Raw genomic sequence first — 223,801 nt, 5'->3', positions numbered from 1 at the left:
CATCATCGCGTAGAAGGCGTTGGCGCCTTCGGTGCCGGGGGCGCACTTGTGCTGTACGTAGTCGGTGGTCGAGAGGTACATCAGGTCGGGCCGCCGCGTTTCCATGAGCCGCACGCCGGCGGCGAACACGAACTCGCTCAGCTCGGCGCTGTAGACCGAGGGCACGGGCCGGCCCACCAGTTCCAGCACATCGTCGATGCCGCCGTTGGCGAGCGTGGCCTGGTCGGCCTTCTCGGCCGAGAAGCAGATGCCGTGCATGCCGTGGCCCAGCAAGGTGCGCAGCTTGTCCTTGGCGGTGACGACGGCCACGCTGGCGCCGGCATCGGAAAAGGCCGCCAGGATGGTGCCGGCCCGCAGGTAGGCCGGGTCGTTCATCATCACTTCCTTGCCGAGCGCGGTGTCGAGGAAGAAGTTGCCGCAGATGCCGTGCACCGAGGGCGGCGCGCCGGTGACGATCGACAGGTTGTTCGGGTTGGTGAAGCTGGGCACCACGCAGTCGCCGAGCAGCGATGCCCCCTTGTCCAGCAGCCGGGCCATGAAGGGCGCGACACCGGCCTGGATCGCCTGGGTGATGTAGTCGGGCTCGCAGCCGTCGACGCAGACCACCACCACCGGCTGGGCCGGCTTGCCGTAGTCGCGGCCGTTGACCGAGAGCGTGAAGTTATCCGATTTCATTAACGTGCCCCTTGTTGAATCCATGCGCGCAACTTGCTGGAGATGTAGTCGGCGGCCATGACCATGGCCACGATCACCAGGATGCAGGTCGCGGTGTCGCGGTACTGGAACAGTTTCATGCTGCCCACCAATTCGAAGCCGATGCCGCCCGCGCCCACCATGCCGAGCACGGTGGCCTGGCGCAGGTTGGTCTCGAAGCGGTAGAGCACCACGGCGATCCAGGCGGTCACGACCTGCGGCAGCACGCCGAAGATGATGATCTGGATCGGCCCGGCACCGGTCGAACGCAGGGCCTCGATCGGACCCTGGTCGATGTCCTCGATCGACTCGGCGAAGAACTTGCCCAGCATGCCGGCGCCATGCAGCGCCAGGGCCAGCACGCCGGGGAACGGGCCCAGGCCCACTGCCGCCACGAAGATCAGCGCCAGGATGATCTCGTTGATGCCGCGGGCGATGTTGAGCACCTGCCGCATCAGGTGGAACACCGCGAGGTTGGGCGAGATGTTGCGCGCCGCCAGGAAGCACACCGGCACCGCGAGCACGATGGCCAGCAGCGTGCCCCAGATGGCGATCTGCACCGTCTCGATCGCAGGCTTGACCAGGCTCTGCATGAACTCCCAGTTGGGCGGTACCATGCGCCCGAGGAAGTCGGCGATCCACGGCATGCCCTTGACCAGTTCGCCGAAGCTCACCTGGCTGCCGAGCGCGGCCCACCAGAGCACGGCGAAGCCGGTCACCACGGCACCCGCGTATTTCCACCAGCCCTCGTTGCCGCTGCTGCGGGCCACGAGCAGGTTGTAGCGTCCGATGCTGATCATGATTGCTCCAGGGCGAGGTGATGGGCGACGGGGGCCGACGATGCGGCCGATGCCAGGGCCGCGGTGGCGGCGGTTTCACCCGCCTTCTCGGGCCCGGCCTCTTCCATGCCGCCCGGATAGATGCGCTGCAGCACCTCTTCGGTGAGTTCGTCGGGCCGGCCCTCGAACACGATGCGGCCGGCCGCCACGCCGATCACGCGCTGGCCGAATTCGCGCGCGTAGTCGACCTGGTGCAGGTTGCAGATCACGGTGATGCCCGACTCCACGCTGGCCTGCTGCAGGTAGCGCAGCACCTTGCGCGAGGTCTTGGGGTCGAGGCTGGCCACCGGCTCGTCGGCCAGGATCACCTTGGGGCGCTGGGCCAGCGCGCGCGCGATGCCCACGCGCTGCTTCTGGCCGCCCGACAGCGTGTCGGTGCGCTCGTCGGCCTTGTGGGCCATCTCGACGCGGCGCAGGCATTCGCGCGCCACGTCGATGTCCGCCTTCGGGAACCACTGGAACCACGACAGCACCGCCGGCATCGAGCCGAGCCGGCCGGTCAGCACGTTCTTGAGCACCGACAGCCGCGGCACCACGTTGTAGTGCTGGAAGATCATCGCCACGTCGCGCCGGACCTTGCGCAGCCCGGCACGGTCGCCGCGCGACAGCTCGCCGTCGACGCGGATCTCGCCCGCGCTCGGGTCGGCCAGGTGGTTGATGCAGCGCAGCAGCGTCGACTTGCCGGCACCGGAGGCGCCGAGGATCACCACGAACTCGCCCTTCTTGGCGGTCATGCTGACGTCGTGGAGTGCCACGAAGTCGCCGTAGCGCTTGCTGAGGTTGCGGATCTCGATCATTTCATCTCCTTGAGATCGAGATTCAGGATCTTGGCCGTCTCGCGGATGATGTTGTAGGCCGCATCGTTGGTCGGGTGGAAGCCGTTGAGCAGGCCCTGGTCCGACCACGGGATGTCCTTGACCTCGAGAAACGCGGCCTGCACCCGCTTCTTGAGATCGGGCGAGAGGTCACGCCGCCACACGGTGGGCGATTCCGGGATCGGGTCGGAGCGCCAGACCTCGACCAGGTCCTCGCGCTTGGCCAGCCCCTTGGCGATGGCGGCGTCGAGGATCCGGTCGGCGATGGCGGCGGCCTCGATCTTCTTGTTCTGCACGGCGATGGCGCTGGAATCGTGCGAGCCCGAGAAGATCACGCGGCCGAAATCCTTGTCGGGATTGAAGCCGGCCTTGATCAGCCCGGCCTTCGGGAACAGGTGGCCCGAAGTGGAGGTGGGATCGACGAAGGCGAAGGTCTTGCCCTTGAGGTCGGCGACCTTCCGGATGCCACTGTCCTTGTGGGCCACGATCTGGCTGTAGTAGGAGGTGCGCCCGGCCTTCTTGGTCTCGGCCACCGCGAAGGCCTCGATGCTCGCGATGCTGGCCCCCAGCACGTAGGAGAACGGGCCCAGGTAGGCGACGTCGAGCCGCTTGGAACGCAGCGCCTCGATCACGCCGTTGTAGTCGGCCGCCACGAAGGGCTTGACCGGCATGCCCAGCGCGTTGGACAGCATGTCCATCATCTTCTGGCTGTTGGCAATCATGGCGCGCGAGTCTTCCGAGGGGATCAGCCCGACGGTCAGCACCTGCTGCTGCGCGCGGGCCGGCAGAACGATGCCGCCGGCCACCGCGGCGGCCGCGCCGAACACCAGATTTCTTCGATTCATCATGGTCTTGTCTCCTGTCAGTTATGGATGCATGAGCGTCCTTCCGCTGTTGGCGAAAGTGCCCGCCCCGTCGCCATCGGGCCGCCGGAACGCCGATGGCCTGAAGCACAGATGCCGCTCGCCGTTCTGGTGACGGTCGTCGCGCTCTGGGGGCAGTAAATCATCACCCAAGCCTCTCGACAAATTCAAAGATTTCTCGTCTTCTATAGAATTTCTGAATACATCCGGAGGGCCTCCCCCATGCGTCTGACACAGCTGCGTTCGTTCCATGCGGTGGCCAAGACCGGCAGCTTCACCAAGGCGGCCGCGCACCTGCACGTGAGCCAGCCGACCATCACCACGCAGGTGCGCTTCCTGGAGGAGAGCTACAGCGTCGAGCTGTTCCACCGCAGCGGCAAGCGCGTAAAGCTCACGCAGTTCGGCGAGCAGCTGCTGCAGCTCGCGCAGCAGATCTTCACGCTGGAAGCCGACGCGGTGAGCCTGCTCAAGGACTCGGGTGAACTGCGCTCGGGCGAGTTGCGGGTGGCGGCCGTGGGCCCGTACCACGTGACCAAGATGCTGGCCGACTTCAACCTGCACTACCCCGACATCAAGGTCAGCGTGAGCACCGGCAACTCACGCGACGTGCTCGACCGCCTGCTCGACTACCGGGCCGACGTCGGCGTGCTGGCCCAGCTGGTGCAGGACGACCGCTTCCTGTCGGTGCCTTTCAGCAAGCAGCCCGTGGCCATCTTCGCGTCCAGCGCACACCCGTTCGCCAAACGGCGCAGCATCAAGCTGCGCGAGCTGCAGGACGAGCGCATGGTGGTGCGCGAGCAGGGCTCGACCACGCGCAAGGCGCTCGAGCTGGCCTTGCAGTCGGCGGGCGTGAAGCCCAAGGTCGTGATGGAGATCGGCAGCCGCGAGGTGATCCGCGAAGCGGTGCTCGAGGGCGTGGGCATCGCGGCGGTGTCGACGGTCGAGTTCGTGCCCGGGCCGGGCCTGCACCTGATCGCGATCAGCGATGCGAAGATCTTCACCTATGCGCACCTGCTGTGCCTGCGGGAGCGGCGCGGGGCGCGCATGGTGAGCGCCTTCTTCGATGCGATCCAGTCGACGAAGAAGCCCGCGAGAGCCCCGGCCGCCTGAACGCTCGCCGAACGGCTGGAACTCAGGCGACCGCGGACGCCTGCGGCTGCGTCAGCAGGGCCAGCCGCAGGCGCAGGCGCCGGATCGCCACCTCGTGCCGCAACGTCTGCGCGCCGCGTCCGTAGACCGCCGCCTTGCGAATCAGCCGCAGCTGCTCGCGCTGCAGGCGGGCCCGCGTGAGCCGGGCGCGCAGCCCGAAGTCGCGGCCCGTCTCGCGGCGGATCCGGTAGCGCTGCAGCGGCGCGCCCAGGCGCACCCACTCGTCGTCGCGGATCAGCTCGCGCTCGGGCACGAACCAGCTGGCGAGCGAATGCAGGTAGGCCCCGTTCTCCTGCGCCGCCACGCGCCAGAACAGGGCTGCCGCCAGCATCGCCGGGATGCCCTTGATCGCCAGCAGGATCGCCATCTCGCCGTAGCCGTCGTTGAGCACGTTCTCCAGCAGCGGCGAGTTCCATGCGAAGTGCATGCCCCAGGCCAGCGCGAAGCACAACAGCGCGACGCCCAGCCTGGCAACCATCGGCCGCTCGGGATGCAATAGGAACCAGGCGATGCCGAAGGATGCGATGGTGGTGTAGGCCGCGTGGCTCCACAGCCCGCTCAGCAGCCCGCGCGTGAGCAGGTTGACCAGCACCGGCGAGACCTGGTTCTCGAGCGGAAAGGAGATCGAGGCGTTGATCGTGTAGCTCAGGTTCTCCACCACCTGAAACCCCAGCCCCGCCATCGCGCCGACGATCAGCACCGACAGGTAGGTCTGGAACTGGTTGCGCGCCACCAGCACGAGCAGGATCACGCCCGCGAGCTTGAGGAACTCCTCGGTAATCGGCCCCGCGACCGCGGCGCCCCATACCGCCGCGAACTCCGGCGAGACCAGCTTCGCGCACAGGCTCTGGATCGCGATGTTGGCCGGCGCTGCGAAGTAGACCGCGCCCAGGCCGCCCCAGGCGAAGGCCAGCAGGTAGGCCTCGGGCGGATGCTGCTCGAGCAGGTCCAGCGTGCGGAACACGAGGAAGAATGCGAGGGTGTAGAGCCCCCACACCAGCGAGCCCAGCAAGGCCGTGACCGGCACCACGCGAAAGCCCATCGCGAACGTCTGGACCGTGTAGAACAGCCCGTTGACGATCAGCACGGCCAGCACCCAGAAGGCGGCGCGGCGCGGCTGGAAGAAGGAGTCGGTGCCCACGGGCCAGGGATTGGCGTCCGGGTCGAACAGCGGCGCACTCAAATCGAGGCCTCCAGGTCCATCGAGTCCAGCATGCGGCGCGCCTCGGCCAAGGCTTCGTTGAGGCCGTCGTTGCTGCCGTAGAAATTGACCTGCACCAGCGAGCGCCGCTGCAGGTCGACCATCTGCCAGAAGCGGCCCGACAGGTTGGGCCCGTCATAGGCGAAGGTCACGCCCTGCAGGCCCCAGGAGGTGACGAAGTCGGCCACGTCGCCTTCCAGGCGCAGGCCCTGTCCCAGTTCCATGAGCCGCTGCTGCCGCGCCATCGGCCCCTCGGGCCCGCCGGCCCAGGGCAGCGTCGTCACCAGGAAGCGGTGGCCGCCCTTGAACAGCATCAGCGAACGGCCGGCCCGCGAGCGGGCGATGTCCATCTCCCATCCTTCGACCGGCACGAAGCGGGCCTGGCCGACCTCGACGGTCTCGCCGCTGGGCAGGGGCTGGGCACCGGGCGTGTGGCGGTCCCAGTAGCCCAGGCCGCCGACGTAGAGACCGATGGCAAGCACGACGAGGAGCGCGCCCGGCCAGCTGCGGTAGGGGACGCGTCGAGAAGGTTCTGGCATCGGGCGATCGTGCCATAGCGCGAGCCGATGCACGGCGGCCCCGGCGGGCCGCGGCCTCAGGGCTTCAACGCACGTCCACCGGCGCGTCGCGCCCCCGCGCCGCGGGGTCCGAGCCGCCCTTGTTCTTCCGGTCGGTCGCGACCGGCTCCGCGTCGGACGGCCCCTTCTCGCAGGCCTCGCCTTCGTTCAGGGACGCATCCTGTGCATCGGCGGGCTGGCGACGCCCGCGCCTGGGCAGGCGCCGGCCCTCCTCTTCCGCCTTGCGCATCTGCTCCCGGCACGAGTCATCAGTGGTGGGATCGTCTTTCATCGCAGTGCTCCTTCTTCTTCAGGGTGGATCGATGGCTCGGCGCGTCAGCGCCGGGGCAAGGCCCAGGCGATGACGCTGTCGCCCAGGCGGGTCTCCATCCGCTCGTGGCCTCCGACGGCGGCCACGACATACTGGCGACCGTCGATCTCGTAGCTCATGGGGTTGGCCTGCGCACCGGCCGGCAGGCGCACGTCCCACAGCAGTTCGCCGGTCTCGGTGTCGAAGGCCCGCAGGAAGCGATCGAGCGATGCGCCGATGAAGGTCAGGCCGCCGGCCGTCGTGACCGAGCCGCTGTTGTTGGGCGTGCCCATCTCCAGCTTGAGCCGCGACGGCACGCCCAGCGGACCCGAGTCGTAGCCTGTGCCGAGCGGACGACGCCAGATGATCTCCTGCGTGCGCAGATCCGTGCCGGAGATGTAGCCCCAGGGCGGCGCGATGCAGGGCGTGTTCAGCACCGACATCCACGGCTTCTTGAGGGCGCCGTACTTGGACCCGACCTGCGGCATGTAGGCCGGACGTTCGCTCACGCCGCGGAAGACCGAGCGCACGCCCATCTCGTCGATCTCTTCGCGCGTGAAGAGCTGCTCGGTGTACGGCAGCCGGTTGCTGTTCATGATCATGATGCCGCGCTGCACATCGATCGAGATGCCGCCCCAGTTGATGCCGCCGTGGTTGCCGGCAAAGGCCAGCGAGCCCTGCAGGGTGGGTGGCGTGTAGGCGCCTTCGTAGCGCAGCTGGCGGAACTCCGTACGGCACAGCAGCTGGTCCAGCGGCGTGATGCCCCAGGCATGGCTTTCGCGCAGCACCTCCATCTTCTTGTCGGGCCGCCCCACGGTGTTCGGCATGCCGGGCGACAGCGGCTGGGTAGGCGCGATGCGCTCTTCGGTGTCGACATGCTGGGGCACCGGCACCTCCACGACGGGCCGGATCGGCTCGCCCGTCGCGCGGTCCAGCACGTAGACCTGGCCGTTCTTGGTGGCCTGCACCACCGCAGGACGCGTTCCCTGCGCGCTCGGGAAGTCCACCAGGTTGGGCTGCGGGCTCAGGTCGAAGTCCCACAGGTCGTGGTTCACCGTGCGGAAGTGCCAGCGCTTGCGTCCGGTCGCGGCGTCCAGCGCCACCAGCGATGCGGTGTACTCGTCTTCCAGTTCCGAGCGGTCGGCGCCGTAGAAATCGCTGGCCGGATTGCCCGTGGGCAGATAGACCAGGCCCAGCTCGTCGTCGCCGGCCAGCAGCGACCACACGTTCGGCGTGCCGCGCGTATAGACCTCACCGGGCGCGAGCGCCGCGTTCGCATCGTGGCGCCCCAGGTCCCAGGCCCAGCGCTGCGCACCGGTGACGGCGTCGTAGCCGCGCACCACGCCCGAGGGGGCGGCGCGCTCCTCGCCGTCGGCGATCTGGCCGGTGCCGATGATCACCACGCCACGCATCACCAGCGGCGGCGATGTGGGCGCAACGAAGCCGGGCAGCGTGTTGCCCGTGCCTTCGTTCAGGTCGACGAAGCCGCCCTGGCCGAACTGGATGCAGAGCGCGCCCGTCTTCGCATCGATGGCCCCCAGGCGTCCGTCGACCACCGGCACCAGGATGCGGGCGCGGCACGCTTCGGTGCCGGCGGCCGGCGCCTCGTGGTAGGCGACGCCGCGACAGGTGCTCGCCGCGATGTTCGCCATGGCCTTGCGATCGGCCTGGGGATCGAAGCGCCACTTCTCGGTGCCGGTGGCCGCGTCGAGCGCGATCACGATCTGGCTCGGCGTGCACACGTACAGCGTGCGATCGATCATGAGCGGCGTGCTCTGGAAGGCGTAGGCGTAGTCGGCATCGTCCGGCTTGAGGTCGCCGGTGCGGAAGTGCCAGGCCTCTTCGAGCGTCTTCACGTTCTGCGGCGTGATCTGGGACGACGGACTGAACTTGTTGGACAGGTTCGAGCCGCCATAGGAAGTCCAGCTCGACGCGTCATGGCTGGCCGCGACATTGCCATCCGGCGACGCGACCGTGCCCTTGCTGAAAGCCTCCGGGGCGCGTGCCGCAGCGAGTTGGGGCGACGCGAGCTCGACGGCGCGTGGAAAGAAGATCGGCATCGCGATCAGCAGTGCCGCGACCAGGGGCAGCACCCCCGCCGCCGCCCCGTAGAGGCGCCGGTCCAAGCCCGGGAGCTGCCGCAAGGTCACGGGCCAGAACGCCAACAGCACGAAGCCCAGGACCGCCAGCCAGGCGAGACGCGGGATGAGGGCCCAGCCATCCAGTCCGACCTCCCACAGGGACCACGCGATCGTGGCCAGGGTGGCAAGGCCGAAGACGGCGATGCCGGCGCGATGGCCGCGCCAGATCAGGCCCCCGCTGGCGATCGTCGCCAGCCCCATCGCCGCGTAGTACCAGGAGCCCCCGACCAGCGCCAGGCGGATGCCGAGCACCAGCAGCGCAAGGCCGAAGACGGCGATGAGAAGGGCGTAGAGGCGCAAGGCCCGGGTGCTCGCGCGATGGCGGCGGGAATCGTTCAACGTCAATGACACCGGCTGTCCTCTGCAAGCGCAGGGAGTCCGCGCGTGCGGAGCCCCTCATTGGAGAAAGACCCAGGTTCTGTTCGTTGTTCTGGTCAGGCCACGATCATCGGCGTGGCTGTGATTTCGTGAAGAAATGCTGCGCCGACGTGAATACCTTGCCATAGCCAGGCACACCGCACGCGTCCTGGGGCGATGAATGCGGACTTGTCCTGCATGGCGCCGAGGTGCTATCCGTCAGCCCCCTTGCGGCCGCATGCAGCGCCTGCGCCAGGCGATGCATTCCTACACACGCATGCCGCGTCTTCATTCAGACTTTGCACGCGCTTCAACAACACACGGTGCACGTCGGCCACGCACTTGGCCTTCGATGCTTCCGGCATACATCGCGTGATCCACGGCCGTGGCCTTTGCCCGTTGCCGTGTTCTCCTGAAGACCGACGCGCGCGCCGAGGCGCTCCACATCACGCTTGCCGCCCATGCCAATGACTGCACGATCTCCCGCATCGCGTCTCCAACCCCATCCCTGTGGACACGGCGCGCGCTGAGCATGCCGTGGCTCAAGCTGCTCCATGTCTGCGCGGTGATCGCCTGGATCGGCGCCCTGCTCTACCTGCCCGCGGTGATCGTCGCGGCCTCGCGGCGCGGCGAATCGGATAAAGAGGCCCTGCCCCGGCACCTGCTGCGCGGCGTGTTCGTGAACCTGGCCACACCGGCGGCACTGGTGGCGATCGCGTCGGGCACCGCCATCTTCCTGTGGAGCGGTCTGCTTGCACACTGGCTCATGGTCAAGCTCGCGCTGGTGAGCCTGCTGGTCCTGGGGCATGCCTCGTGCGCCGTGCTGCTGCTGCAGGCCGAGCGCGGCCAGCCTGTCGCGCGCGGCTTCGCACCGCTTCTCACGCTGAGCTCGCTGCTGTGGCTCGCGGCCATCGCGTGGCTGGTGCTGCGCAAACCCTTCTGAACACTCACCCGATGGCCCCGTCTTCTCCCTCAGTCCGTGGTGTCGACCGCGACCGCCTTCTCGTAGACCAGCCGACCGCCCAGGTACGCCGCGACGGCGATGAAGGCGGCGGTGAGCAAGGTCATCGCCGCGCCCCAGGGCGCGACGGCTGCGCCGGGATCGTCGCCCCAGCGCAGCGACCAGTTCAGCGAAGCGATCGACAGCATCATCACGGCGATCAGCGCATGCGCCCAGGCCGTGACGAGGCGCCGGATCCGTCGCACGGTGAGCAGGTCGATCAGGCCGGCCATGCTCGCCACCCAGCCGCCCGCGGCACCGACACCGGACAACCACAATCCCGCGCGCGACCAGAAGGGATCGTCGGTGTGAAGGAAGGCCGCATCCGCGCCGACCAGCCCCACCAGGGCCGCCACCGGAAAGTGGATCAGCATCGGATGCAGGGGATGGCCCGCGATGGCGGCACGGCTGAGGATCGGATCGGAAGCGGCGTCGGTCATGCATTCATTCTGCCGTGCGTGGGCGCTGTGCTGCTCGCCGGCTGCAAGGGCCCGCAATCGATGCTCGATCCGGCGGGGCCTTCGGCCGGCGCCATCGCCGCCGTGTGGTGGTGGATGTTCGCGGTCGCGCTCCTGGTGCTCGCCGGCGTCGTGGTCGCGTGGTTTTTGGCCATGCGCCCGCGCGCGGCCCTTGACGCCACGCGCGCACGGCGCGTGGAGCGCCGCTGGCTGGTCGGGGGTGGCCTGGTGCTGCCGACCGTCAGCGTGACGGCGCTATTGATCTTCGGTTCGCCCGCCGGCTTCCACCAGCTGCCCCTGCCCGGCGGCGCCGCAGCGCCCCTGCGCATCGAAGCCATCGGCCACCAGTGGTGGTGGGAGATCCGCTACCCCGACGGCGTCGTGCTGCGCGACGAATTGCGCCTACCCGCCGGTCGCCCGGTGGACATCCTGACGAAGAGCAGCGACGTCATCCACTCCTTCTGGGTTCCCGCGCTGGGCGGCAAGCTGGACGCGGTGCCGGGCCGCACCCTGACCGTGCGGCTCCAGGGCGACCGCGTCGGCAGCTACCGCGGCCAGTGCGCGGAGTTCTGCGGCACCGGCCATGCCCACATGACGATGATGGCGCACGTCGTACCTGCCGAAGCCTTCGACGCCTGGCTGCGCGCGCAATCCGGCACCGCCGCTGAAGAAGGAAAGGTGCCATGAGCACGTCGAGCGAGAACGCTGCGGGAACCTTGCCGCAGGCGCACGAGGCCCAGGCCCTGCACGAACGACTCGAGCGCATCTGGCGCAACCCGCGCGGATGGGGCGCGCTGGCGGCGGTCAACCACAGCACGATCGCGCTGCGCTTCCTGGTGACGGGCGGCGTCTTCTTCCTCATCGCCGGGGTGCTCGCCATGCTGTTGCGCGCACAGCTGGCCTTGCCCAACCACGCGTTCATGGGCGCGGAGGCCTACAACCAGGCCTTCACGATGCACGGGACGATGATGATGTTCCTGTTCGCCGTGCCGATCCTGCAGGGGCTGGCCGCGTACCTGCTGCCCAAGATGCTCGGCGCGCGCGACCTGGTGTTCCCCCGGCTCTCGGCCTTCGGCTACTGGTGCTACCTGTTCGGCGGCCTCATCTTCACCAGCAGCCTGCTGTTCGGCCTGGCGCCGAATGCCGGCTGGTTCATGTACACGCCGCTGTCGAGCAACGTCTACTCGCCCGGCATCCATGCCGACTTCTGGCTGCTCGGCATCACCTTCGTGGAGATCTCGACGATGGCCGCCGCCATCGAGATCGCGGTGTCGATCCTGCGCACGCGCGCGCCGGGCATGGCGCTGCACCAGATGCCGGTGTTCGCCTGGGCCATGCTCGTGACCTCGATGATGATCGTGCTGGGCTTTCCGCCTCTGATCCTCGGCTCGATGCTGCTCGAGCTCGAACGCGCCGCCGGCTGGGTCTTCTTCGATCCGACGCGCGGTGGTGACCCGCTGCTCTGGGCCCACCTCTTCTGGCTGTTCGGCCACCCCGAGGTCTACATCGTCTTCCTGCCCGCGGCCGGTGTCGTGTCGACCATCGTTCCGGTGTTCGCGCGCCGCTCGCTGGTGGGCTACCGCTGGGTGGTGGTGTCGCTCATCAGCATCGGCTTCATCAGCTTCGGCCTCTGGGTGCACCACATGTTCACGCTCGGCATCCCGGCCCTGGCGCAGGCCTTCTTCTCGGCCGCGAGCATGCTGGTGGGCATCCCCACGGGGGTGCAGCTGTTCGCCTGGATCGCCACCCTCTGGACCGGCCGCCCCGTGTGGCGCGCGCCCATGCTGTGGATCGGCGCCTTCCTCACGGTCTTCGTCGCCGGCGGGCTGACCGGCGTGATGCTCGCGCTGGTGCCCTTCAACTGGCAGGTGCACGACACCCATTTCGTGGTCGCGCATTTCCACTATGTGCTGGTCGGCGGGATGCTGTTCCCGCTGCTCGCGGGCATCTACTACTGGCTGCCGCATTTCAGCGGCCGCATGCCCTCGGAGCGGCTGTCGAAGATCGGCTTCTGGCTCACCTTCGTCGGCTTCAACGGCACCTTCCTCGTCATGCACTGGACCGGGCTGCTGGGCATGCCGAGGCGTGTCTACACCTACGACACCGGGCTGGGCTGGGACCTGCCCAACCTGGTCTCGTCGGTCTTCAGTTTCCTGATGGCGTTCGGCATCGCCACGGTGCTGCTCGACATCGCGCTGCACTTCCGCTTCGGGCGCAAGGCGCCGGCCAACCCCTGGGAGGCGGACACGCTGGAATGGGCGACCCGCCTGCCACCGGCGTCCTACAACTTCGCCAGCCAGCCGGCCATCGCCACGCGGCATCCGCTGTGGGACGACGCGTCCCTGCCGCACAGCATTGCGCAAGGCAGTCATGCCCTGGCCGAGCCCGGGCATGCGCGGCGCGAGACGCTGGGCACCGACCCGGTCAGCGGTCAGGCGCGCGAGGTGATCCTGCTGCCCACCAACTCCTGGCTGCCGCTCGCCGCCGGCCTGCTGCTGTCGGTGCTGTGCGTGCTGCTGCTGACCAAGATGTACCTCCCGGCGCTGGCGGTGAGCGGCATCGCTGCCATCGTCCTGCTGCGCTGGTCGTGGGTCAACGGCGCGCATCCGAGTGTGGTGGGCAGCGGAGACGATGCGCGGCATGCACGGCCCGCCGGCCTGAAGCTCCATCCCTTCACTTTCGACGGCCCCGGGCTGTGGGGCATGGGGCTCACGATGATGGCCGACGGCGCGCTCTACGGCTCGCTGGTCTTCGGCTGGTTCTTCCTGTGGACGGTGGCGCCGCAATGGCAGCCGCCCGCCGTGTCGCCCCTGGGGGTCTGGGTGCTGCCCACCACGGTGCTGATGCTCGGGCTGGGCCGATGGCTGTTCCGGCGTGTGCAGCTTCGGCTGCGTGCCGGCCTGGATCGCCAGCTCGCCCCGCTGCTCTGGAGCGCCGCGCTCTGCGGCCTGCTCGCGAGTGCACTGCTCGCGGGGCTGCTCGCCACGGCGCCGCTGGCCCCAACGCGCAGCGCACACGACGCCATGATCGCGTTCGCCTTGTGCTTCCTGCTTTTCCATGCCGGCCTGGCGACGGTGCTCGCCGCGCTGCAGGCAACGCGTGTGCAGCGCGGCCATGTCGGCGCACACGCGCCCTACGAGCCGGGCGTGGTCGCCGTCTTCTGGTCCTTCACCCTCGGTGCCGCCGGCGTGGGGTGGGTGGCCTTCGCCTTCGTCCCGCTGGCCTTTGCACGCTGAGCTCGCCTCGACGATGCGCATGCTTTCCGCGACCCACCCCTTGCAACTGCTGGCAGGCCTGAGCGTCTGGGCGCTGTGGTTCGTGGCGGTGTACGGCGGCCTGTCGGTGGCGTGCAGCACTGCGCCCGCGGACGCGACGGCGCAGCGCGGGGTGTTCAGCGGCATCAACCTCCTGCTGGCCGGGGTGACGCTGGCGACCGCGGGTGGCCTGGCCTGGGCCGCGTTCGCCTGCGCACGCACGGCCTCGCGCATCGACAGCGCGGCCGAAGGCGGCCTCGCGCCTTTCATCGCCCGCTGCGCTTCGGCCCTGTATGGCGTCGCCGCCGTCTCGACGCTGTTCGTGGGCTTCCCGCTGCTGCTGCTCTGGCCATGCATCTGAGCCGGCTCGTCGCCATCGCGCTGGCGGTGCTGTTGGGCGCGCCGACCGCGCATGCCCACGGTTCCGTCTTCTCCGGCGACACCGCGCACGCCCCCATCTGGCTGTCGCAGGCCGTCTTCGTCGTGGCCTGGTTCGCCTATCCCTTCGGAGCGGCCCGGAAACGCCCCAGCTTCGGCCGACGGCTGGCCTTCCACGGTGCCATGCTGGTGGCCGGGCTGGCGCTGTTCGGGCCCTTCGACGACTGGGCCGAATCCAGCAGCGCGCTCCACATGGTGCAGCACATGCTGCTGATGGTGGTCGTGGCACCGCTGCTGGTGGTGGCGCGCCCGCTGCCCCAGTGGCGGGCCCTGCTCGGCCCTCCGTCGGATGTCGTCTGGCGCCCTCTTCTTCGGCTGGGCCGTCATCCGGGCACCTGCGCCCTGCTGCACGCCGCGGCCATCTGGATCTGGCACGCCCCCGGGCCCTACATGGCCGCGGTGATCCACACGGGCCTGCATGTGCTCGAGCACCTGTCCTTCCTGCTCACCGGCTGGCTCTTCTGGTGGTCGGTGTTGCAGGCCGGCCGCAGCGGCGCACCGGCCGCCGCGATGGCGCTGCTCTTCACCGCCACCCACACCGGCATGCTGGGCGCCCTGCTCACCTTCGCGAGCACGCCTTTGTACTGGCGCGAATCGCGCGAGCTGTGGGATCAGCAGATGGCCGGCCTGGTGATGTGGGTGCCGGGTGGCTTCGTCTACCTCGGCGTGGCGGCCTGGGCCGGGTTGCGGTGGCTGGAGCGCGGCTCGGCCGAGCAAGCCGGGTGCGCGCGACCCACCGGGCGGCCGCGCCCACCCCACGCCTAGCGCCGGCCGTTGCCGCAGAGCCCGGCAACAAGCACCCGTGCACCCACGCGCAAGACACCCTGAAGCGGCGTCCCTAGGATCACCTCACCGTGATCCCAGTGACCTTCCAGACCCTTCAACGCATGACTTCCGCGCCCCTCGCACCGTGCTCGACGGCCCTTGCGTTCCCCGTCGATCCGAGCGCCTGGTTCGCGTTGCAGGTCGTGGCCAGGCGCCACGAAACGCGTGACATCGTCGTGTTCGACCTGGCGCGCGCCGACGGCGCCATGCTGCCGCCCTTCACCGCCGGCGCGCACCTCGAAGTGAAGATCGCCGGGCTGATCCGGCACTACTCGCTGTGCGGCGCGCCGGCCGATGGTGCGCACTACCGGATCGCGGTGCAGCGGGAAGTCGGCGGCCGCGGCGGCTCGGTGCAGCTGTGCGATACCGCCGGCACCGGCAACACGCTGCAGGTGCGCGGCCCCTTCAATCATTTCGCCCTGCACGCGCCCATCGAACAGCCGCCGCTGCTGCTGGCCGGCGGCATCGGCGTGACGCCGGTGCTGAGCATGGCGCTGGCACTGACGGCGGCTGGCACCGATTTCGAGCTGCATTTCAGTGGGCGTTCGCTCGAACACATGGCCTTCCTGCCGCTGCTGCGCTCGGGCCTGTTCGGCCACCGCGTGCACCTCTATGCCGACGACGGCAAGGGCGTGGCGCCACTGGACCTGCCGACCCTGCTGGGCCGCGGGCGGCCCGGGCGCCATCTCTACGTCTGCGGGCCCGGCGGGATGATCGATGCGGCCGAGCGCATCGCGCGCGAACTGGGCTGGGCCGGCGACCACATCCACTTCGAGCGCTTCGGCGCGCCCGCGCAGGCACCGGTCGAGGGCGGCTGCGAAGCCTTCGAGGTCGAGATCGCGTCGACCGGCCGCCGCATCCCCGTCGCGGCCGACCAGAGCGTGGCGCAGGCCCTGGCCGCGGCCGGCGTGCCGATCCCGATGTCCTGCGAGGTCGGCGTGTGCGGCAGTTGCCGAACGCGTGTGCTGGCGGGCGTCCCCGAGCACCGCGACCTGCTGCTGAGCGCCGAGGAACAGGCGGCCAACACCGAGTTCACGCCTTGCTGCTCGCGCTCGAAGACACCCCTGCTCGTGCTCGACCTCTGAGCGCGATCGCCCTCCCCCTTTTTCCTCCACCACCGCCAAGAGCACCCCGATGGCCCTGATCTGCGAACACAACCAACGCCGCACCTCCGTCGAACCCGGCGCGCTGCACATCCTGCGTGCCACGCCCCAGAACGTGCACTGGGGCTATTTCGATCCGGCAAAGGCGCCCTCGCTGAAGGTCCGGAGCGGCGATCTGGTGCATGCCGAGGCCATCACGCACCATGCCGGCGATGCGCCGGAGTTGATGATGGACGACGCGGTCTGGAAGATCTTCAAGGAGATCCCCGAGGAGGACCGCAACCCCGGCGTGCACATCATGACCGGCCCGATCCATGTCGAAGGCGCCAAACCGGGCGACATGCTGGAGGTGCGCTACCACCGCATGACGCCGCGCAACAACTACGGCTCCAACCTGGCGGCCAATTGGGGCTATCTCTACAAGGAGTTCGAGGAGAAGGAGCGCGTGACGATCTACGAGCTGGACCCGAACTCGAACAACGCCCGCGCGATGTACGCCTACGACTTTCCCGGCAAGTACCTGGTGCCCGGCACGGTCACCGAATGCCCAGTGTGCGACCGGCAGGAAGCGCTCAAGGGCGTGCGGGTGCCGGTGCGCCCCCACCTGGGCACGGCCGGCGTGGCGCCCAACGTGCATGGCCGGCTGAGCACCATCCCGCCCGGCCTGCACGGCGGCAACATCGACAACTGGCGCATCGGCGCGGGCGCGACCATGTACTACCCGGTGCAGGTCGACGGCGCGCTGTTCTCCATCGGCGACCCCCACGTGTCGCAGGGCGACGGCGAGATCAGCGGCACCGCCATCGAGAGCTCGCTCAACGTGACGATGCAGATCATCCTGCGCAAGGACTTCTTCTTCCCCTCGCCGCTGCTCGAGACCGAGGACTGCTTCATCGTCCATGGCTTCGACCCGGACCTCAACGTGGCGACGCGCAACGCCGCGCTCGACATGCTCAGGCTGCTCAACGAGCACCACGGCCTGTCGCGCAACGACAGCTATTCGCTGATGAGCGTGGCAGCCGACTTCGGCGTGACCCAGGTGGTCGACGCGACCCAGGGCGCGCACGTGCGCATCCCGCGCAACATCTTCCCGCCCAAGGGCTTCTGAGCCCGCCGCGCTGCGCTCGCCCACCGCCCACCCGCCGGAAAACGCACGGCGACTTGACGATCAGCGCCGCGCCACCCCGGCTGGCCGGAAACTTGCTCAGGACCTTGACGCAAGTCGAAGAACGGCGGCATCCGCACCGTTCAGAACCAGCCACCGGAGGTCCACCGTGAATGCATGGAATGTTTCCACCCATACCTACACGCAGGGCGAACGCTCGCGCATCTGGCAGCAGGCGCTGACCCGCCTGCACCTGCCCGCCGTCGACCAGCTCGGCACCCATTCGGCCTTCCATGGCGACGTGGCCAGCCTGGTGTCGCCGCAGGGCATCGAGTTCGCGCGCATGAGCGCCTCGCCCCAGACCATCTCGGGCCGCTCGGCCGACCAGCCCTTCTCGGTCTGGCTGTCGATCCTGATGGAAGGCCGCTTCGCCTTCGGCGGCAGCCAGGGCGAGCCGGTCATCGACCTGATGCCCGGCGACATCATCTACGGCCCCACCGGGGTCGATTCCACGCTCACGCTCAAGAGCGACTTCCGCATGCTCTACGTGAAGATCCCGCAGTTGATGCTGCACCCGCGGCTGGTCAACCTGGGCTCGCTGCGCACCGGCACCTTGTCGGGGCACAAGGCCATCAACCGCATCTTCGCGGGCATGCTGACCTCGGTGGCCGACAACATGGAGGCGCTCGACGCCGCCGAGCTGCGCCCGATCGAGCTGGCGCTGACCGAATTCGTGGTGGTGAGCCTGGCCGGCAGCACCGCGCTGCAGACCTTCGGCAGCGCGGCGCGGCTGGTGCACTACCAGCGCATCTGCCAGTCGATCGAGAACCAGCTGGGCGACCCCGAGCTCACGGTCGGCAAGATCGCCGCCGAGCAGCATGCCTCGCTGCGCTATGTGCAGAAGCTGTTCGAAGCCGCGGGCCACAGCTTCGGCCACTACCTGCGCCAGCGCCGGCTCGAGCGCTGCCGCTCCGACCTGCAGAGCACGCTGCACCGCCACCTGTCGATCTCCGACATCTGCTTCCGCTGGGGCTTCAGCGACCCGGCCCACTTCAGCCGCAGCTTCCGCGCCGAATTCGGCACCACGCCGCGGGCCTACCGTCAGGCGCAGCTGGGCCTCACCGACAGCGAGAGCGCGGAGGCGCAAGGCGACTGACGCGGCGGCCCGACGACAAAAACCCGGCGGCTGCCGGGTCGATTCGCAGGGCTTCACGCCCGTTCTCGCCTGTGCTCAGCGCTTGAGCCAGGCCGGCGCGATCTGCGTGCCCAGACCGGCGCCGTAGCCGAAGTAGATGTTCAGGCCCGCCACCGGCTCGAGGTAGCGCGCATTCTTCAGGCCGCCGGCATCGACCGCGTCGAAGCCGATGCTCTCGATCAGCGCCTGGACCGTGTCCTTGGCCTTCGCCTCGTCGCCGGCGAAGAACACGCTGCCCTTGGCATCGCCGAAGCCCGCGCCCTGGTGCATGACCTGCGCGAACAGGGTGTTGAAGGCCTTCACCACATGCGCGGTCGGCACGAGCTTGGCGATCTCCTCGGCGGCTGAGCTGCTGAAGCCCACGGTCAGGCCCATGTAGTCGGCCGTCAGCGGGTTCGAGACGTCGACGATGACCTTGCCCTTGAGGTCGCCCAGCGCCGCGAGCGCGGCCGGCGCCTGGTCGTAGGGCACGGCCAGCACCAGGACCTCGACGTTCTTCGCGGCCTGGTCGAGCGGCAGCGCCTGGGCGCCCAGCGATTCGGCCACGGCCTGGGCCTTGTCGAGCGAGCGGCCGGTCAGCGTCACCTGGTGGCCGGCCTTGACGAATTGCTTGGCGAGGCCGGAGCCGACGTTGCCGTAACCGACGATGGTGAGTGTCATGGTGTTGTCCTTGGAAAAAGAGGATGCGCGTGGAAAGTGCCGCGCGGATGCGGCGAGGAAAAAAGACGGCTCAAACCCAGCTGTAGGGAATCAGGATGCCGCTGCGGTAGGGCTTGAAGCCCAGCGACTTCTTCGCGACGATGGTGCTCAGGCCCAGGAACAGCGGGATCGAGTAGCCCTGCGCCACCTGCCACATGTCGAAGGCCTTGAAGCCCTCGATGCGCTTGGCGTAGTCGGGCTCGCCCATCAGCGGATAGAGCCTGGGCGGGATGTCCTCGCCCTTCCAGATCGAGAAGCTCATCTTCGGGTCGAGCATGTAGCCCGAATAGGTGCCCGGGTCGCCCGCGGCCGGGTTGAAGGGCTTGAGCACCGGGCCGTCGAACTTGCCGGTGCGCTGGTATTCGTAGAGCGCCGGGCTGTCGAGCACCTGCAGGTTGACCTCGATGCCCACCTTCTGCCACATCTGGGCGATCACGCGCGCGGTGTCGAAGTCGCTCGCGAACACGCCCTTGCTGGTGTAGAAGTTCAGCTTGGCCGGATTTGCCGCGCTGTAGCCCGAAGCGGCGAGCAGCGCCTTGGCCTTCTCGGGATCGAAAGCGATCCTGAAGTCCGGCACATAGGCCGGGAAACCCGGGCCGGCCGGCATCGAGACCGCGGTCGCATGGCCGCCGAACAGGGCCTTCGAGATCGCCGCCTTGTCGATCGCATGGTGACAGGCCAGGCGCACGTTCCTGTCGGTGAGGATGCCCTTGTTGGCCATCTGCAGGAAGACCACGCCGGTGGTCGAGTCCAGGTGCGGCGACAGGCCCGGCAGCGCGCCCAGGCGCTCGGCCTCGCGCACCGGGATGTTCAGCGTCAGGTCGGCCTGGCCGGCCTGCATCGCGGCGGCGCGCGCGGTCGGGTCCTTGGTCACCTGGAACACCAGCCGCTTCACCTTGGCCGGCCCACGCCAGTAGCCCTCGTAGGCCTCGAGCACGATGCGCTGGTCGCGCTGGTACTCGACCAGCCGGTACGGGCCCGAACCGACGGGCTTGGCCTCGAAGCCGTCCTTGCCGACCTTCTCGTAGTAGGCCTTGGGCAGGATGTAGGCCGGGATGTCGGCGAACATCACCGGCGCGATCGCCATCGGCGTGCTGAACTTCACCACCGCCTTCAGCGGGGTCGGCGTGTCGATCGCCTCGATGGCCGACCACACGCCCGCCAGCAGCGAGGCCTTCTGCGCGCGCGGCCGGTCGAGGAAGGAGAACTTGAAATCGGCCGAGCTGAGCCGGTCGCCGTTGTGGAAAGTCACGCCGTCGCGGAAGTTCAGCTCCAGCAGCGTGCAGTCCTTGTTGAGCCACTTGAAGTCCGACACCACGCTGGGCGCGAACTGGAGGTCGGGCGCGAGCTCGAGCGGCTGGTCGTAGACGCACTTGATGACGGCCGACTGCGTGGGGTTGAGCGACACCGGGTCCCAGCTCAGGATGTCCATCGGGAACGCGACGGTCACGGTGCGCGCGTCCTGCGCGAAGGCACCGGTGCCGAAGGGGGTGGCCATCGTCGCGCCGAACAGCGCGAGCGGCAGCTTGGTGACGAAATCTCTGCGGTGGGTCATGGGAAGAAGCGCTCCGGGGAAGGGAAAGTCGGTTCAGAAGGGCTTGTCGCCCTGGATGGTCACCCGGTGGCCCGAGCGGGTCTGGGGGTAGTAGTCCCACACCGCGTGGTGCTCGACGCATCGGTTGTCCCAGAACGCGACCGAATGCGGCTGCCAGCGGAAGCGCACCTGGAAGTTCGGGTTCTGGCAGTGCGCGAAAAGAAAACGCAGGATCGCGTCGCTCTCGGGCTTGTCGACGCCCACGATGTGGGTCGTGTACTGCGCGTCGGCGAACAGGCATTTGCGCTTCGTGACCGGGTGCGTGCGCACGATGGGCTGGGCGGTGGCCGGGAAGCGCTTGCTCGGGTCGCTGGTGTACTTGCGGTAGATGTGCTCGGCGTCGTGCACGGCCGTCAGGCCTTCGAGGTAGGCCTTCATGCGATCGGACAGCGCCTCGTAGGCCGCGTACTGGCTCGAGAACAGCGTGTCGCCGCCGACGGGCGGCACGATGTGCAGGTGCAGGATGCTGCCCATCGGCGGCGCCTCGTTGCAGCTCAGGTCGGAGTGCCAGCTCTCGCCGGCCACCGACTTGGAGTTCGCGTCGCCATGGATCGGCACCACGTAGGGATAGCCTTCCACGCCGAAGCCACCGGTGTGCAGCACCAGGTCGCCGTAGTGGCGCGCGAAGCGCTGGTGCGATTCGAAGTCCAGCTGCTGGTCGCGGAAGAACACCACCTGGTGCGCCATCAGCGCTTCGTGGATCTCGTGCACCTGCTGCGGATGCAGCGGTTGCGTGAGGTCGACGCCGCCGATCTCGGCGCCGATGGTGAGCGTCATGGGCGCCACCTGGATCGTCTCGTATTGCATGAACAAATCACTCCTGAAGGACTTCATTCTTGGGCGGCAGCACCCGATTCCTCTTGCATCGCCGCGCATGGCGACTTGAGGGAAAGCAGCGCCGGCCCGGGCCTCACACCGGCCAGCGCTGGCCGAGGTCGCGCGGCGGCACGGCCGCCAGCAGGCTGCGGGTGTAGTCGTGCTGCGGGTCGGCCAGCACGCGCTCGGTTTCCCCGCTCTCGACCACCACGCCCTGGTGCATCACCAGCACGCGGCTGCAGAGGTAGCGCACCACCGCCAGGTCGTGCGAGATCAGGAGCAGCGAGATCTTGTGTTCGCGCCGGATGCGCAGCAGCAGGTTGAGGATCTGCGCCTGCACCGACACGTCGAGCCCCGAGACGATCTCGTCGGCCACCAGCAGCTGCGGCAGGTCGCACAGCGCGCGGCCGATGTTCACGCGCTGCCGCTGGCCGCCCGACATCTGCGAAGGAAAGCGCGTCAGCATGTCGGGCGCGAGGCCGACGTCGCCCACCAGTTCGCGCGCGCGCGCCTCGCGGTCGCTGTGCAGGTTGGGCCGGCTCTCCATCGACTGCGTGACCAGGCTCTGCACCCGGCGCCGCGGGTTGAGGGCCGAACGCGCGTCCTGGAAGATCATCTGGATCGAGGCGATGCGGCGTTCCCAATCTTCCGCCTTGGCGACCAGCGCGCGGCCGTTGAGCAGGATGGTGCCTTCGCTCGCGCTCTCCAGCCCCATCACGAGGCGGGCCAGGCTGGACTTTCCGCTCCCGCTCTCGCCCACGATGCCGACGAACTCGCCGGGGGCGATGCTCAGGTGCACGTCCTTCACCGCGTGCACCGCCGTGTCGCGCCGCAGCCAGCCGCCGCTCGGCCGGTAGGTCTTCGACAGGCCCTGCACCTGCAGGAAGGGCGAATCGCTCATGCGCGGCGCCTGGAAGATGGTTGCGTCGCTGGCGTCCGCGGCCAGCAGCGGCTCGGGCGCGGCCGCGCCGTGCACGCAGCGCACATGGTGGCCGGGCAGCACCTCGCGCATCGGCGGCACGCCGGTGGCGCAGGCCTCGGTCGCGACCGCGCAGCGCGGCTGGAAGCGGCAGCCTCTCAACGACGGGAAGTCGCTGATGCCCGGCATCTGGCCCGGCAGCGAGAACAGCAGCCGGCGCGGGCCGGTGAGGTGCGGGTTGGCGCGCTGCAGCGCCTGCGTGTAGGGGTGCAGCGAGCGCGTGAAGATCCGCTTGGCCGGGCCGCGCTCGGCCATCTCGCCCGCGTAGAGCACCACCAGTTCGTCGCACACGTGCGCGGCCAGGCCCAGGTCGTGCGTCACGAAGACCACGCCGGTGCCGCGCCGCGCCTGCAGCCCGCGGATCAGCGTGACGATGTGCGCCTGCGTGCTCGCGTCGAGCGCGGTGGTGGCCTCATCGGACACCACCAGCTGCGGGTCGCCGGCGAAGGCCATCGCGATCATCACGCGCTGGCACATGCCGCCCGAGAGCTGGAAGGCGTACTTGTCGAGCACCTGCGCGGGCTGGTGGATGCGCACCTCGGCCAGCATCGCGGTCGCGCGCTCGCGCCACTCGTCCTTGGCGACGCCCAGGCGCAGCAGGTGTTCCTGCAACTGCTGGCCGATGGTGAGCACCGGGTTCAACGCGGTCATCGGCTCCTGCGGGATGAAAGCGATGCGCGATCCGAGCAGGCGGCGATGGTCCTCGGCCGGCATGCCGAGCAGGTCGTTTTCGCCGAATCGCAGCGTGCCCGCGTCGACCGAGAAACCGTCGGGCAGGTGGCGCGCGAGCACGCGGCCGATCATGCTCTTGCCGGCGCCCGACTCGCCCACCAGCCCCAGCGTGGCGCCGGCGCGCAGGGCAAAGCTCAGGTCGCGCAGCACCTGCAGGCGCTCGGGCCGGCCCGGCGCGGACACGGTCAGGCCACGGGCCTCGAGCAGTACGTCGCCGGCAGGTCGGGGCAAAGGGGGCGGCACCGCGGTCTCGAGGGGCATGGCATGGGCAGGAAGGCTCATCGCTCAGCTCCCCGAACGGTTGAACAGGCGCGGATCGGTGGTGCGGCGCAGGCCGTCGCCGAGGCAGGTGGTGGCGAGCACGGTCAGCACCGTGCACAGCACCGGCGCGATCAGGCCCCAGGGCGAACTGAACACGCTCTTGAGGCCGTCGGCGATCATCACGCCCCAGGTCGGCACGTTGGGTTCGACCGACATGCCGACGAAGGACAGGATGCTCTCGGCCACCACCGAGATGCCCATCTCCAGGCTGATCAGCGAGATCAGCGTGGGCAGGATGCCGGGCACGATGTCCTTCATCACCACCTGCCAGTGCGAGGCGCCGGTGATGCGCGCGGCCGCCACATAGTCCTTGCGGCGCAGCACCACCACGTCGGCGCGGATCACGCGGCAGAAGCGTGTCCAGTCGACCAGGATGATCGCGACGATCACGTTGAGGAGCCCCGGCGAGAGCGCCACCATCAGCACCAGCGCCAGCACGATCGCGGGGAAGGACATCCACAGGTCGACCATGCGCAGGATTGCCCACTCGATGCGTCCGCCGCGGTAACCCGCGACCAGCGCCAGCGTGCAGCCCAGCAGCGCGGCGCCCAAGGGTGCGGTGAGCGCGATGATCACCGTGACGCGGGTGCTGTAGATCAGCCGCGACAGCACGCACTGGCCCAGCGCGTCGGTGCCCAGCGGAAAGGCCCGGTCGCCACCCGGTGCCCAGGCCGGCGGCAGCAAGGTGCTGAGCAGGTCCTGCTCGTTGGGGCCGTGCGGCGCGAGCCAGGGCGCGAAGACCGCCAGCGCGACCAGCAGCAGCAACAGGCCAGCGCCGATCACGACGCGGGGTTCGCCGAGGACGCGCCGCAGCGGCGCCGGCGCGGAGAGGGACAAGGTGCTCATGGCGTGCGCAGTCGGGGGTTGAGCAGCAGCAGGACCGCGTCGGTGACCATGTTCACCGCCTGCACGGCGACGGCATAGGTCAGCGCCAGGCCCTGGATCATCGGCAGGTCGTGGCCGCCGATGGCGTTGACCATCAGGCTGCCGATGCCGGGAAAGCCGAAGATGGTCTCGATCAGCAGCGTGCCGCCGATCACCGTGCTGGCCTGGATGCCCAGCATGCTGACCGTCGGCAGCGCCGCGTTCTTCAGCGCGTGCCGCACCAGGATGCGGTTCTCGCTCAGGCCGCGCAGGCGGGCCGCGGCCACGTAGTCCTCGGTGTAGGCCTCGAGCAGGCTCGAGTGCAGGATGCGCATCAGCGGCGGCGCGATGCCCAGCGACAGCGCGATCGAGGGCAAGGCCAGGTGCTTCATCGCGCTCCACAGCGCCGCGAAGTCGCCCGCCACCAGCGCGTCGACCAGCAGGAAGCCGGTCACCGGCTGCACTCTGAGGCCGGCATCGAGCTGGCCGAGGAAAGGCAGCCACTGCAGGCCGATGCCCACGCCCAGGATCAGCAGGATGGCCCAGAGGAATTCCGGCACCGAGATCGAGATGCTGTTGACCACCTCCACCGCGCGCTCGATGCGCGTGCCGCGGTAGCGAAAGGCCAGCAGCCCGCCGCCGATGCCGAAGACCATGCCCAGCAGCAGGCCGCAGGCGATGAGCTGCAGCGTGGTGGGCAGCGCCTTGAGGATCAGCGGCGTGACCGCCAGCCCCGACTGCATGGTGCGGCCCAGGTCGCCGTGCAGCGCGTGGCCCAGCCAGATGCCGAACTGCACCGGGATCGGCTTGTCCAGGCCGAGTGCCGCGGTCAGCGCCTGCACGTCGGCGGGCGTCGCGCTGGGTGGCAGCAGCATGCCCATCGGGTCGGCCGGCAGCACGCGCAGCACGAAGAACACCAGCGCCGCGAGGAACAGCAGCATCGGGATGCGCCAGAGGATGCGCCACAGGGTCGGCAAGGCGCCGACGGTGCGACCGGCAATGGCCCCCAGACGGCCGGCCGTCGCCGGGCGGGAAAGCGCGGAGGAAGTGGACATGGCGGCGCGTTCCGTGGTGGCGCTCAGCAGCCGTGCGCCGACGCCGTTTCGGCAGCGGGCTGGATGGGAATGTGCACGCCCTTCTTCCCGTTGGCCTTCCAGGCCGACTGGTAGCGCGGCACCAGCCAGTTGTTGAACTCGCGTTGCGCCTGCTCCTGCCACGAATAGCGGCCGCGGGTCGCGAAGCGCGAGCGCAGTCCGACCTGCACCAGTTCGTCGACGTGCAGGTCCTGCGCGATGATCTCGTTGGCCGCGTGCATGTTCATCGCCATGCGCTGCTGGAACAGCGGGTCCTGCATGGCGCCGGGCGCGAACAGCAGGCCGGTGTCCATCTCGTGCGTCTCGGGGCCGTCGGCGCGCAGGATCATGTAGATCACCATGTCGCTCATCATCACCAGCGACAGCGTGGGCGGGATGTTGGCGAACATCATGCGGTTGCGCTCCTCGAGCGTGAGCTTCGGGAACACCGGCAGGATGGCTTTCTGCGTGGCGTTAAAGCTCGCGTCCTGGTGCAGCGTGCCGTTGAAGCGGTAGTAGCCGGCGGTGGTCTCGGGCAGGTCCGGGAAGCTCGCCATCGCGCTGGGCACGAAGTCGTGCAGCGGGCCGTGGTGCAGCCGGTTGGCGTGGTAACCGTCGTTGTTGTTCTCGAACATGACCTTCCAGTTCCAGGCGAAGTGCGCCGGTTTGTCGGGCCGCGGGCCGTCGAGGCTGGCCAGGTCGAAGTTCGCCAGCGCCTCGGTCACTTCCGCGAGGCGCGGCGCCAGTGCTTCGGCCGCCGGGTCGAAATTCACGAACACGAAGCCCTGCCAGACCTCGACCTGGAGCGTCGGCAGGCAGAAGGCCTTCTTGTCGAAGCCCGCGGTCTGCTCCATGGCGGGCGCGCCGATCAGTTCGCCGTCGAGCGAGTAGGCCCAGTGGTGGTACGGGCACAGGAAGGCCTTGGCGTTGCCATGGCCCTCGGCCACCAGCATCGCGCGGTGCTGGCAGACCGAGGACATGGCCTTGATCTCGCCCAGCCGGTTGCGCGCGATCACCAGCGGCTCGCCGATGATCTTCGTCGTGAAATAGTCGCCGGCCTTCGCCACCCACGATTCGCGGCCCACGCACAGCCATTCGTGATTGAAGACCGCTTCCTTTTCGAATTCGTAGAAATTCCGGTCGGTATAGCAAACCGGCGGCAATGCCTGCGCTTTTTGAACGGACAGGACCGAGCTGTCGAGTGCCTCGAAGAATTGGTCCGTGGGGTGAAAAGTCATTGCTGCGCTTTCAGGATGAATTCTTTTGGCGGAAATCCAATTTCCGAAAAGAATGGCTTTTGGATGCAATGATCTTAGGAGCCGCCCTCCGCCGGGTCTTGGCGTCAGGCGCACGGGCAATGGCCTGGGTGCGCACCATCTTGGGCCGTGGACGATCGAAGGCAGCAGGCGGCGGAACATGACATCCGGGCCTTAGCGAGAACCGCGCCATCGCTCGCAGGCGGACATGAAAAAGCCGCGGACCGCCAATTCGGCGCCGCGGCTTTTGAGGGAATCTCGCCCGGTCTTCAGGCCTGCCAGTAATACGGCAGGATCCAGCCGTTCTTGAAGGGCTTGTAGGCCGCCTCGGCCTTGGCATAGGCGACCGTCGACACGCCCTGCACCAGCGGCAGCGAATAGCCCTGATCCACCGCCCAGATGTGGAATTTCCGGTAGCCCTCGATGCGCTTGGCGTCGTCGAGCTCGACCAGCAACGGATCGAGCTGGGCCGAGACATCGGCGCTGCGCCAGACCGAGAAGCTCTTCTTCGGATCGAGGTAGTAGCCGGCGGAGAGTTCCGGGTCGCCGGTGGCGTTGGTCCAGAACCAGAGCGTCGGGCCCTCGAGCTTGCCGGCCTGCACCTTGGGGTAGTACTGCGCCGTCTCGATCACCTCCAGCGCCGCCTCGATGCCAACCTTCTTCCACATCTGCACGATGGCCCGCGCGATCTCGAAGTCGTTCGGGTAGATGCCGTTGGTGGCGAAGAAGCGGAACTGCACCGGCTTCTGCGGCCCGTAGCCCGCCGCCTGGAGCAGCGCCTGCGCCCGCGCCGGATCGAAGGCGAAGCGGTGGTCGGGCGCATAGGCCGGCGTGCCCGGCGCGGCCGCGGTCGACAGCGGCGCGGCGATGCCGTTGAAGAAGGCCTTGGAGATCGCCTGCTTGTCGATCGCGTGGTGCATCGCGAGCCGCACGTTGCGGTCGACCAGCGGGCCGCTGTTGACCATCTGGACCAGGTAGGTGTCGACGGTCGGCGTGAGGCTGTTGGCCAGGCCCTTGCTCTGGCCCAGGCGAAGCGCCTCGCGCATCGGCAGCGCCACCGCCACCTGCACCTGGCCCGACTGCACGGCCGAGACGCGCGTGGTCGGGTCCTTCACGACCTGGAACACCAGTCGCTTGATCTTCGCCGGCCCGCGCCAGTACTTGTCGAAGGCCTCGAGCGTGATGCTCGCGTCGCGCTGGTGGTCGACCAGCCGGTACGGGCCCGAGCCGACGGGCTTGGCGAGAAAGCCGTCGAGCCCGACCTTTTCGAAATAGGCCTTGGGCAGGATGAAGGCCGCGCTGTAGCCAAGGAACTGCGGCGCCGTGACCATCGGCCTGGCGAAGCGCACCACCGCCCGCGTGGGTGTCGGCGTGTCGATGGCGGCGATGCCGCTCCAGATGAAGCTCAGCTGCAGCCCCTTCTCGGCGCGCAGCCGATCGAAGAAGGTGAACTTGAAATCCGCCGACGTCAGCTTGTCGCCGTTGTGGAAGTACACGTCGTCGCGCAGGTCCAGCTGCAGCACCAGGCCGTCCTTGTCGAGCCATTCCCAGGCCGTGACCACACCGGGCTGCAGCTTCGAATCGGCCGTGTACTCCAGCGGCTGGTCGAACACGCACTTGAACAGCGCGGTGGGGTTGGGCGCGGCGCTGCGGCTCGGGTCCCAGCTCGGCACGTCGATCGGATAGGCGATGCGCACCTGCTCGGCCGCGGCGCTGGCGTCGAGACCCCACTGCGCGAGCAGCAGGCCGGCGAGGCCGGTGGAAACGGACTGCGTGAATTGGCGGCGATGGATCATGGCGGTTCCTCGGCGGAAAAAGAAAAACCTCCGGCGCAGCAGGCGCAACAGCGCGGCGGAGGTGGCATGCAGCGGATCAATAGGGCTTGTCGCCCTTGACCCAGAGCCGGTGGGCCTCGCGGATGTACTTCTTGTCGTCGAACAGCGAGCCGGTGTGCAGCGAGCAGCGGTTGTCCCAGACCAGCAGGTCGCCCACCTGCCACCGGTGGCGGTAGACGAACTCGGGCTGCGTCGCGTATTCGACCAGCGACTCGACCAGGTCCACTCCCTCGGGGTTGTCCATGCCCACCACGCCCTTCACCGTGCCGCTGCTGGGCCACAGCGCCTTGCGGCCGTTGGCCGGATGGGTGCGGATCAGCGGATGGATCACGTCGGGGTTCTCGGCCTTGAGCTGGGCCGAGAGCTCGCGCTTGGCGTACAGCCGCGTGGTCATCAGGTGCTCGTAGCTGTGGTGCACCTGCAGGCCGTCGAGCCCGGCCCGCTTTTCTTCGGGCAGCGCGTCGTAGGCGGCACACATGTCGGCCAGCAGCGTGTCGCCGCCCTCGGCCGGCACCTCGACCGCGTAGAGCATGGTGCACATAACCGGCTGTTCCTTGTAGGAATAGTCGGTGTGCCAGCCCACGCCGTCGCGGTGGCTGCCGATCGGCTTGCCGCCGACCTCGCGGTTGGAGAGCATGTAGATCTCGGGGAAGCCCGGCATCGTGTGCTCCTGGATGGTGTGGCCTTCGGGTTCGCCGAAGGCGCGCGCGAAGTTCACCAGCTGCGCGGGCGTGAGCGACTGGCCGCGCAGCAGCACCGCGCCGTGCAGGTTGAAGGTGTTCACCACCTCCTGCAGGGTGTCGGCGTCGCCGGCGGACACGTCGATGCCGAGCACCTCGGCGCCGTAGTTGTCCTTGAGTTTGCGGATGGAAAGGGTGTCGACGGTGGTCATGGGGTTCTTTCGGACGGAGCGGTCAAAGGGGATGCCATCGACATGGATTGCGCAGGGCCTGCTGCAAGTCACATGCCGACCGTGGTGGGGAAGCAGGCGGCGTTCGAAAGATGCACAGCCACCAGTAGCGCAGCGGCATGGACGGATTCATGGCCCCCGGCCCTCCTTCAGAACGAATGCACCAGCGCGACGCGGTAGGTCGTCTGCGTGTTGTCGCTCGAGGGCTGCATGTAGAAGGCGGCGCCCTGCGAGGCATTGACCGTCGGCGAACTGCGCAGGTACGACACCGAGGCGTAGAAGGTGGTGCGCTTGGAGAAGCTGTAGCGCACCGCCCCGGTGTACTGGTTCCACTTGTCGTCTTCCATGGTCACGTGCTGGTAGCCGCCGACCAGGGCCCACGGCCCGTCGAGGAAATACATGCCACCGATCTCGTAGACGTTCTGCGTGGTGCTGCTGGCGCCCTTGGTGAACCTGGTGGCCGTGGTGTTGGCCGCCAGCAGGAACTTCTCGAACCTGTAGCTCGCGCCGATGCCCGCCACCTCCTGCTTGTCGACGGTGAAGCCGGCGCCGGTGACCGGGTAGAGGTCGACCACGGCGTTGGGCCCCGGTCCCCGCGCCGCCGACGGCAGGCCCATGAAGGAATACACGCCGGTCTGGGCGAAGGGGAAGACCGTGGTGTCGTTGATGCGCACGTAGGCCGCGCCGATGGTCAGGGCGCCGTTCCTGTAGCCGCTGCCCAGGCTAAACTGGCTCTTCTTCTTGACGGCGTCGAGCTGCTCGCCGAAGGCGTACATGGCGCCGAAGGTGAAGCCGCCGAAGCTCGGGCTCAGGTACTTCACCGAGTTGTCCATCTGCTTGCCGGAGATGCGGTCGTAGTCGCCCTGGTGGCCCGCGTAGACGCTGGCGAAGCCGCCGTAGTTGAACTGGGTCAGGTACTCGCGCACGAAGTCGTACTGGCGGCCCGCGGTCACGGTGCCCAGCGCGGCGCTCTCGAGGCCAACCCAGGCCTGCCGGCCGAAGCCACGGCCGCCCTGAGCCAGCGTGCCGTTCTTGAGGTTGAAGCCCATTTCCAGGTTGAACAGCGCACGCAGGCCGCCACCCAGGTCCTCCGCGCCGCGAAATCCGAGCCGATTGCCGTAATTGGCACCGTCGGCGAACCGGTATTCGCTGAAGCCGCGTTCATTGTCGATGTAGGTCAGGCCGGCATCGATGATCCCGTAGATGGTGACCGAACTCTGGGCCTGCGCGGAAAAGGAGATGGCAGCGACAGCACCCAAAAGACAACGCTTGATCATTTCAATACCTTCAGTGTTCCGAGATGAAAGAACCATGCGTTTTCAACGTGGGAAAAACGCAGCCCCGGCAGGCTTTCGGAATTTGTTCCGTTCATTCGCCTTGCCGGTGCTTTCAGGTTATTTCAGGGCACCGCGCTCCTTCTTGTTCCAATACGTTCAAGAACTTGCAAATCGCCGCATCGGCTTCTTTTGGCCTTTTTCCGTTCATTTGCAATCAAGTCCGGGTGTCGCTCAGATCCGCTGATCGGTCGACGGCTTTTCCCAGAGGTTCACACCGCCGTCGATCAGGTGGCGGTCGATCTCGGCCAATTCCGCCTGCGTGAAGTCCAGGCGCTCGAGCGCCTTCACGTTCTCGCGGATCTGGCGGGCGCTGCTCGCGCCGATGAGCACCGAGGTCATGCGCGGGTCCCGCAGGATCCAGGCCACCGCCATCTGCGCCAGCGTCTGGCCACGGCCCCGGGCCAGTTCGTCCAGCATGCGAACGGCCGCGAGGTTGCGTTCGCTCAGGTGCGAGGCCGGCAGCGAATCGCCGCCCGGCTGGTTGATGCGCGCATCGACCGGGATGCCGTTCAGGTACTTGTCCGTGAGCAGGCCCTGTGCCAGCGGCGTGAAGGCGATGCAGCCCGCACCCAGGGTTTCGAGGGTGCCGGTGAGCTCCGGCTCGATCCAGCGGTTGAGCATGTTGTAGGCCGGCTGGTGGATCAGCAGCGGCACCTGGTGCGCGGCCAGCAGCGCCGCGAACTCGCGCGTCTTGCCGGCCGAGTACGAGGAGATGCCCACGTACAGTGCCTTGCCCTGCCGCACCGCGCTCGCATAGGCGGCGGCCGTCTCCTCGAGCGGCGTGTCGGCATCGAAACGGTGCGAATAGAAGATGTCGACGCAGTCCAGGCCCATCCGGCCGAGCGACTGATCCAGGCTCGCGAGGATGTGCTTGCGCGAGCCGCCGCCGCGCCCATAGGGACCGGGCCACATGCTCCAGCCGGCCTTGGTGGAGATCACCAGCTCGTCGCGGTGCGTCTTGAAATCCTCCTTCAGGTGGCGACCGAAGTTGCTTTCCGCGCTGCCGAAGGGCGGCCCGTAGTTGTTGGCCAGGTCGAAGTGCGTGATGCCGAGGTCGAAGGCGGTGCGCAGCATGTCGCGCTGACGCTCGAAGGGCGTGCTGTCGCCGAAGTTGTGCCACAGGCCCAGCGACAGCACGGGCAGTTTGAGCCCGCTGCGGCCGGTGTGGCGGTAGTGCATCTGTTGGTAGCGCTCGGCGGCGGCGATGTAGGTCATGGCGTGGCTTTTCTCCGGGGACAGGGATGGGGGCCGTGGGTGTGGCCTGCGGAGAAAGGCTAAGCGGATCGACCCGGCGCTTCTTGTCCCAGCGCGCCCGGACTCTGGCCCGCGCGGCAGACGCCGGGCCTCAGGCATGCACGCCAGCCGCCTTCGCCACAGACTGCGCGCGAAAGCGCCAGAATGCGGAAGGCATCTGCCTGCCTCGGGCGACGAACATGATCGAACTTCTCAGGGCTGCGACCGTCTGGCCCGCGCTGGCGGGCGTGGCCGTCGGCTTCCTCGCCTTCCGCAAGAGCGAGCGCACGGTCCAGGTCGCCGCAGTGAGCGCCGAACGCACGAGCTGGCGCCACGAACTGCGCGCACTCGCCGCGGAGATCGCCGGGTTCCAGCTGTTTCCGGCCCAGGCCTCGATGCCCGGACGGATCTGGCAGCTGCGCGCCCGGCTGGCGACCCTGCTCAACCCCAAGGACCCGCTCGACGTCGAGATCCTCGAGCACTTCGATCGCCTGTTCTTCGACGGCGCGCAGGACATGGACCTGTTCACCGAGCGCATCGCGCTGCTGCTCAAGCACGACTGGGAACGCGTGAAGGCCGACAGCCTGCCGCTGCACCTCGCCCTCTGGCGCGCCGTCTGGCGCACGCCGCCCGCATGGAAGAACGAGGACTACCGGCAGCCCGGCGACGCGCTGCTGCGTCCCGAAGGGCCCCAGGACCGCTGGCCGAATCCGCACGGAAACCCGAAGCGGCACTGACGCGCTTCGGGCCGCCGCCCTGCCTTCAGGGCGCGGCCACCACCTCGGCGGCTTCCCCCTCCACCTGCGCATCGGCCGTCAACGCCTGCAGCAGGCGCGTGAGCTTCTGCACCTCGCCCTGGGGGTCCATCCACCAATCGGTCGACCAGATGCGATGGATGTGCCAGCCCAGGCCTTCGAGCACATGCTGGCGCAGCCGGTCGCGGTCGCGGGCGGTGGCGCCGGAGTGGTAGGCGCGGCCGTCGCATTCGATGCCGACCAGGTAGCGGCCGGGCGCGCGCGGGTCGACCACCGCCAGGTCGATCCGGTAGCCCGAGCAGCCGACCTGCGGATGCACCGTCCAGCCGGCTTCGCGCAGCACCTGGATCACGGCCACCTCGAAGGGGCTGTCCGGTTCGCGGCCGGTGGGCGCGCTCTGCTCCGACAGCGCGCGGGCGCCGCGGATCGCGAATTCCAGGTAGTGCTTGAGGTCGCGCACGCCCGCGGCGCGCACCCGTGCCAGGTCGATCTGCTCGGGCATCAAGCTGCTGTAGATCACCACGCCTTCGCGCGCGCGCGAGATCGCCACGTTGAGCCGGCGATGGCCGCCCTCCCCGTTGAGCGGCCCGAAGTTCATGGTCGTCTTGCCGGCGGCATCGGGCCCGTAGGTGATCGAGAAGAAGATGATGTCGCGCTCGTCGCCCTGGACGTTCTCCAGGTTCTTGACGAAGAGTTTTTCCCGCGTCTGTGCCGCGATGGCGCGGTCGAGCTCGGGGTTGGCGCGCCGGCGCGCGTCCAGCAGGGTGTCGATCAGGGCCTGCTGCGTCTGGTTGAAGGTCACGACGCCGAGGGTCAGCTCGCGCTGCCGCGGATCGAGGTAGTGCGCCTCGATGCCCTCGACGATCGCATCGGCCTCGGCCCGGTTGGTGCGGCTGCCGCCCCGGTCGTAGACGCCCGCCACGCGCTGGAACCTGACCGCCAGGTCGTCCGTGACCGGCGACGGAAAAGTGACCAGCGAATCGCCGTAGTAGCGGTGGTTGCTGAAGGTGATCAGGCTCTCGTGCCGGCTGCGGTAGTGCCACTTCAGGCTCAGCTTGTTCATGCCCGCGCCCAGGCACTCGTCGAGGATGCTCTCCAGGTCTTCCACGCGCTCGTCGTCGGCCGCGCCGGACTCCTCGCTGTCGGAAGACTTGTTGAAGAAGCTGGTCGGCGGCAGCTGCTTGGGGTCGCCCACCACCACCACCTGCTTGCCGCGCGCGATCACGCCCACGGCGTCCCAGACCGGGATCTGCGAGGCCTCGTCGAAGATCACCAGGTCGAACTGCGAGAAGCCCGCATCGAGGTACTGCGACACCGACAGCGGCGACATCAGCAGGCAGGGCTTGAGCTGCGGCAGCAGGGTCGGCATGGCCTGCACCAGCTGGCGCACCGGGATGTGGGCGCGCTGCTTCTGCCGCTCGCGCAGCAGCCGGCCCATCTCGCTGGTGGGCTTGGCCGCGACGCCCGCGGACGAGGGCACCTTGGCCGCGAGCGTGGCCGCCAGGTACTGCTCGGTGAGCTTCTGGAAGTTGGCGTCGGCGGCGCGAAAGTCGCGAATTTTGCGTTCGTGCTCCGCGCTCGCGAAGTTGCGCAGGGTCGGGTCGACGTCGATGGCCTTCTTGGCCCACCAGTTCCGGTAGCTGAACTCGAAATGCGCTTCGATGTCCTGCAAGGCGACCGCACCGGCCTCGAGGTCCGCGACCAGCCCTTGCAGGCCCCCGGCGATGGCCCGGTCGCGCGCATTGCGCCACAGGCACCAGGCCTGCAGGCGCGGCCTGGCCGACTGCCATCCGGCCAGCACGCCCAGCATCCGTGCCAGCGCGCCATCGGCATGGGCCTCGCCGGCGAGCGGTGCGACCGGCCTGGCCAGGGCCTCGACCTGGGCCAGCCCTTCGCGCAGCTCGCGCCAGGCCGCGCGGAAGGCCAGCAGGTCCTGGCCGACGCGGCCACCGGGGGCGAGCAAGGCACGATTCTCCGACACCAGCGGCTGCAGCGCCGACCGCAGCGCGGCGCTGCGCTGTTCGTCGCCGGCCGCCAGGCGCACGACCGCATCGGCGAAGCGCTGGGCCCAGGTCTCGTGCGAGGCCAGCGCGGTCCAGTCGGTGCCGAGGCCCTGGTAGGTTTCTTCCAGCAGGCCCTGGGCCTCGGCCTGCATCGCGCGCAGCACCTGGTCCTCTTCGTTGAGCGCGACCAGGGGCTGCAGCATGGCCTCGACCTGCACGGCCGTGGGTCGCTGGCCATCGGCGCGGAAGGCCGCGAGTTTGCCGGTCACGGCGCGCTTCTTGAACAGCGCACCGAGCCACCAGGCCGCGCGAGCCGCCGACCATTCGGCCAGCAGCTCGGTGCCGTTCAGCTTGGCGAGGGTCGGCGCCCAGCCCGCGCCGATGCGTTCCCAATGGCCGGCGCGTGCCGTGCCGTGCCGCACGAGGGCGCCGACCCGCGCACGCGCGCCGCTGTCGTGCGCCTGGCGCGCCAGGCCGAGCGGCACCTTGGGCGCGGCCAGCAACTCGTCGGACAGCGCGTCGAGCTGCGCCAGGCCCTCCATGCCCAGGCCGGCCGGGTCGAAGCCCAGCACGGGCGCCAGTGCGCCGGCCCGGGCCTGCAGCGTCTCGGCCTGCTTGGCCAGCTGGCGGCTCGCCGCCAACAGCGTGTCGCTCCAGGTCGGGCTCCATTCGGTCATGCCGACCAGGCGCAGCGGATGCGTGTCCAGGTCGCCGATCGCGCCGGCCAGCGTCGCCATGCTGCGCGCGACTTCACGCAGCGCGTCCAGCTCTTCGCGCCGGTGCGCCGTGGCGTCCGGCCAGGGCATCGCCGAAGGCTCCTTCACCGACGCGCCGATGCAGGTGCCGATCGCGTCGAAGACCGTCAGGCCGTTGGGATAGGCCCGGTGCAGCGCATCGACCAGGCCGTTGAGTTCCTGCCGCAGCTGCGCCAGCCGCTCGGCCTCGCGCGACCAGTCCTCGGTCGTGCGCTGGCCCGCCACATCGAGCGCGATGCCCAGTTGCTGCAGCACCTCCGACTTCTTCGACTTCGACGAGTGCAGCTCGAGGCAGAAAGGCCCGAGGCCGATGGCCTCCAGCCGCCGGTGCACCACCGACAGCGCCGCCATCTTCTCGGACACGAACAGCACGGTCTTTCCCTTGCCGAGGCTGTGCGCGATGATGTTGGTGATGGTCTGGCTCTTGCCCGTGCCGGGCGGGCCTTCGAGCACCAGGTCGCGGCCGGTGTCGACTGCGCACAAGGCCTTGAGCTGCGACGAGTCCGACAGCAGCGGCGCCAGGATGTCCTGCGGCTGGAAGCGCTGGTCGAGCCGGTCGAACTCACCGGCCTCGCCCTCGCGCTCGAAGGGCTGGCCCGGGTTCTCGATCAGGTGCCGGACCACACGGTTGGCCTTGAGCTGCGCGGTGCGGTCCTGCAGGTCCTTCCACATCAGGTACTTGGTGAAGGAGAACAGGCCCAGCCAGGCCTCCTCGCGCACCTCCCAATGCTTGATCTCGGCCACGGCCAGGCGGAAGGCCTGCAGCACGCGCTCGACGTCCACGCCCTTCTCGTCGCTGGGCAGCGCATCGAGCCCGGGAATGCGCAGCTCGAAGCTGCTCTTGAGGAACTGCAGCAGGGTCGGGTTGACAATGGTCTCGTCGTCGTGCCGCGTGAGGCGGAAGCCCGAGCGCACCGACTGGCGCTGCAGCGTGACCGGCACCAGCAGGATGGGCGCCATGTTCCGGCGCTCGGACTTTTCGTCCTCGGTCCAGCGCAGCAGGCCGATCGCCAGGTAGAGCGTGTTGGCGCCGCCCTCCTCGAGGCCGGTGCGCGCGGCGGTGTGGATGGCCAGCAGCCGCGCGTCGAGCTCCTCGGCCTTGACCTCCGCCAGCAGCTCGCGGTCGTCCAGCGCCTGGAGCGCCATGTCGTCCAGCGGCGAACGGCCGCCGCGGTTGGCATGGACCTGCGCCATGCGCGGGTCGGCGCCCTCCATGAGCGCGGGCACGGCGCGCAGCTTGAAGTCCTTGCCCTCGGCCAGCACGTCTTCCAGCCGGGCCAGCTCGGGCGCGACGAACTTGAGCGTGGTCTTCGTGGGTTTGAAGTTCAGCAGCTTGTTGCGCAGCGTCAGGTCGAGCAGGCGCGACTTCCATTGCGCCAGCCGCCCTTCGGGCGTGTCGTCGGACGGCAGGTCGATGACGGTGCTGGCGGCATCGAGCGCCGGCAGCGGTGGCATGGGCTCGATCGTCGCCGTCGGCTGCGCGTCGGTGTCGATCTCGCCAGGCTGGATCGGCGCCGCGCGCGACGGCAGCGGCTTGATCTGCACTTCACGCGCGCGGTGGATGTCGATGGCGTAGCGGAAGGCCTGCTCGTCGCGCAGGTGCTCGGCGCCGGACTCCATCGCGATCCGCAGGCTGGCCCGCTGGCTGTGGTGGCGCGCGATGCCCGTGGTCTCGAAGACCAGCAGTTCGCCGCTGTCGACCCGCTTGCGCACGGCCTGCACGTCGTCGGTCAGCGGGTCGGGGAAGCGGGTCGGGTGCAGCCAGACGCCGACCCAGGCATGGCCCTCGCTGATCAGCACCACCGGCCGCAGCCCGGCCTGCTCGAAGCAGGAGGCGAAGAGCATGGCCAGGTCGAGGCAGGTCGCCACGCCGGCGTCCCGGATGCGATCGGGCGTGCGGATCTTCTGGCCGTCGCTGCCGAAGGAGGCCGGCGGCTCGGCATAGTGGAAGCCGGCCGCGGCCAGCGTGCTGTAGAGGGCGGAGACCTGCTTCCAGACGATGTCGCGGCTCTTCGACTGGTAGCCGTTCATCGACAGCGCGTGCTCGGCCTCGCGCAGCAGCGCCGAGGCCTGGCCGACCCACACGTCGACGGCCGGGTTGTTGGGCATGCAGAAGGCCGCCAGCAGTTCGGGCAAGGCCCGGGTGCCGGCCCACTGATCGTAGGCCAGCACCTGGACGGCCTGGCTGGCCCGGCCCCGTTCCACCGTGCCGGAACGCACGGTGACGCCGATGGTGGCCGTCACGGCCTCCTGCAATTGCGCCAGGTAGCCATGGTCCGGCTGCAGGTCGAGCGGCGAGATGCGGCGCGATTCGCCGGGCGCCAGGCGCTCGAAGCGCAGCGTGACGCCAGCGGCGAAGCCCGGGTTGCAGGCCACGGCGACCTCGAGCTGCTCGAGCGCCTCGGCACCGCCGTTGGTGATCCGCAAGGCCCGAACCACGGGCACGGCGTTCTGGATCGAGGCGTAGCCGAGCGTGGGGTCGGCCTCGATCTCGATGGCCACCGGCCCGGTCGAGGACATCGGCTGGCCCGTTTCAGATGCGGCGTGGGGGTCTGCTTCTTCTTCTCGCGCTTCGTTGTCGGGGCCGTTCATTCGCTCGTTCCATGCATTGATGCGGGTCATTTTGCATGGACAAAGGTTTCCCGTGCCTGGCGATGCGGTGTCTCAGCGCAAGTCGTCGTCACGGTGCAGATCCAGGCCCCTGCCCGGCGTGCCAGGCGAGGCATGCCGCAAGATACCGCCCGCCTCAGAACGTCTGCCCCTCGATCACCCGCCGGACCGTCCGCAGCACCGCCCCCAGGCCTTCCAGCGGGACCGACCCCAGCGCCAGGCGCAAGGCATGCGGCACGTGCGCGGTGGTCGCGAAGGGTTCGGCCGTCGAGACCGCGATGCGCTCGGCCAGCAGCGCCTTGGCCACACGGTCGGCCCGCACCTCCTCGGCCAGCGTGAGCCACAGGAAGTACGACGCGGGATGGCGCACGCAGCGCAGCCCGGCCAGGGCGTCGGTGGCGATCGCCTGCCGGCGCATCGCGTCCTCGCGCTTCTCGGCTTCGAGCCGCGCCACCGTGCCGTCCTCCAGCCAGCCGCAGGCGATGGCCGTCATCACGGCGGGCGTGTTCCAGGTCGTGGTGCGGATGGCGCGCTCGATCTTCGGCATCCATGGCGCGGGCGCGGCGACAAAGCCCACGCGCAGCCCGGTGGCCACGTTCTTCGACAGGCCCGAGACGTAGACGGTGGTCTCCGGCGCCAGCGCGGCCAGCGGCGGCGGCGGATCGGCGGCGAGGAAGGCGTAGGCCGCGTCCTCGATGAGCAGCAGGCCATGGCGGCGCGCCAGCGCCACCAGCTGCCGGCGGCGGCTGGCGCTCATCACCCAGCCCAGCGGGTTGTGCAGCGTGGGCATGACGTAGACGGCGCGCACGCGTCGGCGCCGGCACAGCGCCTCCAGCGCATCGAGGTCCGGTCCCGCGCCGGCCGCGGGCAGCGGCGCCAGCTCGAGGTGCTGCGCCTGCGCCAGCAGCTTGAAGCCCGGGTAGGTCAAGGCATCGACCGCCACCACGTCGCCGGGCTGGAGCAGCGCCATGGCCGTGGTCGCCAGGCCGTGCTGCGCGCCGCCCACGATCGCGACCTGGGCCGCATCCACCGCCAGGCCTCGGTCCGCGAGGTGATGAGCGACGGCGGACCGCTCGGACATGCGACCGCCGTGCGGCTGGTAGCGCAACAAGGATTCCAGGTCGCCCGTGGCCGCCAGTTGGCGCAGCGCGGCCCGCAGCATGCCGGCCTGGGCGGGCAGCGCGGGATAGTTGAAGTTCAGGTCCGTGGTGTCGGCCGCCACGGCGTACGGGTCGATCTCCAGGTGGCGCGGCAGCAGGGCTTCGCGCACGAAGGTGCCGCGGCCGGTCTCGCCGCTGACCAGGCCCATGGCCTCGAGTTCGGCGTACACGCGGGTGGCGGTGACCAGCGCCACGCCTTCGCGCGCCGCCAGCTTGCGGTGCGTGGGCAGCCGGGTGCCGGGCGCGAGGCGGCCCTCACGGATCTCGGCGGCGAAGGTGTCGACCAGCGACTTGTAGCGGGCGTGGGGCATGGACCAATGTATTCATGACAATTATTTGATTGTATTGAACGGGCTTCCTACGATGCCGGAACCCTCCACCCACGACCGCTCGCCGGAACACCCCCATGCACATCGCCATCCTCACCTTCGAAGGCTTCAACGAACTCGACTCCTTCATCGCGCTGAACATCCTGCGCCGCGTCCAGAAGCCCGGCTGGCGCGTCCGCTCGCCAGCCCCGCCAGCCACGTCCGCTCGATGAACGGCGTCGTGGTCGAGGCCCAGGCCACGCTGCGTGAGGCCTGCGCGGCCGATGCGGTGATCGTCGGCAGCGGCCGGCTCACGCGCGACGTGGTGGCCGACCCGACCCTCATGGCGCAGCTGCAGCTCGACCCGGCCCGGCAGCTGCTGGGCGCGCAGTGCTCGGGCACGCTGGTGCTGGCCAGGCTGGGCCTGCTCGACGGCCTGCCGGCCTGCACCGACCTGACGACCAAGCCCTGGGTCCAGGACGCGGGCATCGAGGTGCTGGACCGGCCCTTCGTGGCCAAGGGCAACGTGGCGACCGCGGGCGGCTGCCTGGCGGCGCATTACCTGGCCGCCTGGCTGATCGCGCGGCTCGAAGACGAGGACGCGGCCCGCAACGCCCTGCACTACGTGGCGCCGGTGGGCGAGAAGGAAGCCTATGTCGAGCGCGCGATGCGCAACATCGCGCCCTTCCTCGCGCGCCAGCCCGCGACGGCCTGAATGCGGCTTCAGCCCCGCACGCGGATCAGGCCTTCCTGTGCCACCGAAGCCACCAGCCGCCCGTCGCGGCTGAACAGGCTGCCGCGGCAGAAGCCGCGCGCATGCGCGGCCGAGGGCGACTCGGTGTCGTAGAGCAGCCAGTCGTCACAGCGGAAATCGCGGTGGAACCACATCGCGTGGTCCAGGCTCACGCCCTGCACGCCGGGCTGCTTGAAGTGCAGGCCGTGCGGCTGCATCGCCACCCCCAGCAGGCTGTAATCGGACACATAGGCCAGCAAGGCCTGGTGCAGCACCGGGTCGTCGGGCAAGGCTTCGGCGGTGCGCAGCCAGGCGCGGTTGAGGGCCGGGCGCGGGCCCGCGGTGGCCGGGTCGCGTGGGTCGACGAAGCGCAGGTCGAAGACCTCGTCGACCGCGCGCAGCGAGGCCTCGCGCGGGCGGGTCTGCTCGGGGGCCGGCACCTCGGGCATCGCGGGGGCGTGCGACACGCCCTCCTCGCGCCGATGGAAGGAGGCCGACATGTGGAAGATCGGCTCGCCATGCTGGATCGCGACCACGCGCCGGGTGGTGAAGCTCGCGCCGTCGCGGATGCGGTCGACGTCGTAGACGATGGGCGCGGCCTTGTCGCCCGGCCGCAGGAAGTAGCCGTGCAGCGAGTGCGCCGCATGCTGCGGCACGGTGCGGGCCGCGGCCATCAGCGCCTGGCCCAGCACCTGGCCGCCGAACACGGCCGGCGCGCCGATGTCGCTGCTGCTGCCGCGAAAGAGGTTGTGCTCCAGCTGCTCCAGCCGCAGCTGCGCGACCAGCGCCTGCAGCGCCGCGCCGCGCTCGCCTTCGCTCCAGGGGTTCACGAGAAGAAACGCCCGGCCAGGTCGAGTCTCTCGCGGCAGTCGGCCACCATGCGCGCGATCAGCTCGGCGCAAGTGGGCACGTCGTCGATCAGGCCGATGCACTGGCCGGCCGAGATCACGCCGTCGTCGACGGCGCCCGAGGCCAAGGCGGCACGGCCGCGCGCGCCGGCCACCAGCGGGCGGATGTCCTCGAATTCGCAGCCGCCCGGGCGCTGCTCGATGGCGCGCACCTCGTCGGCGATGGCGTTGCGGAACACGCGTGCCGTGTTCCTGAGCGTGCGGAACAGCAGCGCGGTGTCGCGCTCCGAGCCGCGCACCAGCGCCTGCTTGATGTTGTCATGAATCGGCGCCTCCTGCGTCACGCAGAAGCGCGTGCCCATGTTCACGCCCTCGGCGCCGAGCACCAGCGCGGCGGCCAGGCCGCGGCCGTCGGCGATGCCGCCCGAGGCGATGATCGGGATCTTCAGCGCGCGCGCCGCGGCCGGGATCAGCACCAGGCCGCCGACGTCGTCCTCGCCCGGATGGCCCGCGCATTCGAGGCCGTCGATGGACACCATGTCGACCCCATTGCGTTCGGCCGACAGCGCGTGGCGCACCGTGGTGCACTTGTGGACGATGGTGATGCCGCGTTCCTTGAAGCGCGCGATGAATTCCTTGGGGCTGTTGCCCGCGGTCTCGACGATGCGCACGCCACCCTCGATGATCGCCTCGACGTAGTCGGCGTAGGGCGGCGGCTGGATCGAGGGCAGGATCGTGAGGTTCACGCCGAAGGGCTTGTCGGTCATCCGGCGGGTGCGCGCGATCTCGCGGCCCAGGTCCTCGGGCGTGGGCTGGGTGAGCGCGGTCAGGATGCCCAGGCCGCCGGCGTTCGACACGGCCGCGGCGAGCTCGGCCACGCCCACCCACTGCATGCCGCCCTGGATGATCGGGTAGGCGATGCCGAGTTGCTCGGTGACACGGGTGCGGATGCTGCTCACGATGCGTTCTCCAGGGGACGAGGGTCGGCGGCATCGGCTGCCGGGGGATGGAACAAGCGGCCTGTGTCGGCGCGGGCGCGCAGCCAGGCCGAGGGGCGGAAGCGTTCGCCGTGGCGTTCGGCCAGTGCGTCGCACTGCGCCACGAATTCGCGCAGGCCGACGGTCTCGATATACGACAGCGTGCCGCCGGTCCACGAGGGGTAGCCCAGCCCGAGGATCGACCCCAGGTCGGCGTCGGCCGCCTCGTTGACCACGCCCTCCTCCACGCACTGCGCCGAGGCCAGCGCCTGGATGCCCAGCAGGCGCTGCTTGAGTGCCTCGACCGCGGGCTGATCGGCGGCCAACGGGAATTCATCCGCCAATCCCGGCCAGAGCTGCTTGCCGCCCTCGGCCAGAAAGTCATGGAAGCCGCCACCGCTCTTGCGCCCCAGCCGGCCCAGCGCGTTCATGCGCGCGACCACGGCCTGCGCATGGCCGCGCAGGAAGCGCGCATCGAGGCCGTCGGCGCTCGCCTGGTCGATCACCTGCTGTTGCAGGTCGAGCGAGACCTCGTCGGTCACGGCCAGCGGGCCGGTCGCGAAGCCGGCCTGGCGCGCGGCGTTCTCGATCAGCGCGGGCGCCACGCCCTCGGCCAGCATCGCCATGCCTTCGTCGATGTAGGCGCAGAAGATGCGGCTGGTGAAGAAGCCCGGGCTGTCGTGCACCACGATCGGCGTCTTGCGCAGCTGCTGCACGAAGTCGAGCGCGCGGGCGAGCGCGGCCGGTGCGGTTTGCGGGCCCAGGATGACCTCGACCAGCGGCATGCGCGCCACCGGCGAGAAGAAGTGCACGCCGATCAGCTGCGCGGGCTTCTGCCAGTGCGCGGCCAGGCTGTCGATGGGCAGGGTCGAGGTGTTGCTGGCCCAGACGAAATGCGCGGGCACGTCGCCCAGCGCCAGGGCCGCGCGGGCCATGACATCGGCCTTGACCCGGCGGTCCTCGAACACCGCCTCGACCACGAAGTCGCTGCCGCGCAGCAGGCCGAGGTCGGCCGTGGCGGTGATGCGCGCCAGCCGTTGTTCGGCGTCGGCGCCCTTCTCCTTGGCATACGCGGTCGCGATGCGCGCCTTGGCGGCCTCAGCCGCGGCCTGTGTCGCATCGACCAGCACCACCTCGATGCCGGCCGCCGCCGCGACCTGCGCGATGCCCGCGCCCATCATGCCGGCCCCCAGCACGCCGAGGCGCTGCACCGGCTGGCGCGGCACCCCGGCCGGCCGGCGCGCGAGCTTCTGCGCGGCGCCGCGGTTCACGAACAGCGTGCGCATCAGGTTGCGCGCCACCGGGCCGGCGAGCAGCGGGCCGAAGTACTGGGCCTCGATGCGCAGGCCCAGTTCGATCGGCAGCTGCGTGCCCTCGTAGACCGCCGACAGGATGGCCAGGGGCGCGGGGTAGTTGTCCTGCGTCTCGCGCCGGATGCGCGCCACCGTGGCACCGAAGCTGCCGTTGGCATGCGGCGCCAGCGCGCCGGTGCCGCCGGGTACGCGGAAGCCTTTCACGTCCCAGGGCTGCTGCGCATCGGGATGCGCGAGCACCCAGCGGCGCGCGGTGGCGAGCAGTTCGTCGGCCGGCACCACGGCATCGACCAGGCCCAGCGCCAGCGCCTCGGCCGGTGCCACATGGCGCCCGGTCAAGAGCAGCGGCAAGGCGCGCTCGATGCCGATCAGCCGCGGCAGCCGCTGCGTGCCGCCGCCACCGGGCAGCAGGCCCACCGTGACCTCGGGCAGGCCGACCACGGCGCGCGGGTCGTCGGCCAGCACCCGGTGGTGGCAGGCCAGGCACAGCTCGAAACCGCCGCCCAGCGCCAGGCCGTTGATGGCCACGGCCACGGGCTTGCCGCAGCGCTCGAGCGCGCGCAGCGGCTGGGCGCTCTCCGCGATCAGCTCGGCGGCTTCGATGGCGGTGGTGCCGCGCGCATGGAAGCCGACGAAATCCTTGAGGTCGGCGCCGGCCAGGAAGCCGTTGCGCTTGCCCGAGGTGATGACGGCGCCGCGCACGTCCTCGCGCCGCGTGAGCTCGGCCACCGCCGCGCGCAGGTCGGCCGAGAAGCCGGGCGTGAAGACGTTCATCGGCCGGTCGGCCACGTCGAGCGTGATGAGGGCGATGCCGTCGGCGTCGACCTCGAAGCGGAGGTTGGGAGTCTGGGTCATGGGGAGGAAGGCTTCAGGAGAGGGTCAGACCCGTTCGATCACCAGCGCGGTCGACTGGCCCGCGGCGGCGCACAGCGTGACCAGGCCGGTCGCCTGGCCGCTGCGTTCGAGCTCGTCGAGCAGCGTGCCGACCAGGATGGCGCCGGTCGCGCCCAGCGGATGGCCCAGCGCGATCGCGCCGCCGTTGGGATTGATGCGCGCCGGGTCGATGCCGAAGTGGCGCGCGTAGCGCATCGGCACCACCGAGAAGGCCTCGTTGACCTCGAACAGGTCGATGTCGCCGATGGCCATGCCGCAGCGCGCGAGCACGCGCTCGGTCACGGGCAGCGGACCGCCCAGGCTCAGCAGCGGTTCGTCGGCGCAGGAGGCCGCGGCCACCAGCCGGGCGCGCGGCTTGAGGCCGTTGCGCTCGCCGTAGGCGCGGTTGCCCAGCAGCACCGCGCAGGCGCCGTCGACGATGCCGCTGGAATTGCCGCCGGTGTGGATGTGGGGCACGCGCTCGAGATGCGGGTAGCGCTGCAGCACGATCGCGTCGAAGCCCTGCTCGCCCGCGGCGGTGAAGGCCGGCTTGAGCTTGGCGAGGTCGGCCATCGTGGTGCCGGGCCGGTTGGCCTCGTCGCGCGCCAGCACGGTGCGCCCGAGCCCGTCGCGCACCGGGACCAGCGAACGGTCGAAGCGGCCTTCGGCCTGGGCCTGGGCCGCGCGGCGCTGGCTCTCGACCGCGTAGGCGTCGACGTCTTCGCGGCCCACGCCGTCGAGCGCGGCCATCAGGTCGGCCGCGACGCCGTTGGGGATGTAGGGGAAGCGCCGGCCGATGGCCGGGTCGGTGTAGACCGCGCCGCCGTCGCTGCCGATGGGCACGCGCGACATCGACTCCACGCCGCCGCCGATCACCGCATCGGCCTGGCCCGAGGCCACGAGGCCGAAGCCCATCTTGAGCGTGTCCAGCGCCGAGGTGCAGAAGCGGTTGAGCTGGTAGCCGCCCACGCTGTCGCCGTAGCCCGCGGCCAGCAGCGCGAAGCGCGCGATGTCGGCGCCCTGCTCGCCCACCGGCATCACGACGCCCAGGCCCACGTCCTCGATCTGCGTCGGGTCCAGCCCGTTGCGTTCGCGCAGGGCCTGCAGCACCTGGGCGGCCAGTTGGACGGGCGTGATGGGATGCAGGGCGCCGTCGGGGCGGCCCTTGCCGCGCGGCGTGCGCACGTGGTCATACAGGAATACGTCGGTCATGTCGGTGCGCTGCAGCCCGGATCGCCTCGGTCTGCAAGGGTTTTTCAGTGGGTCGGCGGCCAGTCTAGAAAGCAGAATCGAAGCGCGAAATCGTCGGAAGCGACGGAAATTCCCCGCCGGGGCGACCCCCACAATGGGTCCCTCGCGGTGCCTGGCCCGAAGCGCTGCGCCCAAGGAGACAAGACCCGAGGCGATAGCCCGCTACAAACACCGCTGCCCTGCCCGCTGCGCCTTGACGCGCGCGGCCCCGATCCGCCTTTTTCCTTCTTCTTGCAACCACCCGCAATGCCCCCCACCTCGCCCCGCATCCTGGAAACCAAGCTCAACCCGCCGGCCGTGGTCGTCACGCAGGTGCTGCGCACCGCGATCAGCGAACAGATCGCGGCGGCGGCGGTGAAGCTGGTCCTGGTGCGCGCGCCCGCGGGCTTCGGCAAGACCACGGCCATGGCGCAGAGCCGCCAGCGCATGGAGGCCGACGGCGTGGCCACCGCCTGGCTCACGCTCGACCGGGCCGACAACGACGTCTCGCGCTTCCTGATCTGCCTGGGCGAAGCGGTGCAGCGCCTGGGCGTGGACGAGCCGCCGGCCAATGCGCCCTTCGACGCGGTGGCCGCGCTGGCCGCGCACGACTCGCCCTTCACGCTGTTCCTCGACGACTTCGAGGTGGTGCAGGAGCCCGCGGTGCTGGGCCTGGTGCGCGAGGTCATCGACCACCTGCCGCGCCGCGGCCGCATCGTGATCGGCTCGCGCAGCCTGCCCGACCTGGGCGTGGGCCGGCTGCGCGCGCGCGGCCAGCTGATGGAGATCGACACCGACCGCCTGCGCTTCAACATCGACGAGACCAGCGCCTTCTTCGGCCAGCGCGCGGGCCAGGCGCTGCCGGCCGACATGCTGTCGCAGCTGCACCGCAAGACCGAGGGCTGGGTGGCGGCGATCTGGCTGGCCTCGATGGCGCTGGAGCGGCACGGCCTCGAGACCGGCTTCGTCGAGCGCTTCTCCGGCTCGGACCGCGCGGTGGCCGACTACCTGGCCGAGGACGTGCTCGCGCACCAGCCGCGCGAGATCCGCGATTTCCTGCTGCGCACCAGCATCCTGCGCCAGCTCGACGCCTCGGTCTGCCAGACCTTGAACCCGCGCGTCGACTGCGCCGCCATCCTCGACCAGCTGGCCGCCTCCAACCTGTTCCTCACGCCCGTGGCCAGCGACACGCCGGCCTGGCGCTACCACAGCCTGTTCGCCGATTTCCTGCGCGCGCAGCTGGCACGCGAGCGGCCCGACGAACTCGCGCGGCTGCACCTCGCGGCCTCGGGCTGGTACGAATCGCAGGGCCGGCCGGTGCCCGCGATCGACCACGCGATCGAGGGCGGCGACCATCCGCACGCGCTCACGCTGCTCGACAGCTACGCCGAGGAATTCCTCGAGCAGGGCCGCATGCGCATGCTCTCGCGCTGGTTCTCGGCCATCCCCGAGCACCAGCTGCGCGCCCACCCCTTCCTGCAGCTGATCGCGCTCTGGGCCGCCTGCTTCACCTACGGCCCCTGGGACGCGATGAAGAAGCTCGAGCAGTCGGGCTGCGCCGAGAGCGGCATCCCCGAGGTGCGCGCCAGCGCCCACACGCTGACCCCGCTGCTGCTGGCCATGCAGGACCGCTACGACGAGGCCTACGAGGCCGGCCGCGAGAGCCTGGCCCGGCTGCCCACCGGCCTGCCCTTCGCCGACAGCGCGCTTCTCAACGCGATGGCCAACATCATCTCGGTGGTGGGCGACCAGCATGAATCGCAGCGCCTGCTCGACGCGGCGCGCAGCCGCCAGGGCAACAGCGCCTTCAACCGCATGTACACCGAGTCGCTCGAGGGCATGCTCGACCTGCACGGCGGCCGGCTGCGCCAGGCCACGGCGCGCTTCCGGATGGCGGTCGACTCCACCCATGCGGTCTCGTACAACCACAGCCATGGCAACGCCTGGGCCGGCGTGCTGTACGCGGGCGTGGTCTACGAGGCCAACCAGCTGCCGCAGGCCGACCACCTGCTCAACGTCTACCTGCCGCTGGCGCGCGACGTGGGCCTGCCCGACCACATGATCCTGAGCCACGTGATGCGCTCGCGCATCGCCTTCTACACCGGCGACATCGACGCCGCCTTCCAGGCGCTGACCGAGCTCGAGTACCTGGGCCACCACCGCCAGCTGCCGCGCGTGGTGGCGGGCGCCAAGCTCGAACGCTCGCGCATGCTGCTGCTGCAGGGCAACGGCCCGGCCTCGCGCGACGAGCTCGCGCGCGCCGACGACCCGGCCCTGTGGGACCGCGAGCGCCGCCAGCGCCTGCCCGCGCACGACCTCGACTACCTCGCGCTGGCGCGGGCGCGCTGGGAGATCAGCTTCGGCGACCCGCGCGTCGCGCTCACTGCGCTCGACGCCGAGCTGCACGCCGCCATCGCCGCCGCGCGCAGCCGCCGCGCGCTCAAGCTGCGCGTGCTGCGCGCGCTGGCCCTGCAGCGCGCGGGCGACGTGGCCGCGGCCCTGGAGGAGATCGGCGCTGTGCTGCAGACCGCGAGCCAGGAAGGCTTCATGCGCCTGATCCTCGACGAGGGTCCGGCCGTGGGCCTGCTGGTGCAGCGCTACGCCACCGCGGCGCAGGAACGCAGCGCGGCCGACGGGCGCAGCGACCCGATCCTGGCCGAGTACCTGCAGCGCCTGCTGCAGGTGCTGGGCCCGATGGTCGCGCCGAATGTCGAGGCGCCCAGCGCCGACGGCAACAAGGAGCCGCTCACGCGCAAGGAGATCCGGGTGCTGCAGTTGCTGGCCGAGGGCTATTCGAACAACGCGATGGCCGAGAAGCTCTTCGTGTCCGACAGCACGGTGCGCACCCACCTGCGCAACATCAACATGAAGCTCGACGCCAAGAGCCGCACGCAGGCGGTCGCCATCGCGCGCAAGCTGGGCGTGATCCGCTGAAGTCTCTTCAGCGCAGCACCATCGCCAGCAGCACGGCCGTGAGCAGGCCCAGGTAGACCCGGGCATGCACCGCGTCGGGAATGCGCCCGATCAGCGGCGCGGCCAGCCGGATGCCCCCCCACGAGCCCGCGACCAGCACGGCCAGCGCGCGCAGGTCCACCAGGCCGATGTAGCCCGCGCCCAGCGAGGCGCTCGCATGCCAGCCCAGCGCGACGTAGGTCGCGGCGCCCGCCAGCGCGACCGGCAGCGACAGCGGGTTGGCCATCGCCGTGGCCTGGGTCATGGCCACGCCGCGCCGGCGCATCAGCGGCACGGTCATCACGCTGCCGCCCACGCCCAGCAAGGCGGCCACGGTGCCGATGCCCAGGCCCGATGCGGCGGTCGCCAGCCCCGAGGGCGCGGGCGCCAGCGCGGGCCGGCGCGAGAGGAAGCCCGGGCGGAACACGCTGTCGAGGATGGTCAGCACCAGGTAGCCCACGAAGGCCCAGCGCAGCCACTCGCCCTGCGCGGCGCTCGCGGCCAGCGCACCGAGCGCCGCACCCACGGCGATGGGCGCGAGCAGCGGCCGCACCTGGGCCCAATCGAGCGTGCCCGCGCGCTGGTGGCGGCGCGTGGCCAGCGCGGCGCCGAAGACCATCACGCAGGTCGAGGTCGCGACCGCGATCTGCATGGCCGAGCGGCCGACCGCGCTCTGCTCGCCGTTGGCCATCAGCAGCATCCGGTAGAGCAAGGGCACGACGACGAAACCGCCGCCGAAGCCGAACAACACGGTGGTGACGCCGGCCAGAAGACCGAACGCGCCGAGCAGGACATAGAAGGACACGGGCAACCTCTTCGCTAAAGAGACCGAGTGTCCGGAACCGCCGCCCGGCCCGCCTGCGCCGATTCGCCAATAATGTTCGCCGTTCAGCCAAACTCGTCCACCCTTGCGCAACGTGCCCCTCGCCGATGTCGACGCCCTGCCCCAAGCCGTGCTGGCCATCGGCACCGACTATGCGAAAGGCGTGCTGCTCGAGACCCACAGCCACCGCCGCGCGCAGTTCCTCTACGGCGCGACCGGCCTGATGGAGGTGGGCACCGACGACGGCGCCTGGGTCGTGCCACCCTACAGCGGTGTCTGGATTCCGGCCGGCCAGCCGCACCGGGTGCGCATGGTGGGCGTGAGCACGCGCAGCCTCTACATCGAGCCGGCCGCGGTGCCGCGCGCCGGCACGCAGTGCGCGGTGCTCAAGGTCTCGGCGCTGCTGCACCAGCTGCTGCTGGAAGCCACCGACACGCGGGCCGACTACCAGGAACACACGCGCGACGGCGTGCTGATGCAGCTGCTGCTGCACGAGCTGGCGCGCGCCGAGACGCTGCCCTTCTTCGCGCCGCTGCCACGCGACCCGGGCCTGGCCGCACTGTGCATCGCCTTCCTGCACCGGCCGCTGATCCACGCCGCGCCCGGCGACTGGGCGCGCCAGCTGCACAAGAGCGAGCGCAGCTTCAGCCGCCTGTTCCGGCAGCAGACCGGCATGGCCTTCGGCGAATGGCGCCAGCAGGCCTGCCTGCTGGCCGCGCTGTCGCGGCTGGCCTCGGGCACGCCCGTGACCACGGTGGCGCTGGAGCTGGGCTACGACAGCCCGGGGGCCTTCTCGACCATGTTCCGCAAGCGGCTGGGGCGCGCGCCGTCGTCGTTCCTGGAACGTGCCTAGTCCTGGAAGCGCGGCGCCCGCTTCTCCATCGCCGCCTTGACCGCCTCGCGCTGGTTCGCGCTGCCGATGAGCTTGGCCTGCTCCACCGACTCGGCCATCAGCAGCGAAGCCGCATCGCCATCGGCCGACTGGTTGAGCAAGCGCTTGGCCCCGCGCACCGCATCGGGGTTGCGGCCCGCGATGCCGCGCGCGAAGGCCAGCGCCTCGGCCAGCGGGTCGGCGCAGACGCGCGTGCCCAGGCCGATGCGGCAGGCTTCCTCGGCCTCGACGATGCGCGCGCTGAACACCAGTTCGCGTGCCACGTCGGCGCGCAGCAATTCGCGCATCAGCGGGATGCCGGCCATGTCGGGCACCAGGCCCCACTGCATCTCCATCACCGACATCCGCGTGTCGGCCGCGAGATAACGCACATCGGCGCCCAGCGCGATCTGCAGGCCGCCGCCGAAGGCCACGCCATGCACCGCGGCGATCACCGGCACCGCCAGCTCGCGCCAGGCCCAGGCCACCTGCTGCGGCGCGTTGGCCAGGCCGTGGGTGCGCGCCAGCAGGTCGGTCAGGCCCTCGGCCACCACGCCGCCTTCGCTCATGCGGCCGAAGCTCGCCATGTCGAGGCCGGCGCAGAAGGCCCGGCCCTCGCCGTGCAGCACCACGGCGCGCAGGCCGCGGACGCCAGCCAGGTGCTCGGCGGCCGCCACCAGGCCGGCGAACATGCCGGCGTCGATGGCGTTCATCTTGTCGGGGCGCGACAGCCGCAGCTGGGCGACGCCGTCGCCGTCCAGCTGCAGTTGCACGCGGTCGTGGAATCTCTGGGTCTCAGTCGTTGGCATGGCGTTGTCTCCGGTCCTTGGCGTCACGTTCGGCGATATTCTCGCGCGCACGCTGCCAATCGCCGTCGGTCCATTCGGCCATGCGCGAGAAATTGCCGCCCGTGGCCTGGTACTGGCCGCCGTCGATGGCGATGGTCTGGCCGTTGACGTATTCGGAGCCCGGGCCCATGAGGAAGGCCGCGAGGTTGGCCAGTTCGGGCATGCGGCCGTTGCGGTCCATGGGGTTGCGGTCGGCCTTGTGCTCGCCGCCGCCGGGATTCAGGCGCGCACTCATGCCCTCGGTCGGGAACAGGCCCGGCGCGATCGCGTTGAAGCGGATGCCGCGGCCGGCCCATTCGACCGCCAGCGATTGCGTCATCGCATGCAGGCCGGCCTTCGACATCGCCGAGGGCACGGTGAAGGGCGAGCCGTTCCAGACCCAGGTCGTGAGGATCGACAGCACCGAGGCCGACTTGCCCTCGGCCAGCCAGCGCTTGCCGCAGTCCAGCGTCATGCAGAAGCTGCCGCGGAACACGATGCTCGAGATGGCGTCGAAGGCGCGTGGCGACAGGTCCTCGGTGCGGCTCACGAAGTTGCCGGCCGCGTTGTTGATCAGGCCGTCGAGCGCGCCGCCGTCGGCCCAGATCTCGTCGAGCATCGTGCCGATCTGCGCCTCGTGGCGGATGTCGCAGGCCTTGGGGATCACGCGACCGCCGTGCGCGGCCATGAGTTCGGCCGCGGTCTGTTCGAGCAGGGGCTCGCGCCGGCCGCAGATGTAGACCTCGGCGCCCAGCAGCAGCAGCGCCTCGCTCATCACGCGGCCCAGGCCGCTGCCGCCACCGGTCACGAGGTAGCGCTTGCCGGCCAGCAGGCCGGGCTTGTACATCAGGTCGTCGAGGGTCATGTCATTCCATCCTTGGGCCGTTCAACGACCGGCGTAGTTCGGTGCGCGTTTCTCGAGAAAGGCCTGCATGCCTTCGCGGAAATCGGCGGTCTGGGTGCACAGCACCTGGTTGCGGTCTTCCATCGCGATCACCGCCTCCATGCTGGGCGCATCGATCGCGAAGTTGAGCGCGTCCTTGGTCAGGCGCAGCGCCAGCGGCGTGGCATGCAGCATGTCCTCGGCCAGCGCCTGCGCCTCGGCCTGCAGTTCGGCCAGCGGCGCGACACGGCTCACCAGGCCCAGCGCATAGGCGCGCTGCGCGTCCATGATGCGGCCGGTGAGCAGGTACTCGGCCGCGACCGAGCTGCCCACCATGCGCGGCAGGAAATAGCTCACGCCCACGTCGCAGGCCGACAGGCCGATGCGGATGAAGGCCGCGTTCATGCGCGCCTCGGGCGTGGCCAGCCGCACGTCGGAGGCCAGGGCCAGCGCGAAGCCGCCGCCGCTGGCCGAGCCCTGCACCACGCTCACGATGGGCTGCGGGCAGCGGCGCATCGCCAGCATGATGTCGCGGATGCTCTTCTGCTGGTCGAGCACCTCCGGCACCGAGGGCTTCTCGGGACCGCCCACCTGCTCCTTGAGGTCGAGCCCGGCGCAGAAGGCACGGCCCGCGCCCTGCAGCACGACCACGCGCGCGCTGCTGCGGGCGTTCAGGCCCTCGAAGTAGTCGCGCAGCGCCTGGACCAGTTCCGGGTTCATCGCGTTGAGCCGCTCGGGCCGGTTCATCGTGAGCCAGGCGATGCCGCCCTCCTCGCGCAGTTCGAGCACGCTCATCGCAGCAGCTCCCGCATCACGGTGTCACAGCGCACGGGAGATCACCTCTTTCATGATCTCGTTGGTGCCGCCGTAGATGCGCTGGATGCGCCCGTCGGCGTACATGCGCGCGACCATGTACTCGTTCATGAAGCCGTAGCCACCGAACAGCTGCAGGCATTCGTCGACCACCCGGCCCTGGGTCTCGGAACCCCAGAGCTTGGCCATCGAGGCGGTGGCGGTGTCGAGTTTGCCGGCCACCAGGTCTTCCACGCAGCGGTCGATGAAGGCCCGGCCGACCTTGATCTGGGTCGCGATCTCGGCCAGCTTGAACTTGGTGTTCTGGAACTCGGCGATCGGCTTGCCGAAGGCCTTGCGCTCGCGCACGTAGTCGAGCGTGGCCTGGAAGGCGCCTTCCATCGTCGCCAGCGCGGTCACGCCGATGATGGTGCGCTCGTAGGGCAGGTCGCCCATGAGCTGGAAGAAGCCCTGCCCTTCGGTGCCGCCCAGCAGCGCCTCGGCCGGCACGCGCACGTCGTCGAAGAAGAGCTCGGAGGTGTCCTGCGCCTTCATGCCGATCTTGTCGAGCACGCGGCCCACGCGGTAGCCCTTGCAGCCCTCGGTCTCGACGATCAGGATCGAGGTGCCCTTGGCGCCCTGGCTCGGGTCGGTCTTGACCACCACCAGCACCACACCGGCCAGGAAGCCGTTGGTGATGAAGGTCTTCGAGCCGTTGATGAGGTAGCCCTCGCCGTCCTTCTGCGCGCGCGTGCGGATGCCCTGCAGGTCGGAACCCGCACCGGGCTCGGTCATGGCGATGGCGCCGACCAACTCGCCGCGCGCCATGCGCGGCAGGTACTTCTGCTTCTGCGCCTCGGTGCCGTGGTTGAGGAAGTAGTGCGCGACGATGGCGTGCACCGAGGTGCTCATGCCGGTCAGGCCGCGGCGCGACATCTCCTCGTAGAACACCGCCTCGTGGCGGAAGTCGCCGCCGCCGCCGCCGTACTGCTCGGGGATGTCCGCGCACAGCAGGCCCAGCGCGCCGGCCTTGCGCCAGATCTCGTGGCCGACGTGGCCGCGCTTGCGCGCGGCTTCGTCGTGCGGGAGCATCTCGGTGTCGATGAAGCGCACCACGTTGTCGCGGTAGAGCTCCAGGTCCTCGTCGCTCCAGGAGCGGCGGAAGTCGATGGGCATGTCTTTTCCTTGTTTTCTGAGTGGTTCAGTTCACGCGACGCGGCGCTCGCGGCCGGCCCAGAAGGGCTCGCGCAACTGGAATTTCTGTAGCTTTCCGGCGGCCGACAGCGGCAGCGCATCGCGGAACTCCACGCTGCGCGGCGACTTGTAGCCCGCGATCTGGCTGCGGCAATGGGCGATCAGCGCATCCGCCTCGAGCGTCGCGCCCGGGCGCAGCACCACCACCGCGTGCACCCGCTCGCCCCACTTGTCGTCGGGCACGCCGATCACGGCCGACATCAGCACCTGGGGCAATTGCGCGATGGCGTTCTCGACCTCGGCCGAGTAGACGTTCTCGCCGCCGCTCACGATCATGTCCTTGATGCGATCGACCACGAACAGGAAGCCGTGCGCATCCACATAGCCGCCGTCGCCGGTGTGCATCCAGCCGCCGCGCAGCGCCTCCTCGGTTTCCTTCGGCTTGTTCCAGTAGCCGCGCATGACCATCGGCCCGCGCGCCACGATCTCGCCGACCTGGCCGGTGGGCACCTCGTCGTCCTCGCCGTCGACGATGCGGATCTCGGCCATGGGCAGCGGCGTGCCGGTCGAGCGCAACAAGCGTTCGCGGTCGGGGCCCGGCAGGTGGCAGTGCGGCTGCAGCACCGCCACCGTGGGCGAGAGCTCCGTCATGCCGTAGGCCTGCGAGAAGCCCGCGCGCGGCAATGCGAGCATGGCCTTCTCGAGCAGCGGCACGTCGATGGGCGCGGCGCCGTAGAGCATCAGGTCCAGGCTCGACAGGTCGAACTCGGCAAAACGCGGATGCTCGATCAGCCGCTTGATCATGGTCGGCACCAGGAAGGTCTCGGTCGCGCGGGCCGACTCGATGGCCTGCAGGATGCCCACCTCGTCGAACATCGGCAGCACGTGCTGGGGCGCGAGCCGCAGCATCGCCTGGATCGACAGGCCGCAGCCGGCCACGTGGAACATGGGCGTGGTGATCACGATCGCGGGCTTCTGCGCCGTGCGCGGCAGCGCCGCGATCGAGCCCAGCGCGTCGATGTAGAGGTTGCCGTGCGTGAGCATCACGCCCTTGGGCCGGCCGGTGGTGCCGCCGGTGTACATGATGGCGGCCAGCTCGTCGGCGCTGTGCGGCGCGTCCTCGCAGGGCGCGCTCTTCTCGAGCAGCGCCTCGTAGCCCAGCATGCCCGCGGGCACAGGGCCGTCGCCGCAATAGACCACGGTGCGCAGCGAGCTCGACAGCGCGCGCAGCTCGGCCGCCAGCGGCGCGAAGGCGTCGTCGACCAGCAGGATGCGGGTGTCGCAGTCGTCGAGCGAGTACGCGACTTCCTTGGGATTCCAGCGGATGTTGACCGGGTTGATCACGCCGCCGCCCCACCAGGTGCCGAAGAAGAACTCGACGAAGCGGTGCGAGTTGAAGCTCATCATGCCGACGCGCTCGCCCGGCCCCATGCCGAGCGCGCGCAACGCGGCGCCCAGGCGGGCCACGCGGTCGGTGAAACGGCCGAAGCTCAACCGGTGCTCGCCGAAGACCACGGCCATGGCTTCGGGCTTCTCGCGCCGGCCCTTGTGCAGGGGTTGGGTCAGGATCATGTCGCTTGTCTCCTCTTTTGTTGTGTTTCTATGGGTGCGTCAGCCGACTCGCCGGTCGTGCCCGGCCCAATGTGGCTCGCGCAGCTTGTACTTCATGACCTTGCCCGCGCCCGAGATCGGCAGCGCATCGACGAACTCGATGCTGCGCGGGCATTTGTAGCCCGCGATCAGCGTGCGGCAGTGGGCGATCAGCGCCTCGGCATCGGCGCTGGCGCCCGGCTTGCGCACCACCACCGCGTGCACGCCCTCGCCCCAGGTCGCGCTGGGCACGCCGATCACCGCCACCGCGGCCACGCCGGGGTGGCCCGCGAGCGCGCCCTCGACCTCGGCGCAGTAGACGTTCTCGCCGCCGCTCACGATCATGTCCTTGAAGCGGTCGACGATGAAGACGAAACCCTGCGCATCCATGCGGCCGGCGTCGCCGGTGTGCATCCAGCCCTCACGCAGCGCGGCGGCGGTCTGCGCGGGCAGGTTCCAGTAGCCCTGCATCACGCAGGGGCTGCGCACCATCAATTCGCCAACCTCGCCGCGCGGCAGCTCGCGGCCGTCGGCGTCGCCGATGCGCAGGTCGACGCCCGCGAGCGCCTGGCCCGCCGACGACAGCTTGCCCAGCTTGCGGCCCTCGGGCGTGTGGTAGCGGCTCGTGAGGTAGCTCACGCCGGCCGAGAGTTCGGTCATGCCGTAGCCCTGCGCGAACTCGGCCTGCGGGAACATCGCGAAGGCGCGTTCGAGCAGCGCCTCGGTGATCGGCGAGGCGCCGTAGCCCACGAACTGCACGCTCGACAGGTCGGCCTGGGCGGTGCGCGGGTCGTCCACCAGCACCTGCAGCATCGCGGGCACGGCCATCAGGTGCGAGCTGCGGTCGCGCGCGATGGCGGCCAGCATGGCATCGACCGAGAAGCCCGGCACGATGACCTGGGTGCAGCCCGCGACCACGCCGCGCAGCAGGAAGGACAGCCCGGCCAGGTGGAACAGCGGCGCCACCTGCAGCAGGCGCGCGCGCTCGTCGAAGTAGGCGCCCAGCAGCGAGATCTGCGAGTTCAGCGCCAGCGCCGAATGGCTCAGCATCACGCCCTTGGGCCGGCCGGTGGTGCCGCCGGTGTAGAACACGCCCGCCAGGTCCTCGCCGTTGCGCAGCGCGTCGGGCACGGGCTCGCTCTCGCGCAGCAGGGTTTCCCAGTCGTGCAGGCCTTCGGGCGCGGTGCCCTCGCCCATGTAGATGCAGGTCGTCAGCGCCTTCGACTGCGCGCGCAAGCTGCCGAGCACCGGCACGAAGGCGTCGTCGACGCACAGGATCGCGGTGCCGCAGTCGTCGAGCGAATGCACCATCTCGGCCGCGCTCCAGCGCGTGTTGACCGGGTTGACCACGCCGCCGGCCCACCACACGGCCAGGTAGTACTCGAGCGTGCGGTCCGAGTTGAGCGCGAGCATGCCCACGCGGTCGCCGGGCTGCAGGCCCAGGCGCTGCAGCGCGCCGGCCAGGCGGGCCACGCGGTGGCCCAGTTCGCCGTACGTGCGGCTGCGGCCCTGGAACAGCGTGGCCGTGGCCTCGGGACGGAGTTGCACCGCGCGGTGCAGGGCCTGCGTCAGGTAGAGCTTCATGTCTCGCCGCCCTCAGCCGGCCGACGCGCGGCGGTCTTCGGCCCAGCGGCGCAGCAGCGCGGCACCGTCCTCGAGGCCGGCGTCGCCCGCGGCGCAGGGCGTGGCCGGCGGCGTGCGGCTGAAGCGCGGCGCGGGGGCCGGGTGCGCCACGCCGCCCACGTCGACGAAGGTGCCGCGCGCCACGTTGTGCGCATGCGCGGGCGCCTCGTCCCAGTCGAGCACCGGCGCGAAGCAGGCGTCGCTGCCCTCGAGCAGCACGCACCATTGGTCGCGCGTGCGGGTGCGGAACACGTCGGCCATGCGCAGCTTGAGCAGCGGCCAGCGGGCGGCGTCCATCTGGGCGTCGAAGGCCGGGTCGTCGGCGATGCCGCAGCGCTCGCGCAGCAAGGCGTAGAACTGCGGCTCGATGGCGCCGACCGCCACGTACTTGCCGTCGGCGCAGGCATAGGTGTCGTAGAAGTGCGCGCCGCCGTCGAGCAGGTTCTCGCCGCGCTGGTTGCTCCACTGCCCGGCCGCCTTGAAGCCGTAGAACATGGCCGAGAGCAGCGCCGCGCCGTCGGTCATGGCGGCATCGATCACCTGGCCGCGGCCCGAGCGCTGCGATTCGTACAACGCGCTCAGCACGCCCACGGCCAGCAGCATTGCGCCGCCGCCGAAGTCGCCCACGTAGTTGAGCGGCGCCACCGGCGCCTCGCCCGAGCGGCCGATGGCGTGCAGCGCGCCGCTGATCGCGATGTAGTTGATGTCGTGCCCCGCGGCCTGAGCCAGCGGGCCGTGCTGGCCCCAGCCCGTCATGCGGCCGTAGACCAGCCGCGGGTTGCGCGCATGGCAGGCCTCGGGGCCGAGGCCCAGGCGCTCCATCACGCCGGGGCGGAAGCCCTCGATCAGCACGTCGGCGCCGGCCACGATGTCCAGCACCTGCTGCGCCGCGCCCTCGGCGCGCAGGTCGATGGCCACCGTGCCGCGGCTGCGCGTGAGGATGTCGTTCGGGTCGGCGGCCGTGCCGGGCCGTGTGATGCGGATCACCTCGGCGCCCATGTCGGCGAACAGCATCGCGCAGAACGGACCCGGGCCGATGCCGGCCATCTCGATCACCCGAAGCCCCTGGAGCGGACCTGCCATGTTTGATGTCTCCTGTGGCCCCCGCGGGCGGCCTGTTGGTATGGAAGGCATCTTGGCGCCACGGCGGCGCGGCTCGCATCGTCGAAAGCGACGAAGTTGGGGGGCCCAGGGCCCGGGCGCGCCCTCCCCTAAGATGGCCCCGCGATCACGCTTTCCATCGGCCCACCGGAGACATCCCCCCATGGCATTCGTCTATGCGTCCTTCAATGACCACCTGGCCACCCTGCCGGACCCGCATGCGCGCCACGGCGCCGCCCTGCGGGCCGCTGTCGAACAGGCGGTGCGCAGGCCCTCCAATGCCGATCTGTCGGCCTTCCTGTTCCTGCCCGACCAGGCCGATCACCCGGACCATGAGGATGCGGCGCAGGTCTTCGCCCAGGCGGTCGAGCAGATGTATGGCCCCAAGCCCTGGATCGGCGACGAGATCCCGCTGCTCTTCGTCGGCTACCACGCGATGAACCGGCTGAGCGGCCGCCGCACCGCGCAGGGCCTGCTGCTGAGCGACCAGGCGATCTATGTGCAGGACGATTTCACGGTGCTCTCGTCGGCGCCGCCGCCGGCCGAGGGCCACGCCCTGCCCGCGCGCGCCGACGACGCCGGCGCCTTCGTCGCGGTGCTGCTCGCGCGCTACAAGGCCTGGAAGGACTGGAGCGCGCTCGCCGAGCGCCCGGAGGCCGCCCTGACCAGCCGGCTCGACGTGCTGCTGACCTCGGTGCTCCGGACGGTGCTGGACCACCACGCGCAGCACCAGAGCCAGCGCCAGGCGCCGGAGCGCCACTGGACCCTGGGCGGCCTGATCGCCGACCACGGCGCGGCCGACACGCTGCTGGATCCCGCCAACCCCAAGCTGGCCAAGAAGCTGGGCAAGGTCGTCGACAAGTTCCAGATCCCGAATGCGGAAGCGCTGCAGTTCGCGCTGGTGGATTTCCCCCTCTTTGGCGGCCCCTACGGCCTCGCGCTGACGGCGCAGGCGCTGCACAGCAAGGACCTGATGGAGGCGCCGGTCCACATCGAGCTGGCGCGGCTCGACGCGCGTTCGCTGCGCCTGTCGGAGAAGGGCGACCAGCTGCTGAATAACGTGGAGGCGACCCTGACGCTGCCCGCGCACGCCGACACCGCGCTCAAGGGCCCGTTCATCGCACTGCTGCAGCAGGAGATCCTCCGGCTGCAGGCCATGCGCTGAGCCTCAGATCGGCGGGTAGGCGCCGGTGCCGCCTGGCCAGGCCGTGAGCACCTCGTAGCCTTCGGGCGTGACGGCCACCATGTGCTCCCACTGGGCGGACAGCGACCGGTCCTTCGTCACCACGGTCCACCCGTCGGCAAGCTGACGGGTGCCGGCCTGGCCGGCGTTGAGCATCGGCTCGATGGTGAAGACCATCCCCGCTTCGAGCTTCAGGCCCTCGCCGCGCCGGCCGTAGTGCAGCACGTTGGGCTCGTCGTGGTAGATCTGGCCGATGCCGTGCCCGCAGTATTCGCGCACCACGCTGAAATGTTCGCGCAGCGCGACCGACTGGATCGCATGGCCGATGTCGCCCAGCGTCGCGCCGGGCCGGACCTGCCGGATGCCGGCGCACAGGGCTTCGTAGGTGGTCTCCACCAGGCGCCGCGCCAGCACGCCGGGTTCGCCGACGAAGAACATGCGGCTGGTGTCGCCGAACCAGCCGTCCTTGATCACGGCGACGTCGATGTTGACGATGTCGCCCTTCTTCAGGATCTTGTCGGCCGAGGGAATGCCGTGGCACACCACCTGGTTGACCGAAGTGAGGATGGTCTTGGGATAGCCCTGGTAGCCCACGTTGGCCGGGATCGCGCCCTGGACCTTGACGATGTGCTCGTGGCAGATCCGGTCGAGCGCCTCGGTGCTCACGCCCGGCACCACATGGGGCTCGATCATGGCCAGCACCTCGGCGGCCAGGCCGGCGGCCCGGCGCGACATCGCGAGGCCTTCGGCGCCGTGGATGGGAACGGTGCGCGCCATCAATGCTTGCCGGCGCGCACCGCGACCGGTTTGGCGGCCGAGGGCGTCGCCGCCATCGTGATGTCCAGCCCGCCCGCGAGCTCGGCCCGGATCAACAGCTGGCAGATCTCCCGGTGGTCCAGCTCCGGATGCATCTCGGTCAGCATGCCCACGCGCATCCAGTGCTCCGCCTGTGCGTTGATGGACCTGCTGAGTGCATTGCCCGCGACCCGCAGGTTCTCGTGCATCAGGTCTGAAATCTTGACGATACCCATAGCCCACCTCTATATGAAACGTATGCGAATTATATACGCTTCATATGGTCGATGCCTTCACCCCACATAGGAGAAGACGGCGAAGCCGATGCCGTCGAGTTCGAAGCCGGCCACCTCCCGCATGCCCATGCGCCGATGGGCGCGCAGCGAGGCCTCGTTGTCGCGGCGGATGAAGAGCACGCCTTCGCCGCCGGGCTGCAGCGCGCGCAGCTTCGAGAACATCGCCGCGGCCAGGCCCTGGCCCCGCTCGGCGGCATCGACGCAGATGGGCCCGTAGACATAGGCGTCGGGCGCGCCCGCATAGGCGGCGAACATCGCACGCAGCACCGGCGGCGCCGCTACCATGTCGCGCTCGGCGGCCATGAGGAAGCCGACCACGCGGCCCTCGCGCCGGGCCACCACCAGCGGCAGGGTGCGCATCATCTGCTCGATTTTGAGGCGCGGGAATTCCGCCGACAGCATCCCGCCGCGGGCGATCTGGTGGGCCGCCTGCAATTCGAGGATGCCGGGCAGGTCCGCGTCGGTCGCGGTGTCGATGTCTGCGGGGGTGGGGGTCATGGCCAGGTTTTCACGGATGCGGGGGACGGAATACTAGGGCCTGTGCGCGCGGCGCGCAGGGCGCACGGTTGTTGCCGCGGCCGCCGGCGTGTACCCTGCCACCTGCGCGGCGCATCGCCGCGCCGCGCCGCAGGAGGTCCACAGCATGATCACGCTCTACGGATTCGGCCGCATCTTTCCCGAGGGCCATGGCGAGACCAAGGACCTCTGGGCGCAGTGGGCGCTCGAGGAAACCGGCCTGCCCTACCGCGTCCATGCGCTCGACCACACCGGCGGCGAACTCGACGGCGAGGCCTACCGCCGGATCAGCCCCTTCCGCCAGGCGCCGGTGATCGACGACGACGGCTTCGTGGTGGCCGAATCGGCGGCCATCGCGCTCTACCTGGCCGAGAAGTCCGGCCGGCTGATCCCCGGCGACCTCCAGGGGCGCACCCGCGTCGTCCAGTGGTGCTTCGCCGCCGTCGCCACCGTGGGCACCACCCTGGTCTGCATGGACCTGATCGGCATGTTCGACAGCGGCAAGGCCGCTTCCCGGCTGCACGCCGAACTGCCGCAGCTCGCCGGCCGCTGGCTGGGCGAGCTCGATCGGCACCTCGAAGGTCGCGAATGGCTCGCCGGCACCGGGTTCACGGTGGCCGACCTGATGATGGCCAGCGTGCTGCGCGGCATCCGCCATTCCGATCTGCTGGCGCCGCACCCGCGGGTCCAGGCCTTCTACGATCGCTGCCGCGCGCGCCCGGCCTTCGAGCGCGCGCTCGCGCTCTACGCGGAACGTCTCGGCGTGCGCGTGGACGACATCCGCTGACCGCTTCGCTAGGCCCGGAACCAGATCCTGAGCGTGACATACACCGCATAGCCCAGCGCGAGCACGCACCACAGCAGGAACAGCACGTTGGCCCAGTAGTCGCCGGGCGACGCCGCCAGGGTGTAGAGCTGTCCGGCGCAGCCCTTTCCGACGCACGGGACCTCGCCCCGGACCAGGGCGCGCAGCATGAAAAAGAAGAGAAAACAGGCGACGGCGGCCGCCATCAGCAGCCCCGCGGGCCCCGCCAGTCCCGGGGTCAGTTCGCCCTTCTCGTCACGGTAGCCCTTGCGCAGCAGCCGCTGGCCGACGTGGTACCAGGCGAATCCGAGCAGCAGCAACGCGGTGTAGTAGAGGAAGGGGCGCATGTCCTGTCGCGGTGAAGAGCAAAACCGGTTGGCAGCGATCGTAGCCTTCTCGCCGGATGTGCTTGCCTGAACCCGCCCGCGGGTGGAGCATGCAGTCGCGTGCTCTTTTTCATCGACCCCCACCAGGAGACATCCCATGTCCAGCCATGTCTACAAGACGCTCGAACTCACCGGCTCCTCGCCCGCGGGCATCGAGGATGCGGTGCAGACCGCCATCGCGAAGGCCCACGAGACCGTGCGCAACATCCAGTGGTTCACGGTCACCGAGACCCGCGGCCATGTGGTCGAGGGCAAGGTGGCGCACTGGCAGGTCACGCTGAAGATCGGCTTCACGCTGGAGTGAAGCCGGTCCTCTAGGCGCGGCGCGCCCGATGGTCCGGCACCGCGGCCATCAGCTCGCGGGTGTAGGCATGGGCCGGCGCGTCCAGCACCGCCTCGGCCTCGCCCTGCTCCACCAGCCGGCCGCGCTGCATCACGCCGATGCGGTCGCACATGTGGCGGATCACCGCCAGGTTGTGGCTGATCAACAGGTAGGTCAGGCCGAATTCCTCCTGCAGGTCGCGCATCAGGTTGAGCACCTGCGCCTGCACCGACACATCGAGCGACGAGGTAGGCTCGTCGCAGACGATGAACTCGGGCTGGCTTGCCAGCGCTCGCGCGATGGCGATGCGCTGGCGCTGCCCGCCCGAGAACTGGTGCGGGTACTTGCGGCCGTCGTCGGGCGACATGCGCACCCGGCGCAGCGCATCGGCCACGCGCGCCTCGGTCTCGTCCGCGCTGCCCGCCAGGCCCAGCACCTCGACCGGTTCGGCGATCAGCCGGTCCACCCGCCAGCGCGGGTTCAGGCTCGCGTAGGGGTCCTGGAAGATCATCTGGAAGCGGCGGCGCAGGGCGGCCGTTTCGTGGTGGCCGCCCCAGCGGTCGATGCCGTCGAAGAGCACGCGCCCGGCCGTCGGCTTCGTGAGGCCGGCAATCATCCGGGCCACGGTCGACTTGCCCGAGCCCGACTCGCCGACCAGGCCGAAGGTGCTGCCGCGCGCGATGTCGAACTGCACGTCCTCGGCCGCGCGCAGCAGCTTGCGCGGCTGGCGCGCCAGCGTGCGCACCAGCCAGCCGGCCGAGAGGTCGAACTCGCGCGTCAGGCCCTGCACCTGGATCAGCGGCGCGGCCGATGCGTCGGCGGCCCTGGCCGTGCGAGCGAGCGCGGGGACCGGCAGCGCGCTGTCAGCCCCGATCTCCGGCACCGGCAGCCGTTCGATGCGCTCGTGCACCGAGGGGATCGCGGCCATCAGCGCGCGCGTGTAGGGCTCGCGCGGCGCGTCCAGCACCGCGCGCACCGGGCCGGTCTCGAGCACGCGGCCGCGGTACATCACCATCACGCGGTCGGCCGCTTCGGCGATCACGCCCATGTCGTGCGTGATCAGCATGGCGGCCGTGCCGCGCTCGCGGCAGACCCGGCGGAACACGCGGATCACCTGCGCCTGCACCGACACGTCGAGCGCGGTCGTGGGCTCGTCGGCGATCAGCAGCTGGGGCTCGGCGCACAGGGCCAGCGCGATCGCCACGCGCTGGCGCATGCCGCCGGAGAACTGGTGCGGGTACTGGCGGATGCGCAGTTCCGGGTCGGGGATCTCGACATCGGCCAGCAGTGCCAGCGCGCGGCGGAAGGCCTCCTTCTCGCTCACCGGCAGGTGGGTGCGGATGGTCTCCACCAGGTGCCGGCCGATCGGGTACACCGGGTTCAGGCTGGTCAGCGGGTCCTGGAACACGCTGCCGATGCGGCGCCCGCGCAGCCGCCGCAGGTCTTCGCCGCGCAGCGTGTCGATGCGCTCGCCGTGGAGCTCCACCGTGCCGCCCGCGATGCGCCCCGGCGGCTCGATCAGGCCGATGACGGCCGCGCCGGTCATGGACTTGCCCGCGCCCGACTCGCCCACCACGCCCAGGATCTCGCCCGGCGCGATGTCGAAGGAGACGCCGTCGAGCACCCGCAGCACGCCGCGGTGGGTGTCGAATTCGACGCTCAGGTCGCGCACGCGCAGCACCGCGCCCTGCTCTCTTAGCACGGTCATTGGAGTTTGGGGTTGAGCGCGTCGCGCAGCCAGTCGGCGACCAGGTTGACGGACAGCGCCAGGGCCAGCAGCACCAGGCCGGGGAACAGCAGGATCCACCACTCGCCGGAGAACAGGAAGCCCTGGCCGATGCGGATCAGCGTGCCCAGCGAGGGCTGGGTCGGCGGCAGCCCGACGCCCAGGTAGGAGAGCGTGGACTCGGCCACGATGGCCAGCGCGAAGCTGATGGCCGCGATGACCAGCACCGGCGCCAGCAGGTTCGGCAGGATGTGGTGCAGCAGGATCCCGCCGGGCGAGCGGCCGATGATGCGCGCGGCCGCCACATAGTCCTTGTGCTTCTCGACCAGCACCGCGCCGCGCACCGTGCGCGCGTACTGCACCCAGTCCGAGAGCCCGATCGCCGCGACGATCACGTACACCGCCATGTCGTCGCGGTAGCCCTCGGGCAGCAGGCCGCGCGCGATGCCGAAGATCAGAAGCGCCACCAGCAGCACCGGGAAGGTCAGCTGCACGTCGGCCACCCGCATCACCAGCGTGTCGAACCAGCCGCCCGCATAGCCCGCGGCCAGGCCCAGCGGCACGCCGATGGCCAGCGACAGCGCCACCGCGGACACGCCCACCAGCAGCGACATGCGCAGGCCGTAGAGGATGGCCGAGAACACGTCGCGGCCCTGGTCGTCGGCGCCCAGCGGATAGAACACGCCCGTGATGCCCTGCTGCCACGGCGGCGTGAAGGCATCGATCAGGTCGAGGTGGGCCGGGTCGAAAGGATCCTGCCGCGCAATGAGCGGCGCGAACAGCGAGGCGATGGCGATCAGCAGCAGCAGCACGGCCGCCACCTGCACGCTGCGCGAGCGCGCGAAGGCGCGCAGCACCGGCGAATCGGATTGGCGCCAGCGCCGGCGCTGGGCCGTGGCGGCCGTGGGAGTTCGGGAAGAGGACATGGCGAACGGAAGAGATCAGGCGACGCGCAGGCGCGGGTCCACCGCGACATACAACAGGTCCACCACCAGGTTGATCAGCACATAGAGCAGCGCGATCAGCAGCAGGTAGGCCGCGACCACCGGCACGTCCACGCCCTGGATCGAGGAGATGAACAGCAAGCCCACGCCCGGCCACTGGAACACCGTCTCGGTGACGATGGCGAAGGCGATGAGCGAGCCGATCTGCAGCCCGGTGATGGTGATGACGGGGATCAGCGTGTTGCGCAGCGCATGGCCGTAGTGCAGGTCGCGCGTGCGCAGGCCGCGCGCCCGGCCGAAGCGGATGTAGTCCGAGCGCAGCACCTCCAGCATCTCCGCGCGCACCAGCCGCATGATCAGCGTGAGCTTGTAGAAGCCGAGCGTGAAGGCCGGCAGCAGCAGCGCGCTCCAGCCCGAGGCGGTGAGCAGCCCGGTGCTCCAGGCGCCCAGCTTCACGGTCTCGCCGCGGCCGAAGGACGGCAGCCAGCGCAGCTCGACCGCGAACAGGTAGATCAGGCCGATGCCGATCAGGAAGGTGGGCAGCGAAACGCCGACCAGCGACACCGTCATGATCGCGCGGCTCAGCGCGCCGTCGCGGTGGATCGCGGTGTACACGCCCAGGGCGATGCCGCCCGCGATCGCGAAGACCGCGGCCACCAGCGCCAGTTCCAGCGTGGCCGGCAGGCGCTCCGCGATCAGTTCGGCCACCGGGCGCTTGAAGCGGTACGAGACGCCCAGGTCGCCCTGCAGCACCTCGCCGAGGTAGCGCAGGTACTGCACCGGCACCGGCCGGTCGAAGCCCAGCCGGGCCGTGAGCTCGGCGCGCTCCTCGAGCGTCGCGTCCTCGCCCAGCAGGCTGATCGTCGGATCGCCGATGTGCCGGAAGACAAGAAAGGAGATCAGCGAGACGGCCAGCAGCACCAGCACGGACTGGCCGAGCCGGCGCAGCAGATGGACCAGCATGCGACGCCTACTTCTTCGCCACCTTCACGAACTTGAAGAAGGGTGTGTTCTCCGGGCTCACCGGGATGTCGAGCCTGGGGTTCGACGCGTAGTTCAGCACCTGGTCGTGCAGCGCGATGTAGAAGCGCTCGACCTGCACCGTCTGCCAGATGCTCTTGATCGTGGCGTCGCGCTTGGCCTTGTCGCTCTCGGAGGCGAGCGAGACGATCTTCGCGTCGATGTCGGCATTGCTGTAGCCGGTGGCGTTCGTCGGGCCGCGGCCGTCCTTGCCGCGGGTGTGGACCAGGTAGTCGAAGATGTAGGCCGAGTCGTAGGTGGGCACGCCCCAGCCGAACAGGTAGAAGTCGGTGTCGGCCTGGTTGATGGCCGTGCTGTGCAGCGCGATGGGGCGCGCCGCCACCGTGGTCTTGATGCCGATGCGGCCCAGGAAGCCCGAGACCGCGGTGCTGATCGCCTCGTCGTTGACATAGCGGTCGTTCGGCGTGTGCAGGGTGATGCCGAAGCCGTTGGGGTAGCCCGCCTCCGCCAGCAGCTTCTTGGCCTGCGCCACGTTGGCCTTCGGATAGGCCGCGAAGGCCTTCTCGTAGCCGTTGACGAAGCGTGGCGCGATGATGCCCGAGGGAATCGACAGGCCGCGCATCACGGCGGTCTTGATCGCATCGCGGTCGATGGCCAGGCCGATGGCCTCGCGCACCCTTGGATCGGCCAGCGGGTTCCTGCCCTTCACGTCCGCGTACTTGAGCTCCTTGGCGCCCACGTTGAGGCCCAGGAAGATCGAACGGTTCTCCGGCCCTTCGGTCACGCGCAGGCTCTTGTCGGCCTTGAGCCGTGCCACGTCCTGCGCCGGCAGGTCCTGCAGGAAGTCGACCTCGCCCGAGAGCAATGCCGCGACACGCGTGGCCGGCGACTTGATCGGCAGGTAGACCAGCTCGGTCACCTCGAGCGGGAACTGGCCCCGGCCCCAGTACTGCGGGAACTGCTTGAGCACGGTGCGGCTGTCGACCTCGCGCGAGACCAGCGTGTAGGGCCCGGTGCCGTTCTCGTTGCGTATGGCGAAGTTCTCGGTCTTGCTGGCCACGTCCTGCGCGGTCTCCGACTTGTTGGCCTTGGCCCAGGCCTCGCTGAGGATGAAGATGTTGCTCAGGTTGTTGGGGAAGATCAGGTTCGGGCCCTTGGTCTTGACCCGCACCGTGAGCGCATCGACCTTGGTGATGGTGTCGACCGAGGACAGCAGCGACTTCAGCTGCGAGGTCGGCGCCTGGGCCCGCTTGAGCGAGAACACCACGTCGTCGGCCGTGAGCAGCGAGCCGTCGTGGAACTTGACGCCGGGGCGCAGCTTGAATTCCCAGACGCTGGGGTCGGTGGTGAGCGTCCACGCGGTGGCGATGGCGCCCTGCAGCTTGCCGTCGGGCAGCCGGATGATCAGCGGTTCGTAGACCTGGTGCAGCAGGTTGAAGTTGGTGCCGGTGTTCACCGCATGGGGATCGAGCGTGGCCGGGTCGGCGCTGCGCGCCCATCGCACGGTCTCGGCCTGGGCCACGACGGCCGGCATCAGGCCGGCAGCCAACATCATTGCGAGCAGGGTGTGACGAATCAAGTGAAGCCTCGGTGAACAGGAGAAGTGGAAAGGGAGCCGCTCCCCCGCTCCATGGCTGGAACGTGAAGGCATGCCGGGCCGCAGTATTGAAGCGGGCCTGTCGCGCGTGAAAGAAGCTTTGCGCGCCTGCTCATGCGAAATTCGAGCAAGCCGATCGCGTGGGGCCATGCTTGCGTTGGAACTTCGTACAGTCCGGACTGGCCGGCGCCGAGCGTGCACGCCGTGCGGCGGCGCGAATCCGCCGGTATCGAAAGGACGCCCGATGGAACTCGAACGCTTCGACGAAGGACTGCAGCACCGCCACATCGTGGCCTACGACCCCATCTATTCCGAGGTCTTTGGCCGGGTGCGCGACGAGGTGCACGCGGCCCTCGCGGGCGTGGAACTGGTGCACATCGGCAGCACGGCCATCGTCGGCCTGCGCGGCAAACCCATGGTCGATGCGGTGGCGATCACCACACGGCCGGACCTGCGCGCCGAGCAGCAGGCCTTCGAGCGCCTGGGCTTCCACCGCCGGCCGGTCTGGGTCGACACCGACGAGAAGCCCTATGTCTGCGCCTCGGTGGTGCTCGCCGGCCGGCGCTTCAATGTCAACGTGCACATCTGCCACCGCGGCGATCCGGTGCACGCGGATTCGCTGGCCTTCATGGCCATCCTGGACCGCCGGCCCGACCTGCGGCGGAAGTACGAAGCGGCCAAGGAACGGGCGCACGCCATCGATCCTGCCGACCCGCAGGTCTACAACCGGGAGAAGGAGGCGGTGATCCGGGAGATCGAGGCGCTGATCGGGCGCCGTTGAGGGTTTGTCGCGGCTCGCCGCCTACGCCGCCCTGATGCGATCCAGCCCGCTGCAGTTGCCGACCTCGTCCCAGCCCGAGCGCGGCGCTTCCGCCATGGGCACCAGGGCCGCCTTCGGCTGCGCCCTGGGCCGCAGCAGTTCGCCGCTGGCCAGGAGTTGCAGGGTGCGGACGGCGAGCACCGCGATCAGGCCGCTCAGGAAGGCCAGCAGCGCAAAGGCCAGCGCCGTCATCGCCGCCAGATCGACCTGGACCGCATAGCGCAGCGCCGCATTGCTGAGCGCCGCGATCGGAAAGCTCAGGGCCCACCAGCCGGCCCCGAAGGGCACGCCGCGCCGAAACACCTTCACCACCAGCACGAGAAAGACGAACAGGCCGAAGTAGAACAGCGTGGCGGCGAAGGCATCGACGCGCTGGAAGAAGCTGGTGTAGGCCAGGAAGCCGACCGCGAAGGGCGCGATCAGGATCATCAGCGACGGCACCATCTCGTTGGCGAGCTTCTCGTGATGATGGATCAAGCGCGAAACGATCATCGTGAAGAAGACCAGCGCGACCATGGCGCCGACCGCCATCGAGAACAGGTTGAGCTCCCGGGCCCAGGCCATGGGCAGCGTGCCGCCCGCGACCGTGATGTCGAGCGTGGCCACGCCCGGGATCAGCCAGGCCGGCACGGCATGGCCGGCATCGACCTGGCCCCGCAGCATGCGGCTGACGATCGCGAAGCACAGCGCGATCGTCATCGCCGCGCCAAGGCCCCAGAGGAGCTGCGAGGCCAGCGCGCTGACGGGCGCGATCAGCGACGAGATCAGCAATGTCGCGATGGCGATGGTGCCGAAGAAGTTGCCCGCGATGGGGTGCCTGAACTCGTCGCGCACCGCCTGCGGAAAGCGCAGGGCCTTGGCGGCATAGGCGAGGCACAGCACGGCGAAGAGCGCGACCGCGATGCCGCCGATGGTCTGGTGGACCTGCGGGCCGGCGCCGAAGCGGTGGCTGACCTGGCCCCAGGCCGCGGCCAGGCCCGCGATGCCCATGACGGAGGCGAAGAGATTGACCGGAAGGTGCCGGAGGGAGGCCTGCCGCGGGTCTTGCGCGGGGCTCGGCATGTGCGTGGTTTGAATGATTTCTCCTGAAGGACTGCGGTCGGTCCGCAGGAGAAAAAGTCTATGGCCGGCCCCCTGCGCCGAGCCTGCGGAAGCGGTCGGCTTCAGGCCAATGAAGGCTGGTTTCCGGCCACCGCCGGCGCCGCGTCACGGAAGCGCTGGCGATAGTCCCGCGGCGTAGTGTCGAGCCGCTTCGCGAACACGGTGCGCATCTGGTTCGCGTTGTGGAAGCCGCAGCGGAAGGCCACGGTCTTGAGCGGCAGGTCGGTCTCCTCCAGCAGCTTGCGGCAGGAGTCGAGACGCACCTGTTCCACGAAGGCCGAGGGCGTCATGCCGGCGTCCTTGGCGAAGACGCGCGAGAAGGTGCGCCGGCTGACGGCCACCGCGTCGGCCAGTTGCTCGATCGACAGCGGCTCGCTCAGGTGCTCCGTCACATGGCGCAGCACCTTCGCCACCACGGTTTCCTCCTTGGGACCGACCGCCAGATAGGGGCTGTACTGCGACTGGCCGCCATCGCGGCGGATGTAGACGATCAGCCGCTTGGCGATGCGCAAGGCCAGTTCATGGCCCCAGTCCTCGGCGACCAGGGCCAGGCACAGGTCGACACCGGCCGTCACGCCAGCCGAGGTGAACAGCCGGCCGTCGCGCAGGAAGATCTTGTCGGGCCGGACGCGCGCCCTGGGAAAGCGCGCGATCAGCCGGTCCACGTCGTGCCAGTGCGCCGTGACCTGCTTGCCGTTGAGCAGGCCGGCATGGCCCAGCGGAAAGGCGCCGTTGCACACCGAGCCGTAGCGCAGCGCCCCCTCGGCCTTCGCGCTCAGCCACTCGAGAAAGCTCGCGGGGAAGACATCCCGGTCCGGCAGCTTCGGCCCGCCGGCCACCAGCAGCAGGTCGGGCTGCGCGGTGTAGTGGAGGTAGTCGGTGGCGACATGCAGTTCCATGCCGTTCGCGCAGCGCACGGTGCCGGCCTGCAGGCCCACCAGCGTGATCTCGTACTGCCGGTCGGCCGCCAGGTACTGGTTGGCTTCGGTGAACACATCCATCGGCGCCGCGACGTCGAGCGACTGCACCCCTTCGAGGACGACGATGACCAGCTTCATGATTCGGGCGTTGCGGCTGAGGGCGGCGATTGTCGCAGCCCGCCGCCGCCCTCGCCTTCAACGCCCGCTGAACACCGGCGCCCGCTTCTGCACGAAGGCCGCCGAGGCCTCCTTGAAATCCTCGGTCATGAGCGCCAGCACCTGGGCACGGTTCTCGAGTTCGATCGCGGCGTCGAGCCCGCCCGCGTCGAGGTTGGCCCACATGATCTGCTTGGTGTGGCGCGTGGCGTAGGGGCTGTTGCGCAGCACCTGTTCGGCCAGCGCCAACGCCTGCGGCAGCAGATCGGTGGCATCGTCCACCAGCTGCGAGACCAGCCCGATGCGCTCGGCCTCCTCGGCCGGGATCGGCCGGCCGGTCAACATGACCTCGAAGGCGCGCGAGGCGCCGATCAGCCGCGGCAGGTGGTAGCTGATGCCGCACTCGCCGGCCGTGAGGCCGATGCGCACCGCGCCCACATGAAAGGACGCGGCGCGGCTCGCGATGCGGAGGTCCGCGCCCAGCGTGAGCGCGAAGCCCGCGCCCACGGCCACGCCGTTGACCGCCGCGATCACCACCTTGCCCAGCGACCGCAGCCGACGCACCATGCCGGCGAACAGTTCCTGCCCGGTGCAGTAGTCGGCCACCGTGGGCGGCCCGGGCAGTTCGGTGCCGCTGGCATCGGTCAGCGGGCTGGACAGGTCCCAGCCGGCGCAGAAGCCGCGGCCCGCGCCGGTGAGCACGAGCACGCGCACGGCGTCGTCCGCGGCCAATCCGTCGAGCAAGGCGCAGAGGCGGCGCACCGTCATCTGGCTCAGCGCGTTGAGGCGCTCGGGGCGGTTCAGCGTGACGACCGCGATGCCTTCGTGGCTGCGGTCGAGCTGGATGTCGTCGGTGGCGTTCATCGCAGGTCCGGGCTCAGCGGCCGGTCCATTGCGGCGCACGCTTCTCGATGAAGGCGCGCGGGCCTTCGCGGAAATCCTCGCTGGCCGCCACGCACTGGAAGGCCGCGCGGGTCAGCGTGCGCAGCGCGGCCTCGTCGAGCTCGTGGGCCATGCGCGCCACGCGCAGGCTCTCACGCACGGCGGTGGGCGCGTTGCGCGTGATCTGGGCCGCCAGCGCCAGCGCCGCGTCGCGCAGCGCCGCGGCCGGCACCACCCGGTTGACCCAGCCCAGCTGCTGCGCACGCTGCGCGTCGAGCTGGCCCGCGGTCAGGATCAGTTCCAGCGCGATGTTGGGCGGGATCGCGCGCGGCAGCCGGTACAGCCCGCCCGCCGCGGCGATCAGGCCGCGCAGCACTTCGGGCAGGCCGAAGGCCGCATGCTCGGCCGCCACCACCAGGTCGCAGGCCAGCGTGAGTTCGGTGCCGCCGGCCAGCGCCTTGCCGTTGACGGCCGCGATCCAGGGCTTGCTGCGCTCGCGGTAGACGAAGCCCGCGAAGCCGCCACGCTCGGTGCTCAGCGCGCTGCCGCGGCCGGCCGAGACCTCCTTGAGGTCGGCGCCGGCGCAGAAGGCGTCCGGGCCCGCGCCGGTCAGCACCACGACCCAGGTGTCGTCGTCGGCCTCGGTCGCGTCGACCGCGGCCTCGAGGCCGGCCGCGACCGCGCCGTTGACGGCGTTGCGCGCCTCGGGCCGGTCGATGGTGACGACCGCGATGTGGCCGGGGAGTTTTTCGACGCGCACCGCGTCGCTCTTCTGTTCTGCGTTCATGCGAGGCTCCAGCACAGGCTGTCGGTGCCTGCCGTGACGTGGCCGGTGCTGCCCACCGGGGATCGGTCCAGGTCGGTGAGCACCGCCAGCGCCGCTTCGTCGTCGGGCTCGACGCGCGCCATCAGCCGTTCGCCCGCCGGCGTGCGCGCGATCACGATGCCGTGCGTGGGCAGGCCGTCGCGGCCGTAGAGGATGGTGAAGGTCTCGAGCGTGGCGCTGCCGCTGTAGCTTTCGACGAAGGCCGGCACCGGGCCGCGCCGCGCATCGGCCGCGGCCTGCACGCTGTAGTCGGCCGGGGGCAGGCCGTTCGGCGGCGGGCTCGAGCCCAGCACCAGCGCATGGTGCTTGGTCACGTACTCGCCCTGGCCGTAGAGCAGCGCGGTCTTGCCCGGCGCGCTGCGCAGCGCGCGCACCAGGCCCGCGGCCGCGTGCGTCATGTAGTCGTTGAGCGGCGCGCCGAAGAAGCTCAGGCCGCCGGTCGAGGTCATCTGCGCCTCGGGCGCCAGGCCCAGCGTGCGGCGCGCCATCTTGGGCACGATGGGGAAGCAGCTGTAGAGCTCGAGCATCTCGAAGGCGGCCGCATCGCCGCCCACCTGCGCGAGCACGGTCTCCATCACCAGGTCCTGCGCATGCGAGCGGTGGAACTGGTCGCGCTGCAGGTAGTCGCGCGGCTCCCGCGCCGCGGCGCCGTCCCACACGTAGACCCATTTCTCGGGCGCGATGCCCAGCGCGCGCGCATGGCCCACGCTGGTCAGCAGCACGCCCGCGCCCATGTTGACCACCGGGTTGGCCACCATGTGCTTGGTGTAGGGCCAGGCGATCAGCCGGTTGGCGGCGCTCGGCTCGGCCACCGCCTCGGCGCTGAAGCCCTGGCGCAGCCAGGCATGCGGATTCGCCGCGGCCACTTGCGAATAGCGCGACCACAACGCGGCCGATTCCTGCTGCGCCTCGCGCGGGGTCTGGCCCCAGTGCGCGAGCGCGGCGTTCTCGTAGAGCGGGTAGATCGTGATCGGCATCGCGGCGCCGTGCTTCACCGCCACCGGGTGGCACAGGTCGGTGCCGCGCACCAGCTTCACCGTGTCGTCCCTGGGCGTCCAGCCCAGGTCGATGCCGCGCTTGGCCGCGGCGTCGACGGTGTAGCGCGATTCGGCGCCGGTGATGGCCGCGACCCGGCTCTCGCCGCGCGCGATGCGCAGCGCGGCCTCGTGGATGAAGCGCACCGGCGACTCGCCGCCGGCCTCGCCGTACACGCGGCGCGCCGGCAGGTGGCCCAGCCGCTCGCCCAGCAGCGCGGTCGCGTCGGTGTAGGGCCAGGAGTATTCGCAGACGATGTCGAGCGAATCGATGTCCGCCAGCAGCGCGGCGCCGGCGTCCTCTTCGGCCGCGCGCAGCGCGCGGAGCATGAGCTCGATCGGCTCGAGGCCGCCCTCGGGCTCCTTGTTGCGGTGGGTGATCTCACCCACACCCACGATGATCGGGGTGCGGTCGTCGATGGCGGTCATGCGTCGTGTCTCCTGCGCGACCGGGCCCAATGCCGGTCTCTGCGGTCGATCATAGGAAGGGCCCGTGCGCCGGGGCATCGTCGAAAGGGACGATTGCCGCGGCGCCCTGCCCTTCCTAAGGTGCCTGTTCCACCGAGACCCCAGAGGAGACACGCCCGTGATCCAGCGCCCCTTTTTCCGCATGCCCGGCATCGACGTTCCGCTGTTCGCCTTCACGCATCGCCGTGACGTGCCGGGCGCGGTGCGCAGGCAGGGGCGGACCGCATGAAGGCCTTGCAGACGGACCGGCTGGGGCCGCTCGAAGGCCTCGCGCTGCGCGAGCTGCCGCGGCCCGAGCCCGCCCCCGGCGAACTGCGCATCCGTGTCGAGGCCAGCGCGATCTCGCACGCCGACCTGCTGCTGGCCCAGGGCCGCTACCAGCTGCAGCCGCCCGTGCCCTACATCCCGGGCAGCGAGTTCGCGGGCACCGTCGAGGCGATCGGCGAGAACACCGAGGGCGACTGGCAGCTCGGCGAGCGCGTCTGCGGCTCGGCCACGGCCGGCGGCGCCTGGGCCGAGACCGTGTGCGTGCCGGCCAGTGCAGTGCAGCGCATCGGCGCGACCGCACCCTTCACCGAAGCGGCGGCGCTGGCCGTGCCCTACAGCACCATGTGGCACGCGCTGGTCGACCGCGGCGCGTTGCGGCCCGGCGAAACCGTGTTCGTGCTCGGCGCCGCGGGCAGCGTCGGCCTGGCCGCGGTGCAGCTCGCGCGCGCCTTCGGGGCCCGTGTGATCGCGGGCGGTTCGACGCCCGAGAAACGCGCGCTGGCGCTCGCGGCCGGTGCCGACGCGGCCATCGATACCTCGGCCGCCGACTGGCGTGGCGCACTCAAGGCGATCGCGCCTCCGGGCGGCGTGGACCTGGTGGTCGACCCGGTCGGCGGCGCCTTCACCGAGCCCGCCTTCCGCTCGCTGGGCTGGGGCGGGCGCCACCTGGTGCTGGGCTCGCGGCCGGCGGCATCGCGGCGCTGCCGGCCAACCTGCCGCTGCTCAAGGGCGCTGCGCTGGTGGGCGTGGACATCCGCCAGTTCTCGCAGCGTGCGCCGGAGCAGGCGGCGGCCAACCTGCGCGGCGTGATGGCGCTGCATGCCCGCGGCGACCTGCGCCCGGCCATCGCGGGCGTGTGGCCGCTGTCGGACCATTGCCAGGCCCTGGCCGCGATGCAGGGCGATGCGCTCGGGCGCGTGGTGCTGCGGCCCTAGACCTGTTGCGCCTCGAGCCGCGCGACCCGCCGCAGGTGCCATGCGGCCGGGCCGAACTGCGATTCGATCAGCGTCGCGCGCCGGAAATAATGGCCGATGGCCAGTTCCTCGGTCATGCCCATGCCGCCATGCAGCTGCACCGCGCCCTGCCCCACCGCCCTGCAGGCGCGCGCGACCGCGACCTTGGCCGAGGACACGGCCCGCGCGCGTTCGTCGGCCGTGCCATCCATCGCCTCGAGCACCGCCTGGGTCAGCGCCTCGGCCTGGGCCAGCGCCATGTGCATGTCGGCCAGCCGGTGCTGCAGCACCTGGAAGCTCGAGATGGCCTCGCCGAACTGCTTGCGCTGGCGCACGTAGTCGAGCGTGTCGGCCAGCAGCCGGCGCATCACGCCCACGGCCTCGGCGCAGACCGCGAGCGTGGCCTCGTCGAGCGCCTGTTCGATCTGCGGCAGCGCCTCGCCCTCGCGGCCCAGCAGGGCCTCGGCCGGCACGCGCACGCGCTCGAGCTTCAGCTCGGCCGCACGCGTGCCGTCGCGCAGCGCGTAGGGGCGCAGCTGCACGCCGGGCGCATCGCGCTCGACCACGATCAGCGACAGGCCCTGGGCATCGCCCGGCTGGCCGCTGCTGCGGGCCGACACGATCAGGTGCGTGGCCCAGGACGCCGCGTGCACCACCGCCTTGTGGCCGTCGATCTCGTAGCCTTCGGCATCGCGCACCAGCCGCGTGCGCACCGCGGCGCGTTCGTCGCGGCCCTCGGGCTCGGCATGGGCGAAGGCCAGCACCGCGCGGCCCCCGACCGCGTCGGCCAGCAGCGCGTCGCTGAACGCACCCGGCTGGCGCTGCAGCAGGCCCGCCCCGATCACGATGCTCGACAGGTAGGGCTCGCCCGCCAGCGCGCCACCCAAGGCCTGCATCACGGCCAGGTGCACGGCCATGCCGCCGCCGAGGCCGCCCTGGGCCTCGGGCAGGGCCGCACCCAGCAGGCCGAGTTCGCGCGCCAGGCCGGACCAAAAGGCCGGCGGCGCGTCGGTGGCCTCGGCCAGCGAACGCAGGCGTTGGTTGAGGTCGAAGCGCGCGCCGAGGTAGCGCGAGAGGCTGTCGACCAGCATCGCGAGCGTGTGCTCGCGCTCGGCTTGAAGGGTGTCGGTGGTCATGGAGGTCAGCCGCGCAGCAGGTGCGCGGCGATGAGGTTGCGCTGGACTTCGTTGGAACCCGCGTAGATCGACGCTGCGCGGTCGTTGAGGTAGGCCGACATCGAGAACACGGCCTCCTCGGGCACGGACAGCTCGCCCTGCAGGCTGTCGGCCAGCGGCAGGTTCACCGCGGCGTAGCGGCCGGCGATCTCGATGCCCAGTTCGGTCAGCCGCTGGCGCAGTTCGGAACCCAGCACCTTGCCCATCGAGGGCCGGATGCCCGGCGGCTCGCCCTGCACCTGCGCGCGCAGGGCCTGCAGCTCGAGCGCCTCGACCGCATCGATCGCGCAATCGGCCTCGGCCAGGCGCAGCGCCATGTCGCGGGCCTCGTCGGCGTCACTGTGTGGCCACGCCGCGCGCGCCGCCGCGCGCAGGCGCCGCAGCCGTGCGCGCAGCAGCGGCGCCCAGGCATGGCCGCGCTCGTGCGCGAGCAGGTATTTCGCGATGGCCCAGCCCTGGTTCTCCTCGCCCAGCAGCGCGGACACGGGCACACGCACCTCGTCGAAGAACACCTGGTTGAGCTCGTGGTCGCCCGAGATGCTGACGATGGGGCGCACCGTGATGCCCGGCAGGTCGAGGTCGAAGCACAGGAAGCTGATGCCCTGCTGCGCCTTGCCGCCGCTGGCGGTGCGCACCAGGCAGAACATGCGGTTGGACCAGTGGGCATGGGTGGTCCAGATCTTGGTGCCGTTGATCACGTAGTGCTCGCCGTCGCGCACCGCGCGGCACTGCAGCGACGCGAGGTCGGAGCCCGCCTGCGGCTCGGAGTAGCCCTGGGCCCAGTAGTCGTCGCCATTGCGGATGCCGGGCAGCCAGCGCTGCTTCTGTGCCTCGGTGCCGAAGGCGATGATCACCGGCGCCACCATGCGCGTGCTGTTGGGCGCGAGCGGCGGTGCGTCGGCCTGCGCGAGTTCGCTCGCGAAGATGTAGTGCTGCATCGGCGTCCAGCCGGTGCCGCCATGCGCGACCGGCCAGCTGGGCACGCTCCAGCCGCGCTGCGCGAGGATGCGGTGCCAGCGGATGCCGTCGTCGTAGTCGCTGAAGATGCCGGAACAGCGCCGGCCCGCGGTGCGCAGTTCGGGCGTCAGGGCCTGGTCCAGGAAATCCCGGACCTCCTGCCTGAACCCGGCCTCGGCCGCGTCGAGTTTCCAAGCCATCGCTCGCCTCTTTTTCCACTGGATCGAAGCACGGAAGTGTTGTGCGACGAGGCCGCGCGGACCATCGTCGGAAGCGACGAATGCCTGGGTGCTGGCCTGGAAGGCAGGCCATCCTTGCCATCGTGCAGAGCCCGTCCACGACCCGCGGCGGCCCGAGGTCGAAGGCTTCGGCAGGCACCGGCTCCCGCGTCGGGTCAATGGAAAGAGTTTGTGTCACGCCATCAAATCAAATGAGAAGCGTTTGCATTTGAGATATGATCGCGGCATCGAAAGAAAAGCAGCTGGCAGCAGCTGCAGCCCTTCTCCAGAATTCAGTTTCATCGTGGGGCGACCCGAGACCCTCAAAAGTCTCCAAGGTCGTTTTTTGCTAGCCATCGGTTCTCCGGCCAGCCATGCATTTTTTCCACGTCAGATCGCACTGCGCGCGATCTCGGGCCGCTTCCCAACAGCACCTTTACCCGACCAAGGCGAGCACCGTGCCTGTCCCTGGGATGATCGGGCCCCCATGATCATTCGACCCCGCCTCCATTGGCTGCGCATGTTGTTCGTCTGGCGCGGCTCCGTGCTGCGCGACATCGCACCGCAGCTGCTCGCCACCACGGCCTTCGCCATCCTCGTCACCGTGCTCCACGGGCGCCTGTTCCAGTGGAAGATCCCGCTGACCTTCGTGCCCTTCTCGCTGATCGGCCTGACCCTGGCCATCTTCCTGGGTTTTCGCAACGGCACCAGCTACGCGCGCTACTGGGAGGCGCGCACGCTCTGGGGCAGCGTGCTCAACAACACCCGCACCCTGCTGCGCCAGGCGCTCACGCTGGCCGACGCGCCGGCCGAGGTGCAGCCTTTGGCCGCGCGGCTGATCGCCTTCGTGCATGCGCTGCGCCACCAGCTGCGCCGCACTGACCCCGCGGCCGATTTCGAGCGCCTGCTCACGCCGGAAGACCGCGCACGGCTGAAACCGTTGCTGTTCAAGCCCTCGATGCTGCTGCTGATGGCCGGCGAATGGCTGCGCGACCGGCGGCAGGCGGGCGACATCGCCCCCGCCATCGTGCCGGCCATGGACGCGCCGCTGAGCCACCTCAACGAGGCGCTGGGCGGCTGCGAGCGCATCGCGAGCACGCCGATCCCTTTCACCTACTCGGTGATCATCCACCGCACGATCTACCTCTACTGCGTGCTTCTGCCTTTCGGCCTGGTCGATTCGATCGGGCCGACCACGCCGGTGATCGTGGCCTTCATCGCCTACACCTTCTTCGCGCTCGAGGCCCTGGGCGCGGAGATCGAGGAGCCCTTCGGCACGGCCGCCAACGACCTTGCGCTGGATGCGATGTCGGCCGGCATCGAATCGACGCTGCGCGAGATGTTGGGCGAGCCGCAGCAGGCGCCCAAGCTCGACCCCGATGTGTTCATCCTGACCTGAGCCCGCCTCAGGCCGCGCGCGGCGTGAACCTGAGCGACACGCCGTTCATGCAGTAGCGCAGGCCGGTCGGCTTCGGTCCGTCCGGGAACACATGGCCGAAATGGCTGCCGCAGCGCCGGCAGTGCACTTCGGTGCGCACCATGCCGAAGGTCTTGTCCACGTTCTCGCCGACCGCGTTGGGCAGGGGCTGCCAGAAGCTCGGCCAGCCGGTCCTGCTGTCGAACTTGGTCTTGGACGAAAACGCATCCAGGTTGCAACCCGCGCAGGCGAAGATGCCTTCGCGGTGCTCGTCGTTCAGCGGGCTGGTGTAGGGGCGCTCGGTGCCCTCCTCGCGCATCACGGCGTACTGGTTGGGCGTGAGCAGCTTGCGCCACTCGGCCTCGGTGCGCGTCACCTCGAAAGTGCCCGCGGTGGCGGCCAGCGCCGGGCGCGGGTTCCATCCCAGTGCGTAGGCGATCGCCAGGCCGAGCGTCGAGCCACCTGCGACGAGCGCCGAACGTCTTCCTTGGGGGGTCATGGCAAATCCTTCAAAGAGGTCCTGTGAGATCTGAGGGTCAGACAGCCATCGGCACGGGACGACCGAGGGCTCCAGAGACGCTGTACGCAGCGCGCGGCACCTTGGACTCAGGCAGGCTTGGAAATCGTCGTATCCCGATGGGAACAACGATGCATGGCCGAGGGCGCGCGGCATCGCATTCACCGCATAGTTCGGCCCGCGCCGGCCGGGGGTTACAGCCGGGCGCGGTCGATGCGGCGGAAATTTCGGCGCGCAATGCGTAACCGAAGTCGCCCTTCGCCCGAACTCAGGGACACGGACGCCGTCCGGCTGCCAACCAACCGAAGGAAGACCTGAGATGAACAAGCCCTCGACCGCTCCTGCCGCCGTGCTCGCCCCCCGCGAGCGCTTCTCGCGCCGCATGACGCTCGGTGCCGTGGCGCTGCTGGCCGCCGCGGCCGCCTTCAAGATCGTGCCCTCGATGGCGGCGGAGAAGGCCGTCGTCATCCCGGCCCCCGCCGACGACCTCGCACCGGCCACGGCCACCGAGACCGCGGTGCTCGCCGGCGGCTGCTTCTGGGGCGTGCAGGGCGTGTTCCAGCACGTCAAGGGCGTGACCAACGCGGTCTCGGGCTACGCGGGCGGCGACGAGAAGACGGCGCGCTACGAAACCGTGGGCTCGGGCCGCACCGGCCATGCCGAGGCGGTGGCGATCACCTACGACCCGAAGCAGATCAGCTACGGCCGCATCCTGCAGATCTACTTCTCGGTGGCTCACAACCCCACCGAGCTCAACCGCCAGGGCCCCGACCGCGGCACGCAGTACCGCTCGACCGTGTTCGCGCAAAACGACGAGCAGGCCCGCGTCGCCAAGGCCTACATCGCGCAGCTCGGCCAGACCGGCAGCTTCGGCGCGCCGATCGCCACCACCATCGAGCTGCAGAAGCGCTTCTTCCCGGCCGAGGCCTACCACCAGGACTACCTGACGCTGAACCCGAACCAGCCCTACATCGTGATCAACGACCTGCCCAAGGTGGCCAACCTCCAGAAGGTGTTCCCCGAGCGCTACCGCGCCGATCCGGTGCTGGTCGGCAAGCGCGTGTCCGGCTGAAGCCATGGCCGGCAGAATGCGTCTTCGTCCATTGTTCTGGAGCCACCCATGAAAATCAGCGCCCGCAACGTTCTGCCCGGCAAGGTCGTCAAGATCGTGCGCGGCCCGGTCACGACCGAGGTCACGCTCGAGATCGCATCGGGCGTGCAGATCGTCTCGACGATCACCTCGACCTCGGCCGATTCGCTGGGCCTGGTCGAAGGCGGCCCGGCCTACGGGCTGATCAAGGCCTCGAGCGTGATGATCGGAGTGGACTGAGCGGCCCACACGACAACGACAGAGGGCCGGCAGGTCCCCGACCTGCGGCCCTCCGCATGTCGCTTCAGCGTCCCGCCTGCGCCTCGGCCTGCAGCAGCGTGTCCTCTTCGTCGCTGAACAAGCGCGAGCGCGTGAGGAAGCGCAGCCCCTCGGGCCCTTCCAGCGAGAACATCCCGCCGCGCCCCGGCACCACGTCGATGATCAGCTGCGTGTGCTGCCAGTATTCGAACTGCGGCCCGCTGATGTAGAAGGGCGCGCCATGGATCTCGCCCAGCAGCTTGTCGTGGTCGCCGATCAGGAACTCCCCCTGCGGGTAGCACATGGGCGCGCTGCCGTCGCAGCAGCCGCCCGACTGATGGAACATCACGGGCCCGTGCCTGGCCCGCACCACGTCGATCAGCGCCTCGGCGGCCGGCGTGCAGATGACGCGGCGCAGGTCCATGGTCAGAAGAACCCCATCGGCGATTCGTCGTAGCTCACCAGCAGGTTCTTGGTCTGCTGGTAGTGGTCGAGCATCATCTTGTGGTTCTCGCGGCCGATGCCCGAGGCCTTGTAGCCGCCGAAGGCCGCATGCGCCGGGTAGTGGTGGTAGCAGTTGGTCCACACCCGGCCGGCCTGGATGCCGCGGCCCATGCGGAAGGCGCGGTTCGCATCGCGGCTCCAGACGCCGGCGCCCAGCCCGTAGAGCGTGTCGTTGGCGATCTCCAGCGCCTCTTCCTCGGTCTTGAAGGTGGTCACCGACACCACCGGCCCGAAGATCTCCTCCTGGAAGATGCGCATCTTGTTGTGGCCCGCGAAGATGGTCGGCTTGACGTAGTAGCCGCCCTCCAGTTCACCCGTCAGCCGGTGGCGCTCGCCACCGGTCAGCACCTTGGCGCCCTCCTGCTTGCCGATGTCGAGGTACGACAGGATCTTCTCCAGCTGCTCGTTGGAGGCCTGCGCGCCGATCATGGTGCTCATCTCGAGCGGGCTGCCCTGCTTGATGGCTTCCACGCGCTTGACGGCCTTCTCCATGAAGCGTTAGTAGATCGACTCCTGCACCAGCGCCCGGCTCGGGCAGGTGCAGACCTCGCCCTGGTTGAGCGCGAACATCGCGAAGCCTTCCAGCGCCTTGTCGAGGAAGCTGTCGTCCTTCGCGGCCACGTCCTCGAAGAAGATGTTGGGCGACTTGCCGCCGAGCTCCAGCGTCACGGGAATGATGTTCTGGCTCGCGTACTGCATGATCAGCCGGCCGGTGGTGGTCTCGCCGGTGAACGCGATCTTGGCGATGCGATTGCTCGACGCCAGCGGCTTGCCCGCTTCGAGCCCGAAGCCGTTGACCACGTTGAGCACGCCCGGCGGCAGCAGGTCGCCGATGAGTTCCATCAGCACCAGGATCGACGCCGGCGTCTGCTCGGCCGGCTTGAGCACCACGCAGTTGCCTGCGGCCAGCGCCGGGGCCAGCTTCCACACCGCCATCAGGATCGGGAAATTCCAGGGAATGATCTGGCCCACCACGCCCAGCGGCTCGTGGAAATGGTAGGCGTAGGTCTTGCTGTCGATCTCGCTGATGCCGCCTTCCTGCGCCCGGATGCACGAGGCGAAGTAGCGGAAGTGGTCGACCGCCAGTGGCATGTCGGCCAGCGTGGTCTCGCGGATCGGCTTGCCGTTGTCCCAGGTCTCGGCCATCGCGAGCATGGGCAGGTTCTCCTCCATGCGCTGCGCGATCCTGTGGAGGATGTTCGAACGCTCGGTGGGCGAAGTCCGGCCCCAGGCGGCCTTGGCCGCATGCGCGGCGTCGAGGGCGCGCTCGACGTCTTCCGCGGTGGAGCGCGCGACCTCGCAGAACACCTTGCCGGTCACCGGCGTGATGTTCTCGAAGTACTGGCCCTTGGCCGGTGCGACCCACTGCCCGCCGATGAAGTTGTCGTAGCGCTTGCGGAACGGCACCGCGGTGCCGAATTTGCCGGGTTCCAGCATGTCCATGTGTGTGTCTCCAGATCAGTGGTTGGGTGTTGCCGCGCCGTCGCGGTGACCCATCGCTTGCAAAGCCCGTACCGCGCGATCTAGGGACTATCCCTAGCGTGCCGCCGCGCCACGCACACGCGCCCTTCTCCTCTCGTGCAGCGCACGATGCCGCATGATCCGCGGGGGCAAGCGCATTGCCTCGCGTCGCGAACTGCGACATAGTCGAACGAACATGTCGCATCGCGCGACAGGCGGCGACAAAGGAGACACCATGTCGGATGCAACGGGGCTGGTCCAGCGGACCGAACGGGCCCGCGAGCTGTTCTTCAACCAGGGCCATGTGCCGGGCGACGGGCTGGCGCCCCACATCTCGCGCTCCTGGACGCGCTCGCGCGGCGCCGGCGTCTGGGCCATGGAGGCCACGCCGCTGGGCGCCGCCGAGTTGGGCGAACGCAAGGAAGCCTCGCGCCTGCTGCTGGAGAGCGCGCAGCCCGAACTCGATGCGCTGGCCGAGCATGCGATCGGCCACGGCTGCGTGGTGATCGTCACCGACGCGGCCGGCGTGATCCTCGACGAGATCGGCAGCCCCGACTTCCTGCCCAAGGCCCAGCGCGTGGCGCTGCTGCCGGGCGTGGACTGGTCCGAGCAGCGCTGCGGCACCAACGCCATCGGCACCGTGCTGGTCGAACGCCAGCCGCTGGCGGTGCTGGGCGGCGAGCATTTCCTCTCGGGCCACGGCGGGCTCGGCTGCGCCGCAGCGCCGATCTTCACCGGCCGCGGCGAGATCGCGGGCGTGCTCGACATCTCGGGCGACGCGATCCGCATCGACGGCCACACGCTGGGCCTGGTGCGCATGGCCTCGCAGCAGATCGAGCACCGGATGATGCTGGCGCGCGCGGCCGGCGACACGGTGCGCTTCCACGCCAACGCCGCCGTGCTGGGCAGTTCGCGCGAGGGCCTGCTCACGGTCGAGGACGGCCGCGTGGTGGCCGCCAACCGGATCGCGCTAGGCCTGCTGGGCCTGTCGTGGCGCGCGGTGCTCGACCAGCCGGTCGAACAGCTGCTGGGCCGGCGCTGGCACGGCGCGGGCGGCGGCACCGCGGCCCTGACACTGCCCGGCGGGCAGCGCATCGTGCTGAGCCGCCAGGCCCGGCCCAGCCGCCCCGCGAGGCCGGCGTCCCCGCCGCCGCCCGCGGCGGCCGAGGCCCCCGAAGACGCCGCCGTGGCGCGCGCATTGCAGCAGGCGGTCAAGGTCATCGATGCGGGCGTGGCGGTGCTGGTCACCGGCGAGACCGGTGCGGGCAAGGAGGTGTTCGCCCGGCGCCTGCATGCGGCGAGCCGGCGCCGCGCGGGCCCGCTGGTGGTGGTGAACTGCGCCGCCCTGCCCGACAGCCTGATCGAGGCCGAGCTCTTCGGCTACGACGAGGGCGCCTTCACCGGCGCGCGCCGCCAGGGCACGGTCGGGCGCATCCGCGAGGCCCATGGCGGCACCTTGATGCTCGACGAGATCGGCGACATGCCGCTGCTGCTGCAGACCCGGCTGCTGCGCGTGCTGGAAGACAAGACCGTGATGCCGCTGGGCGGCGGACGCGCCACGCCGGTCGACTTCCAGCTGGTCTGCGCCACCCATCGCGACCTGGCCGCACTCGCGGCCTCGGGCCGCTTCCGCGCCGACCTGATGTTCCGCGTGAACGGCTACGAAGCGCGGCTGCCCAGCCTGCGCGAGCGCGGCGACCGGCGGGCGCTGGTCCGCCGGCTGTTCGCCGAGACCGGCGGCGATGCGAAACGGCTCACGCTCGCCGACGAGGCGCTGGCGGCGCTGTGCGCCTTTCCCTGGCCCGGCAATGTGCGCGAACTGCTGGCGGTGCTGCGCACGTTGACCGCGCTCGCGGACCCCGACACCGAGATCGGCATCGATATGCTGCCGGCGCGCATCGGCGAGGCCGCCACCGGGGCAACGGCGCTCCTGGCCGCGCATGACGAAGTGCAATCGCAGCCCCCGCCCCTGGCCGACCTGACGCAGCAGCAGATCCGCGCGGCGCTGCACGCGGCCGGCGGCAATGTCGCGCAGGCCGCGGCGCGGCTGGGCCTGCACCGCAGCACCCTCTACCGCCATCTGCGCCGACAGCAGGACGGGCGCTGAGCGCCCGGCTCAGTTGCCCGCGCGCGAGGCCACGCTGTCGCGCACCACGAGGTTCGCGCCGACCAGGATCTTCACCGCCGGTTGGCCCTCGGGCGCGCGGATCTGCTCGTCGAGCACCGTGATCGCGAGGTTGCCGATCTTGCGCTTGGACACGTCAATGGTGGTGAGCGGCGGGTCCATGGTGGCGCTCATCGGCAGGTTGTCGAAGCCCACCAGCGACAGGTCCTGCGGGATCCGGATGTTGAATTCGCGCAGCGCCTTGATGCAGCCGTAGGTGATGATGTCGTTGGTGCAGACATAGCACTCGGGCACCGCGAAGCCGCTCTTGAGCTTGGCCAGCATGTCCTGGTAGGCGCCGTCGTAGGTCGAGTCCACCGTCACGATGTCGCGCGGGCTGAAGCCCAGGCCCAGGCGCTTCATGCCGTCGACGAAGGCATCGCGCCGCATCCGGAAGTTGGCCGTCTGCACATTGCTCGCGATGAAACCGATGTGCCGAAAGCCGCGCTCGGCCAGGTGCGACAGCACCTTGTAGACCGCGTCGCCGTTGTTCATGTTGACGAAGTTGCACTCCAGCACGTCGTGGAAGGTGTCGATCACCACCAGCGGGATGCCGCAGCCCTGGAACAGCAGGATGTCCGCTTCGGTGAGCTCGGTGCCCAGCACCACCACGCCGGCCAGCGTGGTGTCGGCCAGCGAGGCCACGATGTCCTCGACCGGCTGGCCCTCGTGGCTCACCACCTCCAGCTTGTAGCCGTACTCGCTGGCCTGCAGCGACATGCCGTCGATGTAGTCGGAGATGAAGGTGTTGTGGTCGCGGTTCACCGTGTGGCCGTGCTTCGCGATCTTGAGGAAGCGCAAGGTGCCCACGCGGGCCGGCTTGGCGCCCTTCGCGCCCTTGGGCGGGCGCGGCGTGTAGTTGAGGGTCGAGGCGGCGGCCAGCACGCGCGTGCGCGTCTCCTCGGAAATGCCGCCCTTGCCGTTCATGACGAGGGAGACGGTGGCGGCGGAGACCTCCGCGATGCGGGCGATGTCCTTGACTGTGGACGACATGGGATCGTGGCCTTGGCTGGGTCCGATGCGTGGGGCGCCATCGGAAGTGAACGTTTAGTAAATTTTAGAGCAGATTCTTGGAAACAATTGCGTACAAGCATCAGGGTATGCACTCTGGAATAGACGCAGTTCGCGGCGTAAAGCAGGCAATCTTCAAGCCATGAATGCGGGTTTGCCCTAGGCATTTCGGCTTCCTGCGCGAGATTCAGTTCACTAAAGTTCGACAAGATTTTTACTGAACTTGAAGATGAAGCGCGATCCTCAGCTGCTGTTCCTGCTGGCCATCAACGTGGCGGTGCTGATCGGTGGCGCCGCCATGTCGCGCGGCGCCTTCGTCGATCCGTACAACCTGCAGTCGATGGCCGGCCAACTGCCCGAACTCGGCCTGCTCGCCATCGGCGTGATGCTGGCCATGAGCGCGGGCAACGGCGGCATCGACCTCTCGGGCATCGCGCTTGCCAACCTCGCGGGCGTCTGCTCCGCCATGCTGGTGTCGGCCTACGTCTCGGCCGACGACTCGCCCATGCTCTTCACCGTGGCTTTCGCCGCGGCGGCGATTATCGTTGGGCTCCTCGGCGGCCTGTTCAACGGCCTGCTGATCGCCAAGCTCGGCCTCACGCCCATCCTGTGCACGCTGGGCACGCAGCTGCTGTTCACCGGCCTGGCGGTGGCGCTGTCGGGCGGCCCCTCGGTGCGCGTGGGCAGCGCCGACCCGCTGATGGAAATCGGCAGCGGCCTGCTGCTGGGCGTGCCGATCTCCTTCCTGATCTTCTGCGCGATCACGCTGCTGATCGGCGCCACGCTCAAGTTCAGCCCCTTCGGCATCCGGCTGTTCCTCATGGGCACCAACCCCAAGGCCGCGCGCTACGCGGGCTTCGCGCAGACCCGGCTGCTGCTCACCACCTACGGCCTGGCCGGCACGCTGGCCGGCGTGGCGGGCGTGCTGATCGCCTCGCGCAACGTGAACGTCAAGTGGGACTACGGCCAGTCCTACCTGCTGATCGCGATCCTGATCACCGTGATGGCCGGCGTGAAGCCCGAAGGCGGCTACGGCCGCATGACCTGCCTGTTCCTGTCGGCGACCGCGCTGCAGCTGCTCTCCAGCATGCTGAATTTCGCCGACCTCTCCAACTTCTTCCGCGACTGCGCCTGGGGCCTGCTGCTGCTCGTCTTCCTGGCCATCGGTCGCTACGACATCGGCAGCCTGTTCCGGCTGCCGGGTCGCGCCGGCACCTCGTCGTCGCAGCTCCCTCCTGCGCCGAAGCATCCGTCCTGAGGGCTTTCCTTTCCCTTTTCCACTGGAGACAGACAACATGAAGATCACCTGCGTCAAGACATCGTTGATCGGTGCCGCCCTCCTCGCCAGCGTCGGCGTGCTCAATGCACAGGACAAGCCGGTCATCGCGACCGTCGTGAAGATCGCCGGCATCCCATGGTTCAACCGCATGGACGTCGGCGTGAAGGAATTCGCCGCCAGCACGCCCAGCGTGGTGGCCAGCCAGAGCGGCCCCGCGACCTCCGATGCGGCGCAGCAGCTGAAGATCATCGACGACCTGGTGGCGCGCAAGGTGAACGCGCTGGCCGTGGTGCCGATGGACCCGGCGGTGATCGAGGGCGTGCTCAAGCGCGCGATGGACCGCGGCATCGTCGTCGTGACGCACGAGGCCGACAACCAGAAGAACACCAACGCCAACATCGAGGCCTTCGACAACGCCGCCTACGGCACCGCCTTGAACGAGAAGCTCGCCGCCTGCATGGGCCAGAAGGGCAAGTGGACCTCCTTCGTCGGCTCGCTGGGCAGCCGCACCCACCTGCAATGGGTCGATGCCGGCGCGCAGAACGCCAAGAAGTACGCCGGCATGACGCTGGTCGACGCGAAGAACGAATCCTTCGACGACGCCAACAAGACCTACGAGAAGGCCAAGGAAATCCTGCGCAAGCACCCCGACCTCAAGGGCTTCCAGAGCTCGGCCGGCAACGACGTGCTGGGCATCGGCCGCGCGATCGAGGAAGCCGGCCTGCAGGGCAAGGTCTGCCTGGTCGGCACCGGCCTGCCCAACCCCTCGGCCAAGCTGCTCGAGTCGGGCGCCATCAGCGCGATCGGCTTCTGGGACCCGAAGGACGCGGGCATCGCGATGAACAAGGCCGCGATGCTGCTGCTCGAGAAGAAGCCGCTGACCGACGGCATCGACCTGGGCGTCAAGGGCTACGAGAAGGTGCGCGTGGCCAAGGGTCCGGGCAAGGGCCTGCTGCTGACCGGCAACGCCATGGTGATCGTCGACAAGGCCACCTACAAGCCCTACATGTTCTGACCTGAAGCCTGCGCAGGGGCCCGGCCGGGCCCCTGTGCCGCGCTTTCCGCTTCTCTTCACGCACCGCTCTGAGGTTCCCGCATGCCTGCCGTCCAGAACCGGCCCGACGCCCCCAGCGCGCGCGGGTCGACGCCCGCCCCCGCCTTCCTGGAAGTCCGCGGCATCCACAAGCGCTTCGGCGGCGTGCACGCGCTGCGCGGCGTCGCCTTCTCGATCGAGCGCGGCGAGATCTACCACCTGCTCGGCGAGAACGGCTGCGGCAAGAGCACGATCATCAAGATCATCTCCGGCGCCCAGCCGCCCGACGAGGGCACGATCCGGCTCGAGGGCGTCGACCACGCCGCGCTCACGCCGATCACCTCGCTGGCCGCCGGCATCGAGACGGTCTACCAGGACCTCTCCCTGATTCCCAACATGACGGTGGCCGAGAACGTCGCCCTGTCCGAACAACTGGTGCGCGCCAACGGCCGCCTCGCGCGCCGGCTCGACCCTGCCGCGCTGCACGCGACCGCGCGCCGCGCGCTGCAGGCGGTCGACCTTCCGAGCACCGACGCCTTCCTCGACACCGTGGTGGCCGACCTGCCGCTGGCGGTGCGCCAGCTGGTGGCCATCGCGCGCGCCATCGCCACCCAGGCCAAGCTGGTCATCATGGACGAGCCCACCACCTCGCTGACGCGGCGCGAGGTCGACAACCTGGTGCGCGTGGTCGCGGGCCTGCAGCGCGACCACGTGGCCGTGCTGTTCGTGACCCACAAGCTCGACGAGTGCTACCGCATCGGCGGCCAGGCGATCGTCTTCCGCGACGGCCAGTGCGTGGCGCAGGGCCCGATCCGCGACTACAGCAAGACCGACCTGAGCCAGCTCATGACCGGCAAGACCATCGACGGCAGCCGCTACCGCACCGGCCGGCCGACCGACACCGAGCTGCTGCGTCTCGAGGGCTTCGGCCGCGGCGAGCAGTTCCGCGGCGTCGACCTGTCGCTGGCGCGCGGCGAGGTGCTGGGCATCACCGGCCTGATGGACTCGGGCCGCAACGAGCTCGGCCTGGCGATCGCGGGCGTGCTCGCGGCCACCGCCGGCACCATGCGGCTCGACGGCCAGACCGTGCACCTGGCGCAGCCCTCCGACGCCATCGACCACGGCATCGGCTACGTGCCCGAGGACCGGCTGGCCGAAGGCCTGTTCCTCGACAAGCCCATCCTCTCGAACATGGTGGCGCTGGTGCTCGACCGGCTGCGCAGCCGCCTGGGCCTGCTCGACCAGCGCAAGGCGCGCGGCATCGCGCAGGGCCTGGTCGACGAGCTGCGCATCGCCACGCCCAACGTCGACCTGCCGGTGCAGTCGCTGTCGGGCGGCAACCAGCAGCGCGTGCTGATCGGCCGCTGGCTCACGATCGCGCCGCGCCTGCTGGTGCTGCACGGGCCCACCGTGGGCGTCGACATCGGCTCGAAGGACACCATCTACCGCACGATCCAGGCGCTGGCCGAGAAGGGCATGGCGCTGATCGTGATCAGCGACGACCTGCCCGAACTGCTGCAGAACTGCGACCGCATCCTGGTCATGCGCCACGGCGAGGTCGCCGCCAGCTTCGACGCCGCGAGCGCGCGCGAGGAAGCGCTCTACGACGCCATGACCGCCAGCGGCGCGCCCGCGGCATCGCACAAGCCCCCCGAGGAGACTTTGTCTTGAACGCCCCCAGCACCGTCGTGCCCGTCCCCACCGCCGCCGCGCCCAACCTGTCCCGGGGTGACCGGCTCAAGCGCCGCCTCGAACGCCGGCCCGAGCTGTTCACGCTGTTCCTGCTGGTGAGCCTGTGCGCCGTGGTCGGTGCCATCAACCCGAGCTTCTTCCAGGCCTCGGCGCTGTTCGACATCGCGCGCTCCAGCGTGGTGATCGGGCTGTTCGCGCTGGGCGTGTTCGTGATCCTGGCCGCGGGCGGGATCGACGTGTCCTTCACCGCCATCGCCGCGCTGTCGATGTACTCGGTGACGCAGCTCATCGTCACCTACTTCCCCGGCGCGCCGCTGGTGCTGGTGTTCCTCGCGGCCGCGCTGGGCGGCGGGCTGCTGGGGCTGATCAACGGCTTCCTGGTGCACGCGCTGCGCGCGCCCTCGCTGATCGTGACCATCGGCACGCAGTACCTGTTCCGCGGCTTCCTGCTGACCTTCATCGGCACGGTCTGGGTCACCTCGCTGCCCGAGCAGATGGACAGCTTCGGCAAGCTCGCGCTGATCGAGCGCAGCACCGACGGCGCGCGCGCCGTGCTGCCGGTGTTCTTCCTCGCGCTGCCGATCGTGGCCGGCCTGACCTGGTGGATCCTCAACAAGACGCTGATGGGTCGCGCGATCTTCGCCACAGGCGGCAGCCGCGCCGTGGCCGAGCGCCTGGGCTACAACCTGCGCGCCGTGCACCTGTTCATCTTCGCCTACACCGGCGCGCTGGCCGGCCTGGCCGGGATCATCCACGTCTGCAGCAACCGGCTGGCCAACCCCTTCGACCTGGTCGGCATGGAGATCGACGTGATCGCGGCCGTGGTGCTGGGCGGCGCGCGCATCACCGGCGGCACGGGCACGGTCACCGGCACGCTGCTGGGCGTGTTCCTGGTCGTGGCCATCAACAACGTGCTGATCATGACCGGCATCCCCAGCACCTGGCAGCGCGTCGTGGTCGGCGCCTTCATCCTGGTCGCGGGCGCCTTCTTCGCGATCCGCCGCCGCTGACCCTCCCTTCGCACCCGCACCCCCTCAAGGAGAAACACACATGAAGAAATTCCTCAACCAGGCCGAGGACTTCGTCGACGAGATGCTCGACGGCATCTACGCCGCGCACCCGAAGCAGGTCGGCTTCGTGGCCAACGACCGCCGCTGCCTGGTCGCGACCACGCCCCGCGCGCAGGGCAAGGTCGGCCTGGCCACCGGCGGCGGCTCGGGCCACCTGCCGCTGTTCCTGGGCTACGTGGGCGCCGGCCTGCTCGACGGCGCGGCCGTGGGCGGCGTCTTCCAGTCGCCCAGCGCCGACCAGATGTTCGAGGTCACCAAGGCCATCGACCAGGGCGCGGGCGTGCTCTATATCTACGGCAACTACACCGGCGACATCCTGAACTTCGACATGGCCACCGAGATGGCCGAGATCGAGGACATCCGCGTGCTGTCGGTGGTGGGCAACGACGACGCCGCCTCGTCGGTGGTCGGCGAGGAACACAAGCGCCGCGGCGTCGCGGGCATCTTCTTCGTCTACAAGGCCGCGGGCGCGGCCGCCGCCGAGGGCATGTCGCTGGACGAGGTCAAGCGCGTGGCCGAGAAGGCCAAGGCCCAGACCCGCACCATGGGCGTCGCGTTGAGCCCCTGCATCGTGCCCGAGGTCGGCCACGCGACCTTCTCGCTGGGCAAGGACGAGATGGAGATCGGCATGGGCATCCATGGCGAACCCGGCATCCGCCGCGGCCCGCTGCAGTCGGCCGACCTGGTGGTCGAGGAGATGATGCGCCCGCTGCTGGCCGAACTGTCGCTGGCCAGCGGCGACGAGGTCACGGTGCTGGTGAACGGATTGGGCGCGACGCCGCAGGAAGAGCTCTACATCCTGTTCCGCAAGGTCTCGCAGGTCCTGAAGGAGCGCGGGGTCTCGGTGTTCCACGCCTATGTCGGCGAATTCGCGACCGCGATGGAAATGGCCGGCGCCTCGATCTCGCTGCTGCGCATGGACGAGGAGCTCAAGCGCCTGGTCGCCGCGCCCGCGTCCTCGCCCTTCTTCGTCCAGCCCCAGCTCTGAGACCCGCCATGGACTCCATCGCAAAGAACGACCTCGCGGGCCTCTTCCAGCGCCTGAGCGAAACCTTCACCGCGCAGCGCAGCTTCCTGATCGAACTCGACGGCAAGGTCGGCGACAGCGACCTGGGCATCACGATGAACAAGGGCTTCAACGCGGCCTGGGAATCGGTGAAGGCCAACACCACCGACCCGATCGGCAAGACCCTGCAGCTCGCGGGCATGGCCATCGCCAAGGCGGCCCCCTCGACCATGGGCACGCTGACCGCCACCGGCTTCATGCGCGGCGGCAAGGCCGTCGGCGATGCGCCCAGCATCGGCACCGCCGAGATCGCGGCCTTCTGGACCGCCTACCACGACGGCGTGGCCGAGCGCGGCAAGGCCAAGCGCGGCGACAAGACGCTGCTCGACGTGCTCGACCCGATCGCAACCTCGCTGCGCGCCTCGGCCGCCGCGGGCGTGGCACTCACGCCAGCGCTGGAAGCCGCCGCGCAAGCCGCCGCCGACGGCCTCGAAGCCACCCGGACCATGGTGGCCCAGCACGGCAAGGCCGCCTGCTTCCCCGAGAAGTCGCTGGGCCTGCAGGACGCGGGCGCCACGGTCGGCGTCCTGATCATCGACACCCTGCGTGCGTTCGCCGCCGCATCCACCGAAAGTTCTTCATGAAGATCGCAGTCATCGGCACCGGCGTGATGGGCACGGGCGTGGGCCTGACCCTGCTCGCCAAGGGCCACGAGGTGCGCTGCCACAACCGCAGTGAAGCCAACGCACAGGAACTGGTGCAGGCCGGCGCCACCTGGTGCGCGACCCCCGGCGAAGCGGCCGAAGGCGCGACGCACGTGATCATCCTGGTGTGGAACGAGGCCGGCCTGCGCCAGATGCTCGACGGCCCCGACGGCCTGCTGGCCCATGCACGCGCAGGCCAGGTCTTCATCGACATGAGCACCCAGCTGCCGACCACCGCGCGCGAGGTGGCACAGGCCTTCGCGGCCCAGGGCGCGCTGTTCGTCGACGCACCGGTGCACGGCAGCAAGGCCGAGGCGCATTCGGGCGGCCTCTGGATCATGGCCGGCGCGGACGAAGCCGGCTGGGCCGCCGCGCTGCCGCTGCTGCAGGCCATCGGCGCCACGGTGCACCACATGGGCCCGGTGGGCGCGGGCTGCGCGGCCAAGCTCAGCGGCAACCACCTGGTGTCCTCGGTGCTGGCCGCGCTGGCCGAATCGCTGGCGATGGCGCGCAAGTCGGGGCTCGATTGCCACCAGCTGATCACGCTGTGGGGCGAATCGGACTTCCGCTCGCCCATCATCGAAGGCGCGGGCCGCTCGATGATCGACGGCGACTTCGGCGTGTCCTTCCACCTGCGCACCATGGTCAAGGACACCGAGCTGATCCGCAACCACTCCGAGGCCATCGGCGTGCCGGTGCTGCTCTCGAACACAGTGCACGAGCTCAACAAGGTGGCGCAGAACCTGGGCTGGGGTGAGCTCAACGCCACCGCCATCTTCAAGCTGTTCGAGCTCATGGCCGGTAACGCGCCGGCCCAGCCCGCCCACTGAGACCCGAGGCGCGGCACGGCATGAAGGACCTCCTGCTCGGCATCGACGTCGGCACCTACAGCAGCAAGGCGGCGCTCACGGACCTCGCGGGCCGGGTGCTGCAGACCGCGGTGATCGCGCACGGCATCTCGCTGCCCGCGCCCGGCCATGTCGAGCAGGACGCCGACGGCGTTTGGTGGCACGACGTCTGCGCGCTCGCCCGCGAGCTGCTCGCGCGCCCCGGCGTGGAGGCCGGGCGCATCGCCGCGATGGCGGTGAGCGCGATCGGCCCCTGTCTGCTGCCGCTCGACGCGCGGATGCAGCCGCTGCGCCCGGGCATCCTCTACGGCGTCGACACGCGCGCCACGCAACAGATCGCCGAGCTCGAGGCCGAGATCGGCACCGAGGCGATCGCCGCCTTCTCGCTGATGCAGCTCAGCAGCCAGGCCATCGGCCCGAAGATCCGCTGGCTGCGCCAGCAGGAACCCGACATCTGGCAACGCACCGTCAAGCTGACCTCGGCCACTTCCTACCTGGTCTACCGCCTGACCGGGCGCCTGTGCATGGACCGGCATTCGGCCAGCCATTTCATGCCGCTCTACAACCCCGCGACGGGCGACTGGGACGCGCGCCACGCGGCAGGCGTCTGCCCGATCGGCATGCTGCCCGAGCTGGGCTGGGCCGAGGACCTGGCCGGCAGCGTCGGCGCCGAAGCCGCGCAGGCCACCGGCCTGGCCGCGGGCACGCCGGTCGCGTTCGGCACCATCGATGCGCTGAGCGAAGCCATCAGCGTGGGCGCGGTGCAGCCCGGCGACCTGATGCTGATGCACGGCAGCACCACCTTCTTCGTGCTCACGCAGGACCGCCCCACGCCCGACCCGCGCGTCTGGACCGTGGCCGGCGCCACGCCCGGCAGCTACGCGCTGGCCGCGGGCATGAGCACCACCGGCAGCCTCACGCGCTGGTTCAAGGACGAACTCTCGCCGCAGACCGACTACGCCACGCTGTTCGCGGCCGCCGCGCATGTGCCCGCGGGCGCGGGCGGCCTGCTGGCCCTGCCCTACTTCAGCGGCGAGCGCACGCCGATCAACGACCCCGACGCCAGCGGCATGATCGTCGGCCTGACGCTCTCGCACACCCGCGACCAGGTGTTCCGCGCGCTGCTCGAGGGCGTGGGCTTCGGCGTGCGGCACAACCTCGAGGCCTTCGCCCAGATCGGCGCGCGCGTCGATCGCATGGTGGCGGTGGGCGGCGGCGCGAGTTCCGACACCTGGCTGCAGATCATCTCGGACATCGCGGGCGTCGAGCAGATCGTGCCGCAGGTGACGCTGGGCGCCGCCTACGGCGATGCCTTCCTGGCGGGCCGCGCGGCCGGGCTGCTGCCGGCCGAAGCGCTCGGCGACTGGGTCCGGCCCGGGCGCGTGATCGCACCCGACCCGGCGCGGCGCGCCACCTACGACCGGCTGTTCGGGCTCTACCTGCAGCTCTACACGGCCACCCGCGACATCGTGCATGCGCTGAAGGCCTGAGCCCGGCCCGCGCCGCGGCGTTTCTGCTGCACTGCAGCGCGAATTTCCATCCTTTTTGTGGGCGCCCGCGCGCACCACCCCTTGCTCCAATGGGTGCACAACAAAGGAGACACCCATGCCAGAACTGCAGGGCCGCAAGGCCCTCATCACCGGCGCGGCGCAGGGCATCGGCCTGGCCATCGCCGAACTGTTCGTCGAGCGCGGCGCACAGGTCATGCTCGCCGACATCGACGGGCCCGGCGCGCAGCGCGCGGCGGACACGCTCGGGCCGCAGGCCCGAGCCGTGCGCTGCGACGTCACCTCGGCGGCCGACATGCAGGCCGCGGTCGACGCCACCGTGGCGGCCTTCGGCAGCCTCGACACGCTGGTCAACAACGCCGGCATCGAGATCGTCAAGCCGCTGTTCGAACAGAGCGAGGAAGAGTTCGACCGGCTGATGGCGATCAACGTCAAGGGCGTGTTCCTGGGCATGAAGCACGCGCTCGGCGCGCTGGTGGCCTCGGGCCGCGGCTCGATCGTCAACATGTCCTCGCTGGCCGGCATCGGCGGCGCGCCGCTGTTCGGCTCCTACTGCGCGTCGAAGGCGGCGGTGATCCAGCTCACCCGCGTGGCGGCGGTCGAGCTGCGGCCCACCGGGCTGCGCATCAACGCGGTCTGCCCCGGCTTCATCGGCACCGCGATGGTCGACCGGCTGGTGCCCACCGTTGAGGCGGCCGTGGGCGTGCCCTGGGACACGCTGGTCGCGCTCAAGCAGCAGCGGCTGGGCACCGTGCTGGAAGTCGCCGAGATGGTGGCCTTCCTGGCTTCCGACGACGCCAGCTGGACCACCGGATCCCACTATGTTCTGGACGGCGGCCTGTCCGCGAGCCTGCTATGAAAAATCTTCTTCAAGACAAGGTGGCGATCGTCACCGGCGCGGGCAAGGGCCTCGGCGAGGCCGTGGCACGCGCCTATGCGGCCCAGGGCGCGAAGCTCGTGGTGTCCGACCTCGACCCGGCCGCCGCGCGGCGCGTGGCCGATGCGCTGCCCGGCGCGATCGCCGTGCCCTGCGACGTGCGCGAGCCGCTGGAGGTCGAGGCGCTGGTCGAGGCCGCGGTCGAGGCGCATGGCCGGCTCGACATCATGGTGCCCAACGCCGGCGTGGCCTCGGTCGTGCCGCTCGCGCAGATGAGCTATGCGCAATGGCGCGAGGTGCTGTCGGTCAACCTCGACGGCGTGTTCCTCTGCATCCGCTATGCGGCGCCGGCCATGATCGCCGCGGGCGGTGGCGCGATCGTCACAATGGCCTCGATCACCGCCCAGGCCGCCGTGCCGCTGATCGGCCACTACGCGGCCGCCAAGGCCGGCGTGGTGTCGCTCACGCAGACCGCCTCGGTCGAGCTGCGCGCCCACCACATCCGGGTCAACGCGATCCTGCCGGGCTTCATCGACACCGACATGGTCAAGCCGCGCAAGGCCGAGTTCGAAAAGATGCTGGGCCTGCCCGACTTCGATGCGCTGGTGGCGCAGAAGCAGGGCCGCTACGGCACGGCCGAGGAGGTCGGGAAGCTGGCGGTGTTCCTGGCCTCGCCGCGCGCGGCCTTCTCCAACGGCGCGGTCCATGTCCTCGACGGCGGCACCCGCGGGTCATTGTTGTAACCCCCCGATGGTCCGGGCGCACTGCGTGTCGCCCGGACCTTCCCCCCAAGGGGGGCGCACCCGGTGGACCGGCGGAGCCGGATCCACGGGTGCCCTGGCAGCAGCCCGTCCCTTGGTGACCTTCTTTCAAAGACAAACTCACGGAGACTGAACATGAACAAGAGCGCCAAGAAACCCGTCATCGTCTACGGCGCCAGCGGCTACACCGGCCGGCTGGTCTGCGAATACCTGCGCGAGTACGGCATCCCCTTCATCGCGGCGGGGCGCAGCGCCGACAAGCTGCAGGCGGCGATGCAATCGAACGTGCCCGGCATCGAGACCGCCGACTACGAAGTCCTGGCGGTGGAGCACACGACGGCGGCGCTGACCCAGCTGTTCACCGGCGCCTCGGTGGTGTTGAACACGGTCGGCCCGTTCGCGAAGTTCGGGCCCGAGGTGGTGCAGGCCTGCCTGGCGGCCAAGTGCCACTACACCGACACCACGGGCGAGCAGGACTGGCTGATCACGCTCGAGGCCGAGTACGGCGCGCAGTTCGCCGCGGCCGGCCTGCTGCTGTCGCCGGGTCTGGCCCACATGTACACCACGGGCGAGATCGCCGCGCAGCTGTGCCTGGAGACGCCTGGCCTCGACACGCTGGACATCGCGGTGTTCTGGGGCGGCAGCCCGACCATCGCCTCGACCCAGACCATCCTGGTCAACGCCGCGACCTCCAAGGCCTTCCACCTGCAGCAGAACCGTTTGGTCGAATGGCAGCCCGACGCCGGGCTCTACAGCCTGGCGATCCCGGGCCAGCACGAGCTGGCGCTGGCCCTGCCCTGGGGCGGCACCTCGCACCCGGTGTGGTTCCGCAAGGACCCGCGGGTGGCCAACGTCAAGGTGCTGGGCGGCGTGTTCAACAAGCCGCTGATGATGGGCGTGCCGAAGATCGTCGAGGCGGCCCTCAAGGCCACCGAAGGCATGAACGAGCAGGACCGCTATGCGGCGCTGTCGCAGACCGCCGCGAGCGTGATGAACACCATGCCGCCGCGCGAGAACCCGCGCCTCAACAAGTCGGTCGACTCGGTCTATGCCTCGGGCCCGCTGGGCCGCGCCCACTGCGTGATCTTCGGCAACAGCAACTACAAGCAGACCGGCCTGCTGCAGGCCTATGCCGCGCACGCGCTGCTGCAGCAGCCACCGAAGCGCGTGGGCTTCGCCTCGGGCTGCCAGGCCTTCGGGCACCACGAGCTGCTGGGCCAGCTGCGCGCCTTCGGCCTGGTGGCCAAGCCCGAACTGAGCATCAGCGACTGAGACGCACGCCGATGAGCGCCCTCCACTCTCCCCTGCGCGACCTGCGCGACATCGAAGCCATCGAGCGCGTGCCGATCCGCCAGCGCCTGGCCTCGCCCGTCTCGAGCTACGCGGCCCTGGTGCGGCAGGCCGACCTGACGCCCGGCGCGCCGGCGCTGAGCTTCGTGCCCACCGGCGACCCGGCCGACGGCGAGACCCGCTTCGACTACGCCGCGCTGGCCGCGCGCGTCACGCAGGCCGCCAACGCCTTCACCCGGCTGGGCGTGGGCCGGCGCGAGGTGGTCTCGTACCTGCTGCCCAACCTGCCGCAGACGCATTTCACGCTCTGGGGCGCCGAAGCGGCGGGCATCGTGAACCCGGTCAATCCCTTCCTGGAAGTCGAGCACATGGCCGGCATCCTCAACGCCGCCGGCACCCGCGTGCTGGTGGCGCTGGGCCGGCAGGCGCAGCCCGGCATCTGGGAGAAGGTCGAGGCGCTGCGCGAACGCGTGCCGACGCTGCAGAACGTGCTGCGCGTGGGCGGCATCGATGCCTGTCCGTCGTGGGCGCTGGATTTCGACACCCTGCTCGACACCCAGCCCGGCGACGCCCTGGTCGGCGCCGCGCCGCAGGGCGAGGACATCGCCTCCTACTTCCACACCGGCGGCACCACCGGCACGCCCAAGCTGGCGCGCCGCACGCATTTCAACGAGGCGGCCAATGCCTGGGCGGTGTCGACCGCGGTCGCGATGGGCCCGCGCGACACGCTGCTGTGCGGCCTGCCGCTGTTCCATTCCAACGCGATGATGGTCACGGGCCTGGCGCCCTTCAGCGTGGGCGCGCACGTGGTGATGCTGTCGCCTTCGGGCTACCGCGAGCCGCGCACCTTCGCCGCCTTCTGGCGCTCGGTCGAGCGCTACCGCGCCACCTTGTTCAGCGCCGTGCCGACCGTGCTGTCGGCGCTGCTCAACGTGCCGCAGGACGGCGCCGACCTGGCCTCGCTGCGCTTCGCGATCTGCGGTGCGGCGCCGCTGTCGCCGGAGCTGTTCCAGCGCTTCGAGGCCGCCACCGGGCTGCGGCTGCTCGAGGGCTACGGCATGACCGAGGCCACCTGCGTGAGCGCGCTCAACCCGCGCGACGGCCAGCGCGCGATCGGCTCGATCGGCCTGCGGCTGCCCTACCAGGAGATGAAGGTCGCGCAGCTGGGCGCCGACGGCGCGGTGCTGCGCGAGGCCGCGGTCGACGAGATCGGCACGCTGCTGCTGCGCGGGCCCTATGTGTTCTCGGGCTATGTGCAGGAGAAGGACAACCAGGGCATCTGCCTGGCCGACGGCTGGCTCAACACCGGCGACCTCGGGCGACAGGATGCCCAGGGCTACTTCTGGCTCACCGGCCGCGCCAAGGACCTGATCATCCGCGGCGGCCACAACATCGACCCCGCGATGATCGAGGAAGGCCTGATGCGCCACCCCGCGGTCGAGCTGGCCGCGGCCGTGGGCAAGCCCGACGGCCATGCGGGCGAGCTGCCCATGGCCTACGTCACGCTGCGCCAGCACACGCGCTGCAGTGCGGCCGAGCTGCTCGCGCATGCGCGCGGCGTGATCGCCGAACGCGCGGCCGTGCCGGTCGACGTGGTGGTGCTGGAAGCAATGCCGCTCACCGCCGTCAACAAGATCTTCAAGCCCCGGCTGCGCGAACTGGCGATCGCCCGCGCGCTGGCCGAGACCGTGGAGAAGACGCTCGGCCCGGTGCAGGTGGCGGTCGAGGTCGTGCCGCATGCGCTGCACGGGCTCGAGGCCCATGTGCGCGCGCCCCGCCCCACCGGCCCTGAAAGCACCGCGCTGATGCAGCAGACCGAGTCCGCGCTCGGCCGCCTGCCGGTGCGCTGGACCCTCGAATGGAAGGAATCCGCATGACTGCCAAGGTCCCGGTCGTCGGCGTGGGCATGGTGCCCTTCGCCAAACCCAGCGCCAGCCTGCCCTACGACCAGCTGGGGGCGATGGCCACGCGCGCCGCGCTGACCGATGCCGGCCTCGACTACACGCAGGTCGAGCAGGCCTATGTCGGCCATGTCTACGGCGACTCCACCAGCGGCCAGGCCGCGCTCTACGCCGTGGGCCTGAGCGGCATCCCGATCGTCAACGTCAACAACAACTGCGCCACTGGCTCGACCGCGCTCTTCCTCGCGCGCCAGGCGATCGCCAGCGGCGCGGCCGAGTGCGTGCTCGCGCTGGGCTTCGAGCAGATGCAGCGCGGCGCGCTGGGCGCCCAGTTCACCGACCGGCCGAACCCGCTCGAACGCTTCCAGGCCACGATGGAAGGCCTGCAGGGCGCGGCCCCCGGCACGCCCGTCGCCGCGCAGTACTTCGGCGGCGCCGCGCGCCGGCACATGCAGGAATACGGCACGCGCGCCGACACCTTCGGCCGCATCGCGGTCAAGGCGCGCAGCCATGCGGCGCGCAACCCGCTGGCGGTGTTCCGCGAGCCGATCACGCTGGAGGAAGTGATGGCCTCGCCCACGGTCTTCGACCCCATGACCCGCCTGCAATGCTGCCCGCCCACCTGCGGCGCCGCGGCCGCGATCCTCTGCAGCGAGGCCTTCGCCCGGAAGCACGGGCTCGATGCACGCGTCACCATCGCCGCGCAGGCCATGACCACCGACCGCGCCGACAGCTTCGATTCCGGCGACATGCGCCGGCTGATCGGCTTCGACATGACGCGCGCCGCCGCGCAGCGCGTCTACGAACAGGCCAGTGTGGGCCCCGAGGACCTCGACGTGATCGAGCTGCACGACTGCTTCACCGCCAACGAGCTGCTGAGCTACGAGGCGCTGGGCCTGGTGCCCGAGGGCGGCGGCGAGAAGATGGTGCTTGACGGCGACAACACCTACGGCGGTCGCTGGGTGGTCAACCCGTCGGGCGGGCTGCTGTCCAAGGGCCATCCGCTGGGCGCCACCGGCCTGGCGCAATGCGCCGAGCTGGTCTGGCAGCTGCGCGGCACGGCCGAGCAGCGGCAGGTGGCCGGCGCGCGCCTGGCGCTGCAGCACAACCTGGGGCTGGGCGGCGCCTGCGTAGTCACCCTCTACCAGGCCACGGACGGCGCGCCCTAGACTGGGCCCATGGCGCGCCGCAAAACCCCGGTTCCAAGCACTCCCGTGGAGACATCCTTCGACCACAGCGCATCGACGACCGTGCTGGTCCGCTCGAAGCTGGCGCCGCCGCACGTCCCGCTGAGCCTGCTGGCGCGCGAGCAGCTGTCGGCGCTGCTGCAGATCGGCCTGGCCAAGCGGCTGGTCAGCATCACCGCGCCGGCCGGCTACGGCAAGACCACCGCGCTGACCCAGTTCGTCGCGCGCGCCGAGGGCCTGGGCGTGGCCACCGCCTGGCTCAGCCTCGACGCCGAGGACAATGATCCGCTGCGCTTCATGCGCTACCTGGCCGAGGCGCTCCACCATGCGGACGACACGCTGGGCCGCAACGCGCTGGCCCAGTTCGGCGCCGGCACGCTGGCCTCGCTCGATGCGGTCGTGGCCTCGCTGCTGCAGGACCTGGTGGCCAGCGGCCGGCCCTGGCTGATCGTGTTCGACGACTTCCACCTCGTGAGCAGCGACCTGGTGCACCGCAAGCTCGAATGGCTGCTGGCCCACGCCACGCCCGGCATCGGCTTCATCGTCGCCAGCCGCACGCGGCTGCCGCTGTCGGTGAGCCAGCTGCGCGTGCGCGACGAGCTGCTCGAACTCGACGCGGCGCACTTCGGGCTGCAGCTCGAGGAGGCCGCCGAGTTCATCGGCCGCGTGAGCGGCACCGCGCTCGAGCGCAGCCAGATCGAGACTCTGCACGACCGCACCGAGGGCTGGATCGCCGGCCTGCAGCTGGCCTCCCTCGCGCTGCGCGACAGCGAGGACAAGGCCGCCTTCCTGGCCGCCTTCTCCGGCACCGACCGAGACATCACCGACTACCTGGGCGAGCAGGTGCTCGACCGCCTGCGGCCCGACCTGCGCGAGTTCCTGCTGGGCACCGCGATGCTCGACCGCTTCTGCGCCGAACTCTGCGACGAGGTGCTGGGCCGCAGCGACAGCCGCGCCCTGCTGGCCGAGGTGCAGGCGCGCAACCTGTTCCTCGCCGGGCTCGACCGTTCGCGCACCTGGTTCCGCTACCACCACCTGTTCGCCGACTACCTGCGCACGCGCATGCGCGAGCAGTCGGCCGAACGCACGCGCGCCATCTGCCTGCGCGCCAGCGCCTGGTTCGACCGCAACGGCCTGCCGCACGAGGCGGTGCGGTACGCCTTCGAGGGCCGGGACCTCGAACGCGCGGCCGACCTGGTGGCGCAGTTCTCGGGCGAGCTGGTGCAGCACCGCGGCGAACATGCGACCTTGCTGCACTGGATCGCGCGGCTGCCGCCGGCGCTGGTGCAGGCGCGGCCGCAGATCCTCATCGGCCACGCCTGGTCGCTGGTGCTCACGCGCCGCTACCCCGAGGCCGACCGCGAGCTGCTGCTGCTCGAGGCCCACGCCGCCGGCGCCACCGACGATCCGGTGCGCCGGGTGGTCGAGATGATCCGCTGCGTGTATTTCGCGCTGACCGACCAGCCGATGCTGGCCAAGGCGCGCAGCGAGGCCTGGCTGCAGCAGACGCCGCGCGGCGACGACTTCTCGGTCGGCGTGGTGGCCAACGTGCTGGCCTTCGGCTGCTGCGCCACCGACGACTTCGAACGCGGCGTGCAGGCGCTCGCGCTGGCGCGCACCTCCTTCGAACCCAGCGCCGCGCACTACGGCATCGCCTGGGCCGGCGCGCTGCAGATGATGATCGCGATCCGCCGCGGCGACTACCACGCGGCGCTGGCCGAGGCGCGGCGCGGCATCGCCGAGGTGGAGCGCAGCCTGGGCGTCTCCTCGTACGCGGCCTCGATGCCGCTGCTGCTGGCGGCCGAGGTCTGCTACGAGCACCACGAGCTCGAACAGGCCCAGCGCCTGCTCGACCTGGGCCTGCCTTTCGTCGACGAGCACGGCCTGGTCGAGATGACGGCCGCCGGCTACCTCACGCGGGCCCGCCTGCTGCGCCTGCGCGGCGAGACCGCCGGCGCCGACACCTGCTTGCTCGAGGGCGAATCGCTGGGCCACCGGCTGGGCCTGCCGCGGCTGGCCCGCGTGCTGGCGGCCGAGCGCTGCGCGCTGCGGCTGCAGGCCGGCGCGGTCGACGACGCGCTCAAGCTGGCCCAGTCCTATGGGCTGCTGCGCCACGATGCCGGCTGGCGCTGCACCGCGCTCGAGAGCGAGCCCGACCATGCCGCGCTGGTCGCGCTGCGGCTGCTGTGCGCGGCCGATGCGGCGCGTGCCGCCGGCCCGCTGTCCGATGCGCTGCGGCGCGCGCAGCGCGACGGCCACGAGGCGCAGAAGGTGCGGCTGCTGTTGCTGCGCGCCGCCCAGCAGCATCGCGCGCACGACCGCGAGGCCGCCTTGCGCACGCTGGACGAAGCGCTGCGCGCGGGTTCGCGCTGCGGCCTGGTGCGCAGCTTTGTCGACGCCGATCCGCTGATCCCCGAACTGGTCGAGCAGATCCACGGCCGCCGCGGGCCGCTGGTGCCGGCCAGCCACAACCCGGTGCCGCCGGACTACCTGGCCACGCTGCTGCGCGCCGCGGGCCGGACGCCGGCGCCCACCGACGCGGCACCGGCACGCGCCGCCGAATCCGCCAAGCCCCTGGTCGAGCCGCTGACCGAGCGCGAGCTCAAGATCCTGCGCCTGCTCGACGCCGGGCTGGGCAACCGCGAGCTCGCGGCCAGCCTGTTCCTGGCCGAGGCCACGGTGAAGTGGCACCTGCACCGGATCTTCGCCAAGCTGGGCGTGAAGAACCGGACCAGCGCGCTGGCACGGGCGCGGGAGATCCCGCTGATCTGAGGCGCCTCAGCCGCCGGCCTGCAGGAACTGGCGCCGCAGGTAGGTCCGCACCGCCACCCAGCACCGGAAACGGCCCAGGCGTGCATAGCCGGCCGCGGCGCCGATGGACCTTACCGGGCGAGCGTCGCGCTCCGAATCGAAAGCCGCGGGGCCGCGTTCGGCCAAGGGCCTCAAGGCCGGCGCTGCCGCCGCGGTGCCGCCATGGCTGCGCTGCGGCCCAGGCCCTTCGGCCGCGCACACCGCCGCCGCGAAGGCGCCCAGCACGAGCGCGATGAGGGCCGAGCAGGCCTGCGTTTTCGTCATCCACATGAGCGTCCAGTCCTCGCAAGAAGATGCAGCGACGGCGGGCGCACGCCCCGCCGGTCCGCACCCCTGCAGTCTTCCGCCGTCACCTGAAGACAGCCTCGGCATTTCCTGAAGATTGGCTGAACGACACTCGCCTGCGCCCCCGGCCGGCCTTCAGCTTTTCTTTAACGTGAGCGGTTAGATTCCCCCGATGAAAATACTTCTGGTGGAAGACGACCTCGACCTGGGCAACGGCATCCGCGTGGCGCTGCGGGACGAGGACATGGAGGTCGTCTGGGTTCGCCGGATCGAGGAAGCGACGCGCGCCCTGCAGTCGGGCACCTGCGACCTGGTGCTGCTCGACCTGGGCCTGCCCGACGGCGACGGCCTGGGCCTGCTGATGCAGATGCGACGCGAGCGCCACAAGACCCCGGTGCTGATCCTGAGCGCGCGCGACGCGCTCGACGATCGGCTCAACGGGCTCGACAGCGGCGCCGACGACTACCTGGTCAAGCCCTTCGTGCTGGCAGAGCTGCTGTCGCGTGTGCGCGCCCTGGTGCGGCGCAGCTACGGCTTCGACGACGGGACCGTCGAGGTGCGCGGCCTCACGCTGCACGAGCCGACCCGGCGCGTGCGGGTGCGCAGCGCCCCGGTGGCGCTGTCGCGCAGCGAGTTCGAACTACTCAGCCTGCTAATGCGGCGCGTCGACCGCGTGATCACCCGCCGCGTGCTGGAAGAACAGCTGGTGCCCGGCGGCATGGTCAACGAGAGCAACGTGCTGGAGGTCCACATCTCCAACCTGCGACGCAAGATCGGCGACGGCTACATCCGCACCGTGCGGGGCGTGGGCTACGTGATCGACCAGGCGGAACAGCCGCTGACGGCGCGCCCATGAGCGCCGCGATGGCCGTCGCGCGTGCGTCGCGCTGGCAACGCTGGACCCGGCCCACGCTGGTGCGCCGCCTGCTGCTGGGACAGGTGGCCACGCTGGCACTGCTGTGGAGCGTGCTCGTGGGGCTGTTCCTGGCCGAGGCCTTCAACCAGGACCTGTACGGCGCCACCGACGCCTACGACGCCGTGCTCTCCGTCGCCGAGAACCTGGCCGACCGCCCGGCGCTGCAGCATGCCAGCCTGCAGGCCCTCGACGTGGCGCTGCGCGAAGCCTATGGCGACAAGAACGAGCCCGCCATGGCGCCGAGCATCCTGGTGTGGCAGGCGGGCCGGCTGGTCTACAAGTCCGACGGTGTGCCCGACACCCTCCGGAACAGCCGGCTCGACACCCTCGAGCGCCTGTTCGTCGAGGGCCGCCACTGGCGCGCCAGCACGCGGCAGTCGCCACTGTCGGACACCCGCGTCGCGCTGGTCACGCCCAGCGACCGCAAGCAGCTGATCGTGACCTTCAACTCGCGCGGCTACTACCTGATACCGCTGATCATCAGCATCCCCTTCCTGCTGCTGCCGGCCTGGCTGTCGATACGGCTCGCGCTGCGGCCCTGGCGCGAGGTCAGCACGGAGATCGCCGCGCGCGGGCCGAAGGACCTGACGCCGCTGGGCTTCGAAGCGCGGCATGCCGAACTGCGGCCGCTGGTCGAAAGCGTCAACGCGCTGATGCAGCGCCTGTCGGAAAGCGCCGCGCGCGAACGCAACTTCATCGCCGATGCCGCGCACGAACTGCGCACGCCGATCGCGGCCATCCGCATCAACGTCGAGGCCCTGCAGGCCCAGCACCGGCTCACCGAGCACCAGGGCGAACTGCTGAGCGGCGTGCTGCGCAGCATCGACCGCGCGACCCGGCTGGTGGGCCAGCTGCTGCGGCTGATGCGCAGCAGCGCCGACATGGACGTCGGTCCGAACGAGAAGCTGGCGCTCGACGAACTGCTGCAGGACCGGCTCGCGACGCTGTCCGGACTGGCCCAGGCCCGCGGCGTCGAGCTGGAACTGGTCACGACGGAACGCGACCTGCGCGTGCTGGGCGCGCGCGAGGGCCTGACCTCGATGGTCGACAACCTGGTCGAGAACGCCACCAAGTACAGCCCGCCGGCCGGCATGGTCACGGTGCGGCTGGCGCGCGAGGCGGACCAAGCCGTGCTGACCGTGTCCGACCAGGGGCCGGGCATCGATGCCGCGTTGCGCGAGCGCGTGTTCGACCGCTTCTTCCGCACCCCGGACCAGACGCAGACCGGCAGCGGCCTGGGCCTGGCCATCGTCAGGTCGGTGGTCGAGAAGCACGGCGGGCAGATCGCGCTGGGCGTCAACCCTGGCGATGGCGGCGGCCTGCAAGTGACGGTGAGGCTGCCGCTGGCGCAGGGGTGACGCCCGCGCGCCGTGCCCCCGTCAACGCCAGTACTTCCATGCGTAGAAGACCGTCATCGCCGCGCCCGCGACGATGACGACCCAGCGGGTCGCCTGGGCCGGCAGCACGCGCACCAGGTGTCCGCCGGCGTAGCCGCCCAGCAATGCGCCCGCCAGCATGACGGCGGTCTCCGGCCAGCGCACGGCGCCCTGGACGATGAAGATGGCGACCGCCGCCAGGCTCACCGCCGTGGCGAGCAGGTTCTTCAGGACCTTGACGCGCCGCAGGTCGCCCGCGTCGTGGATCGCCAGGATCGCGGTCAGGATCACGCCCAGCCCGGCGCCGAAGAAGCCACCGTAGACGGAGGCCCCGGCCACGCTGCCCAGCCCGGCCAATGGCGACGGCGCCCTGCCCCCTCGCCGCCGCGCCGACCATGCCTGGACCCGCGGCGCAAAGGCGAAGAGCAGCGTGGCGAAGCCGATCAACGCCGGCACCGGCAGCACGAACAGGCGCGCCGGCACGGCCAGCAACAGCAGCGCCCCCGCGACGCCCCCCAGCACCGCCGCCGCGAGGGTCCAGACTAGCCACCGGTCGACCACCGGCAGCTTCTCCCGGTCGGCGATGGCCGCGAGCAGGTGCCCGGGCGCGACGGCGACCGCGTTCGAGGCGTTGGCGACCACCGGCGGCAGACCGGCCGCGAGCATGGCGGGAAAGGTGATCAGCGTGGCCCCGCCCGCCACCGCGTTGATCACACCGCCGGCCAGCCCCGAGACAAAAAGCAATGCACCCATCGACGTCTGCATCCACGGTCTCCAAAGCGCAGGAGACTAGGGAGCGCCGGCATGACGGTCTAGAACGTTTGTGATGCGCGCAGGCCGCGGCTGTAGGCGCCGGGTGTGATGCCGAAGCGCTGCTTGAACAGGCGACCGAAATGGCTCTGGTCGGCGAAGCCGAGCGCAAACGCCACATCGGCCACCGATGCGCCATGCCGCAACAGCATCCGCCCCTGGTTGAGCCGATGGACGATCCGGTAGGCGGCCGGTGGCAGGCCCGTGCGCCGCGCAAAGCTGCGCGTGAAGGCCTCGCGGCTCACGCCGGCCCGCTCGGCCAGGCGCGCCACGGTCTCCGGCGTGCCCGCCAGCGCAGACGCCTGCGCCGGTCCCTCGACTTCCAGGTAGACATTGAGGCAGGCCGAGCCGGGGTCGACGTGCGCGAGGCCGCGATGCGGCAGGCCGGCGGGAATGAGCAGGCATTCGCCCGCCGACACCAGGATCGCGCGATCGCCGATCCCGAACAGCCGGCTGCCGCGCAGCACCAGGGTGCATTGGGCCTGCGCGTGGAAGTGGGCGGCCAGCGCGGGTGCGCTGTCGCCCTGCCAATGGCCCACCTCGACCGCGTCGGCATCGAGCGCATAGCGCCAGGGATTGGTGACGGCCATCGTCGAAATCTTCGGCCGAAGGCGCCTCAGGTCCCGTCGCGCCGGCCGCTTCGGGCGGCCTCGCTGCCACCGCGCAGCGCCGGATGGCCGTCGGCCGCCACGAGCTGATGCGCCTTCGCCTTGAAGCGCACCAGCGGCCCGAGCTGCGTGCCGTGCTGCAGGCCGAACAGCAACGCGATCATCAGGGCCGCCAGCAACGTGATGTGCCTGGGCGCCGGCGCGGACGAACGCGCGGCCGCGATGCACGCCACCGACGCGCCGCCACCGAGCAGGCTGCCGGCGACCACCTCGGGCAGGGAATGGAAGTCGTAGGCGACGAGGATCCATGCGATCGCCAGCGCGAAGGCCGCGCCGAGCAGGTGGGCCGCGAGGCGCACGCGCCGGTCGGCATGCAGCGTCAGCAGCCACGCGACCATGGGCCAGACGAAGGCCGACAGGGTGGCGTGCCCGCTCGGCCCCCGGAAGTCGAGCGATGCGAAGCCCTCGCCCCAGCCGAACAGGCCCAGCTTGGTCGCGAACACCAGCGAGGTCACGAGCACGAAGGTGCCCGCCCACAGCCACGCCAGCCCGCGCGTCTGCCTGCGCAGGGCCAGGCACAGCGCCACCGCGCCGACGACCAACGTGGCCAGGCCGCTGTCGCCCATCCAGAGGAGGAAATGCGAAAGGTTGCCGGGGACCAGGGGAAGAAGAGGAGTTGTACTCACCGGCCCGAGGATAGTCGGTCGACGTCTCCCGGCCGTGAAGAGGCCGCAGCACAGGAGCGCATTCCGGACTTCGCCCCGCCATGCCTCGGCGTGATGGCCGGCCGGGTCAATGCCATGCGACGGACGCCGGCAGATTCAGCAAGCGCAAGACCAGGTCGGACTGCCGGCTCACACCGGCCTTCTCCATCACGCGCTGGATCTGGGTACGCACCGTGGGCAAGGCCGCGCCGCTGCGCCGGGCGATCTCCTTGGCGTTGGCACCGTCGGCGACCTGCACCGCAACACGGGCTTCCGCAGGCGTGAGATGGAGGCATTCGGCCACGATGAACGGGTCCAGCGCGGCCCGGCGCCGGGCCGGATCGTGAAGCACGATCAGCGCGCGCACGGCCCGGCCGAAGGCACCCATCGTCTGCTCGGGCCGCATGGCACTGACGAAGGCCAGGCAGGGCGCGCTGTCCGCGCCCTGCAACCTCAGCACCTGCCGCGCCGGTGCGGCCGAGCCCGCCGCAGGGGTGCGGGTCATCGCATGCAGGGCTTGCGTCAAGGCCTCGTTGTCCTCCTTGCGGCGGCACATCAGGAGGCCGGCCTGCTCCTTGAAGATGTCGCCCTGCGCCAGCACCTTCAGCGCCGCCGCATTCCTGTGCCATAGCCCGCGCGTCTCGTCCACCAGCATCATCGGGTGGTCGAACGGACCGAGCAGTTCTTTCGCCATGTCCAGTTCGGCATGCGTGCTGCGCAAGTGGAGCATGTTGCGAAACGCCTCGCCCAGATGGTGCTTGAGCTGGTTCATGAAGGGCAGCTTGAGCGGGTCGAGCGGCGGCGCGTTGTGCGAGCGCACCATGGCCAGCATGAACTGCATGCCGTCCACTTCCAGCACCTTGGCACCGGCCATGGCGCCGCCCCCGTGCGGGATCAGAAACTCCTGGTGGAAGCGACTGTTCCGCACGAAAGCGGCATCGTGGTGCCGGTCGCTCAGCATCCAGTCGTCGGTCGGCATGGCCAGGATGGCTGGGATGCGCGGATCGATGGTGTTGTAGAAGCGCACGTAGTCCAGCGAGGCCTCCGGTGTGGCACCAGGGCCGCCGTAACCCGTGAAGAGCAGCGCGCCGTTTCTCGTGTCGACGGTGCCGACCTGCACCAGCCAGAGGTCCAGATAGGCGGCCAGGTCGCCCAGCGGGGCGTGCCAGGTCGTACGGCCATGGGCCGCCGCATAAAGACCCGAGATCAGCGTGGGGACGTCCATGGAATGCGCTTCATCGACTTCCGATTCGGGAGGTTCATCGACCGCGGCCCTCACCTCTTGACGCCGGGCGTCCTCGATGCGCATCGCCTGCACCGGACTGAACGCACCTTCGAAAACATGCTAGCCGGACCGTTCGGTGCTGCCATCCCATGAACAGGGGAGGCCCCTGCGGCGCCCTGGGCGCGCCTGCGGGTACGGCATTGTGTGAGGAGCGCGACCGGCCCGGCGTCATACAAATGAATGATGCGCGCACGGCCATCCTCTGCGAACACTCCACACGGCGGGAGTTCATGAAGGACTCCTCTTTCAAGCAAGAACTGGAGGGGTTCACATGACATGGTCGACTGATTTCTTCGCGCGCTCGGGCATCGCTGCGGCCAGCGTGACGGCACTGCTGGCGATGGCGGCATGCGGTGGCGGCAGTGACGGCGGCGGACAGCCGGTCGCCACGGCGCCCGTGCCTGCGCCCGACCCCGTCGCGGCACCGGCGTCGATCGACGGCACGGTGGCGACGGGCGCCGCCCTCGCCGGGGCCGCGGTCCGCATCCTGGACCGGACCGGCGCCGACAGTTGCACCGTGACTCCGCTGGTGGCCAACGACAAGGGCGCCTTCTCCTGCGAGCTGAAGAGCGGCGCCACGCCCCCGCTCGTGCTGCTGGCGACCGACCCGTCGGGCCTGCGCAATCCCATGGTGAGCCTGATGACGGCGCTGCCCACGGCGGGCACCAAGGCCACCGCCAACATCAGCCCGCTGACCACCGCCATCGCGGCGCAACTGGCGCCCAACAAGGACCCGCTCTCGCTCGTGAACAACCCGGCCTCACTGGCCGCGATCGACGGCGCCACCCTGCAGGCGGTGCGCACCAACGTCGCGAAGCAGCTGGCCGCCGTGCTCACCAGCGTCGGGCTCGACCCGGCGACCTTCGACCCGATCTCCACGCCCTTCGTCGGAGGCTCCAACACCGGCGCCGACAAGATGCTCGACCAGGTGCGCGTGAGCTTCGAGAACGGCTCGCCCGTGCTGTCGAACACGCTCAACCCCGATGCGCCGCCGGTGCCGGTGGCCGATGCGGGCACCACCACGCCCGCCACCGTGGCGACCTCGGCGGCCGGCGATTTCTCGGTCACCGAACTGGACTTCCTGCAGACCGGCTTCACCGCCTGCTTTGCGGTGCCTTCGACCTCGCGCAGTTCCTCGTCCGCGTGCGACGGGCTGGTGGTCGACGACGCGCCCGCCGCCCAGACCGGCAACGCGAGCTACCTGCACAGCGGCCTCAACGCCTCGGGCGCCTTCAACGGCCTGATCGCCTCGGCCGACATGGACGGTGCCCGCTTCAACCGCCCCGAGATGCTGCGCTACACCACGCAGCAGAATGGCCGCGACGAGGCCGTCGTGAACCTGCGCTTCGCCGACAAGAACGGCGTGCCGGACAACCGCATCCTGGTGGTGAAGAAGTTCGAGAACACCGCCACCGCGGCGCGCAACACCAACTGGTGGCTGTACGGCAACCAGCGCACGGTGAACGCTTACGTGCGCGCCTCCATCCGGCGCCAGGAACAACTGCTGCCCGCGGCCTTCCAGGAGCAGTTCAACACCGGACCGTCGCGCTACCAGACCGGGCTGGAGATCTACGTGGCCCGCACCGGCTACGGTCCGAGCCTGCCCAACCTGCGCTATGCGCGCGTCAAGGGTCCGGGCCTGCCCACCGCCGGCCTGGTGTTCGCCGACCCCGGGGACCTGCCGCAGAGCTGGATGTCGATCCTGAATGCCTCGGGCACCATCCCGGCCGGCGCGCAGCAGTTCGTGCCGAACTCCACCAACATCTTCAACCTGCAACGCAGCCGCGACATCACCGGCCCGGATGCCTTCGCTTTGCGGGCGAACCCCTCGATCGCGCAGGCCACGCCGGGCTTCGCCAGCTGGGCGCACCCGTCCATGTATGGCGAGACGCCGAGCGCCGACTGGCGCTTCGACCTGAGCAAGGTGCCGGGATGGTCGCGCTACGAGTTCGAGCTGTTCACCGCCGCCGACGCGAACCCCGCGACGCCGACCAACCTGACGCCTGCGCTGAGCTTCGCCCTGCGCATGGTGACACCGGTGGTACCGGCCGCCTACGCGGCCACGCAGCAATGGCACACCATCCCGGACAGCACCCGGGCACTGGCAAGCAACGGCGCGCCGGAGGCCTCGACGCTGACGCTCGAATGGCAGATCAACCCGTACGCGGAGCGCATCGAATCGGTCAACGTCTACAGCTTCGCCGACGCGCGCACGGTGAACTCCGCCTCGACGCCGGTGCCCAAGGGCGTGAGCAGCCAGTCGGTGACGGCGGTGGGCGGCACCTTCCCCGCGCTGACCACCTCGAAGTTCGTGTCCCGCACGCTGCAGTGGCGCTACAAGATGCTCGACGGCTCGTACAAGGACCAGACCGAGGGCTTCAACTGACGCGACGCGCGCCCTCCGCGCCCGCAGCCGACCGCCACGCACCGCGTGGCGGTCTTTTGTCTGCGGAAACGTTCGCGCTGTGTCGATGCCTTCCATGCATGCCGGCACGGGGACAGAATCACGCCCGAGGCAACCCGAGGTGGATCCGAGGACCGATATGCCCGACACAACGCCTGAAATTCTCGTCGCTGCCACGCTGGAGGCCTCCGCCGGCGCCGACCCGTCGGACACCCTCGCCATGGAGGGCGCGATATCCGACATCTACGCCGCCGCCGCAGGACGGCTGCCCTGGCAGCAGCCGCTTGACCGGCTCGCGGCCCTGCTGGACCTGTGGGGCGCGCAGATCATCGGCATCGACAAGCACAACGGCCGCCTGATCTTCACCGAGGAAGGGGGGGCCGGCCGATCCTCGGCTGCGCTGGACTACCTGCGGCTGTTCCATGCAACCAATCCCCGCATCGCACCGACCCTGGCCACGCCTGCAGCCGCCTGGATGCACTGCCACGAGCATTTCGATGCGGCCTATGTCGCGCAAAGCCCCTTCTATCAGGACTTCCTGATCCCGCACGGCGGGCGCTACCTGTCGGCCACCAAGCTGGTGGAGAGCAACGACTTCATCTTCCTGTTCGGTGCGATGCGGGGCAGCGGCGACGAGCCGATCGGCGCGGCGGAGATGCCACTGCTGGAGCAGGTCAAGCATCACCTGACGGAGGCCTTGCGGAACTTCGTGTTTCTGCGCGAAAGCTATGTCGAGCTGGGCATGGCGCGCCAGCTTCTTGCGAGATTCGCGTACGCGATGCTGATCGTCGACGAGGCGCGCGGCATCTGGTATCGCAACGAAGCCGCCGAGCGGACGATGAAAGACAGCGATGCCGTCTTCGAACGAGGCGGTGTGCTCGCCATCCGCGACGACCGGGCCGACACCGCGCTGACCCTGGCCCTGCGCGATCTGGGGCTCCACGACACGGCCAGGCGGACGACCCAGGCTCCGGCGCGATCGGTGATCTCGATTCCCAGAGGCACACGGGTGCCCTTGCTGGCCTTGATCAGCGCGCTGCGGCCCTCGGCATCGATGGGGGCGTTCGGCATGGCCGAGCGGGCCCTGGTGATCCTGCACGATCCGGCCGCAGCGCAAACCTCCTTCGACCCGCAGATCATTTCCGAGTGCTTCGACCTCACCCCCGCGGAGGGGCGCGTCGCGGCCCAGATCGCGGCCGGCGCCAACGCCAGGGACATTGCGGCGCGAACGGGTGTCGCCCTGTCGACGGTCCGCACGCACATCCAGCGGGCCATGCTGAAGATGGGGGCCACCCGGCAAGTCGATCTCATCCGCACCCTGATGGGGCTGCCCGCACGGCTGGACGCCGAGGCCGACCTTCCCCTGGGCGAAGCGGCGTCGGCGCGCCAGGCCAGCCCTCGCACCCGGTCCTCAGGCACGCCCTGACCCGGTTGGGTTGTGGCAGGCGGTGCCCAGCGCGTCAGCCGCCGCGCCAGCCGCCTACGAACTGCACCAGCGTAACCAGCAGGATGAGCGAAGCGATGACCATCCGCATCACGCTGGTGTCGAAGCGCTGGCCTTCCTGGCCGACAGCCTGGCCATCAACGAGACCTCGCATCCGAACATCCTGAACCGGTTCGAGCCGATCGCGCTGGTCTTGGCGCTCGCGGGCGCGAGCGAGCGCATCGGGCTGGTGGCGACGGCCTCGACCTCGTACAGCGAGCCGTTCAACCTGGCGCGCCAGTTCAAGTCGGCCGACACCGGAGCGCGCTCTTCCCGGTGGAAGGGCCGCTCAACATCGCGCGCTCACCCCAGGGCCAACCGTTGCGGGTGCAGGCGGGCTCGTCGGACGATGGCCAGGCCTTCGCGGCGGGCGGCGCTCGACAAGCTGGCCGCGCTGGAAACCTTGATCACGCGCGAGCAGTCCCTGCAGTTCCCGTCGGACTACTTCGGCGGTCAGGACTTCGGCAGGGCCACGCTCGATGACCGCGCGGTCGACCTGGGTTGCACGAAGCGTCGAATGCACGAGCGGAACTCCGGCGCTTCCGCACGCTGCGAGAGCACCTGGGCCTGCAGCACCCGGTGCACCCCGCGCAACAACGAGCGCGCTGAGCGCTCAGCGCAGCGATGCGCCCCGCGCATCGAGTTCCGACTGGATGCAGCGGGCCAGGTCGACCAGCGCCACGCTGCGCTCGAGCAGGTGGCGGCCCGCGTCGGTGACCTCCACCACGCGCGTGCTCCGGTGCAGCAGGCGCACGCCGACCTGCGACTCGAGCTCGGTGATGTACTTGCTGATGGTGGACTTGGACAGGTCCATCGCCGAGGCGGCGCGCGTCAGGTTGCCATGGCGCGACACCTCGCGCAGGGCCTCGACCAGTTCAATGCTGAACACGGTACGCACGCGAGACGGAGGGTCGGGAGAGCGATGGCATCCGGCGCGCGGCCTGGAGGCAGGGAGATGAGAGATGCACGGGAACGGCCGCAGGAAACGAAAACCGCAACCATAGGGTGCGCCGCGCGGACCGTGAACGAATCAATCCGCACTTGCTTATTCAGGCCCGGCCCAGGCTCGCGTCGGGCCAGAAACCGCCCGCGCACCCGGTCTTGCGGCAACTGGCACAGTGGCGGGCCCGCATGCCTCGGCCGGATGTCCATCCGCAGCCGGGCACGGCCCCAGACCACCCCTGCAAAGCACAAGCCATGAAGAAGATCGGATTCCTGTCGTTCGGCCACTGGACGCCGTCGACCCAGTCACAGACACGTTCCGCCGCCGACGCGTTGCTGCAGTCCATCGAGCTGGCCGTGGCGGCCGAGGAACTGGGGGCCGACGGCGCCTATTTCCGGGTGCACCACTTCGCCCGCCAGCTCAGCGCGCCCTTCCCCTTGCTGGCCGCCATCGGCGCCCGCACGCGCCGCATCGAGATCGGCACCGGCGTGATCGACATGCGCTACGAGAACCCGCTCTACATGGCCGAGGACGCGGGCGCGGCCGACCTGATTGCCGGCGGGCGCCTGCAGCTGGGCCTGAGCCGGGGGTCGCCCGAACAGGTGATCGAAGGCTGGCGCCATTTCGGCTACGCGCCCGCCGATGGCCGCACGCACGCCGACATGGCGCGCGAGCACACCCAGGTCTTCCTGGACGTGCTGCGGGGCGAGGGATTCGCCCCGCCCAACCCGCGGCCGATGTTCCCGAACCCGCCGGGACTGCTGCGCGTCGAGCCGCATGCCGAGGGCCTGCGCGAACGCATCTGGTGGGGATCGAGCTCCGACGCGACGGCGGTCTGGGCCGCGAAGCTCGGCATGAACCTGCAGAGCTCGACACTCAAGACCGACGAGACCGGCGAGCCCTTCCATGTGCAGCAGGCGCGCCAGATCCGCGCCTACCGCGCGGCCTGGAAGGAAGCCGGCCATGCGCGCACGCCGCGGGTGTCGGTCAGCCGCAGCATCTTCGCCCTGGTCAACGACCAGGACCGCATGTATTTCGGGCGCGGCGGCCAGGAAGGCGACACGGTCGGCCTGATCGACGAGCAGACGCAGGCGATCTTCGGTCGCAGCTATGCCGCGGCGCCCGAGCAGCTGATCGGGCAGCTGGCGCAGGACGAGGCCATCGCGGAGGCCGACACCCTTCTGCTGACCGTGCCCAACCAGTTGGGCGTCGCGTACAACGCGCACGTGATCGAGACCATCCTGACCCAGGTGGCGCCGGCGCTGGGCTGGCGCTGAGCCGGCGCGAGTCCCTTGCATCGCACCCGATGCAAGATGGGCCCGCTCTCCATCGGCTCGACCGCCACGTCCAGCCCCTGGGCCATCTGCTGATCGCCCCGATCCTCACGAAAGGCAGCAGCGCACGAATGCTCCGTGCCGACGACCTCATCGCCGCCATCGATTCCATGAATGGCACCATACACCTCGGCCTCGACCTCGATCGGCGCCTTCTGCCCCCTCACCCGCGCGCGCTGCCTGTCTGATTGAGGCCGATCGCGGACCGGCCCTCCTCTCGATAGATAGCGTCACCTAATAGCCTGGAATATTCAAAATTATGGATTGGGTCCCCATCGTCTTCGTTACGTTCAAGCTTCTCGTGTTCGGCACGGGTATGTTCTTCGCCATCAAATGGCATTATCAGAAAGCAAACAAGGACAAGAAGAAGCAGAGCGCGGTGCTACGCACGAGCGGCAAGGTGGCCGCAGTCTTCTTGCTATCGCTTCTGGTGATCTCGCTCTTCACCTTTGGCCTTGGCAGAATGCTTGGCTTGGACTTGACTATTCCGTGAGGGAAAAGAATAGTCGGCCCATGACCAGTTATGGGTCAGCCATTCTTTGATGCGACTGCGGGACAGCGTCGGCACGCGGCCAGAAATAGCGGCTTGCGGCCTGAGGCAAAATTCGGCCAACACCAGACATTGAGCGATGCGCACAACCGTAACGACCGACACCGCCACCATCGTCCTTTTCGACCCGGAGTGCATGCGGCACCGGCTCAACGAAGATGCCGATCGGTGGTCGTTGCCTCAGGAAGAACTGCTCGAGGTCAACCGGGCGAACGCTGCGTTCATGAACGTCAGCGCCGACGGATGCTATGAGCTCGAACTCGTCCCACACGAGGAGTTCGCGGACGCAGACGTTAAATTTTTCGTGCAGAACACTAGCGGTCGGTACTTCTTCGGTGCCGGCGAGATGATGAGCGCCGCTGGTCTGGAGCCGGAAGCGGAATATGGAAACGTGTTCTTCGATGCCGCGCCGGGTTCGTACTTGGTCCGTGCACGTCAGCGAGCTGGCACGGTTACGGTTTCAATCAAGTCGACGAACCTTGAAGCGTCGAACTCGTTCGACGACCTTGTTCGACTGGGCGCTTGAGCGCGACGTCAGAATACGGCCAGAAGCCGACGCTCGGGCGCGCCCTCAAAATTTGACTCAAAGAGGATGACCATGTCAACGCTGCAAAAGCTTCGGGGGCATTCGATGCTCAGGGTTCCAACGCTGGGTTGTACGCTTACGCTCTACCGAAAAGGCGCTCGGTTGGCATTTCTTTCGTTCGTTGTAACCGTGGTACTTTGCAATCTGCCTTGGCACCTCATTCCAGCCGTGGGTGAAATGCTTCAAATGCTGGTTGCAGCCGTTGGCTTCTACCTCTCGGCGACCCTGTTCGGTTCGTTCACGCCCAACGATGTGGACGCGGACAGCGCGTCGCAACGCTGGCTCTGACCTCGGCTTTCGACCGGTGGCAGTCACGGCTGTTTGAAGGCCTCTGTATACCGAAGACACTATGACGAAGCTCAAATCACGACATTGGCGGCAAAGTTGGGAGGCTTTAGGTGCGGCTGCACAAATCGGGGAATGGCTGTTCGTGCTGCCGCTTCTGATCTTTGTCGTCGTCGTCCCTCTCTGGTGGGTCTACTCGCTTGTGCGCGATCACTTGCTGACATCAGGCGCGATTGGCGTAGTGTTGGCTGTCGCCGCAGCCGTGTACATCGTTCGACGTATCAAGCGCCAGTAGTGCCTTTGGGCCAAAGCGGCTTCCACCGCGATGACAGCTGGCGGCGGCGGATTCAACCGGTCGACGCAACACATTCGCTGAACATCTCAGCGGGTGTGTGGAAGCCGAGTGTCTTGCGCGGCCTCTCGTTCAATTGTCGCGCGATCGCGTTGAGTTGGAGCTGTGAGTAGCCCGAGATGTCGATGCCCTTCGGCATGTATTGCCGCAGCAGCCCATTGGTGTTCTCGTTGCTGCCGCGTTGCCAGGGGCTCTGTGGATCACAGAAGTAGACCTGGATGTCGGTGGCCATCGTGAATCGCTTGTGACCGTGCATCTCCGTGCCTCGATCCCAAGTCAATGACTTGTAGAGCTCCTGCGGCAACTTGCGTGCGTTCTTGATCAACGCGTTGACGACCGACTGCGAGTCCTTGCCTTCGAGTTTGACCAGCATCACGTATCGCGTCTGTCGCTCGACCAACGTGGCGATTTGGCTGTTGCCGCTCCCGAAGACCAAGTCTCCCTCCCAATGGCCAGGCACTGCCCGATCTTCGACAGATGCAGGGCGCTCCCTGATCGACACGGCATCAGCAATCTGCCCATGGATCGCCGTCTTCTGTGTGTAGGAACGAGAGCGTCGCATGCCGCGTGTGCGTCTGAGATGCTCCAGCAGTTCCTTCTTCAACGCGCCACGCGCTTGAATGAACAGGCTGCGGTAGATGGTCTCGTGTGACACATGAAGGCCCGGGTCGTTCGGATAAGTATGCTCGAGCCAACCGCCGATCTGCTCCGGCGACCACCGCATTCGAAGCAGGTCCGCCACGACGCCAGCCAGCGCTCGATTCATGACCAGTTTGCAGCGCTTCGGCCGCAGGGCACGGTTCCAGGCTGCTTCGTCGGCGACGCTCGCCCGATAGCAGTCTTGCCCTGCGTTGCGACCGATCTCGCGGCTGGTGGTCGACGGTGCCCGGGCAAGTCGGGCGGCCACCGAGCGCATCGATTAACCGATCACTAGAGCACGAGAGATCTCTTCTCGCTCCGCCAGGGTCAGCGCCTTCGCGCTGCGCCGCCGGTCCGTTGGTCGAATGCCACCGGCCTTCGACAGGATGGTGTGGATGGAGGTGTGAGGTCGGTCGAACAGATGGCCGACCTGATGCAGAGTCCAGCCTTCCTTCCAGCGCTCCCACATCAATGCCTTCTGGGCGTCCGTGTAGTAGGTTCGCGTCCGATACTTCATCTGCAACACTCCTTCTGCCTCAGCAGTGGTTGTTGTGTTGCGTCGACCGGTTGAATCCGCCGCCCACTGTAGCCATCGCACCGCCGAGAGCACGGCCCCCTGAGATCTAGCCGCCAAATGCCAAAGCAAATGAGCCAAACCCGGGAATTCCAGCTCGAACGCGACACGGCCTCCAAGCTCGGCAAATTACCCGGCCGCATGCACTCGACGCCAAAGGCAGGCACGCATCCTCACTGAAAAGCGGCGGCGGTCGAACGCACGGAACCCTGGCTGCCATCCATCCCATGAATGGCCTGATACACCTCGGCCTCGATCTCGATCAGCGCCTTCTGCCCGCGCACCCGCGCCCTCGGCACCGCCACGTCGAAGATGCGGTGGATGCGCCCCGGCCGCGGCGACATCAGCACCACGCGGTCGGCCAGGAACACGGCCTCGCCCACGTCGTGCGTCACGAAGACGATGGTGCGCCGCTCGCGCGCCCACAGGCGCAGCAGGTCTTCCTGCAGCGCGATGCGCGTGAGGTGGTCGACCGCGCCGAAGGGCTCGTCCATCAGCAGCACCTCGGGGTCGTTGGCCAGCGCACGTGCAATGCCCGCGCGCTGGCGCATGCCGCCCGAGAGCTGGTGCGGGTAGGCGTCCTCGAAGCCGGCCAGGCCCACGCGCGCCAGGCTGGCGATCGCGCGCTCTCGGCGCTCGCGCCGGCCCAGCCCGCGCAGCTCGGGGCCGAAGCCGACGTTCTGCGCGATGCTGCGCCAGGGGAACAGCGCCGGGTCCTGGAACACCAGACCGCGGCGCGGATCGGGGCCCGTGATGGGCTGGCCGTCGAACAGCGCGGTGCCGGTGCTCGGGCGCTCCAGTCCCGCAAGGATGTCGAGCAGCGTGCTCTTGCCGCAGCCGCTCGCGCCCAGCAGGCAGAGGAACTCGCCGGCGCGCACGCGCAGGTTCACGTCTTCCAGCGCGGTGACGGGCACGGCGCCCGCGAAGACCTTGCCCAGTGATTCGAGTACGAATTCCGCCATGGATGCCGCGCGCTCAGGGCGCTGGGGCCTTGGGGATGAACGCCAGGTTCACGAACTTCGCGGCGTCGTAGAGCTCCTTCTGGAAGCCCAGCGCCAGCTGGATCTTCTGCGTTTCCTCCACTTCCTCCAGCGACACCTTGGGGTCGTTGGCCCAGATCGGGAGCTCGCGCTGCACCGCGGCATCGGCCACCTTCGGGTCCACACCCAGGCGCTTCGCGTAGAAGGCCTTGTACTCGTCGAGGTGGGCCTTGGCGTATGCGTTCGACTTGAAGTACGCGCGCAGGAACTTCTCGACGCCTTGCGGAGCATTCGCGATGAACCGGTTGTTGGCCACGATCACGCCGGTGTGGAAGCGCGGCAGGTAGTCGTAGCCGGCCGCCAGCACCTTGCCCTTGCCGGTCGCCTCGGCCAGCGAGGCGAAAGGCTCGTGCAGGATGGTGGCGCTGACCGAGCCGTTCTCCACCGTGGCGAGCGCGGCGGCGTTGACGCCGTTGGCGACGAAGGACACGCTGTCCAGCGGCACGCCCTCCTTCGACAGGATGGTGCGCGCATACACATCGAGGCCGGTGCCGAAGGCGGCCGCCCCCACCGTCTTGCCCTCGAGCGCGGCCACCGAGGCCACCTCGGGCGCACCCACCAGATAGAACGGCCCCACATGGCGGAACATCGATGCGACGATGCTCAGCGGCACCCCCTTGCCGGCCGCGACGATCGCGCCCGTGGTGTTCCAGTCGGCGATGTCGATGTCGCCGCTGGCCAGGCCCGAGATCGCATCCTGCGTGTTGATGAACTCGAGCGCCAGGCCTTCGTCCTTGAAGAAGCCCTTCTCGATGCCGAGCTGCACGCCCAGGCCGGTGACGCCGGGATAGCCGGCGTAGCGCAACTTCAGCGGCGCAGCCTCGGCGGCCGGCGCGGCCACGGGCGCCTTCGCCTCGGGCTCGGTGCGCGAGCACGCGGCCAGGATGGCGATGCCCACGCCGACGGCGACCAGGCGGGCCCAGCGGATTCGGCGAGCGCGGGCGATGAAAGGGATGGAGGTCATGGATCTGTCGAACAGGGAAAGGAAAAGAATGCGCAGGGCCTCAGGCAGGCCGCCAGCGCAGGAACAGCAAGCGCTCGAGCAGGTCGAGCGCGGCGATCATGGCCACCGCCAGCACCGTCACCAGCCCGATCAGCGCGAAGGTCTCGGCCGTGTCGAGCGAGGCGGTCGAGCGCGTGATGAGGTTGCCCAGCCCTTCCTTGGACGAGAGCATCTCGGCAAACAGCGCCCCCACCAGCCCCACCGAGGCCGAGACGCGCAGCGCCGCGAAGAGGGTCGGCACGGCCGAGGGCAGGATCACCTTCCAGACGGTCTGCAGCGTCGAGGCCCGGAACGCACGCGCCACCTTCAGGTGTTCGCGGCGCGTCTGCTTGATGCCGGCGATGGTGCTGTAGAGGATCTGGAACACCGAAAACAGGAAGACGATCGCCACCTTGTGGCTGAAGCCGATGCCCAGCCACAGCGCGAGCAGCGGCACGATGGCCACCTTGGGCACCGACATCAGCGCCGCCATGAAGGGTTGTGCGAAGCGTTCCGCCGAGGGCGTGAGCACCAGCAGCACGCCGAAGCCGATGCCCGCGACCACCGCCGCCGCATAGCCCACGACGAACTCCGCCAGCGTGACGCCCGTGTGATGCAGCAGCTGGCCGTGCGTGAGCATCGGCACGAAGCGCTCGAAGATGGCCGTGGGTGCCGGCAGGTAGAGCGCGCTCACCGCCCCGGCACGTACCGCGGCCTCCCAGACACCCAGCAGCGCCAGCGCGGTGGCCACCTGTGCCAGCACGATGCCCCAGCCCCTGAAGCCCGAACGCGTGCCCGGCTTCCTTTTCGACTCAGACCACACGGTGGTGCGTTTCGGTGATACGGCCGAACTCGGCGTCGGCGGTGCGCACGCCCTCGAAACGGTTGGCCGGCTTGTCGGTGCGGCCGAAGTGCGCACCGAAGGTGCTGCCGCTGTAGTCCTCGCGGAACAGGCCGCGCGCACGCAGGATCGGCAGCACCAGCTCGACGAAATCGTCCAGGCCCGCGGGCAGGTGCGGCGGGCAGATGTTGAAGCCGTCGGCCGCGCCGTGCTCGAACCAGTGCTGGATGGTGTCGGCCACCTCCTCCGCGCTGCCGATGGCCAGGAAGTGGCCGCGGCCGCGCGCGATCGCGTACTCGAAGACATGGCGCACCGTGGGCGTGTCGGTGCGGTTGAGCTGGCGCGCCTGGGTGATGAAGAGCCGCGCCAGCGCGAAGGCCGGATCGGCTTCGTCGAAGGCCGGGAACAGGTCCTCGCCCGACAGCCCGGCCAGTGGCACGCCCAGGTCGCGTTCGAGCGCGGCGGTGTCGAGCTTGGCGGCGATCAGCGCGCTGAGCCGCTGGTAGAGCGCATAGGCCTCCTCGCTGGTGCGGCCGATGTAGGGCACCAGCCCGGGCAGCACCGACACCTCGTCGGCCGCGCGGCCGCCGGCCACCGCGCCGGCCTTGATCTCGCGGTAGAAGCCCTGCGCCGCCTCGAAGGTCGGGACGCCGGCGAAGACCACCGTCGAGTGCGCGGCACCGAAGGCGCGCGAACGCGGCGAGGTGCCCGCATTCACCAGCGGGATCTGGCCTTGCGGCGGGCGGGCGACGTTGAGCGGCCCCTTTACCCGGAAGAAGTGGCCCTGGTGTTCGATGGCATGCAGCTTCGCGGGGTCGACCAGCAGGCCGGCGTCCTGGTCGCCGATCAGCGCATCGTCTTCCCACGAGTCCCAGAGCTTGGACACCACCTCCACCAGTTCCTCCGCACAGTCATAGCGGCGGCTGTTGTCCCAGTGGTGGTCGCGGCTGAAGTTCTTCGCCGCGCGCTCGTCGGCGCCGGTGACCACGTTCCATGCGAGCCGGCCGCCGCTCAGGTGGTCGAGCGAGGCGGTCTGGCGCGCGATGTGGTACGGGTCGGCATAGGTGGTGTTGGCGGTGGCGATCAGGCCGATGCGCTGGGTGTGCGCAGCCACGTAGCCGAGCATGGTGAAGGGCTCCAGCCGCACCGTCTGCGAGGGGAACACGTACTGCTGCTCGGCGCTGGTGGCGAGCGCGTCGCCGAGGAAGAAGAAATCGAACTTGGCGTCTTCCGCCTTGCGCGCGATCGACGCGATGAAGGCCGGATCGTGCGAGGCCTTCGGGTCCACACCGGCCAAGCGCCAGGCGCCGGGGTGGTAGCCGATGGAGAACAGGAAGATGCCGAAGTGAAGTTGACGCGGGGAAGAGGAAAGGCTCGGCATCCGGAGGAAGGTCCCTGGTGAAGAAAAACCCGTGAGTCTCCACCGCCACCGGGCGCGGGAGGAACGCAGATTTCCGCATGTGCATAGACGGTTTTCCGGCTTGACCGGCCGTCCCGCCGATCACCCAGACCCATGGCCGCGTCCCTCACCGGCCGTCAGGGCGGCGGACGTCGCCCGCGATCGGCTACCCGCTCATCGGTCCTCGCACATGCGAACAAACACCAATAAGACGTTCTTCCATCGAATCTTATGATTCACTTGCAGGACAAAATGCTTATATGCAAAACGTAAGTCTCAGCTGCAAATCACACCACACAGCAACGGCCCTGCTCCTCCCACTGTTTCATTCGGAAAGGCTTTACCCGTGACCCCTCGATTCACTCGACGCGCCCTGGCCCTGGCCGCGGCGGCTTCCTGTCTGTCACTGCCGGGCCGGGCCATGGCCCAAGGCAGCGAGTACCCGGCACGGCCCATCGAACTGGTCGTGCCCTACCCTGCGGGCGGCGGCACCGACGTGCTGGCGCGCGCCTTCGCGCAGGTGGCCACCAAGTACCTGTCCCAACCGCTGATCGTCATCAACAAGTCCGGCGCCGCGGGCGCCATCGGCTGGTCCTATGTGACGAACAGTCCGCCCGACGGCTATCGCATCGTGATCCTCGCGACCGATCTCGTGGTGCAGGCCAACATGGGCTACACCAAGATCACCTACCGCGACTTCGCGCCGATCGCCCGGCTCAACTTCGACCCGGCGGGTTTCTCGGTCAAGGCCGACTCGCCCTGGAACTCGGTGGCCGAGGTGCTGGCGGCGGCGAAGAAGGGTGGCTTGAGCGTGGGCAACGGCGGCACCGGCGGCGCCTATCACCTGGCCGCCGCCGCCCTGGAAAAACAGGCCGGGGTCGAGTTCACGCACATCCCCTACCAGGGGGCCGGCCCCTCGGCACTCGCCTTGCTGGGCGGCCATATCCAGGCCACCACGATCGCCGGCGCGGAGGTCTGGCCCTACGTGACCGGCGGCAAGGTCAAGATCCTCGGCATGATGTCGGCGACCCGAACCGAAGGCTACGAGAACATCCCCACGCTCAAGGAGCAGGGCTACGACATCCAGCTGGGCGCATTCCGCGGCCTCGCCGCCCACAAGGACACGTCGCCGGCGATCATGGCGACGCTGCGTCAGGTGGCGGCCAAGGTCGCGGCCGACCCGCAGTTCAAGGATGCGCTCAAGAAGCAGAACATGGGCTACGCCTACGCCGACGGCCCGGCCTTCCAGGAAGCGCTGGCCAAGGACCATGCCTTCTATGCCGAGCTGATCGACAAGGCAGGCCTGAAGGGCAAGCCGTAGGTCCTCGCGCCGCAGGCGGCACCCTTTCCTCAGGTCAGATTCAAGCCGCCATCCGACAGCAGCACTTCGCCGGTGAGGTAGTCGGAGGCCACCAGCATCAGCACCGCATGCGCGATGTCGTCCGGACTCGCCGCCCGGCGCATCGGAGCGCGCTCGCGCCACAAGGCCTGTGCCGCGGTCCAGTCGGCGGTCAGCGGCGTGTCGACCAGGCCCGGCGCCACGGCGTTGACGCGAATGTCCGGACCGAGCGACAGCGCGAGCAGGCGTGTCAGGTGGTTGAGCGCGGCCTTGCTGACCGCATAGGGAATGGATGCACCCTTGGGGCGGACACCCGCGTGCGAGCTGATGTTCACGACGCAGCCCGCGCGGCGGCAACGGGCGGCCTCGCGCAAGGCCGACTCGGCCAGCGCGACGAGATGGAAAGGCGCCACGACGTTGACTTCATGCAGCTCGTGCCACACCGCCGACGTGGCGGCGGCAAGGTCGCCGTGCGGAATCACCTTGCTGATGCCCGCGTTGTTCACCAGCACATCGAGCTGGCCCCATGCCGCGATGGCCTCGCGGACCAGGCGAACCCGATCGGCTTCCAGGGCCAGGTCGGCCTGCACATAGACCGCCTGCGGCAATTCGGCGGCCATCGCATGTCCCGTCTTCGCGGAACTGCGCGAATGAAGAACCACCGCATGGCCGGCGTGACTGAGCCTGCGCGCGATCGCGGCCCCGATGCCGGAAGTGGATCCGGTGACCAATGCGACACGAAGCGCGCCATCCCTTGGTGGATTGATATTCATCTGGAAGATCTCGCAGGAGTTGCCATCAAGCCCACCGCCGCCGCGCGCCTGTGCGGGCTGGGTGGGAGCGTTGAAGCCTGCCGACTTCATCGCGTCGATGAAGCCAAGGGCCGTTCGGTCAACGGCCGGGGCAGGCAGGCATGGCCCTGTCGTACGGGCCAAGGAGCGGGGCGCCGTGTCTGGCGCCGGCCGATCTTGCCAGAGTCCGCCGAATCCTGCGGGCGACGTGCAGCGGCGCGGCCGCAAGGAACACCTGCGCGGGCACCGCGGTGTGGAGACACCGCGTGCGCACAAGACAGGGGCAGCGGAGGCCCTGTCAGCGCTCGATCGCACCCGGAAACGGGATCCTCTGGACGGCGGCGCAGTGCTGCAACGCCGCCACGACCTCGTCACGCAGCGGAACACCGGAACGCAGACGGCTGGAGGCGTTCTCGGCCGCACGCTGCCCCGGCAACCGCACCGCCTCAACGCCTGGCTGCGGCGGATTCGTCCGGCAGGCCTCGACGATCCAGTCCATCTGGCGGACGTACTCGCCCCGACCCGCATAGGCCTCGAGGTCGTGCAGCTGAAGGTGGACGTTGGCGCACCAGCCGCCTTCGAGCAGATCGGGGTCGGCACGTCCATAGCCGCCCAGCGCACTGGTCAGCGCCTCCACATAGAGCGCCATGCCGTAGCCCTTGTGGCCCGCCGAGATGCCGCCCAGCGGCAGCAAGGTGCCCGGCGGCTTCGCCGACATCACCGCGGGGTCGCGCGAGGGCGCGCCGGCCGCATCGAGCAGGCAGTCTTCCGGGAACATCTGGCCGGCCGCGTCGAGGCGGCGCACCATGCTGTTGGTGGTGATGGAGGACGAGATGTCGACCAGCACCGGAGGGCCCGAGGTGGGCAGCCCCATCGCCATCGGGTTGGGCGTGAAGACGGCCCGGGTGCCGCCATGCGGCGCCACGGTGCGCACCGTCGGGTCGGAGCTGGCGATGAAGGCCATGAATCCTTCCTCCGTGGCCTTGCGCAGGTAGGACGCGAGGCACGCGATGTGGTGGCTGTTGCGCAGCACCAGCGAGGCCGTGCCGTAGCGCCTGGCCTTGGGCTTGAGCGCTTCGAGCGCCTCCAGCATCAGCCAGGGCCCGGGCAGGCGATGGCCGTCCCAGACCGCGACCGCGGCCCGGTCCTGCAGCACCTCGGGCTCGCCGGCCACCTGCATGAAGCCCTTGGCGATCTGGTCCATGTAGGGCGCCAGCAGCGCGAGGCCGTGGGTGTCGTGGCCCAGCAGGTCGCCGTCGAGCAGCGTGTCCGCGACGGCCGCGGCCTTTTCCGGCGGCATCGACGCGGACCGGAGCAGGTCCCGTGCGAACGCGGCCAGGGCCGGTGCGGGATAGCGGTGCGGCGAAGTCATGCGGACCTCGCGGCTTCAGAGGCCATGGCGCAGCAGGCCGCGCGCGGCGAGGTTGTTGACCAGCGCCCGCACACCGAAGGTCCAGGGCGCCGCATCGTTGCAATGCCTGACCTCGTTCACCAGTTCGCCGAGCCACTTCGCGCGCACGCTGACGTGGTCGCCCACGTGGTGCGTGAAGCCCTTGCCCTTCGCGCCGCGGTCTTGCGTGGGCGCGAACATCGTGCCCAAGAACAGCAGCATGCCGTCGGGGTACTGGTGGCTGCCCATGGTCTGCGCGACGAGCTCCAGCGGGTCGCGGCTGATCTTCTCGAGCGAGCTGCTGCCTTCGAGCACGAAGCCGTCCAGGCCCGTGACGGTCATCCGGACCTGCTCCTGCCGGACCTGGTCCAGCCCGTAGTGCGCATCGAAGAGACGGATGAAGGGGCCGATCGAACAGGTGGCGTTGTTGTCCTTCGCCTTGCCCAGCAGCAGCGCGCTGCGGCCTTCGATGTCGCGGTGGTTCACGTCGTTGCCCAGCGTGGCGCCCACGATGCGCGCGCGGCTGTTCACCGCCAGCACGACTTCGGGCTCGGGGTTGTTCCAGACCGAATCCGCGCGGATGCCCACATGGTCGCCATAGCCCACCGCCGCGAGCACCGGCGCCTTGGTGAAGACCTCGGCATCGGGTCCGATGCCGACCTCCAGATACTGCGACCACATCCCTTTTTCCACCAGCAGCGCCTTGAGCTTCATGGCCTCCGCGCTGCCCGGCTTCAGGCCCTCGAGCTCGGTGCCCACCACGCTCAGCACCTGGTCGCGAAAGCGCGCCGACAGCACCGGGTCGCCCGCGCCGTGCTCCTCGATCAGCCGCTCGACCAGGCTCTCGGCGAAGGTCACGCCCGAGGCCTTGACCACCTGCAGGTCGCAGGGGGCGAGGAAGAAGGGCTTCGAGGCGTCCCGTTGCGCCACGATGCTGTTCGCGGTGATCTCGGCCAGGCCCGCGACCTTCACGCCCGCGGCGGCGCGCGCGCTGTCCGCGGGGGACTCGGTCTCGAGCAGGCTGCTCATGGTCGGGAAGGTTTCGGAGATGTCGTGCACGCCGTCTTCACGGATCACGACCACGCTGGGGCCGGCATGGACACCGGGTTGCCAGATGCGCGCCACCAGCGTGCCGGCGTAGCCGTCGGCCGGCAGGAAGCGTTCGAGGATGGCGGCGGAGGATGGGGAGTTTGCGTTCATGTTCAAGGTCTTGTCTGGACTGTCGGTTCGAATGCGATGTCTCTGTCGAGCGGGAACATCGGCCCGCGCAGCGACTTGTAGGGCAGGCGCGTCACGTTGGAGGCGGCCACGCCGGGGGTGTCGACATAGATGCTGTCGATGCACCAGGGCTCGAAGGCCACGCGCCACGCCGAACCCGACTTGGCCACGATGAAGCGCTGCGCCTTCGGGTCGATGCCCAGCACCGTGAGGTGGTCGCTGTCGAAGGGCATGACCCGCTCCGTCGTCAGCACGACGGTGACACGCCCGGCCTGCACGAGGGCCGTCAGGCCCATGCGCACGGTCTGGCCCGTCATGTAGGGGCCCGTGCGCTGGTAGCTGACGTCCCGCACATCGGACACCGTGCCTTCGAGGCGCACGGGGTCGCCGCTCAGCGGCGTGGAATGGGCGCCCACCAGGCGCGCGAAGCGCGCGCCGACGCCCTGCCCTGCCGCGTGAGCCGCCGCCTGCGGATCCCACAGCACGACCGTGGCCGGCCCCAGGTCTTCCTTCAGCAGCAGCGCGAGCACATGCGTGCTGTCGCCGGGGCCGCCGCCGCCCACGTTGTCCGCGGGCTCGGCGAGCACGACGAGGCCCGGCCTGCCCGCCAGGCCGCGAATGCGCGCACGCACCGCGTCTTCCGTTTCCAGCCGCGGGACGAAGGCCTCGCGCTGCGCCCAGGCCGACTCGGCGATCTGCTGCACCACCCCGGCCGCGGCGGCGCCATCGTCGCCGTAGCCGAGCGCGGTGAAGCCGAGGTAGGGCACGTCGGCATAGGCGAAACCGGGCACCACCGAAGCGGTCCAGACGCCCTGCCCTTCCTCCGCGGCGTGCGCCAGGCGCAGCAGGCCGGCCATGGGCTCGTCTTGCGTGCTCTGCGCCTGCGGCACGGTGATCAGCGGCAGCCGGGCCCAGGCCTTCTTCGGGCGCCGGCCGGTCGCGAGCATGTGCGCCATCCAGCGGGCCGCCTCGGCGCCGCGCTCGGCCATGTCGACGTGCGGAAAGGTGTCGTAGCCGATCAGCAGGTCGGCGGCCTCGATGGCTGCGTCACTGAGGTTGGCATGGATGTCGAAGGTCGCCACCAGCGGCAGCCCGGGCCAGCGTGCCTTGACCTCTTCCAGCAGCAGTGCATCGCCGCTCTGCCCATCCTCCAGCACCATGGCGCCGTGCAGCGCCAGGTAGATGCCCTCCAGCACGCCGGCCGATGCCGCGATGTCGTCCAGCAGGACCGTGCTGAACTTCGCATAGGCCGCCAGCGTCACCGGCCCCGAGGGCACGGCGGCGTAGAAGCCGCTCGGCACCGCATCGATCCCGCTCTTCCAGGCCTCGCGCAGGAAGCCGCCGATCTCGGTCTCGCTGCCGGCCAGTTCGAGGCGAAGCTTGTGGGCCGGGATGCACTGATACGCCTCGAACTGCGCCACGTCCGCCAGCACCGGGGAGAAGGTGTTGGTCTCGTGCCAGATCCCGCCGACGAAGACCTTGCGCTCGGGGCCGGTCATCACGCGGCCCTCCGCAACGGCAGGCAGGCCGGGCCCGAGGGTTCCATGTTCTTGTACCAGAGCAGGAATTCCTGGTGGCCCAGCTGCTCGGACTTGGTCTTCGCGCCATTGGCCGTGTCGATCACCGCGTCGTAGAGCTGGTCGGCCACGGCCTGGAAGCTCACGCGCTCGTCGACGATGGCGCCGGCATTGATGTCCATGTCGCCCGCCATGCGCCGGTAGGTGCTGGGGTTCGAGCAGATCTTGAGCACCGGGGCGATGGCCGATCCGACCACCGAACCGCGGCCGGTGGTGAACAGGATCACCTGGCAGCCGCAGGCGATCATCTCGACGATCTCGGCCGTGTCGTTGACGTCCGGCAGGCCGAACTGCAGCGCGCCGTCGGGGATCATGTCCATCAGGTAGAGGCCGCCCGCCGGCGGGATTTCGCCTGGCTTGATCATGCCCACGATGGGACGCGAGCCGCTCTTGGTGTACGCACCGATCGACTTCTCCTCGATGGTCGTCAGGCCGCCTTCCACGTTGCCGTCGCCGATGTTGCCATGGCCGAAGTGCTGGTAGTAGGAGCGGGTCTTGGCCATGGCGGCGCGGATCGCGTCCGCCAGGCCGTCCGACACGGCGCGCTTCGCCATGTGCTCGTCGCAGCCGATGAGTTCGCCCAGCTCCTCGAACATCACGGCGCTGCCCTGGTCCACGAGCTTGTCGAAGGCCAGGCCGACCACCGGGTTGGCGGTCACGCCGCTGAAGCTGTCGGAGCCGCCGCAGGTCGTGCCCACGATCAGCTCGCTCAGCGCCATCGGCACCTTCTCGACCGTCGACAGCGCCGCCAGCGTCTGCGCCACCCATTCGCGGCCCTGCTGGATGGTGGAGACGGTGCCCCCGCTGTCCTGGATCACCAGCGTCTTCACCGGCCGGCCCGAGGCCGCGATGGCCTGCTCGAGCGGGCCGCGCTTGAAGCATTCGCAGCCCAGCGACACCAGCAGCACCGCGCCCACGTTGGGGTGCAGGCAGAGCCGCTCCATCATGCGGCTCGCGTAGTCGTTGGAGAAGCAGCCGGCGAAGCCGAGCACATGGGCACCCTGCTCGCGGAAGGGCAGCGAGATCTCGCGCGCCACATGGTGCGCGCACTCCACCAGGTAGACCACCGCGACATGGTTTCGAATGCCCTTGCGGCCGTCCGATCGCAGGTAGCCGGCCAGGGGGAAGGACTGTGTTTCAACCTTGTTCACATCGCACCTCAGAACGAACCCATGACCGGGTAGGGACCGCCGATGAACTTCTCGTGCACCTTGGCCAGGGCGCCGTTCAGGTGGTAGTAGTAGAGCGTGGTGTTGACCCAGTGCAGCAGGTCGTGGTCGCCTTTGCGCAGGCCGATCGAGTAGGTCGACTGCGTCAGCACGAACTTCAGCTCGAGCTGTTTCTGCGCGCCGCGCTTGACCAGTTCGTTGCCGATGACGGAGCCGGTGGCGATCGCCTCGACCTGCCCGCTCAGCAGCGCGGTGGCCGCGGTGGCGTCGTCGTCGAAGCGGCGGATCACCGCGTCCTTGGGGGCCACGAGCGTGAGCTGCGTGTCCTGCACCGTGCCGCGCACCACCGCCACCGACTTGCCCGCGAGGTCGGCCGGCTTCTCGAACTTCTTCGCCTTTTCCGCCAGCAGCACGATCTGCGTCGCGGCGTAGGGGTTGGAGAACGAGATGGTGCGCGCGCGCTCGGGCGTGATGCTGAAGGTCGACACCACCAGGTCGACCTTGTTGGTCAGCAGGTAGGAGATGCGGTTGGGCCCGGTGACGGGCACGATCTCCAGCGGCACGCCCAGGCCCGCGGCGATCAGGCCCGCGACTTCCACGTCGACCCCCGTGGGTTTCAGTTGCGCGTCGGTGAAGCCGAAGGGCGCGGTGGTCAGGTCCACGCCGATCAGCACCTTGCCGCGTTTCTGGATCTGGTCCAGTGTCTGGGCCTGGACATGGCACACCACCAGCAGCGCCAGCGCGCTGGCGACGATGGCCCGGATGAATTTCAAGATGGACATGGTTGTCTCCTAGACGATGGAAGAAAGAAAACTGTCGAGTTCTTTGGTCTGCGGGCGCGCGAACAGCTCGGCCGTCGGGCCGTGTTCCCAGACCTTGCCCTGGTGCATGAAGACCAGCGTCCGGGCCGCTCGCCTGGCGAAGTTCATCTCGTGCGTGACGAGGATCTGCGTCATGCCTTCGCTGGACAGGCTTTCCATCACCTTCAGGACTTCGCCCGTCAGTTCCGGGTCCAGCGCGGAGGTGACCTCGTCGAACAGGATCACCTTGGGATTGAGCGCCAGCGCGCGTGCGATCGCCACGCGCTGCTGCTGGCCGCCCGAGAGCTGGCCCGGATAGGCCCTGGCCTTCTCCAGCAGGCCGACCTGCGACAGCACGTGCAGCGCCTTGTCCTGCGCCTGCGCCCGGGGCGTGCCCTTCACCAGCATCGGCGCCAGCGTGATGTTCTTCTCCACGGTCATGTGGGGGAACAGGTTGTAGCCCTGGAACACGATGCCCACGTCGGCCCGCAGCGACTTGAGGTCGCTCTGCGTCGGCGTGATCTGGTGGCGATCGATGCGGATGCTTCCGGCGTCGATCCTCTCCAGGCCGTTGAGGCAGCGCAGCAAGGTGCTCTTGCCCGAGCCGCTGCGCCCGATGATGGCGGTCATGCCCGCATCGAGCTGCAGGTCGACACCGCGCAGGATGTCCAGGGCACCGAAGGACTTCTTCAAGCCCTTGATTTCAATGAGCGACATGGAGACGCCTTTCCAACCCGCGGCTCAGCAGCGACAGCGGGAAACAGAGGATGAAATAGATCACGCAGATGGCGAAGAACACCGAGAAGGGCTGGTAGGTGGCGTTGTTCACCACCTGGCCGGCGCGCGCGAGTTCGACGATGCCGATGACGGAGGTCAGCGAGGTGTTCTTCACGATCTGCACCATGAAGCCGACCGTTGGTGCGAGCGCGAGCCTCAGGGCCTGCGGCGCGATGACCTGCCGCATCTGCTGGGCCCACGACAGGCCCAGCGTCTCGCCGGCTTCCCATTGCTGCTTCGGTATCGCGTCCACCGCGCCCAGCCAGATCACGCCGATGTTGGCCGAGGCATAGAGCCCGAAGGCGACGGCCGCGGCCAGCAGCGGCGGCACGCTGAAGCCCAGGATGCTCAACCCGAAGTAGAAGAGGAAGAGCTGCATCAGCACCGGAATGCCCTGCCCCAGCTGCACCCAGACCCGGACCACGGCGCCGCCGAGCCGGCCGCCGGCGAGCTTCAGGATGCAGATCAGCGCGCCGCCGAGCGCACCGCCCGCGAAGGCCACCAGCGACACCAGCACGGTCCAGCGCGCGGCCTCGATGAGGAACAGCAGGTCGGGCCAGCCGAAGGAGCGGGTCATGGCGCGGCCCTTTCCGCGACCAGGCGCCCGCCCGCGCTGTTGCGCAGCAGGAAGCCGCCGATGAGCGAGAACAGGGACTTCATCGCCAGCACCATCGCGAGGTAGACCAGCGAGATGAGCAGGTAGACCTCGAAGCCGCGGAAGCTGGTGGACTGGATCTGGTTGGCGGCCGCGCTGATCTCCTCGGCCGAGATCTGCGAGGTGATGCTGCTGGCCATCAGGATCAGGACGAACTGCGAACTCAGCGCCGGGTAGACGCTGCGGAAGGCCTGCGGCAGCACGATGTGCAGGAAGGTCTGGCGGCGGCTCAGGTTCAGCGCGGTCGCCGCCTCGTGCTGGCTCTTCTGGATCGCTTCGAAGCCGGCGCGGAAGATCTCGGCGGTGTAGGCCCCGCAGTTGATGGTCAGCGCCAGCCCGGCCGCGACCATCGGCGTGAGGCTGATGCCCAGCGCCGGCAGGCCGAAGTAGATCAGGAAGGCCTGCGCCAGCAGCGGCGTGTTGCGGATCGCCTCGACGTAGGCGGTGGCGGCGGCCCGGAACGGCAGCCACGGGCTGTTGCGGCCCAGCGCACCGACGATGCCGACCAGCGAACCGAGCGCACATGCCACCAGCGTGAGGAACACGGTGGCCTGCAGCCCGCTCCACAGCATCGGCAGGCTGCCCTGCAGCCAGGAGAAATCAAGTGTGTAGTTCATCCCGGAGGCCCCTCACTGGTGGTCGAGGAAGTAGGTGCTGAGGTTGTGCGAATGCACATGGGCGCCACTGGGGACGTCCGACAAGGTGAAGCCGATCGGGACGCCGTAGCGGTACACGGGCTGCCCCTTCGGGATGTCGACCAGGGCGATCTTGTGGCCGAAGGGCACGAGGCTGGAGGCACGCAACGCGATCGAAGCGCATTCGACCCAATCGTCGGGAACGATTTCTTCGAATGCGATCGCCACGTTGTCCTCCGCCGCGAGGCGAATGGAACGCTTCATGGGCGGCCTGTCTCTCAGAGGACGCCGTGCTTGTCGTAGACGGCGCGCAAGGTGCTGCCGGCCAGGATCTCGGCGCGCACGGTGTCTTCGCTGTCCACCTTGGCCAGGGCCATGGCGATGGCCTCCTTGACGACCTTGTTCGGGATCACGACCACGCCGTCGATGTCCGCGATCACGTAATCGCCCCGGTGCACGGTGACGCCGCCGCACTGGATCGCGACGTCCTTGCTCACCATCTTGCCGCGGCCCTTGGAATCCCACGGGCCGATGCCGCCATGGAACACGGGAAAGCCCACCTCGCGGATCTGGCGCGCGTCGCGGATCAGGCCGTCGGTGACGCAGCCGGCCGCCTTGCGGGCGCGCGCGCCGGTGGTCAGCAGCTCACCCCAGGGCACGATGTTGTCGGTCGGGCCGTCGACGCCGAACACCACCACCTCGCCCTCCTTCAGGTCATCGAGCAGGTCCATCTCGATGTCGTAGGGGTTCTCGCCCTCGAGGTGCCCACCGACCTTCATGTAGGCCCCCGTGCGCGCCGGACCGAACACGACGTGCTGGTCGTTCAAGGGACGGACGAAGGTCTTCATGCCCTGGTGGCGATAGCCCAGGGTGTCGAGCACGTCGCAGACCACGGCCGAGTAGAGCTTCGTCTTCGCCAGCTCGACCTGAGCGGCATCCAGAATGACTGTCATTTGTTCCACCTATCAAATGTATGTTGCGTATGTGCGCCTTGGTTGCGCAAGTGCATCATATGTTTTTCAAGTGGGTCAAACTCCTAGGGTTTACACCGGGAGATCGCAGGCGCCTGTACAGCAGCCGGCAGCGTCATTCGCGCCCGCCAGGGCCGGTTCTCCTCTGAAAGAGGCTCTCAAGGACCGCGTGTTATGCTTGGGAAACAATGAGTTGCAAGCGCAACACATGCGCATCGACCGGACCAAGGCGTCCGTTCCGGCCTGCAGCGATGGCATGCTGTGGGACGCTTCAACGAACGCGGTCGCGCCGGTCGCGACCGCCCCTCCCCCCAACCGTTTCATGCGAAGGCGAGCAGATGCTTGATGTTTCCGAGAGCGAGCCGTCGAAGACCGAGCACGCCACCCAGTTCCGCGAGCGCCTCAATGCGCTGCTCTTCAAGAGAAAGATGTCCAGGAACGACTTCGCCGCGCTGGCGGGTCTCAACCGGAGTTCGATCTCCCAGTTGCTGTCCGACACCACCACGCGGCTGCCGCGCATCGAGACCATCGTGCAGATCTCGCGCGCGCTGGGTGTCAGCGTCGACTGGCTGCTCGGGCTGGACGACGACGCCCAGCGGCCGGCCGATGCGGCCGAGGAAGCGGCGACCGGGCGCGCGAAATTCCAGGTCTCCAGCATCAAGCAGGAGCAGTTCTCGCGCTGGCGGGAGAACTACGGCGGCATGAAGGTCCGCTACCTGCCGACCACCTTCCCCGACCCGCTCAAGAGCGACGAGAACCTGGCCTGGCAGTACAAGGACCATCCCGAAATCACGGTGGCGGAGGCCCAGGAGGGCATCGCGCACCGGCGCCGCTACCTGTCGCGCCCGGGCGCGGACATGGAGGTCTGCACCAGCGTGGAGATCATCCATGCCTTCGCCAAGGGCGAGTACCTCTGGGGCGAACTGCCCGATGCGTTCAGGCAGCGCGAGCTGGACCACATGATCGAGGTCTACGAGAGCGTGTACCCCACCTTCCGCTGGTTCTGCTTCGACGCGCGTGACAACTTCTTCGCCGGCTTTCCCGTCACGATCTTCGGCCAGCGCTACGCGTCGATCAACCTGGGCCAGAAGTTCCTGCTGAGCCAGGATGAAGAGACCATCTCCGAGCTCACGCGCGAGTTCGATTCGCTGGTCAAGGTGGCGGTGCTGCAGCCCCTGGAAACCCTGGCGCTGCTCAAGTCGCTGCGGCCCCGGCGGAAGTAGCGCGCGGGTCCGTCGCCGCGCGGCCGCCGGCCTGCAGCCAGTCGCAGAAGGCCAGCGCGTCGGCGTCCTGCGCCGAGCGCTCGGGCAGGATCCAGTGGAAGGTCTTCTCGCGCGTGGTCCAGGCGCTGAAGGGCATCGCCAGCAGCCCACTCGCCACGCTGTCCGCCACCAGGTCGGGGTTGCCCAGCGCGAAGCCCATGCCCTGCACGGCCGCCTGCACCGCGAGGTGGGCATGGTCGAAACCCAGTTCGCCAGCCGGCTTGAGCTTGCGCACGCGGGCCGCCGCCAGCCAGTCGCGCCAGGCCAGCGGCGTCGAGCGGCTGTGCAGCAGCGTGTGGCGGGCCAGGTCGGCCGGCTTCGGCGACGCCGGCAACCGGGCCAGCAAGGCCGGACTGCAGACCGGCGTCAGCGCATCGGGCAGGAAGGCGCCGAAGCGCACGCCGCGCCAGCCCGCACGCGCCTGCAGCATGCCCAGCTCCTCCGCGGACAGGCAGCGGATCGACACGTCGAAGGCCGCGGGCGCGAAGTCGAGCACGCTCACCGTGGTGGCGAGCTGCACGTCGGTGTCGGGCACCTGGGCGCAGAAGCCGGACAGCCGCGGGATCAGCCATTGCGCCGCCAGTGTGGGCAGCGCGTTGACCGTGAGCGTGCGGCGCCGCGTGGCGCGTCCGATGCGATGGGTCGCGTCGGCCATCAGGTCGAAGGCGCTGCTCAGGCTGGGCAGGTAGGCCGCGCCCTCGGGCGTCAGCGCGAGCTGCCGCCCTTCGCGCGTGACGAGCGTGGCACCCAACCATTCCTCGAGCGCCTTGATCTGGTGGCTGACCGCGCTCTGCGTGACGTGGAGTTCCTGCGCCGCGCGCGTCACGCTGCGCAGCCGCGCGGCCGCCTCGAAGGCGCGCAACATGTTGAGCGAGGGCAGCCGGCGCGCGCTGGCATGAGGTGAGCTCATGGATGACGTCATAAAAGTCGATGGTAGCGGAGCCAGGCCGTCCCTAGCATGGCCGGCATGCGGCACTTCGATCTTTCGGAAAATCTCATGCGTCTGCGAAGCCTCACGAGCCAGCCGGGCCTGCCGCTGCGCACCTCGACGACGCAGGGCCCGCGCCCCGAGGCCGATGCGCCTTCCGCCCCCTCCCTTTCCCTTGCGATGCCACCGACCCCTGCAACACCCTCCCCCGATCGCGCCGCGACCCGACTCGCCACCCGCCTCTCCTTCCTGGTCGCTGGCTTCGGCCTCGCCTGCTGGGCGCCGCTGGTGCCCTTCGCCAAGCGGCGGCTGGCGGTCGATGACGGCACGCTCGGCCTGCTGCTGCTGTGCATCGGCATCGGCTCCGTCGCGGCCATGCTGCTGACCGGCCCGTTGAGCGCGCGCTTCGGCAGCAAGCCCATCATCCTGGCCGGCGGCTTCGGGCTGGCCGTGGTGCTGCCCACGCTGTCGGTGGCCGCCACGCCGCTGGCGCTGGCGCTCGCGCTGCTCGCCTTCGGCGCCGCACTGGGCTCGATCGACGTCGCGATGAACGTCCATGCCGTGGCGGTGGAGCGCGCGGCCGGCACGCCGCTGATGTCGGGCTTCCATGCGCTGTTCAGCGTCGGCGGTTTCGCCGGCGCGACATCGATGACCGCGCTGCTCTCCTGGGGTGTCGATCCGCTCTGGGGCACGCTGGCCTCGGCCGCCGCCATGGCGCTGGCCATGGCCTTCGCCTGGCCGCGCCTGCTGGCCGAGGTGCCGGACAAGGTGGAAGGCTCGCTCCTCGTCCGGCCGCGCGGCATCGTGCTGCTGCTCGCGGGCCTGGCGGCCGCGACGTTTCTCGCCGAAGGCGCGACGCTGGACTGGAGCGCCCTCCTCCTCACGGACGCCGGCCTCGCGAGCCCCAGCCTGGCGGGCGTGGGCTACATGCTGTTCGCCATCGCGATGACCGCCGGCAGGCTCGCGGGCGACAGGGTCACGGCCAGGGTGGGCGACCGGAACACCCTGCTCTGGGGTGGCCTGCTGGCCGTCGCCGGTTTCGCCGTGCTGCTGGCGGCACCGATCGCGTGGGTCCGGATGGCGGGCTTCCTGCTCGTCGGGCTGGGCGCATCCAACATCGTGCCGGTGCTGTTCCGCAAGGCCGGCGCGCAGACCGCCATGCCCGCGGCCCTGGCCATCGGCGCCATCACCACTGCGGGCTATGCCGGCATCCTGGTGGGCCCGGCCGGCATCGGCTTCGTCGCCCACGCGCTCGGCCTGCAGACGGCCTTCTGGCTGGTCGCGGCGCTGGTCTGCCTGGTGCCGCTGACGGCGCATGTCGTTGCGAGGGACAGGCTTCGATAGCCTGAATCCATCCGGGCCATTGCCCCCCATGGCTCGACATGTCCGGCTGCCATCGCCAATAATCAAAGAACTTTCTTTGATTAATATGGACAGATCATGAAGACACGTTCAAGGGCCTGGCTGGGGGCTGGCCTCGCGGTGCTGCTGGTGGGTAGCGGCTATGGGCTCGTCGCCAGGCTCAAGCCGGCGCATGCGCAGGGGGCTGACATGCCGCCCGCCAAGGTGGCGGTGGCCGTCGCGCAGAGGACCGAGCTGGCGCGCATGCTCGGCGGCATCGGCACGCTCGAGGCCCGGTCCCAGGTCGAGGTGCCGGCCGAGGTGGACGGGCGGGTTGCCAGAATCCTGTTCGTGCCCGGCGGCGAGGTGCGCGCGGGTCAGTTGCTGGTCCAACTCAACGATGCGCCCGAGCAGGGCGACCTGGAGCGCCTGGGCGCGCAGCGGGCCAATGCCCTCGCCCTGCTCGAGCGCACGCGCCGCCTGTTGCCGCAGCAGGCGGCCACGCAGGAACAGCTCGAACAGGCGCAGGCCGCCTTCGACCAGGCCGGCGGCGAGCTCAAGCGCGCGCAGGCGATGCGCGATCAGAAGCAGGTCAAGGCGCCGTTCGACGGCGTGCTTGGCATCCGCCGCGTGCACCTCGGGCAGTTCGTGCGCGCCGGCGATGCGCTGGTATCGCTCACCGATGCGCGCACGCTGTTCGCCAACCTCACGCTGCCCGAGACCGCGCTGCCTGCGCTGCACCGCCACCAGCCGGTGGCGCTCTCGGTCGATGCCTACCCGGGCCGCGTGTTCCAGGGCCGGCTCAGCGCCATCGAGCCGCAGATCGGCACCGACACCCGCACCGTGCGCCTGCAGGCCACCGTCGACAACGCCGACGGCGCGCTCAGGCCGGGCATGTTCGTCAATGGCAAGGTGGCCTTGCCGGCAAGGGCCGATGCCATCACCGTGCCCGAGACCGCCCTCACCTACAGCACGCACGGCGACGCGGTCTTCTTGGTGCGCCCCGACGACAAGGGCGGCTTCACCGCGCAGCAGGTGTTCGTCAAGGCCGGCGACCGGCAGGACGGCCGAGTCGTCATCGAGCAGGGCCTGGAGGCCGGCGAGCAGGTCGTCACCTCGGGCCAGTTGCGCCTGTACAGCGGCGCCGCCGTGGCGCCGGCCGAGAAGGACACGCTCGCACTGCAGGAGCCCAGGCCATGAAGTTCACCGACCTGTTCGTGCGCCGGCCCGTGCTGGCGCTGGTGGTGAGCACGCTGATCCTGCTGCTGGGCGCCCGCGCGCTGGGCGAGCTGCCGGTGCGCCAGTACCCGCTGACCGAAAGCACCACCCTCACCATCACCACGCAGTACCCGGGCGCCTCGCCGGAGCTGATGCAGGGCTTCGTCACGCAGCCCATCGCGCAGGCGGTGGCGACCATCGAGAACGTCGACTACCTGTCCTCGACGTCCACCCTGGGCCGCAGCGTGGTCAGCGTGCGCATGAAGCTCAACGCCGATGCCAACCAGGCGCTGACGCAGGCCATGGCGCAGGTCAGCCGGGTCAAGTACCGGCTGCCGGCCGAGGCCTTCGACCCGGTGATCCTCAAGTCCTCGGGCGAGGCCACCGCGGTGGCCTACGTCGGCTTCTCCAGCAAGACGATGCCGATCCCGGCGCTCACCGACTACCTCTCGCGCGTGGTGCAGCCGCAGTTCGCGTCCATTCCCGGGGTGTCGAGCGTGGCCGTGTCGGGCGGCCAGACGCTGGCGATGCGCGTGTGGCTCGATCCCCACCGCCTGGCTGCGCGCGGCATCTCGGCCGGCGAGCTGGCCGACGCGCTGCGGCAGAACAACGTGCAGGCCGCGCCGGGACAGGTCAAAGGGCTGTACGTGGTGTCGAACATCCGCGTCAACACCGACCTGATGAACGTGGCCGAGTTCCGCGACATGGTGGTCAAGCGCGACGGCGAGGCGATCGTGCGCCTGGGCGACGTGGCCACGGTGGAGCTGGGCGCGGCCAGCGTCGACAGCAGCGCGACGATGGATGGTGAGAAGGCCATCTATCTGGGCCTGCACGCGGCGCCCGACGGCAACCCGCTGGTGATCGTCAAGCGCATCCGCGAGCTGCTGCCCGCGGTCAAGCAGAACCTGCCGCCCGGTGTCGAGGTGCAGCTGCCCTTCGAGCTGGCGCGCTTCATCGAGGCCTCCATTGACGAGGTGCAGAAGACGCTGCTCGAGGCGGTGGCCATCGTGGTGCTGGTGATCTTCCTGTGCCTGGGCTCGATGCGTGCGGTGCTGATCCCGGTGGTGACGATTCCGCTGTCGATGCTGGGCGCGGCCGCGCTGATGCTGCTGTTCGGCTTCAGCCTCAACCTGCTGACCCTGCTGGCGATGGTGCTGGCCATCGGGCTGGTGGTCGACGACGCCATCGTGGTGGTGGAGAACGTGCACCGCCACATGGAGGAAGGCAGGTCGCGGGTGCAGGCGGCGCTGATCGGCGCGCGCGAAGTGGCCGGCCCTGTGATCGCGATGACGCTCACGCTGGCCGCGGTGTACGCGCCCATCGGCCTGATGGGCGGCCTCACGGGCTCGCTGTTCAAGGAGTTCGCCTTCACGCTGGCGGGCGCGGTGGTGGTGTCGGGCGTGATCGCGCTCACGCTGTCGCCGGTGATGGCCTCCTTCCTGCTGCCGCAGGACACGGGCGCGGGCCGCATGGCGCGCCATGCCGAAGCCTTCTTCCACCGGCTGTCCGCGGGCTATGGCCGGCTGCTCGACGTGTCGCTGCACCATCGCTGGGTGACAGGCCTGCTGGCGGCCGCGGTGCTGCTCAGCCTGCCCTTTCTCTACAACGCGGCGCAGCGCGAGTTGGCGCCCGGCGAGGACCAGGCGATGGTGATGACCGTCATCAAGTCGCCGCAGCACGCCAACATCGACTACGTCGAAAAGTTCGGCAAGAAGTGGGACGAGGTGCTGGCCGCCCTGCCCGAGAACACCGGCCGCTGGCTCGTCAACGGTTCGGACGGCGTATCGAACAGCATCGGCGGCGTGCAGCTGTCCGACTGGAAGGACCGCCAGCGCAGCGCCGAACAGATCCAGGCCGAGGTGCAGGGCGGCATGAACGAGGTCGAGGGCAGCAGCGTCTTCGCCTTCCAGTTGCCCTCGCTGCCGGGCTCGACCGGCGGCCTGCCGGTGCAGATGGTGATCCGCAGCGCGGGCGACCACCGCACGGTGTTCGAGGCGATGGAGGCGCTGAAGAAGGCGGCGCGCGAGAGCGGCAGGTTCGCCGTGCTCGACAGCGACCTGGAGTTCAACAACCCGGTGACCGAAGTGCGCGTGGACCGCGCCAAGGCCAACAGCATGGGCGTGACCATGAAGGCCATCGGCGACACGCTGGCGGTGCTGGTGGGCGAGAACTACGTCAACCGCTTCGGCATGGACGGCCGTTCATACGACGTGATTCCGCAGTCGCCGCGCGACCAGCGCCTGTCGGCCGAAGCGCTGTCGCGCTACTTCGTGAAGAGCGCCAGCGGCCAGCCGGTGCCGCTGGCCAACCTGGTGCAGCTGTCGACCAGCGTCGGGCCCAACCAGCTCACGCAGTTCAACCAGCTCAATGCCGCGACCTTCCAGGCGATTCCGATGCCGGGCGTGACCATGGGCGACGCGGTCGCCTTCCTGAGCGACGAGGCGAAGAAGCTGCCGGCCGGCTTCAGCTACGACTGGCAGTCGGATGCGCGCCAGTTCTCGCAGGAGGGCTCGGCACTGGTGATGGCCTTCGTGTTCGCGATCGTGGTGATCTACCTGGTGCTGGCGGCGCAGTACGAGAGCCTGCGCGACCCGCTGATCATCCTGGTCAGCGTGCCGATGTCGATCTGCGGCGCGCTGGTGCCGCTGGCCATGGGTTTCGCCACCGTCAACATCTACACGCAGATCGGGCTGGTGACGCTGATCGGACTGATCAGCAAGCACGGCATCCTGATGGTGGAGTTCGCCAACGAGATCCAGGCGCGCGACAACCTGGACCGCCGGCCCGCCATCGAGCAGGCCGCGCGCATCCGGCTGCGCCCGATCCTGATGACCACCGCCGCGATGGTGATGGGCCTGGTGCCCCTGCTGTTCGCCAGCGGCGCGGGTGCCGCCAGCCGCTTCAGCATCGGCTTGGTGATCGTGGTCGGTATGCTGGTGGGCACGCTGTTCACGCTGTTCGTGCTGCCCACCATGTACACGCTGCTGGCACGCGACCACCGCACGGTGGGCCGCTCGCCGCGCGCCGCCGAACTCGACGCACTGGTCCAGGGAGCATGACGATGAACGGACTTCTACTTCCTGCCGCGGCCTGGGGACTCGGCGCGCTCTTGTTGGCCGGTTGCGCCGTGGGGCCCCGGTACACCGCGCCCGCGGACGCACCGGTCACGATCTCGGCGCCCGAGCGCTCGCTGTTCGGCAGCGACGCGGTGCAGCGCGACTGGTGGCGCCAGCTCGACGATGCGCAGCTCGATGCGCTGATCGAGCGGGCCCTCGGCAAGAACCACGACATCCGCATCGCGCAGGCCCGCCTGCAGGAAGCGCGCGCCACGCAGGCCGAGGCCGAGCTCGACCGCCTGCCTGCCGTCACGATGGACGCCAGCAAGACCCGCGGCATCGCGCAGGGCAACGGCATGCCCGCCGATGCGCGCACGCTGGCGCAGAGCAGCCGCGCGGGCTTCGATGCCGCGTGGGAAATCGACCTGTTCGGACGCCTGCAGCGACTCGACGAAGCGGCCACGGCGCGCGCACAGGCCTCAGCGGCCGACCTCGAACAGGTGCGCATCGTGGCCGTGGCCGAACTGGCCCGCAGCTACTACGAGATGCGCGGTGCCGAGCAGCGCATCGCCGTGACCCGCCGCACGCTCGACAGCCTGCGCAACAGCCTGCGCGTGACCGAGGCGCAGGTGCAGACCGGCCGCGGCCTCGAAGGCGATCTGGCCAGCGCGCAGGCCAACCTCGCGAGCACCGAAAGCCAGTTGCCGGCACTCGAGGCCATGCGCCGCATCGCGGCCTACCGCGTGGCCGTGCTGGCCGGCCTGCGCCCGGCCGAGCTGGAGCCCATGCTGCAGCCGCAACAGCTGCACATGCTCGACAAGCGCCTGCCCATCGGCGATCTCGGCGACCTGCTGCGTCGCCGGCCCGACGTGCTGCGTGCCGAGCGTGGCCTGGCGGCCAGCACGGCCGACGTGGGCGCCGCCACGGCCGAGCTGTACCCGCGTTTCGACATCGGCGGCTTCCTCGGTTTTGTGGCGCTGCGCGGTGCCGACCTGGGCAGCGCGTCGAGCCGCGCCTTCAGCGTCACGCCCGGCGTGCGCTGGCCCGCCTTGCGGCTGGGCTCGGTGAAGGCCCGCGTGCGCGGCGCCGAGGCCCGTGCCGAGGGCGAACGCGCGCGCTACGAACAGACCGTGCTGCGCGCCATCGAGGACGTGGAAGGCGCACTCACCGGCTATGGCCAGAACCAGCTGCGCCTGCGGCGGCTGGCCGAAGCCTCGGCGCGCAGCGGCCGCGCCGCCGAACTGGCCGAGGTGCGCTACCGCGAAGGCGCGGCGCCCTACCTGAGCGTGCTCGATGCACAGCGCACCCTGCTGCGCGCGCAGGACGCCGTGGCCGAGGCCGAGACCGCTTCGTACACCAGCCTGGTCGCGCTCTACAAGGCGCTGGGCGGCGGCTGGCAAGCACCTCCGGATCGAAAGGGTGGTCCCGGCACCTGACAATGGTGCTGTTGTCCTCCACGATAAAACTCGCCATGTCCGCCCCAGATGCCAAGCCCGCCTGGACGCCGCACCAGCCGGCCGACCGCATCCTCACCACGCTCAAGACCCGCGGCGCGCTCGGCATTCCCGACATCGCCAAGATCCTGGGCGTCACGGTGGAAGCGGTGCGCCAGCAGATGGCCAAGCTGGAGGCCGAGGGCCTGGTCGACGCCGAAAGCCGACCCAGTGGCCGTGGCCGGCCCACGCAGATCTGGCGGCTCACCGGTGCAGGCCACCAGCGCTTTCCCGACACCCACGCCGAGATGACGGTGCAGATGATCAGCGCCGTGATCAAGGTCTTCGGCCCGCAGGGCATGAACCAACTGATCGGCGAACGCGAGCAGGTCATGCGCGCCGACTACACGGCCGCCATGCGCGGCGCGCGCAGCCTCGCGGCACGGCTCGAACGCCTTGCCGAGATCCGCAGCCGCGAAGGCTACATGGCCGAGTTCCAGCCCGAGGGCGACGGCTTCCTGTTCATCGAGAACCACTGCCCGATCTGCACCGCGGCACAGGCCTGCACCGGCTTCTGCCGCAGTGAACTGCAACTCTTCGAGGACGTGCTGGGCACCGATGTGAGCGTCAGCCGCGTCGAACACATCCTCGCGGGCGCGCGGCGCTGCGCCTACCGGATCGAACCGGCGGCGAAGCGCCGCGCCGCGTAGAACGCGCGCCTACAGCACCAGCTCGATCAGCCTCGGCCCGCGGGCACGCAGCGAACGACCGAAGGCGGCGTTGAAGGCCGCCATGGTGTCCGCGCGCTCGGCCTCCACGCCGAAGGCCCGGGCCATGCGAAGCCAGTCGATCTCCGGCCGCTCGAGGCTCAGCAGGTCGCTGGCGGTGCGCGATGCGGCGGCGCCGACGCGGCGCATCTCGTCGAACAGGATCGCGTAGCGCCGGTTCGAGAGGATCACCGTCGTCACGTCCAGCCCTTCTCGCGCCTGCGTCCACAAGGACTGCACGGTGTAGAGCGCCGAGCCGTCGGCCTGCAGGTTCACGACCCGACGCCCCGGACAGGCCACCGCGGCACCGGTGGCCATGGGCATGCCCGATCCGATGGCGCCGCCGGTCAGTTGCAGCCAGTCGTGCGGGGCCGCGCCGCCCATGTGCGGAAAGAGATCGCGCCCGAAGCTCACGCTCTCGTCGACCACGATGGCGGCTTCGGGGAGCAGCGCCGCCAGCGACTGGACGAAGGACGCCGGCGTCACCGCGCCCGTGGCGGGCGGAACCCGCTCGACCGACACCGCATGCGGCGGCGATGGCGCGCAGCCCAGCGCGGCGGCCAGGCGTGCCAGCGCATCGGGAATGTCCTCCTCCGCGTGGGCCAGCACGGCGACCTCGAGGTCCGTCCGCTCGGGCCGCGACCGGCCGTCGGGGCCCGCGAACGAGAACACCGGCCGGCGCGCGCCGACCAGCAGCAGCTTGCCGACGCTCGCCATCGCCTCGATGGCCGCTGCAGGGGCATAGGGCACGCGCGCCACCGCGGGCCTGCCGCGTCCGCGTTCGATGCGGGCGATGGCGCTTTCCGCCATCAGCCGCGCGCCGGTGCGCCGCGCGATGGCCCCTGCGAACGCCAGCCCCTCCCCGTACAGGGCCTCGCCGCCGAGCAGCAGCACGGTCTGCGCGCCGAGCGCGGTCCACTCCACGGCCCGTGCGATGGCCGATGACGGCACCGCGGAGGCAGGCGCCGCGACCTGCGGGACGGCTGGCTGCGCGCCTTCGGTCCAGCAGACATCCGAGGGCAGGACCAGGCTCGCGATGCCCTTGCCTGCGCCCATGGCCGCGGCCACCGCCGCCGCGCCGTCGCCCGCCACCGCATGCACGTCGCGCGCCACGCGGGTCCACGAGGAGACGACGCGCGCCAGGCTTTCGATGTCGGAGGCCAGCGGCGGATCGGCCGGCCGATGCGTGTGCGACAGGTCGCCGATCAGGTTGAGCACCGGCGAGCGAGCACGGCGGGCGTTGTGCAGGTTCGCGATGCCGTTGGCCAGCCCCGGCCCGCAGTGCAGCAGGGTCGCGGCCGGCTTGCGCGCCATGCGCCCGTAGCCGTCCGCGGCGCCCGTCGCCACGCCCTCGGCCAGCACCGGGATGCCGCGCATGCCGGCCACCCGGTCCATGGCCGCCACGAAGTGCATCTCGCTGGTGCCCGGGTTCGAGAAGCAGCTGTCGACCCCCGCCGCGCACAACGTGCGCAGCAAGGCCTCGGCGCCGTTCACCGCGCCCCCTTCGGGCCGTGCAGAAGACGGCTCATTCGAGCTTGAGCCCGAGCTTGTGCACCAGCGCCTTCAGCGTGGCGGTCTCCGAACGGAGCACCTGCGCGAATTCGGCCGGCGTGCTGCCGTGGGCCGGCATGCCGCGATCCTCGAGCTGGGCCGCGAACTCGGGCGCCGCGAGCACGGCCGCCACCTCGTCGTGCAACAGTTTGACGATGGCCGGCGAGGTCTTCGCGGGCACCAGCAGCCCCAGCCACGACCGCATGCCGATCTCCGCATAGCCTGCTTCGGCCATGGTCGGCGTGCCGGGCGACAGGCGGATGCGCTCGGGCGACAGCACCGCCAGCGCCTTCATCCGGCCCGCGCGCACCAGCGGCATCAGCACCGCCGCGTTGTCGAACATGAACTGCACCTGCCCGGCCATCATGTCGTTCCAGGCCGGCGCACCGCCCTTGTAGGGCACGTGCGTGGCCTGGATGCCCGCGGCGGCACAGAACTGCGCGCCGTAGATGTGGTTGGTGGTGTTGTTGCCGTAGGAGGCGTAGTTGAGCTTGCCGGGATTCGACTTCGCATAGCTGACGAGCTCGCCGACCGAGGCTGCCGGGAAGTTCGCCTGGGCCACCAGCATGAACGCGCCCGACACGACCTGGGTGACCGGCTGCAGGTCCTTGAAGGGGTCGTAGGGCAGCGACAGCACCGTGGCCGCCGCGATGGTCAGTTCCGACGGCGCGCCGAACAGGACCGTGTAGCCGTCCGGTTCCGAGCGCGCGACCTGCTGCGCGCCGATCCGGCCGCTGGCGCCGGCGCGGTTCTCCACGATGACGGGCTGGCCGAGGCGGCGCCCCAGCGGCTCGGCCAGCAGCCGCGCCACCACGTCGGCGCTGCCGCCGGGAGGCCAGCCGACGATGAGCCGCACCGGCCGGTCGGGCCAGCCGGATTTTTGCGCCATGGCGGCAAGGGGGGCCAGCGCGATGGCGCCCACCACATGCCGGCGGCGAGGGGAAAAAGTCTGCATGTTCACGATTGCTCCTTTCGAGGCGCTTCTGGGGCGTCACGAAATCTAGACCCCGGCCCGTATCTCGGCAATCACCGATTCCGCACATTTGCGTTCTCGCACCGAGAACGCAAACAGCACTACGATGCCGGCGTTTCGTCACCGTCCTCCACCCCGATCCAAGGCGCCCATGACACGCGAATCCTTCGTCCCGCTCAAGCATCCGCTCTCGCTGCGCTACTTCTTCGAGGTGGCCAAGGCCGGGTCCTTCCGCAAGGCCTCGGCGCAGGTGCACGTGGCCGCGTCGGCCATCAACCGGCACGTCAAGCACCTCGAGGAAGAGATGGGCTCGCCGCTGTTCGAGCGAGGCCGCGGGCGCGAGGGCCTGCGGCTCACGGCCGCGGGCGAGATCCTGCTTTATCGCCTCAAGCGGGCCATGACCGAACTCGGCGCCGCCGGCAGCGAGATCGACGCGCTGCAGGGCCTGCGGCGCGGCACGGTGAACTTCGGCGCCAACGAAGGCATCTGGCGCGAAGTGCTGCCAGGGCTGCTCACGCAGTTCCGGCGCGACCATCCGGGCATCCAGTACCACGTCGCCACCGCCCACTCGCCGCGCCTGGTCGAGATGGTGCTGGCCGACGAGATCGACTTCGCCCTGGCCTTCAATCCGCCGCCGCACGAGAGCCTGACGCTCGCGGCACGGCTCAACGTCGGCGTCTGCGCGATGGTGCGGCGCAACCACCCGCTGGCCACGCGCCGTGCGCTGCGCCTGCGCGACTGCGCGCCGTACGAGCTGGTCATGCCCGACGCGTCGCTGGCGTTGCGCGCGACGCTGGACAAGATGTTCGCGCAGGCCGGGCTCGCCCCCCAGGTCGCGCTCACCACCAACTCCTACGAGGTGATGCGTTCGGCGGCGGAGTCGGGCATCGGCATCGCGATCCTCACGCAGCAGGTGTTCGCGTCGAACACCCGGTCGTCGCCCGTGGTGTACCTGCCGCTGCGCGACGGCAACATCGCGCCGCAGCTGCTCGCCTGCTGCACGCGGCGCGGCCGCACGCTGTCGGCGGCGAGCACCACCATGCTCGCGCGCATCGCCGAGGTGCTCGAACCGGGCAGCGCGCCGGACTGACGTCACGCCGCCTCGCGTTCTCGCAACGAGAACGCACAGGCGATAAATCGATGCTTGCCGATGCCGGTCACGGCTTCTAGATTTCCCTCTGCCGCGGATGTCCCGCGAACGAACGAAGGAGATCACCGTGCCAAAGGCCATCCTGCCGAGCAGACACCCCCGACACCGGCGCACCGCCGTGTGCGCGAAAGCGTCAACGCGAACGACGGGGGGGAGCGCCCCATGACGCTCAACGCATTGCTGGACCCGTCCTCCGTCGCCATCGTCGGCGCCTCGCCGCGCGCCGGCGCGCTGGGACAACGCGTGCTCGACAACCTGCTGCGCGGCGGCTACGAAGGCCGCATCTACCCCATCCACCCGAGCGAAGCGCAGCTCGCGGGGCTGGCCTGCCATGCCACGCTCGATGCCTTGCCCGAGGCCCCCGAATGCGTGGCCATCGCGCTCGGCGCGGACAAGGTGCTGCCGGTGCTCGAACAGGCGGCCGCGCGCGGCACCAAGGCCGCGGTGGTGTTCGCCAGCGGCTTTGCCGAGACCGGCGCGCAAGGCGAACGGCTGCAGCGCGCGCTGGCCGATTTCTGCGACCGCAGCGGCATGAAGGTCTGCGGCCCCAACGTGCTGGGCGTGCGCAACCTGCACCGCCGCTTCGCGCTCTACAGCGCGCCGCTGGCCGTCGATGCGCCGCGCGGCGGCGTATCGATCGCCGCGCACTCCGGTTCGGCCTGCATCGCGCTCAGCGGCACCGGTCGCTTCGGGTTGAACCAGGTGGTTTCGATGGGCAACAGCGTGGGACTCGATGCGGAGGACTACCTCGAGCACTTCGCCCAGGACCCGGGCACACGCCTGGCCTGCCTGTTCCTCGAGACCGTGCGCCGGCCCGACCGGCTGGCCGCGGCCGTCGCGCGCATGCGCGCGGCCGGCAAGCCCGTGGTGGCGCTCAAGGTCGGCCGCACCGCCATGGGGGCGGCAGCCTCGGCCGCGCACACGGGCTCGCTCGCGAGTTCGCACACGGCGGCCAGCGCGTTCTTCCGGCAGGCCGGCATCGTGGTGGTCGACGACCTCGACGAACTGGTCGAAGCCTGCGTGCTGTTCGACACGCTGCGCAAGCCGCCCGCCAACGACGGCCTCGCCGTGATCAACATCAGCGGCGGCGAGGTCGCGCTGACCTGCGACCTCGGGCAGGAATTGGGGCTGCAGCTGCCGCCGCTGGGCGTGACCACCAAGACGGCCCTGACGCAGATCCTGCCCGCCTTCGCCACGCCGGCCAACCCGCTGGACGCCACGAGCGCCGCGCTGTCCGATCCGCAGGTCTACCGGCACGCCATGCGCGCGCTGCTCGACGACCCGGCGATCGGGCTGGTGGCCGTGTCGCAGGACTGCCCGGCCGGCCTGAGCGACGGCGCGGCGCACGGCTACGGCAAGCTCGCGCAGTCGACCGCGGAGATCGACCGCAGCACCGCCAAGCCCGTGGTCTTCTACAGCAACGTGGCCGGCCCGCTGCACCCCGTGACCATCGCGCCGCTGCAGGGCACGCCGGTGCCGGTGCTGCAGGGTGCGCGCCCGGCGCTGGTCGCGATCCGCGCCTACCTCGAATGGCACCGCTGGACGCCCGCGCCCGCGGCGCTGGCCCCCGGCGTCGACGCGCAACCCGCCTGGCATGCGCGCCTGGCCAAGGGAACACCCTTGTCGGAAAGCGAAGCCAAGCGCTTCCTTCGAGAGCACGGCGTCCGAACCACCGGAGAAACGAGCGCGGCCACCGCCGAGGCCGCGGTGCGCGCGGCTGAGGCGATCGGTTTTCCGGTGGTGCTCAAGGTCGACTCGCCTGACATCGCGCACAAGAGCGACGTGGGCGGCGTGGCGCTGTCGCTGGACAGCGCGGCGGCCGTGGCACAGGCCTTCGACCGCATGCTCGACAGCGTGCGCCGGCACCGGCCCGACGCGCAGATCGACGGCGTCGTGGTGCAGGAGATGGTGCGCGGCGGCATCGAGATCATCGTCGGCTCGGCGCAGCACCGCCCCTTCGGGCCGGGCATCGTCGTCGGTGCCGGCGGCGTGCTGGTCGAGCTGATGAACGACAGCGCCTTCGCGCTCGCCCCTGTGAGCGCCGCCCAGGCCAGCCAACAGGTCGACCGCACGCGCGCCAGCAGGCTGCTGGCCGGCTACCGCGGCGCCCCGCCTGCGGACCGGGCCGCGCTGGAGGCCATGGTCGTGCGCGTGAGCGAGATCGCGCGGGCCTATGCCGACGTCATCGAAGCCATCGAACTCAACCCCGTTGCCGTGCTCCGCGAGGGGCAAGGCGCTTGCGCGCTCGACGCGCTGATCGTTCCCTGCCAACCTTGAAAGCCAGAACCATGAGCCTCCCGACCTCCGAAACCACCCACGCCTACCGCTGCATCCGGCTCGACATCGACCGCTGGGTCGCGACCCTCACGATGGCGCTGCCCGACAAGATGAACGCGCTGGGCGACGATCTGCTGCTCGAGATGCAGCATGCGCTGGACGCGCTCGAACAGAACCCGGAGATCCGCGCGCTGGTCATTACCGGCGAGGGTCGCGCCTTCAGTTCAGGCTTCGACCTGAGCCCGCGCGAGAAGCCGTTCACCACGGTCCAGGACTGGCGCGAGCATGCGCGCATGGGCAACGACACCTTCCTGCGCATCTGGCGCTCCCGCCTGCCGGTGATCGCGGCGGTCAACGGCTTCTGCCTGGGCGGCGGCTGCGAACTGTCGATGGCCTGCGACATCACGCTCGCGGCCGACGATGCGCAGTTCGGCGAACCCGAGATCCAGTTCCAGTCGGCCCCGCCGCTGATGATCATGCCGTGGATCGTGGGCATGAAGAAGACCAAGGAACTGATGCTCACGGGCGACCGCATCGGCGCGCACGAGGCGCGCGAGGCCGGCCTGGCGACGCGCGTGGTGCCCGCGGCCACGCTGCTGGAAGAGGCGCAGAAGCTGGCGCTGCGGTTCTCGATGATCGCGCCCGATGCGATGCAGATGAACAAGCAGACGCTCAACCGCAGCTACGAGATGCGCGGCTTCCAGTCGACCATCGACTACGGCGCGGAGATGTTCGCGCTGATCCACCTGCTCGATTCGCAGGAGAAGCGCGAGTTCTTCGGCATCGCGCAGGAGCGCGGGCTCAAGGCCGCGTTCAAGTGGCGCGACGAGAAGTTCGCCGTGGCCTGAGCGGACTGGGCGTCGCGCCGGGAGGCTCGCGGCCGGCGCGCCATCGGCACCCCGCCCTCAGGCCTGCTCGATCGGCTTCAACCACTCGCCGGCCGCCAGGGTCGGCAGCATCGCGCGCAGGCGTTCGTCGTGCGCGAGCTCGGCGGCCAGCGCCTCCAGTTCCAGGGGATCGACGCTTCGCCAGTGCCGCTGCAGCCGGTGCGCGCAGGCCGCGATCCATTCGGTTTCGGGTATGGAATTCATGGCGTGAGTTTAGCGAAAAGCTGTATATTCATACAGTCAATTTCACAATTCATTGTCACTGCATGACCGATCGCCCCCACCTCACCCTGCTGCGGCTGCCGTCCTGGCTCGGACCGGCCCTGACCGAGGAGATCCGGCTCGACCTGGCGCCGGAATGCTACGTGCTGAGCACCCGGGGCGAGCGGGTGCGCATCGTGGAGCGCGACAGCGGCCAGCTCGTCTACGCCGGCATCGGGCCGGTGGAGATCGTGGCGGCCGACGCCGCGCGCCGATTCCAACCCAAGGACCCCTCATGATCGAAACCACCATCCGGCTCCGGGAATTTCCGGGCCTGCCGCCCGAAGGCATCGCCACCGCCGAGAAACGCTTCCGCATCGCCCTGGAGAAAGCCCTGGGCGAGGACCTCGGCCAGGTGCTGAAGGCCTACATGAACGCCTCGGAATCGGGCGCCGACGAACTGTCGGCGGACGAGCTCGCCCTGGCCAGCGCCTGGCCCAAGGCCTACGAGAAGGCCAGGATGGCCGGCTTCCGGGACCTGGGCGGCGCCGACGAGGCCTACTTCGAGGTTCGACCGGGCTGAGTCCGCCCCTTCCGTCCTTCCGTATTTCCGGGCGGCCCGCTGAAGCCGCCCAGGGAAGCACTCCCACCATCGGCCTGCCTCTCCAGGCAGCGCCCCATCCCCCTCTTGTGGCAGCCCCTGGCCAACGGTCACGGCGCAGCCCGCCGCTTCCCGACGCCCGGTCGGCGCACGCCCCCTGATCCCACACGCCCCGCCGCATCGCCCGATGCGCGGCGGAGCGCGCCATGGCATTTGCAGAATGCCAAATAGTTCCATACCATCAACACCAATAATCGTACTCATCGAGTAAATTACGAGTATTGCCGCACTCACAATCATCAATTTCATTTGATTTTCATGCGAGACTCTCGCTCAGAGTCGTCCATACCACCAACCCCACACATGCCTTCTTTCACCCAGTCCGCGGCAGTGATCGAACCGCCGTCCCCGCCGCCGGCCATGGCCTCGGAGGACGCACGTTTCTTCGACTTTCCGGGCGCCCGCGCGCCCGACCGGCAACGCCGTGTCGACGCCCACGGCGTGAGCCTGGCCTGCTATGAATGGGGGGCGCCCGACGCCCCCCCGGTGCTGCTGGTGCATGGCGCGCTCGACTTCGCGCGCACCTTCGACGTGTTCGCGCCGCTGATCGCCGACGCCGGCTTCCGCGTGGTGGCCTACGACCAGCGCGGCCATGGCGACTCCTCGCATGCGGCGCTCTACGGCTGGGTCGCCGACGAGCGCGACCTGCTGACGGTGGCCGATTCGATCACCCGCCAGCCGATGCCGGTGATCGGCCACAGCAAGGGCGGCTCGCTGCTGATCCATGCCATCGAGGCGCTGCCGCACCGCTTCACGCGCTTCGCGTGCATCGACGGCATGCCCTTTCGCAGCCCGCACCCCGACACCGCGATGCACGAGCGGCGCTACATGTCGCCCGAGATCATCAGCAGCTGGCTGGCCCATCGCCACACGGCCGGCTCGGCCGCGCGCAAGCCCTCGCCGCTGCAGGAGATCGCGCGCCGCCGCGCGCGCATGAACCCGCGGTTGAGCCATGAATGGCTGTGCTACCTGGTCACGCAGGGCGCGCAGCACGATGCCGAAGGCTGGCGCTGGAAGCTCGACCCGGCCATCCGGCCCGGCGGCTTCGGTGCCATGCGCTCGCGCTGGATGACCGACCGGCTGCCCGGCTTCCCGGTGCCGCTGCTGGCGCTCTTCAGCACGGTCGACGAACCCATGGGCTGGGACTGCCACCTCGAGGACCTCGCGCCCTACCTGCCTCCTTCGGCGCGCGGCATCGCGATGCCCGACACCGGGCATTTCATCCACATCGAGCGCCCGCGCGAAACCGCCGAGCTCGTCACCGACTTCCTGCTTCGCCCATGACCGAGTTCCTCGCGCACGGTCGCATCCGCCTGGCCCTGCACCAGCTGCGCCCCGCCACGCAGCCCGACGCCCACCCCCTGCTGCTGCTGCACGGCCTGGGCGAGTCCCACGCCGCACACCCCGCCTTCACCCACGAGGGCTGGCCCGGTGCCGTCCACGCCCTCGACTTCACCGGCCACGGACAATCCTCCATCCCCGCCGGCGGCGGCTACAGCTGCGAGGTCCTCATGGGCGACGTCGACATCGCCCTCGCACACCTCGGCCCCGCCACCGTCTGCGGCCGCGGCCTGGGCGCCTACATCGCCCTGCTCATCGCCGGTGGTCGACCCGAGCTCGTGCTCGGCGCCCTCCTGCTCGACGGCCCCGGCATGGCCGGCACCTGCAGCGCCTCCACCCCCTACATCCCGCTGGTCGACACCACCCAGCCCGCTCCGCCCGACCCCTTCGCCATCGCCGAGCTCGCCACCGATGCACGGCCGCCCGAGTACGCGTCGCACTTCGCCCACCTGGCCTCGCAGCGCTCGCACCTGCCGCACCCGATCACGGTCTGCACGCGCGAGCAGCCGCCCTGGCTGCGGGCGGTGATGGACCTGCTGGGCTGCCAGCCCATCGCGCCGCAGGGCGCATGGCGCGCCTACGCGGCCGCGCCGCGCCACCCCTCGCATGCCTGAGGCCGGCCATCGCTGCGCATCCCCTTCCCCAGGCGGCCCGCGGCGGCGCCCCTAGAATGCCGCCTCACCGCCGCCGCCGCAGCAGCCGGCATCCGACCGCCACGCCCTCCACTCGCGACCATGCACTCACCATCCGCTGAAGCCGGCGACCGCATGACGGGACGCTACAAACAAAAGCGCGAGGCCATCCTCGATGCCGCGGCCAAGCTGTTCGACGAGAACGGCCTCAAGGGCACGACGCTCGCGGAAGTGGCGACGCAGGTGGGGCTGAGCACCAACAGCATCACCTACTACTTCAAGAAGAAGGAAGACCTGGTCTTCGAGTGCCTGATGCACACGACCAGCACCATCTCGACGATCGCCAGCCAGTGCGCTACGGCCGCCACGCCCGAGGAGCGCGTGACCCGGTTCGTGATGGAGCGCTGGAAGAGGGTCGCCGCCGCCACCGAGGGCCGCTATCCGGCCATGATGTCCTTCCGCGACGTGGGCGAGCTCGACGCCTCGTACACCAAGATCATCTTCTCGGGCTACAGCGACATGTTCCGGCGCGTGCGCAGCCTGCTGGCCACCGGCCCGGTCACCTCCGAGAACCGGATGTCGCTGAACGCGCGCACGCACCTGCTGCTGACCTCCACCTTGTGGACCCGCACCTGGCTGCCCAACTTCAGCGTTTCTTCCTACGAACGCGTGGCCGCCTACATGTGCGACGTGCTGATCAACGGCCTGGTCGCGCCCGGCACGGTGTGGGCGCCGACCGAGCTGGACCAGCGCGTGTCCTCGATCAGCCTGCCCGAGCCCTCGAACCCCGGCTTCCTCGCGGCGGCGATCGGCCTGGTCAACGAGGTGGGCTACAACGGCGCGTCGATCGACCGGATCTCGGCGCGCATGAGCGTGACCAAGGGCTCCTTCTATCACCACATCCCGAGCAAGGACGACCTGTTCGCCGAATGCGTGAGCCGCACGCTGGCGGTGGTCGAGGGCATGCAGGCGGCCGCGCTGAGCGGCGAAGGCACGGGTGGGGACAAGCTGGCCGCACTGGCGCGCTCGCTGGTCAGCCACCATTTCTCGCCGCGCGGGCCCTTGCTGCGCATCACCGCCTGGACCGAGCTCTCGAACCTCAGCCAGTTCTACGACCAGGTGCAGCCGCTGCGCCAGCTCACGCAGACGGTCATGGACTTCCTGGCCACCGGCATGATGGACGGCTCGCTGCGCCCCACGCACCAGGCCATCGCGGCCTGGATGGTGGTCGGGATGATCAACGGCGCCATGACGCTGGACCGATGGGTGCCCGGCTCCCAGAAGAGCGAAGCGCTCACGCTCTACCTGAAGCCGCTCTTCTACGGCATATGCAACGAATGAGCCGCGCGACCGGGCGGGCCTGACGCCGGCTCGGAAGACCGCCGGCAGACCTGGATCGGAATGCCGGCGGAAGAGCGGTTCTAGAACCGGTGCGTGATGCCCAGCGTCACCGCCGAGGTGCCGCCATTGGCCGCGGTCGTGCCGGTGTAGCCGTTGGCCAGCCGTTGCGGACTCGCCGGGTTCTTCTTGTGCAGCTTGGCGTAGCCGACGGTGAACTTGGTGCGCTTCGACAGGAAGTAGTCGTAGGTCGCACCGATCACCGACGCATCGTTGTTGACCGGCATCTTGTCGTTCTTGCGCACGTAGGAGACGGTCACCGCCGACACCCCGATCGGGATGTAGACCCCGAGCAGCAGGTCGTTGTTGTCCTTGGTCCTGATGCCGCCCACGGCGTTGCGCGCCGAGTTCTCCGAGTACGCGATGTAGGCCCGCGCGACGTCGAAGTCGTAGTTGGCCGCCACGATGGTGCTGCGCGAGTCCACGTCCTGCGTCACCGAGGTGTAGGCGTTGGTCGCCTGGTGCGACAGCTCAACCACCAGCGGTCCCTCGCCGTAGCCCACGTTCCAGCCGGTCGCGTTGTTGCGCGAACTGCCCTCGGTCGACTCCCCGAAGTAATGCGCCACCGCGCCGTAGAAGCCGCTGCGCGCATAGGTCCAGGGGTCGAAGCCCGGCGTGTTGTAGATCACGCCGTTGTTGAGCCGCACGCCATGGCTTTCCATCAGGTTCGTGCTGGTCAGCACCGAGTAGGTGCCGCTGGGGTCGGCCACCAGCGCCAGCGTGGCGAAGGCCGGCGTGTAGACCCGGCCCGCGCGCACCGTGCCCCACGGCCCCTGCAGCCCGACGAAGGCCTGCTTGTCGAAGAAGCTCGTCGCGCTGGCCATCGTGCCCGTGTCGGCATTGAAGCCGTTCTCGAGCTTGAAGATCGCCGCCAGCCCGCCGCCCAGGTCCTCCCGGCCGCTGAACATGAAGGACGAGGGGCCGGTCAGTGCCGTGCGCACCACGCCATCCCCTCCGCTGTTGAGACCCAACCCACCGTAGACGGAGCCGGAGAACCTGATCGACGACTGCGCGTGCGCAGCGCCGGCCGAGGCCGCCAACACCATCCAAGTCACCACCATTTTCTTCATCACGAAATTCCTTGACTGAAATCGATGCGAACAAATGGACAAAGGCCAGCCCCGGAAAGCCCAGCAAGCGCTTCCGCACTCGCGGTCTTCCCGGGCGCTGGCCCAGCCGCGTGACAACGAGAAAAAAATCAGTGCGCCGCGAACTCGGGCTGACTGATGAAGCGACTCCGGTGGAAGTCGGTGTTGCCCAGCGTCATCTCAATGGCGGTCAGCCGCTTGAAGTAATGTGAGATGGACATCTCGTTGGTCATGCCCATTCCGCCGTGCATCTGAACGGCCTGTTGGCCGACGAATTTCAAAGCCTTGCCCACGCGCACCTTGGCCGCCGAGACCAGCTTGCGCCGCTCGGCCGCCGAGGCGGTCTGGACCTTGACCGCGGCCAGGATCGTGATCGACCGGGCCTGCTCCTGATGGATGTACATGTCGGCCATGCGGTGCTGCAGCACCTGGAAGGTGCCGATCGGCACGCCGAACTGCTTGCGCGTCTTGAGGTAGTCGAGCGTGAGCGCGTTGGCCGCCTCGATCGCGCCGACCGCCTCGGCACACAGCAGCGCCACGCCGAAGTCGGTCACGGCCTCCAGGGTCTCCCAGCCCTGCCCCACCGGACCGATGGCATCCGACGCGGCGACGCGCACCTTCTCGAAGCGCAGGTCGGCGCCGCGCTGGCCGTCGAAGGTGCGGTAGTCGGTGACCGTCAGGCCCGGCGTATTGCGCGGCACGTACAGCAGCGTGATGCCCGCTTGGTCGCGCTTCTCGCCGGCGGTGCGCACCGACACCACGAAGCCCTCGGCCTGGCCGCCGTGCACCACCGCGCACTTGGCGCCGTCGAGCACGAAGCCCTCGCCGTCCTGGCGCGCGAGCGTGCCGATGTTGGACAGCTCGTGGTCGGCGCCGTTCTCGTTGAGCGCGCAGGCCAGCTTGACGTCGCCCGTGGCCACGCGCTCCAGCAGCGCCGGGTGGGCGCCGCCGAGCTTGAGGAACTCGGCCGCGAGCACGGTCGCGAAATAGGGCTCGACCACCAGGCCGCGGCCGATCTCCTTCATCACGATCATCAGGTCCTCGGAGCTGCCCCCCATGCCGCCCGCGTCCTCGGGCACCGCGAGCGCGAGCGCACCGAGTTCGGCCAGCGCGGCATAGGCCGAGGCGGAGGTGCCGGTCTCGGAATGGATGATCTTCTGGCGGGCCTCGAAGGCGTAGTCTTTTTCGATCCAGCGGCGCAGCGAGTCGGAAAACTGCTGCTGTTCTTCGGAAAGGCGGAAGTCCATGGTCGTCTCCTTAAAGGCCCAGAATCATTTTGGAAATCACGTTGCGCTGGACCTCGTTGGAGCCACCGAAGATCGTGATCTTTCGCAGGTTGAAGTAGTGCGCGGCCAGCGGCGCGATGTCGTCCTGGCCGGTGATGGCATGCGCGCGCTTGCCGTCGAGGTACTCGGGGTCGAAGGCCAGCCCGCCCGGGCCGGCGGCCTCGAGCTGCATCTCGCTGATCGCCTGCGAGATCTCGGTGCCCTTGACCTTGAGCAGCGAGGCCTCGGGGCCGATCTTGCTGCTCGCGCCGTCGGCCACCAGGCCCAGCGCGGTCATCTCCAGCGCCATCAGTTCGATCTCGACGTCGGCGATGCGGGCGGCGAAATGCGGGTCCTGCAGCAGCGGCTTTCCGTTGCGCTGCGCCTGGGTGGCGCGGCGCTTGAGCACCTTGAGCTCGCGCTTGGAATTGCCGATGGCGGCGATGCCGGTGCGTTCGTGGCCCAGCAGGTACTTGGCGTAGGTCCAGCCCTTGTTCTCCTCGCCGATCAGGTTGGCCACCGGCACCTTCACGTTGTCGAAGAAGACCTCGTTGACCTCGTGCGCCTCGTCCAGCGTGATGATCGGGCGCACCGTGATGCCCGGCGTCTTCATGTCGATCAGCAGGAAGGAGATGCCCGACTGCTTGGTGCCTTCGGTGCTGGTGCGCACCAGGCAGAAGATCATGTCGGCGTGCTGGCCCAGGGTGGTCCAGGTCTTCTGGCCGTCGACGATGTAGTGGTCGCCCTGGCGCACCGCGCGGGTCTTGAGCGAGGCCAGGTCCGAGCCCGCGCCCGGCTCCGAGTAGCCCTGGCACCACCAGTCCTCGGCGTTGTAGATGCGCGGCAGGTAGTGCTGCTTCTGCTCCTCGCTGGCGAAGCCCAGCAGCACCGGCGCCAGCAGGTTCAGGCCGAAGGACAGGGTGGGCGGCGCATAGGCCAGCGCGTACTCCTCGGCCCAGATGTGGCGCTGCATCGCGCTCCAGCCGGTGCCGCCGTACTGCACCGGCCAGCCCGGCGCGATCCAGCCCTTCTTGGCCAGGATCTTGTGCCAGCGCACCGCGTCCTCGCGCTGCAGGTGGCGGCGCGCGCGCACCTTGTCGCTGAGCTCCTTGGGCACGTTCTCGCGAAAGAAGGTCTGCACTTCTTCGCGAAAACGAAGGTCTTCCTCTTTGTACTCCAGATCCATGATCGACTCCTTGGTTGAAAAATTGGGCAAAGCCTTCCCCGGAGGCGGCCCGAAGGCCGTCTCTGAAGCGGACGTTGCGTGGACTTATTTCGTGGTGTTCAGGTCACTGAACCTGCGGCCGCTGGCCACCAGTTCCTCGAGCAATTTCGAGGGCTTGAACTGCGGCCCGTAGCGGGACTCGAACTCCTGCATCTTGGCCAGCACCTTGGGCAGGCCCACGGCGTCGCCGTAGGCCATCGGGCCGCCGCGGTAGACCGGCCAGCCGTAGCCGTTGACCCAGACCACGTCGATGTCCGAAGCGCGGATCGCGATGCCCTCCTCCAGGATCTTGGCGCCCTCGTTGACCATCGGGTAGATGCAGCGCTCGAGGATCTCCTCGTCGGAGATCTCGCGCGTGGCGATGCCCTTCTTCTGCGCGAAGGCGCGGATCGCGTCCTCGACCAGCTTCGACGGCACGGCCGTGCGCTTCTCGTCGTAGTCGTAGAAGCCGGCGCCGGTCTTCTGGCCGCGCCGGTCCATCTCGCACAGCACCTCGCGCAGGGTCGAGCCCGAGGACTTCTCCCTGTTCCAGCCCAGGTCCAGGCCGGCCAGGTCGCTCATCGCGAACGGCCCCATCGGGAAGCCGAAGCCGTAGAGCACGCGGTCGACCGCCCAGGGCATCGCGCCCTCGAGGATCAGCTGGTTGGCCTCGCGCTGGCGCTGCGCCAGGATGCGGTTGCCGACGAAGCCCTGGCACACGCCCACCAGCACCGCCACCTTGCCGATCTTCTTCGCCAGCTGCATCGAGGTGGCGATCACGCTGTCGGAGGTCTGGTCGCCGCGCACCACTTCCAGCAGCTTCATCACGTTGGCCGGCGAGAAGAAGTGCAGGCCGATCACCGATTCGGGCCGCATGGTGGCCGAGGCGATCTGGTTCAGGTCCAGCGCCGAGGTGTTCGACGCCAGGATGGCGCCGGGCTTGGCGATGCGGTCGAGCCGGCCGAAGATGTCCTTCTTCACCTCCATGTTCTCGAACACCGCCTCGATCACCAGGTCGCTCTGCGCCAGGTCTTCCAGCGCCAGCGAGCCGCTGACCAGCGCCATGCGCTGTTCGATCGCCTCGACCTTGAGCCGCCCCTTCTTGGCGGTGTTCTCGTAGTTGGTGCGAATGGTCTTCAGGCCGCGGTCCAGCGCCTCCTGCCGGGTCTCGACGATGTGGACCGGGATGCCCACGTTGAGGAAGTTCATCGCGATGCCCGCGCCCATGGTGCCGGCGCCGATCACGCCCACCGTCCTGACCGGCAGGATCGCCGCGTCCTTCGCCAGTCCGGGCACCTGCCAGGCCTGGCGCGAGGCGAAGAAGTAGTGGCGCTGCGCGGCCGACTGCTCGCCCTTGAGCAGTTCGGCGAACAGCCGGCGCTCGAGCTGCAGGCCCTCTTCGAAAGGCAGGCGCACCGCGGCCTCGATGCACTGCACGATCTTCTCGGGCGCCTCGAAGCCGCGAAACTTCTTCGCGTTGGTCCGGCGGAAGGCGTCGAAGATCTCGGGGCGCGCACGCGCGGCCTCGACCTTCTCGTTCAGGTCGCGCACCTTGCGCAGCGGCCGCTTCTCGGCCACCACGCGCCGGGCCAGCGCGATCGCCGCGCCCTGCAGGTCGTCTTCCGGCGCGAGCTCGTCGATCAGCCCGCTCTGCAGCGCGTCGGCGGCCTTGACCATCGCACCCGAGGTGATCAGCTCCAGCGCCACCTCGGGCCCGACGATGCGCGGCAGCCGCTGCGTGCCGCCCGCGCCGGGCAGCAGGCCGATGTTCACTTCGGGCAGGCCCATGCGCGCGCTGGGCACGGCGATCCGGTAGTGGCACACCAGCGCGGTCTCGAGCCCGCCGCCCAGCGCCGTGCCGTGGATCGCGGCCACCACCGGCTTGGGGGAATCCTCCAGCACGCGCAGCACCTCGGCCAGGCCCACGCCGCTCGGTGGCTTGCCGAACTCGGTGATGTCGGCGCCGGCGATGAAGGTGCTGCCGTCGCAGCGCAGCACGATCGCCGTCACCGCGGGGTCGGCGATCGCCGACTGCGCCGCGGTGTGGATGCCGTCGCGCACCGCCGCCGACAGCGCGTTGACGGGCGGGGAATCGAGCACGATCACACCGACGCCGTCGATGGTGGAATAGCTCGTCACGTTGTTGATCTTCGCCATGGATGTCTCCTGTGGAATGCGGTCGCTCAATAGATCTCGAACAGCCCGGCCGCGCCCATGCCGCCGCCGACGCACATCGTCACCACGCCGTACTTGGCGCCGCGGCGCTTGCCCTCGATCAGCACATGGCCTGCCATGCGCGCGCCCGACATGCCGAAGGGATGGCCGATGGAGATCGAGCCGCCCGAGACGTTGAGCCGCTCGTTCGGGATGCCCAGCTTGTCGCGGCAATAGAGCACCTGGCAGGCGAAGGCCTCGTTGAGCTCCCAGATGCCGATGTCGTCGATCGACAGGCCGTGCAGCTTGAGCAGCTTCGGGATCGCGAACACCGGCCCGATGCCCATCTCGTCGGGGTTGCAGCCGGCCACGGCCATGCCGCGGTAGGCGCCCAGCGGCGCCATGCCGCGGCGCTCGGCCTCCTGGGCCTCCATCAGCACCATGGCCGAGGCGCCGTCGGACAGCTGCGAGGCATTGCCCGCGGTGATGAAGCGGCCCTGCTTGACCACCTGGCCGTCCTTGAACACCGGGTTGAGCTTCTGCAGGTCTTCCAGCGTGGTGCCGGGGCGGTTGCCTTCGTCGGCCGAGATGGTCATGGGCTTCTCCGACACCGCGCCCGAGACCTTGTCGGTGAGCGTCATCACCGTCGACATGGGCGCGATCTCGGCGTCGAAGCGCTTCTCGCGCTGCGCCTGCGCGGTGCGGGCCTGCGACTCGACCGCGTAGGCGTCCTGCTCCTCGCGCGAGATGCCGTAGCGCTCGGCCACGATCTCGGCCGTCTCGATCATCGCCATGTAGAGCTGCGGGATGTTGGCCTGCAGGTAAGGGTCGCGCGCCCGGTGCGTGTTGGGCTTGCCCGACTGCACCAGCGAGATCGACTCCAGCCCGCCGCCCACGGTCACCTGCATGCCGTCGACCACGATCTGCTTGGCGGCGGTGGCGATGCCCATCAGGCCCGAGGAGCACATGCGGTCGATGGTCATGCCCGCGACGGTCTGCGGCAGGCCCGCGCGCAGCAGGCTCTGGCGCGCGGTGTTGCCGCCGCTGGTGCCCTGCTGGGCCGCGCAGCCCATCACCACGTCCTCGATCAAGGCGGGGTCGATGTCGGCGCGCTGGACCGCATGCGAGATCGCATGCGCGCCGAGCTCCTGCGCCTGGGTGTTGTTGAACGCACCCCGAAAGGCCTTGCCGATGGGGGTACGGGCGGTCGAAACGATCACGGCTTCACGCATGTCTGGCTCCTGTCAATCAATGAATGAGAAAAAACGTCGATCAGAGAAATTCGGCGCAAGGCCTCCCCGGCGCCCGCGCGGGGCGCCTTGAAAAACCATCGCTGAGTGGAAAAAGGACGGACCTCTCGGCCCGCCATGAAACGCTTAGGCTGGCTGGCGGGAGGTGTCCTTGGCGGTCGCGAGGAACTGCTGCAGGTTGTCCCGGATGGCCTTCTTGTTGTACTTGCCGACACTGGTCTTGGGGATCGCCGGCGTGATCGCCACCAGCCGCGGCAGCATCCACTTGGTGATCTTCCCGGTGTCGACGCCGTGCGTGACCAGGAAGTCGACCACGTCGTTCTCGGTCGCGTCAGAGCCCGGGCGCAGGCTCACCAGCGCCATCGGCACCTCGCCCCAGACCGGGTCGGGCACGCCGACCACCGCCGCCTCGACCACGAAATCGGCCATGGCGATCAGGTTCTCGAGCAGCACCGTGGGCACCATCTCGGCGCCGCTGCGGATCACGTCCTTGAGGCGGTCGGCGATGATCACGAAGCCCTCCTCGTCGACCTTGGCCAGGTCGCCGGTGTGGAACCAGCCGTCGTACCAGACCTCGGCGGTGCGCTCGGGCGCCTTGTAGTATTCCTTCATCACCCAGGGGCCGCGGATCACGATCTCGCCCACGGTCTTGTTGTCCCACGGCACGGGCACGCCCTGGCCGTCGACCACCTCGACCTCGAGGCCCAGCGACGGCAGCCCGGTTTTGACCATCACCTCGTCGATCGCCTCCTTGGGCCACTGCACCATGTGCTTCTTGACGAAGGCGCCGATCGACACCGGCGCGGTCTCGGTCATGCCGTAGCCCGAGCCCGCGCGGAAATGCGGGATCGCCTTCTCGAGCTTGGTCTTCAGGCCCAGCGGCAGCGCGCCGCCGCCCACGCCCACGTTGACCAGGCTGCTCAGGTCGTACTTGTCGAAGTCCTTGAACTCCAGCAGCATGGCCGCGATGGTCGGCACGATGCCCACCGAGGTGACCTTCTCGCGGTCGACCAGCTCGCAGAAGCCGCGCACGGTGAAGGTGCCGGGCAGCACCACCTTCTGCGCGCTGAACACCGTGGTGAAGGGCGCGCCCCAGCCGTGGATGTGGAACAGCGGCGTGTTGAGCATGGGCACCGCGTTCTCGCCCAGCCGCTCGACCGCGACGAAGCCCGGCGTGTTGACGATGCTCTGGCGCGCCATGCCGTGCAGCGTCATCAGGTAGAGCTGGCGGTGGGTGAAGTTCGCGCCCTTGGGCTGGCCGGTGGTGCCGGTCGTGTAGCACAGCGTGGCGACGGTGTCCTCGGCCAGGTAGGGCCAGTCGAAAGTCTTGGCTTCGCCCGCGATCAGCGTCTCGTACTCGATCAGGTTGGGCAGCTTGCTCTCGGGCAGGCCGGGCTTGTCCGACATGTAGACGAAGACCTTCACCGTGTCCTTGATGCGCTCGTAGATGTTCTCCAGCAGCGGCAGCACCACGTCGTCGACGAAGATCACCGCGTCCTGCGCGTGGTTGATCGTGTAGACGATGTGGTCCTCGGACAGCCGGATGTTGATCGGGTGCAGCGTGGCACCGATGCAGGGCACGGCGTAGTAGAGCTCGAGGTGGCGGTGGGTGTTGTAGGCCATGGTGCCCACGCGGTCGCCCAGCGCGCCGGGCGTGCCCGGCTGGATCTGGAGCCGGCCCTGCAGCGCATGCGCCAGCTGGCACACGCGCTCGTACCAGGCGCGCCAGGTGAAGCGCTGGTAGTCGCCGCTGACGTGGTTGCGGTAGACCACGCCGATCTGGTCGGGGTAGTAGCGCACCGGTCGCTTCATGAAGGTGGTCAGCAGCAGCGGGTAGTTGGTGCTGAACTCGGGAAAGGTCTGGGCAGGCATGGGGTCTCCGTTGGGGGTGTTCACGCGTACAGGTGGCAGGCCACGGCATGGCCGCCGCCGTGCTCGCTCATGGCCGGGTCCTGCGTCTTGCACTTGTCCATCGCGGCCGGGCAGCGGGTGTGGAAGCGGCAGCCCGAGGGGATGCGCAGCGGGCTCGGGATCTCGCCCTTGAGCACGATGCGCTCCTTGTCGCGCTCGGCGTCCACGTCGGCCACCGGCACCGCCGACAGCAGGGCCTGGGTGTAGGGATGCTTGGGTGCCTTGTAGAGGTCGTCGCGCGAGGCGATCTCGACCACGCGGCCCAGGTACATCACGGCGATGCGGTCGCTGATGTGGCGCACCACCGCCAGGTCGTGGGCGATGAAGACATAGGTCAGGCCCAGGCGCTTCTGCAGGCTCTTGAAGATGTTGATCACCTGGGCCTGGATCGACACGTCGAGCGCCGACACCGGCTCGTCGCAGACGATCAGGCTGGGCTCGAGCGCCAGCGCGCGCGCGATGCCGATGCGCTGGCGCTGCCCGCCCGAGAACTCGTGCGCATAGCGGTCGGCCATGTCCGGCAGCAGCCCGACCATGCGCAGCAGTTCGGCGATGCGCTGGTCGTACTTCTCGCGGTCCTTGTCCAGGCCGTGCACCTCGAGCGGTTCGCCGATGATGTCGCGCACCTTCATGCGCGGGTTGAGCGAGCCGTAGGGGTCCTGGTAGACCATCTGCACGCGGCGGCGGAACTGCTTGACCTGGTCGCGCGTGAAGCTGGTCACGTCCTGCCCTTCGAACAGGATGCGGCCGCTGGTGGTGGCGAGCATGTGCATCAGCGCCAGCCCGGTGGTGGACTTGCCGCAACCGCTCTCGCCCACCACGCCCAAGGTCTCGCCGCGCTTGACCGAGAACGACACGCCGTCCACGGCCTTGACCGTGGCGACCTGCTTCTTGAACACCACTCCCTTCATCACGGGAAAGTGGATCTGCAGGTTTTCGACTTTCAGGATGTCTTCCATAACGCCTTCTTCGGATGGGTTGGAACCGGGACCAGGTGCTTCAGGTGTTGAAGCAGGCCTTGAGATGGGATTCGCCGACGGCCGTCAGCGGCGGGCGAGCCGCGGCGCATTCGGCCGTGGCCTGCCGGCAGCGCGGGCCGAAGGCGCAGCCCGCGGGCAGCGCCGACAGGTCGGGCGGCATGCCCTCGATGGCCTGCAGCGGCTGGTCGGTGTCGCTGTCGATGCGCGGGATCGAGGCCAGGAGGCCGCGGGTGTAGGGATGGGTCGGCCGGTTGAAGATCTCGCGCGCCGGGCCCTGCTCCACGATGCGCCCGCCGTACATCACGGCCACCCGGTCGGCGTAGCGCGCGACCACACCCATGTCGTGGGTGATCAGGATCATCGAGGTCTGGGCCTTGCGCGTGAGCTGCTTGAGCAGGTCGAGAATCTGGGCCTGCACCGTCACGTCGAGCGCGGTGGTCGGCTCGTCCGCGATGATCAGCCGCGGGTCGCAGGCCAGCGCCATCGCGATCATGGCGCGCTGGCGCATGCCGCCCGAGAACTGGTGCGGGTAGGCCGACAGCCGGCTCTGTGCATCGGGGATCTGCACCATGCCTAGCAGGTCGCGGGCATTGCGGTAGGCCTCGGCCCAGGAGGCGTTGCGGTGCAGGTTGATCGGCTCCGCGATCTGCTTGCCGATGGTGATCGACGGGTTGAGCGAAGACATCGAGTCCTGGAAGATCATCGCGATGCGGTTGCCGCGCACCGCGCGCATCTCCTCGTCGCTGAGCTTGAGCAGGTCCTGGCCGTCGAACAAAATCTCGCCGCGCTCGATGCGCCCCGGGGGCGAGGCGATCAGGCGCAGGATGGACATCGCGGTCACGCTCTTGCCCGAGCCGGACTCGCCGACGATGGCCAGCGTCTCGCCGGCGTTCACGTCGAACGAGACGCCGTCGACCGCGGTGACCATGCCGCGTTCGGTCCTGAAGCGGGTGGTGAGGTTTCTGACCTGCAGAACGGGAGTGGCCATGGTGGCTTCCTTTATCGATCGTGGGCTGGCGCAGCGCCGGCGGCGCTGCGGTCGGGGCTCGTGCGGATCAGAAACCCATCTTTTTCTTCATGTCCTGGTCGATCCAGACCCGGGCATGGATCGGCGCGTTGCGCCCCGCGCCGACGAAGAGCTCGCCGCCGTAGTTGCGCACCCAGGGCCACCAGGCGGTGTAGCGGTACGGCGCGGGCATCCAGATGGCCGGCGCCTGCTCGAGGATGAAGGCCGTGCTCTCGCGCAGGATCTGCTGGCGCTTGGCCTCGTCGCGCTCGCCCAGCGCCTCGACCACGCGGGCGTCGAACCTGGGGTCGTCCCACATCGGCGCGTTGTAGACCTGGCCCTTGCCGTAGTTGATGCGCAGCGAGGTGGTCGGGTTGACGTCGGGGATGGTGGTCAGGTAGCCCGCGCCGTTGGTGTGGCTGGTCATGGCCGACAGGTGCGCGCCGTACTCCATCGGCACGATCTCCATCTTCACGTTCACCATCTCGAGGTAGGCCGCGACCAGCGGCATCAGCTCCATCTGCTCGGCGTTGCAGGTGCAGATCTGCATCTTGAAGGCGAAGCCCTTGGGGTAGCCGGCCTCGGCTAGCAGCTTCTTGGCCTTGGCCGGGTCGTACGTGAACAGCTCCTGCACCGCGGGCGGCATGTCCTTGAGCGGCGTGTGGTAGCCCACGTATTCCGGATGCATCGGGAACACGAACATCTCGGCCTCGCCGCCGTAGAACTTGTCGATCACCTCCTGCTTGTTCACCGCCATGTTGAGCGCGCGGCGCACCCGCACGTCGGTGAAGGGCTTGGTGTCGACCCGCAGCGCGACGCGCGCGGCCGAGGTGCTGAGCCAGCGGTTCCACTTGACCTGCGGCGCGGTCTTCTTGAGTTCCTTGGCCGCCTCGGAGGAGATCGAGGACAGGATGTCGAGCTTGCCGGTGCGCAGCGCGGCCTGCTGCGTGGCCTCGTCCTTGATCACGCGGTGGACCAGCTTGTCGACGAAGGGCAGCTTGTAGGCGGTGCCGTTGATGGTTTCCTTGTCCCAGTACACCGGGTTCTTGACAAAGGTCAGCGAGTTGCCCTGCGCCACGTTGCCGAGCATGAAGGGGCCGGTGCCGTTGACGTTCTTCCAGTTGCCCGGGCCCGCATCCACCACTTCCTTGGGCACGATGCCCGAGAAGAAGCCGTTGCCGAAACGGTAGTCCCAGTCGGCCAGGAACTTGTTGAAGGTGAAGACCACCGTGTCCTTGTCCTTGGCGCTGACCTTGTCGATGTGGTCGTAGTAGCCCTGGGTCTTCTTCGCGCTGGTGTTCATGCGGTTGAAGCTGAACACCACGTCTTCGGCGGTGAGCTCGCGCTCGGGCATCACGCCCGCCTTGGCCGGGAACTTCACGCCCTTGCGCAGCTTGATCTCCAGCACCAGCGGCGTGACCCATTGCCAGCTCTCGGCCAGCTCGCCGCGGATCGCGTCGCTGGGCTGCCAGCCGCTGATGGTGAAGGGGTACTTGCCGCCGCGGCTCTTGGCCTTGCCCAGGTCGACCGAGAACAGTTGCTCGTAGAACTGGCCGGTGTCGCGGGTCTGCAGCGTGGCCTGCCAGTCGGCCAGGTCCCACGACAGGGTGGTGACGCCGGTGCTGGTGGTGGCCACATCGAGCGTTCCGCCGTACTTCGGCGTGTCGGCCTGCGCCATCGCCTGACCGGCCACCGAGGCCAACGCCATGCCCGTGAGGCCTGCGAGCAAAGTCCTGATCATCTTCATTGCCTGTGTCTCCTTCTGGTTTTTTGGGGGTGGGGTGCGGGGGCTCAGCGCGAGCCGCGCATCCGTGGATCGAGCATGTCGCGCAGCGCATCGCCGAACACGTTGATCGCGTAGACGACCAAGGTCAGGCACAGGCCGGGCGCCAAGGCGAGCCAGGGCCCCTGCAGCATGTAGGTGCGGCCGTTGCCGGAGAGCATCCCGCCCCAGGTCGGGTACGGCGGCGGCACGCCCAGGCCCAGGAAGGACAGGCCCGACTCGGCCAGGATGGCCGTGCCCACGCTGGAGGTGAACAGCACGATCAGCGGCGCGATCACGTTGGGCAGCACGTGGCGCCAGAGGATGCGCGGGGCCGAGGCGCCGATGGACTTGGCGGCGTGGATGTACATGTCCTCCCGCACCGAGACCACCGCGCTGCGCACGATGCGCGAGCCGCCGATGCCGATCAGCAGGCCCAGCGTGACGATGATCTGCGTGATGCCCGAGCCGAACACCGAGGCCACCACGATCAGCACGATCAGGCCGGGAAAGCTCATCCAGGCGTCGACGAAGCGCTGCACCACCATGTCGACCTTGCCGCCGAAGTAGCCCGAGACGATGCCGATGGCCGCCGAGATGAAGGTGGAGATCGCCGCCACCGTCAGGCCGATGACGACCGAGATCTGCGCCCCGTAGATGCAGCGCGACAGCAGGTCGCGGCCGAGGTTGTCGGTGCCGAAGGGATGACCCCACGACGGCGCCTGCAGCCGTGCGCCCATGTCCACCTCGTTCATGCCGTAGGGCGCGAGCAGGTTGGCGAACAGGCCGAAGAACAGGAACACCAGCGCGATCACCGCACCGGCCGCGCCCAGGCGCTTCTCGCGGAACAGCTTGCGCACGAACCAGCCCAGCTGGCTTCTCTTCGCCTTCGCGGGGCGACCGGCGGGCACGACGGGCGCCACCGTCGCGGCGGGATGGGCTTGCATCTTGGCTTCCATTAGCGCTGCCTCACTTTGGGATCGATCAGGCCGTAGCTCAGGTCGACCAGCAGGTTGATCAACATCACGGTCAGGCCGACCACGAAGAACACGCCGGTGACCACCGGGTAGTCGCGCTGGTTGACCGCGTCGAGCAGCAGCATCCCCATGCCGGGCAGCACGAAGATCTGCTCGAGGATCACGGCGCCGCCGATCAGGATCGGCGCCTGGCTGCCGATCAGCGTGATCACCGGGATCAGGCCGTTGCGCACCGCATGGCGGGTGAGGATCAGCGTTTCCTTGAGGCCCTTGGCGCGCGCGGTGCGGATGTAGTCCTGGCGCAGCACCTCGAGCATCATGGTGCGCGTCATGCGCATGGTGATGGCCGACAGCGACAGGCCCAGGATCACGGCCGGGATGAGCATCTGCTTGAGGTTCTGCAGCGGGTCCTCGCGGAAGGGCATGAAGTGGATCTCGGGCGACCAGCCCCACCAGATCGAGGGGAAGACCGTGACCATCGTGCCGACCCAGAAGCTGGGCACCGCCAGCATCAGCAGCGAGAAGGAGCGCGCGATGTAGTCGCCCGCGGCGTCCTGCTTCACGGCCGAGTACACGCCCACCGGGATCGCCACGCTGAGCGCGATGACCATGGCCAGCAGGCCCAGCTCGAAGGTCACGGGCAGGCGCGTCGCGATCATGCTCAGCACCGAATCGCCCTGCCACAGGGAGTGACCGAGGTCGCCGCGCAAGGTCAGGTCGCCGATCCAGATGCCGTACTGCTTCCACATGGGCTTGTCCAGGCCCAGGGTCTCGAGCAGCTGCTCGCGGGTCAGGTTGTTGGAGCCGGCGTCGTTCTGGCTCAGCATCAGGTCGACCACGTCGCCCGGCACCATGCGGACGATCACGAACACGATCACGCTGGCGATGAACAGCGTGGGCAGCAGGGCCAGGAGGCGTCTCAGGATGTAGGTCTGCATGGCCTCACCTGCCGCCGGGTCGGATGCGGGAGGAACGAGGCGCGGCCCTCGGGCCGTCGTCCCGGCGCCGTCGTCTTGCGGCAGGGAGCCGTTCACCGGCCCGCGTTGATTCAGTGCTCACCATTTGTCTCCTGTACTTCTTTCGAACCACCGGCGAAGCGCGTCACCCCATCGCCGGTTGCTGCCCCATCGCGGGCCCCTTGGGAGGGAACGTACCGAGAAAGCCAATCTGCATCGCCAACCGGCAGGGGCCGATCCGGCAGCACGGGCAAGCTCGATGAAAGAATCATACCGAGACCACTAAATCGGTCAAACCAATCGAGCCTCTCAGCCCAGTTTCCAGGGTATCCCCCTATGAATCAGGCGATTTTTGCAGCGCAGCAATACCGCCATAGGCCGTTTTTCACCTTCATTCGAAGAAAAAAATACACACCACAATTCCCAAAAGTCACCGGATCGAATCTGCAAAACGCTGCCAGCGCCTTTCATCGACCCAACAAGCAAGGCGCTCGTACATTGGCAACTTTCGTCATTGAAGTCTTGCCGAGCGCTCTTTCAGAAGCCGTGCTAGCATTCCAATGACCATACCGAACAAACAAATTAACGTACCCGTCAAACTTCTCCGTACCCAGAGCAGGCACAAAGAGAAAAGAGGCGTGGCAAGTGCTTGTTCGCGAACGGTTTTTGTCGATCGGGCCGCACCCCCGCCACCAGGAACATACCGACAACATGATTTCCGCATCACCCTCGATGGCGATCGACATGGACATCGCAGCGCCCAGGAGCGGCGCGCGCCCCGCAGGACATGCCGGGCCGATCCAGACGACCGAATTCCTCGCGCACGGGCGCATCCGCCTGGCCCTGCACCAGCTGCGCCCCGCCTCGCAGCCCGACGCCCACCCCCTGCTGCTGCTGCACGGCCTGGGCGAGTCCCACGCCGCACACCCCGCCTTCACCCACGAGGGCTGGCCCGGTGCCGTCCACGCCCTCGACTTCACCGGCCACGGACAATCCTCGATCCCCGCCGGCGGCGGCTACAGCTGCGAGGTCCTCATGGGCGACGTCGACATCGCCCTCGCACACCTCGGCCCCGCCACCGTCTGCGGCCGCGGCCTCGGCGCCTACATCGCCCTGCTCATCGCCGGCGGCCGACCCGAACTCGTGCTCGGCGCCCTCCTGCTCGACGGCCCAGGCATGGCCGGCACCTGCAGCGCCTCCACCCCCTACATCCCGCTGGTCGACACCACCCAGCCCGCTCCGCCCGACCCCTTCGCCATCGCCGAGCTCGCCACCGATGCACGGCCGCCCGAGTACGCGTCGCACTTCGCGCGGCTCGCCACGCGGCATTCCCCCCTGCCCCATCCCATCGCCATCTGCAGCCGCGAGCGGCCGCCATGGCTGCGGGCGGTCGCCGACCTCCTGGACTGCCCATCCCTCACGCCCACCGACGCCATGCACACCTTCGCCACCGCCTCGCGCCACGCCACCACCCCATGAACAAGCCCGACACCCCCAGCGCCGCCGCGACGATCGACGGCTCGGCCAGCGACGAGGCGCTCTACAACGAGCAGGTGATGCGCGACCTGCCGCGCAACTTCGCCGCCAACCTCGCGCACGGCATGCTCGGCATGACGGGCTTCCGGCTCATGAGCGCCCCCACCTTCGTGCCCGCCTACATCTACATGCTCTCGGGCTCCAAGGTCGCGGTCGGCCTGGCGCTGGGGGCGCAGTTCATCGGCATGGCGCTGTCCTCCATCTGGGGCGCCACGCTGATCGAGCACCGCAACCACGTGATGCGGGTGGTGTATTCGGTCGGCTGGCTCATGCGGCTGCAGATCCTGGGCCTCGCGCTCAGCGCCTTCCTGCTGTCGGGCTCCTGGGCCCTGAGCACCGCCTGCATCTTCCTGGCGCTGTTCGGATTCTTCGGCGGCATGCAGGGCGTGACCTTCAGCGTGCTGATGTCCAAGGTGATCCCGGTCAACCAGCGCGGGCGGCTCACGGGCATGCGCAACTTCCTCGGCGGGCTCACGGCTTCGGGCGTGGCCTACCTGGGCGGTGAATACCTCGTGGGCTCCAACGCCTTCGGCAGCGGCTATGGCTCGACCTTCATGCTGGCCTTCGTGCTCACCAGCGTGGGCATCAGCGCCCTGACCTTCGTGCGCGAGCCCAAGTCGCTGTCGGTGCGGGCCGCACCGTCGAGCCTGCGCCAGCGCCTGACCGAGGTGCCGGCGCTGCTGCGGGCCGACCCGCACTACCGGCGCTTCTTCTTCGCCCGCGCGCTGGCCGCGCTCGGCACCTCGGCCGTGCCCTTCTACATCCTGCACGTGGGCAACTTCGTGAGCCTGTCGGGCGCCGCGCTGGGCTACTTTTCGCTGGCCTTCCTGCTGTCGCAGACGATCAGCAACCTGCTGTGGGGCAAGATCGCCGACCGCCGCGGCTACCGGCTGGTGTTCATGCTGAGCGTGGGCGTGTGGTCGGGCGCGACACTGCTGCTGATCCTGGGGGCCACCATGCCGGCCTTCATCCTGGCCTTCTGCGGCCTGGGCGCGGGCTTCGGCGGCTACCAGGTGGCGTCGCAGAACTTCGTGCTCGAGTTCGGCAAGGCGCACGAGCTGCCCATGCTGATCGCGGTGTCCGACACCGCCTCGCACCTGATGATGGCCTTCGGGCCGCTGCTCGGCGGCCTGATCGCCACCCAGCTGGGCTACGCGCCGATCTTCTGGATGGCGCTGTGCTTCAAGACGCTCGCCGTGGTCATGGTCTCGCGCATCGAGGAGCCCCGCTACCGGCTGCGGCGCGAGCGCGAGCTGCAGGCCCGCTGAGGCACCCTGCCCCGTCGCCGCGGCCGTGTGCGGATTTCAGTCGCGCGGCATCCCGTCGCTGCCGCTGCCGCACAGCACGACCGCGATCCTTTCGTCGTCCCGCCGGGCGAAGCAGCGCTCGGTCACGGCGGCCACGGCCGTGGCGGCACCGAGTTCGATCGCGAGCCCGGCATGCCGCCACGCATCGCGCGCGGCGTTCTCGATTACCGATTCATCGACCAGCACGATCTCGTCGACATAGCGCTCGATCAGGTCGAAGTTGAGCGGCTCGGTCGAGCGCGCGGCCAGGATCGGCACGATCGTCTTCACGTTCTCGAGCTTGACGATGCGGCCTTCGGCGCGGCAGGTGAACAGCGTCGGGCAGCCCGCGGCCTCCACGCCGATCACACGGATCGACGGCTTGCGCAGTTTCGCGGCCTGCGCGATGCCGGCCAGCAGGCCACCCCCGCCGATCGCCACCACCAGGGTCTCCACCTCGGGCCATTCGTCGATGATCTCGAGCGCGGTCGTGCCCTGCCCGATCACCACGTCGCGGTCGGCATAGGGGTGCAGCAGCGCACCGCCGTGTTCGGCGACGTTGGCGCCGGCGGCGTCCCAGCTCTGGTCCCAGAAATCGCCGTGCACCGTGAGCCTGGCGCCGTGGCTCTGGATGCGGGCGCGCGTGATCGGCGTGCTGGTGTTCATCACGAACACATTGGCCGGCAGGCCCAGGGTCTTGCCCACGTAGGCCACGGCGGCGCCGAAATTGCCGCCCGAGGCGGTGGCCAGGCCCTGGCGGCGCACGTCGTCGGGCAGGTTGAGGACCCGGTTGAAGGCGCCGCGTGCCTTGAAGGAACCGGTGACCTGCTGGCATTCGGCCTTGAACCGGACCTGGCTCGCATCGCCCGGCAGCCAGGGGTGGGCCGGCACCAGCGGCGTCTTGCGGATGAAGGGCGCCACGCGGGCATGGGCGGCGAGGTAGTCCTCGAGGACGATGGGCAAGGCTTCGGCGCTCATGCGGCCGCCTCGGCATCGTCCTCGACCAGCACGCAGAGGCTGTTGCCCTGGTGCGTGATGCCGAAGGTGCGCTGCGAGTAGATGCTGCCGCTGGCGGCGAAGCGCAACGCGCGTGGCGTCAGCGCAGGCTCGGTCAGCGAATGCAGGTAGCCCGCGACATCGCCCGCGGCCACCGTGTCGCCCAGGCCGTGCAGCGGCTCGAAGTACCCGTCGCCAGGCGACAGCAGGTTGCCCCCGCGCGGCACGATGCGCACGCGCCGGCTTGGCGGCGGCTCGGCCGCCAGGGCCGCCGGCACGACGCCCAGCCGCGCCAGCACGCGCGCAAGGCATTCGCGCGTGCGCTTCACGCCCTGCGGCGAGACGCTGCCGTTCTCCCCCATCTCGGCGGCGATGGCCGCCAGGCCCAGATGGGCCGCCGCGCCGCAACTGGTGCGCGGATCGCCCATGTTGTCGGTGATGACCGTGAGCTTGGCGCCGAACCAGCGCGCCATGTCCTCGGCGCGCGCGCGCACGGCCGGATCGAGCGTCGGCGTGACCACGACCTGGGCGCTTTCGTCGATGAACAGCGAACTGCCGCCCGCATGCAGGTCGACATAGGCGTCGCACAGCGGAAAGAGGGTGTCGTGGATGAAGGCGGCGATCTGCTCGGTCGGCGTGCCGTAGGGATCGCCCGGGAACACGCGCGCCAGGTTCTTGCCGTCCAGCGGGCTCACGCGCGAGGCCGCGCGCAGCGCCGGCGCGTTGGCCGCGGGCATGAGGATCAGCCGGCCCTTGACCTGTGAAGGCTCGAGGGCGCGGATCAGTTCGTTGATGACGATCGGGCCTTCGTACTCGTCGCCGTGGATGGCGCCGGTCACGAGCACGGTCGGGCCCTCGCCGTTCCCGATGACCGCCAGCGGAAGCGCCACCGCGCCCCAGGCATCGGCGTGCCCCGAATGCGGCAGCCATGCATGGCCGACCTGCTTGCCGGGCCGTGCCCAGTCGATGTCCGTGAAGACGGTGGTTCCGCGCTCGCTCACTGGCCGCTCCTTACTTGACTTCTTTTTGCTCGTCCTTGAACCACTTCAGGCGCAAGGCGGCAAGGCTGCCGTCGGCCGTCTTGGCATCGACGATCTTGTTCATCTCGGCCAGCAGCGCGGTCTCGCTCGGCTGCACCGCCATGTACGCCGGGCTGATGCGCAGCAGCGTCTTCATCTCGATGCCCTTGGCCGGGTTCTCGTCGGCGACCTTCTGCGCGATGAAGTTGTTCTCGGCGAACAGCGGTGCCTGACCGGACAGGAAGGCCGAGATGGTCGAGGCCGTGTCCTCCAGCCGGATCAGCTTGGCGCCGGGGGCCATCTCGCTGAGAGAGAGGTCGGGTGTCGAGCCCTTGGGCACCGCGATGCTCTGGCCGGCCAGGTCGGCGGGCTTGGCGACCTTGGCGATGCCCTTGCCGCCGTAGACGCCGAGGTACACCGCCGCATAGGGCTTGGAGAACGCGACCTGCTTGGCGCGTTCCGGCGAACTGCCGAGCGCGGCGATCACCACGTCGACCTTGTTCGAGAGCAGGTAGGGAATGCGGTTGGCACCGGTCACCTGCTGCAGGTCGAGCTTGACGCCCATCGCCTTGGCCACGTTCTCCGCCAGCTCGACGTCGAGCCCGGTCGGCTTCCCGGCGGCATCGGTGAAGCCCCACGGCGCCGCATCGATGGTGGTCGCGATGCGGATCACGCCCTTGGACTTGATGTCGGCGAGCTTGTCCGCGTGCGCGAACAACGGCGCGGCGCACAGCAGCGCGGCAGCGATCAGGGATGCAGGTTTGGACATGGGAAGGCTCCTGGAAGTGAACGGAATGGGAAGGGACGGAAGGCGGTCAGACGACCGACTGGACGAACTGCTGGAACTCGGGGGTCTGCGGTGCGCCGAACATTCGCTCGGGCGTGCCGCGCTCCCAGATGCGGCCCTGGTTCATGAAGAGCACCTCGGAGGCGACGCGGCGTGCGAACGCCATCTCGTGCGTCACCACCATCATGGTCATGCCCTCGCGCGCGAGGTCTTCCATGACGCGCAGCACCTCGCCCACGAGCTCGGGGTCGAGCGCCGAGGTGGCTTCGTCGAACAGCATCAGCTGCGGCGACATCGCCAGGGCACGCGCGATCGCCACCCGCTGCTGCTGGCCGCCCGACAGCTGCGACGGCATGGCATCGAGCTTCTGGCCCAGCCCGACGCGCTCCAGCATCTGCCGGGCGAGCGCAGGGGCTTCGTCGCGCGTGATCTTCTTCGTGAGCACGGGCGCCAAGGTGACGTTCGCCGACGCCGACAGGTGCGGGAACAGGTTGAAGCTCTGGAACACCATGCCGACGCGCTGGCGCAGCAGCGCCAGGTCGGTCGATGGCGCATGCACATCGACACCATCGACCACGATGCGGCCGGAGCCGATGGTCTCCAGCCCGTTCACGCAGCGCAGCAGCGTGCTCTTGCCGGATCCACTGCGGCCCACGAGCGCCACGATGTCGCCCTTGGCGACCTCCGTCGAGACGCCACGCAGCACATGGTTGTCACCGAAGTGCTTTTCGACCGATTCAATGCGCACGAGCGACATGCATGCGTCCTTCCAGGGAAAGTGCCAGGCGAGCCAGCGGATAGCAGATGGCGAAGTAGCACAGGGCCACGCCGCAGAAGACCGGCAGATGCGCGAGCGTCGAGCCGGCGACGATCTGGCCCGAACGGGTCAGCTCGACCAGCCCGACCAGCGCCGCCAGCGAGGTGTTCTTGATGAGCTGCACCAGGTAGCTCACCGTCGGCGCGAGCGCGACCCGGGCAGCCTGAGGCCACACCACATGGCGCATCACATGCCAGCGCCGCAGGCCGACGCAGGCCGCGGCCTCCCACTGCCCCTTGGACACCGACTCGACGCTGCCGCGCCAGATCTCGCCCAGGAAGGCCCCCGCCGACAGCGAGAAGGCGATGGACGCCGCGGTGAAGGCATCGATCTGGATGCCCATCAGCATCGGCACGCCGAAGTACAGCAGGAACAGCACGCCCAGCAGCGGCGTCCCCTGCACCAGTTCCACGTAGATGCGCGCGACGACCCGCAGCCAGGCATGGCGCGAGGTGCGCGCGACGGCGATGCCGAGCGCGATCACGCTGCCGATCACCAGCGCGGTCAGTGCCAGGGCCACGGTCCAGCGGATCGCGCCGAGGATCAGCCACAGGTCGGCGATGGAGAGACTCCGCATCTCAGAACTCCTTCGGAAAGAGGCGACGCTGCACGAAGCCCAGCACGATGCGCAGGGCCTGCACCGCCACGAAATACATCGCGCAGATCACCAGGTAGACCTCGAAGCTGCGGAAGGTGCGCGAATCGATGAAGCTGCCCGCGTGGAAGATGTCCTCGACCCCGATCTGCGAGATCAGGCTGGTGCCGATCAGGGTCAGCACCATCTGGCTCGCCAGCGACGGGAAGACGTTGCGCAGTGCCGGCACGAACAGCACGTGCACCAGCACCTGCCGACGGCGCAGGCCGAGCGCCGCCCCCGCCTCGGACAGGCCGTTCGGCACCGAGAGCAGGCCCGAGCGGAACACCTCGACCATGTAGGCGCCGCAGTAGAGCGCCAGCGAGATCACGCCCGCCACCGGCGCATCGAGCCGCAGCCCGAGGTTCGGCAGGCCGAAGTAGATGAGGAACAGCTGGACCAGCGCCGGCGTGTTGCGGAAGAACTCCACGTAGACGCGGGTGGCACCGCGCAGCGGCTTGCTGCCGTAGATCAGCACCAGTGCGCCCACCACCCCGATCGCCATGCCGAGCACGATGCTCGATGCGGCATACGCGAGCGTATGGGCCATGCCCTCGATCAGCTGTCCGGTGTACGGCGCAAGCGCCTCGAACTGGAACTGGTAGGCCATGCGTCAGTCCACTTCCAGGATGGCTTCGACCTCGACGGTCTGGTTGCCGGGCAAGGAGCCCGCGCCGATCGCCGACCGCGCGCCGCGGCCGATGGCCTCGCCGAACACCGCGACGAACAGGTCGGAGCAACCGTTGATGACCTTCGGATGCTGCGCAAAACCCGGCGCCGCGTTGACGAAGGCCAGCAGCTTGACCACGCTGCGCACCCGGCGGAGTTCGCCGAGCGCCTCCTTCGCGACGGCCAGCAGGTTGAGGCCGGTGAGCCGGGCGTGCAGGTAGGCGGCTTCGATCTCGACCTCTTCACCGACGCGGCCGACATGCAGGTGCCCATCGGCCTCCAGCGGCCCCTGCCCCGACAGATAGAGCAGCGGGCCGACGCGCCGCCAGGCCACGAAATTGGCCACCGGCTCGGGGGCCGACGGCAAGGCCAGGCCCAGGCCGGCGAGCCGCATCTCGGGTGTCAGGTCGGTCGCGGTGTTCGAATCCAGTGCCATGAATGGTGGAGTTGGGGCGCTGGCGCCACCCAAGGTGGTGCAGCCGCCGTGTTATCTGGGAAAATCGCAGCGTTCACTGCAATTGGTTAACCAATTCTGGTGCATGCTCCTTGCGAGATCACGCAGGAAGCTGTTTTTATTCTAGGATTGCAGTTCATCATTGGTCAACCATTTTGGCGAAATATAAAACCATAGCCCCCGGGCTTCCGTCAAACACCGCCACCGGGCCGATGGCCGACCTGTCGGAGCGCATCGGCGCCCAGGACAAGGCCACCGCATCGAAGGTCTATCGGGCGATCCTCCAGTCGATACAGGACGGCGTGCTCAAGCCCGGCGACAAGCTGCCGAACGAGCGCGACCTGTCGACGCAGTTCCACACCACGCGCGGCACCGTGCGCCACGCGCTGGCGATGATGAGCAGCCAGGGTCTGTTGCTGCGCAAGGTCGGCAGCGGCACCTTCCTGGCCGACTCGCTGTTGCAGCTGCTGAGCGAGACCGACCTGCCGGTGGCCGCCCACCATGAAGACGTGCCGACCTATGGCGAGATCCTCGAAGGCCGGCTGCTGTTCGAGCCGGCCATGATGGCCCTGTCCGCGCAGCGCGCCGACGCCGAGGACCTCGCGCTGATGCGCCACCACCTGGCGGCCGTGCGCGATGCCGACCAGTGGATCGACTTCAAGGAAGGGATCTACGGCGTGCACCAGGCGATCTACCGCGCCACGCGCAACCGTTTCCTGATGCAGGTGTTCGAGGCCGTGGTGACCGACCGCCGCGCCGTGCAGTACGACGGGCGCTCCAGCCTGCACAGCCCCGTGGGCACCATCGTGCGCGAAAAGACCCTGCGCGAACTGACCGCCATCGTCGATGCGATCGAGGCCCGCGATGCCAAGGCGGCCACGCAACTGGCGACCGACTACTTCACGCAGATCCTGGCTTCGCTCAGCGTCTACGGCTGAGCCGAAGGCCGGCCCGCTTCGCTCATCAGGCCGCGGCAGACCCCGCGGACAGGGCGCTGTCGCCGACCGCCACGCGGTTGCGCCCCAGGCGCTTGGCTTCGTAGAGGCCGCGGTCGGCCAACTCGACAAGCTTCGAGGAGGTGCCGCGCACCTGCGGCACCGTGGCGCTCACCCCCACGCTCACCGTCAGCCACGGACCGGAGGACGAGGCCGAATGCGGGATCTGCAGCGCCTCGATCGCACGGCGCAGCTTCTCCGCGATGAGCCGGCTGCCGCCGATCGGCAGGCCGGGCAGCACCAGCGAGAACTCCTCGCCGCCGAAGCGCGCGGCCAGGCCGGAGGACCCGTCGCAGCAGGCCAGGATGGTGCGCGCCACCCGCTTGAGCGCCTCGTCGCCGGGCACGTGGCCGTACTGGTCGTTGAAGGCCTTGAAATGGTCGACGTCGATCATCAGCACGCTGATCTGGCGCCCGTCGCGCACGCAGCCATCCCACTCGGCCTCGAGGTACTCGTCGAAGTAGCGGCGGTTGCCCAGCCCGGTCAGGCCGTCGGAGTTGGTGAGGCGACGCAGCTCGAGGTTCGATTCGAGCAGCTGCTGCTGGCTCTGTCGCAGCGCCTGGTAGGCCTCGTCGCGCTGGATCAGCGCCAGGTAGGAACGCGAGTGGTAGCGGATGCGCGCGATCAGCTCCACGCTGTCGGGCAGCTTCACCAGGTAGTCGTTGGCGCCCGCGCTGAAGGCCGCGCTCTTGATCCCCGCGTCTTCCTTGGTCGACAGCACGATGATCGGGATGTCGCGCGTCACCGGGTGCGCGCGGTAGGCCTCGACCAGCGACAGGCCGTTGACGCCGGGCAGCACCAGGTCCTGCAGGATCACGGTCGGCCGGGTCTGCACCGCGATGGTCAACGCCTGCGCGGGGTCGGAGCAGAAATGGAAGGCGATCTCCGGCGCCGCGGCCAGCGCGCGGCGCACCGCTTCAGCGACCATGAACTGGTCGTCGACCAGCAGCACCATCGTGGAATGCGCGCCCTGCTCGGGCAGGACCAGGGACGGGTCTGGGATCGGAAGCATGTCAATATCCTCGGGGGGCCGGCGCGCGCAGCGTCGGCAAACAGTTCATCAGCCGGGTCGCGATCTCGCGCAGGGGGCGGATCTCGGCGGCGGCGTCGATCTCGGCCGCCGCCTTCGGCATGCCGTAGACCGCACTGCTGGCGCGGTCCTGGGCGATGGTCAGGAAGCCGCGCTCGCGCATGGCTTTCAGGCCCTGCGCGCCGTCGCGGCCCATGCCGGTCAGCAGCACGCCCACGGCCTCGCCGCGCCAGTGGCTGGCCAGGTCCTGGAAGAACACGTCGATCGAGGGACGGTACAGCGCGGCCGCCGGCTCGTGGGTGTAGCAGAGGCGGCCGTCGGGCCGCAGGTGCAGGTGGTCGTCGGTGCCGGCGAGCAGCACCGTGCCGACGCGCGGCACTTCGCCGTCCACCGCCAGCCGCACGGGCAGCACGGTCTGGGCATCGATCCAGGTGGCCATGCCGGCGGCGAAATGCGCGTCCACATGCTGCACCAGCACGATCGCCGCCGGGAAATCGGCCGGCAGTTCCTTGAGCAATTCGGCCAGCGCGGCCGGGCCGCCGGCCGAGGCGCCGATGGCGACCAGCCGCGTCGCCGGCGCGGACGGGCCGAGGCCGGCCGCGGGCGGCGGCGCGCCGCGCGTGGGGTCGTAGCGGCCGATGAGCCAGCCCACGTTGCGGATCTTGCGCAGCAGCGGCGCGGCGGCCTCCCGGATGTCGCCCGGCCCGAGCACCGGCGTGCCGACGACGTCGAGCGCGCCGTGGCCCATCGCATCGAACACGCGGCCGGTCTGCCCGGCGACGTCGCCGCTGACGACGACGATGGCGCACGGCGTCTCGGCCATGATGCGGCGGGTCGCCTCCACGCCGTCCATCACCGGCATCAGAAGGTCCATCAGCACCACCTCGGGCCGCTGCGATGCGCAGCGCTCGACGGCCTCGGCGCCGGTGCCGGCGACCCAGATCACCTGGAAGCTGGGCTCCAGCGCGATGACCCGTTTCAGGGCCTCGACCGCCAGGGGCATGTCGTTCACGATGCCGATCTTCATGCGCTCGCCTTTCCGATCAGGTCCTCGACCGCGTCGAGCAGCGCCTCGTCGTGGAAGCTGCTCTTCGCGAGGTAGTAGTCGGCGCCGGCGTCGAGGCCGCGCTGGCGGTCTTCCTCGCGGTCCTTGTAGGAAACCACGATCACCGGGATGTGCTGCAGCCGCGGGTCGCGCTTCATGCGCGCCACCAGCTCGATGCCGTCCATGCGCGGCATGTCGACGTCGGTGACCACCAGGTCGAAGGGCTCCGAGCGGAACACGTTCCATCCGTCGACGCCGTCGACCGCGACCGCGACGTCGTAGCCGCGATTGGCCAGCAGCTTGCGCTCGAGCTCGCGCACCGTCAACGAGTCGTCGACCACCAGCACGCGCTTGCGCGGCGAGGTGTCGGCCACCGCGCCGCCCGCGTCCACGCGCGTGAGCCGGCCGCCCGCGATCAGCTTGCGGATCGACTGCAGCAGGTCCTCCACGTCGAGGATCAGGAGCGGCGCGCCGTCTTCCATCAGCGCGCCGGCCTGGATGTCCTGCAGCTTGCCCAGGCGCGGGTCGAGCGGCTGCACGACCAGGGTGCGTTCGCCGACGAAGCGGTCCACCGCCACGCCGTACATGTCGCCATGCTCGCCGACCACCACCACGCTCACCGTGTCGCCGGCGGCGGCGGGCTCGTCGTACTGCAGCAGCTGGCGCGCCGACACCAGGCCGATGTGCCGGTCGAGGAAGCGCAGGTGCTGGTGCCCTTCGATCTGCTCGATGCCGGCGCGCGGCGCCTCGAGCGCATGCGTGACGTAGGCCAGCGGAAAGGCGTAGTTCTCGCCGCCGATCTCCACCAGCAGGCTGCGCATGACCGACAGCGACAGCGGCATCTCGAGCACGAAGCGCATGCCCTGCCCGGTCTGCTGGTGCACCCGCACCGCACCGCGCAGCTGCCGCACCATGTTCTGCACCACGTCGAGCCCCACGCCGCGGCCCGAGATCTCGGTGACTTCGGTGCGGGTGCTGAACCCGGGAAGGAACAGGAACTCGAGCAGCTCGGCCTCGCTGAGCCGCTCGACGGTCTCGGCGGTCGACAGGCGGCGTCGCACGATCTCGGCGCGCAGGCGCTCGAGGTCGATGCCCTTGCCGTCGTCACCGATCTCGATCAGCAGCATGCCGGCGCTGTGCCGCGCCTGCAGCCGCACCACGCCTTCGGCCGGCTTGCCGGCGGCCAGTCGCCGTTCGGGCGTCTCGATGCCGTGGTCCAGCGCGTTGCGCATCAGGTGGGTCAGCGGCGCCTCGAGCTTCTCGAGGATGTCGCGGTCGACCTGCGTCGCGGCGCCTTCGACCTCAAGCCGCACCTGCTTGCCGAGCGCGCGGCCGAGATCGCGCACCGAGCGCGCCATCACGCCCAGGCCGTCGCCGAAGGGCCGCATGCGGCAGGCCAGCGTGGTGTCGTAGAGGCGCTGGGCCAGGTGGCTCATGCGCCAGCCGAACTGGTCGAGCTCGCCCATGCGCTCGCCCAGCCCGCGCTCGCACTCGCCCATGATCTGCAGCGCCTGGTCGAGCGCCGCCTGAAGCCGCGCGTCGGCCGGCTGCTCGGACAGCAGCGCGCGCACCGTCTCCAGGGCCTGGCTGGCGCCGCGCTGCTGGCGCTTGAGCCGCAGCATGGACGCGTTGAAGGGATCGAGCCGGTGCGATTCGACCAGCGTCTCGCTCGACAGGCCCAGCAGCCGGTTGAGCGTGTCGGCCGTCACGCGCAGCACGCGCTCCTCGTCGGGCAAGGCGGCCGGTGCCTCGGCCACGGCCGGCAGCGGCATTGGTGGCGCGACGGGCACGGGCGCGGCTGCGGCCGGCGCGACGGATGCGCCCGCGGGGGCCTGGCCACTGAGCCGTGCCTCCAGCTCGCCGATGTCCCGGGTCAGGTCGATGCCGGGCGTGGCGACGCGCAGCAGCAGGTCGGCCCCCATCAGCAGCGCATCGATGTCGGCGGGCTCCAGCAGCAGCCGGCCCTCCTGCGCCTTCACCAGGCAATCCTCCATCACGTGGGCGATGCGCACCGCGGGCTCGAGGTCGACGATGCGGCCCGCGCCCTTGAGCGAATGGGCCGCGCGCATGCAGGCCTCGAGGTGCGCGGCCGCGCGCGGGTCGCGCTCCAGCGCGAGCAGGCCGGCGTTCAGCACCTGGACCTGGGTCTCGGCCTCCATCTGGAACAGCTCCAGCATCGAGGCGTCGCGGATCTGGTCTGGGTTCATGCGAGGCTCCGGTCGATGGCCTGGGCCAGCAGGGCCGCGTCGAGCAAACCGACCGTGCGCGGTCCGCAGCGCACCATGCCGCGCGCGCACTTCACGCTGGCATGCGACAGGGTGTCGGGCAGCGCCTGCACCGTGTTCTCGTCGACGCGGTAGATGGCGTCGACCTCGTCCACCGGCAGCACCACGGGCCGGCCGGTGCCCTTGGCGCCGGCCATCACCAGCATGCGCGGCGCGCCCTGGCGCGCGCGCGCCTCGGGCGTGCGCTGCGGGTCGATGCCCAGCAGCTGGGCCAGCGAGACGCAGACGGTCAGCGTGCCGCGCACGTTGGTCATGCCCAGCAGCGCCGGGCTCCAGTGGTGCGGCAGCGTGTGCACCGGCCGCACCGGCGCCACCTCTTCCAGCACGCGGGTCGGCAGGCCGAGCCATTCGCCCTGCACGCGGAACACCAGCAGCGCGAGCGCGTGATGCGCCATGTGCGAAGCGATCGCCGCATCCTCGTCGGCCGGCGCCGAGGCCGCGGCCAGGCTGGGCGGAAAGCGGTCGAGCAGTTCCCGCGCGGTGCGCGCGTAGACCGGGCAGTTGCGGCAGTGCACATGCGCCGCCAGCAGCTCGCAGCGCTTGTCGCCGTGGATGCCGATGCGGTTCCAGCAGTCGTCGACCGCCGCCTGCGACAGGTCTTCAAGCATGGCGGCGCTCCCTTCTTGCGCTGCGTGCCTGCAGGCGGCGCGCACCCTCGAGGTCGCCCTGCGCCTCCAGCAGCGCGGCCAGGTGGACCAGCGATTCCGCATGCGCGGGCTCGAGATAGAGGGCCTTGCGGTAGGCGGCTTCCGCCTGCCGCGGCTGGCCCAGCGCATCGTGCAGCACGCCCTGCAGGCCATAGACCTGCGCGGTCGGCGCATGCGCGGCGAGCCAGCGTTCGCAGGCCGCGAGCGCCTCGGCCGCCGGCCCGTGGTCGGCCAGCCGGCGCAGCGCGTCCACGCCTTCGCTGCCCGGCGCCGGCGCGGCGACGGGGGGCGACGACACGGCCGGGGGCTGCGGCCGCGCCGGCGCCCGCTGCGCAGCGACGGGCGCGGGCCACGGCCGCGGTACCGACGGCGCCGGATGGACCGGCAAGGCGCGGGCCACCGCGGCCGTGCGGCCCACATGGAAACCGAAGGCGTGCGGCGCCATCGCGCGCAGGCCGTGCCGGGTCAGCAGGCTGGCTTCGGCCGGGCCGACGAAGAGCGCGCCCGTCGCATGCGTCGCGCGCGTCAGCACGTCCAGCGCGCGCTCCTGCGTCGCCGCATCGAAATAGATCAGCAGGTTGCGGCAGAAGACGATGTCGTAGGGCTGCCCGCCGGCCAGCGATGCCGGATCGAACAGGTTGCCCGCGCGCAGGCTGACGCGCTCGACCACGCGCCGGGCCAGCACCTCGCCCTGCGGCGACGGCGTGAAGTAGCGCTCGCGCAGGCCCGCCACGTCGCCGCGGAAGGAGTTGGCGCCATACACCGCGCGCTGCGCGAACGCGATCACCTTCTCGCTGACGTCGACCGCGTCCACCGTGAAGCCTTCGGCGGCAATGCCCGCGTCGAGCAGCGCCATGACGATCGAGTACGGCTCCTCGCCGGTCGAACAGGGCAGGCTCAGGATGCGCACCTGCGCGCTGCGCGACAGGCGCTCGCGCACCACCTGCACCAGCGTGACCAGCGACTCCGGGTAGCGGTTGAACCAGGTCTCGGGTACGACCACCGCCTCGACCAGCTGCTGCACCTCGGCCGGGCTGGACTGCAGCAGGGCCCAGTAGTGTTCGTCGTCGGCGGCGCCGCAGGCGGTCGAGCGCAGGCGCACGGCGCGCGCGATCGCCGCATCGCCGATGGACCCGGCATCCAGCCCGATGCGCTGCTTGAGCAGGTCGCCGAAGCGCGGGTGGGTCGTCAGCTGCATGCGAGCACCCCTGCGACGGCATCGGGGAACAGCAGGGCGCGCGCCTCGTCGCTCAGCAGCGCGTCGACGTCGACCCACTGCAGCATGCCTTCCGGCTCGTCGAGCACCGGTCCGAGGTAGCGGGCCCGCGGGTTGTCGAGCCCGCAGGGCACGAAGTCGGCCGGATTGCGGTGGCCCGTCTCGGTCACGCCTTCGAGCATCAGCCCCAGCGTGTGGGCCACGCCCTGGCCGCGATGGCGGTGCTTCACCAGCACGATGCGCGTGCTGGTCCGCTGCCGCGAAGGCCGGCCGAGCGCAATGCGGCTCAGGTCGATCACCGGCACCGGCGCGCCGCCGTGCACGAGCACACCGGCCACCCAGTCCGGCGCGCCCGGCAGCTGCTTGAGCGCCTGCAGGGGCAGCACGCGCAGCACCGCATCGGCCGCCACCGCATAGCGGTCCTCGCCCAGCCGGAACAGCAGGAACAGCCTGCGCACGGGACTCACACCTTGAAGCGCGAGACGCCGCTTCGCAGGTCGTTGGCGACCAGGTTCAGCTCGTCGATGGCCGAGCTGGAATGGCGCAGCGACTCGACGGTCTGCTGCGTGGCCTCGCTCAGCTGGGCCAGCGCCTGGTTGATCTGCTCGGCGCCGGTCGCCTGCGCGCCCATGCCCTCGTTGACCATCTGCACGCGCGGCGCCAGCGTCTGCACCTGCTGGATGATCTGCGACAGCTGGTCGCCCACCTGCTGCATGTCGGCCATGCCGCGCCGCACCTCTTCGGAGAACTTGTCCATGCCCATCACGCCGGCCGACACCGAGGACTGGATCTCGCGCACGATCTGCTCGATGTCGTAGGTGGCCACGGCGGTCTGGTCGGCCAGGCGGCGGATCTCGGTCGCCACCACCACGAAGCCGCGCCCGTACTCGCCGGCCTTCTCGGCCTCGATGGCCGCGTTGAGCGACAGCAGGTTGGTCTGGTTCGCCACGTTGGTGATGGTCGTCACCACCTGGTTGATGTTGCCGGCCTTCTCGTTGAGTACGGCCAGCTTGCCGTTGACCGAGCCCGCGGCGTCGACCACGTTGCGCATCGTGTCTTCCATGCGCGCCAGGCCGGTCTGGCCGCTGCCTGCCAACTCGGCCGTGCGTTCGGCCGCGCCCGACACCTCGGTCATGGTGCGCACCAGGTCGCGCGAGGTGGCCGAGATCTCGCGCGAGGTCGCGCCGATCTCGGTGGTGGTGGCGGCGATCTCGGTCGCGGTGGCCTGCTGCTGGCGCGAGGTGGCCGCGATCTCGGTGACCGAGGTCGCCACCTGGATCGCCGAGCGCTGCGCCCGGCCCACCAGCGTCGAGAGCTCGTCGGCCGTGGTGTTGAAGCCGAGCTGGATCGCGTTGAACTCGTCCTTGCGCGCCAGGTCGAGGCGCCGGCTCAGGTCGCCCGCGCCCAGTTGCGTCAGCCCGCTGACGATGGCGCCCATCGGCTGGGTGATCGCGCGCATCAGCAGCAACCCGCAAGCGACCGCCGCGACCAGGGCCACGCACAGCGAGACGAGGATGCCCTTCTGGGCATTCGAGATCGCCGAGCCGATGCTCGCCGTCGCGATGTCGGCCTGCTTCTTGTTGACGGCGAGGATCGCCACCAGCGCCTCGCTGCCGCGCGTGAACTGCGGCAGCAGCTGCTCCTGCACCGCCGCGCGCGCCCGGCCCGGGATGGCCAGGCTCTCATCGGCCAGCAGCACGTCGCGCAGGCGCCGGTACTCGGCGGCCGCCTGGCGGAACTCCTTGGCGAGCGCCGCCTCCTCGGGCAAGTGCAGGGTGCCGTCATAGCCGGCCATCAGCTCGTCGAAATGCGCATCGAAGCGCGCGCGCGCGGCCAGCAGGTTGCGCCGGCTTTCGGGTGTGGGCTGCTCGAGCACGTCGCGCAGCTGGATGAAGCCCGCCCCCCAGGTCGAACGCAGCGAGGCGCTGTAGAACAGGCCCGGCACCGAGTCGGTGCGCAGCACGTCGGCCTCGCGTTCGATCGTCACCAGGCGCGCAAGATTGAGCGCCGCCATCGAGGCCATGATGCCCAGGATCACGGCAAAGCTGGCCAGCATGCGCTGGCGAAGGGTCAGGTTTTTCATAGGACGGGGATGGCGCGGGCACCGAGACGTAGAAGAATGGCTTACCGCTTCAGCACACAAGCCATCGAGGCTCGGCTCGCATGCCCGCCTGGAAGCCGCGGCAATGGTAACGACAATGAATCCGCGCGCGACTGGTACGGTGAAAAAATGTAAGTGCGCTCACTGTTTCGGATTGCTTGGCGTCGGCATGCGCTGCGTGCGCGGTGGTTCGGACGCAACGGCGCGCTAGGTTCGGCGCGCGATTTGTGCCGGCATGGGCAGGTTGCCCAGATGCCGCGTGAGCAGGCCGCGCAGCCAGTCGTTGCCGCCATCGCTGTCCACCCGTTCGTGCCACTGCATCAGCACCGGGAACGGCGGCAACACGAAGGGCAGCGGTGCGACGGCGATGCCGGGCTCGCGGCCCTTCATCGCCGCCGCCAGCCTGCAGGGCAGCGTGAGCATCCAGTCGGACGAGGCCACGACGGCGGCCAGGCCCACGAAGTGCGCCGAGGTTAGCACCACCTTGCGGCGCGCCAGGATGCCTTCGTTGGACAGCGCCGCCTGCAGCGCCAGTTCGCTCGCGCCGCTCGGGCGGTAGAGCACGTGCTCGGCGTCCAGGTATTCCTCGAGCGTCAGGGCACGGCCACGCAACGGGTGCGCCGATCGCATCAGCAAGGTGAAGGACTCGTCGAACAGGGTCTCATGGCGAAAGCCGGCCCCCAGCGAAGGCCAGCTGCCGAGCGCCAGGTCGATCTCGCCGTCCTGCAGAAGCCGCCGCGTTTCCTGCTCGGTCGAGGGCGACACGGTCTCCATGCGCACCCCCGGCGCGGCCGCCCGCACCGCACCCATGATCGTGGGCAGCAGCACGGCATGGCCCACATCGTTGAGGGCGATGCGCATGAGTCGATCGGAGGTGGCTGGATCGAAGCTGCGGGCGCGGTCGATCGCCTGGGTGAACTTGAGCAGCCCCTCCTCGATGAGATGGAACAGCTGCTGCGCCATCGGCGTCGGCTGCATGCCCGCGGCGGTGCGCACGAACAGCGGATCGTTGAAGCGGTCGCGCAGGCGCTTGAGCGCATTGCTCACCGCGGACTGCGTCATGCACAGGCGCTCGCCTGCCGCCGTCACGCTTCGGGTGGCATAGATCGCGCGGAAGACCAGGAAGAGATTCAGATCGATGGTGTTGATGTTCACGGTGTGTAGTCCTCTGGCAACCGGCTCCGCCCCGTGGAGAAAGCCTTGCCCTCGTCGCTTCCCATGTTCCGGTGCCGGAAGCCAGGTGCGTGCGTGTTCATGGCATGGCCGTTGAACGCGTCGGCCCTGCCCGCCCGGGATCGTGACGCGGGATCATGACAAGGACGCGATCCGGGCCACGTCCCGACGCTCCATTTCGCCCAGTGATGACGCCATCACGCTTCTCCATTGGTGCTTCGCCAGCCCCGTCCCTACAGTCGCGCTCGCTCATTCGATGCCGGCATCTTCACGCGGAAGGATGCGCGCGCGACTGTTCCACGACAGCATTTCTCGCTGAGAAGACACGGGGATCGGCTCGATCGCTCGTGACAACAACAGCCAGCGTGGATGCACGGAGGCAAAACCGAGTCAGTCCGTCAAAACCATTCATTTTCATTTCAGATGGAGAGAGGAAATCTATGCAATCCATGGCAAGCCTGAACACCCTTGCATTGGCGGTGTTCCTTGCAAGCTGCGGCGGAGGCGGGGGCACGAACCCCGGCCCGTCGAACCCGAGCGCCTCGGGCGTCGAGGAAAAACTGGAGAAGAAAGCGCCCGAGCCCGAGAAGGAGACGGCGAAGGAAGAGAACAAGGACCCCGCGGCGCCCGAAGCCGAAGGGGTCAAGAAGACCGCCACCTGGATCAACCTGTCGCCCGATGCATCGGGACTGACGACGCAGGGCAACGGCAACCCCATCGTCTTCCAGAAAGTCTCGCCCGACGCGACCACGCAGCTCGACACGACGGTCGACGGCCTGGTGGTCAACGTGGACGGCGACTTCGAGCAGTACCGGCCCAAGGTGCTCGCGGCACTCGAGGAAGGACTGGTCGTCGTGCTGGACTCGTCCGGCAGCGAGATGTCGCAATCGCGCATCCAGCAGCTGAGCTACGAGCTGACCCACATGGGCGCCAAGGCGGCCGCGGTCATGCTCTACAAGGGCGGGCCCGACGAAAGCATCGGGCTGTTCGCGTTCGGGAACGACGAGAAGACCGAACTCGTGTCCCTGATGAACAAGGTCGGTCGCCGCGGCAGCGAGACCCCCAAGGTCCAATGAAGAAACGGAATGCACGAGGGTCAAAGATGAAAAAATCGATCTCCTGGAAATTTGTTCTCGGCGCCTTCTGCAGCGCCCTTCTGCTCGGCATCGGCTCGCAGGCCCGGGCGCACAACGATGGCGCCATCATGTGGTCCAAGAACGGGCAGCCGCGCGGCGAAGGTGGCCATTCATGGATCACCTATCCGTCCTACCAGGGCGCGCAGGGCACCCACTGGGTCTGGCGCATTCAGAAGTACTACCCCGAATTCACGGTCTTCTGCAGCACCGGTCATCCCAGCGGCTGCCAGGCCAACAAGACGGAAGGCCGCTTCGAACAGGTCATGACGCAATTGACCTTCAAGATGGAACTCAAGGGTGCCTTCAAGGCGATCACCGGCGGCGTGGGATTCGATGTGTCGAAGGCCTGGACCAAGGGCTCCACCTTCCAGATCGGCCAGACCATCTTCATGAACTCTGGCTACAACGCCTACGCCATGATCATCGCGCTGGACAAGTACATCCCCGCGGCAGACTGGGGCGGCGCCTGGCTGCCGACGGGGAAGGTCCGGCAGTCGTGCCCCTCCAACTGGAACTACCCGTGCCAGCCCAAGGAGTACGAGATGCGCTGGAACGCCGGCTACCGCTTCGCCACCTGGGAGGGCCACCAGATCACCTATGCGCGCTCCTACATGTGCGCCACGCGGTCCACGGTGGAGCCCAAGGTGGGCGACGGCATTCCGCCGGGCTGCTCCGCGCCGCCGATTCCCTACTGAGCTACTGAGCGGAGCCCTTCCGGCCTGCCGCCACGCGCCGCCGCGGCCGAACGGTGCCGGCGGATGAACCGGCATCGGTCGCCGGCGCGTGCCGGTTCATCACGTCGCAGAAGAACTCGGCCGCGGGCGTGAGCGGCAGGTCGGGCCGCCGGATCATCACGATGGACGGCGCGCGCAGCCGCTCCTTGAGCGGAATGCGCATCAGCACGTCGCGGGTCAGCGGGAACTCCGCCCACTGGATGGGCAGCAGCGCCAGCAGGTCGGTCGAGGCCAGCGCGACCATCATCGACAGCGCCGACTGCGCCTGCAGCACCACCGCGGGCGCGGGCAGCCGCTTGGCCTCGAACAGCGCCTGCAAATCCTCCTCGGCCCGGTAGTCCACCGAGGTGGTCGCCCAGTCCGCGCCCTTGAGTTCGCGCAGCGACTGCGCCTGTGCCAGCGGATGCCCCTTGCGCGCCATCACCGCACGCGTGTTCTCGAACAGCAGCGTCGACACCAGCCCCGGCGCGGGCGGCGTGTGCGGCGCGGCGCCGAGGTAGAAGTCCAGCGTGCCGTTGCGCAGGCGTGGTTCCAGCTCGGGGAACAGGCCCTCGACCAGCTGCAGCTTCACGCGCGGATAGCGCTGCCTGAACTGCGGCAGCGCATGCGGCAGCATGCCCACGTGCGGCATGATCGACAGGCCGACGGTGATCTGCCCGCCCTCCTCGCCCTGGGCCTGCGCCAGTTCGTCGTGCGCGCGGCGCAGCTCGTTGACGACCGCGCTCGCACGCTGATGGAACAGCTTTCCCAGGCCCGTCAGCACCATCCCCCGCGCCTCGCGCGCGAACAGTTCCACGCCCAGCTCGCGCTCCAGCGCACGCACGCTCTTCGACAGCGCGGCCTGCGGCGTGTCGAGTTCCCTGGCCGCGGCGCGCAGGCTGCCGTGGTCGACGATGGCGACGATGTCCCTAAGTTGATTGAGCTTCATCCGGGGGGTTTCCAAAACATGAACGCTTCGAAGATTTTGCCCTCTGTCGCGTCACCCCAGCCATGCCTACATTCCCTGGTCATTGCACAGACAAGACGAACGACAAGGAGACACGCATGACTACCGAACCGCATTTCCGCGCCTAGCCGCAGCGGCGCACCCCTTCCCTCTTTTCCGCATGCCATCAGGCAGGCCTCGGCCCGCCAGGGCACTCCCTTGCCAACTCCTGGAGAAATCGAACATGTCCCAACGAAAAAAGGCCCTGGTGACCGGCGGCGCCACCGGCATCGGGCGCAGTGCCGTGCTCGCCCTGGCGCGTGCCGGCTACGATGTCGCGATCGTCTACGGCGCGAGCGAAGCGGCCGCGCAGCGCGTGGCCGCCGAGGCGCGCGACCTGGGCGCGCAGACGCTGGTGCTGCAATGCGACGTCAGCGACGACGCCGCGGTCCGCCACACGCTGAACGCGGTGGGCGAGGCCTTCGGCCACCTCGACGCGCTGGTCAACAACGCCGGCACGACCGCCAACTGGAAGGTCAAGGACCTCGAGAGCCTGGACCTCGCGGAATGGGACCGGACCTTCGCGGTCAACGTGCGCGGCACCTTCCAGGTCAGCCGCGCGGCCGTGCCGCTGCTGCGCAAGGGCACGCAGCCGTCCATCGTCAACACCGCCAGCATCGTCGGCCTGCGGCCCGGCCCGCAACCCCTGCCCTACGCGGCCAGCAAGGCGGCCGTGGTCAACCTCACGAAGACGCTGGCCTGGAACCTCGGCCCGGAGATCCGCGTGAACGCGGTCGCGCCCGGCTGGATGGAAGGCGAATGGATGGAACGCATGCTGGGCGAGAAGTACGAGGACCTGATGGGCAAGCGCGCCCGGGCCACGCCGCTGCGCCGCTGCGTCAACGCGGACGACGTGGCCGAGACCATGCTGAGCCTGATCGCGCACAACCGCTTCGTCACCGGCGAGGTGGTGGTCATCGACGGCGGTTTCACCAGCTCGACCTGAGGAAGGAAGCGCCATGCTCGAAGGATTCGTTCCCTTCCCCGCCGACTTCGCCCGCCGCTACCGCGCGCGCGGCTACTGGCGCGACCGGTCGCTCGCACAGGAATTCGCCGAGGTGTTCCAGCGCTTCGGCGAACGCACCGCACTGATCGACGGCGAGCGCCGCTACACCTACGCCGCGCTCGACGCCGCCAGCGACAACCTCGCGCTCAACCTGCTGGCGCTGGGCCTGCGGCCGCTGGACCGGGTGATCCCGACGCTGCCCAACGTAGCGGAGTTCGTGATCCTCTACCTGGCGCTGCAGAAGATCGGCGCGATCCCGATCGCGGCGCTGGTGACCCATCGCTTCGCCGAGATCAGCCAGTTCGCGCGGCTGTCGGGCGCGCACTGCTGCGTCTACCCGGATGCGCTGGGCGACTTCGCCTTCGCGCCGATGATCGAGCGCGTGCAGGCCGAGAACCCCGCGCTGCAGCTGCGCCTGGTGCTCGGCGAGCCCGGGCCGGGCGAGCATTCGCTGGTCGCGCTCATCGAGCGGCCCGCGACGCTGCCGCGCAGCCGGCTGGACACGCTGGCCATCGACCCCACCGACCCCTGCATCTTCCAGCTCTCGGGCGGCACCACCGGCATCCCCAAGCTGATCCCGCGCACCAACAACGACTACGCCTACAACTCCAGGGTGGCGGCGCAGGTCGCGGGCGTGGACGCCGAATCGGTGCTGCTGCTGGTGCTGCCGATCGCGCACAACCTGCCGCTGGCCTGCCCGGGCATCCAGGGCTTCTTCTTTCAGGGCGCGACGGTGGTGCTGCATGCCAACACCCGGCCGGCCGAGATGTTCGCGCTGATCCAGCGGCACCGCGTGACGCACCTCAAGGTGGTGCCGGCACTGCTGATCCGGCTGATCAACGACCCAGCCATCGCTGGCTTCGAACTCGGCTCGGTGCGGCAGATCCAGAGCGGCGGCCAGCGCATGCAGCCCGAGGTGCGGTTGCGCACGCGCAAGCTGTTCCGCAACGCCTTCGTGCAGGAGAACTTCGGCATGTCCGAAGGCCTGCTGATGTTCGTGCGCCAAGGCGATGCCGAGGAGGTGCTGCTGGAGACCTGCGGCCGCCCGGTCTGCGAGGACGACGAGGTGCTGCTGCTCGACGACGAGGGCCATGCGGTGCCCGAGGGCGAGGTGGGCGAGCTGGCCTGCCGCGGTCCCTACACCTTGCGCGGCTACTTCGGCGTGCCCGAGTACAACGCGCGCCAGTTCACGCCCGAGGGCTTCTACCGCTCGGGCGACCTGATGCGGCGCCACCCCTCGGGCAACTACATCGTCGAGGGCCGCAAGAAGGACCTGATCAACCGCGGCGGCGAAAAGATCAGCGCCGAAGAGGTGGAGAACCTCGTGCTCATGCATCCGGCGGTGCAGAACGTGGCCTGCGTGCCTTACCCGGACGAACGGCTGGGCGAAAAGATGTGCGCCTGCGTGGTGCTCAAGCCGGGCCACGCGCTCACGCTCGCGCAGCTCGTGGACTTCCTGCAGTCGCAGGAGATCGCGCGCTTCAAGCTGCCCGAGCGCCTCGAAGTGCTGCCGGACTTCCCGGTCTCGACCTTCGGCAAGGTCTCCAAGAAAGCCCTCGGCGAAATGTTCGCCGCCCACCCCGCGGCCTGAGCGCCGCCCAAGGAACATCCATGCGCATCATCGACCTGCATTGCTATCCCGGCACCCAGACCTGGATCGACGCCCAGGGGCCCTACCCCGCGGCGCTGGCCAGCTACTGGAAGCGCGACTGGGTCGCCAAATCCGAACAAGAGGTGATCGCCGAGTTCGCTTCGGCCGGCGTCGAGGCCTGCCTGGTCGCGCTCGACCTCGAGACCACCGTGGCCACGCCGCCCTGCAGCAACGCGTACGTGCACGGCATCTGGCAGCGCCACCCGGAGCGCATCCTCCAGTGCTGGGGCGCGGTCGAACCGGCCAAGGGCGAGATCGCGATCCGGCAGGTGAAGAAGGCGGTCGAGGAGCTGGGCTTCGTCGGCTTCCACTTCCATCCGATCATGCAGCACTTCGCGGTCAACGACCGGCGCCACTACCCGCTGTTCGAGGAGATCGACGCGCTGGGCGCGGCCGTGATGATCGACGTGGGCACCACCGGCATGGGCGCCGGCATGCCGGGCGGCCACGGCGCGCGCGTGCGGCATGCACATCCCTCGCACATCGACGACCTGGCGGCCGACTTCCCCAAGCTCAAGATCCTCATGGCCCATCCGGGCTGGCCCTGGGTCGACGAGACCACGGCGGTCGCGCTCCACAAGGGCAACGTGTACTGGGAGATGTCGGGCTGGGCGCCCAAGCACTTTCCCGGCAACCTCAAGGTCGACATCCGCGGCCGGCTGCAGGACAAGATCATGTTCGGCAGCGACTACCCCAGCCTGCCCTACGAACGCATCCTGCGCGAATGGGCCGAGCTCGGCTACTCGGACGCGGTGATGGAGAAGATCATGCACGGGAACGCCGAACGCGTGCTGGGCCTGTAGATGAAGCACGCGTTCGTCTGCGACGGCGTGCGCACGCCGATCGGACGCTACGGCGGCGGCCTGTCGGGCGTGCGCACCGACGACCTCGGCGCGTTGCCGATCCAGGCCCTGATGGCCCGGCACCCCACGCTCGACTGGGCGCGGCTCGAGGAGGTCTACCTTGGCTGCGTGAACCAGGCCGGCGAGGACAACCGCAACGTGGCGCGCATGAGCGCGCTGCTCGCGGGCCTGCCGACCGGCGTGGCGGCGGCCACGGTCAACCGGCTCTGCGCCTCCGGCCTCGAGGCCGTGGCCAGCGCGGCGCGCGGCATCGCCTGCGGCCAGCTGCGGCTGGCGCTGGCCGGCGGCGTGGAGAGCATGTCGCGCGCGCCCTTCGTGATGCCCAAGGCCGCCGCGCCCTTCTCGCGCCATGCCGAGGTGCACGACTCGACCATCGGCTGGCGCTTCGTCAACCCGCGCATGGAACGCCTGCACGGCGTGGACTCGATGGGCGCGACGGCCGAGAACGTGGCCGAGGCGCACGGCATCTCGCGCGCCGACCAGGACGCCTTCGCGCTGCGCAGCCAGCAGCGCGCGGCGCGGGCCGTGGCCCAGGGCCTGCTTGACGTGGAGATCGTGCCGGTGCGCGTGCCCGGCGCGAAGCGCGGCGCGGAAGCCGAGCTCCGCCTCGACGAGCATCCGCGCGCCGACACCACGCTCGACACCCTGGCCCGGCTCCGGCCGGCCTTCCGCGAGGGCGGCAGCGTCACCGCGGGCAATTCCTCCGGCGTGAACGACGGCGCGGCCGCGCTGCTGCTGGCCAGCGAGGACGAGGCCGCGCGCCTGGGCCTGGTGCCGCTGGCCCGCGTGACCGGCGTGGCCACGGCCGGCGTCGATCCGCGCGTGATGGGCATCGGCCCGGTGCCGGCCACGCGCAAGCTGCTCGCGGCCACCGGGCTGGCCATCGCCGACTTCGACGTGATCGAGTTGAACGAAGCCTTCGCTGCCCAGGGCCTGGCGGTGCTGCGCGAACTCGGGCTGCCGGACGACGCGCCGCACGTCAATCCGAACGGTGGCGCGATCGCCTTCGGCCACCCGCTGGGCATGTCGGGCGTGCGGCTGGTGCTGACGGCGCTGCGGCAGCTGCAGCGCACAGCCGGCCGGCGTGCGCTGTGCACCATGTGCATCGGCGTGGGCCAGGGCATGGCGCTGGCGATCGAGCGCGTCTAGCCATGGCGACGCTGGACCTGCTCATCGAAGAGCGCCCGGCCTCCGGGGTCGCGCTGCTGCGGCTGAACCGGCCGCAGGTGCTCAACGCGCTGAACCTCGCGCTGCGCGTTGCCCTGGCCCAGGCCTTCGAGCGCCTCGAGGCGGACGATGCGACGCGCGTGATCGTCCTCGCCGGCGGCGAGAAGGCCTTCTGCGCCGGCGCCGACCTGCACGAGTACCTGGACGCGCAGCCGCTGGAGATCGTGCAGCGGCGCATGGACCGCCTCTGGGATGCGATCGCGCGCTGCCGCAAGCCGGTGATCGCCGCGGTGCGCGGCCATGCCCTCGGCGGCGGCTGCGAACTCGCGATGCATGCCGACCTGATCGTCGCCGGCGACAACGCGCGCTTCGGCCAGCCCGAGGTGCGCATCGGCCTGATGCCCGGAGGCGGCGCCACCCAGCGGCTGACCCGCGCGGTGGGCAAGTTCAGAGCCCTGCGCCTGCTGCTGACCGGCCAACCCATCCCGGCCGCCGAGGCGCTGGCCATCGGCCTGGCCAGCGAGGTGGTGGCCGACGACCAGGTGGAGGCCCGCGCGCTCGCCCTGGCCTGCGAGCTGGCCCGGGGCCCGCGGCAGGCGCTCGAGTTCATCAAGGAGGCCGTGATCGAGGGCATGAACCTGCCGCTGGCGCAGGGGCTGCAGCTCGAACGCAAGTCCTTCCAGCTGCTGTTCGCCGGCGCCGACCCGCGCCTCGGCATCCAGGCGCGGCTCGACCGGGAGGAACCCCGGTTCACCTAGCGCCGCCCACCGATTCTTTTTTTCACGCAACCCGGTCCATCAAGAACTACAGGAGACGCCACCATGACTTTTCAATCCAGACCCCTGCACTCGCGCGCCGCGCCGGCCCTGGCGCTGCTGACCCTGGCCGCACTCGGCGCGCCGGCCCAGGCCACCGAGAACGGCGGCAACTCCTACGCCGTCGGCGTCGAGGGCATCCTCTCGGGCCAGATGCTGCCCGAGGGCCTGCACTTCCTCTCGTACTACCAGCACTACGGCGCTTCGCACAGCAAGGACAACGGCGGCGCCGACAACGCGCGGCTGGCCTACTACGAGGCCGAGGCCAACACGGTGGCGCTGCGGCTGAGCTACGTCTGGCCGGGCGTGCGGCTGTGGGGCGCCAACGTCGAGACACGCGCGGCGTTGGCCGTGCCCACCGTCGACCTGTCGCTGGGCATCGCCCGGCCCGGGCCGCTGGGCCCGCTCGACCGCAGCGGCAGCAAGACCGGCATCGGCGACCTGCAGTTCGCACCCCTGCTGCTGGGCTGGCACCACGGCGACGTCCACCAGACCGCCGGCGCCGAGGGCTTCCTGCCCATCGGCGAGTTCAACAAGAACGCCGCGGTCAACATCGGCCGCAACTACTGGCAGGTGGCGCCCTTCTATGCCCTCACCTGGACGCCCGGCAACCGCTGGCAGCTCTCGACCAAGGTCCGCTACGCCGTCAACAGCAAGAATCGCGCGACCGACTACCGGTCGGGCAACGAGTTCACCATCGAGTACAGCGCCGGCTTCGTGGTCACGCCGGGCCTGGCCCTCGGCATCAACGGCTACATGTACCGGCAGACCACCGACGACAAGCAGGCCGGCCTGGTGGTGAACGGCAACGGCAACCGCGGCCGCGTCGATGCCATCGGTCCCTATGTAAGCTTCAACATCACGCCCAAGGTGGCGGTGATGGCGCGGCTCCAGGTGGAGTACGGCGCGCGCAACCGCTCGGAGGGCACGCGGCTGTGGCTGCAGACCAAGCTGCCGTTCTGAGGCGGCCCCATTGCGCGCGGTGATGCGGCCCATCACGCTTGTCCATTGGTGTATCGGTCGCGGCCTCCCTAGAGTCGAGGCCGCGCCCCGGACCGTCGATGCAGCCACACCGCAACGCGCTTTCCAGCACTTTCGATTCCACAGGAGACCCCATGCATCGTTCCATGATCTATGAACACAACGTCGACATCCCGCTGCGCGACGGCAGCGTGCTGCGCGCCAACGTCTACCGCCCGGTGGGCACGGGCACGTACCCCGTCATCATGTCGCTCGGCCCCTATGGCAAGGACCGCCACCTGGCCGACCGCGCGCCCCAGCTGGCGCGCGAACTCGGCGGCGGCCCCTTCGTCAACTGGGAGACGCCGGACCCGAGCTGGTGGGTGCCGAACGACTACGTGGTCGTGCGCGTCGACAGCCGCGGGTCGGGCGAGTCGCCGGGCTTCCTCGCGCCCTTCACGCCGCAGATCGCGCAGGACTACCACGACGCCATTGAATGGGCCGGGCACCAGGCCTGGTCCACCGGCAAGGTGGGCCTGCTGGGCGTCTCGTACTACGGCGCCACGCAGTGGGCCGTGGCCGCGCTGCAGCCGCCTTCGCTCGCGGCGATGATCCCGTGGGAGGGCTTCTCCGACGCCTACCGCGACCTGTACCGGCACGGCGGCATCCTCAACAACAAGTTCATCGCCTGGTGGTGGCCGGAGACGGTGCTGAACATGCAGCACGGCCGCGACCATCTGTCCAGCGACGAGCGCCAGGCCAACCAGCTGGACGTGCTGGGCGCGCTGCGCGCCCGCCCGTTGAGCGATCCCTTCTATGCCGACTGGCTGCCCGACCTCTCGAAGATCGAGGTGCCCTTCCTGTCGGTGGGCAACTGGGGCAACGTCGGCCTGCACCTGCGCGGCAACGTGGAGGCCTTCAACGGCGCCGCCTCGACGCAGAAGTGGCTGCGCCTGATCGTGGGCGACCACGTGCTGCCGGCCTACACGCCGCAGGCCCTGGCCATGCAGCGCAAGTTCTTCGACCACTTCCTCAAGGGGCGCGACAACGGCTGGACCGACGAGCCGCGGGTGCAGGTGGCGGTGCGCGGCTCGGACGGCGTGTCCCAGCGCGCGTCCACGGCCTGGCCGATCGAGGGCACGGAGTGGGTGCGGATGCACCTCGATGCCGCCGACGGGTCGCTCGGCTCGGCCGCGCCGCAGCGCACGGGCTCGGTCGCGTACGCGGCCGACGGCCATGGCGTGTCCTTCCGCTCCGCGCCCTTCGACGCGCGGGTGGAGGTCATCGGGCCGGTGGCGCTGCGGCTGTGGGCTTCGTCCTCGCTGGCGGACATGGATGTCTTCGTGCGCCTGCGCAAGATCGACGCGCAGGGCAACGACATGGTCGGCATCGGCCCGGCCGGCGGCCACATGGCGCTGGCACTGGGATGGCTGCGCGCATCGCAGCGCAAGCTCGACGCCGCGCGCAGCCAGCCGCACCGGCCGGTGCACACGCACGACGAGGCGCAGCCGCTCGTGCAGGGCCAGCCCGTGGCGCTGGACATCGAGGTCTGGCCCACCAGCATCGTGTTCGAGCCCGGCAGCCGGCTGGTGCTCGAGATCGCGGGGCGCGACTATGAGAAGGGCGGCCCGCTGGGCCATGGCGGGGCCGACCCCGACGCGAAGCCCGTGCCCTTCATCCACTTCCTGCACGACGACGCGGTGGACCGCCCGGCCGATCGCTTCGGCGGCACGCACACGGTCCACACCGCCGGTGCGCAGGATTCCTACCTGCTGCTGCCCATCGTGCCGACCGGCGCCGGCACGCGCGCGGTCTGAACGCCAAGGACGCGACGATGAACTCCCATCCCATCGGCTTCGCCGGCCTCGGCAACGTGGGCAGCCCGATGTCCATCAGCCTGCTGCGCGCCGGCCACACCGTGATCGGCCACGACCTGCGGCCCTGCCAGGCTTTCGTCGACGCGGGCGGCACGATGGTCGACGCGGCGAAGCTGCGCCAGGCGCCGGTCGTGCTGTTCAGCCTGCCCGGCGGGGCGGTGTCGCGCCATGTCGTGGACGCGCTGCTCGACGGCCCGCGCGCGACCCGCACGGTGATCGACCTCAGCAGCTATGCGCTGGCCGACAAGCAGGCACAGGCGGCCCGGCTGGCCGGACACAGCATCGAGATGCTCGACTGCGAGGTCAGCGGCCTGCCGGCCCATGTGGCCGAGCGCAAGGCGGTGATCTTCAAGTCCGGCCCGCGGCCGGCCATCGATGCGCTGGCGCCGCTGTTCGACGCCATCGCGCAGCAGCATTTCCACGTCGGCGACTTCGGCGCCGCCACACGACTGAAGCTGATCGCCAACACCATGGTCTGCGTGCACAGCACTACGAGATGACGATGGGCCCCGACCGCGCGAACCGGCTCGACGCCTGCGGCAGCGCGCTCGCGGCCGGCGTGCCGCTGGCCATTCACTCCGATGCGCCGGTGACGCCGCTCGGGCCGCTCTTCACCGCCTGGTGCGCCGTCAACCGGGTCACGCCCAAGGGCCGCGTGCTCGGCGAGAAGGAACGCATCACGGTGCCGCAGGCGCTGCGCGCGATCACGCTGGGCGCGGCCTGGACGCTCAAGCTCGACCACGAGGTCGGCAGCATCGAATGCGGCAAACGCGCCGACTTCTGCGTGCTGGAAGACGACCCGCTGGCCATGGACCCGGCCGCGCTGAAGGACGCCCGCGTGTGGGGCACCGTGCTCTCGGGCCGCGTGTTCGAAGCGCACCCGGCCTGAGCCCGACGTGAGCATGACAAGGCGCCTGCCGCTCACCGTCATCGGCGGCTTCCTCGGCGCCGGCAAGACCACGCTGCTCAACGGCTGGCTGCGCGCGACGCGAGGCCAGCGTATCGCGGTGCTGGTGAACGACTTCGGCGCGCTCAACATCGACGCCGAACTCATCGCCTCCGCCAGCGGCGACACCATCGCACTGAGCAACGGCTGCGTCTGCTGCCAGATCGGCGACGACCTGTCGCGCGCGCTGATGCAGGTGCTTTCCTCGGACTCGCCCTTCGACGGCGTGGTGGTCGAGGCCAGCGGCGTGTCCGACCCCTGGCGCATCGCGCAGCTGGGCCTGGCCGACCCCGGCCTGAGCATGGGCGGCGTGCTCGTGCTGGTCGACGCCGGCGCCCTGCTCGCGCACCTGGGCGATCCCTTGCTGGCCGACACGATGGAACGCCAGTTGCGGGCGGCCGACCTGATCGTCGTCAACAAGACCGACACCGTGGACGGCGAGGCCTTGGCCCGCGTGCACACGCGCATCGCGGCCAGCGCCCCGAAAACGCCGCGTTTCGACACCGTCCAGGCCCGCGTGCCGATCGAGCTGCTGCGCGAGCCGCCATGGCCGACCCGGCCGGCGCCCGGCGCGCAGGCGCCGCACGCCTGCGGTCCGGGCTGCGACCATGCGGGCCCGTCGCCCGGCGGCGATGCCTCGCCGCGGCATGGCGAGCTGTTCGAGAACTGGTCGGCCCGGCCCGAGCGCTGCTTCGAGGCCGCCGCGCTGCGCCGCTGGATGGCCGACGCGCCTGCGGGCCTGCTGCGGCTCAAGGCCCTGCTGCGCACCGGCGAAGCCGAATGGACCGAACTCCAGTTCGCCGGCCGCCATGCCTCGCTGCGGCGCGCCACGGCGCCACAGGCCGGCCCGGCCGTGGTGGCCATCGGCCTGCAGGGCCGGCTGCCGCTCGCCGCGCTCGAAGCGCAGTTCGGTTCGGCGCGCCACGACGGGTCCGTGCCGCGCTGAGGACGGTGCCCGTGGCCTCGGGTATCCGTGAATGTGCGGCGGCACCGGGGTGCGGCACAGGACTGCCCTGCAGACGCGGCTTGGGCCGAAAGCATGCCGCTGCGCGCACAGCACCACGATGAGGACCGCACCGGTCCGGCTGCTGCATCCACGCGTCTGCTGACAGCTGATCGAGGTCTTTGCGGAGGACGGCGGGGATGAAAAAAGCCCCGTCGATCGATCGATCAACGGGGCTTCAGCATCCTGGCGGAACCGGAGGGAGGCACCTCACTAGATTCCATGCGGTGTGCAGGCTTTTTTATTCATTTATACCTACAAAAATGCCTACAAAAGAGTTTCGTAGGCCACGCTGGGATTCGAACGCTCGATGCCATGTAGATCGTGGTGCCACCATCACAAACTCTGGCTGCATCGATTCGCTCGGCGTTGCTTTGAACACGCTCACTGGTGCCAGGCTATCCGGCCTTTGGCGCTATATACTGGATGTATGTCCAGTATTCCCAGCGTCCTTGACCCGGCTGTCCCACTGCCGCGGATGCTGCTGGTCGTGGCAGAAGGTCGCGTTCCGGCTGGCTTCCCCTCGCCCGCCGACGACTTCGCGGTCAAGCGTCACGACCTAAACGAATTGCTGGTCACCCACCCGGCCGCGACTTTTATGTGGCGTGTGAGCGGCCAGTCCATGATCGAGGCGGGCATCTTCGATGGCGACGTGATCGTGGTTAACCGCGCGCTTACGCCGGCGCACAAGGACATCGTCGTGGCCCAGGTCGACGGCGAGTTCACCGTGAAGTACCTGTACAAGCGCGCCGACCGGGTGAAGCTGATGCCGGCCAATCCCACCTTCCCGACCATCACCTTTCGCGAGGGTCAGCAGCTGATCATCGTCGGCGTGGTGACGGCCGCCATCAAGCGCTTCCGCCAGTGAGCATGCGATGTACGCGCTGGTCGACGGGAACAACTTCTATGTGAGCTGCGAGCGCGTGTTTCGTCCGAGCCTGCTGGGCCGGCCGGTGATCGTGCTGAGCAACAACGACGGGTGCGCGATCGCGCGCTCGAACGAGGCCAAGGCCCTCGGCATCACCATGGGCGAGCCGTGGTTCCAGATCCAATCGAAGTACCGCGACGAGGGCATCGTGGCCCTCTCGGCAAACTTCACTCTGTACGGCGACATGAGCAACCGAATGATGTCGATCGCGGCCGGCCTCGGCCCCGAGCAGGAGATCTACAGCATCGACGAGTCGTTCATAGGCCTGGCTGGCGTGCGCGGCAATCTGGTCAAGCGCGCGGGCGGCGTGCGCGAGCGCATCCTGCAGTGGATCGGCGTGCCGTGTGGCATCGGCATTGGGCCGACGAAGACGCTGGCCAAGCTGGCGAACCACATCTCGAAGAGTGCCGACCGCAAGCCGGGCAGCTACCCGGCCGAGCTCGCCAGGGTGTGCAACCTCGCCGCCCTGCCCGCGGCAGATCTCGACGCGGTGCTGCAGGCGACCGACCTGGGCGAGATCTGGGGCATCGGCAGGCGCATCGCGGCCCAACTGCGTGAGGTGGGCGTGCTGACGGCGTTGGACGTGGCCCGCATGGACCCCGTGGTCGCGCGCCGCCGCTGGTCGGTGGTGCTCGAGCGCACCGTTCGCGAGATGCAGGGCCAGGCCTGCATTGCGTTCGAGGACTCGCCGGCGCCGAAGAAGGAGATCGCCTGCACTCGCAGCTTCGGCGGCGCGATCACCGAGCTCGAAGACCTGGTGGAGGCCGTGACAGAGTTCGCCTCGCGGGCCTGTGAGAAGCTGCGCAAGCAGAACGGCCAGGCCGGCCAGGTGCTGGTCTTCATCCACACAAGCGCCTTCCGCGTCGAGGACAAGCAGTACTCGAAGTCGATCACCGTGCCGCTGCGCCGGCCCACGGCCGACAGCGGACTCATCGCGTCGAGCGTCGTGCGCGCGCTGCACGCGATCTACCGGCCAGGCTTCAGGTATGCGAAGGCCGGCGTGATGCTGCTGGACCTGCAGGACACCTCGGTGGAGCAGCATGAGCTCGACCTCGACGAGCCCAGCGACGACCGCAGCCGTCTGATGGGTGCGATGGACGCGATCAACGACCGGTACGGCCGAGGGGCCCTGACGCTGGCCAGCGCCGGCACAGCGGGCGCGGCGCGCAAGTGGACCATGCGGCAGGAACTCAAGACGCCCGACTACACCACACGCTGGACTGACCTGCCCTGCGCTCGCGCTTGATACGTTGGCGGTCACTTGCTGGCCGAACTCTTCGACCGATAACCCGTGGCTAAAACAGCCCTGCTGGCTCCGCCGCCACATCCCAGCTGAAGATCATCAGCTCGTTGCGGTCTACGCCCTTGTGCCCTCCCCCCACTTGGTAGGTGATCCCGAGCGTCTCCATGTGGAAGTCAGCGAAACAACGGCGCACGTCGGGGTGGTCGTTGATGCTCAAGATCGCTTTGCCCTGAAGGTTTTTGAGCGTTGCGGCCATTGCCTCGTACTCTGGCCAGGCGAAAGGCACGCCATAGCCTTCGGTCTGCCAGTACGGCGGGTCGAGATAGAACAGGGTGTGTGGCCGGTCGTAGCGGCGCATGCACTCTTTCCAGTCGAGGCGTTCGATATGCGTGCCTGCCAAGCGAAGGTGCGCAGCGCTCAGTTGCTCCTCGATGCGCAGCAGGTTTACCGGCGGCGCCGTGGTCGCAGTGCCCCAGGTCTGGCCGTGGACCTTGCCGCCGAAAGCGTGATGCTGCAGGTAGAAGAAGCGTGCCGCGCGCTGGATATCGGTGAGCGTTTCGGATGGAGTGTCCTGCAGCCACTTGAACATCTCACGGCTGGAGAGCGCCCACTTGAACTGGCGAACGAACTCCTCGAGGTGGCTCTGCACCACCCGATAGAGGTTGACGATGTCACCGTTGACATCGTTGATCACCTCGACGTCCGCCGGCGGGCGAAGGAAGTACAACGCCGCACCGCCGGCAAAGACCTCGACATAGCAGGTGTGCGCGGGGAAGCGGGGGATGATGGTGTCGGCGAGACGGCGCTTGCCGCCTATCCAAGGGACGATGGGTGTTGCCATGGGTTCCGAATGACCTGTAACGGTCGTTTACACTCAGCCCGCCTGTACAGGTGGCAGGGCCTTGGTCGAACTCACAGGCGCGTTCTGTGGGGGAGGCGGTCCGATGCTGTGTTAGCGCACGGCAAAGGGTCGCCCTGTCTTTTATTCTTTACTGCGCCACTAGCGGCGCAGTGCAGCTCCGAAGAGCGGCGAGCAGCTCGCCCTCGTAGCCTTCGCGGATCTCGATCTCCGCTGTGAGGACTGCGACGAAGCGATCGAGGGCTACACCTGGTGTGAGCGCGTCAGAGGGCATGGCGGGGCGCGCAGGCTCGTCGACACGGCATTCGATGGGCATCGGCACCTTCACCTGGTGTGACGTCGACGCGCAGCCGGCTAGCAGCAGCGCGCAAAGCAAGGCAGAACGCTTCATGGCGCCCTCCCGTGCAGCCAGTCATCAGCCCGATCTCGAGCACTGGCGCAGTCGTTACCCGGCACGCTGGGCGCCGTGGACAAGATCACCTGCGCCCTGCTCTGCTTGTCTGCGGCCGCCGCACGCGCTGCGGCCGTGGCCTTCTTTGCCTCTGCCGCGCGCTTGTAGGCTTGCTCGCGCAGAGCTTCCGTGGCATCGCTGCAGGCTGAGGCGTCTGCGCGGGCCTCGTCCCGCTGGCCAGTGAGCGCTGTCACGTCGTCGCGGGCTTCCAGCCAGGCCCAACCTAGCGCCGCATTGCTGGCCAGGCTGATGAGAAGCGCGATCAACCCGGGGTTCATACCCGGTGCACCCCCGCGACCGTGCCTGCGTTGCTGATCGTGATGATGCGGTTCACGTCCTTCGCCGGCCGCCGCGTGCTGACATGGATCCATGACCCGAACTCGTGGATCAACTGGCCAATGCCCAGCTCGCTCACCTTCGGCGCTAGCGCCATCGTGACGTCGTAGGGCGTGCCGAATGCCGGCGCCTTGAAGTCGACAGCCATCGCGCGCAAGTGGTCGCTGCCGCTGCCGCTGCCGATCGCCTTGTTCAATGCGGGCGAACGATAGGCACTGGTGACAATGATCGGGATCTCGCGTCCAGCTTGGCCGGCGAGTTCGGCTCGGATCCGCTCCATCAGTTCACACGTCTGCACTGCCGTCGACTGCAGGGCGCCGGGCAGCGAGTTGTCGATGCCGCGGCGCGCCGCGGCCTCGCTCGCCGTGAACTCCTCGAGGGAAAAATGTGCGGTCAGTTTCATGTGCTGCCTCCAGCTGCTGCCCGTGTGGCCATCCGGTCCGCCACGAACTTGTTGTACATAAGCTCGAGCGACTTCGCCCCGCCAAAGCTCACCATCGGAACGAAGAAGCCGACCATCAGCCCGGGCATGTCAAAGTGCGATGCGAGGAAGAACGCGCAAATGCCAGCGAGCCACGAGCCGCACATGTGGGCGCTGACCAGCAGCGGAAGGTTGCGGATAGGCTTCATCGGTACGTCGCCGTCGATGCCGGCGTTGACCTGGTTGCTGATGCGAAACAAGAGCGCCGTCACGCCGGCCAGCGTCATCAGCACGCACAGCAGCAGCGACTCACGCAGCGTGATCTGGGCGAGCGCCTGGTCAAAGGTCAGCTTTGCGGCCCACGCCGCCGGCGGCCAACAGCACAGGAGCAAGAATTTCAGAATGGCGAGGATGCGCAGGGGACTCACTTGCGAACCTCCCGTGCGTCCTGGTTTTCCCAGTAGTGGCAATAAACGCCGATGCAGGCGACCAGCAGGGCCACGAAGGCATCGAGGAGGTAGCGCGCGACCACGGGGCGCACTTCGTCAGCTCTCACCTCAACGAAGGCCATGGCGCACTGCGATAGCGCGAGCCCCATGAAGACAATGTGCCGATGCCGATGCGTCCAGCGAACAGAGAAGCGCTCAGGAAGCCAGTCGTTTACCAGCACGTCGAGGAGCCCGAGGACCGCTACCGCGCCGAGCAGCGTGAAGGCGACGAGGCCATTTAGGCCATCCTGCGCCATGACCTCCCGGTGCTGGCTCCAGGGGTCCAGCATCGCGATCACGGCGGTGACGAGACACGAGCTACTGACGTAGAAGCGGACCATCCAGGAGAAGTGCGTCTTCATGATGCTCCAGGCAATAAAAAACCCGCCGAAGCGGGTTTGAGTGGGGGTGAGATCACGTGGTGAGGCCTTCGGTTTGAAGGCCAAGTCTCGGAGCGACCGCGTCCCGTTTCTAGGGAAGAAATGGGACTTTCTATTGAAGCGCGCGGCATCGCCGCCTCGTGCTGCTTCGCTCATGGGAAGCTGATGCTACGTAGGTGACCAGCTTACATAGCGCCCGTCGAAAATTCCGGCAGCTCCCAGGCCGAATCCGATCCGAGCCGACTTTGGCTGCCCAAATATTCAAACAACTAACCCAGGATTGGATCCTGACTAAGCAGCGTCAAAGACATAGCTGAGCGGATCGAATTCGATTGCACGGACCTGCTGCGCCGCTTTCGTGACAGCGCAGATAAACGCCCATAGGCCATGAGGTCCTCGTGCATAGACGCCCCCGAGCCGGGCACTTGAAACAAACAGGCCGCTCTCAACCACCAGAAGTGCGTCGACGCCCGCAGCGTCCATTTTCAGAGCCACCGATTCCACACTATCCAGACGGACGTTGGCAAACCCTCTATAGCCAGCTACGAAAAACGGGAGCCCTCCCCCTAAAGCGCGCCCCCCAACGCTTAGCCCCTCGGGATTTCGCGTTGTGATGGTTCCACCAAAAGCGCCGAAAGTCATGCTGGAGGCGCTGCTTGCGAGTGAAGCAATCTTGGCCGCTTTGGCTTCTACTTGACTCCACTGCGCCTGCACGTCGGACTTCACTTCGACGGCAGCGGCAACGCCCTCTGTTAGATAGAGTCGCGGATATCCACCCATGATTGGCAAGCTCGGGACAAAGGGATTTTCGATAACGATATCCACCTGACCGCTCGCGGCGCCATGCTGGTCGACGATGTCTCCAGTGCCGAATCGGAAACCAGTTGGAAGCACTGCTTGAAGGTATCCGTGAAGAAACAAATCACGCTCCGCGCCCTTGCTCGCGGACGACATGTCGCTGCCCGCCTCGTACGCGGCAATAAGTTGCTTTTGGATTCCCGCTATTCGCTTCAGCACTCGCTCACTTGACACGGCAGCCTCCGATGTTGGGACCCGGCGGTCCGGGCGAAGATTGGAGCACGAAATCCCGACGCCGCCCTTTGCGCTGAAACTCGATAGAAGCGCTGCCAGGCCGGGCGACGCCCTGCCTCCCCGCAAAAGCTTAGAAAAGCGTCGAGATGAATTCCGCCATCACACGCAGCGTACCGCTATTGAAAGTCACTGAAGCTCCGGTGACGTTGTAGGCCGTCACGCGAACGGTATTAGCAGCCGTGACTACCGCCCCGAGGACCACACCGGGCGGCAGCGCCGAGTGCGTGACTTTGGGGATAGTGTGGACGTTGGTAGCCACACCCGTGATCGTGACATCGGTGAACACCGAAGCGTTGGCAGCAATTGCACCTGGGGCCCACACTCCTGTGTAGGGCAACACGTTCCAAGAGTTGTCCTTCTCGATGACCTTACCGGCGGTGCTGACCAGATATGCGCGGTCCTCCGAAGCGCTGACCATGTTCGATGCGTTACCTTCGATTTGCAGCGACTTGCAGGTCACAGAGCGGGCACTCACGGCTCCAGACGCTGCCGCCGATGCCGTCGACTGGTTGATGTTGTTGCCGCTGATGACGATCGTGGCGGTCGGGGCATCGATGTCGCGCAGGCTGACGCCTCCCGCGAAGTATCCCGAGTCGAAGTCCTCGAGGTTGTTGCCAGTAGCAGTGATGCGGCCAAACCGCGCGCCAGCAAATGAATCGCCTTGCTGCGAACCCGTTTGGTCACCGAAGCCGATCTGCGCACGCTTGAGATTGTTGTCGACCACGGAGACCTGCTTGCATTGCCCGATGTACAGACGGTTCGCCGTCCCGCCGGTGAAGTGGAAGGTGTTGTCAGCGAGATGCGCGGAGTGGTAGTACTTGACGGCGGAAAGGGTCGATCCGCTCGTCTCGGAGGCCGAGCTGATCACCATGTTCCCCGTAATTTTCACAACGCACTCCCCGACGTTGTAGGTTGGATTTGCATTGCCGTAGAACCCCTCGAACACGAAAGGCACCTGGGTGTCAGTGAGGATGGTGTTGCCGTTGATCACAGCAGACAAAGTGATGCCGGCGGTGCCACGCGACGTTTTGTTCTCGATGACTCGCCCGAATCCGGTGCTCTCGATCGAGTTGCCGCCGATGGCGATATTGCGGGTTCCCGAGAAGAGATCGATCAGTTGCTTGTGGCCGCCACCACCCACACCACGGATGACGTTGCCGTTGATGGCGACCCGCGAGGAATCCCCCGCGCCGGGGTTGTAGCCGGCCGTCGTGCCCTTGATCTTGATTCCGCGGTGCACGCCGACCAGGGCGATCTGGTTGTTGGCCAGGACAACGTCCGAGACGCCACCGATGGTCACGCCGTCGTTCTCGTTGACGACGGCCTCATAGGCGGAGAGGTCGATGGACAGACCGCAATTCGTCATCGAGAACCGCGAGTTCGCTGACGCGTTGAGTGGCGTCTCAACCCGAACCCGGCCATTGATCAGCAGGCAGCTGTCGAGCTTCACCCCATTGCGGTTCGGGCCGTAGATGGCGTACGGGGCGACGTTCGGGCTGGTCGCGGAGATGTTTCGGCAGGCAATTGCGACAGCGGTCATGCTGACCCCGTCCGCACCGAGCTGCAGGGCGACCGCATTGCCGCTCTCAATGAGCGCACCTCGACCGTCAATGGCCGTGTAGACGGTCAGGGCACTTGCCGAGTAGTACCGGCCACCGGACAGATCGACGGTGGCCCCAACCAGGTGCGCGTAGTCGAATGCCTTTTGCAGCGCCACAGCGTCATTCGTCACGCCATCGCCGACGGCGCCAAAGTCCTTCGCGCTGATGTTCTCGCGCAGCTTGGCCAAGGCGTTTCGAACCACCGAGCCGGCCCCGCTCTGAACGTAGCCCAGAAGCGCCGGGCCCGTGGGCAACGCAAGATTGGTCGCATCGATGTTGGGGATCAGCCAGCCGCCGCCCACGCGGAGGTGCTCATAGGGCACTGTGCCGACGAGGACCATGCAGCGGTCTCCATCAGCACACGGCGCACCGCTGTGCGGCTTGTTCGTTGGCGGAGTTGCGTAAACGCCCGGGTACACACGGTCCTCGTACTCCTTGCGCGTGGTGTCAGCCGCCAACGCCGAACCGATCGCCAGGCCGGCCGAGGTGCCAGCCGCGTCGCGTAGAGCTTCGAGCTCGGGCGTCGAGACAGTGGCACCCTGATCGAGCCACGCCGAGCCCGTCCACACGTGCATGTGGCCATCGACCATCCAGGCATCACCAGGAGCGTTGCCGCTGAGCGGCAGCTCGCCCACCGTGTTCTTCACGCCCTTGAGCGCCACGCCCTTGCCGACGAGCGTTCCATCCTGCCAGGCGTCCTTGAGCTCGCCGAAGTCGCCGAGCACGCCATTGAGCTGCTTGGCCAATGCAACAACGTATCCCTGTGTGGGCGCGATCGAGTACTCGGCTTCGGCTACGGTGGCACCGCCGTATGGCGTCACCAGCTTTAGCGAGGTGTCGCTCACGACGCGTTCTACCTCGACCAAACCACCTGGCGTGAAGAAGATGCCGCCCGGCAGTACGTTGTCCACCCATTCGGTGCCGACGCCGGCGACGAGGTCAGAGCCGGCCGTCAGCGTGACCAGGCCTTCGCGATACCAGGTGGTCATTGCGCGCCTTCCTCGACGGCGGCCGAGGGCTCGGCCGCGTACACCGGGACAGCATCGGCCAGCACGTTGGTGCCACCGATGTCTGCGTTCAGGATTTGCCGGCAGAACCAGTCGGGCCAGGCCGCCGAGTCGCCGGTCGGCGCGTCCTTGATCTGGGCCGTGATGTGCATCAAAGGCTGCTTGCCGGCCTCGGCCGCCGCTCGCGACACGAAGCCGGCCAGCGTCACGGCGCTGGTGCCAGTGCGCAACTGCACCAGGTGCTGCACGACGACGTGGTAGCTGGCCATGCCGCCGGTGCCGGGGTCTTCGATGGGCTTCTCGAGCCCGATGATCTTCTGCATGGTCACTCCTCAGGGGTTGGCCAGGCGATCGCATCGATCTGCGCACGCGTGGCGTTGGGGTTCTGGATGGCGTCGCGCAGGGCCTGCCGGGTGCCGACAAGCCACTGCGAGGCGACGCGGAAGACACTGACCGCTTCGAGGGTCTTGGCGCGCATCTCGGCGACATCGATGCCGCGCGCCGCCGCGATGCCGTCGAGGTACGGGGTCGGCGTGGAAGATTCGAGGGCCCAGGCCAGCGCCTCGGCTTCCTGCGCTGCCCAGGTCTGCCGCTCCTCGAGCGGGTAGCCGGCAATCAGCGCGGCCGATTCTTGCGAGAAGCGCTGATTGATCTCGACAAGCCTTGCCGCGCGCACTTGGTCGAGGGTGCGCGGGTCGGCCCAGGCCTTAGTCGGCCAGTCGAAGACATGCAGCAGGCTGGGCTGCTCTGGGATGGGCAACCACGCGGAACCCGACCGGTAAGTGTTCAGCGGCGCCGCCTCGTCGAGAGAGGTCAGGCCCGGCACCAGCGGCAGCTCGAGCGTGTGGCCGCGCATCACAACCTGGCCGTGCGCATCGATGGCGCAGAACGGGCGCGTGCCGGATGGCGTCGTGTTGTCGGTCATCAGGCGCCTCGCTTCTGCAGGTCGACCATCAGCAGCACCGGCGCGCTGGTCGAGATGACGGGCACGGTCGACCAGCTGGCCGAGATGGTGTGCGTGCCAGGGCCATAGTCGACCAGGCTGCCGCAGGAGACCGGTGTCGACTGGTACATGTTGCTTATGCCGCCCTCAGAGCCAGGACCCTCCCGAGCAATGACTGACTGAGAGGTAGCGGTCGCAGTCGCGCCTGTCACGAACAGCCCGGCGGCGAACCGCGCATCTTCGATCTCCCCGGAGTTACCGGCGATGGCCAATGACGAAGCGCGCCACACCTGGCCAGCTGGAACGGTAAAGGCGACGGCCGCATTGGACAGGCCATCCGACGCCAGGGAAATGCCCAGGGCAAAGCCGGCCACCTTCAGCGTTCCGATGTCCGCGTCCTTGATCTTGGCGACGTTGATGTAGACCACGCCGCCCTCGACGCGGAACGGTGCGTCCAGGGCTGAAGAGCCTGCGTCGGCAGCGACGACGAAGCGGTCGGCGAAGACCACAACCTCGGACTGCGTCGGCGCACCGCCGCTGCCGGCCGACACGCCGATCGACAAGCCTGCCAGAGCGCGACGGCCGGTGCTGCCGACGACCTCGGTGCGGATCATGTACTGGGCCGCGACGTTGCCGTTGAGGCTTGCCAGCGTGTTGCCCTGGATCTCAACAGTGCCCGACAAGCCGCCAACGCTCGACTGGATAGTGGTGACCTGGGACGCCAGGGCGTTGTACTGCGTGGTGCGCGCCGTGGTCTCGACAGCGATCGCCGCGGTGTTGTCGGCGGTGACAGCCGCGACCAGGTCGAGCTGCATCGCCATCGCGTCCTGCTCTGTGGCCAGCGTCGTGATCTGGCTGGAGACGATGGCGTGGTTCTCGTCGACGGTGGACGACAGCGCGGTGAACTTGCTGGCCAGCGCGGTCGCGTCAGTCACCACAACCTCGATCGCCTCGTAGACGCCGGCGCGTGTTCGGGCCAGCTTGCCGTCGGACGTCAGCGCGCCCTGCATCTGCAGGCGGGCGACCTCGTCGAGGGCCGCGTCGACCTTGCTGCGGAGGTTGGCGATCACGCCGTCGAACGCGGCCAGCGTGACCGTGAAGGTGTAGCCTGGCGCGCCGCGGTTGCCGGCGACGTCGACGGCGGTCACCCAGTAGCGGTGCTCGCCGAACTTGGGCTGCACGCCACTCCAGCTCAGCGCCAGGACCTGGGTGACGACAGTTGCGGTCTCCCAGGTCTCGCCGATCCGGATCTCGTAGTGCGCAATCGGCTGCGTGGTCTTGCAGTCCTGCCACAACAGCGCGACGGTGTTGCGGTTGTTCACCGTGCCGTGCGGGTCGGCCTGTGCCGGCGGATCGATCTCGATGGTCTTGAACACCGGCTCCGACCATTGGTCGATGGTGTTGTGGTGCGCCGCCCAGACGGCCTGACTGCCCGCGGGGAACCAGCCGAGGTTCGCGCTGGAGGCGCGGCCGTCGAACAGGATCGTGCTCTCGGCCAGCTCCCAGCTCGGCCCGCGGCGCAGTTGCGTCGCCGACCATCCCAGCAGGTCGATGCCCTCGGGCTCCTGCCAGTACGCGAAGATGCCCGTGAGCTCGGGCTCAACGCGCAGGCTCAGCACGCTGTCGGGAGGCCCCTCGAGGCCATGCACCTCATGCTGAATTACCGACCAGTTGCTGCTGGCGTAGGCGGTCAGGAACTGCAAGCGGATCACGTAGGCGTTGTGCACCTCCAGGCCGAGGAGATAAAACTCCGTCGCGTCGCCCGGCAGGTCGACCGTCTGCCACGCCAGGCCGCCGTCGGCGAGTCGCCACTGCAGCCGCGTGGTCCCCGCCTGCAGCACCATCGCATCCGGCGACGGTGCCCACGACACACGCACGCGCACCACCATGACGCCGTCCTGCTGGACCATCTGGCTCTCGCCGCTGATTGCGACCAGATCGAGTGGCGGGCCGGGCTTGATGAACGGGCTTGGCAGGCTCGTGTTTGGCGAAGGGTCGGCACGCGTTTCATCGGCCGGGTCATAGAAGGTTTCTTCGTCCTCAACCACCTGCAGGGAGAGGGGCGATGCAAGGCTGAAGCCATAGTCCTGCACCCGAAACGGCTTGTTCTCAAAGCCATTGAGACGGTCGGTCAGAACGATTCGATCACCCGGCTGAAGGTGCCACGCCCTGCGCGACGGATGGATCTGCATTACAAAGCCGCCTCGGCTTTGCTCGACGAGGACGCGGGCCAGCTGCTGCGTCCGCACATGGTCCCCGGTGAATGACAGAACTAGGTCGCGAACCTTCTCCTTCTCGTCGAGGGCCAAGAACGTTGGGTTGAAGTAGGGGGTGAAATCTTCAGTGACACCGTTGCGTGCCGCATTGACATAGGTACCGCGGACGCCGTTGTAGCGAGCGGTGCCAGGATTCGCAGTCTGGACCACCGAGCTCGGCGCGATCATGTCATCGTCGGTGAGCGCCATGACGGGCGTCGTCCACGCGCCCGCCAAGATGCGCCAAACCCCACCCGACTCCAGGCTGAATCCGGCCATCGAGTCTTCGATCTGCTGGCGCGTCGCATCCCGATCCTGGTCGCTGCGGAACATACCGTCGCACAGATAGCGGGCCCGCGAGCCGCCGTAGCTCGCGGGGTCTGCGTCCACGTCGGCCGCTGCGTAGACGAACGTGTCGCAGATGTTGGCGGAGCTGATCACGTCCTCGACGTTGATGTGCTCCAGCGCGGCGCCATAGCCGACCTCGGACTGAATGAAGTCTGCGAGGCAAAGCGCGTTGTTGCGGCTGTAGCCGATGGTGCCGGTTCGGAAGTCGTAGACGGGCTTCCCGCGGACCTTCACAGTGATCTCGGGTATGCCGCCCTGGAAGCGCTCGAGGAGCTTATTGACGGTGACCGCAAGGTAGGTGTAGCCGCTGAACTTGTGCGCCTCGGTCCAAAGGTCCGGCCTCGCCGCACGGAAGAAGGCATCAGCCGTGTCCACGCCACCTGGCGAGGTGTGGATCTGGACGTTGAGGGCAGCGCCGGGGCCGTTGACCCAGTAGGAGACGCGGCCCTTGACACCCTTCTGGCCGACAAGTGCGCGCCCACCGAAGGAGTTCGGCAATTGCCCGAGCACCACGCCGGCAAGCGGGTTGCCATTGAGGTCTGTGATCCCTTGCAACTCAAAGCCATCTACGTCCAGCCGCAGCGGCAGGATCCAGTAGCCATCCGGGTAGATCTCGGTGCCGCCCTCGGTCTCGCGTGAAAACTCGCTGAGCTCGAACTCCTTGATCTCAAGGCGCCTCACGCCTTCATCCAGCTGGAAATTCGCTCCGTCCGCATAGCCCTGGGGGTCCAAGTTCCCGACGTGCTCACCACCGATAAAGATCGCATCCACCCCTGCGCACTCGTGGGACGCAATCAGGAAGATGAAATGAGAAAACTGCTCGTACTGGCCGCTCGTGAACACCGCCGGCACGGTGCCGCCCACAGGCGCCGGCGAGCCGTAAATCGTGACGAATGGCGACTCCGCCTGGATGATCAGCGCGGTGCGATCTCGCAGGTTCGCAGCTTCCTGCTCGGCCGCCCGTTGCGCGGCCGCCTTCGCCCTCTTCTTCGTCTGAATCGACCCATAGATGGTGTTGGCCACCGACACCACGTAGAGAGCCACCATGGCAATCTGCGCGACAGTCGCAGCAGCCCACCACGCGGCGATCGCAGCCGTCACCGGCTCAGCCGACACCGCCCCGCCGAAGCCCAGCAGGCCAGCAAGTGCCAGGGCGCGAAGAATCAAACGCGCCACGATGCGACCCCCGCGGTCAGAGGCAGGAACTCGAGGCGATCGTCACCGGGCACCACCAAGTGCGAGCCCGTGCAGATCCCGAAGCTGTAGCCACTGACCCGCCCTACCCTGCGACCGCTTCGCGCGAGCACGACGTCGCCGCGCTGCGCCATCAAGCCAGCATGCGCAGCACCGAGCCGCGCGCTGGCCACGGCTTCGAAGCCGCCGGCAGAACGTACGAGGCGCAGTGCCGTGAGCAGATTGCGACGGTCGTAGATTCCGCCCGCTGCACGCAGGTCGCTCAGCGGATCGGTGCCGGTCTTCGCGATCACCCAGTCAGCAGCGATCAGCACGCAATCGTGCTGGAAGTACTCGAAGGGACGTGAGCGACGCTCAGCAATGAAGGCGTCGAGATTGGCACTCGTCATCCCTTCGCCCTCAGCCGTGCATTGAGCTCAGCCTGGAGGCGCTTGGACACCCAGACAGCTTGGTTGCCAATGAGCGAGGTCAAGTACTCGAAACCACGCTCGCCCGGATGGCGTGCCTGGTGCTGTGCATTGTTCATTCGGAGCGCTGAAGGGTTGTTGCGTCGGTCGTAAGAGGCCGTGCGGCACTTGAGAGTGATGGTCCCGGACGTGCCATCACGTCCAACGTCGAGCGTGTCCATCACCCCGGCGAAGCGCATGACCGGCTCCCCGCTCAGCTGGTAGGTGTTGACGTTCACCATCGCCACATAAAGCCGCATGGGCCGGTCCTGGTAATCGTTGGGGTCGCCGAGTGCCAGCGCGCGAGTGCCCAGATCGACGGCCGACAGCGTCAGGTTGAGCTTCTCTTCCGCCCCGTCTTCGCTCTCATGAACCTCCCCGATCGAGCCGAGGTTGCCCACGCCCTGCCAGGTGTGGCCGCGCGCCTCGACATTCATCGGCCAGGTGGTGTATCGCGGCGTGCCGAAGCGGCAGAACAGCTCGACGAGCGCCATCTCAGCGAGGACTGGCGACGATGCAACGGCGTTGAAGCCGGAATTGGTAGCGATGCTCACTGCCAAGCCTCCATGAGGTCCAGGCTGAAGCCGCCCTGCAGCTCGCCGCCGTGCTGCGACCAGGAGGTCTCGCTCGTGGTTCGCTTCATGAGGCACGTGGGCCGATCCCACACGACCGCAGAACCCGCTGCGACAGCAAGACGCAGGACCGGCTCGAAAGTCACGATCATCACGCCGCCGGCATTGGCGATCGCATCGGCTTGAACGTGCAGCAGCTGGCGTCCCACGGACGCCTGGTTGACACCGATGTAGTCGCCGGCGAGCACCGTCGCTCCCGCTTGGTCCGCTCCGATGCTGATGGCCAGCGAGTTGACACCGGCGCCGCCGCCTGCGGTGGTCCACACGCCACGGGCCGAGCCACGCGGGTGCGGCCGGGCGATGTCGTATACCGCCAGGTGATTGATGCGACCCCTGAGTGCGAGCAGCAACACGCGCCAGGCGGAGGCGGCATCCTCTTCCTCGCGATCGTTGCTCACGATGGAACAGGTGAAGCGCGGCGGGCCCAGTACAGACGTCTGCACTGAGCCGGTGTCGCCGCCCTCGGAGGTGAGGTCGAAGTTCTTTACGCCGAAGTCCTGCCGCATGATCGACAGGTCTTCCGGGATCTGGATGATGCTCATGACTGGGGGGCAATCTTCATGCGCTGGAAAATCTCGTACTGCGCCTTGTTGTTCTGATTCAGCATGCGTTGCACACCGGCGTAGATCTCGCCCTTGTCGGAACGCGCATCGATCTGGATGGCGTAGTTGGGGGCATAGGTCATGCCTCCCGCCGGCGAGCCGACGTCGCCGTGGTTGTAGGCCTTGGGCACAATGGCCTCGCCCTCGTGGATCATGGCGAGCATGTCGCGGGGCACGTAGTTCGTGCCGACATCGAACTTCGGTACGCCGCTAAGGCCGGTGATCAAACCGTCAAGGCCGGCTTGATTCGCCGCGCTGTACCCGGAACCGCCACCGAACAGCGAACCGAAGCCACTCAGGGCCGACCCGAACCAGCCCGAGCCCGAGCCTCCGGAAACCATGTCGCCGAACATCGAGCGGGCAATCTGGGCTGCCGCCGCTTCTGCAACCATCCGATTGAGCATCTTCTGGAAGTTCTTGCCGATGTTGTCGAACTCCCCGTCGAGCAAGTCCGCCAGGCCGGAGCCCAGCGCGCCCTGGACGTTCTCCGCGGCCTGCTTGGAGAAGTCGTCGGTGTGCTTGTTGAGCTCGTCGAGCTGGGCCTTTGCCTCGCCGTACTTGGTGGCTTCTGCTGCGATGGCGCGGCCGTAGGCGTCGCCTTGCAGAAACCCCTCGCTACGCAACTTGTTGAGATGCTCGAGCGCGGCGTTGTAGCTCTCGAGCGGGGTTCGCGTCGCCTCGATGATGCGGCGCTCGTCGTCTTGCATCGCGAGCAAGCGGCGTTGGCCTTCCTGCTGCGCAGAGAGCGCCGCCTTCTTGTTCTCGTCGCGCTCTTTCTCGATGTCGATCGTCGCCGCGGCAATCAGTGCGCGCTGCTTATCCTCATCGCTGAAAGTCTTCCCCTCGGCACGCGTGCGCCGGATCTCGGCCAGCGTGATCTCAACTTGGCTGAGATCCTTGGCCTTCTCGACCTGTTTGTCGAGTGTCTCGAGATAGCGCTTCGCATCGGCCTCGGGATCCTTGGCCTTGGCGCCTGCACCGCCTGACGCGAGTATCGGCGCAGCAACCTTGGGGGTCTCCCGCTGAAAGCGCCGAGAGACCGCGTCATTCGCATCGTTCGGATCGGCGTTGGAAAGAGCTTCGACGCGCTGGCGGGCCTTCGCGATCTCGATGTAACGATTGAGGTTGTCGATGTCGAACTGGCGGGCCCTGTTCGCCATCGCGACCGCATTCGGGCCCCCGACATTCTTTCCGAAGGACTCATCGATGTCGCGTTGGAGCTGTGCGCGCTCTGCCGTGAGCTTCTTGATGTCCGCGCCCGCGTTCATGGACATCTTCGAGAAATTCGGATCAAGAGCGCCGAGGCCGATGTCCTTGATGACCAGGCCAACTGCGCCCAGCTTCTTGATCTCAATGTACTGGTTGAGCAGGCCGCTCAGGGATTTCAGCAGCGGGCCGCCGATGGAGATGGCAGCAGCCTGCGAGGCCAGCTCGAGGCGCTTCAGGTTGTCATTGAAATCCGCGGCCTCCTTCGCAAGAGCGCCGCCGTAGATCGCGCCCAGCTGCTCGGCTTCGGTGCGAAGATCCGCAATTCCCTTTCGGCCCAGGTTGAGCAGCGGCAGCATCTCAGCGCCGCTCTTCCCGAAGATCTTCTGAGCGAGCGTTGCCTTTGCAGCTCCATCCTCGTAGGTGGCAAATCGATCGGCGAGATCGCCCAGGACGTCGTCCGTGCTGCGCAAGGTGCCGTCGGCATTTTTGAACTCGACGCCGAGTGCTTTGAAGGTCGAGACGGCTTCCTTGTTTCCGCCGGCGGCCTCGCCCATCATTTTGGCCAGGCGGGAGAAGCCACCGCTGAGCGCCTCGATCGGGGTGCCTGCTACCTCCCCTGCATAGCGGAGCTCGCTGAGCTTCTCGACCGAGATGCCGGTCTTCTCGCTCATGTCGTCGAGGCCGTCGAGCATGTCGATCAGGCCGCGCCCTTGCGCAACGACCAAGCCTGCGCCGAGAGCAGATCCGACGCCCGCCAGACCGCCCTTTATCGCTTTCGCCTTGGCCTGCAGGTTATCGAAGTGCCGGCTGACCGCCGCAAACGCCGCGGCCGATCGGTCGGTCGCGGCGAGGACGATTTCTGCTTTTGTGCTCACGCGTTCACCTCCGCAGACGTCGATTGAGCACCTTCACCTGCTTCAGAATGCTGGCGCTCGAATTGGCGGCTGGGACTGGCGGCGGTGGGGGCGCCCATGGGTCTGGGCCAAGGAAGTGGGCTGCTACCCACGGTGCATGGTCGCGCCGCGTGCTGGCGCCCTGCATCAGAGCAGCCAGCTGCTGCGCATGGCGGAAGTGCCGCGCACGCGCTGTCAGCTCCTCCCTCGCAAACATGACCTGCCATTGACCAAACTCCTCAGCGGACATCCGCTCGCCCAGCTCATGAACACTCCAGCCCAGCTCCAGCGCCAATTCGTGAGCGAATCGCAGCGTGGGCTGGGCAATCAGTTTTTTGTCGCAAGTTCCAGGTCATGACCCGAGAGCCGCATTGCGACGTTGAAGACGCGGAAGACGTCGGTTCGATGCAGCGCACCGAGGCGATCCCACTCTTCTTCGCTGCACAGCGGCGTGCCGTCGACATCCACTACGGAGTGGTGCAGCATCCGGGTGACGATCTGGCTGCCGGCCCGCGCATGTGCCTGCTCTTCGTTCTCGCCATCGAGGGGCTTCAGCGCCGCGACGTGCAGCCGATCATTGGCAAGGCGCCGGGACATGAGGAGGCCGCGCACCAGGACATCGCCCTTGAAAGGCGGGAAAGGGACCTCCTCTTCGGGCAGCTCTGGGACGCTCACGTCATCGCGTGAAACAGCCATGGTCAAGCTCCCGGGTAGGCGGTCAGCAAGCCACGCACTTCCAGGCTGACCGGCGTGGTCACTGCGGCGCCAGCCGCACCACCAGGTGCGAGCTTGGTGCTGGGCAGGCTCGCAAAGAGGATCTGCGTGCCGTCCGGAAACCCGAATCGGACGGCAATGATCTTCTTCGCGCGAGAAGCGGCCTTGAACGCGATCAGGGCTGGGTCCTCGATGTCCCACAGCGAACCGAGCGCGTACGACAGCGGGGTTTCCTTCCCGATCGCGTTGAAGTCGGGCCGCTTGTGGATGGTCGTGATGGCGACCTTGGCGGCCTCGCCACCGCTGGGCGTCACGTCCGTGATCGTCTCGGCGCTGAAGCCGAAGGTGATCTTCGACACGGAGCCAGAAACGAAGGCGCCACTGAAGTCAGTGGTGTCGATGCCAAGCAGAACGAGGGTATCGGCGGTGACCGCGCCGACTCGCGCCACCGCATAGTCGAGCTCGCCCAGCCCCTTTACGCGGAGCAGAACGACTTCGCCGGCGATCAGGTCGTGATCTTCAACGGTGGCCACCGCCGGATTGGCCTTGGTGATGGCAGTGATTGGTTTCGCTGCTGCGGCGACGCTTTGAACGTCGACGTCGACGTCAGACCAGATTTGGATGGACATGAGAAGCTCCAGTTACAAGGGGTCGCCCGGCGCACCGCGCCGGGTGGAATAGGTGAAGCGCCAGAGCTGCTCGCGCTGGGCCATGTTGCAGTCGCCATCGCTGTCCGAAGTCATACGAGCTGCTGCGATCTGCGCCCTGCCCGCCTTGGGAAGCTGGGCAGTGCGCGACGTCAGCGCGGTCTCGACCTGCCGCCCGAGCTCACGAGCCAGCCGGGCGGAGTCGCCTTCGTCCGCGACTACGCATGTGATCAGCACGCTGTAGATCCGCTGTTCGAGACCGCGCACCGTCTGCGCGTCGATCTCCTCGCCCTGAGGTGCTTCAGCAATGAGCAGTGCGGGCAACAGGTCGGGGCGCAGCGGATCTGCCCGGTCAAGAAAGACATGCAGTCCCGCGTCCGTTGCCGCCGCCTTCAGCACGGCTTCCAGCTCATCCAGAATCTGCTGCTGCACGTGAGACATGCTCATGGTTTCCGCAGATAAAGGGTGTGGAAGCCCGAGCCATCGGGCTCAGACCTGACGAACTTCAGTTGCACGGCCGCAAGGGACACCGGATGCACGATCGTCAGCAACGCATCGTGTGGGAGCGCGGCGCGGGCTACATCGGTCACGCCCATCAGCCGAGGCTCGACCGTCTCGACCAGGCCGCTGAGCGCCACCGTTCCGGCATCCTCGAAGATTGCCGTGAAGGCAAACGCTCCGAAGGTCACAAGCCTGTTGGAGAGGGATGCGACCACCGCAGCGTTGGCGCGGGCTTCGAGGAGCGCGTAGCCGGCGAGCACAGGATGCTCAGGCGTTGAGGTGCAGCCAGACGGTCGTGGCGCCGTTGCCGGCGGCCTTCGCCGCGTAGCCGGCCAGTACGCTGCCGGCGGCCGTGGTGGTCAGCCGGCTGTTGGCGGCGTCCCAGTACAGCAGCGCGCCCTGCGCAGGAGTGTCGGCGGCGACCTTGGCGAGCTCGACGACGCCCTTGACGCGCACGGCGCCGAGGCCGCCGGCGGGAATGTCGGCGACGACGACACCGACGCGCACGCCCATGACGACGACGGCGCCGCCTGCCACCGCGCCGGCCGGCGAGTAGTCGAGGACGGCGCCCTCTTGGATGAAGTTCTTCATGGTGAATTCCTCAGGATGTGTGACAGATAGGGGAACAAGGCGGACTCGCAGTCCGCCCGTACGAGTTAGGCCGGGCCGGGATTCTTGGCCAGGGTGCGCCAGTCGAGCGGCGACACGCCGGCATCGATGCGCACCTTGAACTCGGTGCCGTCGACGTTCCAGCCGTTCTTCTGTTCGAGGTACGGTTGGTCGTTGCCGTCGAGGTAGTTCACCTCGATCGTGTCGGCACTGTTTTGGTCGGCAGCGCCGTACCAGGCCGTCGTCGACGCGGCGTCCAGACGGGCGTCGGAGATCACATCGAACGTCTCGCGCACGCTATTCGGTACGGAGTTGTTCCGGGCTGCTGCACCCACTTCGAACTCGCTGGCGCGGACCACGTTGGCGATGCCCTTGAGCGCTCGCGGCACGATCAGGTACTTCGTGCCGATGTTGAGCGCCGTGGCGCCCTGCTTTTGCAGCGCCATGGCCGACTGCATTGCGTCGACGCTGGCAGTGTTGATGCCGGAAGCGGCCAGCAGGTTGCCGTGATCCGCGTGGAACAACGTCTTGCCATCGGGCATGGGCGGGTTGGCCGTCAGGATCGCGTACACCAGGTCGCCCACGGTACGGATAGCAGCACGGCCCATCAGGCGCGGAACGCGCGTGAAGGCGTCGAGGTCGTCGTTGATGATGGCCTGGCGCGTGATGCTGAAGAGCTCGCCGTAGGTGGCGAGCACCACGGTGTTGCCGCGCTCGCCCATCGTCGCGTACTTGTACTCGGCTCCCTCGGCCACCTTGCGCAGGCTTGGGAACGCGTTCAGGTCGACGCGGTTGCCCGGCTTGAAGTCGGGCAGGCTGCCGGCGCGGGTCCAGAGCTGGAAGGTCTCTTCGGCTTCGAGGTAGCCCTTCATCAGCGCCTTGCTCGCGACGTTGGCCAGCAGCAGCGGGAAGTCGCTCGTGCTGTGCGTGAAGGCGGCACCGACGAACTGCATCTTGTCCATGCCCTCGCTGCGGAAGCCGGCACGGGTCAGGCTGGCGCGAGCCATCTCGGCCAAGGTGTAGCCGCGATACGGGTTCGCGCCCTCGATCTTTTCGTAACCGGCGCGGGCCAGCAGCGCCTGCGTGGCGCCGCGCTTCTGCTTGTCGGCCTCGTCGTCCATCGTGATGACGTGGGCGCCTGCCACCGGCGTCGAACCCTTGGCGAGCTCGGCGAGCAACTTCTGGCCAGCGGCTTGCACCGTCATGCCGTGATCGTCTTCGCAAGCGATGCGCAGCGTGTCGACACCGGGACGCGACGCGAACGGTGCGAAGCTGGCGCGGATGCCATCTCGACGGACCTTGTCGGCCGCCAGGATCGACGCCTGGTCGACGGCAGCGGCAATGGGAGCGGCCGAAACGGCGGGAGCGGCGGTTCCGCCGCCGCCCGCGCCGGCTGCTGCAGCGCCGACGGCGGACAGCAGCAGGGGGGTACGGAGTGTCTTCATAGATTCCTCTTCAGCGGAAATTGCGGCAGCTGCCGCGGATGGACCCGCTGCCGGCACGTTTGCCGGCAGCGAGCGGTAACGATTGAGCGGCATTGCCGAGGCGCTTGCCGAGACAGGCATCGCATCGGTGATGCCGTCGATGAACTTCATGGCGAGGGCTTCCTCGGCCGTGTAGAAATGGTCTTTGCCGTCGGTCAGCAACGCGAGCATTCCGGCCTGGTCGCCGGTACGTGCGGCGTAGCTGGTGGACATCGCCGCAGCCCAGGTGTCGAGCTGGTCAGCAAGGTCGCGGAGCTCGACGCTGTTGCCAGCCGCGTACTGCCACGGGGCATGCACCATCAGCATTGCGTTGCTGGCCATGTGCACCTTGTCGCCGGCCATGGCGATCAGGCTGGCGATCGAGAAGGCGACGCCGTCGACCTCGATGGTGACGGTGGCCTTATGGCGACGGATCGCGTTGTAGATGGCGAAGCCGTCGGGCACCGAG

The 223,801-nt window shown here is 69.0% G+C and carries 203 protein-coding genes and 6 pseudogenes (2 of these 209 only partly in view); 81 read left to right on the top strand and 128 right to left on the bottom strand.

The window, feature by feature from the left end; genetic code table 11:
- The 4 genes in view from phnA to phnD are tightly spaced (each overlapping or abutting the next) and all read right to left on the bottom strand, a layout consistent with a single transcriptional unit that may run on beyond the window.
- A protein-coding gene (phnA, locus tag A9977_RS16055; RefSeq protein WP_183025853.1) for a phosphonoacetate hydrolase crosses the window boundary here: on the bottom strand, positions 1 to 675 show its 5' portion. 570 nt of this gene lie to the left of the window's left edge; the window shows 675 of its 1,245 coding nt (coding positions 1-675); its start codon is at positions 673 to 675; its stop codon lies beyond the left edge, outside the window.
- On the bottom strand, positions 675 to 1,493 hold the full coding sequence (gene phnE, locus A9977_RS16050) for a phosphonate ABC transporter, permease protein PhnE (RefSeq protein WP_183025852.1): 819 nt from the start codon (positions 1,491 to 1,493) through the stop codon (positions 675 to 677). Before phnE ends, phnA begins: the two co-directional genes overlap by 1 nt.
- A complete protein-coding gene (gene phnC, locus A9977_RS16045; protein ID WP_183025851.1) occupies positions 1,490 to 2,329 on the bottom strand; it encodes a phosphonate ABC transporter ATP-binding protein in 840 nt (279 codons plus the stop codon). The genes phnE and phnC overlap by 4 nt, the downstream gene beginning before the upstream one ends.
- A complete protein-coding gene (gene phnD, locus A9977_RS16040) occupies positions 2,326 to 3,192 on the bottom strand; it encodes a phosphonate ABC transporter substrate-binding protein (protein WP_183026010.1) in 867 nt (288 codons plus the stop codon). Before phnD ends, phnC begins: the two co-directional genes overlap by 4 nt.
- 240 nt (positions 3,193 to 3,432) lie before the next feature.
- On the opposite strand from phnD, the gene A9977_RS16035 reads away from it, so the two are divergent.
- Entirely contained in the window at positions 3,433 to 4,320 is an 888-nt protein-coding gene (locus A9977_RS16035) for a LysR substrate-binding domain-containing protein (RefSeq protein WP_183025850.1), read from the top strand.
- 22 nt (positions 4,321 to 4,342) lie between these two features.
- Here the strand turns inward: A9977_RS16035 and A9977_RS16030 are convergent, their stop codons facing one another.
- From A9977_RS16030 to A9977_RS16015, 4 genes are all read right to left on the bottom strand, one after another.
- A complete protein-coding gene (locus A9977_RS16030) occupies positions 4,343 to 5,542 on the bottom strand; it encodes a PrsW family intramembrane metalloprotease (RefSeq protein WP_183025849.1) in 1,200 nt (399 codons plus the stop codon).
- Positions 5,539 to 6,099 (bottom strand): hypothetical protein, encoded by a 561-nt coding sequence (locus A9977_RS16025; RefSeq protein ID WP_183025848.1) that lies wholly within the window; start codon positions 6,097 to 6,099, stop codon positions 5,539 to 5,541. The genes A9977_RS16030 and A9977_RS16025 overlap by 4 nt, the downstream gene beginning before the upstream one ends.
- Before the next feature lie 64 nt (positions 6,100 to 6,163).
- Entirely contained in the window at positions 6,164 to 6,409 is a 246-nt protein-coding gene (locus A9977_RS16020; RefSeq protein WP_183025847.1) for a hypothetical protein, read from the bottom strand.
- Between the two features lie 44 nt (positions 6,410 to 6,453).
- Positions 6,454 to 8,907: a membrane-bound PQQ-dependent dehydrogenase, glucose/quinate/shikimate family gene (locus A9977_RS16015; RefSeq protein WP_220811822.1), complete on the bottom strand. Its 2,454-nt coding sequence runs from the start codon at positions 8,905 to 8,907 to the stop codon at positions 6,454 to 6,456.
- 550 nt (positions 8,908 to 9,457) lie between these two features.
- Between A9977_RS16015 and A9977_RS16010 the strand changes: the two genes are divergently transcribed.
- On the top strand, positions 9,458 to 9,868 hold the full coding sequence (locus A9977_RS16010; protein WP_183025846.1) for a CopD family protein: 411 nt from the start codon (positions 9,458 to 9,460) through the stop codon (positions 9,866 to 9,868).
- Between the two features lie 29 nt (positions 9,869 to 9,897).
- On the opposite strand, the gene A9977_RS16005 is transcribed toward A9977_RS16010, so the two are convergent.
- The gene (locus A9977_RS16005; RefSeq protein ID WP_183025845.1) at positions 9,898 to 10,365 is read right to left on the bottom strand and encodes a DUF2231 domain-containing protein; all 468 of its coding nucleotides are present in this window, start codon (positions 10,363 to 10,365) and stop codon (positions 9,898 to 9,900) included.
- An 18-nt stretch (positions 10,366 to 10,383) separates the two neighbouring features.
- On the opposite strand from A9977_RS16005, the gene coxB reads away from it, so the two are divergent.
- From coxB to A9977_RS34630, 7 genes are all read left to right on the top strand, one after another.
- On the top strand, positions 10,384 to 11,070 hold the full coding sequence (coxB, locus tag A9977_RS16000) for a cytochrome c oxidase subunit II (RefSeq protein ID WP_220811820.1): 687 nt from the start codon (positions 10,384 to 10,386) through the stop codon (positions 11,068 to 11,070).
- Positions 11,067 to 13,619, top strand: coding sequence for a cytochrome c oxidase subunit I (gene ctaD, locus A9977_RS15995; protein ID WP_183025843.1), 2,553 nt, complete (start codon positions 11,067 to 11,069; stop codon positions 13,617 to 13,619). Before coxB ends, ctaD begins: the two co-directional genes overlap by 4 nt.
- Positions 13,620 to 13,632: 13 nt before the next feature.
- Positions 13,633 to 13,998, top strand: a complete 366-nt coding sequence (locus A9977_RS15990; protein WP_183025842.1) for a hypothetical protein — start codon at positions 13,633 to 13,635, stop codon at positions 13,996 to 13,998.
- Positions 13,989 to 14,840: a cytochrome c oxidase assembly protein gene (locus tag A9977_RS15985; protein WP_183025841.1), complete on the top strand. Its 852-nt coding sequence runs from the start codon at positions 13,989 to 13,991 to the stop codon at positions 14,838 to 14,840. The genes A9977_RS15990 and A9977_RS15985 overlap by 10 nt, the downstream gene beginning before the upstream one ends.
- A gap of 122 nt (positions 14,841 to 14,962) precedes the next feature.
- Positions 14,963 to 15,985 (top strand): PDR/VanB family oxidoreductase, encoded by a 1,023-nt coding sequence (locus A9977_RS15980; protein WP_183025840.1) that lies wholly within the window; start codon positions 14,963 to 14,965, stop codon positions 15,983 to 15,985.
- Positions 15,986 to 16,034: 49 nt separating this feature from the next.
- On the top strand, positions 16,035 to 17,111 hold the full coding sequence (locus tag A9977_RS15975) for an acetamidase/formamidase family protein (RefSeq protein WP_183025839.1): 1,077 nt from the start codon (positions 16,035 to 16,037) through the stop codon (positions 17,109 to 17,111).
- Positions 17,112 to 17,277: 166 nt separating this feature from the next.
- Complete coding sequence (locus tag A9977_RS34630) at positions 17,278 to 18,264, top strand: AraC family transcriptional regulator (protein WP_183025838.1); 987 nt, start codon at positions 17,278 to 17,280, stop codon at positions 18,262 to 18,264.
- A gap of 75 nt (positions 18,265 to 18,339) precedes the next feature.
- On the opposite strand, the pseudogene A9977_RS15965 reads toward A9977_RS34630, so the two are convergent.
- The 10 genes and pseudogenes from A9977_RS15965 to A9977_RS15920 all read right to left on the bottom strand — a co-directional run.
- Positions 18,340 to 18,975, bottom strand: a pseudogene (locus tag A9977_RS15965) (NADPH-dependent F420 reductase); the annotation flags it as partial.
- Positions 18,976 to 19,033: 58 nt separating this feature from the next.
- The gene (locus A9977_RS15960; protein WP_183025836.1) at positions 19,034 to 20,557 is read right to left on the bottom strand and encodes an ABC transporter substrate-binding protein; all 1,524 of its coding nucleotides are present in this window, start codon (positions 20,555 to 20,557) and stop codon (positions 19,034 to 19,036) included.
- A 33-nt stretch (positions 20,558 to 20,590) separates the two neighbouring features.
- A complete protein-coding gene (locus A9977_RS15955; protein ID WP_183025835.1) occupies positions 20,591 to 21,403 on the bottom strand; it encodes a TauD/TfdA family dioxygenase in 813 nt (270 codons plus the stop codon).
- A 103-nt stretch (positions 21,404 to 21,506) separates the two neighbouring features.
- On the bottom strand, positions 21,507 to 23,384 hold the full coding sequence (locus tag A9977_RS15950) for an ABC transporter ATP-binding protein (protein WP_183025834.1): 1,878 nt from the start codon (positions 23,382 to 23,384) through the stop codon (positions 21,507 to 21,509).
- A gap of 24 nt (positions 23,385 to 23,408) precedes the next feature.
- Positions 23,409 to 24,290 carry an ABC transporter permease gene (locus A9977_RS15945; protein WP_183025833.1) on the bottom strand — a complete coding sequence of 294 codons (882 nt, stop codon included), beginning with the start codon at positions 24,288 to 24,290 and terminating at the stop codon, positions 23,409 to 23,411.
- Positions 24,287 to 25,363 (bottom strand): ABC transporter permease, encoded by a 1,077-nt coding sequence (locus tag A9977_RS15940; protein ID WP_183025832.1) that lies wholly within the window; start codon positions 25,361 to 25,363, stop codon positions 24,287 to 24,289. The genes A9977_RS15945 and A9977_RS15940 overlap by 4 nt, the downstream gene beginning before the upstream one ends.
- A 23-nt stretch (positions 25,364 to 25,386) precedes the next feature.
- Complete coding sequence (locus A9977_RS15935; RefSeq protein WP_183025831.1) at positions 25,387 to 26,619, bottom strand: aromatic ring-hydroxylating dioxygenase subunit alpha; 1,233 nt, start codon at positions 26,617 to 26,619, stop codon at positions 25,387 to 25,389.
- Between the two features lie 287 nt (positions 26,620 to 26,906).
- The gene (locus A9977_RS15930) at positions 26,907 to 28,433 is read right to left on the bottom strand and encodes an ABC transporter substrate-binding protein (RefSeq protein WP_183025830.1); all 1,527 of its coding nucleotides are present in this window, start codon (positions 28,431 to 28,433) and stop codon (positions 26,907 to 26,909) included.
- Between the two features lie 76 nt (positions 28,434 to 28,509).
- The gene (locus A9977_RS15925) at positions 28,510 to 29,364 is read right to left on the bottom strand and encodes a TauD/TfdA family dioxygenase (RefSeq protein ID WP_183025829.1); all 855 of its coding nucleotides are present in this window, start codon (positions 29,362 to 29,364) and stop codon (positions 28,510 to 28,512) included.
- Positions 29,365 to 29,531: 167 nt separating this feature from the next.
- Positions 29,532 to 30,659: a porin gene (locus A9977_RS15920; protein WP_183025828.1), complete on the bottom strand. Its 1,128-nt coding sequence runs from the start codon at positions 30,657 to 30,659 to the stop codon at positions 29,532 to 29,534.
- A 34-nt stretch (positions 30,660 to 30,693) separates the two neighbouring features.
- On the opposite strand from A9977_RS15920, the gene A9977_RS15915 reads away from it, so the two are divergent.
- Complete coding sequence (locus tag A9977_RS15915) at positions 30,694 to 30,903, top strand: hypothetical protein (protein ID WP_183025827.1); 210 nt, start codon at positions 30,694 to 30,696, stop codon at positions 30,901 to 30,903.
- Here A9977_RS15915 and mgrA read toward each other — a convergent pair.
- Complete coding sequence (gene mgrA / locus A9977_RS15910; protein ID WP_183025826.1) at positions 30,891 to 31,934, bottom strand: L-glyceraldehyde 3-phosphate reductase; 1,044 nt, start codon at positions 31,932 to 31,934, stop codon at positions 30,891 to 30,893. The two genes, A9977_RS15915 and mgrA, sit on opposite strands and share 13 nt — an antisense overlap.
- Before the next feature lie 218 nt (positions 31,935 to 32,152).
- On the opposite strand from mgrA, the gene A9977_RS15905 reads away from it, so the two are divergent.
- Entirely contained in the window at positions 32,153 to 32,689 is a 537-nt protein-coding gene (locus A9977_RS15905) for a hypothetical protein (RefSeq protein ID WP_183025825.1), read from the top strand.
- 25 nt (positions 32,690 to 32,714) lie between these two features.
- Here A9977_RS15905 and A9977_RS15900 read toward each other — a convergent pair whose 3' ends face one another.
- Together A9977_RS15900 and A9977_RS15895 are read right to left on the bottom strand one after the other, a co-directional pair.
- The gene (locus tag A9977_RS15900) at positions 32,715 to 37,985 is read right to left on the bottom strand and encodes a DUF4011 domain-containing protein (RefSeq protein ID WP_259651988.1); all 5,271 of its coding nucleotides are present in this window, start codon (positions 37,983 to 37,985) and stop codon (positions 32,715 to 32,717) included.
- Positions 37,986 to 38,211: 226 nt separating this feature from the next.
- Positions 38,212 to 39,546: a PLP-dependent aminotransferase family protein gene (locus A9977_RS15895; RefSeq protein ID WP_183025823.1), complete on the bottom strand. Its 1,335-nt coding sequence runs from the start codon at positions 39,544 to 39,546 to the stop codon at positions 38,212 to 38,214.
- Between the two features lie 95 nt (positions 39,547 to 39,641).
- Here A9977_RS15895 and A9977_RS15890 point away from each other — a divergent pair.
- Positions 39,642 to 40,258 (top strand): annotated as a pseudogene (locus tag A9977_RS15890) (DJ-1/PfpI family protein).
- Between the two features lie 8 nt (positions 40,259 to 40,266).
- Here the strand turns inward: A9977_RS15890 and A9977_RS15885 are convergent.
- The 4 genes from A9977_RS15885 to A9977_RS15870 are packed head-to-tail and all read right to left on the bottom strand — an operon-like array spanning position 40,267 to position 45,499.
- Positions 40,267 to 41,106 (bottom strand): acyl-CoA thioesterase II, encoded by an 840-nt coding sequence (locus A9977_RS15885; protein ID WP_183025822.1) that lies wholly within the window; start codon positions 41,104 to 41,106, stop codon positions 40,267 to 40,269.
- Positions 41,103 to 42,074, bottom strand: coding sequence for a nitronate monooxygenase family protein (locus A9977_RS15880; protein ID WP_183026008.1), 972 nt, complete (start codon positions 42,072 to 42,074; stop codon positions 41,103 to 41,105). Before A9977_RS15880 ends, A9977_RS15885 begins: the two co-directional genes overlap by 4 nt.
- Positions 42,075 to 42,079: 5 nt before the next feature.
- Entirely contained in the window at positions 42,080 to 44,269 is a 2,190-nt protein-coding gene (locus tag A9977_RS15875; RefSeq protein WP_183025821.1) for a 3-hydroxyacyl-CoA dehydrogenase NAD-binding domain-containing protein, read from the bottom strand.
- A gap of 24 nt (positions 44,270 to 44,293) precedes the next feature.
- Positions 44,294 to 45,499 (bottom strand): acetyl-CoA C-acetyltransferase, encoded by a 1,206-nt coding sequence (locus A9977_RS15870; RefSeq protein ID WP_183025820.1) that lies wholly within the window; start codon positions 45,497 to 45,499, stop codon positions 44,294 to 44,296.
- 285 nt (positions 45,500 to 45,784) lie between these two features.
- On the opposite strand from A9977_RS15870, the gene A9977_RS15865 reads away from it, so the two are divergent.
- Positions 45,785 to 48,451 (top strand): LuxR C-terminal-related transcriptional regulator, encoded by a 2,667-nt coding sequence (locus A9977_RS15865; protein WP_183025819.1) that lies wholly within the window; start codon positions 45,785 to 45,787, stop codon positions 48,449 to 48,451.
- A 7-nt stretch (positions 48,452 to 48,458) separates the two neighbouring features.
- Here the strand turns inward: A9977_RS15865 and A9977_RS15860 are convergent, their stop codons facing one another.
- Positions 48,459 to 49,274, bottom strand: a complete 816-nt coding sequence (locus A9977_RS15860; RefSeq protein WP_310936143.1) for a sulfite exporter TauE/SafE family protein — start codon at positions 49,272 to 49,274, stop codon at positions 48,459 to 48,461.
- A gap of 103 nt (positions 49,275 to 49,377) precedes the next feature.
- On the opposite strand from A9977_RS15860, the gene A9977_RS15855 reads away from it, so the two are divergent.
- Positions 49,378 to 50,145 (top strand): helix-turn-helix transcriptional regulator, encoded by a 768-nt coding sequence (locus tag A9977_RS15855; RefSeq protein WP_183025817.1) that lies wholly within the window; start codon positions 49,378 to 49,380, stop codon positions 50,143 to 50,145.
- Here the strand turns inward: A9977_RS15855 and A9977_RS15850 are convergent.
- From A9977_RS15850 to A9977_RS15820, 7 genes are read right to left on the bottom strand one after another with little or no spacing between them, the layout of a single operon-like run.
- Positions 50,142 to 50,972, bottom strand: a complete 831-nt coding sequence (locus A9977_RS15850) for a crotonase/enoyl-CoA hydratase family protein (RefSeq protein ID WP_183025816.1) — start codon at positions 50,970 to 50,972, stop codon at positions 50,142 to 50,144. The genes A9977_RS15855 and A9977_RS15850 overlap by 4 nt on opposite strands.
- The gene (locus A9977_RS15845) at positions 50,959 to 51,855 is read right to left on the bottom strand and encodes an SDR family oxidoreductase (RefSeq protein ID WP_183025815.1); all 897 of its coding nucleotides are present in this window, start codon (positions 51,853 to 51,855) and stop codon (positions 50,959 to 50,961) included. Before A9977_RS15845 ends, A9977_RS15850 begins: the two co-directional genes overlap by 14 nt.
- A 21-nt stretch (positions 51,856 to 51,876) precedes the next feature.
- Positions 51,877 to 52,668: an enoyl-CoA hydratase/isomerase family protein gene (locus A9977_RS15840; RefSeq protein ID WP_183025814.1), complete on the bottom strand. Its 792-nt coding sequence runs from the start codon at positions 52,666 to 52,668 to the stop codon at positions 51,877 to 51,879.
- 24 nt (positions 52,669 to 52,692) lie between these two features.
- Complete coding sequence (locus A9977_RS15835; protein WP_183025813.1) at positions 52,693 to 53,841, bottom strand: acyl-CoA dehydrogenase family protein; 1,149 nt, start codon at positions 53,839 to 53,841, stop codon at positions 52,693 to 52,695.
- Between the two features lie 30 nt (positions 53,842 to 53,871).
- Positions 53,872 to 55,431, bottom strand: a complete 1,560-nt coding sequence (locus A9977_RS15830; RefSeq protein WP_183025812.1) for a long-chain-fatty-acid--CoA ligase — start codon at positions 55,429 to 55,431, stop codon at positions 53,872 to 53,874.
- Positions 55,432 to 55,470: 39 nt separating this feature from the next.
- Positions 55,471 to 57,033, bottom strand: coding sequence for a long-chain-fatty-acid--CoA ligase (locus A9977_RS15825; RefSeq protein WP_183025811.1), 1,563 nt, complete (start codon positions 57,031 to 57,033; stop codon positions 55,471 to 55,473).
- Between the two features lie 12 nt (positions 57,034 to 57,045).
- Positions 57,046 to 58,155 carry a CaiB/BaiF CoA-transferase family protein gene (locus A9977_RS15820; protein WP_183025810.1) on the bottom strand — a complete coding sequence of 370 codons (1,110 nt, stop codon included), beginning with the start codon at positions 58,153 to 58,155 and terminating at the stop codon, positions 57,046 to 57,048.
- A 181-nt stretch (positions 58,156 to 58,336) separates the two neighbouring features.
- Here A9977_RS15820 and A9977_RS15815 point away from each other — a divergent pair, with 181 nt between their 5' ends.
- The gene (locus tag A9977_RS15815) at positions 58,337 to 59,338 is read left to right on the top strand and encodes a hypothetical protein (protein WP_183025809.1); all 1,002 of its coding nucleotides are present in this window, start codon (positions 58,337 to 58,339) and stop codon (positions 59,336 to 59,338) included.
- A gap of 3 nt (positions 59,339 to 59,341) precedes the next feature.
- Here the strand turns inward: A9977_RS15815 and map are convergent, their stop codons facing one another.
- From map to A9977_RS15800, 3 genes are read right to left on the bottom strand one after another with little or no spacing between them, the layout of a single operon-like run.
- On the bottom strand, positions 59,342 to 60,133 hold the full coding sequence (gene map / locus A9977_RS15810; protein WP_183025808.1) for a type I methionyl aminopeptidase: 792 nt from the start codon (positions 60,131 to 60,133) through the stop codon (positions 59,342 to 59,344).
- Positions 60,133 to 60,387: a ParD-like family protein gene (locus A9977_RS15805; protein ID WP_183025807.1), complete on the bottom strand. Its 255-nt coding sequence runs from the start codon at positions 60,385 to 60,387 to the stop codon at positions 60,133 to 60,135. Before A9977_RS15805 ends, map begins: the two co-directional genes overlap by 1 nt.
- A 57-nt stretch (positions 60,388 to 60,444) precedes the next feature.
- Positions 60,445 to 60,945 carry a GNAT family N-acetyltransferase gene (locus tag A9977_RS15800; RefSeq protein ID WP_183025806.1) on the bottom strand — a complete coding sequence of 167 codons (501 nt, stop codon included), beginning with the start codon at positions 60,943 to 60,945 and terminating at the stop codon, positions 60,445 to 60,447.
- A 145-nt stretch (positions 60,946 to 61,090) separates the two neighbouring features.
- Here A9977_RS15800 and A9977_RS15795 point away from each other — a divergent pair, with 145 nt between their 5' ends.
- Positions 61,091 to 61,750 (top strand): glutathione S-transferase family protein, encoded by a 660-nt coding sequence (locus A9977_RS15795; RefSeq protein ID WP_183025805.1) that lies wholly within the window; start codon positions 61,091 to 61,093, stop codon positions 61,748 to 61,750.
- 8 nt (positions 61,751 to 61,758) lie between these two features.
- On the opposite strand, the gene A9977_RS15790 is transcribed toward A9977_RS15795, so the two are convergent.
- On the bottom strand, positions 61,759 to 62,115 hold the full coding sequence (locus A9977_RS15790; RefSeq protein ID WP_183025804.1) for a hypothetical protein: 357 nt from the start codon (positions 62,113 to 62,115) through the stop codon (positions 61,759 to 61,761).
- Between the two features lie 136 nt (positions 62,116 to 62,251).
- On the opposite strand from A9977_RS15790, the gene A9977_RS15785 reads away from it, so the two are divergent.
- On the top strand, positions 62,252 to 62,458 hold the full coding sequence (locus A9977_RS15785) for a dodecin (protein WP_183025803.1): 207 nt from the start codon (positions 62,252 to 62,254) through the stop codon (positions 62,456 to 62,458).
- A 10-nt stretch (positions 62,459 to 62,468) separates the two neighbouring features.
- Here the strand turns inward: A9977_RS15785 and A9977_RS15780 are convergent, their stop codons facing one another.
- From A9977_RS15780 to A9977_RS15765, 4 genes are read right to left on the bottom strand one after another with little or no spacing between them, the layout of a single operon-like run.
- Positions 62,469 to 64,184, bottom strand: coding sequence for an ABC transporter ATP-binding protein (locus tag A9977_RS15780; protein ID WP_183025802.1), 1,716 nt, complete (start codon positions 64,182 to 64,184; stop codon positions 62,469 to 62,471).
- Positions 64,181 to 65,128: an ABC transporter permease gene (locus A9977_RS15775; RefSeq protein WP_183025801.1), complete on the bottom strand. Its 948-nt coding sequence runs from the start codon at positions 65,126 to 65,128 to the stop codon at positions 64,181 to 64,183. The genes A9977_RS15780 and A9977_RS15775 overlap by 4 nt, the downstream gene beginning before the upstream one ends.
- Positions 65,129 to 65,143: 15 nt before the next feature.
- The gene (locus A9977_RS15770) at positions 65,144 to 66,109 is read right to left on the bottom strand and encodes an ABC transporter permease (RefSeq protein ID WP_183025800.1); all 966 of its coding nucleotides are present in this window, start codon (positions 66,107 to 66,109) and stop codon (positions 65,144 to 65,146) included.
- Positions 66,110 to 66,116: 7 nt separating this feature from the next.
- Entirely contained in the window at positions 66,117 to 67,682 is a 1,566-nt protein-coding gene (locus tag A9977_RS15765) for an ABC transporter substrate-binding protein (RefSeq protein ID WP_259651986.1), read from the bottom strand.
- 286 nt (positions 67,683 to 67,968) lie between these two features.
- Between A9977_RS15765 and A9977_RS15760 the strand changes: the two genes are divergently transcribed.
- Positions 67,969 to 68,505: a GrpB family protein gene (locus A9977_RS15760; RefSeq protein WP_183025798.1), complete on the top strand. Its 537-nt coding sequence runs from the start codon at positions 67,969 to 67,971 to the stop codon at positions 68,503 to 68,505.
- Positions 68,506 to 68,526: 21 nt separating this feature from the next.
- Here A9977_RS15760 and A9977_RS15755 read toward each other — a convergent pair whose 3' ends face one another.
- The 5 genes from A9977_RS15755 to A9977_RS15735 all read right to left on the bottom strand — a co-directional run bounded on the left by A9977_RS15755 (position 68,527) and on the right by A9977_RS15735 (position 73,892).
- On the bottom strand, positions 68,527 to 69,606 hold the full coding sequence (locus A9977_RS15755; RefSeq protein WP_183025797.1) for an SLAC1 anion channel family protein: 1,080 nt from the start codon (positions 69,604 to 69,606) through the stop codon (positions 68,527 to 68,529).
- Between the two features lie 101 nt (positions 69,607 to 69,707).
- Positions 69,708 to 70,703 (bottom strand): GlxA family transcriptional regulator, encoded by a 996-nt coding sequence (locus tag A9977_RS15750; protein ID WP_183025796.1) that lies wholly within the window; start codon positions 70,701 to 70,703, stop codon positions 69,708 to 69,710.
- A 57-nt stretch (positions 70,704 to 70,760) separates the two neighbouring features.
- On the bottom strand, positions 70,761 to 71,585 hold the full coding sequence (locus tag A9977_RS15745) for an enoyl-CoA hydratase/isomerase family protein (protein ID WP_183025795.1): 825 nt from the start codon (positions 71,583 to 71,585) through the stop codon (positions 70,761 to 70,763).
- Between the two features lie 13 nt (positions 71,586 to 71,598).
- A complete protein-coding gene (locus tag A9977_RS15740) occupies positions 71,599 to 72,390 on the bottom strand; it encodes an enoyl-CoA hydratase-related protein (RefSeq protein ID WP_183025794.1) in 792 nt (263 codons plus the stop codon).
- Positions 72,387 to 73,892 (bottom strand): acetyl-CoA acetyltransferase, encoded by a 1,506-nt coding sequence (locus A9977_RS15735; protein ID WP_183025793.1) that lies wholly within the window; start codon positions 73,890 to 73,892, stop codon positions 72,387 to 72,389. Before A9977_RS15735 ends, A9977_RS15740 begins: the two co-directional genes overlap by 4 nt.
- 264 nt (positions 73,893 to 74,156) lie before the next feature.
- On the opposite strand from A9977_RS15735, the gene A9977_RS15730 reads away from it, so the two are divergent.
- Both A9977_RS15730 and A9977_RS34295 read left to right on the top strand, forming a co-directional pair.
- Entirely contained in the window at positions 74,157 to 75,008 is an 852-nt protein-coding gene (locus A9977_RS15730; RefSeq protein WP_220811818.1) for an NADPH:quinone oxidoreductase family protein, read from the top strand.
- A complete protein-coding gene (locus A9977_RS34295; RefSeq protein WP_259651985.1) occupies positions 75,008 to 75,133 on the top strand; it encodes a hypothetical protein in 126 nt (41 codons plus the stop codon). Before A9977_RS15730 ends, A9977_RS34295 begins: the two co-directional genes overlap by 1 nt.
- On the opposite strand, the gene A9977_RS15725 is transcribed toward A9977_RS34295, so the two are convergent.
- Entirely contained in the window at positions 75,130 to 76,287 is a 1,158-nt protein-coding gene (locus A9977_RS15725; RefSeq protein WP_183025792.1) for an acyl-CoA dehydrogenase family protein, read from the bottom strand. The two genes, A9977_RS34295 and A9977_RS15725, sit on opposite strands and share 4 nt — an antisense overlap.
- 5 nt (positions 76,288 to 76,292) lie before the next feature.
- On the bottom strand, positions 76,293 to 77,483 hold the full coding sequence (locus A9977_RS15720) for an acyl-CoA dehydrogenase family protein (protein ID WP_183025791.1): 1,191 nt from the start codon (positions 77,481 to 77,483) through the stop codon (positions 76,293 to 76,295).
- Between the two features lie 505 nt (positions 77,484 to 77,988).
- On the opposite strand from A9977_RS15720, the gene A9977_RS15715 reads away from it, so the two are divergent.
- Positions 77,989 to 78,900 carry a bestrophin family protein gene (locus A9977_RS15715; RefSeq protein ID WP_183025790.1) on the top strand — a complete coding sequence of 304 codons (912 nt, stop codon included), beginning with the start codon at positions 77,989 to 77,991 and terminating at the stop codon, positions 78,898 to 78,900.
- Positions 78,901 to 78,907: 7 nt separating this feature from the next.
- Here the strand turns inward: A9977_RS15715 and msrB are convergent, their stop codons facing one another.
- Positions 78,908 to 79,417 (bottom strand): peptide-methionine (R)-S-oxide reductase MsrB, encoded by a 510-nt coding sequence (msrB, locus tag A9977_RS15710; protein ID WP_183025789.1) that lies wholly within the window; start codon positions 79,415 to 79,417, stop codon positions 78,908 to 78,910.
- 400 nt (positions 79,418 to 79,817) lie between these two features.
- Between msrB and msrA the strand changes: the two genes are divergently transcribed.
- Both msrA and A9977_RS15700 read left to right on the top strand, forming a co-directional pair.
- Positions 79,818 to 80,507: a peptide-methionine (S)-S-oxide reductase MsrA gene (msrA, locus tag A9977_RS15705; protein ID WP_220811846.1), complete on the top strand. Its 690-nt coding sequence runs from the start codon at positions 79,818 to 79,820 to the stop codon at positions 80,505 to 80,507.
- A 48-nt stretch (positions 80,508 to 80,555) separates the two neighbouring features.
- Positions 80,556 to 80,765, top strand: coding sequence for a molybdopterin-binding protein (locus tag A9977_RS15700; RefSeq protein WP_183025787.1), 210 nt, complete (start codon positions 80,556 to 80,558; stop codon positions 80,763 to 80,765).
- 64 nt (positions 80,766 to 80,829) lie between these two features.
- On the opposite strand, the gene A9977_RS15695 is transcribed toward A9977_RS15700, so the two are convergent.
- Positions 80,830 to 81,207, bottom strand: a complete 378-nt coding sequence (locus A9977_RS15695; RefSeq protein ID WP_183025786.1) for a DUF779 domain-containing protein — start codon at positions 81,205 to 81,207, stop codon at positions 80,830 to 80,832.
- 2 nt (positions 81,208 to 81,209) lie between these two features.
- A pseudogene (gene adh / locus A9977_RS15690) lies at positions 81,210 to 82,730 on the bottom strand (aldehyde dehydrogenase).
- A 253-nt stretch (positions 82,731 to 82,983) separates the two neighbouring features.
- Between adh and A9977_RS15685 the strand changes: the two are divergent.
- Positions 82,984 to 84,855: a sigma-54-dependent Fis family transcriptional regulator gene (locus A9977_RS15685; RefSeq protein ID WP_183025785.1), complete on the top strand. Its 1,872-nt coding sequence runs from the start codon at positions 82,984 to 82,986 to the stop codon at positions 84,853 to 84,855.
- Between the two features lie 9 nt (positions 84,856 to 84,864).
- Here A9977_RS15685 and A9977_RS15680 read toward each other — a convergent pair whose 3' ends face one another.
- Positions 84,865 to 85,905, bottom strand: coding sequence for a LacI family DNA-binding transcriptional regulator (locus A9977_RS15680; RefSeq protein WP_183025784.1), 1,041 nt, complete (start codon positions 85,903 to 85,905; stop codon positions 84,865 to 84,867).
- Positions 85,906 to 86,152: 247 nt separating this feature from the next.
- Between A9977_RS15680 and A9977_RS15675 the strand changes: the two genes are divergently transcribed.
- From A9977_RS15675 to A9977_RS34625, 14 genes are all read left to right on the top strand, one after another.
- On the top strand, positions 86,153 to 87,181 hold the full coding sequence (locus A9977_RS15675; protein WP_183025783.1) for an ABC transporter permease: 1,029 nt from the start codon (positions 86,153 to 86,155) through the stop codon (positions 87,179 to 87,181).
- A 37-nt stretch (positions 87,182 to 87,218) separates the two neighbouring features.
- Entirely contained in the window at positions 87,219 to 88,217 is a 999-nt protein-coding gene (locus A9977_RS15670; RefSeq protein WP_183025782.1) for a substrate-binding domain-containing protein, read from the top strand.
- Between the two features lie 81 nt (positions 88,218 to 88,298).
- On the top strand, positions 88,299 to 89,906 hold the full coding sequence (locus tag A9977_RS15665; RefSeq protein ID WP_183025781.1) for a sugar ABC transporter ATP-binding protein: 1,608 nt from the start codon (positions 88,299 to 88,301) through the stop codon (positions 89,904 to 89,906).
- Positions 89,903 to 90,937 (top strand): ABC transporter permease, encoded by a 1,035-nt coding sequence (locus tag A9977_RS15660; protein ID WP_220811816.1) that lies wholly within the window; start codon positions 89,903 to 89,905, stop codon positions 90,935 to 90,937. Before A9977_RS15665 ends, A9977_RS15660 begins: the two co-directional genes overlap by 4 nt.
- Before the next feature lie 40 nt (positions 90,938 to 90,977).
- Positions 90,978 to 91,985, top strand: a complete 1,008-nt coding sequence (locus A9977_RS15655) for a dihydroxyacetone kinase subunit DhaK (RefSeq protein WP_183025780.1) — start codon at positions 90,978 to 90,980, stop codon at positions 91,983 to 91,985.
- 8 nt (positions 91,986 to 91,993) lie between these two features.
- Entirely contained in the window at positions 91,994 to 92,647 is a 654-nt protein-coding gene (locus A9977_RS15650) for a dihydroxyacetone kinase subunit L (protein WP_183025779.1), read from the top strand.
- A complete protein-coding gene (locus tag A9977_RS15645; protein WP_183025778.1) occupies positions 92,644 to 93,537 on the top strand; it encodes an NAD(P)-dependent oxidoreductase in 894 nt (297 codons plus the stop codon). Before A9977_RS15650 ends, A9977_RS15645 begins: the two co-directional genes overlap by 4 nt.
- A gap of 20 nt (positions 93,538 to 93,557) precedes the next feature.
- The gene (locus A9977_RS15640) at positions 93,558 to 95,045 is read left to right on the top strand and encodes an FGGY-family carbohydrate kinase (protein ID WP_183025777.1); all 1,488 of its coding nucleotides are present in this window, start codon (positions 93,558 to 93,560) and stop codon (positions 95,043 to 95,045) included.
- A 115-nt stretch (positions 95,046 to 95,160) separates the two neighbouring features.
- Complete coding sequence (locus A9977_RS15635; RefSeq protein WP_183025776.1) at positions 95,161 to 95,922, top strand: SDR family NAD(P)-dependent oxidoreductase; 762 nt, start codon at positions 95,161 to 95,163, stop codon at positions 95,920 to 95,922.
- A complete protein-coding gene (locus A9977_RS15630; protein WP_183025775.1) occupies positions 95,919 to 96,683 on the top strand; it encodes an SDR family NAD(P)-dependent oxidoreductase in 765 nt (254 codons plus the stop codon). Before A9977_RS15635 ends, A9977_RS15630 begins: the two co-directional genes overlap by 4 nt.
- 153 nt (positions 96,684 to 96,836) lie before the next feature.
- A complete protein-coding gene (locus tag A9977_RS15625; RefSeq protein ID WP_183025774.1) occupies positions 96,837 to 97,973 on the top strand; it encodes a DUF5938 domain-containing protein in 1,137 nt (378 codons plus the stop codon).
- A gap of 11 nt (positions 97,974 to 97,984) precedes the next feature.
- Complete coding sequence (locus A9977_RS15620) at positions 97,985 to 99,868, top strand: acyl-CoA synthetase (RefSeq protein WP_183025773.1); 1,884 nt, start codon at positions 97,985 to 97,987, stop codon at positions 99,866 to 99,868.
- Entirely contained in the window at positions 99,865 to 101,061 is a 1,197-nt protein-coding gene (locus A9977_RS15615) for a lipid-transfer protein (protein ID WP_183025772.1), read from the top strand. Before A9977_RS15620 ends, A9977_RS15615 begins: the two co-directional genes overlap by 4 nt.
- Positions 101,062 to 101,106: 45 nt before the next feature.
- On the top strand, positions 101,107 to 103,851 hold the full coding sequence (locus A9977_RS34625; protein WP_183025771.1) for a LuxR C-terminal-related transcriptional regulator: 2,745 nt from the start codon (positions 101,107 to 101,109) through the stop codon (positions 103,849 to 103,851).
- Between the two features lie 6 nt (positions 103,852 to 103,857).
- Here the strand turns inward: A9977_RS34625 and A9977_RS15605 are convergent, their stop codons facing one another.
- Positions 103,858 to 104,160 carry a hypothetical protein gene (locus tag A9977_RS15605; RefSeq protein WP_183025770.1) on the bottom strand — a complete coding sequence of 101 codons (303 nt, stop codon included), beginning with the start codon at positions 104,158 to 104,160 and terminating at the stop codon, positions 103,858 to 103,860.
- Positions 104,161 to 104,347: 187 nt separating this feature from the next.
- Between A9977_RS15605 and A9977_RS15600 the strand changes: the two genes are divergently transcribed.
- Positions 104,348 to 105,031, top strand: coding sequence for a response regulator (locus A9977_RS15600; RefSeq protein WP_183025769.1), 684 nt, complete (start codon positions 104,348 to 104,350; stop codon positions 105,029 to 105,031).
- Positions 105,028 to 106,449, top strand: coding sequence for a cell wall metabolism sensor histidine kinase WalK (locus A9977_RS15595; protein ID WP_259651984.1), 1,422 nt, complete (start codon positions 105,028 to 105,030; stop codon positions 106,447 to 106,449). Before A9977_RS15600 ends, A9977_RS15595 begins: the two co-directional genes overlap by 4 nt.
- Before the next feature lie 21 nt (positions 106,450 to 106,470).
- Here A9977_RS15595 and A9977_RS15590 read toward each other — a convergent pair whose 3' ends face one another.
- The 4 genes from A9977_RS15590 to A9977_RS15575 all read right to left on the bottom strand — a co-directional run bounded on the left by A9977_RS15590 (position 106,471) and on the right by A9977_RS15575 (position 109,898).
- Positions 106,471 to 107,220, bottom strand: coding sequence for a sulfite exporter TauE/SafE family protein (locus A9977_RS15590; RefSeq protein ID WP_259651983.1), 750 nt, complete (start codon positions 107,218 to 107,220; stop codon positions 106,471 to 106,473).
- A gap of 59 nt (positions 107,221 to 107,279) precedes the next feature.
- Complete coding sequence (locus A9977_RS15585; protein WP_183025767.1) at positions 107,280 to 107,867, bottom strand: AraC family transcriptional regulator; 588 nt, start codon at positions 107,865 to 107,867, stop codon at positions 107,280 to 107,282.
- 26 nt (positions 107,868 to 107,893) lie between these two features.
- Positions 107,894 to 108,571 (bottom strand): hypothetical protein, encoded by a 678-nt coding sequence (locus A9977_RS15580; RefSeq protein WP_183025766.1) that lies wholly within the window; start codon positions 108,569 to 108,571, stop codon positions 107,894 to 107,896.
- Positions 108,572 to 108,677: 106 nt separating this feature from the next.
- Positions 108,678 to 109,898 carry a helix-turn-helix transcriptional regulator gene (locus A9977_RS15575; RefSeq protein WP_183025765.1) on the bottom strand — a complete coding sequence of 407 codons (1,221 nt, stop codon included), beginning with the start codon at positions 109,896 to 109,898 and terminating at the stop codon, positions 108,678 to 108,680.
- Positions 109,899 to 110,145: 247 nt separating this feature from the next.
- Here A9977_RS15575 and A9977_RS15570 point away from each other — a divergent pair, with 247 nt between their 5' ends.
- Together A9977_RS15570 and A9977_RS15565 are read left to right on the top strand one after the other, a co-directional pair.
- Positions 110,146 to 112,260, top strand: coding sequence for a hypothetical protein (locus A9977_RS15570; protein WP_183025764.1), 2,115 nt, complete (start codon positions 110,146 to 110,148; stop codon positions 112,258 to 112,260).
- A gap of 157 nt (positions 112,261 to 112,417) precedes the next feature.
- A complete protein-coding gene (locus A9977_RS15565; protein WP_183025763.1) occupies positions 112,418 to 113,704 on the top strand; it encodes a LuxR C-terminal-related transcriptional regulator in 1,287 nt (428 codons plus the stop codon).
- A 34-nt stretch (positions 113,705 to 113,738) separates the two neighbouring features.
- On the opposite strand, the gene A9977_RS15560 is transcribed toward A9977_RS15565, so the two are convergent.
- Entirely contained in the window at positions 113,739 to 113,876 is a 138-nt protein-coding gene (locus tag A9977_RS15560; RefSeq protein ID WP_183025762.1) for a hypothetical protein, read from the bottom strand.
- Here A9977_RS15560 and A9977_RS34285 point away from each other — a divergent pair.
- Positions 113,817 to 114,127 (top strand): annotated as a pseudogene (locus A9977_RS34285) (hypothetical protein); the annotation flags it as partial. The gene A9977_RS15560 and the pseudogene A9977_RS34285 sit on opposite strands and share 60 nt — an antisense overlap.
- Positions 114,128 to 114,374: 247 nt before the next feature.
- Here A9977_RS34285 and A9977_RS15555 read toward each other — a convergent pair.
- Positions 114,375 to 114,650 carry a LysR family transcriptional regulator gene (locus A9977_RS15555; protein ID WP_183025761.1) on the bottom strand — a complete coding sequence of 92 codons (276 nt, stop codon included), beginning with the start codon at positions 114,648 to 114,650 and terminating at the stop codon, positions 114,375 to 114,377.
- 308 nt (positions 114,651 to 114,958) lie between these two features.
- On the opposite strand from A9977_RS15555, the gene A9977_RS15550 reads away from it, so the two are divergent.
- From A9977_RS15550 to A9977_RS15530, 5 genes are all read left to right on the top strand, one after another.
- A complete protein-coding gene (locus A9977_RS15550; RefSeq protein ID WP_183025760.1) occupies positions 114,959 to 115,981 on the top strand; it encodes an LLM class flavin-dependent oxidoreductase in 1,023 nt (340 codons plus the stop codon).
- A 313-nt stretch (positions 115,982 to 116,294) separates the two neighbouring features.
- Positions 116,295 to 116,531, top strand: a complete 237-nt coding sequence (locus A9977_RS15545) for a hypothetical protein (RefSeq protein ID WP_183026005.1) — start codon at positions 116,295 to 116,297, stop codon at positions 116,529 to 116,531.
- Between the two features lie 136 nt (positions 116,532 to 116,667).
- On the top strand, positions 116,668 to 117,114 hold the full coding sequence (locus A9977_RS15540; protein WP_183025759.1) for a DUF6386 family protein: 447 nt from the start codon (positions 116,668 to 116,670) through the stop codon (positions 117,112 to 117,114).
- Between the two features lie 72 nt (positions 117,115 to 117,186).
- Positions 117,187 to 117,462 carry a hypothetical protein gene (locus A9977_RS15535; protein ID WP_183025758.1) on the top strand — a complete coding sequence of 92 codons (276 nt, stop codon included), beginning with the start codon at positions 117,187 to 117,189 and terminating at the stop codon, positions 117,460 to 117,462.
- 61 nt (positions 117,463 to 117,523) lie between these two features.
- Complete coding sequence (locus A9977_RS15530) at positions 117,524 to 117,754, top strand: hypothetical protein (RefSeq protein WP_183025757.1); 231 nt, start codon at positions 117,524 to 117,526, stop codon at positions 117,752 to 117,754.
- Positions 117,755 to 117,806: 52 nt separating this feature from the next.
- Here A9977_RS15530 and A9977_RS15525 read toward each other — a convergent pair.
- The 5 genes and pseudogenes from A9977_RS15525 to A9977_RS15505 form a co-directional block, all read right to left on the bottom strand.
- A pseudogene (locus tag A9977_RS15525) lies at positions 117,807 to 118,967 on the bottom strand (IS30 family transposase).
- Positions 118,968 to 119,197: 230 nt separating this feature from the next.
- Complete coding sequence (locus A9977_RS15520; protein ID WP_183025756.1) at positions 119,198 to 119,986, bottom strand: ABC transporter ATP-binding protein; 789 nt, start codon at positions 119,984 to 119,986, stop codon at positions 119,198 to 119,200.
- Between the two features lie 13 nt (positions 119,987 to 119,999).
- The gene (locus A9977_RS15515) at positions 120,000 to 121,028 is read right to left on the bottom strand and encodes an ABC transporter substrate-binding protein (protein ID WP_183025755.1); all 1,029 of its coding nucleotides are present in this window, start codon (positions 121,026 to 121,028) and stop codon (positions 120,000 to 120,002) included.
- 40 nt (positions 121,029 to 121,068) lie between these two features.
- The gene (locus tag A9977_RS15510) at positions 121,069 to 121,869 is read right to left on the bottom strand and encodes an ABC transporter permease (protein ID WP_220811812.1); all 801 of its coding nucleotides are present in this window, start codon (positions 121,867 to 121,869) and stop codon (positions 121,069 to 121,071) included.
- Positions 121,859 to 123,268, bottom strand: coding sequence for an NtaA/DmoA family FMN-dependent monooxygenase (locus A9977_RS15505; RefSeq protein WP_183025754.1), 1,410 nt, complete (start codon positions 123,266 to 123,268; stop codon positions 121,859 to 121,861). Before A9977_RS15505 ends, A9977_RS15510 begins: the two co-directional genes overlap by 11 nt.
- Before the next feature lie 439 nt (positions 123,269 to 123,707).
- Here A9977_RS15505 and A9977_RS15500 point away from each other — a divergent pair, with 439 nt between their 5' ends.
- Positions 123,708 to 124,607 (top strand): tripartite tricarboxylate transporter substrate binding protein, encoded by a 900-nt coding sequence (locus A9977_RS15500; protein WP_183025753.1) that lies wholly within the window; start codon positions 123,708 to 123,710, stop codon positions 124,605 to 124,607.
- A 29-nt stretch (positions 124,608 to 124,636) separates the two neighbouring features.
- Here A9977_RS15500 and A9977_RS15495 read toward each other — a convergent pair whose 3' ends face one another.
- From A9977_RS15495 to A9977_RS15445, 11 genes are all read right to left on the bottom strand, one after another.
- Complete coding sequence (locus tag A9977_RS15495; RefSeq protein WP_183026003.1) at positions 124,637 to 125,398, bottom strand: SDR family NAD(P)-dependent oxidoreductase; 762 nt, start codon at positions 125,396 to 125,398, stop codon at positions 124,637 to 124,639.
- Positions 125,399 to 125,714: 316 nt separating this feature from the next.
- Entirely contained in the window at positions 125,715 to 126,788 is a 1,074-nt protein-coding gene (locus A9977_RS15490; protein WP_183025752.1) for an Ldh family oxidoreductase, read from the bottom strand.
- Positions 126,789 to 126,803: 15 nt separating this feature from the next.
- Complete coding sequence (locus A9977_RS15485; protein WP_183025751.1) at positions 126,804 to 128,006, bottom strand: fumarylacetoacetate hydrolase family protein; 1,203 nt, start codon at positions 128,004 to 128,006, stop codon at positions 126,804 to 126,806.
- A gap of 2 nt (positions 128,007 to 128,008) precedes the next feature.
- Positions 128,009 to 129,523 carry a M81 family metallopeptidase gene (locus tag A9977_RS15480; protein WP_183025750.1) on the bottom strand — a complete coding sequence of 505 codons (1,515 nt, stop codon included), beginning with the start codon at positions 129,521 to 129,523 and terminating at the stop codon, positions 128,009 to 128,011.
- The gene (locus tag A9977_RS15475) at positions 129,523 to 130,752 is read right to left on the bottom strand and encodes a UxaA family hydrolase (protein WP_310936142.1); all 1,230 of its coding nucleotides are present in this window, start codon (positions 130,750 to 130,752) and stop codon (positions 129,523 to 129,525) included. Before A9977_RS15475 ends, A9977_RS15480 begins: the two co-directional genes overlap by 1 nt.
- Before the next feature lie 8 nt (positions 130,753 to 130,760).
- The gene (locus tag A9977_RS15470) at positions 130,761 to 131,552 is read right to left on the bottom strand and encodes a transporter substrate-binding domain-containing protein (RefSeq protein WP_183025749.1); all 792 of its coding nucleotides are present in this window, start codon (positions 131,550 to 131,552) and stop codon (positions 130,761 to 130,763) included.
- A gap of 9 nt (positions 131,553 to 131,561) precedes the next feature.
- A complete protein-coding gene (locus tag A9977_RS15465) occupies positions 131,562 to 132,287 on the bottom strand; it encodes an amino acid ABC transporter ATP-binding protein (RefSeq protein WP_183025748.1) in 726 nt (241 codons plus the stop codon).
- Positions 132,274 to 132,924: an amino acid ABC transporter permease gene (locus tag A9977_RS15460; protein ID WP_183025747.1), complete on the bottom strand. Its 651-nt coding sequence runs from the start codon at positions 132,922 to 132,924 to the stop codon at positions 132,274 to 132,276. Before A9977_RS15460 ends, A9977_RS15465 begins: the two co-directional genes overlap by 14 nt.
- Entirely contained in the window at positions 132,921 to 133,619 is a 699-nt protein-coding gene (locus A9977_RS15455) for an amino acid ABC transporter permease (RefSeq protein ID WP_183025746.1), read from the bottom strand. Before A9977_RS15455 ends, A9977_RS15460 begins: the two co-directional genes overlap by 4 nt.
- A gap of 12 nt (positions 133,620 to 133,631) precedes the next feature.
- The gene (locus tag A9977_RS15450; protein ID WP_183025745.1) at positions 133,632 to 133,901 is read right to left on the bottom strand and encodes a UxaA family hydrolase; all 270 of its coding nucleotides are present in this window, start codon (positions 133,899 to 133,901) and stop codon (positions 133,632 to 133,634) included.
- A 14-nt stretch (positions 133,902 to 133,915) separates the two neighbouring features.
- Positions 133,916 to 134,590, bottom strand: coding sequence for an RraA family protein (locus tag A9977_RS15445; protein ID WP_183025744.1), 675 nt, complete (start codon positions 134,588 to 134,590; stop codon positions 133,916 to 133,918).
- Positions 134,591 to 134,946: 356 nt separating this feature from the next.
- Here A9977_RS15445 and A9977_RS15440 point away from each other — a divergent pair, with 356 nt between their 5' ends.
- Positions 134,947 to 135,831: a helix-turn-helix domain-containing protein gene (locus A9977_RS15440; RefSeq protein WP_183025743.1), complete on the top strand. Its 885-nt coding sequence runs from the start codon at positions 134,947 to 134,949 to the stop codon at positions 135,829 to 135,831.
- On the opposite strand, the gene gcvA is transcribed toward A9977_RS15440, so the two are convergent.
- A complete protein-coding gene (gene gcvA, locus A9977_RS15435) occupies positions 135,803 to 136,780 on the bottom strand; it encodes a transcriptional regulator GcvA (RefSeq protein WP_183025742.1) in 978 nt (325 codons plus the stop codon). The two genes, A9977_RS15440 and gcvA, sit on opposite strands and share 29 nt — an antisense overlap.
- Before the next feature lie 198 nt (positions 136,781 to 136,978).
- Between gcvA and A9977_RS15430 the strand changes: the two genes are divergently transcribed.
- From A9977_RS15430 to A9977_RS15410, 5 genes are all read left to right on the top strand, one after another.
- Positions 136,979 to 138,142, top strand: coding sequence for an MFS transporter (locus tag A9977_RS15430; protein ID WP_183026001.1), 1,164 nt, complete (start codon positions 136,979 to 136,981; stop codon positions 138,140 to 138,142).
- 96 nt (positions 138,143 to 138,238) lie between these two features.
- Positions 138,239 to 139,339 (top strand): efflux RND transporter periplasmic adaptor subunit, encoded by a 1,101-nt coding sequence (locus A9977_RS15425; protein ID WP_183025741.1) that lies wholly within the window; start codon positions 138,239 to 138,241, stop codon positions 139,337 to 139,339.
- Complete coding sequence (locus tag A9977_RS15420) at positions 139,336 to 142,416, top strand: MexW/MexI family multidrug efflux RND transporter permease subunit (RefSeq protein ID WP_183025740.1); 3,081 nt, start codon at positions 139,336 to 139,338, stop codon at positions 142,414 to 142,416. The genes A9977_RS15425 and A9977_RS15420 overlap by 4 nt, the downstream gene beginning before the upstream one ends.
- Positions 142,413 to 143,849 (top strand): efflux transporter outer membrane subunit, encoded by a 1,437-nt coding sequence (locus A9977_RS15415; RefSeq protein ID WP_183025739.1) that lies wholly within the window; start codon positions 142,413 to 142,415, stop codon positions 143,847 to 143,849. The genes A9977_RS15420 and A9977_RS15415 overlap by 4 nt, the downstream gene beginning before the upstream one ends.
- Before the next feature lie 35 nt (positions 143,850 to 143,884).
- Complete coding sequence (locus tag A9977_RS15410; protein ID WP_183025738.1) at positions 143,885 to 144,556, top strand: metalloregulator ArsR/SmtB family transcription factor; 672 nt, start codon at positions 143,885 to 143,887, stop codon at positions 144,554 to 144,556.
- A gap of 9 nt (positions 144,557 to 144,565) precedes the next feature.
- Here the strand turns inward: A9977_RS15410 and A9977_RS15405 are convergent, their stop codons facing one another.
- A complete protein-coding gene (locus A9977_RS15405) occupies positions 144,566 to 146,107 on the bottom strand; it encodes an acetolactate synthase large subunit (RefSeq protein ID WP_183025737.1) in 1,542 nt (513 codons plus the stop codon).
- 31 nt (positions 146,108 to 146,138) lie between these two features.
- A complete protein-coding gene (locus A9977_RS15400) occupies positions 146,139 to 147,119 on the bottom strand; it encodes a tripartite tricarboxylate transporter substrate binding protein (RefSeq protein WP_183025736.1) in 981 nt (326 codons plus the stop codon).
- A 169-nt stretch (positions 147,120 to 147,288) separates the two neighbouring features.
- Between A9977_RS15400 and A9977_RS15395 the strand changes: the two genes are divergently transcribed.
- The 3 genes from A9977_RS15395 to A9977_RS15385 all read left to right on the top strand — a co-directional run bounded on the left by A9977_RS15395 (position 147,289) and on the right by A9977_RS15385 (position 151,412).
- Entirely contained in the window at positions 147,289 to 148,227 is a 939-nt protein-coding gene (locus A9977_RS15395) for a LysR family transcriptional regulator (protein ID WP_183025735.1), read from the top strand.
- A gap of 222 nt (positions 148,228 to 148,449) precedes the next feature.
- The gene (locus tag A9977_RS15390; protein ID WP_220811810.1) at positions 148,450 to 150,564 is read left to right on the top strand and encodes an acetate--CoA ligase family protein; all 2,115 of its coding nucleotides are present in this window, start codon (positions 148,450 to 148,452) and stop codon (positions 150,562 to 150,564) included.
- An 11-nt stretch (positions 150,565 to 150,575) separates the two neighbouring features.
- Positions 150,576 to 151,412 carry an enoyl-CoA hydratase/isomerase family protein gene (locus A9977_RS15385; RefSeq protein ID WP_183025734.1) on the top strand — a complete coding sequence of 279 codons (837 nt, stop codon included), beginning with the start codon at positions 150,576 to 150,578 and terminating at the stop codon, positions 151,410 to 151,412.
- Between the two features lie 57 nt (positions 151,413 to 151,469).
- On the opposite strand, the gene A9977_RS15380 is transcribed toward A9977_RS15385, so the two are convergent.
- Positions 151,470 to 151,655 carry a hypothetical protein gene (locus A9977_RS15380; RefSeq protein WP_183025733.1) on the bottom strand — a complete coding sequence of 62 codons (186 nt, stop codon included), beginning with the start codon at positions 151,653 to 151,655 and terminating at the stop codon, positions 151,470 to 151,472.
- Between the two features lie 62 nt (positions 151,656 to 151,717).
- Here A9977_RS15380 and A9977_RS15375 point away from each other — a divergent pair, with 62 nt between their 5' ends.
- From A9977_RS15375 to A9977_RS15355, 5 genes are all read left to right on the top strand, one after another.
- Positions 151,718 to 151,951: a hypothetical protein gene (locus A9977_RS15375; RefSeq protein ID WP_183025732.1), complete on the top strand. Its 234-nt coding sequence runs from the start codon at positions 151,718 to 151,720 to the stop codon at positions 151,949 to 151,951.
- On the top strand, positions 151,948 to 152,235 hold the full coding sequence (locus A9977_RS15370) for a hypothetical protein (RefSeq protein WP_220811808.1): 288 nt from the start codon (positions 151,948 to 151,950) through the stop codon (positions 152,233 to 152,235). Before A9977_RS15375 ends, A9977_RS15370 begins: the two co-directional genes overlap by 4 nt.
- Positions 152,236 to 152,616: 381 nt before the next feature.
- Positions 152,617 to 153,597, top strand: a complete 981-nt coding sequence (locus A9977_RS15365; RefSeq protein WP_259651982.1) for an alpha/beta fold hydrolase — start codon at positions 152,617 to 152,619, stop codon at positions 153,595 to 153,597.
- Positions 153,594 to 154,268 (top strand): alpha/beta fold hydrolase, encoded by a 675-nt coding sequence (locus tag A9977_RS15360; protein WP_183025730.1) that lies wholly within the window; start codon positions 153,594 to 153,596, stop codon positions 154,266 to 154,268. The genes A9977_RS15365 and A9977_RS15360 overlap by 4 nt, the downstream gene beginning before the upstream one ends.
- A gap of 120 nt (positions 154,269 to 154,388) precedes the next feature.
- A complete protein-coding gene (locus A9977_RS15355) occupies positions 154,389 to 155,627 on the top strand; it encodes a TetR/AcrR family transcriptional regulator (protein ID WP_183025729.1) in 1,239 nt (412 codons plus the stop codon).
- Between the two features lie 80 nt (positions 155,628 to 155,707).
- Here A9977_RS15355 and A9977_RS15350 read toward each other — a convergent pair whose 3' ends face one another.
- From A9977_RS15350 to A9977_RS15300, 11 genes are all read right to left on the bottom strand, one after another.
- The gene (locus A9977_RS15350) at positions 155,708 to 156,754 is read right to left on the bottom strand and encodes a porin (protein ID WP_183025728.1); all 1,047 of its coding nucleotides are present in this window, start codon (positions 156,752 to 156,754) and stop codon (positions 155,708 to 155,710) included.
- 128 nt (positions 156,755 to 156,882) lie between these two features.
- On the bottom strand, positions 156,883 to 158,019 hold the full coding sequence (locus A9977_RS15345; protein ID WP_183025727.1) for an acyl-CoA dehydrogenase family protein: 1,137 nt from the start codon (positions 158,017 to 158,019) through the stop codon (positions 156,883 to 156,885).
- Between the two features lie 10 nt (positions 158,020 to 158,029).
- Entirely contained in the window at positions 158,030 to 159,223 is a 1,194-nt protein-coding gene (locus A9977_RS15340) for an acyl-CoA dehydrogenase family protein (protein WP_183025726.1), read from the bottom strand.
- A gap of 84 nt (positions 159,224 to 159,307) precedes the next feature.
- Positions 159,308 to 161,398: a 3-hydroxyacyl-CoA dehydrogenase NAD-binding domain-containing protein gene (locus tag A9977_RS15335; RefSeq protein WP_183025725.1), complete on the bottom strand. Its 2,091-nt coding sequence runs from the start codon at positions 161,396 to 161,398 to the stop codon at positions 159,308 to 159,310.
- Positions 161,399 to 161,424: 26 nt separating this feature from the next.
- On the bottom strand, positions 161,425 to 162,627 hold the full coding sequence (locus A9977_RS15330) for an acetyl-CoA C-acyltransferase (protein ID WP_183025724.1): 1,203 nt from the start codon (positions 162,625 to 162,627) through the stop codon (positions 161,425 to 161,427).
- A 144-nt stretch (positions 162,628 to 162,771) separates the two neighbouring features.
- Positions 162,772 to 164,517: a long-chain-fatty-acid--CoA ligase gene (locus A9977_RS15325; RefSeq protein ID WP_183025723.1), complete on the bottom strand. Its 1,746-nt coding sequence runs from the start codon at positions 164,515 to 164,517 to the stop codon at positions 162,772 to 162,774.
- 20 nt (positions 164,518 to 164,537) lie between these two features.
- Entirely contained in the window at positions 164,538 to 165,515 is a 978-nt protein-coding gene (locus tag A9977_RS15320; RefSeq protein WP_183025722.1) for an ABC transporter ATP-binding protein, read from the bottom strand.
- A gap of 40 nt (positions 165,516 to 165,555) precedes the next feature.
- On the bottom strand, positions 165,556 to 166,524 hold the full coding sequence (locus tag A9977_RS15315) for an ABC transporter ATP-binding protein (RefSeq protein ID WP_183025721.1): 969 nt from the start codon (positions 166,522 to 166,524) through the stop codon (positions 165,556 to 165,558).
- Positions 166,525 to 166,591: 67 nt separating this feature from the next.
- Positions 166,592 to 168,289 (bottom strand): ABC transporter substrate-binding protein, encoded by a 1,698-nt coding sequence (locus A9977_RS15310; protein ID WP_183025720.1) that lies wholly within the window; start codon positions 168,287 to 168,289, stop codon positions 166,592 to 166,594.
- A gap of 44 nt (positions 168,290 to 168,333) precedes the next feature.
- Positions 168,334 to 169,251, bottom strand: a complete 918-nt coding sequence (locus tag A9977_RS15305; RefSeq protein WP_259651981.1) for an ABC transporter permease — start codon at positions 169,249 to 169,251, stop codon at positions 168,334 to 168,336.
- A gap of 11 nt (positions 169,252 to 169,262) precedes the next feature.
- Entirely contained in the window at positions 169,263 to 170,219 is a 957-nt protein-coding gene (locus A9977_RS15300) for an ABC transporter permease (protein WP_183025718.1), read from the bottom strand.
- A gap of 354 nt (positions 170,220 to 170,573) precedes the next feature.
- Between A9977_RS15300 and A9977_RS15295 the strand changes: the two genes are divergently transcribed.
- The 3 genes from A9977_RS15295 (at position 170,574) to A9977_RS15285 (ending at position 173,041) form a co-directional block, all read left to right on the top strand.
- Positions 170,574 to 170,801 (top strand): hypothetical protein, encoded by a 228-nt coding sequence (locus tag A9977_RS15295; RefSeq protein WP_183025717.1) that lies wholly within the window; start codon positions 170,574 to 170,576, stop codon positions 170,799 to 170,801.
- Between the two features lie 147 nt (positions 170,802 to 170,948).
- Positions 170,949 to 171,716 (top strand): alpha/beta fold hydrolase, encoded by a 768-nt coding sequence (locus tag A9977_RS15290; protein WP_183025716.1) that lies wholly within the window; start codon positions 170,949 to 170,951, stop codon positions 171,714 to 171,716.
- Positions 171,713 to 173,041, top strand: a complete 1,329-nt coding sequence (locus A9977_RS15285) for an MFS transporter (RefSeq protein ID WP_183025715.1) — start codon at positions 171,713 to 171,715, stop codon at positions 173,039 to 173,041. Before A9977_RS15290 ends, A9977_RS15285 begins: the two co-directional genes overlap by 4 nt.
- A 36-nt stretch (positions 173,042 to 173,077) precedes the next feature.
- Here the strand turns inward: A9977_RS15285 and A9977_RS15280 are convergent, their stop codons facing one another.
- From A9977_RS15280 to A9977_RS15250, 7 genes are read right to left on the bottom strand one after another with little or no spacing between them, the layout of a single operon-like run.
- Positions 173,078 to 174,037 (bottom strand): threonine/serine dehydratase, encoded by a 960-nt coding sequence (locus A9977_RS15280; protein ID WP_183025714.1) that lies wholly within the window; start codon positions 174,035 to 174,037, stop codon positions 173,078 to 173,080.
- Positions 174,034 to 175,056: a succinylglutamate desuccinylase/aspartoacylase family protein gene (locus tag A9977_RS15275; RefSeq protein WP_183025713.1), complete on the bottom strand. Its 1,023-nt coding sequence runs from the start codon at positions 175,054 to 175,056 to the stop codon at positions 174,034 to 174,036. The genes A9977_RS15280 and A9977_RS15275 overlap by 4 nt, the downstream gene beginning before the upstream one ends.
- A 10-nt stretch (positions 175,057 to 175,066) precedes the next feature.
- On the bottom strand, positions 175,067 to 175,843 hold the full coding sequence (locus tag A9977_RS15270; protein WP_183025712.1) for a transporter substrate-binding domain-containing protein: 777 nt from the start codon (positions 175,841 to 175,843) through the stop codon (positions 175,067 to 175,069).
- A 46-nt stretch (positions 175,844 to 175,889) separates the two neighbouring features.
- On the bottom strand, positions 175,890 to 176,618 hold the full coding sequence (locus tag A9977_RS15265; RefSeq protein WP_183025711.1) for an amino acid ABC transporter ATP-binding protein: 729 nt from the start codon (positions 176,616 to 176,618) through the stop codon (positions 175,890 to 175,892).
- Positions 176,599 to 177,255 (bottom strand): amino acid ABC transporter permease, encoded by a 657-nt coding sequence (locus A9977_RS15260; RefSeq protein ID WP_183025710.1) that lies wholly within the window; start codon positions 177,253 to 177,255, stop codon positions 176,599 to 176,601. Before A9977_RS15260 ends, A9977_RS15265 begins: the two co-directional genes overlap by 20 nt.
- Before the next feature lies 1 nt (position 177,256).
- A complete protein-coding gene (locus A9977_RS15255; RefSeq protein WP_183025709.1) occupies positions 177,257 to 177,922 on the bottom strand; it encodes an amino acid ABC transporter permease in 666 nt (221 codons plus the stop codon).
- A 3-nt stretch (positions 177,923 to 177,925) separates the two neighbouring features.
- Positions 177,926 to 178,417 (bottom strand): RidA family protein, encoded by a 492-nt coding sequence (locus tag A9977_RS15250; protein WP_183025708.1) that lies wholly within the window; start codon positions 178,415 to 178,417, stop codon positions 177,926 to 177,928.
- 230 nt (positions 178,418 to 178,647) lie between these two features.
- Between A9977_RS15250 and A9977_RS15245 the strand changes: the two genes are divergently transcribed.
- Positions 178,648 to 179,373, top strand: coding sequence for a FadR/GntR family transcriptional regulator (locus A9977_RS15245; protein ID WP_183025707.1), 726 nt, complete (start codon positions 178,648 to 178,650; stop codon positions 179,371 to 179,373).
- Positions 179,374 to 179,398: 25 nt separating this feature from the next.
- Here the strand turns inward: A9977_RS15245 and A9977_RS15240 are convergent, their stop codons facing one another.
- The 8 genes from A9977_RS15240 to A9977_RS15205 all read right to left on the bottom strand — a co-directional run bounded on the left by A9977_RS15240 (position 179,399) and on the right by A9977_RS15205 (position 188,909).
- Positions 179,399 to 180,442: a diguanylate cyclase gene (locus A9977_RS15240; protein WP_183025706.1), complete on the bottom strand. Its 1,044-nt coding sequence runs from the start codon at positions 180,440 to 180,442 to the stop codon at positions 179,399 to 179,401.
- 1 nt (position 180,443) lies between these two features.
- On the bottom strand, positions 180,444 to 181,487 hold the full coding sequence (locus tag A9977_RS15235; RefSeq protein ID WP_183025705.1) for a chemotaxis response regulator protein-glutamate methylesterase: 1,044 nt from the start codon (positions 181,485 to 181,487) through the stop codon (positions 180,444 to 180,446).
- Entirely contained in the window at positions 181,484 to 183,712 is a 2,229-nt protein-coding gene (locus A9977_RS15230) for a hybrid sensor histidine kinase/response regulator (RefSeq protein WP_183025704.1), read from the bottom strand. The genes A9977_RS15235 and A9977_RS15230 overlap by 4 nt, the downstream gene beginning before the upstream one ends.
- Positions 183,709 to 184,398 (bottom strand): chemotaxis protein CheW, encoded by a 690-nt coding sequence (locus tag A9977_RS15225; RefSeq protein ID WP_183025703.1) that lies wholly within the window; start codon positions 184,396 to 184,398, stop codon positions 183,709 to 183,711. Before A9977_RS15225 ends, A9977_RS15230 begins: the two co-directional genes overlap by 4 nt.
- On the bottom strand, positions 184,391 to 185,635 hold the full coding sequence (locus tag A9977_RS15220) for a protein-glutamate O-methyltransferase CheR (RefSeq protein ID WP_183025702.1): 1,245 nt from the start codon (positions 185,633 to 185,635) through the stop codon (positions 184,391 to 184,393). Before A9977_RS15220 ends, A9977_RS15225 begins: the two co-directional genes overlap by 8 nt.
- Complete coding sequence (locus tag A9977_RS15215; RefSeq protein WP_310936141.1) at positions 185,626 to 186,111, bottom strand: chemotaxis protein CheW; 486 nt, start codon at positions 186,109 to 186,111, stop codon at positions 185,626 to 185,628. The genes A9977_RS15220 and A9977_RS15215 overlap by 10 nt, the downstream gene beginning before the upstream one ends.
- A gap of 5 nt (positions 186,112 to 186,116) precedes the next feature.
- On the bottom strand, positions 186,117 to 187,736 hold the full coding sequence (locus tag A9977_RS15210; RefSeq protein ID WP_183025700.1) for a methyl-accepting chemotaxis protein: 1,620 nt from the start codon (positions 187,734 to 187,736) through the stop codon (positions 186,117 to 186,119).
- Between the two features lie 225 nt (positions 187,737 to 187,961).
- Entirely contained in the window at positions 187,962 to 188,909 is a 948-nt protein-coding gene (locus A9977_RS15205; RefSeq protein ID WP_183025699.1) for a LysR substrate-binding domain-containing protein, read from the bottom strand.
- A 458-nt stretch (positions 188,910 to 189,367) separates the two neighbouring features.
- Between A9977_RS15205 and A9977_RS15200 the strand changes: the two genes are divergently transcribed.
- Complete coding sequence (locus A9977_RS15200) at positions 189,368 to 190,003, top strand: hypothetical protein (RefSeq protein ID WP_183025698.1); 636 nt, start codon at positions 189,368 to 189,370, stop codon at positions 190,001 to 190,003.
- A gap of 26 nt (positions 190,004 to 190,029) precedes the next feature.
- The gene (locus A9977_RS15195) at positions 190,030 to 190,758 is read left to right on the top strand and encodes a hypothetical protein (RefSeq protein ID WP_183025697.1); all 729 of its coding nucleotides are present in this window, start codon (positions 190,030 to 190,032) and stop codon (positions 190,756 to 190,758) included.
- Position 190,759: 1 nt separating this feature from the next.
- Here A9977_RS15195 and A9977_RS15190 read toward each other — a convergent pair whose 3' ends face one another.
- Complete coding sequence (locus A9977_RS15190) at positions 190,760 to 191,725, bottom strand: LysR substrate-binding domain-containing protein (RefSeq protein ID WP_183025696.1); 966 nt, start codon at positions 191,723 to 191,725, stop codon at positions 190,760 to 190,762.
- Between the two features lie 241 nt (positions 191,726 to 191,966).
- On the opposite strand from A9977_RS15190, the gene A9977_RS15185 reads away from it, so the two are divergent.
- The 12 genes and pseudogenes from A9977_RS15185 to A9977_RS15130 all read left to right on the top strand — a co-directional run bounded on the left by A9977_RS15185 (position 191,967) and on the right by A9977_RS15130 (position 204,244).
- The gene (locus tag A9977_RS15185; RefSeq protein ID WP_183025695.1) at positions 191,967 to 192,728 is read left to right on the top strand and encodes an SDR family NAD(P)-dependent oxidoreductase; all 762 of its coding nucleotides are present in this window, start codon (positions 191,967 to 191,969) and stop codon (positions 192,726 to 192,728) included.
- A gap of 13 nt (positions 192,729 to 192,741) precedes the next feature.
- Positions 192,742 to 194,379 (top strand): (2,3-dihydroxybenzoyl)adenylate synthase, encoded by a 1,638-nt coding sequence (locus A9977_RS15180; protein WP_183025694.1) that lies wholly within the window; start codon positions 192,742 to 192,744, stop codon positions 194,377 to 194,379.
- A 20-nt stretch (positions 194,380 to 194,399) separates the two neighbouring features.
- Complete coding sequence (locus A9977_RS15175; RefSeq protein WP_183025693.1) at positions 194,400 to 195,242, top strand: amidohydrolase family protein; 843 nt, start codon at positions 194,400 to 194,402, stop codon at positions 195,240 to 195,242.
- Positions 195,243 to 196,451 carry a 3-oxoadipyl-CoA thiolase gene (gene pcaF / locus A9977_RS15170; protein WP_183025692.1) on the top strand — a complete coding sequence of 403 codons (1,209 nt, stop codon included), beginning with the start codon at positions 195,243 to 195,245 and terminating at the stop codon, positions 196,449 to 196,451.
- A 2-nt stretch (positions 196,452 to 196,453) separates the two neighbouring features.
- Positions 196,454 to 197,227 (top strand): enoyl-CoA hydratase-related protein, encoded by a 774-nt coding sequence (locus tag A9977_RS15165; protein WP_183025691.1) that lies wholly within the window; start codon positions 196,454 to 196,456, stop codon positions 197,225 to 197,227.
- Positions 197,228 to 197,290: 63 nt separating this feature from the next.
- Positions 197,291 to 198,247: a transporter gene (locus A9977_RS15160; protein ID WP_183025690.1), complete on the top strand. Its 957-nt coding sequence runs from the start codon at positions 197,291 to 197,293 to the stop codon at positions 198,245 to 198,247.
- A gap of 152 nt (positions 198,248 to 198,399) precedes the next feature.
- Entirely contained in the window at positions 198,400 to 200,061 is a 1,662-nt protein-coding gene (locus tag A9977_RS15155; RefSeq protein WP_183025689.1) for a CocE/NonD family hydrolase, read from the top strand.
- 17 nt (positions 200,062 to 200,078) lie between these two features.
- The gene (locus A9977_RS15150) at positions 200,079 to 200,621 is read left to right on the top strand and encodes an NAD(P)-dependent oxidoreductase (RefSeq protein WP_183025688.1); all 543 of its coding nucleotides are present in this window, start codon (positions 200,079 to 200,081) and stop codon (positions 200,619 to 200,621) included.
- Positions 200,606 to 201,010, top strand: a pseudogene (locus tag A9977_RS15145) (amidohydrolase family protein); the annotation flags it as partial. The gene A9977_RS15150 and the pseudogene A9977_RS15145, both read left to right, overlap by 16 nt.
- A 13-nt stretch (positions 201,011 to 201,023) precedes the next feature.
- Entirely contained in the window at positions 201,024 to 202,013 is a 990-nt protein-coding gene (locus tag A9977_RS15140) for a GTP-binding protein (RefSeq protein ID WP_183025998.1), read from the top strand.
- 487 nt (positions 202,014 to 202,500) lie between these two features.
- The gene (locus A9977_RS15135; RefSeq protein WP_183025687.1) at positions 202,501 to 202,938 is read left to right on the top strand and encodes a LexA family transcriptional regulator; all 438 of its coding nucleotides are present in this window, start codon (positions 202,501 to 202,503) and stop codon (positions 202,936 to 202,938) included.
- 7 nt (positions 202,939 to 202,945) lie between these two features.
- Positions 202,946 to 204,244, top strand: a complete 1,299-nt coding sequence (locus tag A9977_RS15130; RefSeq protein ID WP_183025686.1) for a Y-family DNA polymerase — start codon at positions 202,946 to 202,948, stop codon at positions 204,242 to 204,244.
- Positions 204,245 to 204,293: 49 nt separating this feature from the next.
- Here the strand turns inward: A9977_RS15130 and A9977_RS15125 are convergent, their stop codons facing one another.
- The 21 genes from A9977_RS15125 to A9977_RS15025 form a co-directional block, all read right to left on the bottom strand.
- Positions 204,294 to 205,082, bottom strand: a complete 789-nt coding sequence (locus tag A9977_RS15125; protein ID WP_183025685.1) for a DNA adenine methylase — start codon at positions 205,080 to 205,082, stop codon at positions 204,294 to 204,296.
- A gap of 148 nt (positions 205,083 to 205,230) precedes the next feature.
- Entirely contained in the window at positions 205,231 to 205,491 is a 261-nt protein-coding gene (locus tag A9977_RS15120) for a hypothetical protein (RefSeq protein ID WP_183025684.1), read from the bottom strand.
- Positions 205,488 to 205,817, bottom strand: a complete 330-nt coding sequence (locus A9977_RS15115) for a hypothetical protein (RefSeq protein ID WP_310936140.1) — start codon at positions 205,815 to 205,817, stop codon at positions 205,488 to 205,490. Before A9977_RS15115 ends, A9977_RS15120 begins: the two co-directional genes overlap by 4 nt.
- Positions 205,818 to 205,825: 8 nt before the next feature.
- On the bottom strand, positions 205,826 to 206,290 hold the full coding sequence (locus tag A9977_RS15110; RefSeq protein ID WP_183025682.1) for a D-Ala-D-Ala carboxypeptidase family metallohydrolase: 465 nt from the start codon (positions 206,288 to 206,290) through the stop codon (positions 205,826 to 205,828).
- Positions 206,287 to 206,736, bottom strand: a complete 450-nt coding sequence (locus tag A9977_RS15105; RefSeq protein ID WP_183025681.1) for a hypothetical protein — start codon at positions 206,734 to 206,736, stop codon at positions 206,287 to 206,289. Before A9977_RS15105 ends, A9977_RS15110 begins: the two co-directional genes overlap by 4 nt.
- Positions 206,733 to 207,332 carry a hypothetical protein gene (locus A9977_RS15100; RefSeq protein WP_183025680.1) on the bottom strand — a complete coding sequence of 200 codons (600 nt, stop codon included), beginning with the start codon at positions 207,330 to 207,332 and terminating at the stop codon, positions 206,733 to 206,735. The genes A9977_RS15105 and A9977_RS15100 overlap by 4 nt, the downstream gene beginning before the upstream one ends.
- A 135-nt stretch (positions 207,333 to 207,467) precedes the next feature.
- Positions 207,468 to 208,208, bottom strand: coding sequence for a DUF6602 domain-containing protein (locus A9977_RS15095; RefSeq protein WP_183025679.1), 741 nt, complete (start codon positions 208,206 to 208,208; stop codon positions 207,468 to 207,470).
- 130 nt (positions 208,209 to 208,338) lie between these two features.
- Entirely contained in the window at positions 208,339 to 210,858 is a 2,520-nt protein-coding gene (locus tag A9977_RS15090; RefSeq protein ID WP_183025678.1) for a glycosyl hydrolase family 28-related protein, read from the bottom strand.
- Positions 210,855 to 211,199, bottom strand: coding sequence for a hypothetical protein (locus A9977_RS15085; protein ID WP_183025677.1), 345 nt, complete (start codon positions 211,197 to 211,199; stop codon positions 210,855 to 210,857). The genes A9977_RS15090 and A9977_RS15085 overlap by 4 nt, the downstream gene beginning before the upstream one ends.
- 2 nt (positions 211,200 to 211,201) lie before the next feature.
- A complete protein-coding gene (locus A9977_RS15080) occupies positions 211,202 to 211,801 on the bottom strand; it encodes a hypothetical protein (protein ID WP_183025676.1) in 600 nt (199 codons plus the stop codon).
- On the bottom strand, positions 211,801 to 215,598 hold the full coding sequence (locus tag A9977_RS15075; RefSeq protein WP_183025675.1) for a DUF1983 domain-containing protein: 3,798 nt from the start codon (positions 215,596 to 215,598) through the stop codon (positions 211,801 to 211,803). The genes A9977_RS15080 and A9977_RS15075 overlap by 1 nt, the downstream gene beginning before the upstream one ends.
- On the bottom strand, positions 215,586 to 216,005 hold the full coding sequence (locus A9977_RS15070; protein WP_183025674.1) for a DUF6950 family protein: 420 nt from the start codon (positions 216,003 to 216,005) through the stop codon (positions 215,586 to 215,588). Before A9977_RS15070 ends, A9977_RS15075 begins: the two co-directional genes overlap by 13 nt.
- On the bottom strand, positions 216,002 to 216,616 hold the full coding sequence (locus tag A9977_RS15065; protein WP_183025673.1) for a hypothetical protein: 615 nt from the start codon (positions 216,614 to 216,616) through the stop codon (positions 216,002 to 216,004). The genes A9977_RS15070 and A9977_RS15065 overlap by 4 nt, the downstream gene beginning before the upstream one ends.
- Positions 216,613 to 217,236: a hypothetical protein gene (locus A9977_RS15060; RefSeq protein ID WP_183025672.1), complete on the bottom strand. Its 624-nt coding sequence runs from the start codon at positions 217,234 to 217,236 to the stop codon at positions 216,613 to 216,615. Before A9977_RS15060 ends, A9977_RS15065 begins: the two co-directional genes overlap by 4 nt.
- Positions 217,233 to 219,380 (bottom strand): hypothetical protein, encoded by a 2,148-nt coding sequence (locus A9977_RS15055; protein WP_183025671.1) that lies wholly within the window; start codon positions 219,378 to 219,380, stop codon positions 217,233 to 217,235. The genes A9977_RS15060 and A9977_RS15055 overlap by 4 nt, the downstream gene beginning before the upstream one ends.
- A 345-nt stretch (positions 219,381 to 219,725) precedes the next feature.
- Complete coding sequence (locus A9977_RS15050; RefSeq protein WP_183025670.1) at positions 219,726 to 220,094, bottom strand: hypothetical protein; 369 nt, start codon at positions 220,092 to 220,094, stop codon at positions 219,726 to 219,728.
- A gap of 2 nt (positions 220,095 to 220,096) precedes the next feature.
- Positions 220,097 to 220,741 (bottom strand): phage tail tube protein, encoded by a 645-nt coding sequence (locus A9977_RS15045; protein ID WP_183025669.1) that lies wholly within the window; start codon positions 220,739 to 220,741, stop codon positions 220,097 to 220,099.
- 12 nt (positions 220,742 to 220,753) lie between these two features.
- On the bottom strand, positions 220,754 to 221,206 hold the full coding sequence (locus A9977_RS15040; protein WP_183025668.1) for a hypothetical protein: 453 nt from the start codon (positions 221,204 to 221,206) through the stop codon (positions 220,754 to 220,756).
- On the bottom strand, positions 221,203 to 221,520 hold the full coding sequence (locus A9977_RS15035; protein ID WP_183025667.1) for a hypothetical protein: 318 nt from the start codon (positions 221,518 to 221,520) through the stop codon (positions 221,203 to 221,205). Before A9977_RS15035 ends, A9977_RS15040 begins: the two co-directional genes overlap by 4 nt.
- Before the next feature lie 7 nt (positions 221,521 to 221,527).
- Complete coding sequence (locus A9977_RS15030) at positions 221,528 to 221,851, bottom strand: DUF2190 family protein (RefSeq protein ID WP_183025666.1); 324 nt, start codon at positions 221,849 to 221,851, stop codon at positions 221,528 to 221,530.
- A gap of 65 nt (positions 221,852 to 221,916) precedes the next feature.
- Positions 221,917 to 223,801, bottom strand: the 3' portion of a protein-coding gene (locus tag A9977_RS15025; protein ID WP_183025665.1) for a ClpP-like prohead protease/major capsid protein fusion protein. The gene runs 206 nt beyond the window's last position; the window shows 1,885 of its 2,091 coding nt (coding positions 207-2,091); its start codon lies beyond the right edge, outside the window; it ends in the stop codon at positions 221,917 to 221,919.

It is taken from the genome of Variovorax sp. UMC13, assembly GCF_014170375.1.
Taxonomy (GTDB): domain Bacteria; phylum Pseudomonadota; class Gammaproteobacteria; order Burkholderiales; family Burkholderiaceae_C; genus Variovorax.
This window is presented reverse-complemented; position numbering and strand designations above follow the sequence as displayed.

What these genes read in the sequence shown, in the direction of transcription:
- phnE (WP_183025852.1), bottom strand. Translation starts at nt 1,493, where the DNA reads ATGATCAGCATCGGACGCTACAACCTGCTCGTGGCCCGCAGCAGCGGC.
- phnC (WP_183025851.1), bottom strand. Translation starts at nt 2,329, where the DNA reads ATGATCGAGATCCGCAACCTCAGCAAGCGCTACGGCGACTTCGTGGCA.
- phnD (WP_183026010.1), bottom strand. Translation starts at nt 3,192, where the DNA reads ATGAATCGAAGAAATCTGGTGTTCGGCGCGGCCGCCGCGGTGGCCGGC.
- A9977_RS16035 (WP_183025850.1), top strand. Translation starts at nt 3,433, where the DNA reads ATGCGTCTGACACAGCTGCGTTCGTTCCATGCGGTGGCCAAGACCGGC.
- A9977_RS16025 (WP_183025848.1), bottom strand. Translation starts at nt 6,099, where the DNA reads ATGCCAGAACCTTCTCGACGCGTCCCCTACCGCAGCTGGCCGGGCGCG.
- A9977_RS16020 (WP_183025847.1), bottom strand. Translation starts at nt 6,409, where the DNA reads ATGAAAGACGATCCCACCACTGATGACTCGTGCCGGGAGCAGATGCGC.
- A9977_RS16010 (WP_183025846.1), top strand. Translation starts at nt 9,458, where the DNA reads ATGCCGTGGCTCAAGCTGCTCCATGTCTGCGCGGTGATCGCCTGGATC.
- A9977_RS16005 (WP_183025845.1), bottom strand. Translation starts at nt 10,365, where the DNA reads ATGACCGACGCCGCTTCCGATCCGATCCTCAGCCGTGCCGCCATCGCG.
- ctaD (WP_183025843.1), top strand. Translation starts at nt 11,067, where the DNA reads ATGAGCACGTCGAGCGAGAACGCTGCGGGAACCTTGCCGCAGGCGCAC.
- A9977_RS15990 (WP_183025842.1), top strand. Translation starts at nt 13,633, where the DNA reads ATGCGCATGCTTTCCGCGACCCACCCCTTGCAACTGCTGGCAGGCCTG.
- A9977_RS15985 (WP_183025841.1), top strand. Translation starts at nt 13,989, where the DNA reads ATGCATCTGAGCCGGCTCGTCGCCATCGCGCTGGCGGTGCTGTTGGGC.
- A9977_RS15980 (WP_183025840.1), top strand. Translation starts at nt 14,963, where the DNA reads ATGACTTCCGCGCCCCTCGCACCGTGCTCGACGGCCCTTGCGTTCCCC.
- A9977_RS15975 (WP_183025839.1), top strand. Translation starts at nt 16,035, where the DNA reads ATGGCCCTGATCTGCGAACACAACCAACGCCGCACCTCCGTCGAACCC.
- A9977_RS15960 (WP_183025836.1), bottom strand. Translation starts at nt 20,557, where the DNA reads ATGACCCACCGCAGAGATTTCGTCACCAAGCTGCCGCTCGCGCTGTTC.
- A9977_RS15955 (WP_183025835.1), bottom strand. Translation starts at nt 21,403, where the DNA reads ATGCAATACGAGACGATCCAGGTGGCGCCCATGACGCTCACCATCGGC.
- A9977_RS15950 (WP_183025834.1), bottom strand. Translation starts at nt 23,384, where the DNA reads ATGCCCCTCGAGACCGCGGTGCCGCCCCCTTTGCCCCGACCTGCCGGC.
- A9977_RS15945 (WP_183025833.1), bottom strand. Translation starts at nt 24,290, where the DNA reads ATGAGCACCTTGTCCCTCTCCGCGCCGGCGCCGCTGCGGCGCGTCCTC.
- A9977_RS15940 (WP_183025832.1), bottom strand. Translation starts at nt 25,363, where the DNA reads ATGTCCACTTCCTCCGCGCTTTCCCGCCCGGCGACGGCCGGCCGTCTG.
- A9977_RS15935 (WP_183025831.1), bottom strand. Translation starts at nt 26,619, where the DNA reads ATGACTTTTCACCCCACGGACCAATTCTTCGAGGCACTCGACAGCTCG.
- A9977_RS15930 (WP_183025830.1), bottom strand. Translation starts at nt 28,433, where the DNA reads ATGATCCATCGCCGCCAATTCACGCAGTCCGTTTCCACCGGCCTCGCC.
- A9977_RS15925 (WP_183025829.1), bottom strand. Translation starts at nt 29,364, where the DNA reads ATGACCACCGTCGACACCCTTTCCATCCGCAAACTCAAGGACAACTAC.
- A9977_RS15920 (WP_183025828.1), bottom strand. Translation starts at nt 30,659, where the DNA reads ATGATCAAGCGTTGTCTTTTGGGTGCTGTCGCTGCCATCTCCTTTTCC.
- A9977_RS15915 (WP_183025827.1), top strand. Translation starts at nt 30,694, where the DNA reads ATGCGTTTTCAACGTGGGAAAAACGCAGCCCCGGCAGGCTTTCGGAAT.
- mgrA (WP_183025826.1), bottom strand. Translation starts at nt 31,934, where the DNA reads ATGACCTACATCGCCGCCGCCGAGCGCTACCAACAGATGCACTACCGC.
- A9977_RS15905 (WP_183025825.1), top strand. Translation starts at nt 32,153, where the DNA reads ATGATCGAACTTCTCAGGGCTGCGACCGTCTGGCCCGCGCTGGCGGGC.
- A9977_RS15900 (WP_259651988.1), bottom strand. Translation starts at nt 37,985, where the DNA reads ATGTCCTCGACCGGGCCGGTGGCCATCGAGATCGAGGCCGACCCCACG.
- A9977_RS15895 (WP_183025823.1), bottom strand. Translation starts at nt 39,546, where the DNA reads ATGCCCCACGCCCGCTACAAGTCGCTGGTCGACACCTTCGCCGCCGAG.
- A9977_RS15875 (WP_183025821.1), bottom strand. Translation starts at nt 44,269, where the DNA reads ATGACCCAGACTCCCAACCTCCGCTTCGAGGTCGACGCCGACGGCATC.
- A9977_RS15870 (WP_183025820.1), bottom strand. Translation starts at nt 45,499, where the DNA reads ATGACCGACGTATTCCTGTATGACCACGTGCGCACGCCGCGCGGCAAG.
- A9977_RS15865 (WP_183025819.1), top strand. Translation starts at nt 45,785, where the DNA reads ATGCCCCCCACCTCGCCCCGCATCCTGGAAACCAAGCTCAACCCGCCG.
- A9977_RS15850 (WP_183025816.1), bottom strand. Translation starts at nt 50,972, where the DNA reads ATGCCAACGACTGAGACCCAGAGATTCCACGACCGCGTGCAACTGCAG.
- A9977_RS15845 (WP_183025815.1), bottom strand. Translation starts at nt 51,855, where the DNA reads ATGACCCTCGACGACCTGATGTACAAGCCCGGCCTGCTGGCCGGCAAG.
- A9977_RS15840 (WP_183025814.1), bottom strand. Translation starts at nt 52,668, where the DNA reads ATGAGCGTGCTCGAACTGCGCGAGGAGGGCGGCATCGCCTGGCTCACG.
- A9977_RS15835 (WP_183025813.1), bottom strand. Translation starts at nt 53,841, where the DNA reads ATGCCCATCGACTTCCGCCGCTCCTGGAGCGACGAGGACCTGGAGCTC.
- A9977_RS15830 (WP_183025812.1), bottom strand. Translation starts at nt 55,431, where the DNA reads ATGATCCTGACCCAACCCCTGCACAAGGGCCGGCGCGAGAAGCCCGAA.
- A9977_RS15825 (WP_183025811.1), bottom strand. Translation starts at nt 57,033, where the DNA reads ATGAAGCTCTACCTGACGCAGGCCCTGCACCGCGCGGTGCAACTCCGT.
- A9977_RS15820 (WP_183025810.1), bottom strand. Translation starts at nt 58,155, where the DNA reads ATGGCAGGTCCGCTCCAGGGGCTTCGGGTGATCGAGATGGCCGGCATC.
- A9977_RS15815 (WP_183025809.1), top strand. Translation starts at nt 58,337, where the DNA reads ATGGCATTCGTCTATGCGTCCTTCAATGACCACCTGGCCACCCTGCCG.
- map (WP_183025808.1), bottom strand. Translation starts at nt 60,133, where the DNA reads ATGGCGCGCACCGTTCCCATCCACGGCGCCGAAGGCCTCGCGATGTCG.
- A9977_RS15805 (WP_183025807.1), bottom strand. Translation starts at nt 60,387, where the DNA reads ATGGGTATCGTCAAGATTTCAGACCTGATGCACGAGAACCTGCGGGTC.
- A9977_RS15800 (WP_183025806.1), bottom strand. Translation starts at nt 60,945, where the DNA reads ATGACCCCCACCCCCGCAGACATCGACACCGCGACCGACGCGGACCTG.
- A9977_RS15795 (WP_183025805.1), top strand. Translation starts at nt 61,091, where the DNA reads ATGATCACGCTCTACGGATTCGGCCGCATCTTTCCCGAGGGCCATGGC.
- A9977_RS15790 (WP_183025804.1), bottom strand. Translation starts at nt 62,115, where the DNA reads ATGCGCCCCTTCCTCTACTACACCGCGTTGCTGCTGCTCGGATTCGCC.
- A9977_RS15785 (WP_183025803.1), top strand. Translation starts at nt 62,252, where the DNA reads ATGTCCAGCCATGTCTACAAGACGCTCGAACTCACCGGCTCCTCGCCC.
- A9977_RS15780 (WP_183025802.1), bottom strand. Translation starts at nt 64,184, where the DNA reads ATGACCGTGCTAAGAGAGCAGGGCGCGGTGCTGCGCGTGCGCGACCTG.
- A9977_RS15775 (WP_183025801.1), bottom strand. Translation starts at nt 65,128, where the DNA reads ATGTCCTCTTCCCGAACTCCCACGGCCGCCACGGCCCAGCGCCGGCGC.
- A9977_RS15770 (WP_183025800.1), bottom strand. Translation starts at nt 66,109, where the DNA reads ATGCTGGTCCATCTGCTGCGCCGGCTCGGCCAGTCCGTGCTGGTGCTG.
- A9977_RS15765 (WP_259651986.1), bottom strand. Translation starts at nt 67,682, where the DNA reads ATGATGTTGGCTGCCGGCCTGATGCCGGCCGTCGTGGCCCAGGCCGAG.
- A9977_RS15760 (WP_183025798.1), top strand. Translation starts at nt 67,969, where the DNA reads ATGGAACTCGAACGCTTCGACGAAGGACTGCAGCACCGCCACATCGTG.
- A9977_RS15755 (WP_183025797.1), bottom strand. Translation starts at nt 69,606, where the DNA reads ATGCCGAGCCCCGCGCAAGACCCGCGGCAGGCCTCCCTCCGGCACCTT.
- A9977_RS15750 (WP_183025796.1), bottom strand. Translation starts at nt 70,703, where the DNA reads ATGAAGCTGGTCATCGTCGTCCTCGAAGGGGTGCAGTCGCTCGACGTC.
- A9977_RS15745 (WP_183025795.1), bottom strand. Translation starts at nt 71,585, where the DNA reads ATGAACGCCACCGACGACATCCAGCTCGACCGCAGCCACGAAGGCATC.
- A9977_RS15740 (WP_183025794.1), bottom strand. Translation starts at nt 72,390, where the DNA reads ATGAACGCAGAACAGAAGAGCGACGCGGTGCGCGTCGAAAAACTCCCC.
- A9977_RS15735 (WP_183025793.1), bottom strand. Translation starts at nt 73,892, where the DNA reads ATGACCGCCATCGACGACCGCACCCCGATCATCGTGGGTGTGGGTGAG.
- A9977_RS15730 (WP_220811818.1), top strand. Translation starts at nt 74,157, where the DNA reads ATGAAGGCCTTGCAGACGGACCGGCTGGGGCCGCTCGAAGGCCTCGCG.
- A9977_RS34295 (WP_259651985.1), top strand. Translation starts at nt 75,008, where the DNA reads ATGGCGCTGCATGCCCGCGGCGACCTGCGCCCGGCCATCGCGGGCGTG.
- A9977_RS15725 (WP_183025792.1), bottom strand. Translation starts at nt 76,287, where the DNA reads ATGACCACCGACACCCTTCAAGCCGAGCGCGAGCACACGCTCGCGATG.
- A9977_RS15720 (WP_183025791.1), bottom strand. Translation starts at nt 77,483, where the DNA reads ATGGCTTGGAAACTCGACGCGGCCGAGGCCGGGTTCAGGCAGGAGGTC.
- A9977_RS15715 (WP_183025790.1), top strand. Translation starts at nt 77,989, where the DNA reads ATGATCATTCGACCCCGCCTCCATTGGCTGCGCATGTTGTTCGTCTGG.
- msrB (WP_183025789.1), bottom strand. Translation starts at nt 79,417, where the DNA reads ATGACCCCCCAAGGAAGACGTTCGGCGCTCGTCGCAGGTGGCTCGACG.
- msrA (WP_220811846.1), top strand. Translation starts at nt 79,818, where the DNA reads ATGACGCTCGGTGCCGTGGCGCTGCTGGCCGCCGCGGCCGCCTTCAAG.
- A9977_RS15700 (WP_183025787.1), top strand. Translation starts at nt 80,556, where the DNA reads ATGAAAATCAGCGCCCGCAACGTTCTGCCCGGCAAGGTCGTCAAGATC.
- A9977_RS15695 (WP_183025786.1), bottom strand. Translation starts at nt 81,207, where the DNA reads ATGGACCTGCGCCGCGTCATCTGCACGCCGGCCGCCGAGGCGCTGATC.
- A9977_RS15685 (WP_183025785.1), top strand. Translation starts at nt 82,984, where the DNA reads ATGTCGGATGCAACGGGGCTGGTCCAGCGGACCGAACGGGCCCGCGAG.
- A9977_RS15680 (WP_183025784.1), bottom strand. Translation starts at nt 85,905, where the DNA reads ATGTCGTCCACAGTCAAGGACATCGCCCGCATCGCGGAGGTCTCCGCC.
- A9977_RS15675 (WP_183025783.1), top strand. Translation starts at nt 86,153, where the DNA reads ATGAAGCGCGATCCTCAGCTGCTGTTCCTGCTGGCCATCAACGTGGCG.
- A9977_RS15670 (WP_183025782.1), top strand. Translation starts at nt 87,219, where the DNA reads ATGAAGATCACCTGCGTCAAGACATCGTTGATCGGTGCCGCCCTCCTC.
- A9977_RS15665 (WP_183025781.1), top strand. Translation starts at nt 88,299, where the DNA reads ATGCCTGCCGTCCAGAACCGGCCCGACGCCCCCAGCGCGCGCGGGTCG.
- A9977_RS15655 (WP_183025780.1), top strand. Translation starts at nt 90,978, where the DNA reads ATGAAGAAATTCCTCAACCAGGCCGAGGACTTCGTCGACGAGATGCTC.
- A9977_RS15650 (WP_183025779.1), top strand. Translation starts at nt 91,994, where the DNA reads ATGGACTCCATCGCAAAGAACGACCTCGCGGGCCTCTTCCAGCGCCTG.
- A9977_RS15645 (WP_183025778.1), top strand. Translation starts at nt 92,644, where the DNA reads ATGAAGATCGCAGTCATCGGCACCGGCGTGATGGGCACGGGCGTGGGC.
- A9977_RS15640 (WP_183025777.1), top strand. Translation starts at nt 93,558, where the DNA reads ATGAAGGACCTCCTGCTCGGCATCGACGTCGGCACCTACAGCAGCAAG.
- A9977_RS15635 (WP_183025776.1), top strand. Translation starts at nt 95,161, where the DNA reads ATGCCAGAACTGCAGGGCCGCAAGGCCCTCATCACCGGCGCGGCGCAG.
- A9977_RS15630 (WP_183025775.1), top strand. Translation starts at nt 95,919, where the DNA reads ATGAAAAATCTTCTTCAAGACAAGGTGGCGATCGTCACCGGCGCGGGC.
- A9977_RS15625 (WP_183025774.1), top strand. Translation starts at nt 96,837, where the DNA reads ATGAACAAGAGCGCCAAGAAACCCGTCATCGTCTACGGCGCCAGCGGC.
- A9977_RS15620 (WP_183025773.1), top strand. Translation starts at nt 97,985, where the DNA reads ATGAGCGCCCTCCACTCTCCCCTGCGCGACCTGCGCGACATCGAAGCC.
- A9977_RS15615 (WP_183025772.1), top strand. Translation starts at nt 99,865, where the DNA reads ATGACTGCCAAGGTCCCGGTCGTCGGCGTGGGCATGGTGCCCTTCGCC.
- A9977_RS15605 (WP_183025770.1), bottom strand. Translation starts at nt 104,160, where the DNA reads ATGTGGATGACGAAAACGCAGGCCTGCTCGGCCCTCATCGCGCTCGTG.
- A9977_RS15600 (WP_183025769.1), top strand. Translation starts at nt 104,348, where the DNA reads ATGAAAATACTTCTGGTGGAAGACGACCTCGACCTGGGCAACGGCATC.
- A9977_RS15595 (WP_259651984.1), top strand. Translation starts at nt 105,028, where the DNA reads ATGAGCGCCGCGATGGCCGTCGCGCGTGCGTCGCGCTGGCAACGCTGG.
- A9977_RS15590 (WP_259651983.1), bottom strand. Translation starts at nt 107,220, where the DNA reads ATGGGTGCATTGCTTTTTGTCTCGGGGCTGGCCGGCGGTGTGATCAAC.
- A9977_RS15585 (WP_183025767.1), bottom strand. Translation starts at nt 107,867, where the DNA reads ATGGCCGTCACCAATCCCTGGCGCTATGCGCTCGATGCCGACGCGGTC.
- A9977_RS15575 (WP_183025765.1), bottom strand. Translation starts at nt 109,898, where the DNA reads ATGCGCATCGAGGACGCCCGGCGTCAAGAGGTGAGGGCCGCGGTCGAT.
- A9977_RS15570 (WP_183025764.1), top strand. Translation starts at nt 110,146, where the DNA reads ATGACATGGTCGACTGATTTCTTCGCGCGCTCGGGCATCGCTGCGGCC.
- A9977_RS15565 (WP_183025763.1), top strand. Translation starts at nt 112,418, where the DNA reads ATGCCCGACACAACGCCTGAAATTCTCGTCGCTGCCACGCTGGAGGCC.
- A9977_RS15560 (WP_183025762.1), bottom strand. Translation starts at nt 113,876, where the DNA reads ATGCGAGGTCTCGTTGATGGCCAGGCTGTCGGCCAGGAAGGCCAGCGC.
- A9977_RS15550 (WP_183025760.1), top strand. Translation starts at nt 114,959, where the DNA reads ATGAAGAAGATCGGATTCCTGTCGTTCGGCCACTGGACGCCGTCGACC.
- A9977_RS15540 (WP_183025759.1), top strand. Translation starts at nt 116,668, where the DNA reads ATGCGCACAACCGTAACGACCGACACCGCCACCATCGTCCTTTTCGAC.
- A9977_RS15535 (WP_183025758.1), top strand. Translation starts at nt 117,187, where the DNA reads ATGTCAACGCTGCAAAAGCTTCGGGGGCATTCGATGCTCAGGGTTCCA.
- A9977_RS15530 (WP_183025757.1), top strand. Translation starts at nt 117,524, where the DNA reads ATGACGAAGCTCAAATCACGACATTGGCGGCAAAGTTGGGAGGCTTTA.
- A9977_RS15520 (WP_183025756.1), bottom strand. Translation starts at nt 119,986, where the DNA reads ATGGCGGAATTCGTACTCGAATCACTGGGCAAGGTCTTCGCGGGCGCC.
- A9977_RS15515 (WP_183025755.1), bottom strand. Translation starts at nt 121,028, where the DNA reads ATGACCTCCATCCCTTTCATCGCCCGCGCTCGCCGAATCCGCTGGGCC.
- A9977_RS15505 (WP_183025754.1), bottom strand. Translation starts at nt 123,268, where the DNA reads ATGCCGAGCCTTTCCTCTTCCCCGCGTCAACTTCACTTCGGCATCTTC.
- A9977_RS15500 (WP_183025753.1), top strand. Translation starts at nt 123,708, where the DNA reads ATGGCCCAAGGCAGCGAGTACCCGGCACGGCCCATCGAACTGGTCGTG.
- A9977_RS15495 (WP_183026003.1), bottom strand. Translation starts at nt 125,398, where the DNA reads ATGAATATCAATCCACCAAGGGATGGCGCGCTTCGTGTCGCATTGGTC.
- A9977_RS15490 (WP_183025752.1), bottom strand. Translation starts at nt 126,788, where the DNA reads ATGACTTCGCCGCACCGCTATCCCGCACCGGCCCTGGCCGCGTTCGCA.
- A9977_RS15485 (WP_183025751.1), bottom strand. Translation starts at nt 128,006, where the DNA reads ATGAACGCAAACTCCCCATCCTCCGCCGCCATCCTCGAACGCTTCCTG.
- A9977_RS15480 (WP_183025750.1), bottom strand. Translation starts at nt 129,523, where the DNA reads ATGACCGGCCCCGAGCGCAAGGTCTTCGTCGGCGGGATCTGGCACGAG.
- A9977_RS15470 (WP_183025749.1), bottom strand. Translation starts at nt 131,552, where the DNA reads ATGTCCATCTTGAAATTCATCCGGGCCATCGTCGCCAGCGCGCTGGCG.
- A9977_RS15465 (WP_183025748.1), bottom strand. Translation starts at nt 132,287, where the DNA reads ATGTCGCTCATTGAAATCAAGGGCTTGAAGAAGTCCTTCGGTGCCCTG.
- A9977_RS15460 (WP_183025747.1), bottom strand. Translation starts at nt 132,924, where the DNA reads ATGACCCGCTCCTTCGGCTGGCCCGACCTGCTGTTCCTCATCGAGGCC.
- A9977_RS15455 (WP_183025746.1), bottom strand. Translation starts at nt 133,619, where the DNA reads ATGAACTACACACTTGATTTCTCCTGGCTGCAGGGCAGCCTGCCGATG.
- A9977_RS15450 (WP_183025745.1), bottom strand. Translation starts at nt 133,901, where the DNA reads ATGAAGCGTTCCATTCGCCTCGCGGCGGAGGACAACGTGGCGATCGCA.
- A9977_RS15445 (WP_183025744.1), bottom strand. Translation starts at nt 134,590, where the DNA reads ATGACAGTCATTCTGGATGCCGCTCAGGTCGAGCTGGCGAAGACGAAG.
- A9977_RS15440 (WP_183025743.1), top strand. Translation starts at nt 134,947, where the DNA reads ATGCTTGATGTTTCCGAGAGCGAGCCGTCGAAGACCGAGCACGCCACC.
- gcvA (WP_183025742.1), bottom strand. Translation starts at nt 136,780, where the DNA reads ATGAGCTCACCTCATGCCAGCGCGCGCCGGCTGCCCTCGCTCAACATG.
- A9977_RS15430 (WP_183026001.1), top strand. Translation starts at nt 136,979, where the DNA reads ATGCCACCGACCCCTGCAACACCCTCCCCCGATCGCGCCGCGACCCGA.
- A9977_RS15425 (WP_183025741.1), top strand. Translation starts at nt 138,239, where the DNA reads ATGAAGACACGTTCAAGGGCCTGGCTGGGGGCTGGCCTCGCGGTGCTG.
- A9977_RS15420 (WP_183025740.1), top strand. Translation starts at nt 139,336, where the DNA reads ATGAAGTTCACCGACCTGTTCGTGCGCCGGCCCGTGCTGGCGCTGGTG.
- A9977_RS15415 (WP_183025739.1), top strand. Translation starts at nt 142,413, where the DNA reads ATGACGATGAACGGACTTCTACTTCCTGCCGCGGCCTGGGGACTCGGC.
- A9977_RS15410 (WP_183025738.1), top strand. Translation starts at nt 143,885, where the DNA reads ATGTCCGCCCCAGATGCCAAGCCCGCCTGGACGCCGCACCAGCCGGCC.
- A9977_RS15400 (WP_183025736.1), bottom strand. Translation starts at nt 147,119, where the DNA reads ATGCAGACTTTTTCCCCTCGCCGCCGGCATGTGGTGGGCGCCATCGCG.
- A9977_RS15395 (WP_183025735.1), top strand. Translation starts at nt 147,289, where the DNA reads ATGACACGCGAATCCTTCGTCCCGCTCAAGCATCCGCTCTCGCTGCGC.
- A9977_RS15390 (WP_220811810.1), top strand. Translation starts at nt 148,450, where the DNA reads ATGACGCTCAACGCATTGCTGGACCCGTCCTCCGTCGCCATCGTCGGC.
- A9977_RS15385 (WP_183025734.1), top strand. Translation starts at nt 150,576, where the DNA reads ATGAGCCTCCCGACCTCCGAAACCACCCACGCCTACCGCTGCATCCGG.
- A9977_RS15380 (WP_183025733.1), bottom strand. Translation starts at nt 151,655, where the DNA reads ATGAATTCCATACCCGAAACCGAATGGATCGCGGCCTGCGCGCACCGG.
- A9977_RS15375 (WP_183025732.1), top strand. Translation starts at nt 151,718, where the DNA reads ATGACCGATCGCCCCCACCTCACCCTGCTGCGGCTGCCGTCCTGGCTC.
- A9977_RS15370 (WP_220811808.1), top strand. Translation starts at nt 151,948, where the DNA reads ATGATCGAAACCACCATCCGGCTCCGGGAATTTCCGGGCCTGCCGCCC.
- A9977_RS15365 (WP_259651982.1), top strand. Translation starts at nt 152,617, where the DNA reads ATGCCTTCTTTCACCCAGTCCGCGGCAGTGATCGAACCGCCGTCCCCG.
- A9977_RS15360 (WP_183025730.1), top strand. Translation starts at nt 153,594, where the DNA reads ATGACCGAGTTCCTCGCGCACGGTCGCATCCGCCTGGCCCTGCACCAG.
- A9977_RS15355 (WP_183025729.1), top strand. Translation starts at nt 154,389, where the DNA reads ATGCACTCACCATCCGCTGAAGCCGGCGACCGCATGACGGGACGCTAC.
- A9977_RS15350 (WP_183025728.1), bottom strand. Translation starts at nt 156,754, where the DNA reads ATGAAGAAAATGGTGGTGACTTGGATGGTGTTGGCGGCCTCGGCCGGC.
- A9977_RS15345 (WP_183025727.1), bottom strand. Translation starts at nt 158,019, where the DNA reads ATGGACTTCCGCCTTTCCGAAGAACAGCAGCAGTTTTCCGACTCGCTG.
- A9977_RS15340 (WP_183025726.1), bottom strand. Translation starts at nt 159,223, where the DNA reads ATGGATCTGGAGTACAAAGAGGAAGACCTTCGTTTTCGCGAAGAAGTG.
- A9977_RS15335 (WP_183025725.1), bottom strand. Translation starts at nt 161,398, where the DNA reads ATGGCGAAGATCAACAACGTGACGAGCTATTCCACCATCGACGGCGTC.
- A9977_RS15330 (WP_183025724.1), bottom strand. Translation starts at nt 162,627, where the DNA reads ATGCGTGAAGCCGTGATCGTTTCGACCGCCCGTACCCCCATCGGCAAG.
- A9977_RS15325 (WP_183025723.1), bottom strand. Translation starts at nt 164,517, where the DNA reads ATGCCTGCCCAGACCTTTCCCGAGTTCAGCACCAACTACCCGCTGCTG.
- A9977_RS15320 (WP_183025722.1), bottom strand. Translation starts at nt 165,515, where the DNA reads ATGGAAGACATCCTGAAAGTCGAAAACCTGCAGATCCACTTTCCCGTG.
- A9977_RS15315 (WP_183025721.1), bottom strand. Translation starts at nt 166,524, where the DNA reads ATGGCCACTCCCGTTCTGCAGGTCAGAAACCTCACCACCCGCTTCAGG.
- A9977_RS15310 (WP_183025720.1), bottom strand. Translation starts at nt 168,289, where the DNA reads ATGAAGATGATCAGGACTTTGCTCGCAGGCCTCACGGGCATGGCGTTG.
- A9977_RS15305 (WP_259651981.1), bottom strand. Translation starts at nt 169,251, where the DNA reads ATGCAAGCCCATCCCGCCGCGACGGTGGCGCCCGTCGTGCCCGCCGGT.
- A9977_RS15300 (WP_183025718.1), bottom strand. Translation starts at nt 170,219, where the DNA reads ATGCAGACCTACATCCTGAGACGCCTCCTGGCCCTGCTGCCCACGCTG.
- A9977_RS15295 (WP_183025717.1), top strand. Translation starts at nt 170,574, where the DNA reads ATGAATCAGGCGATTTTTGCAGCGCAGCAATACCGCCATAGGCCGTTT.
- A9977_RS15290 (WP_183025716.1), top strand. Translation starts at nt 170,949, where the DNA reads ATGATTTCCGCATCACCCTCGATGGCGATCGACATGGACATCGCAGCG.
- A9977_RS15285 (WP_183025715.1), top strand. Translation starts at nt 171,713, where the DNA reads ATGAACAAGCCCGACACCCCCAGCGCCGCCGCGACGATCGACGGCTCG.
- A9977_RS15280 (WP_183025714.1), bottom strand. Translation starts at nt 174,037, where the DNA reads ATGAGCGCCGAAGCCTTGCCCATCGTCCTCGAGGACTACCTCGCCGCC.
- A9977_RS15270 (WP_183025712.1), bottom strand. Translation starts at nt 175,843, where the DNA reads ATGTCCAAACCTGCATCCCTGATCGCTGCCGCGCTGCTGTGCGCCGCG.
- A9977_RS15265 (WP_183025711.1), bottom strand. Translation starts at nt 176,618, where the DNA reads ATGTCGCTCGTGCGCATTGAATCGGTCGAAAAGCACTTCGGTGACAAC.
- A9977_RS15260 (WP_183025710.1), bottom strand. Translation starts at nt 177,255, where the DNA reads ATGCGGAGTCTCTCCATCGCCGACCTGTGGCTGATCCTCGGCGCGATC.
- A9977_RS15255 (WP_183025709.1), bottom strand. Translation starts at nt 177,922, where the DNA reads ATGGCCTACCAGTTCCAGTTCGAGGCGCTTGCGCCGTACACCGGACAG.
- A9977_RS15250 (WP_183025708.1), bottom strand. Translation starts at nt 178,417, where the DNA reads ATGGCACTGGATTCGAACACCGCGACCGACCTGACACCCGAGATGCGG.
- A9977_RS15245 (WP_183025707.1), top strand. Translation starts at nt 178,648, where the DNA reads ATGGCCGACCTGTCGGAGCGCATCGGCGCCCAGGACAAGGCCACCGCA.
- A9977_RS15240 (WP_183025706.1), bottom strand. Translation starts at nt 180,442, where the DNA reads ATGCTTCCGATCCCAGACCCGTCCCTGGTCCTGCCCGAGCAGGGCGCG.
- A9977_RS15235 (WP_183025705.1), bottom strand. Translation starts at nt 181,487, where the DNA reads ATGAAGATCGGCATCGTGAACGACATGCCCCTGGCGGTCGAGGCCCTG.
- A9977_RS15230 (WP_183025704.1), bottom strand. Translation starts at nt 183,712, where the DNA reads ATGAACCCAGACCAGATCCGCGACGCCTCGATGCTGGAGCTGTTCCAG.
- A9977_RS15225 (WP_183025703.1), bottom strand. Translation starts at nt 184,398, where the DNA reads ATGCTTGAAGACCTGTCGCAGGCGGCGGTCGACGACTGCTGGAACCGC.
- A9977_RS15220 (WP_183025702.1), bottom strand. Translation starts at nt 185,635, where the DNA reads ATGCAGCTGACGACCCACCCGCGCTTCGGCGACCTGCTCAAGCAGCGC.
- A9977_RS15210 (WP_183025700.1), bottom strand. Translation starts at nt 187,736, where the DNA reads ATGAAAAACCTGACCCTTCGCCAGCGCATGCTGGCCAGCTTTGCCGTG.
- A9977_RS15200 (WP_183025698.1), top strand. Translation starts at nt 189,368, where the DNA reads ATGCAATCCATGGCAAGCCTGAACACCCTTGCATTGGCGGTGTTCCTT.
- A9977_RS15195 (WP_183025697.1), top strand. Translation starts at nt 190,030, where the DNA reads ATGAAAAAATCGATCTCCTGGAAATTTGTTCTCGGCGCCTTCTGCAGC.
- A9977_RS15190 (WP_183025696.1), bottom strand. Translation starts at nt 191,725, where the DNA reads ATGAAGCTCAATCAACTTAGGGACATCGTCGCCATCGTCGACCACGGC.
- A9977_RS15185 (WP_183025695.1), top strand. Translation starts at nt 191,967, where the DNA reads ATGTCCCAACGAAAAAAGGCCCTGGTGACCGGCGGCGCCACCGGCATC.
- A9977_RS15180 (WP_183025694.1), top strand. Translation starts at nt 192,742, where the DNA reads ATGCTCGAAGGATTCGTTCCCTTCCCCGCCGACTTCGCCCGCCGCTAC.
- A9977_RS15175 (WP_183025693.1), top strand. Translation starts at nt 194,400, where the DNA reads ATGCGCATCATCGACCTGCATTGCTATCCCGGCACCCAGACCTGGATC.
- pcaF (WP_183025692.1), top strand. Translation starts at nt 195,243, where the DNA reads ATGAAGCACGCGTTCGTCTGCGACGGCGTGCGCACGCCGATCGGACGC.
- A9977_RS15165 (WP_183025691.1), top strand. Translation starts at nt 196,454, where the DNA reads ATGGCGACGCTGGACCTGCTCATCGAAGAGCGCCCGGCCTCCGGGGTC.
- A9977_RS15160 (WP_183025690.1), top strand. Translation starts at nt 197,291, where the DNA reads ATGACTTTTCAATCCAGACCCCTGCACTCGCGCGCCGCGCCGGCCCTG.
- A9977_RS15155 (WP_183025689.1), top strand. Translation starts at nt 198,400, where the DNA reads ATGCATCGTTCCATGATCTATGAACACAACGTCGACATCCCGCTGCGC.
- A9977_RS15150 (WP_183025688.1), top strand. Translation starts at nt 200,079, where the DNA reads ATGAACTCCCATCCCATCGGCTTCGCCGGCCTCGGCAACGTGGGCAGC.
- A9977_RS15140 (WP_183025998.1), top strand. Translation starts at nt 201,024, where the DNA reads ATGACAAGGCGCCTGCCGCTCACCGTCATCGGCGGCTTCCTCGGCGCC.
- A9977_RS15135 (WP_183025687.1), top strand. Translation starts at nt 202,501, where the DNA reads ATGTCCAGTATTCCCAGCGTCCTTGACCCGGCTGTCCCACTGCCGCGG.
- A9977_RS15130 (WP_183025686.1), top strand. Translation starts at nt 202,946, where the DNA reads ATGTACGCGCTGGTCGACGGGAACAACTTCTATGTGAGCTGCGAGCGC.
- A9977_RS15125 (WP_183025685.1), bottom strand. Translation starts at nt 205,082, where the DNA reads ATGGCAACACCCATCGTCCCTTGGATAGGCGGCAAGCGCCGTCTCGCC.
- A9977_RS15120 (WP_183025684.1), bottom strand. Translation starts at nt 205,491, where the DNA reads ATGAAGCGTTCTGCCTTGCTTTGCGCGCTGCTGCTAGCCGGCTGCGCG.
- A9977_RS15110 (WP_183025682.1), bottom strand. Translation starts at nt 206,290, where the DNA reads ATGAAACTGACCGCACATTTTTCCCTCGAGGAGTTCACGGCGAGCGAG.
- A9977_RS15100 (WP_183025680.1), bottom strand. Translation starts at nt 207,332, where the DNA reads ATGAGCGAAGCAGCACGAGGCGGCGATGCCGCGCGCTTCAATAGAAAG.
- A9977_RS15090 (WP_183025678.1), bottom strand. Translation starts at nt 210,858, where the DNA reads ATGACCACCTGGTATCGCGAAGGCCTGGTCACGCTGACGGCCGGCTCT.
- A9977_RS15085 (WP_183025677.1), bottom strand. Translation starts at nt 211,199, where the DNA reads ATGCAGAAGATCATCGGGCTCGAGAAGCCCATCGAAGACCCCGGCACC.
- A9977_RS15080 (WP_183025676.1), bottom strand. Translation starts at nt 211,801, where the DNA reads ATGACCGACAACACGACGCCATCCGGCACGCGCCCGTTCTGCGCCATC.
- A9977_RS15070 (WP_183025674.1), bottom strand. Translation starts at nt 216,005, where the DNA reads ATGACGAGTGCCAATCTCGACGCCTTCATTGCTGAGCGTCGCTCACGT.
- A9977_RS15060 (WP_183025672.1), bottom strand. Translation starts at nt 217,236, where the DNA reads ATGAGCATCATCCAGATCCCGGAAGACCTGTCGATCATGCGGCAGGAC.
- A9977_RS15050 (WP_183025670.1), bottom strand. Translation starts at nt 220,094, where the DNA reads ATGGCTGTTTCACGCGATGACGTGAGCGTCCCAGAGCTGCCCGAAGAG.
- A9977_RS15045 (WP_183025669.1), bottom strand. Translation starts at nt 220,741, where the DNA reads ATGTCCATCCAAATCTGGTCTGACGTCGACGTCGACGTTCAAAGCGTC.
- A9977_RS15040 (WP_183025668.1), bottom strand. Translation starts at nt 221,206, where the DNA reads ATGAGCATGTCTCACGTGCAGCAGCAGATTCTGGATGAGCTGGAAGCC.
- A9977_RS15030 (WP_183025666.1), bottom strand. Translation starts at nt 221,851, where the DNA reads ATGAAGAACTTCATCCAAGAGGGCGCCGTCCTCGACTACTCGCCGGCC.